This is a genomic window from Bradyrhizobium sp. USDA 336 (genome assembly GCF_044908355.1).
Classification (GTDB): Bacteria; Pseudomonadota; Alphaproteobacteria; order Rhizobiales; family Xanthobacteraceae; genus Bradyrhizobium; species Bradyrhizobium yuanmingense.
The window spans coordinates 4,848,460-5,072,905 of the sequence record NZ_JBIYDC010000002.1 but is presented as its reverse complement, the minus strand read 5'-3'; the positions used below and the strand labels follow the sequence as shown (position 1 = coordinate 5,072,905).

211 protein-coding genes, 3 tRNA genes, 1 other RNA gene and 3 pseudogenes (1 of these 218 cut by a window edge) are annotated in these 224,446 nt (G+C 64.6%); 119 read left to right on the top strand and 99 right to left on the bottom strand.

Going from position 1 to position 224,446, the window contains the following annotated elements:
* Together map and ABIA45_RS24790 are read right to left on the bottom strand one after the other, a co-directional pair.
* A protein-coding gene (map, locus tag ABIA45_RS24795; protein ID WP_036014218.1) for a type I methionyl aminopeptidase crosses the window boundary here: on the bottom strand, positions 1-675 show its 5' portion. It extends 144 nt beyond the left edge of the window; the window shows 675 of its 819 coding nt (coding positions 1-675); its start codon is at positions 673-675; the stop codon falls past the left edge of the window.
* A gap of 121 nt (positions 676-796) precedes the next feature.
* Positions 797-2,113: a mechanosensitive ion channel family protein gene (locus tag ABIA45_RS24790; protein ID WP_271539582.1), complete on the bottom strand. Its 1,317-nt coding sequence runs from the start codon at positions 2,111-2,113 to the stop codon at positions 797-799.
* Positions 2,114-2,321: 208 nt separating this feature from the next.
* Between ABIA45_RS24790 and ABIA45_RS24785 the strand changes: the two genes are divergently transcribed.
* Positions 2,322-4,115: a potassium/proton antiporter gene (locus ABIA45_RS24785; protein ID WP_404654051.1), complete on the top strand. Its 1,794-nt coding sequence runs from the start codon at positions 2,322-2,324 to the stop codon at positions 4,113-4,115.
* Positions 4,116-4,463: 348 nt separating this feature from the next.
* On the opposite strand, the gene modC is transcribed toward ABIA45_RS24785, so the two are convergent.
* The 4 genes from modC to mepA all read right to left on the bottom strand — a co-directional run bounded on the left by modC (position 4,464) and on the right by mepA (position 7,942).
* Positions 4,464-5,126 (bottom strand): molybdenum ABC transporter ATP-binding protein, encoded by a 663-nt coding sequence (gene modC, locus ABIA45_RS24780; protein ID WP_404654049.1) that lies wholly within the window; start codon positions 5,124-5,126, stop codon positions 4,464-4,466.
* Positions 5,127-5,128: 2 nt separating this feature from the next.
* Positions 5,129-5,824 carry a molybdate ABC transporter permease subunit gene (gene modB, locus ABIA45_RS24775; protein WP_404654047.1) on the bottom strand — a complete coding sequence of 232 codons (696 nt, stop codon included), beginning with the start codon at positions 5,822-5,824 and terminating at the stop codon, positions 5,129-5,131.
* 69 nt (positions 5,825-5,893) lie between these two features.
* On the bottom strand, positions 5,894-6,670 hold the full coding sequence (gene modA, locus ABIA45_RS24770) for a molybdate ABC transporter substrate-binding protein (protein WP_404654045.1): 777 nt from the start codon (positions 6,668-6,670) through the stop codon (positions 5,894-5,896).
* Positions 6,671-6,997: 327 nt separating this feature from the next.
* Positions 6,998-7,942 carry a penicillin-insensitive murein endopeptidase gene (gene mepA / locus ABIA45_RS24765; RefSeq protein ID WP_404654044.1) on the bottom strand — a complete coding sequence of 315 codons (945 nt, stop codon included), beginning with the start codon at positions 7,940-7,942 and terminating at the stop codon, positions 6,998-7,000.
* 444 nt (positions 7,943-8,386) lie between these two features.
* On the opposite strand from mepA, the gene ABIA45_RS24760 reads away from it, so the two are divergent.
* Together ABIA45_RS24760 and ABIA45_RS24755 are read left to right on the top strand one after the other, a co-directional pair.
* Complete coding sequence (locus tag ABIA45_RS24760) at positions 8,387-10,552, top strand: EAL domain-containing protein (protein ID WP_404654042.1); 2,166 nt, start codon at positions 8,387-8,389, stop codon at positions 10,550-10,552.
* A gap of 225 nt (positions 10,553-10,777) precedes the next feature.
* Positions 10,778-10,942, top strand: a complete 165-nt coding sequence (locus tag ABIA45_RS24755) for a helix-turn-helix domain-containing protein (protein WP_162130849.1) — start codon at positions 10,778-10,780, stop codon at positions 10,940-10,942.
* 351 nt (positions 10,943-11,293) lie between these two features.
* Here ABIA45_RS24755 and ABIA45_RS24750 read toward each other — a convergent pair whose 3' ends face one another.
* From ABIA45_RS24750 to ABIA45_RS24735, 4 genes are all read right to left on the bottom strand, one after another.
* A complete protein-coding gene (locus ABIA45_RS24750; protein ID WP_082641383.1) occupies positions 11,294-11,509 on the bottom strand; it encodes a hypothetical protein in 216 nt (71 codons plus the stop codon).
* Between the two features lie 580 nt (positions 11,510-12,089).
* Positions 12,090-13,070: an ABC transporter substrate-binding protein gene (locus ABIA45_RS24745; RefSeq protein ID WP_404544398.1), complete on the bottom strand. Its 981-nt coding sequence runs from the start codon at positions 13,068-13,070 to the stop codon at positions 12,090-12,092.
* Between the two features lie 155 nt (positions 13,071-13,225).
* Positions 13,226-14,446 carry an MFS transporter gene (locus ABIA45_RS24740; protein WP_271539563.1) on the bottom strand — a complete coding sequence of 407 codons (1,221 nt, stop codon included), beginning with the start codon at positions 14,444-14,446 and terminating at the stop codon, positions 13,226-13,228.
* A 173-nt stretch (positions 14,447-14,619) separates the two neighbouring features.
* The gene (locus ABIA45_RS24735) at positions 14,620-15,519 is read right to left on the bottom strand and encodes a LysR family transcriptional regulator (protein WP_271539561.1); all 900 of its coding nucleotides are present in this window, start codon (positions 15,517-15,519) and stop codon (positions 14,620-14,622) included.
* Positions 15,520-15,741: 222 nt separating this feature from the next.
* Between ABIA45_RS24735 and ABIA45_RS24730 the strand changes: the two genes are divergently transcribed.
* The 7 genes from ABIA45_RS24730 to ABIA45_RS24700 all read left to right on the top strand — a co-directional run bounded on the left by ABIA45_RS24730 (position 15,742) and on the right by ABIA45_RS24700 (position 21,228).
* On the top strand, positions 15,742-16,524 hold the full coding sequence (locus ABIA45_RS24730; RefSeq protein ID WP_271539559.1) for a carboxymuconolactone decarboxylase family protein: 783 nt from the start codon (positions 15,742-15,744) through the stop codon (positions 16,522-16,524).
* A 141-nt stretch (positions 16,525-16,665) separates the two neighbouring features.
* Entirely contained in the window at positions 16,666-17,067 is a 402-nt protein-coding gene (locus tag ABIA45_RS24725; protein ID WP_404544393.1) for a cupin domain-containing protein, read from the top strand.
* A 55-nt stretch (positions 17,068-17,122) separates the two neighbouring features.
* A complete protein-coding gene (locus ABIA45_RS24720) occupies positions 17,123-17,515 on the top strand; it encodes a putative quinol monooxygenase (protein WP_271539557.1) in 393 nt (130 codons plus the stop codon).
* A gap of 52 nt (positions 17,516-17,567) precedes the next feature.
* The gene (locus ABIA45_RS24715) at positions 17,568-17,864 is read left to right on the top strand and encodes a hypothetical protein (protein WP_271539555.1); all 297 of its coding nucleotides are present in this window, start codon (positions 17,568-17,570) and stop codon (positions 17,862-17,864) included.
* A 117-nt stretch (positions 17,865-17,981) separates the two neighbouring features.
* Positions 17,982-19,283: a serine hydrolase domain-containing protein gene (locus ABIA45_RS24710; protein WP_404654038.1), complete on the top strand. Its 1,302-nt coding sequence runs from the start codon at positions 17,982-17,984 to the stop codon at positions 19,281-19,283.
* Positions 19,284-19,426: 143 nt separating this feature from the next.
* Positions 19,427-20,389 carry a tetratricopeptide repeat protein gene (locus tag ABIA45_RS24705; RefSeq protein ID WP_404544390.1) on the top strand — a complete coding sequence of 321 codons (963 nt, stop codon included), beginning with the start codon at positions 19,427-19,429 and terminating at the stop codon, positions 20,387-20,389.
* 425 nt (positions 20,390-20,814) lie between these two features.
* Positions 20,815-21,228 carry an SRPBCC family protein gene (locus tag ABIA45_RS24700; RefSeq protein ID WP_404544387.1) on the top strand — a complete coding sequence of 138 codons (414 nt, stop codon included), beginning with the start codon at positions 20,815-20,817 and terminating at the stop codon, positions 21,226-21,228.
* Between the two features lie 211 nt (positions 21,229-21,439).
* Here the strand turns inward: ABIA45_RS24700 and ABIA45_RS24695 are convergent, their stop codons facing one another.
* From ABIA45_RS24695 to lepA, 3 genes are all read right to left on the bottom strand, one after another.
* The gene (locus ABIA45_RS24695; RefSeq protein WP_404654036.1) at positions 21,440-22,405 is read right to left on the bottom strand and encodes an ABC transporter substrate-binding protein; all 966 of its coding nucleotides are present in this window, start codon (positions 22,403-22,405) and stop codon (positions 21,440-21,442) included.
* A 369-nt stretch (positions 22,406-22,774) separates the two neighbouring features.
* Entirely contained in the window at positions 22,775-23,764 is a 990-nt protein-coding gene (locus ABIA45_RS24690) for an ABC transporter substrate-binding protein (protein WP_271539547.1), read from the bottom strand.
* A gap of 527 nt (positions 23,765-24,291) precedes the next feature.
* Positions 24,292-26,103 (bottom strand): translation elongation factor 4, encoded by a 1,812-nt coding sequence (lepA, locus tag ABIA45_RS24685; RefSeq protein WP_036014191.1) that lies wholly within the window; start codon positions 26,101-26,103, stop codon positions 24,292-24,294.
* 114 nt (positions 26,104-26,217) lie between these two features.
* Between lepA and ABIA45_RS24680 the strand changes: the two genes are divergently transcribed.
* Positions 26,218-27,843, top strand: a complete 1,626-nt coding sequence (locus ABIA45_RS24680; protein ID WP_404654033.1) for a glycosyltransferase family 39 protein — start codon at positions 26,218-26,220, stop codon at positions 27,841-27,843.
* Positions 27,844-27,966: 123 nt separating this feature from the next.
* Here the strand turns inward: ABIA45_RS24680 and ABIA45_RS24675 are convergent, their stop codons facing one another.
* The 5 genes from ABIA45_RS24675 to ABIA45_RS24655 all read right to left on the bottom strand — a co-directional run bounded on the left by ABIA45_RS24675 (position 27,967) and on the right by ABIA45_RS24655 (position 31,945).
* Positions 27,967-28,284 (bottom strand): HPr family phosphocarrier protein, encoded by a 318-nt coding sequence (locus ABIA45_RS24675; RefSeq protein WP_036014186.1) that lies wholly within the window; start codon positions 28,282-28,284, stop codon positions 27,967-27,969.
* On the bottom strand, positions 28,281-28,682 hold the full coding sequence (locus tag ABIA45_RS24670; RefSeq protein ID WP_007597752.1) for a PTS sugar transporter subunit IIA: 402 nt from the start codon (positions 28,680-28,682) through the stop codon (positions 28,281-28,283). The genes ABIA45_RS24675 and ABIA45_RS24670 overlap by 4 nt, the downstream gene beginning before the upstream one ends.
* 133 nt (positions 28,683-28,815) lie before the next feature.
* Complete coding sequence (locus ABIA45_RS24665; protein WP_128265020.1) at positions 28,816-29,340, bottom strand: HPr kinase/phosphorylase; 525 nt, start codon at positions 29,338-29,340, stop codon at positions 28,816-28,818.
* Positions 29,337-31,130 carry a stimulus-sensing domain-containing protein gene (locus ABIA45_RS24660; RefSeq protein ID WP_404654031.1) on the bottom strand — a complete coding sequence of 598 codons (1,794 nt, stop codon included), beginning with the start codon at positions 31,128-31,130 and terminating at the stop codon, positions 29,337-29,339. Before ABIA45_RS24660 ends, ABIA45_RS24665 begins: the two co-directional genes overlap by 4 nt.
* A gap of 113 nt (positions 31,131-31,243) precedes the next feature.
* On the bottom strand, positions 31,244-31,945 hold the full coding sequence (locus ABIA45_RS24655) for a response regulator transcription factor (protein ID WP_008542552.1): 702 nt from the start codon (positions 31,943-31,945) through the stop codon (positions 31,244-31,246).
* A gap of 241 nt (positions 31,946-32,186) precedes the next feature.
* Between ABIA45_RS24655 and ABIA45_RS24650 the strand changes: the two genes are divergently transcribed.
* From ABIA45_RS24650 to ABIA45_RS24640, 3 genes are all read left to right on the top strand, one after another.
* Positions 32,187-32,936, top strand: coding sequence for a HugZ family protein (locus tag ABIA45_RS24650; protein ID WP_404654029.1), 750 nt, complete (start codon positions 32,187-32,189; stop codon positions 32,934-32,936).
* A 64-nt stretch (positions 32,937-33,000) separates the two neighbouring features.
* Positions 33,001-35,589, top strand: a complete 2,589-nt coding sequence (locus ABIA45_RS24645) for a tetratricopeptide repeat protein (RefSeq protein ID WP_404654027.1) — start codon at positions 33,001-33,003, stop codon at positions 35,587-35,589.
* Positions 35,590-35,875: 286 nt separating this feature from the next.
* On the top strand, positions 35,876-37,492 hold the full coding sequence (locus ABIA45_RS24640; RefSeq protein ID WP_275507835.1) for a phosphoenolpyruvate carboxykinase: 1,617 nt from the start codon (positions 35,876-35,878) through the stop codon (positions 37,490-37,492).
* Between the two features lie 229 nt (positions 37,493-37,721).
* On the opposite strand, the gene ABIA45_RS24635 is transcribed toward ABIA45_RS24640, so the two are convergent.
* On the bottom strand, positions 37,722-38,537 hold the full coding sequence (locus ABIA45_RS24635; RefSeq protein WP_157283396.1) for an acyl-CoA thioesterase II: 816 nt from the start codon (positions 38,535-38,537) through the stop codon (positions 37,722-37,724).
* Between the two features lie 226 nt (positions 38,538-38,763).
* The gene (locus ABIA45_RS24630; RefSeq protein WP_404654025.1) at positions 38,764-41,280 is read right to left on the bottom strand and encodes a glycogen/starch/alpha-glucan phosphorylase; all 2,517 of its coding nucleotides are present in this window, start codon (positions 41,278-41,280) and stop codon (positions 38,764-38,766) included.
* 203 nt (positions 41,281-41,483) lie between these two features.
* On the opposite strand from ABIA45_RS24630, the gene ABIA45_RS24625 reads away from it, so the two are divergent.
* A complete protein-coding gene (locus tag ABIA45_RS24625; protein ID WP_036014169.1) occupies positions 41,484-41,717 on the top strand; it encodes a hypothetical protein in 234 nt (77 codons plus the stop codon).
* Positions 41,718-41,740: 23 nt separating this feature from the next.
* Here the strand turns inward: ABIA45_RS24625 and ABIA45_RS24620 are convergent, their stop codons facing one another.
* The gene (locus tag ABIA45_RS24620; RefSeq protein WP_036041864.1) at positions 41,741-42,604 is read right to left on the bottom strand and encodes a LysR family transcriptional regulator; all 864 of its coding nucleotides are present in this window, start codon (positions 42,602-42,604) and stop codon (positions 41,741-41,743) included.
* Between the two features lie 108 nt (positions 42,605-42,712).
* Between ABIA45_RS24620 and ABIA45_RS24615 the strand changes: the two genes are divergently transcribed.
* Positions 42,713-43,624 carry a DMT family transporter gene (locus ABIA45_RS24615; RefSeq protein ID WP_404544372.1) on the top strand — a complete coding sequence of 304 codons (912 nt, stop codon included), beginning with the start codon at positions 42,713-42,715 and terminating at the stop codon, positions 43,622-43,624.
* A 113-nt stretch (positions 43,625-43,737) separates the two neighbouring features.
* Here ABIA45_RS24615 and ABIA45_RS24610 read toward each other — a convergent pair whose 3' ends face one another.
* The 6 genes from ABIA45_RS24610 to ABIA45_RS24585 all read right to left on the bottom strand — a co-directional run bounded on the left by ABIA45_RS24610 (position 43,738) and on the right by ABIA45_RS24585 (position 48,103).
* On the bottom strand, positions 43,738-44,508 hold the full coding sequence (locus tag ABIA45_RS24610) for a TIGR02186 family protein (protein ID WP_036014162.1): 771 nt from the start codon (positions 44,506-44,508) through the stop codon (positions 43,738-43,740).
* On the bottom strand, positions 44,505-45,422 hold the full coding sequence (locus ABIA45_RS24605) for a sulfite exporter TauE/SafE family protein (protein WP_057027507.1): 918 nt from the start codon (positions 45,420-45,422) through the stop codon (positions 44,505-44,507). Before ABIA45_RS24605 ends, ABIA45_RS24610 begins: the two co-directional genes overlap by 4 nt.
* A gap of 197 nt (positions 45,423-45,619) precedes the next feature.
* Positions 45,620-46,555, bottom strand: coding sequence for a transporter substrate-binding domain-containing protein (locus tag ABIA45_RS24600; RefSeq protein WP_157283391.1), 936 nt, complete (start codon positions 46,553-46,555; stop codon positions 45,620-45,622).
* An 89-nt stretch (positions 46,556-46,644) separates the two neighbouring features.
* The gene (locus ABIA45_RS24595) at positions 46,645-47,235 is read right to left on the bottom strand and encodes an SCO family protein (RefSeq protein WP_225145570.1); all 591 of its coding nucleotides are present in this window, start codon (positions 47,233-47,235) and stop codon (positions 46,645-46,647) included.
* Positions 47,236-47,259: 24 nt separating this feature from the next.
* A complete protein-coding gene (locus ABIA45_RS24590; RefSeq protein ID WP_036014155.1) occupies positions 47,260-47,454 on the bottom strand; it encodes a hypothetical protein in 195 nt (64 codons plus the stop codon).
* Positions 47,455-47,581: 127 nt separating this feature from the next.
* Positions 47,582-48,103, bottom strand: coding sequence for a hypothetical protein (locus tag ABIA45_RS24585; RefSeq protein ID WP_198399710.1), 522 nt, complete (start codon positions 48,101-48,103; stop codon positions 47,582-47,584).
* Positions 48,104-48,385: 282 nt separating this feature from the next.
* Between ABIA45_RS24585 and ABIA45_RS24580 the strand changes: the two genes are divergently transcribed.
* Positions 48,386-50,044: an FAD-binding dehydrogenase gene (locus tag ABIA45_RS24580; protein WP_404544364.1), complete on the top strand. Its 1,659-nt coding sequence runs from the start codon at positions 48,386-48,388 to the stop codon at positions 50,042-50,044.
* Positions 50,045-50,080: 36 nt separating this feature from the next.
* Here the strand turns inward: ABIA45_RS24580 and ABIA45_RS24575 are convergent, their stop codons facing one another.
* The 3 genes from ABIA45_RS24575 to ABIA45_RS24565 all read right to left on the bottom strand — a co-directional run bounded on the left by ABIA45_RS24575 (position 50,081) and on the right by ABIA45_RS24565 (position 54,029).
* Positions 50,081-50,386, bottom strand: coding sequence for a hypothetical protein (locus ABIA45_RS24575; RefSeq protein WP_271539523.1), 306 nt, complete (start codon positions 50,384-50,386; stop codon positions 50,081-50,083).
* 41 nt (positions 50,387-50,427) lie between these two features.
* On the bottom strand, positions 50,428-52,533 hold the full coding sequence (locus ABIA45_RS24570; RefSeq protein ID WP_271539521.1) for a methyl-accepting chemotaxis protein: 2,106 nt from the start codon (positions 52,531-52,533) through the stop codon (positions 50,428-50,430).
* 488 nt (positions 52,534-53,021) lie between these two features.
* Entirely contained in the window at positions 53,022-54,029 is a 1,008-nt protein-coding gene (locus ABIA45_RS24565; protein ID WP_404654019.1) for a PAS domain-containing protein, read from the bottom strand.
* Positions 54,030-54,210: 181 nt separating this feature from the next.
* Between ABIA45_RS24565 and ABIA45_RS24560 the strand changes: the two genes are divergently transcribed.
* The 6 genes from ABIA45_RS24560 (at position 54,211) to ABIA45_RS24535 (ending at position 60,354) form a co-directional block, all read left to right on the top strand.
* Positions 54,211-55,143, top strand: a complete 933-nt coding sequence (locus ABIA45_RS24560) for an alpha/beta hydrolase family esterase (RefSeq protein WP_404654018.1) — start codon at positions 54,211-54,213, stop codon at positions 55,141-55,143.
* A gap of 130 nt (positions 55,144-55,273) precedes the next feature.
* Complete coding sequence (locus ABIA45_RS24555; protein ID WP_404654016.1) at positions 55,274-55,624, top strand: RidA family protein; 351 nt, start codon at positions 55,274-55,276, stop codon at positions 55,622-55,624.
* Positions 55,625-55,737: 113 nt separating this feature from the next.
* Positions 55,738-56,103, top strand: a complete 366-nt coding sequence (locus tag ABIA45_RS24550; protein WP_404654014.1) for a nuclear transport factor 2 family protein — start codon at positions 55,738-55,740, stop codon at positions 56,101-56,103.
* A 249-nt stretch (positions 56,104-56,352) separates the two neighbouring features.
* Positions 56,353-58,938 carry a ligase-associated DNA damage response DEXH box helicase gene (locus ABIA45_RS24545; RefSeq protein WP_404654012.1) on the top strand — a complete coding sequence of 862 codons (2,586 nt, stop codon included), beginning with the start codon at positions 56,353-56,355 and terminating at the stop codon, positions 58,936-58,938.
* A 42-nt stretch (positions 58,939-58,980) separates the two neighbouring features.
* The gene (gene pdeM / locus ABIA45_RS24540; protein WP_275498313.1) at positions 58,981-59,652 is read left to right on the top strand and encodes a ligase-associated DNA damage response endonuclease PdeM; all 672 of its coding nucleotides are present in this window, start codon (positions 58,981-58,983) and stop codon (positions 59,650-59,652) included.
* 270 nt (positions 59,653-59,922) lie between these two features.
* A complete protein-coding gene (locus ABIA45_RS24535) occupies positions 59,923-60,354 on the top strand; it encodes a hypothetical protein (RefSeq protein ID WP_036041807.1) in 432 nt (143 codons plus the stop codon).
* Positions 60,355-60,488: 134 nt separating this feature from the next.
* Here ABIA45_RS24535 and ABIA45_RS24530 read toward each other — a convergent pair whose 3' ends face one another.
* Together ABIA45_RS24530 and pyrE are read right to left on the bottom strand one after the other, a co-directional pair.
* Entirely contained in the window at positions 60,489-61,265 is a 777-nt protein-coding gene (locus ABIA45_RS24530; RefSeq protein WP_404655738.1) for a DUF2865 domain-containing protein, read from the bottom strand.
* Between the two features lie 248 nt (positions 61,266-61,513).
* The gene (gene pyrE, locus ABIA45_RS24525) at positions 61,514-62,077 is read right to left on the bottom strand and encodes an orotate phosphoribosyltransferase (protein ID WP_036014130.1); all 564 of its coding nucleotides are present in this window, start codon (positions 62,075-62,077) and stop codon (positions 61,514-61,516) included.
* Between the two features lie 184 nt (positions 62,078-62,261).
* Between pyrE and ABIA45_RS24520 the strand changes: the two genes are divergently transcribed.
* Positions 62,262-62,888, top strand: coding sequence for a glutathione S-transferase family protein (locus ABIA45_RS24520; protein WP_404654008.1), 627 nt, complete (start codon positions 62,262-62,264; stop codon positions 62,886-62,888).
* A 159-nt stretch (positions 62,889-63,047) separates the two neighbouring features.
* Here ABIA45_RS24520 and ABIA45_RS24515 read toward each other — a convergent pair whose 3' ends face one another.
* The 3 genes from ABIA45_RS24515 to ABIA45_RS24505 form a co-directional block, all read right to left on the bottom strand.
* Complete coding sequence (locus tag ABIA45_RS24515; protein WP_404654006.1) at positions 63,048-63,683, bottom strand: LysE family translocator; 636 nt, start codon at positions 63,681-63,683, stop codon at positions 63,048-63,050.
* 282 nt (positions 63,684-63,965) lie between these two features.
* On the bottom strand, positions 63,966-67,058 hold the full coding sequence (polA, locus tag ABIA45_RS24510) for a DNA polymerase I (protein WP_404654005.1): 3,093 nt from the start codon (positions 67,056-67,058) through the stop codon (positions 63,966-63,968).
* Positions 67,059-67,240: 182 nt separating this feature from the next.
* Positions 67,241-68,308: an acyltransferase family protein gene (locus tag ABIA45_RS24505; RefSeq protein WP_404654003.1), complete on the bottom strand. Its 1,068-nt coding sequence runs from the start codon at positions 68,306-68,308 to the stop codon at positions 67,241-67,243.
* 202 nt (positions 68,309-68,510) lie between these two features.
* On the opposite strand from ABIA45_RS24505, the gene ABIA45_RS24500 reads away from it, so the two are divergent.
* From ABIA45_RS24500 to ABIA45_RS24485, 4 genes are all read left to right on the top strand, one after another.
* Positions 68,511-69,827 carry a UDP-glucose dehydrogenase family protein gene (locus ABIA45_RS24500; protein ID WP_404654001.1) on the top strand — a complete coding sequence of 439 codons (1,317 nt, stop codon included), beginning with the start codon at positions 68,511-68,513 and terminating at the stop codon, positions 69,825-69,827.
* Between the two features lie 128 nt (positions 69,828-69,955).
* Positions 69,956-72,430: an ATP-dependent helicase HrpB gene (gene hrpB, locus ABIA45_RS24495; protein ID WP_404653999.1), complete on the top strand. Its 2,475-nt coding sequence runs from the start codon at positions 69,956-69,958 to the stop codon at positions 72,428-72,430.
* Between the two features lie 250 nt (positions 72,431-72,680).
* The gene (locus ABIA45_RS24490; protein WP_404653997.1) at positions 72,681-73,193 is read left to right on the top strand and encodes a TIGR02281 family clan AA aspartic protease; all 513 of its coding nucleotides are present in this window, start codon (positions 72,681-72,683) and stop codon (positions 73,191-73,193) included.
* 194 nt (positions 73,194-73,387) lie between these two features.
* On the top strand, positions 73,388-74,887 hold the full coding sequence (locus ABIA45_RS24485) for a phosphomannomutase/phosphoglucomutase (RefSeq protein WP_225172594.1): 1,500 nt from the start codon (positions 73,388-73,390) through the stop codon (positions 74,885-74,887).
* 167 nt (positions 74,888-75,054) lie between these two features.
* Here the strand turns inward: ABIA45_RS24485 and ABIA45_RS24480 are convergent, their stop codons facing one another.
* From ABIA45_RS24480 to ABIA45_RS24465, 4 genes are all read right to left on the bottom strand, one after another.
* A complete protein-coding gene (locus tag ABIA45_RS24480) occupies positions 75,055-75,564 on the bottom strand; it encodes an Lrp/AsnC family transcriptional regulator (protein ID WP_025032510.1) in 510 nt (169 codons plus the stop codon).
* A 97-nt stretch (positions 75,565-75,661) separates the two neighbouring features.
* Positions 75,662-76,579, bottom strand: coding sequence for a sugar kinase (locus tag ABIA45_RS24475; protein WP_404653994.1), 918 nt, complete (start codon positions 76,577-76,579; stop codon positions 75,662-75,664).
* An 11-nt stretch (positions 76,580-76,590) separates the two neighbouring features.
* Positions 76,591-77,532, bottom strand: coding sequence for an NAD(+) diphosphatase (nudC, locus tag ABIA45_RS24470; RefSeq protein ID WP_404653992.1), 942 nt, complete (start codon positions 77,530-77,532; stop codon positions 76,591-76,593).
* Between the two features lie 10 nt (positions 77,533-77,542).
* Complete coding sequence (locus tag ABIA45_RS24465) at positions 77,543-77,962, bottom strand: HIT domain-containing protein (RefSeq protein ID WP_036041788.1); 420 nt, start codon at positions 77,960-77,962, stop codon at positions 77,543-77,545.
* Between the two features lie 199 nt (positions 77,963-78,161).
* On the opposite strand from ABIA45_RS24465, the gene ffs reads away from it, so the two are divergent.
* From ffs to ABIA45_RS24440, 5 genes are all read left to right on the top strand, one after another.
* An RNA gene (gene ffs, locus ABIA45_RS24460) (signal recognition particle sRNA small type) lies at positions 78,162-78,258 on the top strand.
* Between the two features lie 94 nt (positions 78,259-78,352).
* Positions 78,353-80,188, top strand: coding sequence for a DNA polymerase III subunit gamma/tau (locus ABIA45_RS24455; protein ID WP_271539487.1), 1,836 nt, complete (start codon positions 78,353-78,355; stop codon positions 80,186-80,188).
* Between the two features lie 26 nt (positions 80,189-80,214).
* Positions 80,215-80,535: a YbaB/EbfC family nucleoid-associated protein gene (locus ABIA45_RS24450; protein ID WP_271539485.1), complete on the top strand. Its 321-nt coding sequence runs from the start codon at positions 80,215-80,217 to the stop codon at positions 80,533-80,535.
* Between the two features lies 1 nt (position 80,536).
* Positions 80,537-81,139, top strand: a complete 603-nt coding sequence (gene recR, locus ABIA45_RS24445; RefSeq protein WP_036026497.1) for a recombination mediator RecR — start codon at positions 80,537-80,539, stop codon at positions 81,137-81,139.
* 27 nt (positions 81,140-81,166) lie between these two features.
* The gene (locus ABIA45_RS24440) at positions 81,167-81,601 is read left to right on the top strand and encodes a hypothetical protein (protein WP_157283373.1); all 435 of its coding nucleotides are present in this window, start codon (positions 81,167-81,169) and stop codon (positions 81,599-81,601) included.
* A 123-nt stretch (positions 81,602-81,724) separates the two neighbouring features.
* Here the strand turns inward: ABIA45_RS24440 and ABIA45_RS24435 are convergent, their stop codons facing one another.
* The 3 genes and pseudogenes from ABIA45_RS24435 to ABIA45_RS24425 form a co-directional block, all read right to left on the bottom strand.
* Positions 81,725-83,086, bottom strand: coding sequence for an AmpG family muropeptide MFS transporter (locus ABIA45_RS24435; protein ID WP_275498334.1), 1,362 nt, complete (start codon positions 83,084-83,086; stop codon positions 81,725-81,727).
* Positions 83,087-83,268: 182 nt separating this feature from the next.
* Entirely contained in the window at positions 83,269-83,571 is a 303-nt protein-coding gene (locus tag ABIA45_RS24430) for a GIY-YIG nuclease family protein (protein ID WP_404653988.1), read from the bottom strand.
* 145 nt (positions 83,572-83,716) lie between these two features.
* Positions 83,717-84,917 (bottom strand): annotated as a pseudogene (locus ABIA45_RS24425) (DNA recombination protein RmuC).
* Positions 84,918-85,086: 169 nt separating this feature from the next.
* Between ABIA45_RS24425 and def the strand changes: the two are divergent.
* The 3 genes from def (at position 85,087) to truA (ending at position 87,532) form a co-directional block, all read left to right on the top strand.
* Positions 85,087-85,614, top strand: coding sequence for a peptide deformylase (gene def / locus ABIA45_RS24420; RefSeq protein ID WP_157283369.1), 528 nt, complete (start codon positions 85,087-85,089; stop codon positions 85,612-85,614).
* 137 nt (positions 85,615-85,751) lie between these two features.
* Positions 85,752-86,675 (top strand): methionyl-tRNA formyltransferase, encoded by a 924-nt coding sequence (gene fmt / locus ABIA45_RS24415; protein ID WP_404653985.1) that lies wholly within the window; start codon positions 85,752-85,754, stop codon positions 86,673-86,675.
* 119 nt (positions 86,676-86,794) lie between these two features.
* A complete protein-coding gene (gene truA, locus ABIA45_RS24410) occupies positions 86,795-87,532 on the top strand; it encodes a tRNA pseudouridine(38-40) synthase TruA (RefSeq protein WP_198399719.1) in 738 nt (245 codons plus the stop codon).
* A 173-nt stretch (positions 87,533-87,705) separates the two neighbouring features.
* On the opposite strand, the gene dapE is transcribed toward truA, so the two are convergent.
* From dapE to rpmH, 11 genes are all read right to left on the bottom strand, one after another.
* A complete protein-coding gene (dapE, locus tag ABIA45_RS24405; protein ID WP_404653983.1) occupies positions 87,706-88,872 on the bottom strand; it encodes a succinyl-diaminopimelate desuccinylase in 1,167 nt (388 codons plus the stop codon).
* Positions 88,869-89,474 carry a DUF805 domain-containing protein gene (locus tag ABIA45_RS24400; RefSeq protein WP_404544319.1) on the bottom strand — a complete coding sequence of 202 codons (606 nt, stop codon included), beginning with the start codon at positions 89,472-89,474 and terminating at the stop codon, positions 88,869-88,871. The genes dapE and ABIA45_RS24400 overlap by 4 nt, the downstream gene beginning before the upstream one ends.
* Before the next feature lie 148 nt (positions 89,475-89,622).
* On the bottom strand, positions 89,623-90,468 hold the full coding sequence (gene dapD / locus ABIA45_RS24395; protein WP_157283364.1) for a 2,3,4,5-tetrahydropyridine-2,6-dicarboxylate N-succinyltransferase: 846 nt from the start codon (positions 90,466-90,468) through the stop codon (positions 89,623-89,625).
* 235 nt (positions 90,469-90,703) lie between these two features.
* Positions 90,704-91,396: a pyrimidine 5'-nucleotidase gene (locus ABIA45_RS24390; protein ID WP_404544316.1), complete on the bottom strand. Its 693-nt coding sequence runs from the start codon at positions 91,394-91,396 to the stop codon at positions 90,704-90,706.
* Between the two features lie 14 nt (positions 91,397-91,410).
* A complete protein-coding gene (locus ABIA45_RS24385; protein WP_404546371.1) occupies positions 91,411-92,397 on the bottom strand; it encodes a DUF1036 domain-containing protein in 987 nt (328 codons plus the stop codon).
* A gap of 158 nt (positions 92,398-92,555) precedes the next feature.
* A complete protein-coding gene (gene argB, locus ABIA45_RS24380; RefSeq protein WP_275498339.1) occupies positions 92,556-93,443 on the bottom strand; it encodes an acetylglutamate kinase in 888 nt (295 codons plus the stop codon).
* A gap of 196 nt (positions 93,444-93,639) precedes the next feature.
* Positions 93,640-94,005 (bottom strand): DUF423 domain-containing protein, encoded by a 366-nt coding sequence (locus ABIA45_RS24375; protein WP_404655736.1) that lies wholly within the window; start codon positions 94,003-94,005, stop codon positions 93,640-93,642.
* Complete coding sequence (gene yihA / locus ABIA45_RS24370; protein WP_404653980.1) at positions 94,005-94,658, bottom strand: ribosome biogenesis GTP-binding protein YihA/YsxC; 654 nt, start codon at positions 94,656-94,658, stop codon at positions 94,005-94,007. Before yihA ends, ABIA45_RS24375 begins: the two co-directional genes overlap by 1 nt.
* Before the next feature lie 140 nt (positions 94,659-94,798).
* The gene (gene yidC, locus ABIA45_RS24365) at positions 94,799-96,649 is read right to left on the bottom strand and encodes a membrane protein insertase YidC (RefSeq protein WP_404653978.1); all 1,851 of its coding nucleotides are present in this window, start codon (positions 96,647-96,649) and stop codon (positions 94,799-94,801) included.
* A 16-nt stretch (positions 96,650-96,665) separates the two neighbouring features.
* Entirely contained in the window at positions 96,666-97,052 is a 387-nt protein-coding gene (gene rnpA / locus ABIA45_RS24360) for a ribonuclease P protein component (RefSeq protein ID WP_404653976.1), read from the bottom strand.
* Between the two features lie 27 nt (positions 97,053-97,079).
* Complete coding sequence (gene rpmH / locus ABIA45_RS24355) at positions 97,080-97,214, bottom strand: 50S ribosomal protein L34 (protein WP_008542748.1); 135 nt, start codon at positions 97,212-97,214, stop codon at positions 97,080-97,082.
* A 350-nt stretch (positions 97,215-97,564) separates the two neighbouring features.
* On the opposite strand from rpmH, the gene ABIA45_RS24350 reads away from it, so the two are divergent.
* The 5 genes from ABIA45_RS24350 (at position 97,565) to ABIA45_RS24330 (ending at position 102,969) form a co-directional block, all read left to right on the top strand.
* Positions 97,565-99,064: a HAMP domain-containing sensor histidine kinase gene (locus ABIA45_RS24350; RefSeq protein ID WP_275498345.1), complete on the top strand. Its 1,500-nt coding sequence runs from the start codon at positions 97,565-97,567 to the stop codon at positions 99,062-99,064.
* Positions 99,065-99,365: 301 nt separating this feature from the next.
* Positions 99,366-99,442 (top strand) — tRNA-Arg (locus tag ABIA45_RS24345).
* Between the two features lie 84 nt (positions 99,443-99,526).
* On the top strand, positions 99,527-99,883 hold the full coding sequence (gene queD, locus ABIA45_RS24340; protein ID WP_404544310.1) for a 6-carboxytetrahydropterin synthase QueD: 357 nt from the start codon (positions 99,527-99,529) through the stop codon (positions 99,881-99,883).
* Between the two features lie 238 nt (positions 99,884-100,121).
* A complete protein-coding gene (locus ABIA45_RS24335) occupies positions 100,122-101,987 on the top strand; it encodes a tetratricopeptide repeat protein (RefSeq protein ID WP_271539455.1) in 1,866 nt (621 codons plus the stop codon).
* Between the two features lie 79 nt (positions 101,988-102,066).
* On the top strand, positions 102,067-102,969 hold the full coding sequence (locus tag ABIA45_RS24330) for a hypothetical protein (RefSeq protein WP_271539453.1): 903 nt from the start codon (positions 102,067-102,069) through the stop codon (positions 102,967-102,969).
* A 58-nt stretch (positions 102,970-103,027) separates the two neighbouring features.
* Here ABIA45_RS24330 and ABIA45_RS24325 read toward each other — a convergent pair whose 3' ends face one another.
* Positions 103,028-103,804, bottom strand: coding sequence for an IclR family transcriptional regulator (locus ABIA45_RS24325; protein WP_404653973.1), 777 nt, complete (start codon positions 103,802-103,804; stop codon positions 103,028-103,030).
* A gap of 180 nt (positions 103,805-103,984) precedes the next feature.
* Here ABIA45_RS24325 and ABIA45_RS24320 point away from each other — a divergent pair, with 180 nt between their 5' ends.
* From ABIA45_RS24320 to ABIA45_RS24310, 3 genes are all read left to right on the top strand, one after another.
* The gene (locus ABIA45_RS24320; protein ID WP_404653971.1) at positions 103,985-104,776 is read left to right on the top strand and encodes an enoyl-CoA hydratase/isomerase family protein; all 792 of its coding nucleotides are present in this window, start codon (positions 103,985-103,987) and stop codon (positions 104,774-104,776) included.
* Between the two features lie 3 nt (positions 104,777-104,779).
* Entirely contained in the window at positions 104,780-106,873 is a 2,094-nt protein-coding gene (locus ABIA45_RS24315; protein WP_404653969.1) for an acetate--CoA ligase family protein, read from the top strand.
* A 102-nt stretch (positions 106,874-106,975) separates the two neighbouring features.
* Entirely contained in the window at positions 106,976-107,995 is a 1,020-nt protein-coding gene (locus tag ABIA45_RS24310; RefSeq protein WP_404653967.1) for a tripartite tricarboxylate transporter substrate binding protein, read from the top strand.
* Positions 107,996-108,047: 52 nt separating this feature from the next.
* Here ABIA45_RS24310 and ABIA45_RS24305 read toward each other — a convergent pair whose 3' ends face one another.
* The 7 genes from ABIA45_RS24305 to ABIA45_RS24275 all read right to left on the bottom strand — a co-directional run bounded on the left by ABIA45_RS24305 (position 108,048) and on the right by ABIA45_RS24275 (position 112,562).
* Positions 108,048-108,839: a phytanoyl-CoA dioxygenase family protein gene (locus tag ABIA45_RS24305; protein ID WP_404653965.1), complete on the bottom strand. Its 792-nt coding sequence runs from the start codon at positions 108,837-108,839 to the stop codon at positions 108,048-108,050.
* A 229-nt stretch (positions 108,840-109,068) separates the two neighbouring features.
* Complete coding sequence (locus tag ABIA45_RS24300; protein ID WP_404653963.1) at positions 109,069-109,446, bottom strand: BA14K family protein; 378 nt, start codon at positions 109,444-109,446, stop codon at positions 109,069-109,071.
* A 164-nt stretch (positions 109,447-109,610) separates the two neighbouring features.
* The gene (locus ABIA45_RS24295; RefSeq protein ID WP_128264973.1) at positions 109,611-109,874 is read right to left on the bottom strand and encodes a hypothetical protein; all 264 of its coding nucleotides are present in this window, start codon (positions 109,872-109,874) and stop codon (positions 109,611-109,613) included.
* Between the two features lie 167 nt (positions 109,875-110,041).
* Positions 110,042-110,452: a nucleoside diphosphate kinase regulator gene (rnk, locus tag ABIA45_RS24290; RefSeq protein ID WP_404653961.1), complete on the bottom strand. Its 411-nt coding sequence runs from the start codon at positions 110,450-110,452 to the stop codon at positions 110,042-110,044.
* Positions 110,453-110,461: 9 nt separating this feature from the next.
* A complete protein-coding gene (locus tag ABIA45_RS24285) occupies positions 110,462-110,947 on the bottom strand; it encodes a GreA/GreB family elongation factor (RefSeq protein ID WP_271539437.1) in 486 nt (161 codons plus the stop codon).
* Positions 110,948-111,207: 260 nt separating this feature from the next.
* The gene (locus ABIA45_RS24280; protein ID WP_404653959.1) at positions 111,208-111,534 is read right to left on the bottom strand and encodes a hypothetical protein; all 327 of its coding nucleotides are present in this window, start codon (positions 111,532-111,534) and stop codon (positions 111,208-111,210) included.
* Between the two features lie 164 nt (positions 111,535-111,698).
* Entirely contained in the window at positions 111,699-112,562 is an 864-nt protein-coding gene (locus ABIA45_RS24275) for a LysR family transcriptional regulator (protein WP_404653957.1), read from the bottom strand.
* A gap of 99 nt (positions 112,563-112,661) precedes the next feature.
* On the opposite strand from ABIA45_RS24275, the gene ABIA45_RS24270 reads away from it, so the two are divergent.
* On the top strand, positions 112,662-113,969 hold the full coding sequence (locus ABIA45_RS24270) for an aspartate aminotransferase family protein (RefSeq protein ID WP_404544291.1): 1,308 nt from the start codon (positions 112,662-112,664) through the stop codon (positions 113,967-113,969).
* Between the two features lie 21 nt (positions 113,970-113,990).
* Entirely contained in the window at positions 113,991-115,601 is a 1,611-nt protein-coding gene (locus ABIA45_RS24265; protein WP_271539431.1) for a gamma-glutamyltransferase family protein, read from the top strand.
* A 62-nt stretch (positions 115,602-115,663) separates the two neighbouring features.
* Here ABIA45_RS24265 and ABIA45_RS24260 read toward each other — a convergent pair whose 3' ends face one another.
* The gene (locus ABIA45_RS24260; RefSeq protein ID WP_404653954.1) at positions 115,664-116,602 is read right to left on the bottom strand and encodes a cobalamin biosynthesis protein CobT; all 939 of its coding nucleotides are present in this window, start codon (positions 116,600-116,602) and stop codon (positions 115,664-115,666) included.
* Between the two features lie 182 nt (positions 116,603-116,784).
* Here ABIA45_RS24260 and ABIA45_RS24255 point away from each other — a divergent pair, with 182 nt between their 5' ends.
* The 5 genes from ABIA45_RS24255 (at position 116,785) to ABIA45_RS24235 (ending at position 122,496) form a co-directional block, all read left to right on the top strand.
* The gene (locus tag ABIA45_RS24255; RefSeq protein WP_404653952.1) at positions 116,785-118,929 is read left to right on the top strand and encodes a GumC family protein; all 2,145 of its coding nucleotides are present in this window, start codon (positions 116,785-116,787) and stop codon (positions 118,927-118,929) included.
* A 2-nt stretch (positions 118,930-118,931) separates the two neighbouring features.
* On the top strand, positions 118,932-120,095 hold the full coding sequence (locus ABIA45_RS24250; protein ID WP_404653950.1) for a glycoside hydrolase family 5 protein: 1,164 nt from the start codon (positions 118,932-118,934) through the stop codon (positions 120,093-120,095).
* 56 nt (positions 120,096-120,151) lie between these two features.
* Positions 120,152-121,711 (top strand): hypothetical protein, encoded by a 1,560-nt coding sequence (locus ABIA45_RS24245; RefSeq protein ID WP_404653949.1) that lies wholly within the window; start codon positions 120,152-120,154, stop codon positions 121,709-121,711.
* A 97-nt stretch (positions 121,712-121,808) separates the two neighbouring features.
* Complete coding sequence (locus tag ABIA45_RS24240) at positions 121,809-122,027, top strand: hypothetical protein (RefSeq protein ID WP_271539421.1); 219 nt, start codon at positions 121,809-121,811, stop codon at positions 122,025-122,027.
* A gap of 10 nt (positions 122,028-122,037) precedes the next feature.
* Positions 122,038-122,496, top strand: coding sequence for a hypothetical protein (locus ABIA45_RS24235; RefSeq protein WP_271539419.1), 459 nt, complete (start codon positions 122,038-122,040; stop codon positions 122,494-122,496).
* Positions 122,497-122,576: 80 nt separating this feature from the next.
* Here ABIA45_RS24235 and ABIA45_RS24230 read toward each other — a convergent pair whose 3' ends face one another.
* The 5 genes from ABIA45_RS24230 to ABIA45_RS24210 all read right to left on the bottom strand — a co-directional run bounded on the left by ABIA45_RS24230 (position 122,577) and on the right by ABIA45_RS24210 (position 124,954).
* Positions 122,577-123,005 carry a hypothetical protein gene (locus ABIA45_RS24230; protein WP_271539417.1) on the bottom strand — a complete coding sequence of 143 codons (429 nt, stop codon included), beginning with the start codon at positions 123,003-123,005 and terminating at the stop codon, positions 122,577-122,579.
* A gap of 20 nt (positions 123,006-123,025) precedes the next feature.
* On the bottom strand, positions 123,026-123,379 hold the full coding sequence (locus ABIA45_RS24225) for a hypothetical protein (RefSeq protein ID WP_271539415.1): 354 nt from the start codon (positions 123,377-123,379) through the stop codon (positions 123,026-123,028).
* 58 nt (positions 123,380-123,437) lie between these two features.
* Positions 123,438-123,938, bottom strand: a complete 501-nt coding sequence (locus ABIA45_RS24220; protein ID WP_057027814.1) for a hypothetical protein — start codon at positions 123,936-123,938, stop codon at positions 123,438-123,440.
* A gap of 206 nt (positions 123,939-124,144) precedes the next feature.
* Positions 124,145-124,537 (bottom strand): hypothetical protein, encoded by a 393-nt coding sequence (locus ABIA45_RS24215; protein ID WP_271539412.1) that lies wholly within the window; start codon positions 124,535-124,537, stop codon positions 124,145-124,147.
* A 72-nt stretch (positions 124,538-124,609) separates the two neighbouring features.
* Positions 124,610-124,954: a DUF1236 domain-containing protein gene (locus ABIA45_RS24210; protein WP_036026829.1), complete on the bottom strand. Its 345-nt coding sequence runs from the start codon at positions 124,952-124,954 to the stop codon at positions 124,610-124,612.
* A gap of 491 nt (positions 124,955-125,445) precedes the next feature.
* On the opposite strand from ABIA45_RS24210, the gene ABIA45_RS24205 reads away from it, so the two are divergent.
* Positions 125,446-126,765: an aminotransferase class V-fold PLP-dependent enzyme gene (locus tag ABIA45_RS24205; protein ID WP_404653946.1), complete on the top strand. Its 1,320-nt coding sequence runs from the start codon at positions 125,446-125,448 to the stop codon at positions 126,763-126,765.
* Positions 126,766-126,964: 199 nt separating this feature from the next.
* Here the strand turns inward: ABIA45_RS24205 and ABIA45_RS24200 are convergent, their stop codons facing one another.
* From ABIA45_RS24200 to ABIA45_RS24185, 4 genes are all read right to left on the bottom strand, one after another.
* Positions 126,965-127,987, bottom strand: coding sequence for an LLM class flavin-dependent oxidoreductase (locus ABIA45_RS24200; RefSeq protein ID WP_271539408.1), 1,023 nt, complete (start codon positions 127,985-127,987; stop codon positions 126,965-126,967).
* Between the two features lie 54 nt (positions 127,988-128,041).
* Positions 128,042-128,506 (bottom strand): hypothetical protein, encoded by a 465-nt coding sequence (locus ABIA45_RS24195; RefSeq protein WP_271539406.1) that lies wholly within the window; start codon positions 128,504-128,506, stop codon positions 128,042-128,044.
* 239 nt (positions 128,507-128,745) lie between these two features.
* A complete protein-coding gene (locus ABIA45_RS24190; RefSeq protein ID WP_404653944.1) occupies positions 128,746-129,609 on the bottom strand; it encodes a L,D-transpeptidase in 864 nt (287 codons plus the stop codon).
* A gap of 119 nt (positions 129,610-129,728) precedes the next feature.
* Positions 129,729-131,837, bottom strand: a complete 2,109-nt coding sequence (locus tag ABIA45_RS24185; protein WP_404653942.1) for a LuxR C-terminal-related transcriptional regulator — start codon at positions 131,835-131,837, stop codon at positions 129,729-129,731.
* A 454-nt stretch (positions 131,838-132,291) separates the two neighbouring features.
* Between ABIA45_RS24185 and ABIA45_RS24180 the strand changes: the two genes are divergently transcribed.
* Positions 132,292-132,585: an antibiotic biosynthesis monooxygenase gene (locus ABIA45_RS24180; RefSeq protein WP_225150875.1), complete on the top strand. Its 294-nt coding sequence runs from the start codon at positions 132,292-132,294 to the stop codon at positions 132,583-132,585.
* 171 nt (positions 132,586-132,756) lie between these two features.
* Here ABIA45_RS24180 and ABIA45_RS24175 read toward each other — a convergent pair whose 3' ends face one another.
* Complete coding sequence (locus ABIA45_RS24175) at positions 132,757-133,632, bottom strand: AraC family transcriptional regulator (RefSeq protein WP_157283330.1); 876 nt, start codon at positions 133,630-133,632, stop codon at positions 132,757-132,759.
* 263 nt (positions 133,633-133,895) lie between these two features.
* On the opposite strand from ABIA45_RS24175, the gene ABIA45_RS24170 reads away from it, so the two are divergent.
* Both ABIA45_RS24170 and ABIA45_RS24165 read left to right on the top strand, forming a co-directional pair.
* Positions 133,896-134,945 (top strand): aldo/keto reductase, encoded by a 1,050-nt coding sequence (locus ABIA45_RS24170; RefSeq protein WP_404653939.1) that lies wholly within the window; start codon positions 133,896-133,898, stop codon positions 134,943-134,945.
* Positions 134,946-135,018: 73 nt separating this feature from the next.
* The gene (locus ABIA45_RS24165; RefSeq protein ID WP_404653938.1) at positions 135,019-135,720 is read left to right on the top strand and encodes a formylglycine-generating enzyme family protein; all 702 of its coding nucleotides are present in this window, start codon (positions 135,019-135,021) and stop codon (positions 135,718-135,720) included.
* A 99-nt stretch (positions 135,721-135,819) separates the two neighbouring features.
* Here ABIA45_RS24165 and ABIA45_RS24160 read toward each other — a convergent pair whose 3' ends face one another.
* The 3 genes from ABIA45_RS24160 to ABIA45_RS24150 all read right to left on the bottom strand — a co-directional run bounded on the left by ABIA45_RS24160 (position 135,820) and on the right by ABIA45_RS24150 (position 139,399).
* On the bottom strand, positions 135,820-136,935 hold the full coding sequence (locus ABIA45_RS24160) for a transglycosylase (RefSeq protein WP_404653936.1): 1,116 nt from the start codon (positions 136,933-136,935) through the stop codon (positions 135,820-135,822).
* 284 nt (positions 136,936-137,219) lie between these two features.
* Positions 137,220-138,218, bottom strand: a complete 999-nt coding sequence (locus ABIA45_RS24155; protein WP_404544251.1) for a glycosyltransferase — start codon at positions 138,216-138,218, stop codon at positions 137,220-137,222.
* Positions 138,219-138,403: 185 nt separating this feature from the next.
* The gene (locus ABIA45_RS24150) at positions 138,404-139,399 is read right to left on the bottom strand and encodes a methyltransferase (RefSeq protein WP_271539388.1); all 996 of its coding nucleotides are present in this window, start codon (positions 139,397-139,399) and stop codon (positions 138,404-138,406) included.
* A 1,071-nt stretch (positions 139,400-140,470) separates the two neighbouring features.
* Here ABIA45_RS24150 and ABIA45_RS24145 point away from each other — a divergent pair.
* A complete protein-coding gene (locus tag ABIA45_RS24145) occupies positions 140,471-140,761 on the top strand; it encodes a hypothetical protein (RefSeq protein ID WP_404653934.1) in 291 nt (96 codons plus the stop codon).
* A 395-nt stretch (positions 140,762-141,156) separates the two neighbouring features.
* Here the strand turns inward: ABIA45_RS24145 and ABIA45_RS24140 are convergent.
* Both ABIA45_RS24140 and ABIA45_RS24135 read right to left on the bottom strand, forming a co-directional pair.
* Positions 141,157-142,343, bottom strand: a protein-coding gene (locus tag ABIA45_RS24140) for an IS3 family transposase (RefSeq protein WP_404651318.1) whose coding sequence is annotated in 2 segments (ribosomal slippage) — positions 141,157-142,091 and positions 142,091-142,343 — 1,188 coding nt in all. Because the reading frame shifts where the segments join, the coding sequence is not laid out codon by codon here.
* A gap of 485 nt (positions 142,344-142,828) precedes the next feature.
* Entirely contained in the window at positions 142,829-143,293 is a 465-nt protein-coding gene (locus ABIA45_RS24135; RefSeq protein ID WP_404653933.1) for a GNAT family N-acetyltransferase, read from the bottom strand.
* Between the two features lie 268 nt (positions 143,294-143,561).
* Here ABIA45_RS24135 and ABIA45_RS24130 point away from each other — a divergent pair, with 268 nt between their 5' ends.
* The 3 genes from ABIA45_RS24130 to ABIA45_RS24120 all read left to right on the top strand — a co-directional run bounded on the left by ABIA45_RS24130 (position 143,562) and on the right by ABIA45_RS24120 (position 146,103).
* The gene (locus ABIA45_RS24130) at positions 143,562-143,981 is read left to right on the top strand and encodes a hypothetical protein (protein WP_404653932.1); all 420 of its coding nucleotides are present in this window, start codon (positions 143,562-143,564) and stop codon (positions 143,979-143,981) included.
* Positions 143,982-144,238: 257 nt separating this feature from the next.
* On the top strand, positions 144,239-145,501 hold the full coding sequence (locus tag ABIA45_RS24125; protein WP_404653931.1) for a hypothetical protein: 1,263 nt from the start codon (positions 144,239-144,241) through the stop codon (positions 145,499-145,501).
* 320 nt (positions 145,502-145,821) lie between these two features.
* Positions 145,822-146,103: a hypothetical protein gene (locus ABIA45_RS24120; RefSeq protein WP_404653929.1), complete on the top strand. Its 282-nt coding sequence runs from the start codon at positions 145,822-145,824 to the stop codon at positions 146,101-146,103.
* 101 nt (positions 146,104-146,204) lie between these two features.
* Here the strand turns inward: ABIA45_RS24120 and ABIA45_RS24115 are convergent, their stop codons facing one another.
* The 3 genes from ABIA45_RS24115 to ABIA45_RS24105 form a co-directional block, all read right to left on the bottom strand.
* Positions 146,205-148,226 carry a YgiQ family radical SAM protein gene (locus tag ABIA45_RS24115; protein WP_404653928.1) on the bottom strand — a complete coding sequence of 674 codons (2,022 nt, stop codon included), beginning with the start codon at positions 148,224-148,226 and terminating at the stop codon, positions 146,205-146,207.
* An 84-nt stretch (positions 148,227-148,310) separates the two neighbouring features.
* On the bottom strand, positions 148,311-149,723 hold the full coding sequence (locus ABIA45_RS24110) for an amidase (RefSeq protein ID WP_404653927.1): 1,413 nt from the start codon (positions 149,721-149,723) through the stop codon (positions 148,311-148,313).
* A 2-nt stretch (positions 149,724-149,725) separates the two neighbouring features.
* Positions 149,726-150,760, bottom strand: a complete 1,035-nt coding sequence (locus ABIA45_RS24105; protein ID WP_271539371.1) for a LacI family DNA-binding transcriptional regulator — start codon at positions 150,758-150,760, stop codon at positions 149,726-149,728.
* 202 nt (positions 150,761-150,962) lie between these two features.
* Between ABIA45_RS24105 and ABIA45_RS24100 the strand changes: the two genes are divergently transcribed.
* The 6 genes from ABIA45_RS24100 (at position 150,963) to ABIA45_RS24075 (ending at position 156,712) form a co-directional block, all read left to right on the top strand.
* Complete coding sequence (locus tag ABIA45_RS24100) at positions 150,963-151,904, top strand: ABC transporter permease (RefSeq protein ID WP_404544231.1); 942 nt, start codon at positions 150,963-150,965, stop codon at positions 151,902-151,904.
* The gene (locus tag ABIA45_RS24095; RefSeq protein WP_246732211.1) at positions 151,904-152,812 is read left to right on the top strand and encodes an ABC transporter permease; all 909 of its coding nucleotides are present in this window, start codon (positions 151,904-151,906) and stop codon (positions 152,810-152,812) included. The genes ABIA45_RS24100 and ABIA45_RS24095 overlap by 1 nt, the downstream gene beginning before the upstream one ends.
* Positions 152,809-153,798: an ABC transporter ATP-binding protein gene (locus tag ABIA45_RS24090; RefSeq protein ID WP_404653925.1), complete on the top strand. Its 990-nt coding sequence runs from the start codon at positions 152,809-152,811 to the stop codon at positions 153,796-153,798. The genes ABIA45_RS24095 and ABIA45_RS24090 overlap by 4 nt, the downstream gene beginning before the upstream one ends.
* Positions 153,795-154,823: an ABC transporter ATP-binding protein gene (locus ABIA45_RS24085; protein WP_157283317.1), complete on the top strand. Its 1,029-nt coding sequence runs from the start codon at positions 153,795-153,797 to the stop codon at positions 154,821-154,823. The genes ABIA45_RS24090 and ABIA45_RS24085 overlap by 4 nt, the downstream gene beginning before the upstream one ends.
* A 25-nt stretch (positions 154,824-154,848) precedes the next feature.
* A complete protein-coding gene (locus ABIA45_RS24080; protein WP_271539361.1) occupies positions 154,849-156,414 on the top strand; it encodes an ABC transporter substrate-binding protein in 1,566 nt (521 codons plus the stop codon).
* 160 nt (positions 156,415-156,574) lie between these two features.
* Entirely contained in the window at positions 156,575-156,712 is a 138-nt protein-coding gene (locus ABIA45_RS24075) for a hypothetical protein (RefSeq protein WP_162130853.1), read from the top strand.
* Positions 156,713-156,775: 63 nt separating this feature from the next.
* On the opposite strand, the gene ABIA45_RS24070 is transcribed toward ABIA45_RS24075, so the two are convergent.
* A complete protein-coding gene (locus ABIA45_RS24070; RefSeq protein WP_271539358.1) occupies positions 156,776-157,441 on the bottom strand; it encodes a GntR family transcriptional regulator in 666 nt (221 codons plus the stop codon).
* 7 nt (positions 157,442-157,448) lie between these two features.
* Complete coding sequence (locus ABIA45_RS24065) at positions 157,449-158,861, bottom strand: FAD-binding oxidoreductase (protein ID WP_404653924.1); 1,413 nt, start codon at positions 158,859-158,861, stop codon at positions 157,449-157,451.
* Positions 158,862-159,025: 164 nt separating this feature from the next.
* Here ABIA45_RS24065 and ABIA45_RS24060 point away from each other — a divergent pair, with 164 nt between their 5' ends.
* From ABIA45_RS24060 to ABIA45_RS24025, 8 genes are all read left to right on the top strand, one after another.
* Positions 159,026-159,910, top strand: a complete 885-nt coding sequence (locus ABIA45_RS24060; protein WP_404544221.1) for a dihydrodipicolinate synthase family protein — start codon at positions 159,026-159,028, stop codon at positions 159,908-159,910.
* A gap of 192 nt (positions 159,911-160,102) precedes the next feature.
* On the top strand, positions 160,103-162,436 hold the full coding sequence (locus ABIA45_RS24055; RefSeq protein WP_404544219.1) for a TonB-dependent siderophore receptor: 2,334 nt from the start codon (positions 160,103-160,105) through the stop codon (positions 162,434-162,436).
* Between the two features lie 2 nt (positions 162,437-162,438).
* A complete protein-coding gene (locus ABIA45_RS24050) occupies positions 162,439-163,635 on the top strand; it encodes a PepSY domain-containing protein (RefSeq protein ID WP_271539350.1) in 1,197 nt (398 codons plus the stop codon).
* A gap of 75 nt (positions 163,636-163,710) precedes the next feature.
* A complete protein-coding gene (locus ABIA45_RS24045; RefSeq protein WP_271539348.1) occupies positions 163,711-164,943 on the top strand; it encodes a rhodanese-like domain-containing protein in 1,233 nt (410 codons plus the stop codon).
* Between the two features lie 125 nt (positions 164,944-165,068).
* Positions 165,069-166,313 carry a phosphoglycerate dehydrogenase gene (gene serA / locus ABIA45_RS24040; protein WP_404544215.1) on the top strand — a complete coding sequence of 415 codons (1,245 nt, stop codon included), beginning with the start codon at positions 165,069-165,071 and terminating at the stop codon, positions 166,311-166,313.
* A gap of 204 nt (positions 166,314-166,517) precedes the next feature.
* Positions 166,518-167,537, top strand: a complete 1,020-nt coding sequence (locus ABIA45_RS24035) for a patatin-like phospholipase family protein (RefSeq protein WP_157283309.1) — start codon at positions 166,518-166,520, stop codon at positions 167,535-167,537.
* 3 nt (positions 167,538-167,540) lie between these two features.
* Complete coding sequence (locus ABIA45_RS24030) at positions 167,541-168,995, top strand: GntP family permease (protein ID WP_404653923.1); 1,455 nt, start codon at positions 167,541-167,543, stop codon at positions 168,993-168,995.
* A gap of 92 nt (positions 168,996-169,087) precedes the next feature.
* The gene (locus ABIA45_RS24025) at positions 169,088-170,749 is read left to right on the top strand and encodes a tannase/feruloyl esterase family alpha/beta hydrolase (RefSeq protein WP_404653921.1); all 1,662 of its coding nucleotides are present in this window, start codon (positions 169,088-169,090) and stop codon (positions 170,747-170,749) included.
* 30 nt (positions 170,750-170,779) lie between these two features.
* Here the strand turns inward: ABIA45_RS24025 and ABIA45_RS24020 are convergent, their stop codons facing one another.
* Positions 170,780-171,274, bottom strand: coding sequence for an AAA family ATPase (locus ABIA45_RS24020; protein WP_404653920.1), 495 nt, complete (start codon positions 171,272-171,274; stop codon positions 170,780-170,782).
* Positions 171,261-172,025, bottom strand: a complete 765-nt coding sequence (locus ABIA45_RS24015; RefSeq protein WP_404653918.1) for a hypothetical protein — start codon at positions 172,023-172,025, stop codon at positions 171,261-171,263. Before ABIA45_RS24015 ends, ABIA45_RS24020 begins: the two co-directional genes overlap by 14 nt.
* A gap of 111 nt (positions 172,026-172,136) precedes the next feature.
* On the opposite strand from ABIA45_RS24015, the gene ABIA45_RS24010 reads away from it, so the two are divergent.
* The 6 genes and pseudogenes from ABIA45_RS24010 to ABIA45_RS23985 all read left to right on the top strand — a co-directional run bounded on the left by ABIA45_RS24010 (position 172,137) and on the right by ABIA45_RS23985 (position 179,016).
* Positions 172,137-172,586, top strand: a complete 450-nt coding sequence (locus ABIA45_RS24010) for a MarR family winged helix-turn-helix transcriptional regulator (protein ID WP_057027572.1) — start codon at positions 172,137-172,139, stop codon at positions 172,584-172,586.
* 14 nt (positions 172,587-172,600) lie between these two features.
* Positions 172,601-173,371 carry an enoyl-CoA hydratase gene (locus tag ABIA45_RS24005; protein WP_271539335.1) on the top strand — a complete coding sequence of 257 codons (771 nt, stop codon included), beginning with the start codon at positions 172,601-172,603 and terminating at the stop codon, positions 173,369-173,371.
* 111 nt (positions 173,372-173,482) lie between these two features.
* Positions 173,483-175,517: pseudogene (locus ABIA45_RS24000) on the top strand (methyl-accepting chemotaxis protein).
* A gap of 127 nt (positions 175,518-175,644) precedes the next feature.
* A complete protein-coding gene (locus tag ABIA45_RS23995) occupies positions 175,645-176,583 on the top strand; it encodes a dihydrodipicolinate synthase family protein (protein WP_404653916.1) in 939 nt (312 codons plus the stop codon).
* Positions 176,584-176,938: 355 nt separating this feature from the next.
* Positions 176,939-178,339 (top strand): selenium-binding protein SBP56-related protein, encoded by a 1,401-nt coding sequence (locus ABIA45_RS23990; protein WP_404653915.1) that lies wholly within the window; start codon positions 176,939-176,941, stop codon positions 178,337-178,339.
* 83 nt (positions 178,340-178,422) lie between these two features.
* Positions 178,423-179,016, top strand: coding sequence for a hypothetical protein (locus ABIA45_RS23985; protein WP_404653914.1), 594 nt, complete (start codon positions 178,423-178,425; stop codon positions 179,014-179,016).
* Positions 179,017-179,019: 3 nt separating this feature from the next.
* On the opposite strand, the gene ABIA45_RS23980 is transcribed toward ABIA45_RS23985, so the two are convergent.
* The 3 genes from ABIA45_RS23980 to ABIA45_RS23970 are packed head-to-tail and all read right to left on the bottom strand — an operon-like array spanning position 179,020 to position 181,598.
* On the bottom strand, positions 179,020-179,718 hold the full coding sequence (locus ABIA45_RS23980; protein WP_404653912.1) for a DUF1045 domain-containing protein: 699 nt from the start codon (positions 179,716-179,718) through the stop codon (positions 179,020-179,022).
* Between the two features lie 18 nt (positions 179,719-179,736).
* The gene (locus ABIA45_RS23975; protein WP_404653911.1) at positions 179,737-180,930 is read right to left on the bottom strand and encodes an alpha-D-ribose 1-methylphosphonate 5-triphosphate diphosphatase; all 1,194 of its coding nucleotides are present in this window, start codon (positions 180,928-180,930) and stop codon (positions 179,737-179,739) included.
* Entirely contained in the window at positions 180,927-181,598 is a 672-nt protein-coding gene (locus ABIA45_RS23970) for a chloramphenicol acetyltransferase (protein ID WP_157283300.1), read from the bottom strand. Before ABIA45_RS23970 ends, ABIA45_RS23975 begins: the two co-directional genes overlap by 4 nt.
* Before the next feature lie 174 nt (positions 181,599-181,772).
* Here ABIA45_RS23970 and phnC point away from each other — a divergent pair, with 174 nt between their 5' ends.
* The 4 genes from phnC to phnE (ABIA45_RS23950) all read left to right on the top strand — a co-directional run bounded on the left by phnC (position 181,773) and on the right by phnE (ABIA45_RS23950) (position 185,374).
* Entirely contained in the window at positions 181,773-182,588 is an 816-nt protein-coding gene (gene phnC / locus ABIA45_RS23965) for a phosphonate ABC transporter ATP-binding protein (RefSeq protein WP_275498417.1), read from the top strand.
* Between the two features lie 71 nt (positions 182,589-182,659).
* Entirely contained in the window at positions 182,660-183,568 is a 909-nt protein-coding gene (gene phnD, locus ABIA45_RS23960) for a phosphonate ABC transporter substrate-binding protein (RefSeq protein WP_404653909.1), read from the top strand.
* A gap of 67 nt (positions 183,569-183,635) precedes the next feature.
* Complete coding sequence (gene phnE, locus ABIA45_RS23955; protein WP_271539820.1) at positions 183,636-184,523, top strand: phosphonate ABC transporter, permease protein PhnE; 888 nt, start codon at positions 183,636-183,638, stop codon at positions 184,521-184,523.
* A complete protein-coding gene (phnE, locus tag ABIA45_RS23950; RefSeq protein ID WP_271539318.1) occupies positions 184,520-185,374 on the top strand; it encodes a phosphonate ABC transporter, permease protein PhnE in 855 nt (284 codons plus the stop codon). The genes phnE (ABIA45_RS23955) and phnE (ABIA45_RS23950) overlap by 4 nt, the downstream gene beginning before the upstream one ends.
* 137 nt (positions 185,375-185,511) lie before the next feature.
* Here the strand turns inward: phnE (ABIA45_RS23950) and phnF are convergent, their stop codons facing one another.
* The gene (gene phnF / locus ABIA45_RS23945) at positions 185,512-186,243 is read right to left on the bottom strand and encodes a phosphonate metabolism transcriptional regulator PhnF (RefSeq protein ID WP_157283296.1); all 732 of its coding nucleotides are present in this window, start codon (positions 186,241-186,243) and stop codon (positions 185,512-185,514) included.
* 118 nt (positions 186,244-186,361) lie between these two features.
* On the opposite strand from phnF, the gene phnG reads away from it, so the two are divergent.
* From phnG to ABIA45_RS23900, 9 genes and pseudogenes are all read left to right on the top strand, one after another.
* Entirely contained in the window at positions 186,362-186,826 is a 465-nt protein-coding gene (phnG, locus tag ABIA45_RS23940; protein ID WP_404544194.1) for a phosphonate C-P lyase system protein PhnG, read from the top strand.
* Positions 186,827-186,830: 4 nt separating this feature from the next.
* Positions 186,831-187,439 (top strand): phosphonate C-P lyase system protein PhnH, encoded by a 609-nt coding sequence (gene phnH, locus ABIA45_RS23935; protein ID WP_275498421.1) that lies wholly within the window; start codon positions 186,831-186,833, stop codon positions 187,437-187,439.
* A gap of 4 nt (positions 187,440-187,443) precedes the next feature.
* Positions 187,444-188,547 carry a carbon-phosphorus lyase complex subunit PhnI gene (locus ABIA45_RS23930; RefSeq protein ID WP_271539311.1) on the top strand — a complete coding sequence of 368 codons (1,104 nt, stop codon included), beginning with the start codon at positions 187,444-187,446 and terminating at the stop codon, positions 188,545-188,547.
* Positions 188,544-189,440, top strand: a complete 897-nt coding sequence (locus ABIA45_RS23925) for an alpha-D-ribose 1-methylphosphonate 5-phosphate C-P-lyase PhnJ (protein ID WP_404653908.1) — start codon at positions 188,544-188,546, stop codon at positions 189,438-189,440. Before ABIA45_RS23930 ends, ABIA45_RS23925 begins: the two co-directional genes overlap by 4 nt.
* Positions 189,433-190,230, top strand: coding sequence for a phosphonate C-P lyase system protein PhnK (phnK, locus tag ABIA45_RS23920; protein WP_157283291.1), 798 nt, complete (start codon positions 189,433-189,435; stop codon positions 190,228-190,230). The genes ABIA45_RS23925 and phnK overlap by 8 nt, the downstream gene beginning before the upstream one ends.
* A gap of 22 nt (positions 190,231-190,252) precedes the next feature.
* A pseudogene (gene phnL, locus ABIA45_RS23915) lies at positions 190,253-190,952 on the top strand (phosphonate C-P lyase system protein PhnL).
* Positions 190,953-190,964: 12 nt separating this feature from the next.
* Positions 190,965-192,113 (top strand): alpha-D-ribose 1-methylphosphonate 5-triphosphate diphosphatase, encoded by a 1,149-nt coding sequence (locus ABIA45_RS23910; protein WP_128264913.1) that lies wholly within the window; start codon positions 190,965-190,967, stop codon positions 192,111-192,113.
* Positions 192,110-192,706 (top strand): phosphonate metabolism protein/1,5-bisphosphokinase (PRPP-forming) PhnN, encoded by a 597-nt coding sequence (phnN, locus tag ABIA45_RS23905; RefSeq protein ID WP_404653907.1) that lies wholly within the window; start codon positions 192,110-192,112, stop codon positions 192,704-192,706. The genes ABIA45_RS23910 and phnN overlap by 4 nt, the downstream gene beginning before the upstream one ends.
* A gap of 28 nt (positions 192,707-192,734) precedes the next feature.
* Positions 192,735-193,346, top strand: coding sequence for a pyridoxamine 5'-phosphate oxidase family protein (locus ABIA45_RS23900; RefSeq protein ID WP_275507935.1), 612 nt, complete (start codon positions 192,735-192,737; stop codon positions 193,344-193,346).
* A gap of 58 nt (positions 193,347-193,404) precedes the next feature.
* Here ABIA45_RS23900 and ABIA45_RS23895 read toward each other — a convergent pair whose 3' ends face one another.
* Positions 193,405-194,136 carry an SDR family NAD(P)-dependent oxidoreductase gene (locus tag ABIA45_RS23895; RefSeq protein WP_271539296.1) on the bottom strand — a complete coding sequence of 244 codons (732 nt, stop codon included), beginning with the start codon at positions 194,134-194,136 and terminating at the stop codon, positions 193,405-193,407.
* A gap of 65 nt (positions 194,137-194,201) precedes the next feature.
* Complete coding sequence (locus tag ABIA45_RS23890; protein ID WP_271539294.1) at positions 194,202-194,393, bottom strand: hypothetical protein; 192 nt, start codon at positions 194,391-194,393, stop codon at positions 194,202-194,204.
* A 128-nt stretch (positions 194,394-194,521) separates the two neighbouring features.
* Here ABIA45_RS23890 and ABIA45_RS23885 point away from each other — a divergent pair, with 128 nt between their 5' ends.
* Both ABIA45_RS23885 and ABIA45_RS23880 read left to right on the top strand, forming a co-directional pair.
* Positions 194,522-194,743, top strand: a complete 222-nt coding sequence (locus ABIA45_RS23885) for a hypothetical protein (RefSeq protein WP_271539292.1) — start codon at positions 194,522-194,524, stop codon at positions 194,741-194,743.
* A gap of 22 nt (positions 194,744-194,765) precedes the next feature.
* Positions 194,766-195,719 carry an aliphatic sulfonate ABC transporter substrate-binding protein gene (locus ABIA45_RS23880; RefSeq protein ID WP_271539290.1) on the top strand — a complete coding sequence of 318 codons (954 nt, stop codon included), beginning with the start codon at positions 194,766-194,768 and terminating at the stop codon, positions 195,717-195,719.
* A gap of 14 nt (positions 195,720-195,733) precedes the next feature.
* Here the strand turns inward: ABIA45_RS23880 and ABIA45_RS23875 are convergent, their stop codons facing one another.
* From ABIA45_RS23875 to ABIA45_RS23860, 4 genes are all read right to left on the bottom strand, one after another.
* Positions 195,734-196,237, bottom strand: a complete 504-nt coding sequence (locus ABIA45_RS23875) for a DUF6496 domain-containing protein (protein WP_404653904.1) — start codon at positions 196,235-196,237, stop codon at positions 195,734-195,736.
* A gap of 69 nt (positions 196,238-196,306) precedes the next feature.
* The gene (locus ABIA45_RS23870; protein WP_271539286.1) at positions 196,307-197,089 is read right to left on the bottom strand and encodes an alpha/beta fold hydrolase; all 783 of its coding nucleotides are present in this window, start codon (positions 197,087-197,089) and stop codon (positions 196,307-196,309) included.
* Positions 197,090-197,093: 4 nt separating this feature from the next.
* Entirely contained in the window at positions 197,094-198,389 is a 1,296-nt protein-coding gene (locus ABIA45_RS23865; RefSeq protein WP_275498436.1) for an O-acetylhomoserine aminocarboxypropyltransferase, read from the bottom strand.
* Between the two features lie 191 nt (positions 198,390-198,580).
* Positions 198,581-199,390, bottom strand: coding sequence for an IclR family transcriptional regulator (locus ABIA45_RS23860; protein ID WP_404653902.1), 810 nt, complete (start codon positions 199,388-199,390; stop codon positions 198,581-198,583).
* A gap of 131 nt (positions 199,391-199,521) precedes the next feature.
* On the opposite strand from ABIA45_RS23860, the gene ABIA45_RS23855 reads away from it, so the two are divergent.
* The 6 genes from ABIA45_RS23855 to ABIA45_RS23830 are packed head-to-tail and all read left to right on the top strand — an operon-like array spanning position 199,522 to position 204,137.
* The gene (locus ABIA45_RS23855) at positions 199,522-200,487 is read left to right on the top strand and encodes a tripartite tricarboxylate transporter substrate binding protein (RefSeq protein ID WP_225189545.1); all 966 of its coding nucleotides are present in this window, start codon (positions 199,522-199,524) and stop codon (positions 200,485-200,487) included.
* 3 nt (positions 200,488-200,490) lie between these two features.
* Positions 200,491-201,108 (top strand): flavin reductase family protein, encoded by a 618-nt coding sequence (locus ABIA45_RS23850; RefSeq protein WP_404544167.1) that lies wholly within the window; start codon positions 200,491-200,493, stop codon positions 201,106-201,108.
* A gap of 52 nt (positions 201,109-201,160) precedes the next feature.
* The gene (locus ABIA45_RS23845; RefSeq protein ID WP_404653900.1) at positions 201,161-202,021 is read left to right on the top strand and encodes a fumarylacetoacetate hydrolase family protein; all 861 of its coding nucleotides are present in this window, start codon (positions 201,161-201,163) and stop codon (positions 202,019-202,021) included.
* 3 nt (positions 202,022-202,024) lie between these two features.
* A complete protein-coding gene (gene hpaH, locus ABIA45_RS23840; RefSeq protein ID WP_404653899.1) occupies positions 202,025-202,828 on the top strand; it encodes a 2-oxo-hept-4-ene-1,7-dioate hydratase in 804 nt (267 codons plus the stop codon).
* A 25-nt stretch (positions 202,829-202,853) separates the two neighbouring features.
* Positions 202,854-203,249, top strand: coding sequence for a RidA family protein (locus ABIA45_RS23835; RefSeq protein WP_404653897.1), 396 nt, complete (start codon positions 202,854-202,856; stop codon positions 203,247-203,249).
* A 12-nt stretch (positions 203,250-203,261) separates the two neighbouring features.
* Complete coding sequence (locus ABIA45_RS23830; RefSeq protein ID WP_404653895.1) at positions 203,262-204,137, top strand: amidohydrolase family protein; 876 nt, start codon at positions 203,262-203,264, stop codon at positions 204,135-204,137.
* A 73-nt stretch (positions 204,138-204,210) separates the two neighbouring features.
* On the opposite strand, the gene ABIA45_RS23825 is transcribed toward ABIA45_RS23830, so the two are convergent.
* Entirely contained in the window at positions 204,211-204,939 is a 729-nt protein-coding gene (locus tag ABIA45_RS23825) for an autoinducer binding domain-containing protein (protein WP_404653893.1), read from the bottom strand.
* A 113-nt stretch (positions 204,940-205,052) separates the two neighbouring features.
* The gene (locus ABIA45_RS23820; RefSeq protein WP_404653891.1) at positions 205,053-206,060 is read right to left on the bottom strand and encodes an LLM class flavin-dependent oxidoreductase; all 1,008 of its coding nucleotides are present in this window, start codon (positions 206,058-206,060) and stop codon (positions 205,053-205,055) included.
* Positions 206,061-206,309: 249 nt separating this feature from the next.
* On the opposite strand from ABIA45_RS23820, the gene ABIA45_RS23815 reads away from it, so the two are divergent.
* The 4 genes from ABIA45_RS23815 to ABIA45_RS23800 all read left to right on the top strand — a co-directional run bounded on the left by ABIA45_RS23815 (position 206,310) and on the right by ABIA45_RS23800 (position 209,103).
* On the top strand, positions 206,310-206,813 hold the full coding sequence (locus ABIA45_RS23815; RefSeq protein ID WP_271539266.1) for a Twin-arginine translocation pathway signal: 504 nt from the start codon (positions 206,310-206,312) through the stop codon (positions 206,811-206,813).
* Positions 206,814-206,826: 13 nt separating this feature from the next.
* Positions 206,827-207,465: a ferric reductase-like transmembrane domain-containing protein gene (locus ABIA45_RS23810; protein ID WP_404653890.1), complete on the top strand. Its 639-nt coding sequence runs from the start codon at positions 206,827-206,829 to the stop codon at positions 207,463-207,465.
* A gap of 99 nt (positions 207,466-207,564) precedes the next feature.
* Entirely contained in the window at positions 207,565-208,353 is a 789-nt protein-coding gene (locus ABIA45_RS23805) for a class I SAM-dependent methyltransferase (protein WP_404544147.1), read from the top strand.
* Between the two features lie 273 nt (positions 208,354-208,626).
* Entirely contained in the window at positions 208,627-209,103 is a 477-nt protein-coding gene (locus ABIA45_RS23800) for a Crp/Fnr family transcriptional regulator (protein ID WP_157283270.1), read from the top strand.
* 126 nt (positions 209,104-209,229) lie between these two features.
* Here the strand turns inward: ABIA45_RS23800 and ABIA45_RS23795 are convergent, their stop codons facing one another.
* The 3 genes from ABIA45_RS23795 to ABIA45_RS23785 form a co-directional block, all read right to left on the bottom strand.
* The gene (locus ABIA45_RS23795) at positions 209,230-209,433 is read right to left on the bottom strand and encodes a hypothetical protein (protein WP_036026980.1); all 204 of its coding nucleotides are present in this window, start codon (positions 209,431-209,433) and stop codon (positions 209,230-209,232) included.
* Between the two features lie 797 nt (positions 209,434-210,230).
* Positions 210,231-210,581, bottom strand: a complete 351-nt coding sequence (locus ABIA45_RS23790; RefSeq protein ID WP_404653888.1) for a RidA family protein — start codon at positions 210,579-210,581, stop codon at positions 210,231-210,233.
* 79 nt (positions 210,582-210,660) lie between these two features.
* A tRNA-Thr gene (locus ABIA45_RS23785) sits at positions 210,661-210,735 on the bottom strand.
* Between the two features lie 314 nt (positions 210,736-211,049).
* Here ABIA45_RS23785 and ABIA45_RS23780 point away from each other — a divergent pair.
* From ABIA45_RS23780 to ABIA45_RS23710, 15 genes are all read left to right on the top strand, one after another.
* Positions 211,050-211,238 (top strand): hypothetical protein, encoded by a 189-nt coding sequence (locus tag ABIA45_RS23780; protein ID WP_404653886.1) that lies wholly within the window; start codon positions 211,050-211,052, stop codon positions 211,236-211,238.
* A gap of 39 nt (positions 211,239-211,277) precedes the next feature.
* Positions 211,278-212,984, top strand: coding sequence for an FAD-dependent oxidoreductase (locus ABIA45_RS23775; RefSeq protein WP_404655733.1), 1,707 nt, complete (start codon positions 211,278-211,280; stop codon positions 212,982-212,984).
* 123 nt (positions 212,985-213,107) lie between these two features.
* Positions 213,108-213,416, top strand: coding sequence for an EthD family reductase (locus ABIA45_RS23770; protein ID WP_157283268.1), 309 nt, complete (start codon positions 213,108-213,110; stop codon positions 213,414-213,416).
* Positions 213,417-213,622: 206 nt separating this feature from the next.
* Positions 213,623-214,132 (top strand): hypothetical protein, encoded by a 510-nt coding sequence (locus ABIA45_RS23765; RefSeq protein ID WP_404653885.1) that lies wholly within the window; start codon positions 213,623-213,625, stop codon positions 214,130-214,132.
* Between the two features lie 152 nt (positions 214,133-214,284).
* A complete protein-coding gene (locus ABIA45_RS23760; protein WP_404653884.1) occupies positions 214,285-215,109 on the top strand; it encodes an alpha/beta fold hydrolase in 825 nt (274 codons plus the stop codon).
* Positions 215,110-215,249: 140 nt separating this feature from the next.
* A complete protein-coding gene (locus tag ABIA45_RS23755) occupies positions 215,250-215,693 on the top strand; it encodes a DUF2948 family protein (protein WP_404653882.1) in 444 nt (147 codons plus the stop codon).
* A 146-nt stretch (positions 215,694-215,839) separates the two neighbouring features.
* Complete coding sequence (gene hisD / locus ABIA45_RS23750) at positions 215,840-217,135, top strand: histidinol dehydrogenase (RefSeq protein WP_404653880.1); 1,296 nt, start codon at positions 215,840-215,842, stop codon at positions 217,133-217,135.
* Positions 217,132-217,629: a UPF0262 family protein gene (locus ABIA45_RS23745; protein ID WP_157283264.1), complete on the top strand. Its 498-nt coding sequence runs from the start codon at positions 217,132-217,134 to the stop codon at positions 217,627-217,629. Before hisD ends, ABIA45_RS23745 begins: the two co-directional genes overlap by 4 nt.
* A 71-nt stretch (positions 217,630-217,700) precedes the next feature.
* A complete protein-coding gene (locus ABIA45_RS23740) occupies positions 217,701-218,168 on the top strand; it encodes a low molecular weight phosphatase family protein (RefSeq protein WP_404653878.1) in 468 nt (155 codons plus the stop codon).
* A 279-nt stretch (positions 218,169-218,447) separates the two neighbouring features.
* Positions 218,448-219,077, top strand: coding sequence for a Maf-like protein (locus ABIA45_RS23735; protein ID WP_157283263.1), 630 nt, complete (start codon positions 218,448-218,450; stop codon positions 219,075-219,077).
* A gap of 166 nt (positions 219,078-219,243) precedes the next feature.
* The gene (yacG, locus tag ABIA45_RS23730) at positions 219,244-219,426 is read left to right on the top strand and encodes a DNA gyrase inhibitor YacG (RefSeq protein WP_157283262.1); all 183 of its coding nucleotides are present in this window, start codon (positions 219,244-219,246) and stop codon (positions 219,424-219,426) included.
* 186 nt (positions 219,427-219,612) lie between these two features.
* Positions 219,613-219,688 (top strand) — tRNA-Phe (locus tag ABIA45_RS23725).
* A gap of 254 nt (positions 219,689-219,942) precedes the next feature.
* Complete coding sequence (locus ABIA45_RS23720; RefSeq protein ID WP_157283261.1) at positions 219,943-220,575, top strand: DUF1326 domain-containing protein; 633 nt, start codon at positions 219,943-219,945, stop codon at positions 220,573-220,575.
* A gap of 132 nt (positions 220,576-220,707) precedes the next feature.
* Positions 220,708-221,415, top strand: a complete 708-nt coding sequence (locus tag ABIA45_RS23715) for a DUF2182 domain-containing protein (RefSeq protein WP_404653875.1) — start codon at positions 220,708-220,710, stop codon at positions 221,413-221,415.
* 209 nt (positions 221,416-221,624) lie between these two features.
* The gene (locus ABIA45_RS23710) at positions 221,625-224,321 is read left to right on the top strand and encodes an EAL domain-containing protein (RefSeq protein WP_404653873.1); all 2,697 of its coding nucleotides are present in this window, start codon (positions 221,625-221,627) and stop codon (positions 224,319-224,321) included.
* Positions 224,322-224,446 lie beyond the last annotated feature (125 nt).

Here is a 224,446-nt window from a genome sequence, read left to right as displayed (position 1 = left end):
ATGCGGCTTGCCGAGATTGATCATCGGCTCGATGGTGAAGAACATGCCGGGCTTGAGCTGCACGCCCTCGCCGGGCCGGCCGATATGGATGATGTTCGGCTCGTCGTGGAACATGCGGCCCAGACCATGGCCGCAGAAATCGCGCACCACGCTCATGCCCTGCGGCTCGACGAAGCTCTGAATGGCATGGCCGATGTCGCCGGTGGTGGCGCCCGGCTTCACCGCGGCGATGCCGCGCATCATGGCTTCATAGGTCACCTCGATCAGCCGCTCGGCCTTGCGGGCGATCGGGCCGATCGCATACATCCGGCTGGAATCGCCATACCAGCCGTCGACGATGAAGGTGACGTCGATGTTGACGATGTCACCCTCCTTCAGCGGACGGTCGCCTGGCATGCCGTGGCAGACCACGTGGTTGAGCGAGGTGCAGGTCGAGTAGCGGTAGCCGCGATACATCAGCGTCGCCGGGTAGGCGCCATGGCTGAAGGCGAAGTCGCGGACGAACTCGTCGATTCTGGAGGTCGGCACGCCGGGCCCGACGATGTCGGTGAGCTCGTCGAGGCACCTGGCCACCAGCGCGCCCGCCTTGCGCATGCCGGCAAAGGCGGCAGGCCCGTGCAACTTGATCTGTCCGGTCTTGCGCAGGGAGGTCTCGGTGGCGTCGACGTAGCTCATGCGTGTCAGGTCTTCTCGGGCTGATCTCGATATCGGTGGAAAGGCTTGATTTCAGGCCCCAATTTAATGATTGGCAGCCTTCATGCAAGCCGAGGGGCCTGCTTGGGGGGGTGAAAGTGACCTAATTCGGGACTTCCACGGCGGTTTCCACCGGCAGGGCGCCGCCGCGGATGCGGATTTCGCGGACGGGATAGGGAACCCGGATACCCTCGCGCTTGAAGGCGTCCCACAGCTCCAGCATCACGTCGCTCTTGACCTTGTCCATGCCGTCGGGGTCGGCGATCCAGAAGGTCAGCGAGAACTTCATCCCGGCTTCCGCGAACTCGGTCAGGAGACAGGTCGGCGGCTTGCCCTTCTGCGCGCGCGGATGAGCGGCGGCGGTCTCGGCGGCGAGCGTACAAACCAGCTTCGGGTCGGCGTCGTAATTGGTACCGAAGGCGATCTTCACCAGCGTGTTCTTGTCGGTATAGGTCCAGTTGACGACCTTCTGCGTCACCAGATCCTCGTTCGGGACCAGGAATTCGCGCCCGTCTCCGGCAGCGACGGAAATATAGCGCGTCTTCATCGCACTGATGCGGCCGGTATTGTCGCCGATGGTGACGAGGTCGCCGGGCTTCACCGATTTGTCGGCGAGCAGGATGATGCCCGAGATGAAATTGGCGACGATCTTCTGCAGGCCGATACCGATGCCGACGCCGACCGCGCCGGAGAACACCGCGAGCGCCGACAGGTCGATTCCGACCGCGCCGAGCGCGATCACGATGGCGACCGTGAGCAGCCCGATGCGGATGATCTTGACCAGCAGCACCTGCACCGACGGCGTCAGGTCGGTGGTCGAATTGATCCGGCTCTCGGCGAAATTGCTGGCGATGTTGGTGAGCCAGAGTGCGATCAGCAGCAGCGCGCCGGCCTTGAGCGCCAGGAGCGGGGTCAGCCTGAGGCCACCGAGCACGATCGCGAAGGAATCCAACAGGTCGACCGTCGCATCGAGCTGGCCGACGATGGAGAGCGCGGCGACGAACCAGGCCGTGATCGACACCAGCTTGACGATGAAGGCGTTGCGCAGCACCGAGGTCACGAGCCGGATCACCAGCCATGCGAAACCAAGTTTGGCTGCGACCATCAGGAGATAGGAGCGGCTCGGCCAGGTCGCGTGATACATCACCACGCGCGAGACGATCACGAGCAGCGTGAACACCGCCGTCGAGGCGCTGGCGACCATGACCCGGACGAAATGCCGGAGCGGCAGCGGCCAGCGCATCGCCAGCGAGGTCAGGTCGACACGGCTGCGAATGGCGGCCTCCGCGGCATAGGCGATGCCGGCGGCGGCCAGGATGAGGCCGAATTGCAGGTAGAACCAGGGTGAGGAGATTTCCGCCCCGACGCTGCGTGCGGTGGTCTGCACGAACTCCATGAAGTCTTTGAGGTCCATGTCCATCGGGTCTCGTCGGCAAGCGGGGAGGAATTGATTCGAGGGCGCCGGACAATCCCACAAAGGGCGCGGCCGGGCCATCGATACACCGTGAAGTGAAGCGCGTTAAGGCCGTAAAATGCGGGCAGATTGCCGCGAAGCGCGAAAATGGGTTGGCGCGCGAGTCCACCGACGATAAGGATGAAATTCCAGCGATTTCTTACCCGGAAGGTGGATGGCTTCTCTCGACTCCGTCAGTCTCGCCATATTGCTCGGCGCCGTCCTCGTCATGGCCGGCATCCTCTCCAGCCTGCTTGCGCTGCGCTTCGGCGCGCCCTTGCTGCTCGTCTTCCTCATCATCGGCATGCTCGCCGGCGATTCCGGCCCAGGTCAGCTCCAGTTCGACGACGTCCGCACCACCTATCTGGTCGGCTCCGTCGCGCTCGCCCTGATCCTGTTCGACGGCGGCCTGCGCACGCGCTTTGCCAGCATCCGCACCGTGCTTGCGCCGTCCGTGGTGCTCGCGACCGTCGGCGTGCTGCTGACCGCGCTGGTCACGGCGCCGTTCGCCAAATATGCGCTCGACCTCAACTGGTCGGAGGCGCTGCTGGTCGGTGCGGTGGTAGCCTCGACCGACGCGGCCGCGGTGTTCCTGCTGGTGCACACCCAGGGCCTGCGTCTGCGCCCGCGCGTCGGCGCGACGCTGGAGGCCGAATCCGGCACCAACGATCCCTTCGCGATCTTCCTCACTTTGATGCTGGTCGAATACATCTCGGTCGGTACCAGCTCGCCCGGCCATGTGCTGATGGAGTTCATCCAGGAGGCGGTGCTGGGCGCCGTCGTCGGCGTCATCGGCGGCCGCCTCGTCGTCATCGCGCTCAACAAGGTCGCTCTACCGCAGGGCCTGCATGCGCCCTTCGTGACCACGGCCGCGCTCGTCATCTTCGGCGGCTCGCAGATCATGCACGCCTCCGGCTTCCTCGCCGTCTATCTCGCCGGCATCATCATCGGCAACCGGCCGACCCGCGCGCACAATTCGGTGGTGACGTTCCTCGACGCCGCGACCTGGCTGGCGCAGATCGTGATGTTCGTGCTGCTCGGCCTTCTGGTCTCGCCGAGCCGGTTGGGTTCCAGTGTGCTGCCGGCGGTCGCCGTCGCGCTGGTCTTGATGCTGGTGGCGCGCCCGCTCGCGGTGTTCGTGTGCCTGTCGCCGTTCCGCTTCAACTGGCGTGAGAAGATCTTCATCGCCTGGACCGGCCTGCGCGGTGCGGTCGCGATCTTCCTGGCCTCGATCCCGATGCTGGTCGGGCTGCCCAAGGCCTATCTCTATTTCGACGTGGCCTTTGTCGTCGTCATCATCTCGCTTCTGCTGCAAGGCTGGACCCTGGCGCCGGCCGCGCGCAAGCTGCACGTGGCGCTGCCTCGCGCCGACCGCGGCCCCCGCCGCGTCGAGCTCGATCTGCCCGGCCAGCTCGAGCAGCAGCTGGTCGGCTATCCGGTGCGGCCCAAGAGCCTGTATTTCCGTCGTGGCCTGATCCCGTCCTGGTCCAAGCCGACACTGGTGATCCGCAACGAGCACATCCTGACGCCGACGGAGGCCGATCCGATCGCACCGGGCGACTACATCTATCTGCTGGCGCCGCCGGAAAAGGCCGAAGCGCTCGACCGTTTCTTCGTCGACATGCAGCCGAGCACCGCGCCCGATCCGCATCTGCTCGGCGACTTCATGGTCTCCGGCGAGCACACGCTCGCCGAGCTCACCGAGATCTACGGCGTCAAGGTGAGCGAGGACGACGGCAAGCTCACGCTCGCCGATTATTTCGACGTCCATCTCGACCACGCTCCAAAGGAGGGCGCCGAGCTCGCCCTGGGCGAGATCGTGCTGGTCGCCCGCAGCATCTCCGGTGGCCGCGTCAACCTCGTCGGCCTGCGCCTGCCCGAAGATGATGAGACACCGCTGCCGCTGACAGGCGCTCGGGCGCTGCGGAAGAAGCTCGCGGAGCTGTGGTCCTCGGTCGCGGGGGTCTGACGCTGCCGTAGGGTGGGCAAAGGCGCCCTTGCGCCGTGCCCACCAGCAGGCAAGACGGTGGGCACGGCGCGCGAAGAGCGCGCCTTTGCCCACCCTACGAAGTCTGGTGGTTCGGCAGGACAAAGCCAGTCAAGGACCCGTCATTGCGAGGAGCCCTTGCGACGAAGCAATCCAGACTGTCTCTATGGAAAGACTCTGGATTGCTTCGCTCCGCTCGCAATGACGATGGGGCGCGATCGTCACTCTTCAAACGGCAGTCCGTAGCCCGGATGGAGCGCAGCGCAATCCGGGTTCTCACCTCACGGACAGACCTTCCCGGATTGCGCTTCGCTCCATCCGGGCTACGGACTACGTCAGCACCTTCACCCCGCCGAACGACGTCACCCGTCCCTGCTTGAGCATCACGATCTGCGTCGCGAGCTGGCGCAGCTCGGCGACGTCGTGGCTGACATAGACCATCGGCACATTGGCCTCGTCGCGCAGCCGCACCAAGTAGGGCAGGATCTCGAGCTTGCGGCCCTCATCGAGCGCGCCGAGCGGCTCGTCGAGCAGCAGGAGACGCGGCTTCGACAGCAGCGCGCGGCCGAGCGCGACGCGCTGGCGCTCGCCGCCGGACAGCTTCCCGGGACGGCGATCCCTGAGCGCGCCGATGTCGAGCAGGTCGATGATGCGCCTCTGCTGCGCCGGATCGGGCGCAAGCCCGTTCATCCGCCGTCCGTAATCGAGGTTCTGCGCCACACTCAGATGCGGAAACAGCCGCGCATCCTGGAACACGTAGCCGATGCGGCGGCGGTAAGTGGGCACGTGAATGCCGGCCGCGGTGTCGTCTACGGTCTCGCCATCGATCACGATGGTGCCGCGATCGGGCCGCAGCAGGCCGGCGATCATGTTGACCAGCGAGCTCTTGCCGGCGCCCGAGGCGCCGAACAGGCCGATGACGCGGCCCTCGCTGCTGAAGGAAGCGGACAGCGAGAATTCGCCGAGCTGTTTTTCGACGTCGACGCGCAGCATGGTCAATTCCCGTGCAGGCGCTGCGTGGCGCGGCGGGCGAACCATTCGGCCGCGATCAGCGCGCCGATCGCGAGCACGATCGAGACGATCACGAGCCGGCCTGCCGCGGCATCGCCGTCGGGCGTCTGGATCAGCGAATAGATCGCCGACGAAATCGTCTGGGTCTCGCCTGGAATGTTGGAGACGAAGGTGATGGTGGCGCCGAACTCGCCGATCGCCTTGGCAAAGCCCAGCACCATGCCGGCGAGCACGCCCGGCAGCGCCAGCGGCAGCGTCACCGTGAAGAACACTTTCCACGGCGCTGCGCCGAGCGTCTCCGCAGCCTGCTCGAGCCGGCGGTCGATCGCCTCGATCGACAGCCGCATCGGCCGCACCAGCAGCGGAAACGCCATCACGCCGCAGGCGAGCGCAGCACCGGTCCAGCGGAACGCGAAGACGATGCCGAGATGGTCGGCGAGAAAGCTACCGACGAGGCCGCGGCGGCCGAAGCTGAGCAGCAGCAGATAGCCGGTGACGACAGGCGGTAGCACCAGGGGCAGGTGCACGAGTGCGTCGAGCACCGACTTGCCCCAGAAGTCACGCCGCGCGAGCAGCCACGCCAGCGCAATGCCGAACGGCGTTGCGACCAGCGTGGCGATGACGGCGACCCTGAGCGAAAGCAGGATCGCCGTCCATTCGGCGGGAGAGATCTCGAACATCAAGTCGTCATATCAGGTCGCAGAAAACAGGTTGCAAAATCAGGCTTGCAAGAATCAGGTTCGCAACAATCAGGTTGTGGGGCTGATCAGGAACTTGAAGCCGTATTTTTCCAAGATGGCCTTGGCCGCCGCCGAGCGCAGGAAGGCGAGATAGCCGTTCGCCTCCGGCTTGGCGGTGCTGGTCGCCGCGACCGGATAGATGATCGCAGGATGCGAATCCGGCGGGAAGGCGCCGACGATCTTCACGCCCGGCTCGACCTTGGCATCAGTGGAATAGACGATGCCGAGCACAGCCTCGCCGCGGGCGACCAGCGTCAGCGCCGCGCGCACGCTCTCGGCCATGGCGAATTTCGGCTCTGCGGCCTGCCAGGCCCCGAGCTTTTCCAGCGCCGCCTTGGCATATTTGCCTGCAGGGACCGACTTGACGTCACCGGTCGCGATCCTGCCGTCGCCGGCGAGCTTGGCGAGATCGAAACCTGGCGCGATCGTCACGCTGTCGATCTTGGAATCCTTCGGCGCGATCAGCACGATGCTGTTGCCGAGCAGATTCACTCTGGAAGGCTCGTTGATGGTCTTCTTGGCGATCGCGTAGTCCATCCAGTCGGTGTCGGCCGAGACGAACACGTCAGCCGGCGCACCCTGCTCGATCTGCTTGGCCAGCACCGAGCTAGCGGCGTAGCTGACGCTGAACTTGACCCCGGTCCTGGCGGTGTAGGCGGCGTCGATCTCGTCCAGCGCGTTCTTCATCGAGGCGGCGGCGAACACGGTGATGGTTTTGTCCTCGGCCGCGGCGGGCGCGACGGCGAGGATGACGAAGGCGGTGAATAGTCCAGCAATACGAATCATGAACAGCGCTCTGTGCGAGCTTGCGCGGACGATGCGCGCGCAAATCTGGCGTTGGTGGTCTGATGCGACGGGCGGACGCGCTGTTCCACGGCGCCACGGTGGCTTACGGCCAGCGTGGGATATCGCAGCTGCGAAGATAGCAGGCCCGTTCGGAAGGTCAAACCTGATGCGACATCCCGGGGCGCGCGCAGCGCGAGCACGGGATCCATAGCCACAGGATTGTGTTGGGTGAAGACTCGGAGTGGGCACCTCGCGCCATAACCACGTCTTGTGGTTATGGGTCTCGGGCTCGCTTCGCGCCCCGGGACGACGTCCGTGGGCGAGCCCTTACGGCTTCACATCCCCTGCATGCAGCACCGCCTTGCAGGCTGCCGGCATCTGCGCAAGCGTCATCGGCGGTTTCGGCTTGGGCGGCTCGGGCGGCGGCTTGGGGTGCAGCACCGCGTCGGAGAACCAGTAGGCGAGATCGGCGGGCTTGCAGCCCTCGTCCTCGGCCTGTGACGGCTGGCCCTCGCATTCGCCGGCCCCGGCCGGGCAGTGCATGCGGATGTGGAAGTGGTAATCGTGGCCCCACCAGGGGCGGATCTTCGACAGCCAGGCGCGGTCGCCCTTGGCCTCGCGGCACAGCGCCTTCTTGATCGCGGCATTGACGAAGATGCGCTGCACGGCGGGCTCTCGCGCCGCAGCGCGCAGCACCAGCACGTGGCTTGGTGTGAACACCTTGGGGTCGATGTCGAGCCGGTCCTGGCGCACCATCATCACCGCAGACATTTCCTCGCGCTCCTCGCGCGAGAGCCGGCGGTCCGGCATCGGCGTCAGCCAGATGTCGGCGTCGAGACCGATCTGGTGGCTGGCATGGCCTGACAGCGCCGGCCCGCCGCGCGGCTGGGCGATGTCGCCGACAAGGATGCCGGGCCAGCCGGCGTCCTTGTGCGCCTTGGCTGCAAGCCGCTTGATCAGCGCGATCATGTCGGGATGACCGTAGCTGCGATTGCGCGACAGCCGCATCACCTGCCAATTGTCGCCGTTGACCGGCATCTGCGCGGCGCCGCCGATGCAGCCCCTGGTGTAGGAGCCGATCACATGGGCCGGCCCCTTCGACGGCAGCAGCTTTCGCGCGAACAACTCCTTCGCGGCGAGATCGGGGTCGTTGGGATTGGCGAGCGGCGGCAGCGGCTTCGGGTTGATGCTGCCACGGTCCTGGGCCAGCGCGCCACCGGCGCCCAGGCAGACGAACGAGAGCAGGAGGAGGGTGATGCCGCGGCGACTCATGCTGACGTTCTTATAACCCAATGCTGCACCAGGGTTAAGAACGAGCCCGCCGCCAACTCACCGCAGCGCGCCCGAATCGCGTCTCGACCCGCCGTTTCTTAAGGGTGTAATAACCGTATCCTGCATTGACCAAAATTCGTGCGCGGCGCGCAAAAAATTCTGCGGTTCGCATGCGATCGCGCGAGATTTCGGAACCGATTCAGGCGCGCGCGCAATTTTGCGCCAGATCGCTCACTGATTGAGGGCGCCGCACTCAGTCTGATGGCGCCTGCCGCCGCCCGCCACGCCGCGCAAACAGGCAATATGCGCCCCGCGCGCGGACCGCGGCTGGCTAGGATTACTTTTTTTTCAGACACTTGCCTCAAATCTTGCGGCCGCTGGACGCGACTGGGACGAGTGAAGTTGGGTTTGGGGTCTCGAAAAACAAGAAAGCGAAAGCAAAGCATGCTTGCCCGCGCCGGCCAAAAGGCGCGCAAGCCGCGCTTCGCGCACGCGCACCGTGCCCTTTCCGAACACGACGAAATCCTGCGCAGCCGTGCCGAGGCGGAAGCCGCGATCGCGGAGGCGCGCAAGTCGCATGAGCGCCTGCGCCAGGCCATCGACATCCTGCCGCAGGGCATCGTGTTTCTCGACGCCGAAGGCCGCTACGTCCTCTGGAACAAGAAATACGCCGAGATCTACAGCAAGACCGCCGATCTGTTCGAGGAAGGCGCGCGGCTCGAGGACACGCTGCGCATCGGCGTCGCCCGCGGCGACTATCCCGAGGCCATCGGCAATGAAGAAGCCTGGATCGCCGAGCGCCTGCAAAAGCTCTACAAGCCCGGCGCGCGCCACGAGCAGAAGCTGTCGGACGGCCGCGTCATCCTGATCGACGAGCGCTTGACCGATGACGGCGGCGTCGTCGGCCTGCGCGTCGACATCACTGAGCTCAAGCAGCGCGAGGCCTCGTTCCGCCTGCTGTTCGACGGCAATCCCGTGCCCATGATCGTCTGCGCGCTGGACGACGAGCGCATCCTCGGCGTCAACGATGCCGCGGTCGCGCATTATGGCTACAGCCGGGCCGAGTTCGAGCGATTGAAGATCCGGTCCTTGCAGGCGTTCGAAAGCGAGCCGCCCTGGACCGTCGATGGGACCGGCGAGGATCAGGCCGGCCGCACCTGGAAGCACGTCAAGGCCGACGGCGCGCTGATCGACCTTGCGATCTATTCCCGCGAATTGACTTATGCTGATCGGCCCGCGGTGCTGCTCGCGCTGATGGACATCACCGAGCGCAAGCGCGCGGAGGCGCGGCTCGCCTTCATGGCCCAGCACGACGGGCTGACCGGCCTGCCCAATCGCAGCCTGCTGCGGCAGCAGATGGACGAGATGCTGCTGCACACGCGCCGCGGCTCGGAGAAGGTCGCGCTCCTGATGCTGGGGCTGGATAATTTCAAGGCGGTCAACGACACGCTGGGGCATGCGGTCGGCGACAAGCTCCTGCGCGGCGTCGCCAAGCGGCTGCGCTCCACCTTGCGGGACGAGGACGCGCTGGCGCGGCTCAATTCCGACGAGTTCGCGGTTCTACAGAGCGGGCTGGCGCGTCCCGAGGACGCGGTGATGCTGGCCAAGCGGCTCCTGGCGGCCATTGCCGATCCCTATCTGCTCGACGGTCATTCCGTGGTGATCGGCGCCTCGATCGGCATTGCGATGGCGCCCGGCGACGGCGAGGATTCCGAAAAGCTGCTCAAGAGCGCCGACATGGCGCTGTCGCGCGCCAAGCTGGATGCGCGTGGCAGCTTCGCCTTCTTCGAGGCCGCGCTCGATGCGAAGGCGCAGAGCCGCCGCAAGATCGAGGTCGAGCTGCGCGACGCGATCCAGAACGACGTGCTGCGGCCGTACTACCAGCCGCTGATCGACCTCTCGAGCGGCCGCATCACCGGCTTCGAGGCGCTGGTGCGCTGGCCGCATGCCGAGCGCGGCATGGTATCGCCGGCCGAGTTCATTCCGGTCGCCGAGGACACCGGCCTGATCAATCCGCTCGGCGGGCTGATGCTGCGCCGGGCCTGCCTCGACGCCGCGGCCTGGCCGGACGACGTCCGCGTCGCGGTCAACCTGTCGCCGCTCCAGTTCCGCAGCGGCAATCTGCTCTCGATGGTCACTGACGCGCTGAAACATTCCGGCCTGGCGCCGCGCCGGCTCGAGCTCGAGATCACCGAGACGCTGCTCCTGGAGAAGAGCGCGCAGGTGCTGGCGACGCTGCATGCGCTGCGCGCGCTCGGCGTGCGCATCTCCATGGACGATTTCGGCACCGGCTATTCCAGCCTCAGCTATTTGCGCAGCTTCCCGTTCGACAAGATCAAGATCGACCAGTCCTTCGTGCGTGATCTCGCGGCCAACCGCGAGGCCCAGGCGATCATCCGCTCCATCGTCAGCCTCGGCAAGGGCCTCGGCGTCACCATCACCGCCGAAGGCGTCGAGACCGAAGCGGAGCTCAGCTGCCTCCGCGCCGAAGGCTGCCATGAGGGCCAGGGCTTCCTGTTCAGCAAGGCCCGGCCGAATGCGGAGATCGTCAGCCTGTTGGCCGCACAGCGCGGCATCGACCGCAACGAGGACGCCGCGCTGGTGGCGTGACCGCTCGCCTCCGCTTCGCCATCGGCCTCTCCCGCCTTGCCCGGCGCCAGCAGCCTTGATCTGCCTCAACAACGAGGCCAAAGGCTGGGGCACATGACAGCGCGGCCTCGGTCAATTTCCGTTTGGAGGTTCGGACGGATAACGGCCCGGGCGCGCCACCCGTAAATTTCCCAAGTGCGGACCGTCAGCTGCCGTCGTTAAGTCGTGCGGTCGTGGGGTCGCACCATGAAGACACCGAAGCCGAAGCAATGGGCCGAGCAGGAGGTTCGACGGCTGGTCACGCTGGCCCGGCAGGGCATTGGGGTATCGAAGATTGCCGCCGAACTGGGCCGCCACGCCGGATCAGTCAGGCGCATGGCGCGAGCGAAAGGAATATTATTGAAGAAATAGTCGCCGGTAGGGCAGGCGCTGCCTGATCGACGAGGCGCGTGGACGGCGCCCTACAGCCCGAAGCCTCGGCCGATGTCCCGCACAAGGCTGGGCGCAGCCTCAGTATTGCGACCATGGGAGAGCGCTCGATCGAGCCGAGACAAGATGCCTTTTCCGAAGAGCGCTATAGCGATGCCTCTGAGCATGGTTGTGGATCGGGTTTGAACGATGCTGCGAAAGTTCAAAACGGCCCCAGCCGCAGGATGGGGTAACAGCCGGGGCCGGCATTCCCATTCCAATGTGCCGCATCGGCGGTGGGCGGCACTCTTCAAGTTACGCACACGGAAGCTAACAAACTATTTTGCTTCGCACTCACCCCACAGGGGCCGCGGTTGGTTTGGTGATACCAGGCTCGGGATCGGGCGGCGAGCCAACCGAGCAACGTTCGAAATGATCGAGCGGCGCATCATTGGCCAAATGCTCCCAATATTCAGCTTCCGCGAGCAGTTTCCAGCCTCGATCAGGATGACGCGCGGCTGTCTGACGGCATAAAAATGCCATCGCGCGCAGGCGACCCGCAGTGTCCATCTCACTCCTCCCATTATTCTTGTTGATTTCACCCTATTTTCTTTTTTTGCGTCGGAGTCATTACGATTATGTCGCAAAACTAATTTCCATCTTCGAAGCGCGGCTCGACTTTCGTTGCCGCTTCAAATCGCGCGTCGAACACAAGCTGGTGCAATCCAGCTCGTAGGGCAGGGCGAAGTACAACCCGTCAAGCTTCATGCTTACAAATCAGAACTGGCAAGAACGACGAGATACCCGCGCCCCTGCGTTTGGGGCAATAGGTTCCGCAGGAGCTCGACCCGCCCTGCGAAACTGCGTCGGAGTGATCGGTGGGGTCAGGATCGCGCAGCGAGGCGTGGAATAGACCCAAGGCGGAGAGTGAGACGAGCGGAATCCTGCGCAGCCATTGCCAGTGCGTCCACCAGTCCTAGGACCGGTCTGCCAGCACTCGCTCCATGATGATCGTGCGTTCGTCGCCATAATAGCTGTCGCGCACGTGGGCCGGATGCTGCATTCCATGAATTGCTCCGCCGAAGCTTCGCGAATGACTGGATGTTGACCCGCCTCACGGCGCGGCAATCGGCGGATTTTCAACGACCCGTCACTCGATCACGTCGTCCGTCAGCACGAGGATGGTGGGCGGGATCGTCACGCCAAGCGCACGCGCGGTCTTGAGATTGACGGCCAGCTCGAATTTGGTTGGCAGCTGGATCGGCATGTTTGCCGGCTTTTGTCCCTTCAGGATCAGATCGACATAGCCCGCGGCGCGACGAAACAGGTCGCCGATGTCGGCACCATAGCTGATCAGAGCGCCGGCATGGGCGAACTCCTTCTGCTGGCCGATGACGGCGATCTTCATGTCGATGCCGATACGGCAAATTGCGTCCTGCATCGCGGCGGTCATGTAGTCGCGAATGACGATCACGGCGTTGCCGCCGGCGCCCGCGAGCACGTTGAATTGCTCGGCAACCGCCGCCGGCGATGCGCTCGTCAGTCCGAGGCGCACCGGCTCCAGCCCGGCACGTCGTGCTTCCTCGATGGTTTGCGCGCCCCAGGCGCTGAAGGTCGGGTCCGTCGCATTGTTCAAGACGCCGATCCGCTTCAGCGAGGGCAGGATCTCCCGGATCATCTCGATGCGCTTGGCCGACATCTCCTCGCCGAACGCGGCGAAGCCGGTGAGGCTGCCGCCCGGCCGCGCGAGGCTCTGAAACAATTCAGGGTCGCTTTGCACCGCAGGCAGCGCCACGGCGACGACGGGAATATTGGTTTTCCTGACCATCGCGCGTGCTGCGGCCGGGCCGGGCGAAAGCAGGACGTCCACCTGTCTGGCCACGAGGTCGTCGATCAATGCAAGGCCCCGCGACACGTCGCCGGCCGTCGAGTGGGCCTCGATGACGATGGTGCGGCCCTCCACGTAACCCAGCTCGGCCAGCGCCTTCCGGAACGGAACGAGCACCGCATTGTCGATTTCCGGCGTGGCAAATCCGACGAATCCCACGACCGGAACGCGCTTTTGGGCCAAGGCTGCGCGCGCCGAGATCGCCGTCATTCCCAAGAAGCTCAGAAACGTCCGCCGCCTCATTTAGCCTCTCGCGATGCCAGAACGATCTGATCACAAGGGAATGCTACACCAAGATAATCGGTGCCAGAAGGCAGGAAGTAGGATGACAGAGGGAGGCGAAATCCATCAAACTTACATTATGCAAAGTCAGATCCAGTAATCGCCACTATCCAGTGTCACGCCGTCGCGCGGCTAAGATCGAGCGATGGCCTGCGCCGCGTCGGAAAACTCAGCGCCACCGCGACCGCTGCAAGCCCGATCGCGAAGGAGCCCACATGCAGCCAGGTGTATTGCTGGAACGTGTCGAACACGATCCCGCCGGCCCAGGGCCCGAGCGCCATGCCGAGGCTGGCGAAGGCCGACACGGCGCCGAACACCGTGCCCATGATGCGCGCGCCGAAGAACTCGCGGACCAGCACCGCATAGAGCGGCATCACCCCGCCATAGGCGAGTCCGAACACGACCGAGAGCGCGTAGAACTCGCCGAGCTGCGCCACCGCCAGATAGGTCGCGATGCACATCGCCTGCACGAACAGCCCGCCGACAAGGACCGGTTTCGCGCCGATGCGATCGGCCAGCACGCCCAGCAGCAGGCGTCCGCCGAGGCCTGAGACGCCGGCGACGCTATAGACCGTCACTGCCGTGAGCGGAGCGATGCCGCAGACCATCGCATAGGACACCATGTGGAAGATCGGACCGGAATGCGCCGCGCAGCAGGCGAAATGCGCCGCTGCGAGCGCGATGAATTGCGGCGTGCGCAGCGCCTGCGCCGCGCCCATCTCGACCTCCGGCACAGCGTCCGTCGTTGCGGAGCCCGCGGCTGGTGGCGCCGGACGCACCAGGAAGCAGGCGGGGATCAACAGCGCCCACGAAGCGATGCCGATCGCCAGCATCGCGGTGCGCCAATCATAGGCCGTGATCAGCCAGCTCGCGGCCGGCGCGACCGTCACCGGCGACACGCCCATGCCGGCCGAGACCAGCGCCACGGCGAGGCTGCGGTTCTTCTCGATCCAGGCGCTCGCGAGCGCCATCATCGGTGCGTAGAAGCTGCCCACGGCGATCCCGATCAGCACGCCGAAGCAAAGCTGGAATTGCCACAGGCTTGCGGCCTGGCTCGCTGTGACGAGACCTAGTCCCAGCAGAACGCTTCCCGAGAGCACCACGATGCGGGTGCCGAACCGGTCCGACAGCGTGCCCCATAGGAATGCGGCGAATCCCATAAAGAGGAAATCCAGCGTCGCGGCAGCCGACACCCCGGCGCGCGACCAGCCCATCGCCTCCGAGATCGGCTGCAGGAACACCGCCAGCGACAGCATCGTGCCGAACCCGATGCAGGTCATCAGCGCGCCCGCGGCGACAACGACCCAGCCATAGTCGAAGCGTGACGGCTTGCTCATGCGTTTCCTCAGCGCTGTTGGTTTGTTGATGGCGCGGAGAGGATGGTGGCTTATCTGCAGGGCGAGAGCAAGGCTGGGTGTTGCACGCCATTGCCGACCGATCGGGAGCGCAGTTCATGACGGTCTGTTTTGCGGGTGGCCATCAAGAGATAAGTGATCTCGCGTTGGCAGGTCTACCGTCCGCGATATCGGAGCGCCTCGACCAGCACCGAAAAGGCGGAGGAAGGCTGCCGCCGGCTCGGATAGTAGAGGTGGTAGCCCGAGAATGGCGGACACCAATCGGAAAGCACCCGGACCAGTCGGCCCTCGGAAACATGTTGCTGCACGTGGCCCTCCGTAAGATAGGCGAGGCCCAGGCCCTTGAGTGCTCCGTCCAGGAGAAGGCCCGCACTGTTGACCACCAGCCGTCCCTCCACACGCACCTTGAGTTCGCGCCCGTTCTTCTCGAACTCCCAGGCGTACAGGCTGCCACCATGGGTCGGCAGGCGAAGGTTGAGGCAGTTGTGATGCGTCAGATCCCGAGGCGACTTCGGCCGTTTGCGCTCGGCGAAGTAGGAGGGGGAACCGACGACGGCCATCCGCAGGTCGGGACTGACGCGCACGGCGATCATGTCCTTGGCGACCAGTTCACCCGGCCGGATGCCGGCATCGACCTGCTGCGCCACGATGTCGGTGAGCCCGTAATCGATGACGATTTCGACGTGGATGTCGGGGTACTTTGGCAGGATCTTCCCGAGGGCAGGCAATAGGATCGCGACGGCTGCGTTCTCCGTCGCCGTCAAACGAACCGTTCCCGCCGGCTTTTCGCGGAGTTCGCTGAGCTCAGCGAGATCTGCATCCATGGCGTTGAATTTCGGCCCAATGCTGAGGAAGAGCCGTTCTCCAGCCTGAGTCGGGGTGACGCTGCGCGTCGTCCTGTTCAAAAGCCTGATGCCGATCCGCTCCTCCAGATTTCGAATGATCTGGCTGAGGGCAGACTGCGTCATGCCGAGTTTCGCCGCGGCTCGGGTGAAATTGCGCTCCCGCGCCACCGCGAGGAAGGCCAGCAGGTCGCTCGCGTCCTCTCGCTGCATTGATAAGCTATCCTAATGACTGCATATCAAATCTATCACCTAATCGCGGACGAACCAAAGTCTTAGGTTCGGACCAGCCGTGGAGGAGCCCGCGGTCGTCCGGTGGGAAGATCATGGGGTGACTTGGTCGCCTGTGTTTCGCGTCAGCGGCGCGACCTTGTACGCTGTGCTCTCGGCTGCGTGACTGATGACCGACCCGACAACCATTGATGGATGCCCGCAATGAGACGGCTTGCCGCGACCCTGTTTTTGTTCTGCCTGATTGTCGGCGCGGCCGCCGACGATCGGTCATCGAGCGAAGGAGCACATCGCATGTCGAAACCGGAGGACATCCGCGCCGTCGCGCCCGTGCTCCAGAATTATGCACAGGAGGTCGTCCTGGGCGATCTCTGGAAGCGCCCCGGGCTTTCGCCGCGGGACCGCAGCATCGTCACGCTCGCTGCTCTCATCGCCCGCAATCAGAAGATCGAGCTGCCATTCTATCTCGGTCTCGCGCTCGACAACGGCGTGAAGCCGGCAGAGGTCTCCGAGATCATCACGCACCTGGCCTTCTACACCGGGTGGGCGAACGCGATCGACGCGGTTCCGGCGGCAAAGGCGGTCTTCGACAGCCGCAACATCGGAGCCAATCAGCTGCCGCAGGCGTCGGGACCGCAGCTTCCGCTCGACGAGGCGGCGGAAAAGCAGCGAGCCACACGCGTCGGCGAGCAGTTCGGCCAGATCACGCCAAGCCTGGTTCAGTACACCACCGACGTGCTGTTCCGGGATCTCTGGCTCAGACCGGGTCTGGCTCCGCGGGATCGCAGCCTCGTTACCGTGAGCGCGCTCATCGCAACAGGACAGGTCGCCCAGATCACGTATCATCTAAACCGGGCGATGGATCACGGACTGACGCGGGAGGAAGTCGGCGAGATGCTCGGCCATCTCGCCTTCTATGCCGGCTGGCCCAACGCCTTCTCTGCGGCGCCGGTCGTCAAGGACGTCATCGAGAAGCGCCCGCGCTGACGTAGTCCGGATGTCGCCCGCTGTGAGCCGGGGAACACAATGATCACGCGCAGAGACGCCCTCATCTGCGGTGGCATCGCCGCCACCGTCTCACTTCGGCGCGCGCAAGCACTCACGTCCGAACCGCCAAAGGAACTAGCCATGGACATCGGCATCACGAAAAACGGGTCTCGTCCCTCCCAGAAGGGTTCGCAAGACTGGTTCACCGGAACGGTGCGGGTCGATCCGCTGTTTCAGGCGCCGGATCCCGCCCGTGTCGGCGGCGGCCAAGTCACCTTCGAGCCCGGTGCTCGGACCGCGTGGCACACGCATCCGCTTGGGCAGACGCTGATCGTCACTGCGGGGCTCGGCTGGGTGCAGCGAGACGGCGGTCCAGTCGAGGAGATCCGGCCCGGCGACGTCGTCTGGGTTCCGCCGGGGCTCAAGCATTGGCACGGTGCATCGCCGACGACCGCGATGACGCACATCGCAATTCAGGAATCGGTGAACGGCAGGAACGTCGAGTGGCTCGAGAAGGTCAGCGACGCGCAATACCAAAGGTGAGTTGTTGCCGAGACGTGATGCCGCCGCCGTTGTTGGCGCTGCGCAGGAGGTAATCGTGAACACGAAGCAGCTTCTGATTGTCGGTGCATCCATGCTGGCTTCAACTCTGGGAGGACCTGCCATTGCCCAGGAAGCACAGGGCCGCTACATCCAGCTCGCCGAAATCGAGATCGATCCGGCTCAGCTTGAAGCCTACAAGACGGCGGTCAGGGAACACATCGAGACCGCGGTCCGCGTCGAACCGGGCGTCCTGGTGCTGTATGCCGTGTCGGATCAGGACAACCCGACCATGGTGAGAGTTTTCGAGGTCTATCGCGACGTCGAGGCGTACAGGTCGCACCTCGAATCTCCCCACTTCAAGACATACAAGGCTACGACGGAGAAGATGGTCAAGTCGCTGAAGCTGGTCCGGACGGATGCCATCGCGCTCGGAGCAAGGAGGAGTTGAACGACCATTCGGAAGGGTCGTGTCTCTGAGAGGTTTTGTTGTGGCCTGCGCTTTGGCCGCAGGCATCGCCATTGGTGCGCTGGAGAGTCACGGAATTTACGCGCAGACTAGTCGTCCGGTCTTCATGATCGAAGACAACACGGTGACAAATCCGGACGGATTCGCAAAAGAGTTCGCTCCGCTCGCCCGGGACAGCGTCAAGACTTACGGCGGGCGCCATTTGGCGGGCGCATGCGCGGCAATGATGCCGGTCAAATCCCTCATTTTGGCTTGCTCAAGGGTTTCCTCGTGCTTTGATTTTACTGATGCTGCGCAGCAAAGATGCTGGCCTATCCATGGGAGAGAGTGAAGCAGACTGTCACCCGCTGACACCATTTGCCCATGATGATAGTATGCCTCTGTTTACCGGCTAGCGATGTTGTTCTCGTGAAGCGCACACCCACCAACGTGCGGGGAGGCAAGTGCAATGAACTGGGGAGCGTCGTTTAGGCCGCGCGGGTGCCGCCGGCTTTTCCTGCCCGTCATTTTTGCCTCCGCGATCTGGTCGCCCCTGGCGTGCGCGCAGGACGTTCGAAGCGCGCCCGCCGCGCCGGGGCCGGTCTTTTCGGAGAGCGGTCCCGATGCCGGGCTCTACGGTGCGGCTGAGGGCTATCCGGTCGGCACGCGGGGAGCCGCTCCCCCGCTCGACAAGCTCGTCGGCAGCTACAGCCATTTCGGCGAGATCTATCCCTCGCGCCGGGTCGCTCGCGCGACGGCGCCCTGGCAATTCAAGCGCGCGCCGGAGCCACAGGTCACCTACAGTTTTGGCACCGAAAAGTTCGGCATCGCGGACTACCTCAAGCGCAACCCGGTGACGGGCCTCCTGATCGCCAGGGACGACACCATCCTCTACGAGCACTATCAATATGCGCGGACCGACCATCACCGCTTTGTCTCGATGTCCATGGCCAAGACGGTGGTGGCCATGCTGGTCGGGATCGCGGTCTCGGAGGGACGGATCAAGTCGATCGACGACCTCGTCTCGACCTATGTCGGCGGCCTTGCAGGCACGGAATATGGCAACACGTCCATCCGCGCCTTGTTGAACATGTCGTCAGGCGTCGAATTCTCGGAAGTCTATGACGGGAACGACGACATCGCCCGGCTTGGGCGGGCCTTGTTCGCCGGCCCGCCGAAAGATCCCGCCGCCATCGTCGCGCAGTTCAACACGCGGACCGCGCCGCCAGGCACCAAATTCCACTATGCCAGCGTTGAAACGGAGATACTCGGCTTGGTCCTGCGCGCCGCCACGGACACGCCGGTCGCCGATTATCTCCGCGACCGGATCTGGGACCCCATCGGCACCGAGGCTGATGCCTCATGGGTGATCGACGGCAGCGGGCAGGAGATCGCCTATTGCTGCTTCAACGCAACCTTGCGCGATTATGCGCGCCTGGCCCGGTTGCTCGCCCATGACGGCGCCTGGGAGGGGCGGCAGCTGATCCCCCGGCAGTGGCTGCTGGATGCCACGACCGTCAGGCCAGAGGACGGTCATCTCGCCCCGCACGTGGCGACGCGCTATTTCGGCTACGGCTATCAGGTGTGGCTCCTTCCGGGCGAGCAGCGCCGATTTGCCCTGCTTGGCATCCGCGGTCAGGTCATCCTGGTCGATCCCGCCTCCAAGCTCGTCATGGTGCACACGGCCGTTCGCCAGAAGCCGTCCGAGCCGGGCGCGCTCCGGGAGCCGCTGGCGTTGTGGTCTGCTGTGCTTCAACAGCTCGGGCAATGATGAATTACTCACGCCTGCCAATGGCATACGGCCGCGCTGGCGCGGTCGGTCGGGTCGGAAAGCCGCGGCTGCATTGAACCTGTCCGGCTTCCGGGCGCACCAACGGCGCGTAAGTCCCAATAGCCGCGACGAGGGAAGGCGCGATGAGGACCCTGAGAAAATCGATCTGCGTTGCAGTTGCTGCGCTTGCCTTGAGCCTGTCGTTCGGCGTGCCGTCCGATGCCGACGAGGACGAGGCGGGCACGCTCGCGCGGCAGATGAAGGTGCTTTATCAGGCCGGGAAGTACATGGAAGCGCTGCCTCTGGCCCAGAAGTCGCTGGCCCTTCGCGAGAAGGAGTTCGGCCCTGATGATGCCCACGTCGCGATGCCGCTGAACGACCTTGGCACGATCCATTACAATCTCGGCCAATACGCCGTCGCCGAACCGCTGTACAAGCGCGCGCTGGCGATTCGGGAGAGGACACTCGGTCCGAATCATGCCGAAGTCGCCATGGTGCTGAACAATCTGGGCGATCTCTATCGCGCGGAAGAGCGTTACGCAGAAGCGGAGCCGCTCCTCAAGCGATCGATCGCCATCAGCGAGAAGACGGTCGGCCCCAATGATGCGTCGATCGTGATGGCGTTGAGCAACCTCGGCGCGGTCTACAGCCATCAGGGCCGGTACGATCAGGCCATACCGCTATTCGAGCGAGGCCTCGCCGTGCTGCAGAAGGAGCTCGGTCCCGACGATCCCGAAGCCACGGTGCTGATGAACAATTTGGCCGACGCCTATACCAATCGGCATCGCTATGCCGATGCCGAGCGCCTGCTGAAGCGGTCGATGGCGGTCACCGAGAAGGCGTTCGGCCCGGATCATCCCGACATCGCGCAGGCACAGAACAATCTGGCTGCGCTCTATGGGCGTCAGGGCCGTAACGCGGAGGCCGAGCGGCTGTTCAAGCGGTCGGCGGCCACTTTCGAGAAAACCCTCGGCCCCAACCATCCGGATCTCGCCGGCGTTCTGGAAAACCTCGCCGGTCTCTACAAGTATCTAGGCCGCTATGCCGATGCCGAGCAGGTCCTGAAACGGTCGACGGCCATCCGAGGGAAGACGAGGCCGATCTGAAGAGCGGCGCAGGATGGTAGTGCGACTTGTCCGCCGCAGCCCGAAGAGCGACGCTGGCGGGCAGGGCTATCGCATTAGAGAGTTTTTCCCTGCGGCCATCCTTCGAGACGCCCGCTTGAGCGGCTCCTCAGGATGAGGGCGGAGTCCGCGGCAGCAGTTTCAACAGGCACCGCCGCCAATGAGCCTCATCCTGAGGAGACGCGTCAGCGTCGTCTCGAAGGACGAGGCGTGCGCGCAGGCACACTTCGCTTTGCCCACACCACAACTTTTCCAACTTTTTTGCACATTGACGCCGGACCATGTCGGCATGGGCCGGTCTCGATCGTCCTTGGGTCGACACGTCCCGGACGTGCTGGAAATGGACCCGGCACACGTGGCGAGATTCCGTCAATTCGAGCGTCAAAGTCGCAACTGGAGCAATGCCCATGAGGATCACCGTCGAAACCAGCGTAGCCACCCCGATCGATCAGGTCTGGCGTGCCTATACGACGCCAGCCGACATCGTGAAGTGGAATGCCGCATCCGACGACTGGCATACGACCAGGGCGACGGTCGACCTGCGGGACGGCGGCGCCTTCTCATCGCGGATGGAGGCCAAGGACGGCAGCATGGGCTTCGACTTCGCCGGCACCTACACCAAGATTGTCGAGCACAAGCGGATCGAATATTCGTTCGGCGATCGGAAGGCCGAGGTCGAGTTCGTGCCGGGCCTGAAGGGCGTTGTCGTCCGTGTCGTCTTCGACGCCGAAACCACGCACTCTGTCGAGCAGCAGCAGGGCGGCTGGCAGGCGATCCTCGACAATTTTGCGCGATACGTCGAGGCGAAGAAGATGTCGTGAGGATTTGCCGCGAGGAGCGAAGGCGAGCACAGCTTTCGTAGGGTGGGCAAAGGCGCGCTGAGCGCCGTGCCCACTACTCTTCCCGACGGCACACAAGCGGTGGGCACGCTTCGCCTTGCCCACCCTACAAACTTCTTGTTGATGCTGCGCAGTAGGGATGGTGGCTACCGGGCGAGGGCAAGGCGGTTGAGTACGGGTGAAATCCTGGGGGCTATTCGATCACTTCATCGGCGCGGGCGACGACGGTTGCAGGCAAGTCGAGACCAAGGGCCTTGGCGATGCGGAGATTGATCCTGAGGTCGAACTTGGTGGGTCGTTCGAAGGGCAGATCGCCCGGTTTTGCGCCCCGTAGAATGCGATCAACCTGCGCAATCAAGCGGCGCCCAGCGTCTGCAAAGTCGGGGCCGAACGACATGAAAGCGCCGTTCGCAACCCAGTCTGGTGAAGCAAAGATCGCAGGCCTCATGCTCAGATTCACCAGCTTGACGACTTCGGCCAGGTGGGCGCTGAGCACGACGTCCGGAACGAAAACAAGACCGTCGAATCGGGCGAGGTTGTCCGGGCTCAGGATTGTCCCGATGCTGGCGGGATCATCGATGTTGATTGCTTCAACCTCAAAGCCGAGCTTGCGGCCGGCCTCCAGAACAGGCGTGAGACTCTGTGCGCCGCGCGACACCTTTGTCGTGACAGTTCCGAGGCGGACGGCCTGTGGCAGGATCTCTCGCAGGAGCTCGACCCGCTTTACAGTGGTTTCCTCCGAGAAAATTGCGATGCCCGTCACGTTGCCACCGGGACGGGCGAGGCTGTCGGCCAATCCGGACGCGACTGGATCAACCGCGGCAAGGGTCACGATCGGAATGGTTCGGGTTGCCTTGTAAGCGGCGAGAGCGGCAGGTGTGCTGATGGCGATGATCACGTCCACCCGGTCATCCCGCACGATCTCCTGCGCGAGTGCCGGCAGCGCGTCGGGATCTCCGGCCGCATCACGAAATTCGAGTCGAATTCGTCCCTCGACGTAACCAAGCTCAGCAAGCAGCCTTTTGGTTGCCGCCATCTGCGCGGGGATTTTGACCGGTCCCAAGTGGACGATGCGCGGTGTGGAAGACTGCTGGGCGCGTGCGATGAGCGATCCGCCGATTGCTCCCGTCATCAGCCCGATGAATGCGCGCCGTCTCATCTGACCTCGCTCGAAGCTGCCGTGCGATAGTCGACTATAGCACGCTTCAAGGCTCGTAAGCCAAAACAGTCCCGCCGATCCCACGGCTATCGCATTTGAGAGTTTTCCGTGCGGCCATCCTTCGAGACGCCCGCCTTAGGCGGGCTCCTCAGGATGAGGACGAAGCGCGCGGATGCAGTTTCAAAGGGCACAAGCGCTGACTAGCCTCATCCTGAGGAGGCGCGTAAGCGCCGTCTCGAAGGACGAGGCGTGCGCATCGGCCGCGCTACAAGTCATATGCGATAGCCCTGCCTCTGTCGGGAACGGGACGAGGTCTCGAAAAGACTGGCCGTCCGCGGGCTTGAATGCATCGACTTGAATATCAGTCGATCATTCTATCACCCCGTCCGCGTGGGCCAGCAATGCAGCTGGAACTTCGATCCCGAGTGTCTTTGCAGTCTTGAGGTTGACGAATAGTTCATACTTGGTCGGTTGCTCGACCGGCAGATCCCCGGGCTTGGCGCCCTTGAGGATTTTATCGACGTAATCAGTGGCTAGCCGGTTCAAGTCGATGATGTCCGCTCCGTAGGACAGCAGCGCACCGAGTTGAACGAATTCCTTGCCGATGGCAAACAGCGGCAGCCGATGCTCTGCGGCGAGGTCGGCGATGCGCTTGCGTGCAATGAAGAACATCGGGCTGGGAAACAGGAAGACTGCATCGGCACGCGCGCCCGCAAGCGCCGAAAACGCCTCGCCCAGCCCGTCAGGATCCTGGACGGCAATGAGTTGCAAATGAACGCCCACGGTTTTTGATGCGGACTCCGCACCGCTGATCATGCCTTGAGTTGTAGTCTTGCCGTATGCAGCCGGATGCCAGATCGCTGCTATCCGAGACGCCTTGGGCAATGCTTCCTTCAATTGCGCGAGCCGCTTGGGAACAAGCTGCGGGCCGATGAAGGTTAGTCCCGTGATGTTACCTCCTGGTCGGGCGATGCTGGCAACGAGTCCGTCTTCGACCGGGTCGCCCATAACTGGCACAACAACAGGAATTGTTTTGGTAGCTTGCTGCACTGCCCGCGCAGCAAGCGAATTCTGTGCAACGATAAGAGCAGGATTGAGACGGACGAGGTCACTCGCCAAGGCCGGGAGTTGTTCGGCCTTTGAATCGGCTGCTCGAAGCTCGACGATGATATTCTCTCCGTCGATATAACCGCGTTCGCGTAGTCCTTGATGAAAGGCAGCCATCGAAGTGCGGGTTTGCTCGATCGAGCCGGTGGTCAAAAAGCCAATATGGGGGACTTTCTTCGGCTGTTGCGCGCGAGCAAGGGGTGACCAGGCCGCCGCGGCGCCGATCAGTGCGAGAAATTCTCGTCGCTGCATGACACCTCCTCTGATTGAGGCTCAACCACAATAACGCGAGCGCCGACCCGAGCCAACAACCACTTGCCCAGCGCCCACGCAATCGTTCCGTGACGCGATGGCGCGATCAGGGTCCGTAATACGCGCGGGAACGAGACGCATCTTTCCGAGCCGATTGCGTGTGGGCCGAAGCAATGAACGTCCCTGACGCCATTGCAGAAGCCTGGCATGCTGCAGCGCCTAGGCTGCCAAGTGTCTTTGCGACGCATGATTTTTGCACGGACCATGAAATTGCTCCGTGCATGAATGATCGAGACTCGAAAAAATCAGATGGACTATCGTGCCGGCTCATCCGGCCCTCTCCGATAATGCCACTATACCCCTGTTTTGCCCGACGGGTCAAACCTGATTCGCAAAAATCGAAAAATCGCAATGCCGCCAAGGCGGCGGCTACTGTGCATGGGGTTGTTTTCGCACTTTTGTTTTGCCGCCCGGAGGCCGCCTGTTTCCCGGCCCCGAAGACCGGACCGGCCCTCCCAAGTCCCGCCTCAGCTATCCACCTTCAGTGCGGCAATGAAAGCTTCCTGCGGAATGTCGACCTTGCCGAACTGCCGCATCTTCTTCTTGCCTTCCTTCTGCTTCTCCAGAAGCTTGCGCTTGCGCGTGATGTCGCCGCCGTAGCATTTCGCGGTGACGTCCTTGCGCAGCGCGCGCACCGTCTCGCGGGCGATCACCTTGCCGCCGATCGCCGCCTGGATCGGGATCTGGAACATGTGTGGCGGGATCAGCTCCTTCATCTTCTCGACCATGGCGCGGCCGCGGCCTTCCGCGCGGGTGCGGTGGACCAGCATCGAGAGCGCATCGACCGGCTCGGCATTGACCAGGATCTGCATCTTGACGAGATCGGCCGGCTTGTAGTCGGTGAGGTGATAGTCGAACGAGGCGTAGCCCTTGGAGACCGATTTGAGGCGGTCATAGAAGTCGAACACCACCTCGTTGAGCGGCAGGTCGTATTTCACCATGGCGCGGGAGCCGACGTAAGTGAGCTCCTTCTGCGCGCCGCGGCGGTCCTGGCACAGCTTCAGGACGCTGCCGAGATATTCGTCGGGCGTGAGGATCGTCGCCTCGATCCAGGGCTCGTCGATCTCGGCGATCTTGACGACGTCAGGCATGTCGACGGGATTGTGGATCTCGATCTCCTGGCCGTCGGTGAGCTTCATCTTGTAGATCACGCTCGGCGCGGTCGCGATCAAATTGAGGTCGAATTCGCGGGACAGGCGCTCCTGGATGATCTCGAGGTGGAGAAGCCCGAGGAAGCCGCAGCGGAAGCCGAAGCCGAGCGCAGCCGACGTCTCCATCTCGAAGGAGAAGCTGGCGTCGTTGAGGCGCAGCTTGCCCATCGCGGCGCGCAGCGTCTCGAAGTCGTCGGCGTCGACCGGGAATAGGCCGCAGAACACCACCGGGATCGCCGGCTTGAAGCCCGGCAGCATCTCGGCGACCGGCTTCCTGTCGTCGGTGATGGTGTCGCCGACGCGGGTGTCGGCGACTTCCTTGATCGCGGCGGTGATGAAGCCGATCTCGCCGGGGCCGAGCTCTTCGACCTGCTGCATCTTCGGCGTGAAGAAGCCGACGCGCTCGACGTCATAGGCCGCGCCCGTGCCCATCATGCGCACGCGCTGGCCCTTCTTCATCGTGCCGTCGACGATGCGCACCAAGACGACGACGCCGAGATAGACGTCGTACCAGCTGTCGACCAAGAGCGCCTTCAAGGTCGCGTCGCGGTCGCCCTTCGGCGGCGGCAGGCGGGTGACGATGGCTTCCAGCACGTCCGGCACGCCGAGGCCGGTCTTGGCCGAGATCATCACCGCGTCGGAGGCGTCGATGCCGATGACATCCTCGATCTGCTGCTTGACCTTCTCGGGCTCGGCCGCGGGCAGGTCGACCTTGTTCAGGACCGGGACGATCTCGTGATTGTTGTCGAGCGCCTGGTAGACGTTGGCGAGCGTCTGCGCCTCGACGCCCTGGCTGGCGTCGACCACGAGCAGGGAACCTTCGCACGCCGCCAGCGACCGCGACACCTCATAGGCGAAGTCGACGTGGCCGGGCGTGTCCATCAGGTTGAAGATGTAGTCCTTGCCGTCCTTGGCGCGGTAGGCGAGGCGCACCGTCTGCGCCTTGATCGTGATGCCGCGCTCGCGCTCGATGTCCATGGAATCGAGCACCTGCTCCTTGCCCGCCATCTCGCGGTCGGAGAGGCCGCCGGTCATCTGGATCAAGCGGTCGGCCAGCGTCGATTTGCCATGGTCGATATGGGCGACGATGGAGAAATTGCGGATGTTGGAAATGGGGACGGTCGTCATGGGCGCGGGATACCACTCACATCCCCGTGCGGCAACCATATTGCTGTATTTTCAGGGTCTTTGTTCACGCCAAGCTGATTCCATGACGGGCCAAAACGCGCTACGCAACGGCCCATGTCCACGACCTCTCTTCCCACTGCCGGAGCGCGGGCAAAGACCCGCTTGAGTTACAACCGCTTCCGGGCCTTCCTGGTTGCCTGCGCGGTGCGCCCCGAGGCGCGCCTGTGGCTGGTGATCCAATTTGCCATCCTGCATGCGGTGCTCTGGACCTTCATCCTGATCAATCTGAAGGCGGCGCAGGACGTTCACATGGACGTCGCAGAAGCCTGGGGCTGGGGACAGAAATTCCTCTGGGGCTATGGCAAGCACCCACCGCTGTCGGGCTGGGTGGCCGGCCTCTGGTTCAAGGCGCTCCCGGCGGCGGACTGGGCGACCTATGCGCTGGCGATGACGACGGTGAGCGTCGGCATGGTGCTCTGCTGGCTGATCGCCTTGCGCGTGGTGGATGCGCGCCGCGCGTTCCTGGTCGTGGTGATGATCGCGCTGTACCCGATCTTCAATTTCAAGGGCTTCAAGTACAACCCGGACCTGCTGCAGCTCGTCACGCTGCCGCTCCTGGTGCTCGCTTATCTCAACGCCTTCGAGAAGCGGAGCTGGCAATCCGGAATCCTGCTCGGGCTTGCCGGCGCGCTGGCGCTGATGACCAAATATTGGGTGCTGACCATGATCGGCGCGATCGGCCTCGCCGCGCTGATCCATCCCGACCGGTTGCGCTTCCTGTCGTCGCCCGCGCCGTGGGTCGCGATTGCCACCTTGGTCGCGGCGATGATCCCGCACCTCGTCTGGCTGGCGGATGCGCATTTCGTGCCGCTGACCTATGCCGGCGACACCTACAGCCTTCAGGACAAGGCCCAGCTGCATCAGCTGGTCGTGGGCTATGTGCTGCACAACTTCGCGCTGCTGGCCTTACCGGTGGCGCTCGCGGCGCTGGCCATGGCGCTGGTGCCGCCATGGGTCAAATTGCTGCTGCGTGCGCCGTTGCGCATCGTCACGCGCGCCTGGGCGCGTGGAGCCAATGCAGGGGTCAATGTCTCGCAGGCGCTGAATGTCTGGATCGTCCAGGTCATCGTCGCAGTCGGCCCGCCGCTCGGCGCGCTCGCCTTCAGCATCTACATGAAGACGGATTGGGGCATCTCGCTGTTCTTCCTGGTGCCGCTCGCACTGGTCGCGATTCCGAGGCTGCGCGTGCAGAGCGCCGCGCTGTTCAACATCGCCGCGATCTGGCTCGTGCTCAGCGCCGCGACGCTCGCCGCTTCGCCCTGGATCGCCGCGCGCGAGATGGCGGCCAATGCCGGCAACGCACAGATCTATGGCGCGCGCTCGGAGCTCGCGCGCGAATTGACCCAGGCCTGGCACAGCCGCTTCGGCTCGCGCTGGGCCGTCGTTGCCGGCACGATGGAGCAGATCCAGCCGCTGGTGTTCTACAGCCCGGATCATCCGTCCGCGCTGCTGCCGTTGGAGGCTTGGGATTCCGGACTGACCTCGCGCGACGACGCCAGGAAGTACGGCTTCATCGGCGTGTTCGATCCGACCGACGGGCGCCTGCCCGCGTTCGAGAAATGGGTGTCGGAGGTTGCGCCCAACGCCGAGCGCATCGTGATGACAACGCGCCGCTTCACCAACGGCAAAGCCGGCCCGTCGATGAGCTGGAACATCTATTTCGCGCCGCCGGGGAAGTAGCCGAGCTGCCGTAGGGTGGGCAAAGGCGCGAAGCGCCGTGCCCACCATCTCTCGGCAAGCGCGACAGACTTGGTGGGCACGCTTCGCTTTGCCCACCCTACGGCAGCTTCATTGACGAAGCCCCTAAACCCCTTCCTCGTTGAACTTGCTCTCAACGAGCTCCGTGATCGCCGCGAGCGCGGCTTCGGCGTCGGTTCCTGCCGCCGCCACCGTGATCGTCGTGCCGGGACCCGCGGCGAGCATCATCAAGCCCATGATCGAGGTGCCGCCGACGGTCTCGCCGCCGCGCGTCACCCACACCTGCGCATCGAAGCGCTCGACGGCCTGGACGAATTTCGCCGAGGCGCGCGCATGCAGGCCGCGCTTGTTGATGATCAGGAGATCCTTGGAGATCGCGCCCGCGGGCACGCCGGTCGCGGCTTGTGGCGCCTCCTCGCTCATTTGCCGGCGAGCACCCGGCTGGCGATGGTGACGTATTTGCGGCCAGCTTCCTGCGCCATCGCGATCGCGTCGGGCAGCGGTCGCTCCTCGCGCACCTTGGCAAGCTTCACCAGCATGGGCAGGTTGATGCCCGCGAGCACCTCGACCTTGGGCCGGCTCATGCAGGATATTGCCAGGTTCGACGGCGTGCCGCCGAACATGTCGGTGAGGATCGCAACGCCGTCGCCGGAATCGACGCGGTTGACCGCCTCGATGATGTCGCTTCGGCAGAGATCGGAATCATCTTCGGCGCCGATCGTGATCGCTTCGATTTGCTTTTGTGGGCCCATGACATGCTCAAGCGCTGCCTTGAATTCGTCGGCAAGGCGCCCGTGGGTCACAAGTACTAGACCAATCATCGGAAAACTCCTCGCGGGCGCTTTTGGTGCACCGCACGAACGCGCCACTTTGACCATCCAGAGCCCCCGCGCAAGAGGGGATGTTGCGTATCTCCCTGAATCTAGACGGATGGATGAGGGGAGCTGCGCCGGTCTATTCGGTCGCGATAGTGGGGTTCATATGGTTACCATTTCCCTTCAAACAATCGCCTGAAGGGTTAACCGAAGATGAACTCTTGGTAGTGGTCAAGGCCGCAACAACCAGGGGAAGGGGCGAATAGTCGCGGGCAACAGGGATTCGCGGTATTTCGACACCAAAAATGCTGGTTTTCAGGGCTTCGGCCGGCGGCAGGCGCTCCGCGTCGGCTGCGGCCAGATCGACCACGAGACCGACGGTCGCATGCTCCACGAAGTCGCAGCGGCGGATTCCGAGGCCCCGGATCTCGATCAGGCCCGCCAGGCGAGGCGCGGGGCGGACCTCAATTTCGTGGCCGAGTGTCGCCAGATGGACACGGTCGTCACCGACCAGAACGGCCCTTTCCACGATGCCCGAGCGCCCCGCCATGATCAGATCGAAGGCAAGCCGCGACTTGCCGGACCCCGAGGGCCCGCGGATCAGCACGGCGTAAGGCCCGACCTTGACGGCAGAGGCGTGAACGCTGGGCCCGCCTTCGTTCATAGCGCCGGCAGCCTGACCACGAAGCGCGCACCGGCAATTGTCGGAGTGCCGTCGGCGTCCGGCGGGCCAGGGCGGTTCTCCGCCCAGATGCGTCCGCCATGGGCGTCGACGATCTGCTTGGAGATCGAAAGGCCGAGGCCGGAGTTCTGGCCAAAGCCCTGATGCGGGCGGTCGGTGTAGAAGCGCTCGAAGATGCGCTCCAGCGCGTCCTCGCGAATGCCGGGCCCGTCGTCGTCGACCACGATCTCGATCTCGGAGCGGACGCGGCGGCAGGTGAGGCGCACCTTGCTGCCGCGTTCGGAGAAGGATTGCGCGTTGGAGAGCAGGTTGGAGACGACCTGTCCGAGCCGCGAATCGTGGCCGCTCACGGCGAATGTGTCGGTCGGGCCGCGGCCCTCGAAGCGCGTTTCGACCGCGACGTCGTGGCCGAGCTTGGTTTCGTTGGCGACGGAGGTCAGCGTCGTCAGCAGCCGGCGCAAATCGACCGGGATCGCATCCTGGCGCTGCAGCTCGGCATCGAGGCGGCTGGCGTCGGAGATGTCGGAGATCAGCCGGTCGAGCCGCTTGACGTCGTGCTCGATCACCTCGAGCAGGCGGGCGCGGCTGTTCTCGTTGCGCGCCAGCGGCAGCGTCTCGACCGCCGAGCGCAGCGAGGTCAGCGGGTTCTTCAATTCATGGGCAACGTCGGCAGCGAACATCTCGATCGCCTCGATGCGGCTGTAGAGCGCGCTGGTCATGTCGCGCAGCGCGCCGGAGAGGTGGCCGATCTCGTCGCGGCGGCGGGTGAAATCGGGAATCTCGATGCGGGCCTTGATGCGGCGGCGGACCCGTTCGGCGCTGTCGGCGAGCCGGCGCACTGGACCTGCGATCGTGCTCGCCAGCAGCAGTGACAGCATGATCATGACGGCGGCGGCGACGCCGCCGACCTTCAGGATGGCGAGGCGCTCGGCGGTGACCATCTGGTCGATGTCGTCGCCTTGCGTCGACAGCATCAAGGCGCCGTGGATGGCGCGCGAGCGCAGCACGGGGACCGCGACCGAGACGATCACCTCGCCGCGTGCGTTGACACGCACCATCGAGCGTTTCTGGCCCTGGAGGGCGTCGCCCACTTCGGCATAGCCATTGCCGTTCTCGGGCCCGAGCTCGCGATAGAGCGGCAGGTCGCCGCGGTTCAGCCAGGTCCGCACCGCGACCTTGCCGCGCTCGATGATGCCGGGTTGCTCGGCCGGCGGCGGCAGAGGAAAGCGCAGCACGTTTTCCAGGTTGCGGCTGTCGAGCAGCAGGCTGCCGTTCGGATCGTAGATGCGGGCGCGCGTCTTGGTTGGCGAGATCAAGGTGCGCAGCACCGGCGCGACGCGCTCCGGATTGATCGGGAAGTCCAGCGGCGAATACTCGTCCGAGCCGCCATAGGTCTCGCCCGGCTTCAGGTCGAGCAGCCGGTCGGGATCGATGGTGATGGCGTTGGTCTGCACCGTGGCAGAGGCCGCGATCGCGCCGGCGATGATCTCGGCCTGGACCAGGAGGCTCTGGGCGCGGGCATCGATCAGGCCGGCACGGAATTGCGACAGGTACAGGATGCTCGCCACCAGCGCGACGAGGCCGGCGAGGTTGAGCGAGACGATGCGGCGGGTCAGGCTCGAGAAGGACAGCGCGAAGAAGAACTGCCCGGCGCGTTTCAGCCAGTTCAGCGGCCGGAAGCCCTGCGGCTTGTCGTCGGCAACGTGCTCCTGAACGCCGTCGGATGCGATCCCGGCGCTCTGGTTAGGGTCAGGCTGCGTTCGGTCAAGCAATGCTTACGCCCGCGTTAGGACGGCCCGTGCGAAGGTCCCCGCATCCTAGAGCGATCCTCGTCCCGATGGAACGAGAACCGGAGATGCTCTCGATCGCCGTGGAGGGGGCGCCCTCAGGCTTCCTTGAAACGGTAGCCGACGCCGTAGAGCGTCTCGATCATCTCGAACTCGTTGTCGACCACCTTGAACTTCTTGCGCAGCCGCTTGATGTGGCTGTCGATGGTACGGTCGTCGACATAGACCTGGTCGTCATAGGCGGCGTCCATCAGCGCGTTGCGGCTCTTCACCACGCCGGGCCGGGTCGCGAGCGCCTGCAGGATGAGGAATTCGGTCACGGTGAGTGTCACCGGCTCGTTCTTCCAGGTGCAGGTATGGCGCTCGGGGTCCATGCGCAGCAGACCGCGGTCGAGCGCCTTGGCGTCGTTCTCCTTCGGCGCGACGGTCGGATCCTTCGGCGCCGAGCGCCGCAGCACCGCCTTGACGCGTTCGACCAGCAGACGCTGCGAGAACGGTTTGCGGATGAAGTCGTCGGCGCCCATCTTGAGGCCGAACAGCTCGTCGATCTCCTCGTCCTTGGAGGTGAGGAAAATCACCGGCAGGTCGGACTTTTGCCTGAGACGACGCAGCGTCTCCATGCCGTCCATGCGCGGCATCTTGATGTCGAGGATAGCGAGATCGGGCTGGGTGGTGCGGAAACCGTCGAGCGCGGAGGCGCCGTCGGTGTAGGTCATGATACGGTAGCCTTCGGCTTCCAGCGCGATCGAGACGGATGTGAGAATGTTGCGGTCGTCGTCGACCAAAGCGATTGTGGGCATGAGCCTCTCTGCTTTCTGCTTTCCGTTTGGGTCGTGGCTTGAAACGGCGAGCAATCAGTGATGCGCCGCATACATGGGTGCCGAAGTGGCGTTCGAACCGTGTCACCGAGCAATGCAAGCTGGGCTGAAGTGTGACCAAGTTCCACGAAACACGGCGGATTCGCCGCATCTCGACCCATAACCGGGCCCCCGTTTACCTGAAAAAAGGCCCTCCTTGCAACCACCTGAGCCGAGAAAGCCGATGCAACCGACCCCCGATTTCGACCCCGCAAAGCTCGCCAAATCGCTGCTGAGGCGGTCCCGGCAGGGGGCTCTGGCGACGCTGATGGCCGGCAGCGGCGATCCCTATTGTTCCCTGGTCAATCTCGTCAGCCATCCCGACGGCTCCCCGATCCTGTTGATCTCGCGCCTTGCCGTGCACACCAAGAACGTCCTCGCGGACTCCAGGGTCTCGCTGATGCTGGACGAGCGCGTGGCCGGCGATCCCCTGGAAGGCGCCCGGATCATGCTGTCCGGCCGGGCGGCGGAGGCCGATTCCGACAAGGATCTGCTCCAGCGACGGTATCTGAGTGCCCATCCTTCGGCAGAAGGCTTTGTTTCCTTTAAGGATTTCTCCTTCTTCCGGATCCGGGCCACGGGAACCCATCTGGTCGCCGGGTTCGGCCGGATCGTCGACCTCAAGCCGGAGCAATTCCTGACGGACCTCACCGGCGCCGAGGACCTGCTGGCGGCGGAGGCAAGCGCCGTCGAGCACATGAACGCCGACCATCGCGACGCCCTCAATCTTTATGCCACGAAGCTGCTCGGCGCCGCCGAGGGCGACTGGCGCTGTACCGGCTGTGATCCTGAAGGCCTCGACATGCAGGTCGGCCAGGCCACGCTGCGACTGGACTTCCCGGAGCGGGTGACGGATGGCACGGCGCTTCGCAAGATGCTGGTCCGTCTCGCTGGCGAAGCGCGCACGAAGGTGGACCAGGGCGCAACCGCTTGAACTCGGCTACCGATCGCCGCGACCCATGACCGTGATGGTTTTCGGGCTCGCAGCGAGAGGGGTCATGACGCGTCAACGTTTGGCATGGACGGCGGCTCTCGCGATCGCCATCACCACCTTGCTCGCCACGCCAGCCCTTGCGCAGAAAGGTCTCGCCGCGGAGAGCGCGCGGCTCAACGCGCTCATCGGTGCCGGAAAATATTCGGAAGCGCTGCCGTTGGCGCAGGCGATGGTCGCCAGCCTGGAGAAGGACAACGGCCGCGATCTCTCGGGCGCGTTGAACAATCTCGGCCAGGTCCATGCCGGTCAGGGACGGGACGATCTGGCTGAGCCGCTCTACAAGCGTGCGATCGCACTCATGGAAAAATCGCTCGGCTCCGACAACGCCCTGGTTGCGGCCGAGTTGACCAACCTTGCCGCGCTCTATCAGCGGCAGGGTCGCTTCGCAGAGGCCGAGCCGCTGTTCAAGCGTGCACTTGCCGTGCGCGAGAAGGCGCTGCCGCGCGAGCATCCCGACGTCGGTCAATCCCTCAACAATATCGCCACGCTCTACGCCAAGCAGCAGCGTCCGGCCGATGCCGAGCCACTGTTCCGCCGTGCGCTCGCGATCTATCAGAAGGCTGCCGGTCCCGAGCATCCCGCGGTCGCCACGGTCCTGAACAACATCGGACAGGTCGAGCGCGACCTTAATCGCGACGCCGATGCCGAAGCGCCGATCAAGCGCTCGCTCGCGATCCGCGAAAAGGTGCTGGGGCCTGAACACCCCGACGTCGCGCGCTCGCTCAACAATCTCGCCGGGCTTTATCAGCACCAGCAGCGTCATGCCGATGCCGAGCCGCTGTATCGCCGCGCGCTGGCGATCCGCGAGCGTGCGCTCGGGCCTGATCACCCTGATGTCGCGACCTCGACGAGCAATCTCGCCGATTTTCTGCAGGCGACGGGACAGACGGCGGACGCCTTGCCGTTGGCGCAGAAGACGCTCGCGGCCAATCGTGCGCAGCTGCGCGTCGTGCTGCCGATCCTGTTCGCGGCACGGCAGCAATCGCTGCTTTCGAGCGAAAAGGCGCTCGACGATGCGCTCGCTGCGATCCAGCGCGGCACGCAATCCTCTGCCGCTTCTGCCGTGAACAAGCTCGCGGTGCGGCTCGCCGCCGGCAGCGACCGGCTCGCCGAGCTCGTGCGCAAGGATCAGGATCTCGCGGCCGAGTCCGAAGCGCTCGACAAGGCGATCATCGCTGCAGTGTCGAAGCCATCGGCGCAGCGCGACGTCGCGGCCGAGCAGCGCAGCCGCGTGCGGATCGCGGCGATCGCGGGCGAGCGCAACGGATTGCAGAAGACGCTCGCCGTCGAGTTTCCCGACTATTCCTCGCTGTCCAACCCGCTGCCGCTGACCATCAAGGACATCCAGCCGCTGCTGGCGTCCGACGAGGCGATGGTGGTCTATTCCGTCGTCGACAGGCGGAGCTATGTCGTCGCGATCACGCGCGAGAGCGTCGACTGGAAGGAGATTCCGCTCGGAGCGGACGCGGTCGCACAGAAGGTCACGGCTTTCCGCAGGGGGCTCGATGTTGGCAAGGCGCGCGATGCATCCGGCAAATCGGGATTGTTCGACCTCGGTCTTGCCAACGAGCTCTATGTCGCACTGCTCGGCCCGGTTGAGGCGCTGACCAGGGACAAGCGCAACCTGCTGGTCGTGCCGTCGGCGGCATTGACCGCATTGCCGTTTCATCTGCTGGTCACGGAGAGGCCGCAGGCTGCAATCCCGGACCGGCTCGAGGGCTATCGCAGCGCTGCCTGGCTGCTGCGGCGACAGGCCGTCTCGGTGCTGCCGTCGGTGATCAGCCTGAAATCGCTGCGCGCTTTCGCCCGCAGGGATCAAAGCGTCAAGCCGATGACCGGTTTCGGCGATCCCGTGTTCAACCCTGCAGCCGAAGGGCCCGCCGACCGGCGCGCCGCGAACGGCAAGGTCGCGGCACGCAGCATCGCGACGATGGCCTATGCCGACTTCTGGCGCGGCGCGGGCGTGGATCGTGCGCGGCTGGCCCAGGCGCTGCCGCAGCTGCCCGATACCGCCGACGAATTGAACGCGGTGGCGAGGGACGTCGGCGCTGCCGAGGCTGACATCCATCTCGGCCGCGACGCCAGCGAAACGACGCTCAAGCGTGCAGCGCTTGCCCAATACGGCATCATCTACTTTGCCACCCACGGCCTTGTCGCCGGCGACGTCAAGGGATTGGGGGAGCCCTCGCTGGCGCTCTCCATCCCCGACCAGCCGACGGAGCTCGACGATGGACTTCTCACCGCGAGCGAAGTGGCCCAGCTCAAGCTCAATGCCGATTGGGTTGTGCTGTCCGCCTGCAACACCATCGCGGGCGACAAGCCCGGTGCGGAGGCGTTGTCGGGATTGGCGCGCTCGTTCTTCTACGCAGGTGCTCGCGCGCTCCTGGTGTCCCATTGGGCCGTGGATTCGGAGGCTGCGACCCGCTTGACCACGTCGACGTTCGAGCTGCTGAAGAACGAGCCAAAGCTCGGCCGCGCCGAAGCCTTGCGCCGCGCGATGTTAGCCTATCTCGACGACGCCTCGTCGCCGCGCAACGCTTATCCCGCGATGTGGGGACCGTTCGCGTTGATCGGCGAGGGCGAGGTAAGATAGGGGTGTTGACGCAGTGATTGTGCGTCGCAATAACCGGACATAACGCGCAGATGTGCATTTGGTTGCGCGATCATCCGCACTTTCTCGCTGCGGCCTTTCAGAGCTGACATGCGCGACGTTTGGCGCGGTCCTTGAATAAACCAAATCCTGCGGGATCAGCTTGGCAACGCCAGCGTTCATCAGTATTAGGTCGTTCAGCCGAGGCCGAACGGCCCATATTCACGGTGATCGCGACGGCGCCAAACTTGGCCGCGCTTGATGTCGCGGGTTCTAGGAGGATTTCTTCGTGCAAGAGACGGGCGTGCGCAACGGTGCCTTCGGCGCCGACAAATTCGGCTTAAAGAATCTCAAGCAGGTTCACTGGAACCTGGGTGCGCCGCAACTCTATCAATACTCGCTCGCAGCGGGTGAGGCAGTGCTCTCCGCCGATGGCGCACTCTGCGCCGACACCGGCGAGTTCACCGGGCGCAGCCCGAAGGACAAGTTCACGGTGCGCGACGCCACCACCGAGAAGAAGATGTGGTGGGCCGGCAACCAGTCGATCACCGCCGAGCAATTCGAGACGCTCTACCAGGATTTCCTCAAGCACGCCGAAGGCAAGCGCCTGTTCGCGCAGGACCTCTATGGCGGCGCCGACCCGGCCTACCGGATCAAGACGCGCGTCTTCACCGAGCTTGCCTGGCACTCGCTGTTCATCCGCACGCTGCTGATCCGCCCCGAGGCGATCGAGCTGCCGACCTTCGTGCCGGAGCTCACCATCATCGACATGCCGAGCTTCCGCGCCGATCCTAAACGCCATGGCTGCCGCTCGGAGAACGTGGTCGCGATCGATTTCGCCCGCAAGATCGTCCTGATCGGCGGGTCTTATTATGCCGGCGAGATGAAGAAGTCGGTCTTCACGACCCTGAATTATTATCTGCCCGAGCGCGGCGTGATGCCGATGCACTGCTCGGCGAATGTCGGCGCCAAGGGCGACACCGCGATCTTCTTCGGCCTGTCGGGCACCGGCAAGACGACGCTATCGGCCGATCCCAACCGCACCCTGATCGGCGACGACGAGCACGGCTGGGGCCCGAACGGCGTCTTCAATTTCGAAGGCGGCTGCTACGCCAAGTGCATCAAGCTGTCGAAGGAAGCCGAACCTGAGATCTATGCCGCCTCGACCCGCTTCGGCGCGGTGCTCGAGAACTGCGTGCTCGATGAGGACACCCGCGTCGTCGATTTCGACGACGGCTCCAAGACCGAGAACACGCGTTCGGCCTATCCGCTCGACTTCATCCCGAACGCTTCGCGCACCGGCCGCGCGCCGCAGCCGAAGAACGTGGTGATGCTGGCTGCCGACGCCTTCGGCGTGCTGCCGCCGATCGCCAAGCTCTCGCCGGCGCAGGCGATGTATCACTTCCTGTCCGGCTACACCGCCAAGGTCGCCGGCACCGAGCGCGGCCTCGGCAACGAGCCGCAGCCGGAATTCTCGACCTGCTTCGGCTCGCCCTTCCTACCGCTCGATCCATCCGTCTACGGCAACATGCTGCGCGACCTCATCGCCCAGCACAATGTCGATTGCTGGCTGGTCAACACGGGCTGGACCGGCGGTAAGTATGGCGTCGGCAGCCGCATGCCGATCAAGGTGACGCGCGCGCTGCTCACCGCGGCGCTCGACGGCTCGCTGCGCAACGTCGAATTCCGCACCGACAAATATTTCGGCTTCGCGGTCCCGACCGCGCTGCCGGGCGTGCCGGCCGAGATCCTCAACCCGGTCAACACCTGGAAGGACAAGGACGAGTTCGACAAGACCGCCCGCGCGCTGGTCGGCATGTTCCAGAAGAATTTTGCCAAGTTCGAAGCCCAGGTGGATGCAGAAGTGCGCGCAGCAGCTCCGGACGTGAAGCTCGCGGCGGAGTAAAGCTCCATCGCTTGAAATGCAAAAGGGCGGCCGCGGGGCCGCCCTTTTTGTTTGCGCGCGGGGACGGGCTCTGCGCCTCTCCCCGCGTGCGGGGAGAGGCCGGATTGCATCGGAGATGCAATCCGGGTGAGGGGGACTCTCCGCGAGTCTGTCTGTCAACGAGTTTGCGGATGCAGCCCCTCACCCCAACCCTCTCCCCGTAAGAACGGGGAGAGGGGGAGGAGAAAGCTCACGCCTTGAAATACGCGATCTGCGTCGTGGTCGCGAGCAGCCGGCCGTTCGGCGACCACAGCTCGGCGTTCTGGTCGGCGTAGCTCTTGTGCATGATCTTCGAATCCGCCGTCGTCAGCACGCGCGTGATGTCTTCAGCCGCGAGCTCCTCGGCGTCGGTGTGGAAATAGGTCGTCAGCGACACCGTGCCGAACGGCACCAGCTCGCGCCTTGCGTGGAAGATGCGGCCGAAGAAGGCGTCCGACATCGACATCAGCGACAGCATGTCGAGCTTGCGCGGCGTGCGGTCGCTGATCCAGATCTTCGAGTAGGTGCTGGCGGGCTCGGCCTGCGGCGGGCCGATCCGCATCTCGCCCTCGACGAAGCGGAATTCGTACTGGTTGGCCCAGGATGCCGAGATTTTTGGGAACGGCAGCGTCTCCTCGAACGGCTTGGCGTCCGGATATTGCGCCACCCTGTGCTCCCAGGACGGACGGCGTTCGGCGAACACGGCGGTGGCGAGCGTTGCGACCTCGCCGCCGCCCTGGCTGAGCTCGACGCTCCAGTGCTGGCTGGAGCGGTTGGCCTTGACGAGGCGCACGTCGAGATCGAACGGACCCTTGGCGATCGGCGCACAATAATTGACGGTGAGCGCGAGCGGATCGCCGGCGGCTTGCGGATGCTCGATCAGCGCCCGCAAAATGGTCGCGGCGGTGGCGCCGCCGAACGGGCCGACAAAGGCCCAGTAATCGTCGCTGGTGTGCCCCTGCCAGCTAGAGTCACCGGCGGTGACGCGCGTGGCCTCGTCGAAGGGGTGCGGGAGCTTGGCGTGCATTGTTGGTCCTCGATGCCTCCACAGCCGTCATTGCGAGCGCAGCGAAGCAATCCGGACTGTCTCCGCGGAAAGATTCTGGATTGCTTCGCTGCGCTCGCAATGACGGCGGTTGAGGTTGCGGCGTCGTGTCACAACGCCGCTTAGGGGATGATGACGATCATATCATCATCCCTCGCGAAGGATGCAATAACCTCGCAGGTAAGGCCGCTTCCATGCCGCGGAAAAATCAGCCTGCGGCGTCGCGCAGGTTCGGCAGCAGCGGCGTGGTCGGATTGACCGGCACGTTCCAGATCTCCTCGGCATATTCGCGGATGGTGCGGTCCGAGGAGAACCAGGCCATGCGCGCGACATTGAGGATCGAGGCGCGGGTCCAGGCCGGCGCCACCTGCCAGCGCGCATCGACCGCGCGCTGCGCCTCGTAGTAGGAATCGAAATCGGCGCTGACCATGTAATGGTCGAGATAACGCAGCGCGTGCGCGATGGATTCGAAACGGCCGGGGTCGCCGGGCGAGAACTCGCCGGCGCCGATCGCGTTGATGGCACGCTGCAGCTTCGGCGACCGGCGGATCACGTCGGAAGCATCCAGCCCCTGCTTGCGGCGGATCATCACGTCGCCGGCTTCCATGCCGAAGATCGCGATGTTCTCGGTGCCGACATGGTCGCGGATCTCGATATTGGCGCCGTCGAGCGTGCCGATGGTGATGGCCCCGTTCAGCGCCAGCTTCATGTTGCCGGTACCGGAGGCTTCCATGCCCGCGGTCGAGATCTGCTCGGACAGATCGGCCGCGGGAATGATCACCTCGGCGAGGCTGACATTGTAGTCGGGCAGGAACACGACCTTGAGCTTGCCGCCGATCGCGGGATCGTTGTTGACGATCTCGGCGACGTCGTTGATCAGCTTGATGATCAGCTTGGCGTAGCGATAGCTCGCCGCCGCCTTGCCGGCGAAGATCTTCACCCGCGGCACCCAATTGCCGTTGGGCTCGTCCTTGATCGCCTGGTACAGCGCGACCGTCTCGATGACGTTGAGCAACTGGCGCTTGTACTCGTGGATGCGCTTGATCTGCACGTCGAACAATGCGCCCGGGTCGACCCTGATGCCGAGCCGTTCGCCGATCAGGCGGGCGAGCTGGGCCTTGTTGTGGTGCTTGACGCTGCGGAACTTCTTCTGAAACTCGACGTCGCTGGCGCGCGCCTCGATCAGCGAGAGCTGGGTCGGATCGTCGAGCACGGCATCGCCGCAGCTCTCGCGCAACAAATCGGTCAGCTTCGGATTCGCCAGCATCAGCCAGCGCCGGAAGGTGATGCCGTTGGTCTTGTTGGTGATCCGTCCGGGATAGAGATGATTGAGATCGTGGAACACGGTCTCGCGCATCAGGTCCGAATGCATCGCCGAGACGCCGTTGATGCGGTGCGAGCCGACGAAGGCGAGTTGGCCCATGCGCACGCGGCGGCCGCTCTTCTCGTCGATCAGCGAGACCGAGGCGCGGAAGTCGATGTCGCCGGGGCAGCGCGCTTCGGCGAGCGCCAGATGCTGCACGTTGATGCGGTAGATGATCTCCAGATGCCGCGGCAGCAGCCGCTCGAACAGCTCGACCGGCCAGGTCTCCAGCGCCTCCGGCAGCAGCGTGTGGTTGGTGTAGGAGAGGGTGGCGACCGTGATCTTCCAGGCCTCGTCCCAGCGGAAATTGTGGAGGTCGACGAGGATGCGCATCAGCTCGGTGACGGCAAGGCTCGGATGGGTGTCGTTGAGCTGCACCGCGACCTTGCCGGCGAGGTTGCGCAGCTGGCCGTCGGAGGAAAGATGCCGCTTCACCAGGTCCTGGAGCGAGGCGGAGACGAAGAAATATTCCTGGCGCAGCCGCAGCTCGCGGCCCGCCGGGCTCTCGTCGTTCGGATAGAGGAACTTGCAGATCGCCTCCGCGCGCGCCTGCTCGGCGCTGGCGCTGACGTAATCGCCTTTGTTGAAGGCATCTAACTTGAGCGGATCGGGCGAGCGCGCCGACCACAGCCGCAGCGCGTTGACGTGCTGGCCGCGCCAGCCGACGATCGGCGTGTCATAGGCGATCGCCTGCACGGTCTCAGCAGGATGCCAGATCGAGCGGTCGCGGCCCTTGTCGTCGACATGCTCGACGCCGCCGCCGAAATTGACGTCGTAGATCACCTCGGGCCGCTGCAATTCCCAGGGATTGCCGAAGCTCAGCCATTCGTCGGGATATTCCTGCTGCCAGCCCTGATTGATGATCTGACGGAACAGGCCGTAATCGTAGCGGATGCCGTAGCCAATCGCGGGGATCGACAGCGTCGCCATGCTCTCCATGAAGCAGGCGGCGAGCCGGCCGAGACCGCCATTGCCGAGCGCCGCATCCGGCTCGCATTTGCGCAGCTCCGGCAGCGAGACGCCGAGATCGCCGAGCGCGACCTCGAAGATCTTGAGCAGGCCCATGTTGTTGAGCGCGTCGGTGAAGAGCCGGCCGATCAGGAATTCGAGCGAGAGATAGTAAACCCGCTTGCGGCCCGCGTCGTAGCTGTGCTTCTCGGCCGTGAGCCAGCGATGGACGATGCGGTCGCGCAGAGCGAGCGCCGCGGCCTGGTACCAATCGTGCCTGGTCGCCATGCCAGCGTCCTTGCCGATGGCAAGGCGCAGCTTTGCCAGGATTGCGCCCTTGATCTCGGCCAGCGCGAGTTCGTCGATGGGCTGCCCGGGGGCCGGAAAACTGGGCTGGAACGATGAATCCTGCAAAGCCGTTACTTCCTAGGTCGAAACAACTCTTAACTGTACGCGTCCTGCCCTTGCACCGGAACTGTCGCCCGCGTGGCCGTGCACTGCGCTGGCGCAAATTTATGCAAGGAATGGGCCGAATTGGGAACCCGGAGGAGCACGGAGAAACCCAGATTCGGTGCTAGATTACGAAAGATTCAGCCATCAGTGTGGAGAAGCGGACCGTGAGACTGCTGATCGAGATCGCCACTGCGGCCCTGCTCGTCGTCTGCATCAGCGCCACCAGTGCGGCGTTTGCCGCCGGCACGACCGGTCGCAGCGCCGATGGCCTCAGCTGCGGCTTCACAGTGCCGCAGAAGGCGTCGCCCGCAGCCCGCTGCGCTGCGATCAAGCGCCAATGCGGCGGCAAGTTCTACGCAAGCGCGTGCGGCGACAAGCTGATATCCGCAGCGAATTGAGAGCCGTAGGAGCTTTGGCGAGCTCAAGCCGCCTTGCTCTGCACCGCATCGCAAAACTCCGCGAGACGGTCCGCAAGCCGCAGCGTCGCCGGGCTCGCATCCGGTGAAGCCATCAGTGCAACCTCGGTCTTGTTGATCGGCGCAAAGCCGTCCTTCGCCGTCAGCACGCGGTGGTCGGTCTGGATCGCCATCTCCGACAGGATGCTGAGGCCCATGCCGGCGGCGACCGCGGCCTGAATGCCGGCGAGGCTCGATGAGGTGTAGGCGGTGTGCCAAGCGCGGCCGGCCGTTTCCAGCGCGTGGATGGCGCCGGCGCGGTAGATGCAGCCGAGCGGAAAGCCGATCAGCGGCACTGACGGCACGTTGACGTCGACCGGATGGCTCTTGCTGGTGACCCAGTGCACCCGCTCCGGCCACACCGCGATCGCGTCCTTCGCGCCAGCCTCGCGCTTGTAGAGCGCAAGGTCGAGCTCGCCGCGTTGGAGATCGCGGGCGAGATGCTTGCTCTGGTCGGCGCGCACGTCCAGCCGCAATCCCGGATGCGAGCGCGAGAACGCTCCCAGCAGTTTTGCCAGCCGGTACGCGGCAAAGTCCTCGGGGATGCCGAGCCGGATCGCGCCTTCGCTATCGGGCTGGCGCAGCACGTCACGCGCCTCCTCGGCCAGCGAGAGCAATCGCCGCGCATAGGACAGCAGCCGCTCGCCGGCCTCGGTCGGGCGCACGTCCTTGCCGTCGCGGTGCAGCAGCACCTGACCGACATCCTCCTCCAGCCGCTTGATCTGCTGGCTCACGGTCGATTGCGTGCGGTGGACGCGCTCGCCGGCGCGGGTGAAGCCGCCGGCCTCGACCACCGAGACGAAGCTGCGCAGCAGCTCGAGATCGAGCATGGCCGCCTCCATTAAGAAATCCACTTGGTATGAGTTAATCATTTAATTTCCAAATGACAAGCAGCCTCCCTAGATCGAGGGCAGAAGAAAACATCCGAGAATGCCCTCATGTCGCTCGCGACCTCGCTTCCCGCCCCCCGCAGCCGGTTCAACACATTGCCGCTCGCGATCGGCCTGTTCTGCCTGCTCTGGAGCTACGCCTTCATCGCTGGCAAGATCGGCGTCACCCATTGCCCGCCGCTGATCCTGCTCGCCGCGCGCTTCTCGCTCGCGGGTATCTTGATCCTGGGCGCCACGTTGATCCGCGGCGAAGCCTGGTCGTTGTCGTGGCGCGATGCCGCGATCTTCGCGGTGCTCGGCATCGCCAACAACGCGCTCTATCTCGGCCTCGGCTACACCGGCCTGCAATCGGTCTCCGCCGGCCTCGGCGGCCTGATCGTGTCAGCCAATCCGGTGTTCACCGCGGGCCTTGCCGCGCTGCTGCTCGGCGAAGGCATGACCTGGCGCAAGGCGAGCGGCCTCTTGCTCGGCATCATCGGCGTGACCGCAATCGTCTGGCACCGCCTGTCGGTCGGCACCGATTCGCTGCACGGCGTCGTCTTCACGCTGGCCTCGCTCGCTTCGATCGTGGCCGGCACCATCCTGTTCAAGCTGCTGGCGCCGAAGGGATCCCTGTGGATCGGCAATGGCGTGCAGAACCTCGCGGCCGGCATCGTGCTGACACCGGTCGCGCTCACCTTCGCCGATGTCGACGCGATCGACTATACGCCGAGCCTGATCGGCGCCTTCGCCTTTCTCGTGCTCGGCGGCTCGATCATCGCTTCTTGGCTCTGGTTTCGTCTCTTGAAGACGTGTGGCGCCACCGCCGCCAGCGCCTATCATTTCCTGATGCCGCCGCTCGGCATGCTGTTCGCATTCCTCGTCCTCGGCGAGCACATCGAGGCGCGCGACCTGCTCGGCATCATTCCGGTCGCGCTCGGCATCTATCTGGTGACGCGGCCGGCGAAGGCGGTGGTGTAGGTGGAGGCCCCGCTGTTCACTACCGTCATTGCGAGGAGCTCTTGCGACGAAGCAATCCAGACTGCCGCAGCGGAGGCAGTCTGGATTGCTTCGCTGCGCTCGCAATGACGGGGCTAGTCCTTCCTGAACACGATCGAGGCCATCCACCCCGTCATCAGCGCCATCGCCACGGTGGCGAGGCCGTAAATCAGGCCGTTCTGGCGGGCGGTGGTGGCGACGAACTGCTCGAAGCCGACCTTGACGATCTCGAAGGCGGTCTCGGTCTTGCCGATGAACGCGCCGTTGGCAAACAGCTTGATCTCGATCTCATAGGTGCCGATCGGCACCTCCGCGGGCAGCGGAATGCCGGTGCGGAACAGCGTCGGCGTCAAGAACGTGACCGCGCTTCCGTCTTCGCGATAGAGCCCGCGCTGGGTGCGCAGGCGAATGAAGGCCGAGCGGAACGCATCGTTCGGCACCACGTCGGCAAAGTCGCCGCTGACCCGCTGCGTCAGCAGCACGTTGTTGAGCCCGATCTGCTGTCGCCGCGCGATCTCGGGCGAGGTGATGGCGTCGAGCGGGCGGTTGGCGAACAGCGCGAGATAGCTCGGCACCTGCAGGAACTGGCGGTAGTCGGTGTTGATCCAGATGCCGAAGGTGCGCTCCTTCCGCCGCGTCACCATGTCGGCGCGCGGGCCCATCACGGTGACGACGAGATCGTAGGCCGTGCGGTCCGCGGGCGTCGTCGTATCCTTCTCGACCGAGCCGAACAGCACCAGCTCCTCGCCGGAATAGTTCGGCGTCACCGTGACGCGGTGATTCGAGACCGACACGATCAGCCGCTCGGCCCGCGCAGCGCCGCCGAGCAGCAGGACGAGGACGATGGCGAGAAGCATGCGCCTCATCGGCTCGCTCCGAGCTCGCGGATGGTGAAGAGATCGGAGGGCTGGATCACCAGCTCTATCGCGAAGCGGATTCCGACCGAGAGGATGAGCAAGCCCAGCAGCAGCCGCAGCTGCTCGCCGCGGATCTTCTGGCCGGCACGGGCGCCGAACTGCGCGCCGGTGACGCCGCCGACCATCAGGATCAGCGCCAGCACGGCATCGACCAGGTGATTGGTCGCCGCGTGCAGCATGGTCGCGAACAGCATGGTGACGACGGTGAGAACCATCGAGGTCCCGATCACCGTCGAGGTCGGCACCCTCAAGAGATAGATCATGATCGGCACCAGGATGAAGCCGCCGCCTATACCCATGATGGCGCCGATGAAACCGATCACTATGCCGACGATCACCACGGGGATGACCGAGAGATAGATCTTCGAGCGCTTGAACCGCATCTTCAGCGGCAGGCCGTGGATCCAGTTGTGGGTGCGGCGCGGCGGCAGCGCCCCGCGCCGGGTCCGCATCAAGGCGCGCAATCCTTCCGAGAACATCAGGCTGCCGACCGTGGTGAGCAGCACGACGTAGGAGAGCGCGATCATCAGGTCGAGCTGGCCGAGCGCGCGCAGCTGGGTGAAGGTCCAGACGCCGAGCGTCGTGCCGGTCACGCCGCCGCATAACAACACACTCGCCAGCGCCGGATCGATCGCGCGCCGCCGCCAATAGGAGAGGGCGCCGGAAAAGGAGGAGGCCGCGATGTGGCTCGCCACCGAGGCCACCGCGACCGCCGGCGTGATGCCGATGAAGATCAAAAGCGGCGTCATCAGGAAGCCGCCGCCGATTCCGAACATGCCGGAGACGAAGCCGACCGCAGCGCCCATGGCGAGCACCAGGAAGACGTTGACCGGAAGATCGGCGATCGGGAGGTAAAGCTGCATTGAACCTGCGCACCGGCGAGACGGATCGACGAACGCGGAATGCTCGCGGAGAGGACGGAACGATTACCGCGTCCTTCAATAGCGGAATTCGCCGGCGGGCGGGACCGGGAAATTTCAGGCGTGGTGAATGGGTATGACGCGCGCGTGATGATCTCTGCGATCGTCCGCACTCCCGCTGCAGGCGGAGAGGCGAAAGGTCAGAACGGACTGACCGAGAAATACCGTAGCCAGAGATCGGTGTAGCGGCCTTTTTCCCAGATCCGGAACATCGCCCAGTTCAGGGCCTGGCGCAGCACGTCGTTGCCCTTGCGCACGGCGATGCCGATGCCCTCGCCGAAGAAGCGGCTCTCGACGAACGGACCGCCGGAGAAGGCGCAGCAATCGGCCGAATCCGTGCCGTTGATCCAGAACGCCAGCGAGATGGCGTCGCCGAAGATGAAGTCGACCTCGCCCCTGCGCAGAGCTGCGCGCATCGCATCGTCATTGGGGTAGGCGTGCAGCTCGGCGTCGGTGAACATCGCCTTGAGATACGCCTCGTGCGCCGAGCCCGCGATGGCGCCGACCTTCTTGCCCTCGAGATATTCGGGGCGGATCTCCGGCATCACCGCATCCTTGCGCGAGACGAAGCGCGCCGGCACGCGATAATAGGGATCGGTGAAGTCGACGCGGGCGCGCAGCTGTGGGCTCACCGCCATGGAGGCGATGATGGCATCGCCCCGGTTGGAGGTGAGCGCATCGACCAGCGTCTCGAAACGCCGCATCTGCACCGTGCACGTGACCTTGATCTCCTCGCACAGGGCGCGGGCGAAATCGACGTTGAAGCCGGCCGGGTTGCCGTCCGCACCGGTGTAGTTGAACGGCGGATAATCGGTCTCGGTCAGGAAGCGGATCACGGTGAGGCGCGACAGGTCAGGCCGTTCGGGGCGCCGGCGCGGGTCCCAAAACCCGGGCACCGCCTGCGGGGCGGCCTGGGGCGCCGCCTGAGGGGTGGTCTGAGGTGCCGTCGGCGGCCGCTTGGCGGGGGCTTGCGCGTTCGCCTCGGTGAGGCCGCCGAGCAGGCAAAGGCCGGCAACCAGCCCTGCCAGCAAGCCACGGACAGATTTGAGCGATTTCGCCTGTTGCGATGGAGCCATCGGCCGAAGGAATGAATTTCGTCGGGATCGGAGGGCCTTATAGACCATCCCGCCGGGAACGCGAGCGCCGATTGTAGCCAGCGTGAAGCTCAGAGATAGCGCTTCAAATCAACCGCTGCCTCTTCCGGCGTCCGCTTCAAATTGAACGGCGAGACGAACCTGCCCTCGCGGTCCATCAGGTAGATCAGCGCGGTGTGGTCCATCGTGTAGTCGCCGTCCTTGGTCGGGACCTTCTTGGCATAGACCCGGTAGGAGGAGATCACCTTGGCGGTCTCGGCGGGGTCGCCGGACAGGCCCTGGAGGTGCGGATCGAAGCTCGACAGGTAATCCTTCATCGTCGCCGGCGTGTCGCGCTCGGGATCGACCGAGATGAAGATGGCATTGACCTTGTCGGCGTCCTTGCCCAGCGCGCGCAGCACTTCCGAGATCTCGAACAGCGAGGTCGGGCAGACGTCGGGGCAATGGGTGTAGCCGAAGAAGATCAGGGTCGGCTTGCCCTTCAGGCTCTTGTCGGTGACGGCCTTGCCGTTCTGGTCGGTCAGCTGGAACGGGCCGCCGATCGCGGCCGGCTGTGCCACCTTGCCGACCCCGCCCATGGCCCAGAACATGATCAGGAGCCCGACGACGAGGCTTGCGGCGAAGGCGGTCGCGATCACCAGCGGACGGGTGGCGGAGCTCATGGGCGGAAAACTTCCTGTCGCAGGTCAGAAGCAGGCGGCAAAGCCGGTCCTGATCATTTCGAAGAACACCTGGCTGCCATAGTGGAACCAGAGCGCCAGCGCGCCGATCACGGCGAGTCCGCCGATTGCAGCGCCCGCCCACAGCAGCACGGATGGCATCCGCCCGGCAGTGGGCGAATTGTCCGATAGCCGATGTGCCGGGTGCAGCGGTTGAGCCATGACAACGATCGGGACGAAGGCCCCGGTTCCCTGGCTTTCAGATAGGCTTTGCGCCGGCTGCGGGCAAGGCGCCGCCAGCAGGCAAGACGCCGCGGCGGCGCCAAAGGACGCCGCCAGCCTGTGGATGTCAGTGGAGGAGCTGGCCCCGGGCGGATTCGAGCGGGTCCGCTTGCGGGAGCGACCGGCGCGACGGCCTGGTCGTCGAGGCCTGCGCGTCAAGGTAGCACGGCTTGTACATGGCCTGGAGCTGCTTGCCCCTCAGGAAGAGCATCCGCGGGGTGAGGCCGCCCCGCTGGCCGATCCAGCGCCTGATCTGCGAGGGATACATCGCGTACAGCATCTGGGTCGCTTCGGGATTGGTGATGGCGCGGCCGTTGGCGCCGAAATCCCAGGCGGCGTGGAAGCCCAGCGTCGCATGCGAGGTCACGCAAATCCGGTCGTGCGGGATAGCACCGAGGACGATGGTGCAGGCCGAGGCACAGAGGCCATCGATGATGACCGTCTCGCCCGATTGCCTGAGGTCCTGGTACTTGTCGACGTAGGTTCCGATCCGGCCGCCGCGGTCGTCCGCGATCCGAACCACCGCGTGAGAAGCCCCCATGCCTGCGATCAAGAGAACCGCCGCAAGCAACCCCGTCAGAAACTTCATTTTCCCCCGCCCCAGTCGAATTCGAATCTGTGTGTCAGGTGGTGATGCACGGCTAGCGTCGGTCGTAACCGAGGTTTTGTCTAGGCAGGCCTGCTGGCTCAAAACAAATTCAAATCCAGTGTTGCGTCCGCGCTGCACCCGGCCGGTCTCCATCCCAAAGTGGAACAAGTTAACGAGGTCTTGCGCGCCATACCCTTGATCTCAGTTGCCACCGCTGGCTTCAATCCGGGCAACTACAGGGGGGAACCCTTGGGGAGGAGAAGAACTTGGAGGGGGAAACGCATGGTTGAAGAAACGGATGTCATCGTCGTCGGCGCGGGACTATCGGGCCTCGTCGCCGCCACCGAGATCGCTGATGCGGGCAAGCGCGTGATAGTTGTCGACCAGGAAGGCGAGCAGTCGCTCGGTGGCCAGGCGTTCTGGTCGTTCGGCGGATTGTTCCTGGTCGATTCGCCCGAGCAGCGCCGGCTCGGCATCAAGGACTCCTACGAGCTTGCCATGCAGGACTGGCTCGGCACCGCCGGCTTCGACCGCGACGATGATTTCTGGCCGCGCCAATGGGCCGAAGCCTATGTGGCCTTCGCGGCCGGCGAGAAGCGCGGCTGGCTGCGCGCGATGGGCCATCGCTTCTTTCCCGTGGTCGGCTGGGCCGAGCGCGGCGGCTATGACGCGATGGGCCACGGCAATTCGGTGCCGCGCTTCCACGTCACCTGGGGCACCGGCCCGGGCATCGTCGAGCCGTTCGAGCGCCGCGCGCGCGAGGCGATGAAGACCGGCCGATTGATCTTCCGATTCCGTCATCGCGTCGATGCGCTCTCTATCAGCAATGGCACCGTGGATGGCGTCAGCGGCGTCGTTCTTGCGCCCGATGATGCAGAGCGCGGCAAGAGCTCCTCGCGCAACGTGGTCGGCGACTTCGCGTTGAAGGCGCAGGCCGTGATTGTCGCCTCCGGCGGCATCGGCGGCAACCACGAACTGGTGCGGCAGAACTGGCCGAAGCGGCTCGGTGAGCCCCCGAAGTTCATGATCTCCGGCGTGCCCGAGCATGTCGATGGGCGCATGATCGGCATCACGGAAAAGACCGGCGCGCGGCTGATCAACCGCGACCGCATGTGGCACTACGTCGAGGGCATCCAGAACTGGAACCCGATCTGGCCGCGCCACGGCATCCGCATCCTGCCGGGTCCTTCCTCGATGTGGTTCGACGCCACAGGCACGCGGCTGCCGGCGCCGCTATTCCCGGGCTCCGACACGCTCGGCCAGCTCAAATACATCATGTCGACCGGCTACGATTATTCCTGGTTCATCCTGACCCAGAGCATCATCAAGAAAGAGTTTGCGCTGTCGGGCTCGGAGCAGAACCCGGACCTGACTGGCAAGAGCTGGCGCATGACGCTTCGCCGCGCCACCAACAAGGGCGCGCCGGCGCCGGTGGAGGCGTTCAAGAGCCATGGTGTCGACTTCATTGTCCGCGACAAGCTCGATGAGCTCGTTGCGGCCATGAACAAGCTCGCCGGCAGCGATCTCCTCAAGCTCGAGCACATCAGGATGCAGATCGAGGCGCGCGACCGCGAGATCGCCAATCCCTACGTCAAGGATGCGCAGGTCATGAACATCCACAATGCGCGCCGCTATATCGGCGACAAGTTGATCCGCACCGCTTCCCCGCACCGCATCCTCGATCCCGCGCATGGACCGCTGATCGCGGTGAAGCTCAACATCCTCACCCGCAAGACGCTGGGCGGGTTCGAGACCGATCTCGACTCCCGCGTGTTCGGGGAGGAGGGCCGCGTCATTCCCGGCCTTTACGCCGTCGGCGAGGCCGCCGGCTTCGGTGGCGGCGGCGTGCATGGCTATCGCTCGCTGGAGGGGACTTTCCTGGGCGGCTGCCTGTTCTCGGGCCGCAATGCGGGCCGGGCCGCCGCCAAGACGGTGGGGTGACCGACGAGGTTGGCCGTGCACGGCCTCGCACCGGCCTCAACGGCGGCGAAGCATCTCCTGCAACAGGCGTTCAGTCAGTGAGAGCTGATCGAGCCGCAAATACAACAGCTCGTTCAGCTCAGCCATGTGGGCTCGAAGTCGCTCGGCCTCCTCCGGTCTGTCATCGAGATTTCGGACAAGGTCGCGGAGCGCCCTGAGACATTGCTGCATCGCCACGATGCCTTGCCGCAGCAAGTTGCAGTCTCTCATGGTGCTGGCGACCAGGCTGGTTTGGCGAAGCGGCAACGGGATGACGTTGTCGCGCGCGCCCGCTAGCGACTCTTGCGTGTTTCGATCGGTCATCGCGTTCGCTCATGTGGTCACGGCGGAGACCTGTCCCAGGGTCAGGCCGCGCGCACGGTGGTCAGGAACTGCTCGACCTCGGAGTGCAACCGCGCGCTGTCCTTCGACAGCATTTGCGCCGAGGCAAGCACCTGATTGGAAGCCGAGCCGGTTTCCGTCGCGCCGTGCTTCACCTCGGTAATGTTGGCGGCCACCTGGTCGGTGCCTTGGGCTGCCTGCTGGATGTTCCGGGCTATCTCCTGCGTGGCCGCTCCCTGCTCTTCCACCGCGGAGGCGATCGCAGACGATATCTCGGAGATTCGAGCGATTGTGCCGCTGATCTCCTTGATGGCGATCACCGAGTCCTGGGTGGCCGCCTGGATGTCTGAGATCTGATGGCCAATCTCTCCGGTTGCCTTTGCGGTCTGTTCGGCCAGTGCCTTGACCTCGGAGGCGACCACGGCAAAGCCGCGCCCCGCTTCGCCGGCGCGCGCCGCCTCGATCGTCGCGTTCAGGGCCAACAGGTTGGTCTGTCCCGCGATCGTGTTGATGAGCTCGACCACGTCGCCGATACGGGATGCGGCCTGCGACAGCTTGTTGACCTGGTCATTGGTCCGGTGCGCTTGTTCAACGGCTGCGCTGGCGATCCTGGCGGCATCCTGGACCTGGCGACTGATTTCACTGACCGACGAGCTCATCTCCTCGGTGGCGGAGGCAACAGACTGAACGTTGGTCGAGGCCTCCTCGGACGCGGCGGAGACCATGCCGGACAGCTCCTGCGTCGTCTCGGCCGTTTTGGTCAGGGTCCTGGCGGCGGCTTCAAGCTCCGTCGAGGACGACGAGAGCGTCTTGACGATGTCTCCGACCGTCTCCTCGAACTGACCGGCAAACTTGTTCATTTCCGCCTTGCGCTGAGCGGCGGCACGGGCTTCGGCCTGCGCCTGCTCGGCGCGCAGACGCTCGGTTTCGATCATGCTCTCCTTGAACACCTGGACCGCATCGGCCATCTCGCCGATCTCGTCGGCGCGACCCACGCCGGGGACTGACGTGGACATGTCGCCGGCAGCGAGCTTGCCCATGGCGGAGGTCATTCCTTGAATTGGGATTGCGATCGAACGCGAGGTGAGCAGCGCGATGATTGCGCCAAGCGCGAGTCCGAGCACAAGCAAGACCCACAAGACCAGCTTCAACAGCGAAATGCCCGACGCAACGTCGATGGCTTCCTGGATCAGCATCTTCTTCTGGTTGGACTTGATTCCACCCGAGCGCGTACCATCGCCACCTCTTGCGCCGTCAAGCAGGTCGAGAAGCTTGGCCGCACGAGGCGCTGCCTCGGTCACCAACAGGTAGACCGGCGCATTCCAGGCGGGAGACTCCCGAAGAGCGAAGATCTTCTCAAACAGCGGCGCGAACTCGGTCTTGGCCTTGGCGATCTTGTCGAAGGCGGCATGCTGTCCGGTCGTAAGCAGGTCCTTTCGCGAATGGACTCCGCCATAACCCTTCTCGAAAGCCTCCCAGGGCTTGAAAAATCTCTCCTTATCGGCCTGATCGCCCGTGAGCAGATACGTGCGGAGCTGGGCCGTTGCGGCAGCAAAATTGCCGCGCGTATCGGCCATCGCCTTGAGCAGCTTCTTTCGTTCCGCGGTGGCCTCCAGACCTTCCTCCTCATTGATCATCTTGGTGATCTCGGAAAAGATCGTTTCAGCACGCGGGGCCGCTTCGGTCGTCAAGAGCTTGGTCGCCGGATACGCGTCGGAGGTGAAGGCGATCGCTTCGGCCTTGTCCTGTGCGGCGCGAAACTCCCCGAGCAGCGTTCTGGCCTCCTGCCATTTCTGCTTGTTCTCTGGATTGGTGAACTGACCGGCCTTCTCGTCGAAAGCAGCAACCGTCGCATCCATCTCCTTCCACATCGCGGCGCGGTCGAGCTTGCCTTGCGGATTTCCGGTGAGCAGATAGCCTCGCAGGGTCGCCAGCGTGGAATAGAGATTGCCGACGAGTTCGGTGCTCGCGAGCGCGACCGGCACGCGCAGGTTCGCCATCCGATCGACGGTCATGGCAACTCCCCCCACCGCAAATACTGTATAGCCGACCGAAGCCGCAATGATCACGCATACCGCCGCAAAACCAGCGATCAATCTGCCGCGAATACGAAATTGAAAGAAGGACATAGGCAATACTCCTCAATATCCGAGTATCTCTTTGACACGCGTCGAAAGGCCACACGTGCCGATCGGGCAGCAGGCGATGATCCCTTCCACCGTCCACAGGGAATGAGGCAGATCAGCGTGACAGCGCTTGCCACAGCAATGAATGGAGCCGCTCCTTCGAGGCTGATCCATCCCGTTCTGCCGCTGCAAATTTGCCGATGCCACCGCCGGTCTAATAACAGCCCCGACCCCGATCATTACGTGTATCGGGAGGGTGGAAGAAGGTGCTTATCGCGACATTAAGAAAGATTTGCCGGCGACATTCGACGGACACGCAAAATTTGCGCTTACGGCCGCAAGCGCCTCAGTGCGGCGGCAGGGGAGCGCAATTTCGGCTCGGTTCGCCAGATCGTGGCGCACCACCATTCAAGAATTGCGGGTAAGACGAACTTAGTTTCATCTTCAAGGCGCAGGAAGTACGCAGGCCATCTTCGAATTTTTTTCTCCGATCATCGTGGCCTCACGCCCGGCTTGCCCACCGCGGGAAAAATGAACTCGACGCCCGCGGCCGAAAGTGTATCGCGAAGCTGGTTGATCGTCCCCTCGGGCATTCGCAGCATGCCATTCTGCTCCTCCAGCCGCCTGACCACCGCGGCGGAGAGTCCCGTTCGCGAAGCCAGTTGCTTGACCGACCAGTTCAGCATGCCGCGGGCTGCCCGCAGTTGCGCACCCGTAAGTTTCGCAGCTCCCGCAGGCTGAAGCGATAGTTTTTCCTGGTGCACATCCATGGAAATGCCGAGCCACTCCCGAATGACGCCGTCCGCCTCCGGGACCGGTACGGCCTTACAGCGGTACCAGCGGTAGGAGCCGTCGGGCTGGCGCAGCCGGTGCTCGACATCGTAGGGCCGCCCCGTTTCAGCCGCCACCAGCCAGTTGCGCAACGCCGTCTCGCGCTCCTCTTCGGGCAGGAGATCGATCCAACCGTTGCCGAACAATCGCTGCGCTTCCGCATTGTTGTCGGCCTTCAGAAGAGCCGTAATCCGACCGTCCTGGGTGCCAATCCACAGCACTCCACCCGTGATATCAATCAGCGCAGCGTAGCGGTCGGAGTCCATCTTGAGCGGCTGCAGCAATCTTCGTTGCTCGGTGATGTCGATAGCAAGGCCAAGCACGGATTCTTTCGCGCTGGCAGGATCCAGCAACACCTCCGACTGAATACGAATCCAGCGCAGCGCACCATTCGGCCGCACGATCCTAATCTCACCATTGAGCAAGGACCGGTCGAACATGAACTCGCGTGGATCGCGCTTCGGCCGGCGATCCTCCGGATGAATCCTTTTCTCGATCTCCGCGTAGGAGGGCGCAATCGTGAACGGATCGAGCCCAAGCAGGCGGTAGAAGCCGCGAGACCACTGCATCCGGCCCTCGGCGTCGTAGCGCCACAGACCAGCTCCGACCTTGTCTTCAAAAAAGCGAAGTATATCCCAGGGATCGAGATGATCTTGAAACTGGAGCAAGTCAGTGCCCCCAAACTAACAATGACCTATTTCAACCCTTAGTTGGGACAAACTCAATCCCCGATATACACGGAGCTTAAGATTTGAGCGGAAAACCTGCGACCGCCATGCAAGTCCGTGATGGCATTATTGAAACTCCAAACCAGGACGCGCCGCATTGAGCCTCGACCGGGTGCCAACCATGGCCTTTTCACGCCCCAGCTGGCTGTCTCCGCTTCTTTGCCTGACGATAATAATCTGCTGCGGTTTTCGCGCGTCCGCCGATACGGTCGACGTCAACGGGGTGAAGCGCTCCTACACCGCGCAGCTGCCGGCCAAGCGGCCCGCACCGCTCGTAATCGTGCTGCATGGCAAGACCCAGCGCGGCGCCGACATGGTTACACGGACGGCCTGGCCGCAGGTTGCCAAGCGCGAGGGCCTCGCCGTGGTGTTTCCGGACGGGCTCAACAACGCATGGGCGGACGCGCGCACCAAGGCGGGGCCGGCCCTGCGCGGACCACCGGCGGGCACCGATGACGTCGCCTTCATCGCAAGGCTGGTCGAGAAGCTGGTGGCCGACGGCACGGCCGATGCGAAGCGCGTCTACGTCGCCGGCGTCTCCAATGGCGGTGCCATGGCGATGACCTTGGCCTGCGCGCGCGCCGATCTGTTTGCGGCGGTTGCGAGTGTCATCATGAATCTCAACGATGAAGCCGCCGTCACCTGTCATCCGTCGCGGCCGCTGCCGATGCTGCTCATGAACGGGACCGCCGATCCGCTGGTCCCTTATGAGGGCGGGCGCGGATCGAGCTATTTTGCCGCAGAGGGATTCTGGTCGACGGACGAGACGCTGGCGTTCTGGCGCAGGCTCAATGGCTGCGAGACCGACGACGCCGGGATCACCGACATGCCCGATGCGGCGCCGGCGGACCAGTCCACGGTGACGCGGATCAGCTCGCGCTGCCCGGCTGGGCACGACGTCGTGCTCTATCGCATCAATCATGGTGGCCACCGCATGCCAGGCTTCGCTCCGGATGCCCGCTTCCCGAAGGTCGCCAGGAACCTGCTCGGATCGCAAAACGGCGACATCGACGGCGCAGAAACGATCTGGACGTTCTTCAGTCGGTTTCCGTGAGCGGCGCAATGTTGGCCAACGCATGCGTGCAGGGCTGCGCATGCGTGCCGGGCAACGCATGCGTGCTAGGGCTGGCACAGTGCAAATCGCTGGGCTAGACAGGGCCGCCATTCCAGTCAGGAGATCCCAGATGAGCATTCAGCGTTTTGAAACCGGCCCGCGCATGAGCCAGGTCGTCGTGCACGGCAACATCGTCTATCTCGCCGGTGTCGTCGCCAACAAGGCGGCCGGCGAAAGCGTGACGAAGCAGACCCAGGACATCCTGGCGACCATCGACGGCCACCTCGCCAAGGCCGGCACCGACAAGTCGAAGCTGCTCTCGGCCACGATCTACATCACCGACATGAAGACCTTCGGCGAGATGAACGCTGTGTGGGACGCCTGGGTCTCGCCCGGCAATACGCCTGCGCGCGCCACCGTCGAAGCCAAGCTGGCGGCCCCGCAATACACCGTCGAGATCATGGTGACGGCGGCGAAGTAATTTTTGCGAACACCTCACGCGCGTTGATGACCTCCGAGGTAATCGATCAACGCGCGTGAACCTTCGATAGTGACGGTCAGCCGGACAGCACGGCGCCATCGAAGGAGAGAACCATGACCGACCCCGTCACTATCACCCGTCGCTACATCGAGCTCTGGAACGAGCGCAGCGCCGGCCGCCGCCGCGAGCTGCTGAGCGAAGGCTGGACGACGGATGCGAGCTACGTCGACCCCCTGATGAAGGGCGACGGCCAGGACGGCATCGAGGCGCTGATCGCAGGTGTGCAGCAGCGCTTTCCCGATTTCACATTCAAGCTGATCGGCGAGCCCAACGGCTACGGCGATCACATCCGCTTCTCGTGGGGACTTGGCCCTGACGGCGCCGACAGCCCGATCAAAGGCACCGATTTCGCCGTGCTGAAGGACGGCCGGATCAGAAGCGTGACCGGATTTCTCGATCAGGTCCCGGCCGGGGCGTGAGAGCGCTGGCCCTCGTCGCGCAGGCGAGGAGAGGACCGAAATTTGCACCTCACAAGCGGTCGTCATGCCCGGGCTTGTCCCGGGCATCCACGTTCTTCGTGCCGCGGGTAAGACGTGGATGGCCGGGACAAGCCCGGCCATGACGATGTCGAGTCTATCGTGCCTCAAATGGACAGCGCGTGTGCGATCGCCCTGTCGCAGGCCATAGCCCCCTCGACGAAGCCATCCCTACGGCTTACCTGTCATGCCGTGCCGCTTCGTATCCTCCAGACATCGACCGAGCCGGCCGCCCTGCTGCCGGATCGCTTTCAGGCCTGGTTCGCAGCCCGCGGCTGGTCGCCGCGCGCGCATCAATTGGCGCTGCTGGAAAAGGCGCGCGAGGACCGGTCGGCGCTCTTGATAGCGCCGACCGGCGCCGGCAAGACGCTGGCGGGATTTCTGCCGACGCTGGTCGAGATGTCGGCGCAGCCGCTGACACGCGAGGCGGGTGCGAAGAAGAACCTCGTCTCCACCGGCCGCAGCGTGCAGCGCAGCGGCGGCCTGCACACCCTCTACATCTCGCCGCTCAAGGCGCTCGCCGTCGACATCGCGCGCAACCTCGAGCGTCCGATCGCCGAGATGGGCTTGCCCATCAAGGTCGAGACCCGCACCGGCGATACGCCGGTCTCGCGCCGTCAGCGGCAGCGGCGCTATCCGCCGGACGTGTTGCTGACGACGCCCGAGCAGCTCGCGCTGCTGCTCTCCTCGGACGACGCACCGTTCCTGTTCTCCTCGCTGAAGCGCATCGTGCTCGACGAGTTGCACGCGCTGGTCACGTCCAAGCGCGGCGATCTGCTCTCCCTCGGGCTGGCGCGATTGTGGCGCCTCGCGCCACAGATGCGCGCGATCGGCTTGTCTGCGACCGTAGCCGAGCCGGAGCAGCTCGCGCGCTTCCTGGTGCCACAGCCCGACGGCACGGAGCAGGCAGCCGACATCGTCCTCGCCGGCGGTGCCGCGCCGCCCGTGGTCGAGATGCTCGACACGCGCGAGCGGCTGCCCTGGGCCGGCCACAGCGCGCGTCATGCGCTCCCTGAAATCTACGAGCTGATCAAGGCCAACAAGACCACGCTGGTGTTCGTCAACACCCGCAGCCAGGCCGAGATGTTGTTCCAGAATCTCTGGAGCATGAACGACGATGGCCTTGCCATCGCGCTGCATCACGGCTCGCTCGACGTCGCCCAGCGCCGGAAGGTCGAGGACGCCATGTCGGCAGGCCGGCTGCGCGGCGTGGTCTGCACCTCCTCGCTCGACCTCGGCGTCGACTGGGGCGACGTCGATCTCGTCGTCAATATCGGCGCGCCCAAGGGCTCCTCGCGCCTGATGCAGCGCATCGGCCGCGCCAATCACCGCCTCGACGAAGCCTCGCGCGCGGTGCTGGTGCCCGCCAACCGTTTCGAAGTCCTGGAGTGCCGTGTCGCCATCGACGCCATCGCCGAGAATGCGCAGGACACGCCGCCCTTGCGCACGGGCGCCCTCGACGTGCTGGCGCAGCATGTGCTGGGCTGCGCCTGCGGCGAGCCGTTCTTGAGCGACGAGCTCTACGGCGAGGTCCGTACAGCCGCGCCTTACGCAAGCCTGTCGCGGCAGGATTTCGACGACGTCGTCGATTTCGTCGCCTCCGGCGGTTATGCGCTGAAGACCTATGAGCGCTTCGCCCGCATCAAGCAGGACAAGGAGGGACGCTGGCGCGTCGCCAATCCAAAGGTGCGGCAGAGCTACCGCATGAATGTCGGCACCATCGTCGAGGACGACATGCTGAAGGTGCGGCTGGTGCGCTCGCGCGGCAGCGGTGCAGGATCCACGGGCGTGATCGCGCGCGGCGGCCGGCTGCTCGGCGAGATCGAGGAAGCCTTCATCGAGGGCTTGAGTCCCGGGGATACCTTCGTGTTCTCAGGCGAGGTGGTGCGCTACGAGACCCTGGTCGAGGACCAGGTCTATGTTTCGCGCGCACATGACAAGGACCCCAAGGTGCCGTCCTACATGGGCGGAAAGTTTCCGCTCTCGACCTATCTCGCCGAGCGCGTGCGCCGCCTGCTCGATGATGGCCGCGCCTGGGGCGGCTTGCCAGAGCAGGTGCGCGACTGGCTGTCGCTGCAGAAGGATGTCAGCAGAGTGCCGGCGGTCCGCGAGCTCCTGGTGGAAAGCTTTCCACGCGCCAACAAGCATTATCTGGTCTGTTACCCCTTCGAGGGACGTCTCGCGCATCAGACCCTCGGCATGTTGCTGACGCGGCGGCTGGAGCGCGCCCGCGCGCGGCCGCTCGGTTTTGTCGCCAATGAATATGCCGTGGCAATCTGGGGCCTTGGTGATCTCTCCTTCATGATCCGCGACGGGCGGATCGACCTCGACGCGCTGTTCGATCCTGACATGCTTGGCGATGATCTCGAAGCCTGGCTCGCCGAATCCGCGCTGATGAAGCGCACCTTCCGCAACTGCGCGATCATCTCCGGCCTGATCGCCCGCCGCCACACCGGCGAAGAGAAGAGCCGCCGCCAGGTGCTGTTCTCGACCGATCTCGTCTACGACGTGTTGCGCAAGCACCAGGCCGATCACGTCCTGCTCCGCGCTGCGCGCGCCGATGCCGCGACCGGCCTGCTCGATTTGCGCCGCCTCAGCGACATGCTGATGCGCATCCACGGCCGCATCACGCACCGGGAACTCGACCACGTCTCTCCGCTCGCCGTACCCGTGATGCTGGAAATCGGCCGCGAGTCAGTTTATGGCGAAGCTGCAGACGAGCTCTTGGCCGAAGCCGCCGACGAACTCGTCAAAGAGGCGATGGATAGAAGCGGGTAAGACGTGACGGCAGGCGCGCTGATTTCGGGAGATGTCGAGGACATGCGCGTTTCCAGAGTCACGATCAGCGATGTGACCTTCGCGGCCGATCTCTCCGGCGCTCTGTTCTGGGACGAGCAGCGCCTGCTCGTGGTCTCCGACCTGCATCTGGAGAAAGGGTCGAGCTTCGCCACGCGCGGCGTGCTGCTGCCGCCTTACGATACCATTGCGACGCTCGGCCGGCTCGCTGCTGTCATCTCCCGCCATGATCCTCGAATCGTCATCGCGCTCGGCGACAGTTTTCACGACCGCAGCGCGCATGAGCGGCTGTCCGCCGAGGACCGCGACGCGGTGGCCGCACTCCAGAGCGGCCGCGACTGGATCTGGATCTCGGGCAATCATGATCCCATGCTGCCGCGCGATCTCGGCGGCACCATCGCGGTCGAAGTCGCGATCGGCCCGATCACCTTCCGCCACGAGCCCACCGGCGCCCACGGCGAGATCGCCGGCCATCTGCATCCGAAGGCGCGTGTCTCGGCACGTGGCCGCTCGATGGAGCGCCGCTGCTTCGCGAGCGACGGGATGCGGGCGGTGATGCCGGCATTCGGTGCTTACGCGGGGGGCCTTAGTATCCGCGACGCCGCCTTCGCCAAAATCTTTCCGGAGAACGGCTTTGTCGCCCATCTCCTCGGCGACCGCCGCGTCCACGCCATTGCGGCCTCGCGCTGCTATTAAGGTGCCGGCCGAATTAGGACAGCACCACGATCGGTATTTTTCCGGAATCGCGCAAAGCCCGTTGTCGGTATTAAGGTCCGCCCTCGCCGGGGCTGGAATTTCATCCCGAACAAGATTGCAACCGGCAAGGGGTCGCCTCGGGCGGCCCCTTTCGATTCCACGCACGCTTAGAACAAATTAAGAACACTTTAGCAAGTCTTTGATATATCATTGTGATTCGGCGCCTTGCCGATACAACATCTAGCGTCTGTCCGACTTTGCGAGGACTACATGTCCACGATTGCCTTCGACCAGTTTGCCCTCACCCGGATCGCCGATTTCGCGCGCTCGCTGTCACGGCTGCATCAGGCCGCGCGGCGCCAGAGGGTCGATGACGACCAGTTCGACCGCGAGTTCAACGCGGTGTGCCAGTCGATCTGGGGCTACACCATCGACGACGTCAGCGACGATCTGTTCTCGCCCGAGGACCATCTGTTTTTGGACACGCTGGACGAAGCGCATGCGCGCATCTTCGCGGCCGAGCAGGGCTATGACCTCGTCGGCGATCAAGGCATGCTGACCGATTGGTGGGGCTTCTGCTGGATGATCCTGGCCGAGAAGCGCGGCCTCCTGACGCCGGAGAACCGCGCCGCCGCGCGCGCCGCGATCGAGGAGAAATATCTGGCCGCGCCGAATGTGATCGGGGTGATCATCGGGAGGTGAGCTCTCGTGCCCCGGACGCAGCGCAGCGCTTCTTCAGCGGTGCGCTGCAGAGCCGGGGCCCATCTCGCAGCATGCTGGGTCCCGGCTCGGCGTCGCGTTACTGCGTGCCGCGCCGCGTCCGGGACACGAAACTGCTACTCCAACCACGCCCGCTTCGCCGGCTTCGCGGCGGTCTTCGGCACTGTCACGTCCGGCAGCGGTTCACGCACGATCTCGTTTGACGCCGGCGCATCTGCCGACACCGTCTCGGCCCGCACCGGCGCCACCTTCATCTCGCCAAGCCGGGCGCGAACCTGCGCGGTGAGACCGGGATAGGAGGCAACCGGGGTGAAATCCGCAGCCTGGTCGTTGCCGACGCGGACGCCGGTATAGGCAACGAGGCCGTCGCTGGTGGCGATCACGTCGCCGGCCTTCAGCGAGGAATCCAGCGCAAGGTCGACCGGGGCCAGGCCGACCGGTTCACGGCCGTTGCAGGTGCAATCGGCGCGCAGCGCCTTGCGGTAGGCGAACGCGTTCTCGCTGTCGGCGTAGCGCTCGCCGGTCTGGGAATAGGCACCGTCGATCGACGAGCCGAAATAGACCTTGGTCGCGCTGGCAGGGCAGAATGCCTGACACATCTGCGCGGGCGAGACGAGGCCGCGCATCAGCGGAAAGTATTTCCCGTCGCAACTGCGTACGCAGAAGGCCGGGCCCGAGCCGCCGGCCGCGGCCGAGCGAGTCGGCGGCACATATTGCGGCGTGGCGCCATTCTGCTGGCTGCTGAAGGGATCGACATAGGAGTTCGCCGGCGGCACCTCGCGCTGCGGCCGCTGCTGCTGCATTCCGCCGAAGAGGAAATCTAACAGACCTTCTGCCGAGACCGGGGCAGGAGCTGCGAGCAGCGGCGCCGCCAGCATGGCGGCCACAAGCATCGCGCGACGGCGCCGGCGCGCATGGGACATGACTGTACGCAATGCTTACTCCACCCGACGCTACTGAACCGGCTGGGACCGAGAGGTCTCAGCACGCGATTCACCATAAAGCGGGATGGTAAATGAGCAGTTGAGCAGAGGCGGTTTCAAGACGAGGCGGTGGCCTCTTTAAGGCCGGGGCGCAGCTTTGGACCGATGGTTGCTACCGGGACACATTGAGGCATGACGGCGGAGAAATTTCCGCCACTTCACCCCTTCAAGAATTCCGACGCCTTGTACAGCGAACGGAACGGCAGGCCGGCCGCACCGAACGTGTCGGTGGCGCCTTCCTCGCGATCGACCATGGTCAGCACCAGCACGACATTGGCCCCGGCCTCGCGCACCGATTCCACCGCCTTCATCGCCGAGCCGCCCGTGGTGGTGACGTCCTCGACGATGACGACGCGCTTGCCCGCCAGCGTCTCGCCCTTGGGCAGGCCCTCGATCGCGAGCTTGGCGCCGTGCTCCTTCGGCTTCTTGCGCACGAAGAAGGCCGCGATCGGATGACCCTTGATCCAGGAGATCTGCGCCAGCGCGCCGGCGAGCGGCACCGCGCCCATCTCGAGCCCGCCGATGAAATCGAGCTGGTCGTCCTTCAGCGCCTCGTAGGTCAGCTCGGCGAGCAGCGTTGCGCCCTCGGGGTCGAGCATGGTCGGCTTGAGGTTGAAGTAGAAATCGCTCTTGCGGCCCGACGCGAGCGTCACCTCGCCGCGGCCGAATGAGCGCCGGCGGATGATCTCGAACAGGCGGGCGCGGGAGGCGGATTTCGACACGGCGGTCCCTCGAACAGCGTTTTTGGTGGGGGCGGAATTTATCCGCGACCGACGCGACATTCCAGAGGGGGCGTCTCCCGTCAACAGGGATCGGCCATCCCGGTCCGCCGGTTGTGAGGGCGCAACCTTCTGGAGTAGGTGAGGGGGCAAGCCTTCGGGCAAGCCTCTTGGGGAAGGACACGGAATGACCATCGAGCTCTATACCTGGAACACGCCGAACGGCCGCAAGATCTCGGTCGCATTGGAGGAGATGGGGCTGCCCTACAAGGTGATCCCGGTGAACATCACCAAGGGCGCGCAGATGGCGCCCGAGTTCCTCAAGCTCTCGCCCAACAACAAGATCCCCGCGATCGTCGACCCCGAGGGGCCCGACGGCAAGCCCGTCAGCATCTTCGAATCCGGCGCGATCCTGCTCTATCTCGGCGAAAAGACCGGCAAATTCCTGCCGAAATCGCTTATCCAGCGCATCCCGGTCTACGAATGGCTGATGTGGCAGATGGGCGGCTTCGGCCCGATGCCCGGCCAGGTGCACCATTTCATCGCACTCGAAAACGAGCAGGACCGGGCCTATGGCCTGAAGCGCTTCATGGCCGAGACGCGCCGGCTCTACGGCGTGCTCGACCGCCGCCTCGAGGGGCGCGACTTCGTCGCCGGCGAGCTCTCGATTGCGGATTTTGCCATCCTGGGCTGGGCTTGGCGCCATCCTCGCCACAAGGTTGATCTGGCCGACTTCCCCAACGTCAAGCGCTGGTACGACGCCCTGATGGCACGCCCGGCCGTGAAGCGGGGGATGGAGGCGAAGCTGGATTGATCTCTCTTCTCCCTCTCCCCGTTCTTACGGGGAGAGGGTTGGGGTGAGGGGCCTCTCTCCCCATGCGAGATGGTCGAGAGACCTGTACCCCCTCACCCGAATTCGATCTGCGATCGAATTCGACCTCTCCCCGCAGGCGGGGAGAGGTGAAAACCATCCTCACACCCTCTTCGCTTCCACCGCCATCCGCACCGCGAGCCCGGCCAGCACGGTGCCCATCAGCCAGCGCTGCACCAGCATCCAGCTCGGCCGGTTCGCCAGGAACAGGGCGATCGATCCGGCCGCGAGTGCGATCATCGCGTTGACGCTGACGCTGATCGCGATCTGGATCGCGCCCAGCACCAGCGACTGCATCAGCACGCTGCCGGCCGCGGGATCGATGAACTGCGGCAGCAGCGCCAGATACAGCATCGCGATCTTCGGGTTGAGCAGGTTGGTGACGAAGCCCATCGCGAACAATTTGCGCGGGCTGTCGATGGCGAGCTTCCTCACCTGGAACGGCGAACGCCCACCCGGCTTCACCGCCTGCCAGGCAAGCCACAGCAAATAGCCGGCGCCGGCAAAGCGCAGCGCGTCATAGGCGAAAGGAATGGCGAGCAACAGCGCCGTGATGCCGAACGCCGCGCACAGCATGTAGAACACGAAGCCAAGCGCCACGCCGCCGAGCGAGACGATGCCGGCCGCGCCGCCTTGCGTGATCGAGCGCGAAATCAGATAGATCATGTTCGGTCCCGGCGTGAGCACGAGGCCGAGGCTGACGAGGGCAAAGCCGAGCAAGGCGGAGGTGTGGGGCATGGTTGAACCGGTGCGGGAGACGGCACGGTTCTAATATGCGCGGGATCGTGGGGCCATCGTGCAATTGCTCGGAGGGCAATTGAGCGCTTGCGCCGCGAATTCAGTGCGCTCCCTCGCCCCGTTCTTACGGGGCCGGGACGAGCTTCGCTCGCCCTGAGAGGGCTGGGGTGAGGGGCTTTCTCCACACGGGCGGTCGTCGATAGACCTGTACCCCCTCACCCGGATCGCAAGAGCGATCCGACCTCTCCCCGCAAGCGGGGAGAGGTGAAGGGAGAGAGAGCGCTAATGCGCCTCGTCCCAATTGTTCGCGGCGCGGGCGTCGACATGCAGCGGCACCGAGAGCAGCACGGCCGGGAACGGCGCGTCCTGCATCACCTTCTGCACGACGGGGAGCGTTGCCTCGACCTCGTCGTCCGGCACCTCGAAGATCAACTCGTCATGCACCTGGAGCAGCATTTGCGCCGAGAGCTTCTTCTCGGTGAGCGCATCCTCCACCCGCGTCATGGCGCGGCGGATGATGTCGGCGGCGGTGCCCTGAAGCCGCGCGTTGATCGCGGCGCGCTCGTTGAAGGCGCGCACCGAGGCATTCGAGGCCTTGATGTCGGGGTAGTGGCATTTGCGGCCGAACAGCGTGGTGACGTAGCCGTGGTTGCGGCAGAAGTCGCGCGTCTCGTCCATATAGGCGCGGATGCCCGGGAAGCGCTCGAAATACTTCTTGATGTAGGCGGAGGCTTCCTCGCGCGCGATGCCGAGCTGGTTGGCGAGGCCGAAGGCGGAGATGCCGTAGATGATGCCGAAATTGATCGCTTTCGCGCGGCGGCGGATCTCGCTCGGCATGCCCTTGATCGGCACACCGAACATTTCCGACGCGGTCATGGCGTGAATGTCGAGCCCGTCGCGGAACGCCTGCTTCAGCACGGGAATGTCAGCGATCTCGGCCAGCAGCCGCAGCTCGATCTGCGAATAGTCGGCAGAGACCAGCTTGTGTCCGGGCGTGGCGATGAAGGCGCGGCGGATCTTGCGGCCGTCCTCGGTGCGCACCGGAATGTTCTGCAGGTTCGGCTCGTTCGACGACAAGCGTCCCGTCGTGGTCGCAGCCAGCGCGTAGGTGGTGTGCACGCGGTGGGTCTGCGGATTGACGTAGGTCGGCAGCGCGTCGGTGTAGGTCGATTTCAGCTTGGAGACCTGGCGCCACTCCAGAATCTTCTTCGGGAAGTCGTGGCCCTGCTCGGCGAGCTCGTCGAGCACCTGTGCGGTGGTCGACCACGCGCCGGTCTTGGTCTTGGTGCCGCCAGGCAATCCCATCTTGCCGAACAGGATGTCGCCGATCTGCTTGGGGCTGCCGACATTGACCGGCTCGCCCGCGATCTCCTGGATCTCGGCTTCGACGCGCGCCGCGGTTTGGGCGAAGTCGCCGGACAAACGCGACAGCACCTGGCGGTCGATCGAGATGCCGCGCCGCTCCATGCGAGCGAGCACCGACACCAGCGGCCGCTCCAGCGTCTCGTAGACCGCACTCATGTGCTCGGAAACGAGGCGCGGCTTCAGCACGCGCCAGACCCGCAACGCAATGTCGACGCCTTCGGCTGACAGCGGTGCGGCCTTGTCGATCGGCACCTGGTCGAAGGTGATCTTGCCCTTGCCGCTGCCGAGCAGCTCGCTTTCCTTCAGCATGGCATGGCCGAACCAGCGCTCCGACAACGATTCCAGCGCATGCGAGCCGCGGCCGGCATCAAGCACGTAGGAGATCAGCAGCGCATCGTCGATGTTGCGCAGGGTGATGCCGTGCTGCGCCAGCATCACGGAAGTGAACTTGACGTCGAAGCCGATCTTGAGGATGCCTGCCGATTCCAGCACCGGGCGTAGCGCTTGCAGCGCGTCGTCATGCTTGACCTGGTCCGGCGCGAGGCCGGCATCGAACAGGCCGGCGCCGCCGCCGGATTGCTTGTGCGCCAGCGGCACGTAACAGGCCTCGTTCGGCGCCAGCGCCAGCGCGATGCCGCACAGATCGGCCTGCATCGGATCGATCGAGTTCGCTCTGGTCTCGATCGCGACATGACCGGTATCATGGATGCGCGCGATGAAGGCGTCGAGCTCCTTCAGCGTCTTGATGGTCTGGTATTTGCCGCGATCGACCGGAAGCTTGCGCAGCGCCTCTTCGCGCGCGGCGGCGAGGGAGATCGGTGCCCCCTTCGGGCTCGCAGCCTTGTCGTCCTTGCCCGCCGATCTGTTGGGCTGGTTCGGCCGGGCTGGCGCCGGGGTTCCCGTGCCTGGTGCCGGCACGACGTCCGAGGGCGGCAGCGTCGTGAACACGCTGGCGCCGCTGGCATAGCCGGGATCGGCATCGACATTGGCGGGATCGATCTGCGCATATTCGGCGACGCGCCGCGTCAGCGTCGTGAACTCCATCGCCTTGAGGAAGGCGATCAGCTTGCGCGCGTCGGGCTCGTGGACGGCGAGGTCGTCCAGCGGCACCTCCAGCTCGACCTTGTCGTCGAGCAGCACGAGCTGCCGCGAGATGCGCGCCTTCTCCGCGTTCTCGAGCAGCGCCTCGCGCCGCTTGGGCTGCTTGATCTCGCCGGCGCGGAACAGCAATTGGTCGAGATCGCCATATTCGGTGATCAGCTGCGCCGCGGTCTTGATGCCGATCCCGGGTACGCCCGGCACGTTGTCGGTGGAATCGCCCGCGAGCGCCTGCACCTCGACCACCTTGTTCGGCGGCACGCCGAACTTCTCGATCACCTCTGATATGCCGATGCGGCGGTCCTTCATGGTGTCGTACATGGTGACGCAATCGGTGACGAGCTGCATCAGGTCCTTATCGGACGACACGATGGTGGCGCTGGCGCCGCGCTCGCAGGCTTGGCGCACATAGGTCGCGATGAGATCGTCGGCCTCGAAGCCGATCTGTTCCAGGCAGGGCAGGTCGAAGGCGCGCACGGCTTCGCGGATCAGCGCGAATTGCGGAATGAGATCGTCGGGGGCGGGCGGCCGGTGCGCCTTGTAGTCCGGATAGATCTTGTTGCGGAAGGTGATCTCCGACTTGTCGAAGATGATGGCCAGATGCGTCGGCCGGTTGTCCTCGGGCATCTCGCGCAACAGCTTCCACAGCATGTTGCAGAAGCCGAGCACGGCGTTGACCTGGAGTCCGTCGGATTTGCGGTTCAGCGGCGGCAGCGCGTGATAGGCGCGGAAGATATAGGAGGAACCGTCGACCAGGAAGACGTGGTCGCCCTTGCCGGCCGCCTTCGCCGCGACCGGTTTGGCAGCAGCTGTCGCGGGTGCCGCCTTGGCAGCAGGCTTATCGGCGGCCGCCTTCGGCTCGGCAATCTTGGTCTCAGCCTTGGCGGTGGTCTTCTGCGATGTCTTGGGCATGGCCGCAATGTATGAATTTTTGCGGGCTTTGACAGCCTTCGGAGGCGGATTTTTGGCGTGGTGACGCCGCTATCCCCACTGTCATTCCCCGCGAAAGCGGGGAATCCAGTACGCTGCGCCCCATCGATCGACAACGACTGTGTCTGGAATACTGGATGCCCCGCCTTCGCGGGGCATGACGGTCACTCCGCCGCCTGCAACACTGCTCCCGTCTTCTTCGGCGCGATCCAGAATGCCTCCGGCCGCTCGAACAGGAAGCGCGCATTGAGCCGCAGCGCGGCCTGCCAGATCACAAGCGATCCGAGCACGCCGGCGATGGTGACGAGCAGCGACACCGTGCCGATATCGGCAATGACCCCCGTGCGCAGCAGCAGCGTCCGCGTCGCCGCCATCGGCAGGAAGAAGGCGAGATAGATCACGATCGAACGCTCGCCGCAGAAGCGGAGGAAGTTGAGCCAGTGTGCTCGCGCGAGCAGCGTGCCCGCCGCGATGATGGCGCAGGCGCCGGCGAAGCCGAGCGCGAGCGAGACGATCGCCCATTCGCTGGCGCCCGCTGCGACGAGGCCGGCATTGATCAGCGCCCAGGCAGCGAGCGCTGCAAGCGCCAGCGCCGGATGCTGCCGCGCCCGATCCGACAGGGCGAACACGTAGGGCGCGAACAAATAGCCCGAATAGAAATAGACGAAGCGTGCGCAGGCCTCGTCGATGGCGGTCCAGCCGGTCGTGATGTGCGCGGTCTCTAGCGCGGCGGCGATCAGCCAGACCGCGAGCGATGGGACCTTGCGTGTCAGTTTCGTGACAACGAAGAAGACCGGCAATAGATAGATGAACCACAGCGTGCCGAACGGCTCGATGAAGGATTCGAGATACAGCAGGCCAACATGCTGCCAGCTGGTCTCGGCCGCGAAGGCCGGGGCCTTGAAGCCGAATTGGATTGTCACCCAGACGACATAAAAATAGGCGAAATGAACCACCTTGCGGTCGAGATAGGTTCGCCAGTCTCGATCGATCACCAGAGACAGGAACAAGCCCGAAATCAGAAAGAAATCCGGCATCCGGAACGGCTTTGCGAAGGCTACGAGCACGTGCATGAACCCGGTCTGCCCGGCGGCAAGCTCCACCCCCAGCACCGAATGCATCATCACCACCATCACGATGCAGATGCCCTTGGCGTAGTCGACCCAGTCGATACGCGCGCCCGAAGCGGCCGTGGAGGGGCTGGCCGCCGCGATTGTGCCTGATCGTGCCATGGTGTCCCTTTCCGAGGCGCGTTCCGCCGTGCCTGTGCGGTCCTGGGGCAGTTTGGAGCCCAGTGGTTTCCGACTTCTTTACTGGTTCAAATCGCGGGCCGGTTTTTGCATGCGGACTGTTCCATGACCTCGGGAAAATGCTAAACCGCCCCGGATTGGGCTGAGTTGGACGTCCGTTAACCAAGCTGGAACAGGATTTTTCATGCGAATTGCGATGATCGGCACGGGCTATGTGGGATTGGTGTCCGGCGCCTGCTTTGCGGATTTCGGCCACGACGTCACCTGCGTCGACAAGGACGAGAGGAAGATCGCGGCACTCCATCGCGGCGAGATCCCGATCTACGAGCCTGGCCTCGACGAGCTGGTCGCGAACAACGTGAAAGCCAAGCGGCTCGACTTCACCACCGACCTCAAGCAGCCGGTCGCCGATGCCGATGCCGTGTTCATCGCGGTCGGCACGCCCTCGCGCCGCGGCGACGGACACGCCGACCTGTCTTACGTCTATGCCGCCGCGAAAGAGATCGCGCAGTCGCTGCAGGGCTTCACCGTGGTGGTGACGAAATCGACCGTGCCGGTCGGCACCGGAGATGAGGTCGAGCGCATCATCCGCGAAGCCAATCCGTCGGCCGATGTGGTAGTCGCCTCGAACCCCGAGTTCCTGCGCGAGGGCGCGGCGATCCGCGATTTCAAATTCCCGGACCGCATCGTGGTCGGCACCTCCGACGAGCGCGGCCGCAAGGTGATGGGCGACATCTACCGCCCGCTGTCGCTGAACCAGGCGCCGCTGATGTTCACCGCGCGCCGCACCGCCGAGATGATCAAATACGCCGCCAACGCGTTCCTGGCGACCAAGATCACCTTCATCAACGAGATCGCCGATCTGTCCGAGAAGGCCGGCGCCAACGTTCAGGAGGTCGCGCGCGGCATCGGCCTCGACAACCGCATCGGCACGAAATTTCTGCATGCCGGTCCCGGCTTCGGCGGCTCGTGCTTCCCGAAGGACACCAAGGCCCTGATCAAGATCGCGCAGGACTACGACGTCTCCTTGCGCATCGTCGAATCGGTGCTGGCGGTCAACGAGAACCGCAAGCGCGCGATGGCGCGCAAGGTAGCCCAAGCGCTCGGCGGCAATCTGCGCGGCAAGACCGTCGCGGTGCTCGGCCTCACCTTCAAGCCCGACACCGACGACATGCGCGATGCGCCGTCGATCCCGCTGGTAACAGGCCTGATCGACATGGGCGCGAAGGTGAAGGCGTTTGATCCGGTCGGCATGGAGCAGGCCAAGGGCGAATTGCCCGATATTACCTATTGCGAGGACGCCTATGCCTGCGCGCAAGGCGCCGACGCGCTCGTCATCGTCACCGAATGGGTCCAGTTCCGCGCGCTCGATCTCGACCGGTTGAAGGCGACCATGGCGCAGCCGGTCGTCGTCGACCTCCGCAACATCTACCGCCCCGAAGACATGGAAGCCGCCGGCTTTGTGTACGAGAGCGTCGGGCGGCCGGCGGTGCAGGGCTGATTGCTGCATATTCTCATTGAACGAAGCCGTCATGGCCGGGCTTGTCCCGGCTATCCACGTCTTGTTCACTGCCAGACGAAAGAACGTGAATGCCCGGCACGGGGCCGGGCATGACGAACGGATAGATCTTGCCCCGCAGCTTCGACACGCCCCTCCCGATCGATGCCGTGCTCGACGATTTGTCGCGTACGCTGGAGGCCAGCAACGCCGCAGTGCTGGTGGCCCCTCCCGGCGCCGGCAAGACCACGCGCGTGCCGCTGGCCTTGCTCGATGCGCCCTGGGCCAAGGACAAGAAGATCATCGTGCTGGAGCCGCGCCGCATCGCCGCGCGCGCCAGTGCCGACCGCATGGCCAAATCGCTCGGCGAGCGCGCTGGCGAAACTGTCGGCTATCGTGTCCGCTTCGGCTCGAAGATCTCGCGCGCGACGCGCATCGAGGTGGTGACCGAGGGCATCTTCACCCGCCAGATCCTCGACGATCCCGAACTCTCCGGCGTTGCCGCGATCCTGTTCGACGAATTCCATGAACGCTCGCTCGACGCCGACATGGGCCTTGCGCTGGCGCGTGATGCGCAAACCGGCTTGCGCGAGGATTTGCGCATCCTGGTGATGTCGGCGACGCTCGACGGTGCGCGGGTGGCAAGGCTGCTCGGCGATGCCCCCGTCGTCGAAAGCGAGGGCCGTGCGTTTCCGGTCGAGACACGCTATCTCGGCCGCAAGGCGGATGCACCGATCGAGCGGCAGATGGCGGATGCGATCGCATCTGCGCTGCGCGCCGATAGCGGCTCGGTGCTGGCCTTCCTGCCAGGCGCCGCCGAGATCCGCCGCACGCAGAATTTCCTCTCCGAGCGCGTGCAGGACGCCTCCGTCGAGATCGTGCCGCTGTTCGGCGCGCTCGATGCCGCCGTGCAGGACCGTGCCATCGCGCCGCCGCCCAAGGGCACGCGTAAGGTGGTGCTGGCAACCTCGATCGCGGAGACCTCGCTCACCATCGAGGGCGTGCGTATCGTCGTCGATAGCGGTCTTGCCCGCGTGCCGCGCTATGAGCCCGATATCGGCCTGACCCGGCTCGAGACCGTGCGCGCCTCGCGCGCGGCGGTGGACCAGCGCCGTGGCCGTGCCGGCCGCACCGAGCCCGGCGTCTGCTACCGGCTCTGGGACGAGCCGCAGACCGCCTCGCTCGCGCCGTACACCCAGCCGGAAATCCTCAGCGCCGACCTGTCCTCGCTGGTGCTCGATCTGGCGCAATGGGGCGTCAGCGATCCCGCGGCTCTATCGCTCCTCGATCCGCCGCCGCAGCCGGCCTGGAAGGAAGCCAAGAGCCTGCTGAGCGAGCTCAACGCGCTCGACGGCGACGGCCGCATCACCGCCGAGGGAAAAAGCCTGCGTGCGCTGGCGCTGCCGCCGCGGCTTGCACGCATGATCGTGGATTCGCATCGCGCCGGCGAGGGCCAGGCCGCCGCCGAGATCGCGGCCATCATCACCGAGCGCGGCCTGGGCGGCGACAGCGTCGATCTCGAGCACCGCCGCGACCAGTTCCGCCGCGACCGCTCGCCGCGCGCGGCAAGCGCGCGCGATCTCGCGCGCCGCTGGGCCTCGCAGGTCGCGGCTTCGGAGAAGGTGGCGCTGCAGGAGGATCTCTCGACCGGCCTGATGCTCGCCTACGCGTTTCCGGACCGCGTCGCGCGCAATCGCGGCAATGGCGGATTCGTGCTGGCCAACGGGCGCGGCGCCTCTGTCGAGCAGACCTCCTCGCTCGCCCGTGCGCCCTACATCGCGATCGGCGAGATGACGGGGACGGCGGCGAACGGACGCATCCTGCTCGCCGCGCAAATCACCGAGAACGAGATCGAGCGGCATTTCGCCGAGCATATCGAGACCGCCGACGAGATCTCGTTCGATCGCGGCGCGATGGCGCTGCGGGCGCGGCGCAAGCGCGTGCTGCACGCAATCACCCTGTCCGAGGCGACGCTATCAGTGTCGCCCTCGGAGGACACCGCGCGCATCTTTGCCGAAGGACTGATTGCGGCCGGCCTCGACCGGCTGCCCTGGTCGAAGGCCGCCAAGCAATGGCGTGATCGCGTGATGTTCCTGCGCAAGGCCGAGGGCGACAGCTGGCCGGATCTGTCCGACGGCGGCCTGATCGCGCGGCGCGAGGATTGGCTGGTGCCGGCGCTCTACGACAAGATCGCGCTCAAGGACATCTCCGCGGGCGATCTCTCCGATGCCCTGATGGCGCTGTTACCGTGGGAGATGCGCGCGCGGCTCGACCGCGAGGCGCCGACCCATTTTGAGGCGCCGACTGGAACCATGCTCGCGATTGACTACGAGGCCGAGCAGGGACCGACAATCGCGGTCCGGCTACAGGAATTGTTCGGCCTCAACACCCATCCCTCGATCGCCGCCGGCAAGGTGCCGCTGGTGCTGGAATTGCTGTCGCCGGCTCAGCGTCCGGTGCAGGTGACGCGCGATCTGCCCGGCTTCTGGCGCGGCAGCTACGCCGCCGTCCGCTCCGACCTGCGCGGCCGCTATCCGCGTCACCCCTGGCCCGACGATCCCGCGAGCGCACTGCCGACAAGGCGGGCGAAGCCGCGCGGGACGTGAGGTGGTAGACCCTCATGGTGAGGAGCGCGGAACGCGCGTCTCGAACCATGCAGGCCCCGCTCTCGCGTGCGGCCATCCTTCGAGACGCCGCTTCGCGGCTCCTCAGGATGAGGGCCTGGAGTAGCTGCAACGGCGCCCATTAACCCTCCGCTCATCCTTTTCGTCAAAATGACAGGAGCCCCGGCGTGCCCGCGCTCGCCGCCGGCCTCGTCGCGTGATGAAATCGAGCTTTCGGCTCGGAAGTGGTGTGATGCGTAACATTATGATCATCGCGGCCGTCATGATCGGCCTCGGCACCTTCATGGCGCAGATGGCGGACAAGATGAGCTCGGCTTCCGCCACGTCAGTACCGCGCACGACGGTCGCGGTCGCAGCCACAGCGCCGGCCGGCAGCCGCAGCCTGGCCATTGGCCGTGACGGCCGCGGTCATTTCCAGACCGAGGGCCGGATCGACGGCCAGCGCATCGGCTTCATGATCGATACCGGTGCCTCCGTGGTTGCGCTGAACGAGACCTCGGCCGCCCGGTTTGGTCTCCGTCCCTCGCGCGGCGACTACAACGCCACCGTCTCCACCGCCAACGGCACCATCAAGGCCGCGCGCACCCGCATCGCCATGCTCGACGTCGGCGGTCTCATCGTGCGCGACGTCGATGCCATGGTGCTGCCGGACGAGGCGCTGTCGGAAAACCTGCTCGGCCTCTCCTTCCTGTCCCGCCTGAAGCGTTTTGAGTACGCCAACGGGCAGATGGTGCTGGAGCAGTAGAGGCGCTGCCCGCGACCGCGCAGTCGCCAATTTCAAGTAGATGATATCCTTGCTCCGGCCGCCCTCCCGGTAACGTTTCTTCGTTACCAAACTGCCGCAATTATCGGCCATAAGCCTTCATTCCCGCCTTTCGCTGCGGTTTGGCATTCGCTAAGCCTGCAGCAACTCCCGCCCCCTTTCACGAGACAGACTCAATGTTCCCGAAGCCGAAATCCGTATTGTTGCCCAACACCTACGCCTTCGAATCCGAGCCGATGGTGAAGCCGACCGGCTTTCGCGAATACGACGCGCGCTGGTTGTTCCAGAAGGAAATCAACCTGATGGGTGTGCAGGCGCTCGGCATGGGGCTCGGCGCGCTGATCGCCGAGCTCGGCGTCCGCCAGGAGATCGTCACCGGCCACGATTTCCGCGGCTACTCGGCCTCGATCAAATACGCGCTGATCTCCGGCCTGATGGCGGCGGGCTGCAAGGTGCACGACATCGGCCTTGCGGTGACGCCGATGGCCTATTTCGCGCAGTTCGATCTCGACGTGCCCGCCGTTGCGATGGTCACGGCCTCACACAACGACAATGGCTGGACCGGCGTGAAGATGGGCGCCAACCGCCCGCTGACCTTCGGCCCCGACGAGATGACGCGTCTGAAGGAGATCGTTCTGAACGCGGAATTCAAGAACAAGGCGGGCGGCTCCTACCAGTTCCACGAGAATTATCCGGCGCGCTACATCGCCGACCTCACTTCTCGTCCGAAGCTTAAGCGCAAGCTCAAGGTGGTCGCGGCCTGCGGCAACGGTACTGCCGGCGCGTTCGCGCCGCAGGTGCTGGAAGCGATCGGCTGCGAGGTGATCCCGCTCGACACCGAGCTCGACCACACCTTCCCGAAATACAATCCGAACCCGGAAGACATGGAGATGCTGCACGCGATCCGCGACGCGGTGTTGCAGCACAAGGCCGATGTCGGCCTTGGTTTCGACGGTGACGGCGATCGCTGCGGCGTGGTCGACAACACCGGCGAGGAGATCTTTGCCGACAAGGTCGGCGTGATGCTGGCGCGCGACATGTCGGCGATCCACAAGGACGCGCAGTTCATTGTCGACGTGAAATCGACCGGCCTGTTCATCACCGATCCCGTGCTGCAGAAGCAGGGCGCGAAGACTGCCTATTGGAAGACCGGTCATTCTTACATGAAGCGCCGCACCAACGAGACCGGCGCGCTCGCGGGCTTCGAAAAGTCCGGCCACTTCTTCTTCAACAAGCCCTATGGCCGCGGCTATGACGACGGCCTGGTCTCGGCGCTCGCGATCTGCGACATGCTCGACCGCGCGCCCGGCAAGTCGATGGCCGATTTGAAGAACGCGCTGCCGAAGACCTGGTCGTCGCCGACCATGTCGCCGCATTGCGCCGACGAGACCAAATACGGCGTCATCGACAAGGTGGTGAAGCACTTCGAAGGCCTGCAGGCCAAGGGCGCGAAGATCGGCGGCCAGGCGATCCGCGACCTCGTCACTGTCAACGGCGTCCGCGTCACGGTCGAGGACGGCAGCTGGGGCCTGGTGCGCGCCTCCTCCAACAAGCCCGAGCTCGTCGTCGTGGTCGAGAGCCCGGTCTCGGAGCAGCGCATGCACGACATGTTCGAGATGGTGAACAGCGTGCTGCGCACGCATCCCGAAGTCGGCGAGTACAATCAGAAGATCTGATTGGTGACTGCCGCTGCGATGGCGGTGCGCTCCCTCGCCCCGTTCTTGCGGGGAGAGGGTTGGGGTGAGGGGCTTCTCTCCGCGGATTCGAATGTCGCGAGACCTGTACCCCCTCACCCGGATTGCTTCGCAATCCGACCTCTCCCCGCAAACGGGGAGAGGTGAACCTACGCCGCCACCACCGCCGGGATCGGCAGCGCCGTCACCGACTTGATCTTCTCCATCGCGAAGCGCGAGGTGACGTTCTTCAGCGGGACGGCGCTGATCAGCTTCTTGTAGAACACGTCATAGGCCTGCATGTCCGCGACCACGACGCGCAGCATGTAGTCGACGTCGCCGGCCATGCGATAGAACTCCATCACCTCGGGCATGGCACTGACGGCCTCCGCGAATCGCTTCAGCCAGGCATCCGAATGGTCGGAGCTCTCGACCGACACGAACACGGAGATGCCGAGCCCGATTTTGTTCTGGTCGACGAGGGCGACGCGCTTGATGATCACGCCGTCGGCCTCCAGGCGCTGGATGCGCTTCCAGCAGGGGGTCGAGGACAGGCCAACCCGGTCGCCGATCTCGGCGACGGAAAGGGAGGCGTCTTCCTGGAGGACCATCAGGATCTTGCGGTCGATGGCGTCGAGGCGGCGGCTGGTCTCGGGAATTTGGACGGCGACATCAGTCATTTGAAGAACTTTGTTTCATTTCAGGGGCAGATTTCCCAGATATAGAGAAAATCTTTCCACAGCAAGCCCATAATCTCGGCGCTTCCATGGAATCGCTCTACGGACGATCGCGCAAAAACCTTTCAACTTCAACGCGTTGCGGGGCGGCCAAGCCGCCGCCATGGCGGGTGCATTTCAGCGCTGCGGCGGCCGTGGCGAATCGCATCGCTTCCCGCAACCCCTTGCCCTCGGCGAGGCCGAGCGCGAACGCGCCATGGAAGACGTCGCCGGCGCCGAGCGTATCGACCGCTTCGACCGGAAAGGCAGGTGTTTCCTCCAGCGCGCCCGCCTGGTTCAGCCAAATCGCGCCGTGCGGGCCCCTTGTGGCCGCGAGGAGGGCGGGCGTCAGCTCCGCCAGGCGCTTCAAGGCCGCGCTGTCGTCAGCGATGCCGGCCGTCTCCTGCAGCTGGGCGCTGGCGAACAGCAGATGCGAGGCGGCCGTGAGCAGGCCGTCCTGCAGCGCCATCGCGCGGTCGACGCCGACGATAACGGGAATGCCGCGCCGGCGTGCCTCGGCGCAAAGCGAGGTCGCGAACGCCGCGCAGCGGCTTTCGACGAGCACCGCCTGACAATCGGTCAGCAAGGCGTCGGCCTCGGGTAGCCTCACGGTCCACAGCGCGGGATCGCGATAGATGGTGAGCGTCCGCTCGCCGGAGGGCTCGATCATGATCGCCGAGACCGGCGTGCTCAGGCCCGGCATGCGCACGATGTGCGTGCTATCGACGCCCTCCTGCGCCATCTGCGCGAGGATGAAAGCGCTCGACGTCTCCCGCGCATCACCCATCGGCCCCGCGAACGCGACGCGGCCGCCGAGCCGCGCCATCGCGATGGCAGCGTTGAGCGCGTTGCCCCCGCACACTTCGGCGAGATGGCTGGCGTTCGCCTTGCTGCCGCGTTCGGGCAAGGTCTCGACGCGCAGGATGAGGTCGCGCACCGGCATGCCGATGCAGAGGATGCGCGGCGCGGCGCCGGTCATCGTCGTTCGACTCAGCTGCTCTTGTCGTGCACCCAGCGGCCGAGCAGATGATGGGCGATGGCGAAGGGATGCGGGCCGGCGAGCCCGTCCGGATGCGTCCGCGTCAGCATCTTGGCGGCCTCGTCGCGCGTGAACCAGCGCGCGTCTTCCAGCTCCATCCGATCGACGACGATGTCCTCGTTCAGCGCCTGCGCGCTGCAGCCGATCATCAGCGACGACGGATAGGGCCAGGGCTGGGTCATGTAATATTGCACGTCGGTGCAGCGGATCCCGGACTCTTCAAAGATTTCTCGGCGCACCGCGTCCTCGATGGTCTCGGCCGCCTCGACGAAGCCGGCGAGGCAGGAATACATCCCTGCCGGAAACTGCTTCTGGCGTCCGAGCAGGCACTTGTCGCCGGACGCCACCAGCATGATCACGACCGGATCGGTGCGCGGAAAATGCTCGGCCTTGCAACTCGGGCAGTCGCGCTTCCAGCCGCCTTCCTTCATGCTGGTGCGTACGCCGCAATTGGCGCAATAGCCGTGGCGCTGATGCCAGCCCACCATCGACTTTGCCATGGCGACGGCCGAGAGCTCCTCGGGCGGGATCGCGCCCTGCATCGCCATGCCGCGCAGCTCGGTCACGGTATAATCCTCGCGGCCGACCAGCTTCTCGGCGGCGGCCTGCGACAGGCCCATGCCGAACACGGCCGCACCGTCGCGAAGCCCGAGGAACACCGTGCCGGGATTGGCACCGCATTTCAGCGCCTCGTCGATTCCGAGCAGCGCCCGCACCTTGTCGCCCTCGCGCTTCACCAGCAGCGAGTCGCGATAGACCACATAGGCGCGCGAGGACGGCTTCTGCTCCAGCGCGAACAGCTTTTCGTCGTCGCGGCGCAGATGCGCGGCGCGGTCGAGGACGTTGGTGACGAAGGCCGGCTGCCCCAGCGGAAACGCGTTGAATGCTGACATTATTGTTCTTTCAACCCAACCAGATCTTGCGGCGAAGCGCGCTGATGAAATTCTGAACCTCCGCGGCGTCATGCGCCAGCGGCGGCATCACGCCCCACACCGGCCGCGGCCAGGCCGCGTCACTGGTGCGGCGCGCGATGATGTGGACGTGCAGCTGCGGCACGAGGTTGCCGAGCGCGGCGATGTTGAGCTTGTCGCATTTGGTGATCTCCTTCAGCGCGCGCGAGACGCGGGAGATCTCCGTCATCAGCTGCGCCTGCTGCACCTCGTCGAGATCGATGATCTCGACCGTATCGGCGCGTCGCGGCACCAGCAGCAGCCAGGGATAATGCGCGTCCTTGATGACCAGCACCTTCGACAGCGGCAGGTCGCCGATATCGATAGTGTCCTCTTTCAGGCGGGAGTGCAGCGACCAGGCGGGTTCGGGCATGAAGGCTTCTCTGGATTGATTCTTACCGTCGCAGAGACCACGCCCCCAGACAACATCCGTATGCGCCATGGTCCTTATGCGCCGGACCCGGTGGGGCACGCCGAATGAGGGCGAATTCGGCGCTGGAAGTCCCAAGCGCCGTCGGAACAGCCCCAGACCCCGCTTGCTTTCCGCTCCCTTTGGCCCCAAATAGGGACCGGGAGATTGGCGGTGGACGAGCCACTCGCCAACCGGGTCAGGTCCGGAAGGAAGCAGCCCTAACGAGGTCCGGATCGGGTCGCTCGTCAGTCTCCTACCTGTTTTCGAGCGAACCAGCGCCGGCGGCACCAGCCGCCAGCGCGCTCCTTTCCGCAAAAGCCGGCCAAGAGACATTTCATTGCGGATCGACCGATGACCGACGCTGGCGCCCCTCCCGATCCCGATAGCGCCGGCCAGGCCGGCAATGCGCCCTACCGGGTGCTGGCGCGCAAATACCGCCCATCTTCGTTCGATGATCTGATCGGCCAGGAGGCCGTGGTCCGCACCGTCTCCAATGCGTTCGAGACCGGCCGCATTCCGCAGGCCTGGATTCTCACCGGCGTCCGCGGTGTCGGCAAGACCACCACCGCGCGCATTCTCGCCCGCGCACTCAACTACGAGATGCCGGATGGATCGGTGAAAGGGCCGACCATCCACATGCCGACCCTGGGCGTGCATTGCCAGGCGATCATGGAAAGCCGGCACATGGACGTGCTGGAGATGGACGCGGCCTCGCATACCGGCGTCGACGACGTCCGCCAGATCAATGACAGCGTGCGCTATGCCCCGGCCAGCGCCCGCTACAAGGTCTACATCATCGACGAAGTCCACATGCTCTCGACGGCGGCGTTCAACGCCTTCCTGAAGACGCTGGAGGAGCCGCCGGAGCACGCCAAGTTCGTGTTCGCGACGACCGAGATCCGCAAGGTTCCGGTCACCGTGCTGTCGCGCTGCCAGCGCTTCGACCTGCGCCGCGTCGAGGCCGACGTGCTGATGAAGCACCTCGCCAGCATCGCGGCCAAGGAAAACGTCGAGATCGAGCCGGAGGCGCTCGGCATCATTGCGCGCGCCGCGGAGGGCTCGGTACGCGATTCGCTGTCGCTGCTCGATCAGGCCATTGCGCATGCGGCGGGGCAGGTGAAGGCCGATGCCGTCAGGCAGATGCTGGGCCTTGCCGACCGCACCCGCGTCATCGACCTGTTCGAGTCGCTGGCGCGCGGCGACATCGCGTCCGCCTTCAAGGAGTTCCGCGACCAATACGATGTCGGCGCCGATCCCATCGTCGTGCTCTCGGACCTCGCCGAGTTCGTCAATTTCGTCACCCGTGTGAAGGTTATCCCGGCGACCGCCGACAACGTCGCCTATGGCGAGACCGAGCGCGTGCGTGCCAAGGAGTTCGCCTCCAAGATCTCGATGCGCGTGCTGTCGCGGATGTGGCAGATGCTGCTTAAGGGCATCGCCGAGGTGCAGGCCGCAACGCGTCCCGCAGCCGCGGCCGAAATGGTTCTGGTGCGCATCGCCTATGTCGCCGACCTGCCGACGCCCGACGAAGCGATCAGGATGCTGGAGCAGAACGGCGGCGGCTCGCCGGTCGTGAACGGCGGAAGTAGCGCGCGCAGCGGCGCGCCCGCCGCGCCGGTTGCCTCCGCAGCGCCGATGTCGGCTGCGCCCGTGCGGATGCCGACAGCCTCGGCTCCAGCGTTTGGCGGTGGCGCCCGGCCGCAGATGGCGGCGCCCGCGCCGGATACGCAAGGGGCGGCGCCCCAGCTGCGCATCGCGAGCTTCACCCAGCTGGTTGCGCTCGCAGGGCAGAAGCGCGACATCATGACAAAGAGCGCGCTCGAAGGCGACATGCGCCTCGTCCGTTTCGAGGAGGGGCGGCTGGAAGTCGCGCTCGAGCCCAACGCTTCCAAGACCATGATCTCGGAACTTGCGAAGAAGTTCGAGCTGTGGACCGGCCGCCGCTGGACCGTGATCGTCTCCAACGAGCAGGGCCAGCCGACTTTGCGTTCGGTGAACCAGGCGGCCAAGCAGGAGCATGCCCGTACCGCGGAAGCCGATCCGCGCGTGCAGGAGGTGCTGTCGCGTTTCCCCGGCGCCAAGGTCGTCGAGGTCCGCAGGCTTGCTCCCGAGACCCCGGAAACCGATATTAACGCCGACTATGGCAGCGACGATCCGCCCGACGGTTCCGACGGCGACGATCTCTGAACCATTCTTTCCAAGGACACGCACCCATGGCTGATTTTCTCGGCATGATGAAACAGGCGGCGCAGCTGCAATCCAAGATGCAGGAGATGCAGGACCAGCTCGCCAACGTCGAGGTCGAAGGCATTTCCGGCGGCGGTCTCGTCGCCGTGCGCATGACCGCGAAGATGGACGTCAAGGGCATCAAGATCGATCCTTCGCTGATGAAGGCCGAAGAGCGCGAGGTGCTGGAAGACCTGCTCGTCACCGCCTTCGCTGATGCGCGCCGCAAGGCCGAGACCGCCATGCAGGAGAAGATGCAGGCCCTCACCGGCGGGCTCGGCCTGCCGCCGGGGCTGTTCGGCCAATAAAATGGGCGCTGTTGCAGGTCCCGAGATCGAGCGGCTGGTCCAGCTGCTCGCGCGGCTGCCGGGCCTCGGTCCGCGCTCGGCGCGGCGCGCGGCGCTGCATCTGATCAAGAAGCGTGAAGCACTGATGATGCCGTTGTCGAGCGCCTTGCAGGTGGCGCTGGACAAGGTCCAGGTCTGCAAGACCTGCGGCAACATCGACACGCAAAATCCTTGCACCGTCTGCACCGATCCGAAGCGCGATCCGGCGATTATCGTCGTCGTCGCCGACGTCGCCGACCTCTGGGCGCTGGAGCGGGCCAATGCGACCCAGGGGCGCTATCATGTGCTCGGCGCGACATTGTCGCCGCTCGACGGCGTCGGCCCGCAGGATCTGACCATCGACGCGCTGGTGGCGCGCGCGCATGATTCGCAAGTGCACGAGATCATCCTGGCGCTGAATGCGACGGTGGACGGCCAGACCACGGCGCATTACATCACCGACCTGCTTCAGGACGCCAATGTGAAGGTGACGCGGCTCGCCCACGGGGTTCCCGTCGGCGGCGAGCTTGATTATCTCGATGAAGGTACGCTATCGGCTGCGATGCGGCAGCGCACCCTGTTCTAGCCATCCAGACTTCACGGAACGGACGACATGACGAAACTTTTCGCCACACGCTTCGCTTTGGTCGCGACGATGCTGATGCTGGTGACCCCGGCCATCTCCGCGCAGCAGCGTGACGAGGCGCCGCCGCCGTCCAAGCCCGGCAAGCCGATCAACACTGGCGACGTGCTCTCCGGCGAGCTGAACGCGATGAAGGTGCGCGACGCCAAGAACGGCAAGCGCGTCGCGACCTACCAGATCACGTCGGAACCGCGCCGCCTGCCGCCGCCGAACGGGCTGTGCAATCTCGAAACCGGCCCCGAGACGTTCCAGCTCGTCACCTCCAGCGAGGCGCAGGCCGCGCAGCTGAAATCCTTCGTCGGCAAGGAGATCTCCGTGAAGGTGGACGAGGTCGCCTGCGCCAGCGATCCCGGCCAGATGAGCGAGGCCGTGATCACGAAGTGGAGCCTGATCAAGAAGCAGTAGGGAGCTCCACTCCCTCGGTCGTCATTGCGAGGAGCCCTTGCGACGAAGCAATCCAGACTGCCTCAGCGGTGACAGTCTGGATTGCTTCGCTTCGCTCGCAATGACGAAAGAGAGAGGTGAGTCCTACACCCGCACCGGCCCCAGCGCCTCGAAATGCCCGCGCCTCTGCAAATACGCCAGCAGCATCAGGCTCGGGATGGCGACGAGGACGGAGATCGCGAAGAACATCGGCCAGCCCGTCGCTTTCGCCAGATAGCCTGCGCCCGACGACAAATAGGTCCGTCCTACTGCGGCGAGCGCCGTCAGCAGTGCATATTGGGTCGCCGTGTGCAGCGGGTTCTGGCACAGCGCCGAGAGATAGGCGACGAAGATCACGGTGCCGATGGCGTTGCAGAAATTGTCGGAGGTGATCGCGAGGGTCAGCGCCCATTCGTTGACGCCGACCAGCGCCAGCCACGAGAACGACAAATTGGACATCGCCTGCACGATGCCGCCGATCCACAGGCTGGTCGCGAGCGAATAGCGCCGGGCCACAAAGCCGCCGGCAAAGCCGCCGGCGAGGGTCGCGACGATGCCGACGCCCTTGACGATCACGGCATAGTCGTTCCGCGTGAAGCCGATATCGATGACGAACGGCACGGTCATGTTGCCGGAGAACGCGTCGGTGAACTTGAACAGCACGACAAAGGCGAGCACGACCCATGCTTCCTTGCGTCGCAGGAATTCCGAGAACGCGCCCAGCGCCGCATGGAACACCCGCGTGAGCGCGCCCTCGTCCTGCGTGGCGGCCTCTGCGCGCGCGGATTGTGCGGGCTCGGTGGCGGCGAGCGCAGTCACCGTGCCGATCAGCACCAGAGCCGCCATCACTACATAGCCCCACATCCAGGCGGCGCCACGAGGAACGATCGCCTCGAAGCCGGTGACGATGAACAGGGCGCCTGCGGTCGATACCAACATGCCGATGCGATACGCGGCGACATAGGCGGCCATGCCGGCGGCCTGCTCGCTTTCGGGCAGGCTCTCGACGCGGAAAGCATCGACCACAATGTCCTGCGTCGAGGACATCGTCGCGACCAGCAGCGCACCGAGCGCGACCAGTAGCGGCGAACGTGCCGGATCGGTCAGCGCCAACAGCAAAATCGCGCCGATCAGCAACAGCTGCGAAAACACCAGCCACCCGCGGCGACGTCCGAAGGACTGCGTGAACAACGGCACATGCAGCGCATCCACCAGCGGCGCCCACAGGAATTTGAGCGTGTATGGTGTTCCAACCAGTGCAAACAGCCCGATCGTTCCAAGATCGACCCCGGCTTCGGCCATCCACACCAGCAGCGTCGATCCCGACAGCGCCAGCGGCAGCCCCGAGGAGAAGCCGAGAAACAGCACGATCAGCACCCGCGGCTGCAGGTAAACGGCAAGGCTGTCGCGCCAGGAGGGCGAGGCGGCGGAAGTCGCGGCGGGGGAGGTCGCGTCGGGTGCGGTCATGGAGGGGGTGTTAGCAGATTCTGGGGGAAATGACTCTTGCGAGCTCAGTGGGGCGGATGCTCTCTCCACCCTCTCGGTGTCATCGTCCGCGAAGGCGGACGATCCAGTATTCCGCGGCGTCTCGGTTCAATCACAACTGCTGCGGCGTACTAGATACCCCGCCTTCGCGGGGTATGACCGCCTTACGGTGGTCCGGCTATGCCAGGATAGAGATCATCCCAGTTTGGGTTATGCTGCTCGATCAAGCGGACCTTCCAGGCCCTGTTCCACTTCTTCAGCCGCTTCTCCCGCCTGATCGCGTTCTCGGGATCATCGAACTGCTCGAAGTAGACCAGCCGAACGACATCATACTTTTCGGTGAAGCTTTCGATGACCTTCAACTTGTGCTGCGCCACTCGGCGGACGAGATCGTTCGTCACGCCGATATAGAGCGTGCAGCCAATTCGGCTGGCGAGAATGTAGACGTAGTAAAGGCGTGCACCCATGTGACCATCTCACCGCCCTTATCGTCCGCGCGCAATTGCGCAGGGGGGCGGACGATCCAGTAACCACCAGCGTCTCGGTTCGATCACAACCGCCGCGGCGTACGGGATGCCCCGCCTTCGCGGGGCATGACAGTGTGCCCCAATCTCACTCCCCCGCCTGGAGCTTGCGCGGAAACAGCTCTGCCGCTCCCGTCGCCACCAGGCGCGGTGCCTCCGGCGCATCGCTCTTGCTGAAATCGAGCTCCTCGATTCGCCCTGCGCGCTTCTCGATCTTGTCGGCGGAGATCAGCACCTGGCGGACGTCCTCGTTCACGTCGGCAAAATGCTTTTGCAGCTTGAGCACGCGGTCGCGCAGGCGTCCCAAATCGTCGCCGAGCTTGATCACCTCGGTGCGGATCTGATCGGCGGCATCGCGCATGCGCGCGTCCTTCATGATCTGCTGCATCACCTGGATCGCGAGCATCAACAGCGACGGCGATACCAGCACGACGCGGGCGCGATAGGCCTTCTGGATCACGTCGTCGAAGCCGTCGTGGATCTCGGCGTAGACCGATTCCGACGGCACGAACATCAGCGCCATCTCCTGGGTCTCGCCGGCGACGAGATATTTTTCGGCGATGTCGCTGACATGCTTCATCACGTCGCTGCGCAGCCGCTGCGTGGCGACGCGTCGCTCCTCGTCGGTGCGGGCATCGTGCAGCGCCGTCATCGCCTCCAGCGGAAACTTCGCGTCGATGCAGAGCGGGCGTTGGTCCGGCAGGAACACGACGCAGTCCGGCCGTTTTCCGGTCGAGAGCGTGAACTGGAAACTCGTAGGAGCCCTTGGGCAGACCGTCCTGGACGATCGCCTCCATCCGCGCCTGGCCGAAGGCGCCGCGCGACTGCTTGTTGGCGAGCACGTCGCGCAGAGTGGTCACCTGCGTGGTGAGGTCGGTGAGGTTCTTGTGCGCGTTGTCGATGATGCCGAGCCGTTCATGCAGCGCGCGCAGGCTCTCCATGGTGTTGCGGGTCGAATGTTCCATGGACTGGCCGACCCGATGCGTCACCGAATCAAGCCGCTCGTTGACCGCCCGCGCCATCTCGGCCTGGCGTCCCGCGAGCGCCTGGGTCATGGCGTCAACCCGCCCCGAGGCCTCGCTCTGGGCGCGCAGCACCTGGGCGAGGCGCTCCTCGAGCTCGTCGGCCCGGATCGCGTTCGCCATGGCGAGTTCCGCGCCACGCCGCCCCGAGCGCGCGATCACGACCGCAATCACAACCAGCAGGATGAGGACGAGCGCACCGAAGCCGATCAGCGCATCGACGATGCGCACCGGCCAGTCGCCCAGCATGACAATGATCTCGTTCATGCCGCCTTGTAGCCGATTCGCTGCACTCTCGCGAACGAAGAGGGAACATTCTGGGTTAACCGGCCCTTAATTTTCATGGTTAATGAAAGGTGAAGTTTTATGGTTAGCGAGGGGTTAACGGGTTCCGGGCCGCATTGACCGCATCCGGCGCGCGGCTTAAATCGCGGCCATGGCCCTCAGAGAAATCATCATCCTGCCCGACAAGCAGCTGCGCCTGGTCTCCAAGCCGATCGAGAAGGTCACGGCGGAGATCCGCAAGCTTGCCGACGACATGTTCGAGACCATGTACGACGCGCCCGGCATTGGGCTCGCGGCGATCCAGGTCGCGCAGCCGCTGCGCCTGATCACCATGGACCTCGCCAAGCGCGACGAGAACGGCGAGACCAAGCACGCGCCGCGCGTCTTCATCAATCCTGAGATTATCGCCTCGTCCGAGGAACTCTCGGTCTACGAGGAAGGCTGCCTCTCGATCCCGGAATATTACGAGGAGGTCGAGCGGCCCGCGAAGGTGCGCGTGCGCTTCACCGATCTCGACGGCAAGGTGCATGAGGAAGATGCCGAAGGCCTCTACGCCACCTGCATCCAGCACGAGATCGACCATCTCAACGGCGTGCTGTTCGTCGACTATCTGTCCAAGCTCAAGCGCGACCGCGTCATGAAGAAGTTCGAGAAAGCCGCCAAGCGCGCGGCGGAGTAGGCCTCGGCTCTCTCAGGTCGTCATGGCCGGGCTTGACCCGGCCATCCACGCCTTGCTTGCTTTGTCGCCAAGACCGTGGATGCCCGGGACACGCCCGGGCATGACGGAGAACCAGAACTCTCACCGAACGCAGCTACATGCCCCTCCGCCTCATCTTCATGGGCACGCCCGATTTCTCCGTGCCGACGCTGCTCGAGCTGGTCGCTCATGGCCACGAGATCGCGGCGGTCTACACCCGCGCGCCGAAGCCGGGCGGGCGGCGCGGCCTGCAATTGCAGCCGACGCCGGTCGAGGAAGCCGCGCGAAAGCTGGGTATCCCCGTGCTGACGCCGAAGACGCTGAAGACCGAGCAGGCGCTGGCGGAGTTCCGCGCCTTTGAGGCTGATGCGGCCGTCGTCGTCGCCTACGGCATGATCCTGCCGCAGGCGATCCTCGATGCGCCAAAACTCGGCTGCTACAATCTGCACGCCTCGCTGTTGCCGCGCTGGCGCGGCGCCGCGCCGATCAACCGCGCAATCATGGCTGATGATGCCGAGAGCGGCGTGATGGTGATGAAGATGGATGTCGGCTTAGATACCGGCGACGTCGCCATGGCCGAGCGCATCGCGATCACCGACAACATGACCGCGCTCGACCTGCACGATCGCCTGTCCCCGTTGGGGGCCGACCTGATGGTGCGCGCGATGGCCGCGCTCGAACGCGGCGGGCTCCAGCTCAAGGCGCAGAGCGAGGACGGGGTCACCTATGCCGCCAAGATCGAGAAGGCCGAGGCGCGGATCGACTGGACCAAGCCGGCGCGCGCGGTGCTGCGCCACGTCCATGGCCTCTCGCCCTTCCCCGGCGCCTGGAGCGAGCTTGACGATGCCCGCGTCAAAATCCTGCGTTGCGAGTTGGCGCAAGGCTCCGGCGCGCCTGGCGACGTGCTCGACGATCAGCTTACCGTCGCCTGCGGCGACGGCGCCATCCGCATCATCGAGCTGCAGCGCGAGGGCAAGGCCCGCATGCAGGCCGCGGACTTCCTGCGCGGCGTGCCGTTAAAGGCGGGATCCAAATTCACCTGACACTGTCATACCCCGCGAAGGCGGGGTATCCAGTACGCCGAGGCTTCTCGGTCAATCGGATAAGCTGCGGAGTGCAGGATTGCCCGCCTTCGCGGGCAATGACGACGAAACTGGACACGATGCCCCGCTACAAGCTCACCATCGAATATGACGGCGCGCCGTTCTTCGGCTGGCAGGTGCAGGACACGCTGCCGTCGGTGCAGGGCGCGCTCGAGGCGGCCGTGAAGGCGATGACCGGGGCGGATCTGCGCGTGCACGGTGCCGGCCGCACCGATGCCGGCGTGCATGCACGCGGCCAGGTCGCGCATGTCGACGTCGACAAGCAGTTTCCGCCGGGCCGTTTTCGCGACGGGCTCAACGCGCATCTGCGCCCGCATCCGATCGCGGTGCTCGAGGCCGAGATCGTGCCCGACGATTTCGAGGCGCGCTTCTCGGCGGTCAAGCGCCACTACCGCTATCGCATCGTCAACACCCGCGCCAATCTCGCGCTCGATGTCGGCCACGCCTGGCGCGTGCCGCGCAAGCTCGACACTGAGGCGATGCATGCGGCGGCGCAGCGCCTGCTCGGCAAGCACGATTTCACCACGTTCCGCGACACCGAGTGCCAGGCCAAGTCGCCGGAGAAGACGCTCGACCAGCTCGACGTGATCCGCGATGGTCGCGAGATCAACGTCATCACCTCGGCACGCTCGTTCCTGCACAGCCAGGTGCGCTCGATGGTGGGATCCCTGGTCTGGGTCGGCGAGGGCCGCTGGACCGCCGACGATCTCTCCGCCGCGCTCAAAGCCCGCAACCGCGCCGCCTGCGGCATCGTCGCCCCGCCCGAGGGCCTGTATTTGATGAAGGTGGATTATTAGGCGAGCGGCGCAGAGAGCGGGCATGCTCTCGCCAAACCTCGGTGTCATGCCCCGGCTTGACCGGGGCATCCAGTACGCCGCGGCCTCTCGGCTCAATCACTGCCGTCTCTGGAATACTGGATCGCCCGGTCAAGCCGGGCGATGACGGTCGTGTTTGTGGAGGCAACAGTGCCTCAAGCAAAATACCGCGCCAAGATCCCGCGATACACCTTCGTCAACCTCTCCAGATCCACCACCGGCACGCGCTCGTCCACCTGATGCATGGTCTGCCCGACCAGACCGAACTCGATCACGGGGCAATAGAAGGAGATGAATCGCGCATCCGACGTGCCGCCTGAGGTCGACAGCTCGGGCTTGCGCCCCGTCACCTCCTCGATCGCGGAGACCGCGAGATCGGTGAACGGCCCCGGCTTGGTCACGAACACGTTCGAGTTGGAGGGCTCCCACACGATGCGGGCCTTGATGCGGTTGCCGCAGGCTTTGGCGAGACGCGTCTCGACCAATTCACGCAAGCTCGCCTGGGTGTGGTTGTCGTTGTAGCGGATGTTGAATCTTGCGCGGGCCTCGCCGGGGATGACGTTGAAGGCCTTGTTGCCGACGTCGACCGAGACGAATTCGAGATTGGACGCCTGGAATTGCGCGCTGCCATGGTCGAGCGGCTCGTCGGAGATCGCGACGATCAGCCGCGAGATGTCCGGCACCGGATTGGAGGCGCGGTGCGGATAGGCGACGTGGCCCTGCACGCCGTCGACGACGAGCGTGCCGGATTGCGAGCCGCGCCGGCCGATCTTGATGGTGTCGCCGAGCGTCTCGACGTTGGAAGGCTCGCCGAGCACGCAGTGGTCGAATTTCTCGCCGCGCTCGGCGGCCCATTTGAGCAATTTGATGGTGCCGTTGATCGAGACGTCTTCCTCGTCGCCGGTGATCAGGAACGAGATCGAGCCCTTACCGTCGCTGCGCGGCTTGCCGCCGTTGGCGGCGAGATGCTCCAGCACCGCCGCGACCGAGCAGGCGATGCCGCCCTTCATATCGACCGCGCCGCGGCCATGCAGCACGCCCTCTTTCACCTCTCCGGAGAACGCCCCGACGCTCCAGGCGCTCTCGTCGCCGGGCGGCACCACATCGGTGTGGCCGGCAAAGGTGATGTGCGGACTTTCCGTGCCGATCCGCGCATAGAGATTGTCGACGTCGGCGGTGCCTTCCTCGCTGAAGGTCACGCGGTGACAGGTGAAACCGGCAGCGCCCAGGATTTTTTCGAGCACCCCGAGCGCGCCGGCATCGGCCGGAGTGACTGAAGGGCAACGGATCAGGTCGCGGGCAATGGAGAGAGCATCGGTCATGCGCCCCGCTTAACATGCATGCCGCCGGGTGGGCTAGCATGGAGCGGGACAATTTCGATCTCGCGGCCCTGGTCCCAGCGTCTCGCAGGCGGGGTCAGCGAGGAGTCGTTCTGGGCCAACGGATCCGGACCGAACCGATTGGGCCCCCGGGTGCCGCGCAGGAAGCCGGTCTCGACGAAGCCGGCTAGGGGTAGGACGAAACAGGCCAGCGCGATGGGCGCTATCCAGTAACTGTCTGGAAGTCGCTCTTCGAACTGCTTGAACAGACCAGGCATCACGAAGTAGGCGAGCAGCCACCAGGCGGACTTGTCGCGGTCGTGGAGACGCTTGACGAAGGTCGCGGCGAACACCCACGTGAACAGTGGCGTGCCGATCAGCTTGGTCAGGACCAGCGGGAGATCGGCGCGCGACAGCGCGCGATAAGTGTCTGGGTCGAGCACCTTGAAGATGTCGCTGATTGAAATGGCGAACGAGCCGGCGCCGAACGCGACCGCGATTGCCGCCATGAAGATCATCCAGCAGAGGATGATCAGCCCGGCCAGCCAGAATTTGGCGCGGCCAATGCGCCCGTCGAAGCGGAAAAGGTACCAAGTCCAATCCATGCGAGTGGCTCCGGGCGGAACGGAGCCGCCCGGACATTGGTCGCCATGGAGAGTGGGTGGGTTCGATCCTAGCAGCGAATGGTGAATGGCGAATGGGGAAGAGGGTCCGCGCCCTATTCGCCACTGGCTACTCGCTACTCGCCTGGCATCAATCCCGCAGCAGCTCGTTGATGCTGGTCTTGGAGCGCGTGCGCTCGTCGACGCGCTTGACGATGACGGCGCAGGCGGTGCTCGGGCCGATCTGGCCGTTCTTCATCGGCTTGCCGGGCAGAGCGCCGGGCACCACCACCGAATATTCCGGCACTTCGCCCATGAAGACCTCGCCGGTCTCGCGGTCGACGATCTTGGTCGAGGCTCCCAGGAACACGCCCATCGCCAGCACCGCGCCCTTGCGCACGATCACGCCTTCGGCGACTTCCGAGCGCGCGCCGATGAAGCAATCGTCCTCGATGATGACAGGCTCGGCCTGCAGCGGCTCGAGCACGCCGCCGATGCCGGCGCCGCCGGAAATGTGCACGCGCTTGCCGATCTGCGCACAGGAGCCGACGGTGGCCCAGGTGTCGACCATCGTGCTCTCATCGACATAGGCGCCGAGATTGACGAAGGACGGCATCAAGACGACGTTCTTGGCAATGAAGGCCGAGCGGCGCACCACCGCGCCCGGCACCGCGCGAAAACCGGCATCGCGAAAGCGGTTCGGGCCCCAGCCTTCGAACTTCGAGGGCACCTTGTCCCACCAGCTCGCCTTGCCGGGGCCGCCGCCAATGACGTCCATGTCGTTGAGGCGGAACGACAGCAGCACGGCCTTCTTCAGCCATTGATTGACCTTCCACTTGCCGTCGCTGCCGCGCTCGGCAACGCGGGCCTCGCCCTTGTCCAGGGTCTCCAGCGCCTGGTCCACGGCCTCGCGCACCTCGCCCTTGGTCGAGGTCGAGATGCCGTCCCGCGCGTCGAAGGCGCTGTTGATGGTGGATTCGAGGGCTGCAAGAGACATCGGGATTTCCTCTGGGAAGCGCGTGGTTTCGCGAGAATTGGAGCGCTTTTTCGAGATTTGCAGGGGTGGAGTCAAGGCAAACTCCACTATCGTCCCGGGGCGCGCGAAGCGCGAGCCCGGGACCCATAACCACAGGCGGTCATTTGGCGAGGACTCGGAGTTATCGATCTCGCGCCACAACCACTCCCTGTGGTTATGGATCCCGGGCTCGCTTCGCGCCCCGGGATGACTTCGGTCATTGGGGCGACAGCCCCGCCAAAAACCCCGCCAGATCATCCGTGACGTGGTCGACATGGGCGGCGTCGCGGCCTTCCAGCTCCCAGTCCTCGCGCACCACCTCCTTGGTGCCGTCAGGCACCACCAGCACGGTGGTCATGCCGAGCTGGTGCGGGACAGTGAGGTTGCGGGCGAGGTCCTCGAACATGGCGGCGCGGGTCGGATCGACCGCATGCTGGCCGAGGAACTTGCGGTAGGTCTGCTCCGCCGGTTTCGGTTCGAACTCGGCGGCGATGATGTCGAACACGCCGTCGAAATGGCCGGCGAAGCCGAGCCGCGCCAGCACGGCATCGACATGGTCGACCGAGCCGTTGGTGAGGATCAGCTTGCGGCCCGGCAGCTTTGCGATGGCCGCACCGAGCGCCGGATTCGGCTCCAGCGGCGAGTGGTCGATCTTGTGGACATAGGCGAGGTAGTCGTCGGCGGAGACGCCGTGCAGGGTCATCATGCCGCGCATCGTGGTGCCGAAGCGGTGATAATAATCTTTCTGGATCGCCCGCGCTTCCTCCGGGCCGACATTCAGCCAGTTGCAGACGAACTCCCCGATCCGCGCATCGACCTGCTGCCACAGATTGACGTGATGCGGATAGAGCGTGTTGTCGAGGTCGAACACCCAGGTGTCGACATGGCTGAAGCTGCGGGGTGGGCTCATCACAAGTCTCTCGCTCACGGTACGGCAAAGCGCAGCGTCTTGCCGCCGGTCGACATGTCTACCGCGCTGAAGCCCGTTGCCGCAAAGCCGCGCGCGCCGCAATCGGTCTGCTCGCTGGTCTCGAACTTGGTCTCGCGTGTGCAGAGCTGCCTGTCGCCGCCCCAATTCAGCGGCTTGTCCTTCAGCTTGACGATTCGGTTGTCGGCGTCGACCGCTTCCGCGAAGCTGAAGATCTGCTTCGGCTGGCCGGTCACATCGGGGTGCAGGCAGGTCTTGGGATCGATGCGATACCAGCCGCGGCTGGTCACGGCCTTGCCGTCGTCGGTCGCGATCGCCGCCATCACCTTGTGCGGCGTGTCGTTGCACCAGGTGAGGCCAGTCGCGGACGGCGTCTGCACCGCATCTACCATGGTCTTGAAGAAGTTCTGCGAGCCTACGATGTCGGACGACAAGCCCCGGCTCTTCAGGAATGCGGCCAGCGCGCTCTGCGTCTTCGGCCCATCGACGCCGTCGATCGGCGCGGCGTCGTAGCCTGCGATCACCAGGAGCCGCTGGATGCCGGCGAGGCGCGCCTGCTCGTCGTCATATTCGGAATCCTCGGCGAGATAAGCGACGAGGTTGCCGTCCGGGCTTTGCGTCGGCGTCACCTGCGTGAAGGGAACCTGCGTCTGGCCGCTGCGGCACTGCCGCGCCGCCGCGATGACGAAATTGTCCTGCGCGACGCACAGCATGTCGTTGCCGCTTTGCGGGATCGGGGACGCGCCGTAGACGCCGAGCGCGCGCGCGTTGAGCAGGATGCGGTCCGCGGTCAGCGTGCCCTGCACCACCACGCGGCAGGCCGCGGGATCGATCCTGAACCAGCCGCGCGTCGCGGTGGCCGCCTTGTCGTCGATGCCGATCGCGGCCTCGACCACATAGGACATGCGGTTGCAGATCTTGAGGTCGGCGATCGCTGGCGCGGAGGAGAAGAAGAAGGAGACAGCGGCCGCCGGCAGCGACATCAGGAAGCGGGTGAGGCGGGAGCGGCGGTGTTTCGACTTTCTCCGGTCGTCATGGCCGGGCTTGTCCCGGCCATCCACGTCTCGCTTCGGCAAAGAAAGAACGTGGATGCCCGGGACAAGCCCGGGCATGACGCCCTCTCTTCTTCGCTGCTCGTCTCTCACTTGTGGATCAGCGTGCCCGTGCCCTGGTTGGTGAAGAGCTCGAGCAGCACCGCGTGCTGCATCTTGCCGTCGATGATGACGACGCCCTCCACGCCCTGCTCCAGCGCGTAGATGCAGGTCTCGACCTTCGGGATCATGCCGCCGGAGATGGTGCCGTCGGCGATCAGCTTTCGCGCGTCTTTCACCGACAATTGCGGGATCAGCTTCTTCGACTTGTCGAGCACGCCGGGCACGTCGGTGAGCAGCAGCAGGCGCTTGGCTTTCAGTGCGCCGGCGACGGCCCCTGCAAAGGTGTCGGCGTTGATGTTCAGCGTCTGGCCTTCCTTGGAGGTCGCGAGCGGCGCCAGCACCGGAATCAGCTCGTAGCCGATCAGCTGGTTCAGCAAAGTGAGGTCGACCTTCTCGGGGTCGCCGACGAAGCCGAGATCGATGGCCTTCTCGATGTTCGAATCGGGATCGACGATGGTGCGCGTCGTCTTCGACGCCTTCACCATGTTGCCGTCCTTGCCGGACAGGCCCACCGCCTTTCCGCCGGCCTCGTTGATGTAGCCGACGATCTGCTTGTTGACCGAGCCGGCGAGCACCATCTCGACGATCTCGATGGTCGCGGCATCGGTGATGCGCAGGCCCGCGGCGAATTCCGAGACGATCCCAAGACGCTTGAGCATGGTCGCGATCTGCGGCCCGCCGCCATGCACCACCACCGGATTGATCGCGGTCTGCTCCAAGAGCACGATGTCGCGGGCAAAGTTCTTCGCGGTCTCCTCGTCGCCCATGGCATGGCCGCCGTATTTGATGACGATGGTTTCCTCGTCATATTGCTGCATGTGCGGCAGCGCTTCGGACAGGATGCGGGCCTGGTCGAGCGGAGAGATGTCGGTCATGTCGCGGTCTCGCTGGCGGATCGAATGGTGCGCGTTCTATCCGATTGGCGGGGACAGCGCAAAGCAGTCTTGGTGCCCCGGACGCAGCGCAACGCTCCTTAAGCGGTGCGCTGCAGAGCCGGGGCCCATGTCGCTTCTGGGTCCCGGCTCTGCGGAGCGTCACTGCGTGCCGCACCGCGTCCGGGACACGAGAGCATCACCTTTTCGCCGCCACCGCCGCCACGCTTACCGCCAGCCAGCTCGCAATCATCACCATCCCGCCCGTCGGCGCCGCCATCGGAAACAGCGCGTGCCCGGCATACTGCCGCAAGGTGAGGTCGCCTGCGAACAGCGCGGCACCGATCGCGAAGCCGAACGTCGCCACGAGTCCAATTCCGCCGTGCAGAAGGCCGCGCGTGAGCAAGGCGATGGTCGCAAGTATGGCACTTGCATGAAACAGCAGCATGGCGCTGGCGGAGGCAAGACGGCTCGCGTCCGCACCATGGGCGGAGGCGGCGGCCAGCGCGACGCCGGCCGCGCCCATCAAGCCGGCAAGCCCGATCAGCAGGCGGTGCGCTGGCATCACGAGGCCCGCTCTTCCAGGAGCTTCGCCATCGCGGCGCGCAGGCCCTCCATGCCGGTCGCGCTGCGCGACGAGGTCGCGAGCACGTTCGGGAACGCCGCCGGATGCTTGGCGAGCGCGGCCTCAGTCTCGGCGATGCGCGCTTGCAGCTCGGCGGCCTTCACCTGGTCGGCCTTGGTCAGCACGATCTGATAGCTGACGGCGGAGCGGTCGAGCGTCTTTAGCACCTCGAGGTCGACATCCTTGATCCCGTGCCGCGCATCGATCAGCACGTAGACGCGCGCGAGACTGGCGCGTCCCAGCAGGAATCTGTGGATTAGCTCGGTCCAGGACGCGACCTGGCTCTTCGGCGCCTTGGCATAGCCGTAGCCGGGCATGTCGACGAGGCGCAGGTCGTTCTTGCCGGGGACCTCGAAGAAGATCAGCTCCTGGGTGCGGCCCGGCGTATGCGAGGTGCGCGCCAGCGCGTTGCGTCCCGTGAGCGCGTTGATCAGGCTCGACTTGCCGACATTGGAGCGCCCGGCGAAGGCGATCTCCAGCCCCGCCATCGGCGGCAGCGTTTCGATCGAAGGCGAGGCCCAGATGAACTGCCAGTCGCGGGCGAACAGTTTTCGCCCGGCCTCGATCAGTCGCTCGTCGGTCTTCTCGTTCATGCGAGCGGTCTATCCTCTCGTCATGGCCGGGCTTGTCCCGGCCATCCACGTCTGTCTGTCGAGCATCCTCCCAAACGTGGATGCCCGGGACGAGCCCGGGCATGACAACGTGGAGGCACTTGCGCGCGCAATGACGACGCTTACGTCGCCTTCCTCGCGAACGTCGCCTTGAGATTGTCGAGTAACTCCACCTTCACGCCGTTGCGACGCATGATGTAGCTCTGCTGGAGCACCGAGAGCAGGTTGTTCCAGGCCCAGTAGATCACGAGACCTGCCGGGAAGCCCGCCAGCATGAAGGTGAAGATCAGCGGCATCCAGTTGAAGATGATCTGCTGCGTCGGATCCGGCGGCGTCGGGTTCAGCTTCATCTGGAACCACATCGTGATGCCCATGATGATCGGCCAGACGCCGAGCGCGAGGTAATAGCCGAACACCGGAATCGTGGTCGGATCGAACGGGATCAGCCCGAACAGGTTGAACAGATTGGTCGGATCCGGCGCCGAGAGGTCCCTGATCCAGCCGAAGAACGGCGCGTGCCGCATCTCGATGGTGACGAACAGCACCTTGTAGAGCGCGAAGAATACCGGGATCTGGATCAGCACGGGAAGACAGCCGGCGACCGGATTGATCTTCTCCTTGCGGTAGATCTCCATCATCTCCTGCTGCTGCTTCACCTTGTCGTCGGGATAGCGTTCCTTCAGCGCCAAAAGCTGCGGCTGGATCGACTTCATCTTCGCCATCGAGGCGTAGGACTTGTTCGCCAGCGGGAAGAACAACAGCTTCACGATCACCGTCACCAGCAGGATCGAGACGCCGAAATTGCCGAAGAAGCGGAAGAAGAAGTCGAGGCCGAGGAACATCGGCTTGGTGAGGAAGTAGAACCAGCCCCAGTCGATCAGCAGGTCGAACTGGTTGAGGCCGAGCGCCTTGTTGTAGCCGCCGAGGCCTGCGAGCGGGAAGTTGATGCCGACCACGCCGGCTTCCTTGGCGCCTGCGAACAGCCGCGCGTTGGCCGTCGCGGTGCCGCCGATCGCGACGGTGACGGGGTCGAGCAGATAGTCGGTCTGGTAGGTATGGACCTTGCCGACCGGGTTCGACGAGAAACGTGCCTGGAGCTGGGCGTTGGTATCCGGCAGCAGCGCGGAGGCCCAGTATTTGTCGGTGATGCCGAGCCAGCCATTGGTGGCCTTGAAGTTCACCTGCTTGGCTTCGTCGATCTTGCTGTAGGCATATTCCTGCAGCCTGTGTTCGCCGAGATAGCCGATCAGGCCCTCATGCAGGATATAGTAGCCGGAGACATGCGGCGCGCCGTGGCGCGAGATCAGCGCGAACGGATAGAGCGTGACGGGCGCGTTGCCGACATTGCTCACCTCGTCCTTGATGGTGAAGAGATAATGATCGTCGACCGCGATGGTGCGGCGGAAGGTCAGGCCGTCGCCATTGTCCCATTTCAGCACCACGGGCGTCGACGGCGTCAGGCTGCCGCTGCCCTCCTGCTGCCAGACGGTCTGGGCATCCGGCATCTTTGCCGTCACGCCCGTCGCTGCAACCCAGCCGAACTCGGCGTAATAGGGCTCCGCCGTGCCCGACGGCGAATAGAGGACGATCGGGGGCGATTTCGGATCGACCGTCTCGCGATATTGCACCAGCGCGATGTCGTCGATGCGGCCGCCCTTCAGCGAGATGCTGCCGGCGATCCGCGGCGTCTCGATCTTGACGCGCGGGCTCGCTGCAATGGCAGTCTCGCGCGAAACGACCGCTTGGGGCGGGCTCGCGGCCGGCGTCGACGGCTGGGCCGCGCCGGGCTGCGGTGCGCTGCCCGGCGTCGGGGACGCGCCCGGCTGCGGCGTGCTGCCCTTCTGGAGCTCGGACTGCGCCTGCTGCTGGGCGCGCTGCTTCTCCATCTGCGGCACATTGTAGAAATACTGCCAGGCGATCAGCACCAGGCCGGACAGAATGACGGCGAGGATGGTATTACGATTGTCGGTCATCTCGATTGTCTCGTCATCAATCCGGTTTGCGGCTGGTCGCTGCGGCGTGACCCGGCCTGTGGCCGCGCGCTTTGGCCGTATGCCGCGCGGGCTTCGTGAACGCTATGCGCAGATCGTCGAGCATGGTGGCGAAGTCGCGCGAGAGCGCGTCCTTTCGTCCAACCAGGACATAATCATGGTGGGGCTGCATCGATATCGGATCGAGCCGCTTCACCAGTTCGCGCAACCGGCGCCGGATGCGATTGCGCTCGGGGGCGTTGCCGTTCTTCTTGGTGACGGTGAAGCCGATCCTGACAGGGCCGGAATCATCGCGGCGGCGGCTTTGTAGGACGAACGCGGGACTATTCACCCGCGTGCCATTGGCAACGGCGAGGAAATCCGCCCGCTGCCTCAGCCGATCCATGATGAAATCCCAAAAAGGGGGTCCGGCTCAGGCGCTCAGACGCTTGCGGCCGCGGGCGCGGCGGGCGGCGAGAACCTTGCGGCCGCCGGCAGTGGCGAGACGGGCGCGGAAGCCGTGACGGCGCTTGCGCACCAGTTTGCTGGGTTGATAAGTCCGCTTCACGGGTTTTTCTCCGCTGACCGGGCAATTTGCCTGTAGAATTGATGGTAAAGTCCGGAAGATGCGGCCCAAAACGGGCCCTTTTTCGGCCCCAAGAGAGCCGCTCCCGGTGTCGCACCGGGTCATCGCGGACAATTCGCGCGGCTTATAAGGGAGCGCCTTGTCTTCGTCAACGCCGCACAAGCGCGCGATTGTGGTGAATATCGCTGTTTGCGCGGCGTTTTTAACCCTTGAGGTGGCGACTCGCGCTATCAGCGCTTACATCACACCTCGGCAGATTAGCGATCCGTAATTTGACCGGACATCGGTCGGGTCGCATCCTCCATCAGCCAAGGCCAACAGGGGCGAGTTTCGTGCCAGCCACAGATCGCCAGCCGATCCAGGATCTGGATCAGCCAGACCAGCCGGCGACGCGGCCCCGCGGCTCGCGCGGGCTCGGGTTGTCCGGCAAGCTGCTGCTGCTCACCATTCCCTTGGTGATGATCGCCGCGGTGCTGCTCTACGTGCCCGCCATCGCGAATTTCTGGGTCAATCGGCTGAACGACCGCGTCGCGGCGGCCAACACCGCGGCGCTGGTGCTGGATGCGGCGCCGCTCGGCATGGTCCCCGATTCGCTGTCGCGGCAGATCCTGAAGAGCATCAATGCCCGTGCCGTCGCCATCAAGATGGGCCAGCAGCGCCGGCTGCTCGCCAGCGACAACATTCCCGCCGCCATCGAGCACGACATCGACCTGCGCGACATGACGGCCTGGGAGGCGATCACCGGCTCGTTCCGGATGATGCTGGAGACCGGCAACCAGGCGATCCGCATCGTCGGCCCCGGGGTCGGCAATGCACAGTTCATCGAGATCGTCACCGATGAGCTGCCGCTGCGGAAGCAGATGTACCGCTTCTCCCGCAACCTCGTCGTGGTCGCGCTGATCATCGCGGTGCTGACCGCGGGCCTCGTCTATCTCGCGCTCCATTATCTCTTCGTACGGCCGATGCGGCGGCTGACCGCGAGCCTGGTCGGCTTCCACGAGAATCCCGAGAGCTCGGCCGGCATCATCGTGCCGAGCCAGCGCAGCGACGAGATCGGGGTCGCCGAGCGCGAATTGTCCGACATGCAGCGCGACCTGATGTCGATGCTGAATCAGAAGAGCCGGCTTGCCGCCCTCGGTCTTGCCGTCTCCAAGATCAACCACGATCTGCGCAATCTGCTCGCCTCGGCCCAGCTGCTGTCGGATCAGCTCGCCAGCGTGCCGGATCCGCGCGTGCAGCGCTTTGCGCCCAAGCTCGTCCGCTCGCTCGAGCGCGCCATCGCCTTCTGCCAGTCGACATTGTCCTACGGCCGCGCCCAGGAGGCCGCGCCCGACCGCCGCATGATCCTGATCGAGCCTGTGGTGATGGAGGTGCGGGAGACCGCGGGACTCGCCAACGAGGCCTCGATCGCCTGGGTCGCTGCGATCGAGCGCGGGCTCACGGTCGATGCCGACCCTGACCAGCTGTTCCGGGTCTTGCTCAACCTCGTCCGCAACGCCGCCCAGGCGCTCGAAAGCCATGCGGCGGGTGAGGGGCGCGTGCAGCAGATCCGGATCACCGGGAAGCGCGAAGGCGCCGTCGCCATTCTCGAGGTCTCCGACACCGGCCCCGGCGTCCCCCCGAAGACCCGGGAGCGCCTGTTCGAGGCCTTCCAGACCTCGGGCCGCCCCGGCGGCAGCGGCCTTGGCCTCGCCATCGCCGCCGAGCTGGTCCGCGCTCATGGCGGCGAGATCCACCTGGTCGAAGGCACCATCGGCGCCACTTTCCGCATAGTCATCCCCGACCGTCCCGTGGAACTGCTCTCCATCCGCAACGAGCGCCAGAGAGCGTAAGTCGGCCAGCGGCCGAGCGTGCGGTATTTGTTTCCGAGGACCTCGCCTACCCACCTCTCGTCATTCCGGGGCGCGTGTAGCGCGAGCCCGGAATCCATAACCACCAGTCGGGGTTATGGATTCCGGGCCTGCCCCTTCGGGCATCCCGGAATGACACCGAAACCGTCATCTACCTGCAAAAACTCCCCCTCCCGGACCTTGCCAATCGGGACAAGAGCGGCTAGTCAGAGCGCTCTTTCGCACCCCCTCCGGCTCCGCCGGGGGCTGCCTGCGGGCCCTGCCCGCGCTGTTTGCGAAACACGCGCCCGTAGCTCAGCTGGATAGAGCATCAGACTACGAATCTGAGGGTCGGACGTTCGAATCGTTCCGGGCGCGCCATTCTTTGCCGAAAGGTCAGGACAGGACAGCATCTGGTCGCCAGACCGGCCCGAGACCGGATGGCCATGCCGTGTGGGGAGCTGGATGAGGATATCGCAGGCGTTCAAGTTCGAGGCGGCGCATCGGCTGCCAAACGTGCCCGAGACTCACCGGTGCAGCCGGCTGCACGGTCATTCCTATCGGGTCGAGGTCCAGCTGGATGGGCAGGTCGACCCGCACACCGGCTTCGTCGCTGATTTCTTCGATATCGAAGCAAGCTTCGCCGGCATCATGGCGGCGCTGGACCACCAGTGCCTGAACGAGGTCGACGGCCTCGCGAATCCGACCGCCGAGAACATCGCGGTCTGGATCTGGGACCGCTTGAAGCCCAGCCTGCCACTGCTGTGGGCGGTCCGCGTCTATGAAACGACGGATTGCTGGGCCGAATATCAGGGGCGGTGACGACGGCCCGCTGACCCCAGCGCCGGCCTCACCGTCGCCATATGGGAACCCGCAGGGCAACTCAGGATCAGCCATATGAGCAGAGTGGTGCTGCTTGCGCGCCGCCGGACGGATCTCATTACTCACGAATATATGAGCTGTGTTGATAACCGCATGCGGGTTGGAAGGTTTAATTTCAAGCTGGCGTAGAATGTCCGCAATGCCAGTTGTGCCTGGCCCCTGTACAGGGAAACTGTTGATGGAACGCAAGCTCGCCGCGATCATGGCCGCCGACATCGTCAGCTACAGCCTGATGATGGCCGAAAACGAGGCCTCCACCTATAAAGAGCTGCGCACGGTCTTCGACAATCTGATCGAGCCCACAGTCGCGCAGCATGGTGGACGCATCTTCAAGAAGACCGGGGACGGGTTTCTGGCGATGTTTCCCAGCGTCAACGAAGCCGTTGATGCGGGCACTGCCATCCAGCAAGGGTTCGACAACGCCCCGTTTGAGCTGCGCATAGGCATCAACCTCGGTGATGTCATCGAGGACAATGGCGACATGTACGGCGACGGCGTTAATGTCGCCACACGGCTTGAGACGATGGCCGATCCCGGTAGCATCTTTGTTAGCGGCGCTGTCGTCATGGCCGCAGACCGCAATCGCGGCGACGTGTTCGCGCGTGTGGGCCGCAGGCGTGCCAAAAACATTCCCGAGCGTCTTAATGTCTACCGGGTCCGGCGCGCGCAATCATCATGGTATCGCTGGCGAAAGGTCCCGCGCGTTCTACGCGGTACCGCTGCGCGCTGGTCATATGGCGTCGCCGCCGTAGCCCTTGTCCTCATCGGCACCCAAATCCAACCACTTTCCCTGGCGGCGATGGTCAGCCGGCTCCCGGCCGCGCTATCTTTCGACCAGACCCGCGCCGACCCGCGCCCGTCAGTTGCGGTCATGCCCTTTGCGACCATGGGCGGGGACCAATCGTACTTTGCAGACGGGCTGACCGAGGATGTGACCACCGCGCTTGCAAGGAATTCCGAGCTTCAGATCATCGCGCGCGACTCCACCTATGCTGTGCGCGGGCAAGACAGCGATATGCGCAAGCTCGGGGCAAAGCTGGGCGTTTCCTACGTGGTGGAAGGCAGCGCGCGCCGCGAGGGCGACCGGCTGCGCGTCTCGGCGCAGCTGATCGACGTGAAATCGGGCGCGCACCTTTGGTCGCGCAGCTTCGACAGGCAGGTTGCCGACGTCTTCACCGTACAAAGCGAGCTGACCACGGAAATCGTCGCCCAGCTCGCGCCGTATATCGGCCGAAATGAAGCCATCGCTGCCGCGCAACGTCCGACCGACAACCTTCAGGCTTACGATCTTCTCCTGCGGGCCCGTCATCGATACCGGCATGGCGTCCAGGATGCGGAAGCACTTATGGAGGCACGCGGCCTATATCAGCGCGCGCTGGAAATGGACCCGGCCTATGCCACCGCCCGTGCGGGCTTGGCCCTCACTTACATCGCGGATGTGGCCAAGAGGTCGAGTGGTCGGGCGACAGCGCATGAGCTGGAACTAGGTCTTAGCGAAGCGCGCCAGGCTGTGCGCCTCGATCCCAATCTCTCGCTCGGCTATCAGGTGATCAGCTTCGGGCTGGCGGTGCAGGGCGATTATGCGGGCGGCTTGCAGGCCGCCAAGCGCGCCGTCGAACTGAATCCCAATGACCCGGACAGCATGATGGCATTGGCAAAAGCACAAGTCCGTTTCGGGGACTACGCGGACGCCGTTGCCAATGCCGAGCGGGCGCGTCGCCTTCATCCCATGGCGCCGGAATATTACGCCTATGTGCATGGCCAGGCTCTTTACGCCGCTGATCGTCGCGATGAGGCGGCTACCGTGATCTCCGAATGCCTTGTAAGGGCGCCGCGCGATGCCAACTGCCTGCTCATCCAGGCTGCGCTGCAAGGGCGGCGCGGTGATATAGAAGCGGCGCAGCTGACGATGGCAAGCTTGGTAGGGGCCCAACCGACATTTTCGTTGGAGGCAGAGCGCTCTTATCGCCGGTTTGGCAACAAGCCGCTCATGGAGCAGTTCCTGAAGGACCTGACGGTGGCGAAGGCACCGGGGGCTGCGTAATAGGATTTCCTGTAGCTAAAATTCAATGAGATAGCAGTTCTCAGTTTCATCTCGTCGGGCGCGCCGCTAAGTTTGCCCGATGCGCACGATCGATCATCTATTCTCCCGGCTCGTTTTATTCCTTGCCATCGCATCCGCCCCGGTGCTTCCCGCGCGCGCGGCCGAAACCTGCCCGTTCATCAGCGCCCAGGAGCTCGCCCGGGCGATGCCGGCGCTGAAATGGTCGCTGATTTCGAACCAGGACGGCCGCGGCTGCATCTACCAGGCCGGGCGCGGCGACACGATGATGCTCTCGGTGTTCCGCAATCCCGACAAGGACCGCGCCAGGGAATTGTACGCGACCTTCGTCAAGACGCTTGGCGAACGCATGCCGCTGAGCGCAGTGTCCGGAGCCGGCGACGAGGGCCAGGGTGGAACGAGCGCGGCGGGCGCGGAGCGCCAGGAGGCCTCGGTCGTCGCCCTGTCCGGCGATTACATCCTGCAGATCAGCGTCTATCCGATCGGCCGGCGTGCCGATGATGCGCTGCTCGCGCCGATCGCCGAAGCCGCGCGCGTTGCCGTCGGCAATGTGAGCAGGAGCAGCGAGCGGTTCGGCAATTGCGAGTGGCTCACGGCCGCCGATGCCGACGGCTTTCTCGACAACAGCACGCTGACGGTGCAGCGGACCGGAGCAGGCAGCTGCATGATGTTCGATCGTGAGGCCAACACCATGACCGTCGCGGTGATCACGACCTCGCGCGATACCGCCCTCGGCATGATGAAGCGCGCAGGCCCCTGCACGCACGTGGCGATCCCCGAGCTCGGCCGCGAAGCCTTCGGCGAGCATTCCTGTACCAAGGGCAACGGCAACGCCGTCAACATCCACGTCTGGAAGAACGGCCGGCAGGCCTCGATCCTGTTCGCCCCGGTCAAGCCGCATCCGGAGTCCGCCTCGGTCGAGCGCCTGAAGGCGGTGGCCGCGCGGGTGTATGGGAAACTGTAAGGGGACGTGACCTCTTCCTCCAGCTGACGGGCAAGCGGCTGCGCCTCGCCGCTCGGCTTCACCGCCCCGCCAGCACCTCCTTGCACTTGGCCGCGAACGCATTGAGATATCCGCCGAGCTCGGTCGTCAGCGCGTCGGAGCGCTCGACATTCTGCAGGCTCATGTTGAGCGCGTAGACCGGAAGGCCCTCCAGCACGATGGGCGTTGCGACGGCGAGAACGGCGGGCTGCCACGACACCGCGCAATAGCCGTCGTGCTCGACCGAGCTGATCGATTGCCTGACCTCCGCCAGCAGCGCCCTGGTTGCAGCCGCGCTGCGCCGCTTGAACTGCTTCAGCAATCGTTCGCGCTCGGTCTCTGTAGTGCCGGCGAGATAGGCGCGACCCAGCGACGTCAGCTCCATCGGCACCTGCTGGCCGGCGACCACGTTGCGCAGCGCCGCGCGAGGGCTGTAGCGGATCGATTCCAGATAAACCATCATGGTCCTATCGGCAGTCGCGAGCCCGACATTTAGCCGCCGCCTAGCCGATTCCGCGCGCATCATCGGACCGATCGCGTTGAGCACGGGCGATCCCGTCCGCATGGCGTGACCGATGCTGATGACCGATGCGGCAAGGCGGTAGGCCCGCTCGCTGCGGACTTCGTCGAGCATCCCGGAATTGACCAGCGTCCGGGTCAGCCGGCTGACCGTCGATCGCGGCAAGCCTGTTCGCTCTGCGATCTCGCCGTTGCCGAGCGTATCGACGCCGGGGCGGAATGCCCGGAGGATCTCGATGCCCCGCTCGAGCGAGCGGTTGCCATCGATCCCGCCCGCATATCTGCGCGCCCGTGCCATCTTTGATCTCCCCGCCGTTTCCACTCAGTGGAATTAAGGGGATGTCCGGCCGGCTGCAAGCCGCTATAGGCAGCGGCAAGAACAACGCCGGCTGCGCACGGCGCGATGAGGAAACGCAGTCGCGGAGCTCGCGCCGATCATTCATCGCACGCCGATGGATCCGACTTCAGGGAGGTTGCCATGTCCGATCAGCTCATCGAATTTTCCGTCGAGGCCGGAATTGCGACGATCGCATTCAACCGGCCGGACCGGCGCAATGCCATGAGCGACGAGATGCGCGGCGAGTTCTCAGGCGCGCTCGAAACCGTGTCCCGCGACAAGGCAATCAAGGCGCTGGTGCTGACCGGGCGCGGCAACGCGTTCTGCGCCGGCGGCGACATCAGCGGCATGAAGCGCCGGCTCGAGGCGCCGCAGGGCGAAGTCGCATTCAACGGATGGAGCCGCCAGCAGGGCGTGCATCACGTGCAATCGCTGCTGCTGGGCCTGCCGAAGCCGACGATCGCCGCCGTCAACGGCGCCGCGGCGGGCCTCGGTGCCGACATCGCGCTCGCCTGCGACTTCGTCATGGGCACGGAACGATCGAAATTCACCTGGTCCTACATCAAGCGCGGCTTGATTCCCGACGGTGGCGGCCTGTATTTCCTGCCGCGTAGGGTCGGGCTTGCCAGGGCCAAAGAGCTGATCTTCACCGGCCGCGTCGTCGAGGCCGACGAAGCGCTCGCGCTCGGCATCGTCGATCGCAAGGTGACTGCGACCGAGCTGCTGTCGGCCGCACAGGCCTGGGCGGCGGAACTGGCTCACGGGTCCGCCACGGCGCTCGCGCTCGGCAAGAAGATCCTGAACGAGACGTTCGAGCATTCCGCGCACGACATCTTCAATCTCGGCAGCCAGGCGCAGGCCATCTGCTACACCAGCGCGGAGCATCGCGAGGCCGTGGCGGCGTTCCTCGCGCAATCCTCGGCGAAGGGTTGAGCGATGAACGCGATCGAACGCCTGATCCGGCCGCGCAGCATCGCCGTGATCGGTGCATCGGCGGACCCGAGCAAGACCTCGGGGCGACCGGTCTCCTATCTTCGGAAACACGGCTTCGCGGGTGCGATCTATCCCGTCAATCCCAAGGTCAAGGAAATCGGCGGTCTCGCCTGCTACCCCGACATCGCCTCGCTACCTGATGTGCCCGACGTCGGCCTTGTCCTGCTCGGCGCCGAATGGGCCCACGTCGCGGTGCGCGAATTGTCCGCGCGCGGTGTTGCCGCGGCCATCGTTCTCGCCAGCGGCTTCACCGAAATCGGCGCCGAAGGCGCCGCGCGCCAGCAGCAGCTGATGCAAGCCGCCGGATCCATGCGCCTGCTCGGGCCGAACACGATCGGCCTCGTCAATCTCACCGACAACATCGTGCTGTCCGCCTCCGGCGCGCTGGCCATGGACCATTTCCCGGCAGGTCCGGTCGGACTGGTCTCGCAGAGCGGAGGTATTCTCGGCGCCATCTTGTCGCGCGCCGCGGCGCGCGGGGTCGGGCTGTCGAAGCTGGTGTCGACCAGCAACGAAGCCGATCTCGATCTCGCCGATTTCATCGACTTTCTCGCCGACGACAATGCGACCAAAGTCATCGCGCTCTATATCGAGGCGATCCGCAACCCGGCCCGCTTCCGCGAAGCGGTGCTCAAGGCGCGAGATGCCGGCAAGCCAATCGTCGCCTTCAAGATCGGGCGATCGGAAGCGGGCGCAAAGGCGGCAATCTCGCACACGGGCGCGCTCGCAGGCTCCGACCGCATGTACGACGCCTTGTTCAGGCAGCTCGGCGTGATCCGCGCGAAAACCTTCGAAGACCTGCTCGACATTCCGGCAGCGCTTGCCGCAGGACGGAAGCTCTCCGGCCGGCGCGTGGCGATCCTCACCTCGACCGGCGGCGCCGGCACTATCGTGTCCGACAGTCTGGGCGTCGCAAGCTTCGCAACGCCCGCTCCCGGCCCGGATACTGCCGCGCAACTCCGAGCTCTGCAGTCGGGATCGCACGCCATGCTCGATCGCAACCCGATCGACGTAACGCTGGCCGGCCTGCAGCCGGATCTGCTGCGCGCCGCAATCCGCATCCTGCTCGCAAGCCCGTCCTATGATGCGCTGGTCGTCATCGCTGGCTCGTCAGCCGTGGGATCGCCGGCGCTGATGGCCGACGCCATCCACGATTGCCTGCCGCTCAGCGACAAGCCCGTCATTGCCTATGTGAGCCCTCACGCGCCCGACGCGGTCTCCGTCCTCACGCAGCGAGGCGTTCCCGCCTACACCTCTGCCGAAAGCTGCGCCGCTGCGCTCGACGGCTTGTTGCAGGCCGGAATGCCGGAGCAGGTCCAGACGTCCGGCTCGGCTGCGACGGTTGTCGAAATCGCCGATCTCCCGGCCGGATCGCTGGACGAAGCACAGGCCAAAACCTTGTTCGCCCGCTTTGGTATTCCGATCGTGGCAGAGCAAGTGGTCGCAACGGCTGGAGAGGCGGAACGGGCTGCGCGAGACTTCGGCGGCAGAGTCGTGCTCAAGATTCTCTCACGCGAGATCGCACACAAGAGCGACGTCGGCGGCGTCGCGGTCAACCTGACAGCCGAGAGCATTGGCGGCCGGCTCACGGCGATGGCCGACGAAGTCGAGGCAGGGACCGGGAAGCGACCCGAGCAATTCCTGGTTCAGGAGATGATTTCAAGCGGCGTCGAAATCATTCTCGGGATGTACCGTGATCCCTTGGGCGTCGCCATCCTTCTCGGCATGGGCGGCGTCGCCGCCGAGCTGTTCAAGGACACGACGATGCGCCTGCTGCCGCCGAACGGCGGTCTCGGCCTCGCCGAGGCGCGCGCGATGGCGCGCGATCTCGTCACATGGCCGTTGCTGGACGGTTTTCGGGGCCGACCGAAATGCGATGTCGAAGCGCTCGCAGCAGCGATCGTCGCTTTCTCGCAGATGGTCGCGCAGCTCGGAGACCGGCTCGTCGAGGCCGAGATCAACCCGGTCTTCGTGCTGCCGGCCGGCCAGGGCGTGAAGGCGGCCGACGGGCTGGCTGTTCTCAACGCAAGCAAGTGAAGCCGCCGCACCGCCAAGAACCTGCAGAAAGGCGCGTAGCTGCGTTCGTCGAACACGACAAACCTCGTTGAATAACTCGACAAAACCGGATGGGAGGTCCGCATGGCAATCGGCAAGATCATCAGTCGCGACCGCGCTGCAGGAAGTAGCTGGCTGCGCTCCGCCATTCTCGTCTCGTCGGCGCTGCTGGTGCTGGCGGAATCGAGCGTTGCGCCGGCCCGGGCTGAGTATCCCGAGAAGATCATCAAGATCGTGGTGCCTTTCGCCGCCGGCGGCGGGACCGACATCGTTGCGCGGACGACCGCCCAGGAGATCCAGACGGACCTCGGCAAGCCCGTCATCATCGAGAACAAGCCGGGCGCCGGAACCATCGTCGGCACCCAGACGGTGGCGACGAGCGAGCCTGACGGCTATTCGCTGCTGCTGGCGACCTTCGCGCACGCGGTCAACCCGAGCCTCTACAACAAGCTGCCGTTCGATCCGCACAAGGATTTCGCGGCGGTCTCGCTGATCGCGCGGTCCTTCAATGTCGTCGTGGTCAACCCCGCATCCAAGATCAACTCGATCTCCGATCTGATCGCCGAAGCCAAGGCCAAGCCGGGCAAGCTCAATTTCGGCACGTTCGGCATCGGCACCTCGGCCCATCTCGCCGGCGAGCTGTTCAATGCCATGGCGAACGTCAAGATGACGGCGGTCCCCTACAAGGGGGCGGCGCCTGCGATCAGCGATCTCCTAGGGGGACAGATCGACGTGATGTTCACCACCGTGGCGAGTGCAGCATCGCTGGTGGCGGCGGGTCAGCTCAGGGCCTTGGCCGTCACCTCGGCCGAGCGTTCGGCCGCGTTCCCGCAACTGCCAACCGTTTCCGAGGCCGGATTGCCCGGCTACGCCGCCGAGTCCTGGTACGGATTGTACGCGCCGGCCAAGACGCCCGCTCCGGTGATTGCGCGCCTTACCCGGGCGATCGCGAAGGCCGTTCAGTCCGGTGCCTTCAAGCAGCTGTCGACCAACGAGGGCCTGATCATGGTCGGCAGCGCGCCCGAAGAGCTCGACCGCTACGTTCGGCAGGAGGAAGAACGCTGGCGCAAGCTGGTCAAGGAGGCGAATATCGAGGTGCAATAGCCTCGAATCCAGCAACATCCGGGACCGCCCAGCGGCCCCGGATGCCATCCCCCTACACCGTCAGCCCGCAAGCCCGCCGGATCGCGATCTGAACCGGCGAAGGTGGCAGCGCCGGATCGAACTCGCGCTTCGGCAGCAGCGGAGGCTGTGCCATGAAGCGCGGCTGTTTCCCGCGGTGGGGTTGCGCGGCATGAACCAGGAACGGGTGGCACAGATAGACGGTGCCTGGCTTGCCGGTCGCAAGTTCAACCTCGCAGTCCCTGGTCGACGCCCAGTCGCCGGCAGCAAGTTGCCGGAGCGTTGCGCCCGCCTCGCCATGGGGCAGTAGCTCCCGCGCGATGGCCGCATGCGAGCCTTTCCGGATTCGCGTGGGCGCATCGTCGTTTCCGACGTCCGAGAACAGGAAGAGCATCAGCAGCGCCCGGCCGCTGCTCTTCACATTGGCACGCCATTCCATGAAGTCGGCATGAGCGGTGCCAAAGCTCATGTCCACATGCCAGCCATCGTCGCCTGGCGATTGCGATGACGGGAAGCGGATCGCAAAGGTTCCGAGGCCCCTGGGCGCAAGCCAACGCCCTTCGCCGGCGAGCTGATCATAGGCCTTGTGCAGACGCGGCGTGTTCGCGGCTTCAATGAAGGGGGGCGTCGCTTTGGCGCCGACGCGGACAACGGGCAGGGTCCAATGTTCGGGCTCCCCCCGCGACAGGCCGATATCCGCCCACAGCTCGTCCCTGCATTGCTTGGCAAGGTCGGCGCTGAAGGCATTCTCGAGTTTGACGAAACCATCGTCGATGAAGGTCTGGACCTGACTTGGCGTCAGGTCAACCTGTTCGGTCTTGGGCATTGCACATCTCTCCGTTCGGCTGCCGCAGCGCGCGAAGCCGTTTGATCTGAGTGGCGCAGGAGCGCCGGAACGACGTTCTGCCGTTCAGATCAGCGGGAAGAATGTGGAGATGAACATCATGGCGGGAACGTATAACGCGGTGGAGCGCCGAATCAAGGCACACGCGCGGCTTGCGGAGCGCATGTCGAGCGTCGGCAGCCTCGCACCGAACGCGGAGGCTGCCGCAGGCTTATGCATGGGTCATGGGCAGGAGTGGGCGCAGACCATCGCGGCCCAGATAGGTCCCAGAGGCGGGATCGTAGGAGCGATAGCGCTGCGCACAATAGGAGGCGGCATTGGATTGAGCCTGGCTGTTGGCGATGGCGCCGCCGATGATCGCGCCCGCTGCGAGGCCGCCGAGGACGGCTGCGCCCGTGCCGTAATGGCGGTGATGGTGCCTGTGGCCATACCGATGACCATGTCCATGCCAGTGCCGGTACTGCACCTGTTCCACGCCGGAATCGGGGGCGGGATTTGCGATCGGCAGAGGTGCCGCGAGCACGGGTGAAGCCATCGAGAGCATCGCTCCAGCGGCCGCGAGGGCAACGAAAGTTCGACGCATCGTCATGTCGGGCTCCCTGTTGGTGAGGATGCGAGAGCAACGGCCGGTTGCGCGCTCCGTTCCTCCAGCGGGTGGCGAGCGTCAGAGGGTCGCAGAAAATGAAATGTTCGTAACGGTGCGTGCGGAGCGTCGCTACTGCCGTGCCCGTCGCTCGCGCAGGCGCTTCGTTACTATCTGTCCTCGCTATCCCGCCGGCGGAAGGGATCGGCGACATCGTCGTGACCGCTGCGGCTGCTGAAGAACATTAGCGCCATCAGCCCGCAGCCGACGAGCAGGGAAAAGAAGGCGCCAAGGCCAAGCGCGATCCAGCCATGCTTGTCCATCTCGACCCCGGCGCTGGCTCCCCAGACCGAGAATCCCCAAATGCCCGTGAGGATCAACATGGCTCCGAGAGCGACCAACAGCGCGACCTGGCCGGCACTCATGTTCTTCATGGCTGTTCCCATTGTCGTGCCCGACGAGGGGGCAATTGCGAAAAGCGCGCAGGCGTTTCTGTCACCACACTGACCTTTGCGTGGCCGCTGAGCGCGCACGGAACGCGCCCGCGGGCGCGTTCCTGCAAGGAGCAGGCCTATGCTCGGTCGGATTGCCGTTTCCTTTGTCAGGAGACGGCGAGAACGGTGAGCCCTCTCGTCCGCTTGTCGGGCGTCTCGAACTCGATCCGCTGTCCCACCGAGAGACCGATCAGGGCGGCTCCAACGGGCGTCAGGATCGAAATCTGGTTGAGCTCGATGTTCGCCTCGTGCGGATAAACCAGCACGATCTCCCGACTGGAGCCCGTCCCGTCATCGCGATAGATCACTCTGGAGCCCATCCGAACCACGCCGCTCAAATCGCTCTCTTGCGCGATCGTTGCGCGTTCCAGCTCCCGGGCCAGAAACTGGGCGACGCGGGGAAACAGGTCCATAGTCGAATTCGCAAGCGAGTTAAGACGCCGCGATTCCTCGTCTGCGATCTTGATCGGCGGCAGCGCTGACTGTTCTCTTCGGATCTCGGCTTCGAATTTCTGCATTTTATCCTCCTAGGCTGCGCTTGGTCCCGGGTCGTCATCGCACGGCCCTTTGCGCCGACTTGATCGGACGAGAGGGACGACGTTCGGGCTCGATTGGCTGACGCTCTGAACCCTGACGACGTTCAGACAGCCCGCGACCACGTACGGCATCTGATCGCCGACCTGCAGGCCGATCAAAGCGGCTCCCAAAGGTGTCAGCACCGAAATGCGAGCGGGATCCGACCAACACTCCTCGGGCCACACGAGGTGCACAGTGCGGCGCGGAACGCCCCAATTCGTGCAGAATGTGACCCATGATCCCACGGTCACCCGCGAATTGAGATCGTCCCATGTGTCCGGCACGATCTCGGCGCGGTTGATCTCACTGAGCAGGAAGATCCCGTCGAGATCGCCCCTTTGGGAGGCGCGGCAGGCAAGCTGTTCAAGCCGTGGATAGTCCGATGCGATGAGCTTGATTCTTGGAAGAGGCAGCACGGCACACTCCTTCTGCTTCAATACGACCTCTCAGACGGAGGTCACGAAAGCTGGAAAAGAGCCCGGACGGCGCACAGCGCCGTCCGGCTAACCGCCTGCTTGGAGGCGGCCGGCGTGAAGACTGAAACGCGCGGTGCGCGCGTCTATGTCGACGACATATGCCATGACATTCCGACTATAGTGATTCATTCCTGCGGTACCATTGCGGCGAAACCGCACAGCCGCGAGCAGTTGATTCTCCGCGGGCGATACGGCTCCAGCTGCTACGGCTACGAGGCTTTTCACCGCCGGCCCTGCTCGTCGATCAGGATGCGGTGGATCTCGATGCGCTCCGGCAGCTCGATCAGGAACTCCGCGTCGCGCGCGAGATGATGGACCTTGGTCGGCTCGCCCTTGGTGAAAGCGGTCATGGCCGCGATGTCGGCCCAGTAGGAGATGGTGGTGAACCACGTCTCCTTGTCGCGGTCCTCGCGCAATTGCTGCACACCGAGCGCGGTCTTTCGCAGCGGCGGGATGCCCTCGGCTTGCAGATAGGCCTGGTAGGCGTCGGCGAGGTCGCGGCGGGTACGGCCGCGCCAGATGCGGGCGATGGTCGGCTTGGTCGGCATGGCAGGATTCTCCTCGCTGCCGAACGCAATGCGGCGCTTCCCGTTCCAGCGTCCTCATGTCACGGCCACGACGCGGCGCCGGAACAGCTCGATCGCTATGTTGGGCAGGAGGGATCGCTGGCGCAAGCCGGTCAAGGACGCGCACATCGAGGTGCGACAGTTCACTAATCGATCTCCGCCTTGGTCTTCAGTCCGGGCAACACGGTGCGGACGTGCTCGGCCAGCGTCGTCGCCAGCAGCGAGGGCCTCGCCTCCGAGAATTCGAGCGCGATGCCGATGGTCGGAAGCAGGGGCAGTCCGGCCGACACGACGTGAAGATCGAACGGGACGGCGGTTCGCGTCAGGACGCTGATCGCATGACCGGACCGCGCGATCGCGATCAGGCCGGCGAGACTGTTGCTCGCGTAAGCGACCCTGTAGCGCCGATTGACCGCGTCCATCGCGGCGCAGGCGGCGCGGTAGTCCAGGCTCATCGGCGCCGCCAGCGCCAGCGGCAGCACATCCTGCGTCAGTATTTTCGGTTCGGCCTCGTTCGCGACCCAGACGAAGCGCTCCTCGCGGATCACCTCGCGCGCTCCGGCATCGGACAGCGAGACCAGCGCCATGTCGATCTGGCGCCGCGCCAGCATTGGGCGCAGCTCGGAGGTCGGTGCGCAGACCATGCGCAGCTCGACATTGGGATGCAGCGCGCAGAACCCCTTCAGCAGCGCCGGCAGGAAAGCGATCGAATAGTCCTCCGGGCAGCCGAGGCTCAGCGTCCCCTTGAGGCCCCCACCGCTCATGTCGGCCAGAATCTCGTCGTGCTGCGCCAGCAGCGTCTCGGCGTGGACGAGCAGTTTCTCGCCGGCCGTGGTCAGCCTCATGCCGGATCCGCTGCGGTGAAACAGCGACTGCGTGATCGTCTCTTCCAGCCGTTGCATCTGCATGCTGAGCGCGGACTGTGTCCGGCCAATCTGCAAGGCCGCCAGGCTGATCGAGCCCGTGCGGGCCACGACGACGAAATTCTTCAGAAGGGTGAGATCCAGCATCGACATCAAGAAGATTGATATCTAGATTGAATTATATCAATTAGCTTGAAGTCAAATTTTTGACTAGAGGTCAGAAGTCCCAAGCGCAGGTGGCTTGTCATGACCTTGAACGCCGATACCGATTTCTGGGCGTCCGCCAACACGCATCTGACCCGCTACGGCCCGAGTTTCGAACCCGTCATTATCGAGCGGGCGGCCGGCAGCTTCGTGTACGACGCCGATGGACGCGCCATCCTCGATTTCACCTCGGGTCAGATGAGTGCCGTGCTGGGGCACACGCACCCCGACATCGTCGCCACGGTTGCACGGCAAATGGGTGCGGTCGCTCATCTCTTCAGCGGCATGCTCTCGCGTCCGGTGGTGACGCTGGCCGAGCGGCTCGCTGCGCTTGCGCCCGGTCTCGACCGCGTGCAGCTGCTGACGACAGGCGCGGAAGCCAATGAAGCGGCGATCCGGATGGCCAAGCTCGTCACCGGCAGGCACGAAATCGTCGCCTTCGCGCAAAGCTGGCACGGCATGACCGGCGCGGCGGCGTCGGCGACCTACAGCGCGGGCCGGCGCGGTTATGGGCCGGCCGCGGTCGGATCGTTCGTCATTCCTGCGCCGAACGCCTATCGGCCGCGCTTCAGGAACGTCGACGGCAGCAACGACTGGCAGACCGAGCTCGACGATGCGTTCGCACTGATCGACAGCCAGTCCACCGGTAGTCTGGCGGCCTTCATCGCCGAGCCGATCCTCTCCAGCGGCGGCATTCTGGAACTGCCGCTCGGCTATCTCGCGGCCTTGAAGCAAAAATGCGAGCAGCGCGGCATGCTGCTGATCCTCGACGAAGCTCAGACCGGAATCGGCCGCACCGGGCACATGTTCGCCTTTGAGCGTGACGGCGTGGTGCCTGATATTCTCACGCTGTCGAAGACGCTCGGTGCCGGCCTGCCGCTCGCCGCGGTCATGACGACAAAGGCCATCGAGCAGGCCGCGTTCGAGCGCGGCTTCCTGTTCTACACCACCCATGTCTCCGATCCCTTGCCCGCCGCGGTCGGCGTCACGGTGCTCGACGTTGTCGCGCGCGACGGGTTGGTGGCGCAGGCAACCGCCAGGGGCAACAGGCTCCGGGATGGATTGCTGTCGCTGCAGCAAAAGTTCGAATGCGTCGGTGACGTCAGGGGCCGCGGGCTTCTGCTCGGTCTCGAAATCGTCGTCGACCGGCAGTCCAAGACGCCGGGGTTTGAACTCGGCGCGCGGATCATGGAGGAGACCATGCGTCGCGGTCTCAGCATGAACATCGTCAAGTTGCCCAGCATGGGCGGCGTATTCCGCATCGCGCCGCCGCTCACAGTGTCCGAGGCCGAAATCGATCGCGGTCTCGAGATCATGTCGGAGGCGATCCAGGCTGCGACGATGCACTGATCGGCGGAAGGCCTTTTCCGGATGCAACTCGCCAGGACATATGGGCGTCCGACGCTGTTCTCGCGGCACGGCATGGTCGCCGCCGCGCATCCGCTCGCGGCACAGGCCGGTGCACGAATCCTGATGCAGGGCGGCAATGCGTTCGATGCGGCCGTTGCCACCGCGGCCGCCCTCAATGTGGTCGAACCGTTCATGTCGGGGCTTGCCGGGTTCGGACTGGCCACGGTCTGGGTCGCAAGCGAGCAGCGCATTCGCGTGCTCGACTTCGCTCCGCCGATGCCCACAAGCTTCCCGGTCGGCAGATACACCAGCAGATTCGAGCTCGAGCGCGGTCCGCAGGCGGCCTCGACGCCCGGCAATCTCGCGGGCTGGTGCGAGCTGCTCTCGCGCTATGGACGCAAATCGCTTCCAGATGTCTTTGCGCCGGCGATCACGCTGGCGCGCGACGGCTTTGCGCTCTCGGACTTCGGTGTTGATGAGATCAACGAGCAGGTGCCGCTGCTCGAACCCTGGCCGCAGCTGCACGCCGCCCTGGTCAGGAACTATCTCCCGGATGGAATGCCGGTGAAGCTCGGCAGCATCGTCGCGCAGCCCGATCTCGCGCAGACTCTTGCCGAGATTTCCGAATCGGGGCCCGAGTATCTGTATGGCGGCAAGCTCGGCCGGCGGATCGTGGACTATCTCGCCACGCTCGGCGGCAGCCTGACGCTGGACGATGTCATCGCCGTCAAGCCGCATTGGTTCGATCCCCTGACCGTGTCCTATCGGGGGCTCGAGCTTCACGTCCCGGCGCAGCAATGCGGCGGCTTCCAGTTCGCCCTCACCCTCAAGATCCTTGAAGGCTTTGACCTCGGGCGTCTGCAGAAGGACGGCGCCGATCATCTCGATACGGTCTATCGCGCGATCCGTCTCGCCGCCGGCGAGCGCATCGCCCATGGCAATCTGGGACCGGATCAAGCCGCTGGAGCAATGTCCGACGCGACAATCGCGCGGCTTCGCCAGCGTGTGAGCGACGGCCGGCCGATCACGGGCCCGACAGAGCAATGGACGCCGCAGGATCGTGCCGATCCCGGCCACACCACCTCATTCTCGATCGCCGACGCCGAAGGCAATCTGGTCTGCATGACGCAAAGTCTCGGCAGCCCGTTCGGCAGCGGCGTCGTGGTGCCGGGGACCGGCGTTTGCCTCAACAATCATCTGCATTGGGCCGACGTGCAGCCGGGAAGCCCGAACCTCGCCAAGCCGGGCGACGCGTTGCCGGTGACGATGGCGCCGTCGATTGCGACGCGCGGCAGCCGTCCGGTGCTCGCGCTGGGGACGCCCGGCAGCTACGGCATCCCGCAAACCCAGGCCCAGGCTTATGTGCAGCACATCGAGTTCGGCCTTCCGCTGCAGCAGGCGATCGAGGCGCCGCGTTCACGGCTGTGGGACGGCCGCTTCATTCAGGCAGAGAACCGCATCGCGCCGGAGACCATCGCCGAACTGAAACGCCGCGGCCACGAGATCGAGATCTTGGACACCGGCTGGACCATGCTCTGCGGAGGCATGCAGGCCGTCGCGCTCGATCCGGTAACCGGCGTGATGACGGGTGCCGCCGATCCGAGGCGGGACGGGTATGTCATCGGCTTGTGAGCGGTAGCACATCGAGGCGAGCGCAGGCAGGCGCCGCTAATGCGCGCCGCGCCTGAATGCAACTAAGCGGACGGATGCAAGAGCCGGTTGATGAGCTGAACCAGGGTGCTTTCCAGCTCTTCAGGAGAGCTGATCGTGAGGCCCTCCTTGTAGTACTGCTCGACCGGATGGCCGATACCTATTGCGGCGAGCCTGATATCGCCGGCCTGCTCGATCTCGCCGATGACACGGCGCAAATGGCGATCCAGATACAGGTCGTCATTCTCGTGCAACGTGGAATCGTCGACCGGCGCGCCGTCGGACAGGACGATAAGGCATTTCTGTCTTTCGTCGCGCTGGCGCAAGCGCGACGCAGCCCATTCGATGGCCTCGCCATCAATGTTCTCCTTGAGGAGATCCCGCCGCAGCATCTCGGCACAATGTCGTGCGCTCAGCTTCTCTGCGGGGCTGCAATAGACGACATGCAGCAGATCGTTCAAGCGGCCGGGATAAGAGGGCTTGCGGTCGTTCAGCCATTTCTCCCGGCTCTGTCCGCCCTTCCAGCGTGCCGTCGTGAAGCCAAGCACTTCGTGGGTGACGCCGAGGCCGTCGAGCAAATCCGAGGCGACCAGTGCAGCCCTTGCTGCGAACAGGATCGGCTGTCCGCGCATGGATCCGGAATGGTCGATGAGCAGTGTCACGATCGTATCCGAAGGGGACCTGTCCCGCTGCTGGGTGGCGGCAAGGTCCGCGCGTCGTCCCGCAAGCTCCGCTTCGAGGTCGTACAGCGGTCCGGGGTCGACTTGCGGAAATCGCTCCGCTGAGCGGCGATCGGGCGACGCGGCCAGGACCGCATCCAGATCGCCGGCCTTGATCTCGAGGTCAAAGTCCTTTGTATAGGCCCGATAGGGCCGGCCGGGATCGAATGGGACCGGCGTCTGCCGGGACTTCCGCAGCGATGGCAGAAAGCTCAACGCCATCAGTACAACGAGCGCCGTCAGGAAAGCGTCACGCCAAAGCAAGCCGGCCTCCAGTGATCTCGATCGTCAAATACAGCAGCGTGGCTGGCTGCGTCTCGTTAACGAATCGTTCACCGCCCAAGACCATCCCAGCCCAGTCCAGCCGTAACCGCCGGTTAACCATGGATATTTACGGTGTAGCAAGCCCCTGAGCTATGACTGTCAGTTGATTTCGAGTCCAACCCATGGCGTTCGGTAGCCGCGCATCTCCGCGAAGCATCGCCCCGACGGAGCAAGCGGCTTCGTGGGAAGCGCCGCGCGCTGCGAAGGCGAAGCCTGACGCCGCCGCGCCGGGACTGACCAAGGGATCGCTGACCGTCTCCGGTACGCTGTCCTTTCTGCGCGAGAACGGCCGGCGCATCCTGACGCTGGCGCTGGCGCTGTTCGCCCTCGGCGTCGTCGCCCTGATGGTGCTTCCGGTCCGCTATGCCGCGACGGCCCTGGTCGTGCTCGATCCGCGCGAGCTGCGCGTGACCTCGGAGCAGGACGTGCTGCCCGGCATCGGCCAGGATGCCGCGGCGCTGCAGAGCCAGATCGAGATCGCCAAATCCGACGGCTTCCTCCGCCCCCTGATCGAGCAGCTCAAGATCGCGGACGACGAGGACATCGCGGGCGGTTATACCGACATGACGCGCCTGCTCGAACGATTCCGCAACCGCCTCGAGATCACCCGGCGCGGGCTGACCTACGTCATCGCGATTTCCTTCACCTCCAACCGGCCGGATCGCGCCGCCTACTACGCCAATGCCATCGCCGAGGCCTTCGTTGTCAGCCAGGGCCGCGTCCGCACCGAGGCGACGGACGAGGCGGCCGGCTGGCTCCAGGACCGGCTGAAGACGCTGAGCGAGCGCCTGCGCGCGTCGGAAGACGCCGTCGCCGCCTTCCGGCTCGAGCACAACATCGTCAATGCCGGCAAGGAATCCACCACGCAGCAATTGCGGGTGACCGACCTGACCCAGCAGGTCTCCGCCGCCCGCGCCCGCACCGAGGAGGCCAAGGCGCGCTACGAGCAGGTGCAGCGCGACGTCAAGGCCAATGTCGAAGGGCCGGTGAAGCAGGATCTCCTCAGCATGCTGCGCGCACAGCGCTCGGCGCTGAACGACCAGATCGCGCAGAAGAAGGCGGTCTATGGCGACCGCCATCCCGACCTTGCGATCTCCTACAGCCAGCTGGCCGACATCAACCGGCAGATCGAGATCGAGCGGAAGAAGAACATCGACACCGCCAAGTCCGAATACGAGGCCCAGCTCGAGCAGCAGAACGCGCTGGAAAAGCAGCTCAAGGCGGTCGAGACCAAGATGCTGCGCGACGGCCAGGCGCTGGTGAAGCTGCAGGAGCTGCAGCGCGACGCCGATGCCAACCGCAACATCTACGAGCAGTTCCTGTCGCGGTTCAAGACCACCAACGAGCAGCGTCAGCTGCAGGCCTCCCAGACCAAGATCGCCTCAATTGCCATTCCGCCGTTGCGCTCGACGCGCCCGCCGCTCGCCTTGCTGCTCGCGGCGCTGGCGATCGGCTCGCTGCTGACGTCAACCGCCGCCGTTGCGGTGACGACCAGCCTGTCCGCCGACAAACCCGAATCCGTTGAGGCGCCTGTCTCACGCGAAGCGGAGGAGACGCCCAACCGGCAAGTTTCCCCTCCTGCCGCCGCCGCGCGCCCAGCCGAGGCTATGCCCCGCCTTCCTGTCTGGGCCCGCATCCCCGAGCTGGCGCCAGGAGGCGGGTTCAACACGGTCTGGCAAAGACCGGTCAGCGCGTCGGCCGAGCTCGATCTCGGCCCCCACTTACGGCCGCTGCTCGAACGCATCGACCGCGTGCCGGTGCGCGGCTGCAAGGTCGCGCTAGTCTTGTCGGTCGGCAAGAGCGCCGGCGGCAACACGGTAGCGCGCTCCCTCAATCGTGCCGCCGTCAACCGCGGCATGATGAGCGTGCTGATCCGGCTCCAGCCGGAATTTGCAGGCACTCAGCCGCCGGTGACCGAATGGCAGGACGGCTCGACCACGGCGGGACTTCAGTCGATCGACGAGCTGCTCAGTGCCGGCCGGAAGCCCGATGCGCGGCCCGAGGACGATATCCGCTCGGAGTTCGACCTGATCGTCGTCCACGCCGGCAATCTCGCCTTGCAGCCCGACGCCATTGCGCTGGCTGCCCACGCGGACCTGATCGTCCTGGTGACGCGCGCCGGCGAGCTTGGTTCGTCGGCGATGCGCAGAGTGACCGCGGCGCTGGCGAGATACGCGGCGGTGCCGACCGGCCTCGTCGTCAATCACGTGCCCGCCGGTTCAATGGCGTCTCAGCCCGACGGTGGCGCTTTGGGCCTTGCGGTGTGACGATGACAGCGTTGCGCTGCCGTCTGCTGGCTGCGGCGATGCTGTTGTCGATCACGGTCGGTCGTCCGGTATTCGCCGAGGATTGCGTGCCACTGCCGTCGACGGTTTCGCCCGGGCGGCTTGCCGCGCTCTCGCGCGGCTTCAACGCCGACGGCTGGATCAACGGTGCGCCGCCGAGCCGCGCGCTGCTGCAGCAGCTGCGCAAGGCGGGCATGAGCCATGTCCGCCTGCCGGTGCCGGCGGAGCGCGTGATGCCGCGCTTTGCCGCAAAGGACGAGCGCGAGGCGACGCTGCGGATGCTTGACGGCGCATTGAAGCAGCTGACCTCGCTCGGCTATTCCAGCTCCGTCGACCTTCATCCGGGCGAGCGCTTCAATCGCCTGCACAAGGATGATCCGGATGCGGCGATGGGCGAGATGCAGGAGGCCTGGCGCGCGCTTGCAGGGGTCATTCGATCCTATCCTGCCGATCTAGTCTTCGCCGAGCTGCTCAACGAACCCGATACCGAAGCGGACAGATGGCAAAAGGAGGTCGAGGCGCTCGCCGCCTTCGTTCGCCGGTTGCTGCCCGCCACCACGCTCATCGTCGGCCCGGTCAACTGGCAGCGCGCGGACTCGCTGCCGCGGTTTCGTCCGCTGGCGGACCCTGACGTCGTCTACGCCATCCATTTCTACGATCCGATGGTGTTCACCCATCAGGGCCATTGGGACGCGCGCGATCCGCTGCACGACATCATGGATCTGCCTTATCCGATCGATGCCGGCGATCCCAAAGTTCAGGCGCTTCGGCAGGATTTGCAGGACAGGGCCGCGGTCAAGGCGCTCGCCATGCTCGATACCGCGATTGCCGCGGCCAGGGACAAGCCCGGAGCCGATCGCTGGCTCGCGCCCGCGCTTCAATGGCAGCGGCAATTTTCGCGGCCGATCGTCGTCAATGAGTTCGGCGTGTTGAAAGCCGGCGCCCCCCGGCAGAGCCGGTTGCGCTGGCTGGCGGAGGTCACTGACTATGCCCGCGCGCATTGCTGGGGCTGGGCCCATTGGGAACTGGCGCAAGGCTTTGGCCTCGTCGACACCGCAACCGGCAGGCCCGATCCCGACGTGATGCGGGCGCTGCTCGGCGCGCCCGGCCGGCCTGAACGGGCTCCCGCCGCGCGCCGCGATCGTTAACGGATCCTTACACCTCGCGCGGCTATCGTGTCCGGCGCGATGGCAAAGGACGATTGATGAGCGCCGGGTACTCACCGCAAGGCCAGAGCGTGCAGGCCGCGTCGTCGCCTCCGGCCTGGCGCGAGCTGGCCGCGACCTTCTGCATCGCCATCGCGACGATCAGCTCTGCGCCGGTTCTGCACCTCGCCAATCCCGCGCTGGCCATCACCATCGAGGTCCTGATCGGTATCGCCATCGTCGTTGCGGTCCCGACCTGGGCCCCGGCGGTCGCGATCTTCGTCCTGTTCTTCCAGAACCTGTTCGTCTCCATCCTGTCGCCGCTGGTCCCGCTCCCTTCCGATCTCGACTTCATCAAGGGCTACAATTTCCTGGTCTGCTCCGTGATGTGGCTGGCGACGTTTGCGCTCTACGTGCTGGGCCAGAGGAATCAGTCGAGGGAAATCAATCAGATCATGCGCTGGGGCGTCGTCACCCTAGCCGTGGTCTCGCTCTATTTCGCCATCGGCTTCGTCCAGGACGGGCAGCCGGCGGCGGTCTATTTGCGCAACATCGTTCTGCCGCTGTTTCTGTTTCAGCTGTCGTTCCTGACCGCGGCAACCTTTGAGGTGCGCATCACGCCGTTCCTGGTTGCGCTAGCGGTCATCCTCATGCTGTGCGGCTATGTCGAGCTCGTCTTGCGCGATGTCTGGCTGGCCGTCACCAACGGCCATACGTTCTGGGGCTTCGACGAGCTCAAGGCGACCCATTCCGGCGTCTGGGAAACCCAGATGCGGCAGACCGGCAACGTGCCCGTCACACTCAAGGATCGTTTCAGCTTCGACTTCCTGAACACGCCCTTGCTTGAAGGCTTCGGCCTGTCGAAGATGCTGCGCATTCACGGCCCGAACATGCACCCGATCAGCTTCGCCTACGGGATCGGCTTTCTCGCCCTGTTCCTGTTCTCGGTCGGACGCCCGCTGCTCGCCCTGGCAGCCCTGCCGCTGCTGGTCTTCTGCAGCGTGAAGGGGGCGCTCATCACCGTCATCTTCGTGGCTGCGGGCTGGATCGGGACTCGCCTCATCGGCGCCGTCGCGACATTGCTGCTGGGGTTCGCCGGGATGATCGCCTTTGCGATCCTGGCGATCCGCATCGGCCTGCAGATCGGCGACTATCACGTCATCGGCCTGATGGGAGGCCTCGACGGGTTCGTGCAGAGACCTTACGGCCGGGGCCTCGGCATCGGCGGCAATTTGTCGGACAGCTATTTTTCGATCGATTGGAGCGCTGCGCAGGCGGCCGGCACGATCGACGGCGCGGTCGAAAGCGCGATCGGCGTCCTCTTGTACCAGATGGGCATCGCGGCCTTCGTGCCGCTGGCCTTCTATTTCGCGATGGCGCTCAAGGCCTGGCGCCTGTACGCGTCGTCGGGATATCTGACGCAGGGCCTCGCCGGCTTCGGAATCCTGGTCGTTCTGCTCAACGGATTATTTCAGGAAGAGGCTCTGTTCGCGCCGCTCGCGCTGGGCCTGATGCTCTCGCTCGCCGGTCTCGTCATCGGCAGCCACGCGAGGGTGCAGAGCGTTGCCAACGAGGATGCCGAGCCCGCTGGGCTCACCCGCTACCAGCCGGCTGCGTGAGCTGCCGGCCTGCCGACGGTCCCAGTACGTGTCCATCCAGGAACTTCCGTTTTTTCCCGGCGTTGAACACGATCCGCACAAGCGGCCGACGGATGCGATGAAGAATTTTTCCAACGCCGAATTTTCTCCCGAGGTGATCGAGATCATGACGACCGCGCTGGAAGCTGCCGTTGCGACCCTGCCGGATCCCGTGCATTCCTCGCACGTCAACGCGCTCGCCGAATCCATCCTGCGCACCGCCGGCGCCGGCGAGCGGAACGTCTCCAACCTGCAAAGAATCGCCCTGATGGAGCTGCAACTGGCGCCGCGCAAATGACGAGGCGGACATGAAGGCACTGCTTGCCGCAATCATGGCGCTCTGTGCGACATGCTCGGTTGCCTCGGCAAACGGCTGGAGGATCTACCGCATCCCGGAATCCGGAACGTCGGTCGACATTCCCGCCTCGATTTTCACCGAGCCGGCCGGCAAGCCCGACGGATATGGGCAGCGGTTTCGCAGCTCCGACGGCAGTGCGGATCTCACCGTTCAGGCCGCCGAGAACCGGCAGGGCCTGTCGCCGGCCGAATTCCTTGCCAGCAAGAATCCGCCGACGGGGATCATCTACAGGCGGATCACCTCGAGCTTCTTCGTGGTCTCGAGCATCAAGCGCGACAAGATCTGGTACAACAGGTGTAATTTCGCGCGGGGCTATGTGCACTGCGTGTTGATCAACTATCCCGCCGCCCAGAAGCGGCGATGGGACGCCGTCGTGACCCGGATCAGCCGCAGCCTGCATGGTGGCTGAGCCAGCTCCCAAGACGGAAAAGCCGCAAACGAAAGCTGCCCGAGCAAGCCGGGCAGCAGGTGGTTGAGAGCCGCGCGATTCTAGCGCGCCGTCGTCGTCGTCCTCGACATGGTCGGCTTCGAGCCCGGCACATGCGACATCGTCTTGGTGGTCGAGCCGACTTGCTCGCCGGCCTTGACCTTGGTGCGGGTGTGCGAGCGGCTGAACGTGCCGCCATCATGGGCTTGCGCGCGAGCGTTGGAGTTCATCACCGGACCGTTGCCCTTGTTCATGCTGACGCCGGTCTTGGTCTTGCCGTCGACGGCAGCCGCGCTTCCGCCGGCCGCGATCGAGGAGCCGGTGCGGCCCGTCGCCGAGGTGGACGTGCCGCCGGTGCCGACGGTGGAGGCGGAGGTGCCGCCTGCTGCGGCCGAGCCGCCGCTGCCGCCGGTGATGCTGGTCTGCGCCAACACGGGTGAAGCGGCGGCAAGCAGAAGCGCGACCGCCGAGGTCGTAACGAGCGTTCTCATGGTTCAATCCTTTCTATGCATCAAGGCGACGAGGTCGAGATCGTGCAGCCGTTGACGGTGATGGTGCTGGCGCTGGTGGAGCCGGGCCCGCCCGCCGTCGACGAGGAGCTCGAGACGTGGCCGCCGCCCGCTTGCACATTGACCGACGATCCGCCCGCCGAGCTCGAGCTCGACAGCGAGCCGCTCGATGCGGTCGAGCCCGTCGTGCCCGAACCCGATGCGCCCGCGGCCGTGATGCTGCCGTCCGCATGCTTCACCACCGTCACCTTGCACGTCTCGCCCGACGCCGTCTTACCGGTCTTTTCGATGGTTTCTGCCGATGCGGCGCTGCCCATCAAGGCCAGCACCGTGATCGCAACGATTGACTTGTTCATTGCGTCTCCTCCTCAACATGGACAAGGGGAGCGGCACCGTGCCGCTCCCCGGATTGGACTAGTTCTTGTCCTTCTTCCACTCGTCCTTGTTGTGGCCCTTGCCCTTTTCGAGGCCCATGTCGCTGGCGTGGCTACCGGACTTGCCGTCGCCCATGCCGGGCGATTTCGACGAACCGGACTGGCCAACGGTCGAGCCGCCCGCAGCCGAGCCGCCGGTGCCGACGCTGGACGAGCTCTTGCCATCGCCCGCCGATGAACCACCGGTGCCGAGCGTCGAGGCCGAGCCGCTGCCCGAGCCACTGCCCGCCGCCGATCCGCCGGTGCCGACGGTCGAAGAGCTGGTGCCGCCGCCCGCCGACGAGCCGCCGGTGCCGAGCGTCGAAGCAGAGCCTGACCCGCTGCCGCCAGCCGAAGAGCCACCGGTGCCCACCGTCGAAGAGCTGGTGCCGCCGCCGGCCGATGAACCGCCGGTGCCGACCGTCGAGCTCGATTGCGCAACGGCGAGCGCCGTGCCGGCCAGCAGCGCGGCCGCAGCCGCAGAGAGCTTCAGGATCCTCATGTGCATTTCCTCCAGGTTTCCAAAAATCAAATCGCCAATCAGGCACGGGATAAACTGGCAATCGCGCAAACGTTCCTTCGTGTCGGACGCGTTGATGTGTTGATGCGGTCGGAACCAGTCCGCGATGCGAAAGCGCGTCGCCGTTCATTCATTCGGCGTTCATCTGTGCTTCGGCCATGGAGTCGCGTTCGCTACGTTGCCGACTCTCAGAAGGCTCCGGCCGTCACCTGACGTGTGGAGAGGCGAGAGGAGGCCGCGCGGCCATTCCGATTCGAATGCAGGCCGGCTGCGCGCGCCGTGTCGCGCCGAGATGCCGCGACGTCCGGCTTTCGCGTTTCAAGCATCGTCAATGCGCCGCTCGTACCGCGATCAGGCGCGTCGGCGGCGAGCAGGGGCGTGGAGACGGTGGCGGCGATCCGAGTGGATGTGTCGAAGATGATTTTTTCAGGCAGCGCCCGTGCGGAGTGGATGCGAATGGTGGCCCGAGCGGCCTCCGGGCCGGCAGCACGCTCCGCGGGCTGCGGCAGAGAGTGATCCAGCAACAAGAGCAGCGCCTCCGCGAAAATGCTTGCAAATGCGAGGTATCGAACGATCGGCATCAGGCGCTACCGCAAACGAGCTGTCGAAAGAATGCACGGGCGGGTCGCCGCGACGACCCGCCGTGCGGCGGTTTAGTCGATCTCCTGGACGACCATGCGGCTGCCGGGATCGACCAACATCACGCGGTTGCCGGAATAGACGTAGCGGTACTTGGTGAGCGAGGGACCCCAGTCACTCGGGACGGCCGCGAGCTCGACGTCGCTCGGCACGGGCGAACCGACGACGATCTTTTCGCGCGTTTCGACCGGGCGGATCTTGCGCTCGGTGACGTAGGACCGGATCTTGGTGCGGTATTCCGGTTCGATCTGCACGGCGGCGCCGTGCCCGGCCCCGGTCGTCGTGGTGACGGTGGTTTGTGCCATCGCGCCCGTCGACACGAGCAGAGCGGCGGCCGAAATCAACATGAGCTTCTTCATTGCGTTCTCCCTCGCCGCTGCATGCGGCGCTGCAATGAACTCGCCATCAGCTGCGCCGTTCCGGAGAAACCCGGAACGTTTGCCGTTTTTTCCCGTTCTCTCCCCGGGAGGACTCAACTGGAGGAGAGGAAAATGCCTGTGTTGATTCTTTGGGCGGTGCCCGCGCTCATCGTCCTGGGCGGCGGCATCTATCTCATCGGCTACCTGCACTGAATGTGAAGGTTCCGGTTTCCGGACGAAGCAAGAAACCGGACCCCACATCCGCTCGCGCGCGTCGAGGCCGCTGCTCCGGCCGCGCCGTCGCCGTCGGCTTCCGATCATCGCATTGTCACGCTCCGGTCATCTCCGCTGCATCGTCCGTTGCTCTTGTCCCGCGCGCCAGAGCCTGCTTTGTCCGGTGACGTCGGAACGGAGCTCTGGATCGTCGTTTGGCACTTTCGCGATGCGATTCCGACGCCGCTTCGCTCGAAAACGCTCTGGGGAGAGCTGACATGCAACGGATCAGGACGATTTCAGCGGACCGCCGCGCGATGCTTAAGGGCCTCGCGATAGCGGCCGTGGCGCCGCTTGCGGGGCCGGCCTTTGCCGCCGAGGGACTTCCGCCGCAGCCGACCGGCTCAGTGGCCGCCATCGCCACGGACAAGTCCTATTGGGCGGCCGTGAAGGGGCTCTATGCCGTGACGCCCGACATCGTCAATTTCGAGAACGGCTATTGGGGCATCATGGCCGAGCCCGTGCGGCGCGAGTTCATCCGCCAGTCCGACATGGTCAATTATCAGAACACCTATTACGCGCGGCTGCGTGCGGGTGCGGATTTCGAGGCGGTGCGCACCAAGGTGGCGGAGGCGGTCGGCGCGCTTCCTGCTGAGATCGCGCTCACCCGCGGCGCCACCGAAGCGCTCCAGCTCCTCATCAGCGGCTACAACAGGCTGAAGCCGGGCGACAGCGTGCTCTATGCCGATCTCGACTATGATTCGATGCAATATGCGATGAACGCGCTGAAGGCGCGCCGCGGCGTCGACGTGGTCAAGTTCGACGTGCCAGAGCCCGCCACCCGTCAGGCTGTGCTCGACGCCTATGCCCGCGCCATCGAGGCGAACCCGAAGACGAGGCTTCTGCTCCTGACCCATGTGAGCCACCGCACCGGCTTCGTCATGCCGGTCGCCGAGATCGCCCGCATGGCCAAGGCCAAGGGCATCGACACCATCGTCGATGCCGCCCATTCCTGGGGGCAGCTCGACTTCCGGGTGAGCGAGCTCGAGGCTGATTTCGTCGGCTTCAATCTGCACAAATGGATCGGCGCGCCGCTCGGCGTCGGCTTCCTCTACATCAGGAAGGATCGCCTTTCGGCCATCGACCGCAACATGTGCGACGAAGATTTTCCGGAAAGCGACATCCGCTCGCGGGTGCATACCGGCACGGTCAATTTCGCCACGATGCTGACGGTGCCGACGGCGCTGGCGCTGCATCAGCAGATCGGCGGCGCGGCCAAGCAAGCGCGTCTGCGCCATCTGCGCGACTATTGGGTGAGCCGCGTCCGCGGCTTCAAGGACATCGAGATCCTGACGCCGGATGAAGCCGGCTCATATGGCGCGATCACGTCCTTCCGCCTTGCCGGCAAGACCGGCAAGGCCGACAACGAGGCCATCGTTGCGAAGCTTCGGGACAGCTACCGGATCATGACGGTGCGCCGCGCCGGCGTCGCCAAAGGCCAGTGCATCCGTGTGACGCCGGCGCTCTTCACCGACGAGGCCGATCTCGACCGCCTCGTCGAGGCGCTGGCCGTCATCACGGGGACGAAGACGGGGTGAGGCTGGGTAGGGTCCGGGCTATCGCATGTGAGGTTGCTTGAGGCACGATAGTCCCCACATCGTCATGGCCGGGCTTGTCCCGGCCATCCACGCCTCGCCGCGCGGCACCGAGAAACGTGGATGCCCGGGACAAGCCCGGGCATGACGACCGTTTGGGAGGGTCCAAATGTGATTCCTCTGGGACATATTGCCGTTCGTGTCACCGCCACCCCAGTGCCGGCGCGACATGCATCAGGATCGCTTCGATGGCATGCGCGCAATAGTCCACCCCGAGCTGGTTCGGGATCGTCAGCAGCAGCGTATCGGCTTCGGTGATCGCCTCGTCCTGGCGCAGCTGCTCGATCAGCACGTCGGGCTCGGCCGCATAACTCCGGCCGAAGATCGCGCGGGTGCGCGGGTCGATGAAGCCGATCTGGTCTTCGCTGCCGCGCTCGCCGCCGAAATAGGCGCGGTCGCGCTCGTCCATCAGCGCGAAGATGCTGCGGCTGACGGAGACGCGGGGCTCGCGGCTGTGGCCGGCTTCCTTCCACGCCGTGCGATAGGCGCGGATCTGCGCCGCCTGCTGCAGGTGAAAGGCCTCGCCGGTCTCGTCGTTCTTCAGCGTCGAGCTCTGCAGGTTCATGCCGAGCTTCGCCGCCCACACCGCGGTGGCGTTCGAGCCGGCGCCCCACCAGATCCGCTCGCGCAGGCCCGGCGCATGCGGCTCCAGGCGTAAGAGCCCCGGCGGGTTGGGAAACATCGGCTGCGGATTGGGCTCGGCGAATCCTTCGCCGCGCAGCAGGTCGAGGAAGACCTCCGCATGGCGCCGCCCCATGTCGGCATCGCTCTGGCCCTCGGCCGGCCGATAGCCGAAATAGCGCCAACCGTCGATCACCTGCTCAGGCGAGCCGCGGCTGATGCCGAGCTGCAGCCGTCCGCCGGCGATGAGATCGGCGCTGCCGGCGTCCTCCACCATGTAGAGCGGGTTCTCGTAGCGCATGTCGATCACGGCCGTGCCGATCTCGATTCGGCTGGTCCTGGCGCCGACGGCCGCGAGCAGCGGAAACGGCGAGGCCAGCTGTCGCGCGAAGTGGTGGACGCGGAAATAGGCGCCGTCGGCCCCTAACTGTTCGGCCGCGACCGCCAGCTCGATCGATTGCAGCAGCGTATCCGCCGCCGAGCGCGTCCGCGATTGCGGCGAGGGCGTCCAGTGCCCGAAGGAGAGGAATCCGATCTTTTTCATGCGGGCAACATATGGCCGATCGGAAGAGTTTGCGAGACGTTCCTGGAGGCGACCTCAGATTTCGCAGCCGGTCAGGTTCAAGGCCTTGAGCAGCCCGCCGAACGCCTTGAGCCGACAGTGCTCGGTCTTGCTGGCGGTCTTTGTGCGCTGAACAGTGGCGGCTCGTTTGACGCCAAATGCCTTTGGCTTCGGCTTGGGAGGTTCAGCGGTCGCGATCCGTTTCGGTTTGCTTCGCGGACGGACGACCGGCGCCGGCGCGAATGAACGGACATGCACGTCCTGCGGAGCAACCGGGTTATCCACCGAAGCGGTCTGTGTCGGCATCGCGCGGCTCTCAGCGGCAACCTCGAGGCGATCGGCCTTCGCCAGCGCATCGTGCGAAGCGGGGATGCTTGCGTTCTGCTCGGCAGGCGGCTGGACCGTGGCGGCGATGCGACGCGGTGGAGAGCTAAGCTCCATGGCCGATAGCATTCCCACACTCAACAGGATGAGGAGGCCCAACAACGCCATTCTCAGCATAACGCGCCTCTGACCCAGGTTAGCGCCGCTAAAAATTCTGCGCGTCAATGAGGCAACTTTGCCGGCGGCCACCGCCCAACGGCAATCATTTGTCGACAGGGTTAATTCGATGCCGCATTTTGCCAACGCAGACCGGCTTTGGTCGCGCAAGATGGTCTGTTCGGCCGTGGCTACCGACGTGTAGTGACGACTTGAATTGCCTCTTTGTCCTCGGGGCAGAGCCAGGAGGAAGGACCGAACTACTGCACCTCGGCGATCTTCGGTCCGGCTGACGGCAGCTGTGCGCTGGTCGCCGACGGCCGGCTCGACGGCGAGGCCGGGTCCGGCGATCGGGATGCGGCGTCGGGCGGCGCACCCTGAGACGGTCGACGGGCCGCATTTGTCGGAAGCACGATCACCTTCGCGCCGACCTTCACCCGCTCGTAGAGATCGACGACGTCCTCATTGGTCAGGCGGATACAGCCCGACGACACCCGCTTGCCGATCGTCTCGGGCTTGTTGGTGCCGTGAATACGATATTCGGTCTCGCCGAGATACATTGCGCGGGCGCCGAGCGGATTGCCGGGGCCGCCTGCCATGAACCGCGGCAGATAGGGCTGACGCGAGACCATCTCCGCAGGCGGGCGCCAGTCTGGCCATTCTGCCTTGCGCGCCACGGTCTGCTCGCCGGACCACGCAAAACCTTCGCGGCCCACGCCGATGCCGTAGCGCATCGCCTGCGTGTCGTTCAGGACGAGATAAAGGAACGTGTTGTTGGTATCGATGATCACGGTGCCCGGCGTCTGGCGGCTGGCATAGTCGACCACCTGCCTTACCAAGGCTCCGGGAGCATCAGTGTCGGCCTTGGGCGGCTCGATCAGCGGCGCCGGAGCCGGGATCGCGGCCGGCGCGGGCGCTGCTGCATGAATCGGCGGCGCCACGTAGACCGGACTTGACGATGCCTTGACCTGGGGCGCGGACGGCTTCCGCGCCGGCTGCACGTTTCCCGCGGGGGCCAGCAGGCCGTACCCCAATGCTGCCACGGCCACGGCGCCGATTCCAACTCTTGCGGCCATCGGCAATGCGATCGCCTCGACCTTCCGGCGTTTGGCCCGCTTGCTCATGTCTTCTCCCAGGTCGCCACGCCTAGGAGAGGTACCCCGCAAGATTTAAGAAAGCTCGAAGCGATTGCGCTGGGACTGGAACCGCTAGCGATGGTTAACGCCGTACGGAGACGCGTGCGCTACACGAAAAGATCCTGCGTCGGATGGTGGTCAACGCCTCTTGCGTGGTCCACTGCGCTTTGCTCCGCGTGCGAATGGCTAATTGGGTCCGAAGTTAGGATCGACGCCAGTTCAGCATGTCCGGCGTGGTGAAGACCACGTCCAGCCGTATCGGCGCCGGAGCCAAGTTCGAGATGATCTGAATGTCTTGGCGCTGGCAGGTCATTCTTGAAGTGAAAAGCATCTTCGGCCTTGGGCGCGGCAGCCGCTTTTTCCGGACCTGCATCATGCTGAGCCTGATCGTTGCCGCCGGCCTTCCGGGGCGCCTCGGCAGGCGAATTCTTGGAGTCACCTGGATGTGCCTGATGCAGGTCACGCTGCGCCTGGCCGGAACTGGCATGGCTTGCCGGGCCATCATTATCGGCGTGGTGCTTGGCAGCTGCGGAACCGTCCTCCGAAGTGCGATGCAATTGTCCTGAATTGGTGTCCTGTCCAGTCGAATCCAGCTTGGCCTGATGCTTGCCGGCCGCTGCGCCCTTCTCTGAAGCGTGCAGGTCGCCCTGCGATTGCTCATGACTTGGATCGTGGCCGGGTGGGTCGTGCTCGGCGTGCTTGTTGCCGGCTGCCGCACCCTTCTCCGAAGCGTGCGATTTCTCTTGGTTCGATGCGTGGTCCGGCGGCCCGTGCGCGGCATTCGGCTTGCCGGCTGCTGCGCCGTCTTCCGAAGCGTGCAAATCGCGCTGCGCTTGTCCATGATCGCGTGCGTCGATCGCCGCTGCCTGTGTCGTGCCGCGTTCGGCATTCCTCGCGCCCGTTGCGGCCGCCTGTTCCAAGCCGCCATGATCGCTCAGAGCGTCGATGGCGCCGGATCCGATATGAGGGTTGCCGTTGTCGCCGAAGCCGTCCTCGCCCGCGGCCGCGTCGATGATCTGAGGTTCGTCGCCTCTGGCGAAGGCTTCGGCCCGGGCAGCGGCGAAGGCGAATGAATCATGGTGTAGTTCGGGATCGGGCCAGGGCAGCTTGTCGAAGCCGTCGAGGTTCGCATCCGGCCTTGCGGGGTTGAGGGCGGCGAACGCGCTGGTGTCTGCGGCAGCCGACGCAAAGACATCGCTCAGGCCGTCGGAAACCGTGAACGCCTGCGCGTGATTGCTGAAAAGTTCGTAAAGCGAGACTCCGACTGCCGTCATCATGAACGTGCCGGCGCTGCTCAAGCCCGCTCTTGAAGGGGTGAGGGGCGGCGCCGTGATCGTGCTGCCAGCAATATCGGCTCGGGATTCGATGAGCTTGGCGGCCCGCGTCGGCATGTCTGCCGGGGAGTTCTCGATACGGAAGGCTTTGGCCGTTTTGGCCGGAAGGGTCGTTTTTGCGGAGGTGATCTTGATGCTCACGATCGCGCCGGCGCCGTCTGCGGTCATGACCGTGAAATTGTCGGCATCCGCATGATCGAAGGCCGCCGCGTTCGCGGATTGAACGTCATCCAGCGCCGCCCAAATCAGAGCTGCAAGCGCGCCGACGCCGCCGTAGAGGCGGGACAGGGCGAAGCTTGCGAGCTCCGTCCGGCCCTTGATGTCGAGCCGCGCGGACATGCGATCGATCCGCGCCTGAATGGCGCCTGGGGCGACCTTGAGCTCGCGCGCAATCTCCTTGTTCGACATGCCGCTGGCGACCAGACGCATGATCCTGCGCTCCTGGTCCGTCAGCGCTGCCAGGCCATTTTCGCCAGACGCGCCATTGCCTGCCTTGCCGGCCGCCGGATGCGCGTTCGGCGCCACCAGCCTCAGGGACTGCAGCAGGTTTTCAGGCTCCTCGCGCATCGGTATAGCCGTGCAGGCACCCGCTGCGACGGCCGCAGCGAGATCGCCGCGTGCGATCGATGCGGTGTAGAAGACCAGCCGTGTGCGAAGGCTTTCGGCGTTGACGGCGGCCAGCATGGCTGAGGCCGTCAGATCGGGAAATCCATCCTCGACAAGCGCGACGTCCGGCACCAACGTCCGGACGGCTTCGAGGCAATCGGCTCCATTGATGCAGGACGCAACGATCTCGAAGTCACGTTCGGTCGCAAATAGCGTCTCAAAACCCTGCAAGACGATCGGACGGCGATCTGCGATCACGAGTCGGATACGACGCATCTGGTTTGGCTCGCCCGGCGTTCCCGTCTTGATTGGCCCAGCAAGGCGACCCGGCTTCAGCTGCGTCACCTTCTAGAGCAGCGCGGCAACGCGCGACACCCTCGTTGGTTCCACGAGGTGTGAAGCCCAGGGATGTCAGTACGGAGCAGCGGATGGGTTCGGCCCATCTTGATTCTTCCGATGCGCCCTGCTCCTGTTTTTCCCGACGGTGCAACGCTTTCGTAAGATGAGCAGAGTGCGCTGCGGTCATTCGAAAGATCGTGCTTGCTGGAGCAGCCAGCCCGCCGCGGAGATCTATTCCGTCTCGCCGCGCTCTAAGTCGCTGATTCTGTTGCCCCGCCTACCGTGCGTGGGTTGTTTTCGACTTTTTGTTGCGGGGGTGCAAAGATATCGGTCCGAACCCGATCTGGTACGGCGCTCGCATTTTCATCCAATCATGTTCCGGAGGCGCGTCATGCAGGTTTACAACGTCGTCAAGTTCAAGGTGAAGCCGGGCCAGGAGGGCGCCTTCCTCGATGCGCACCGAGACGGCAAGGCCAAATGGCCGGGGCTGGAGCACGGCGTCATCATCAGGACCGGCGATCAGACCTTCTGCCTCATCGGCACGTGGTCCAGCCAGGATGCGCTGGTCGCGGCCCGCTCGGCGATGATCAAGACCCTCGACAGTTTCAGGTCCGTGCTCGAGGACCAGGGCAACGGACGCGGCGTGACGGACGCGGTGTCGGGCGAGGTCGTGCTCGCGCTGTAGCGCGGGCCGCGCCGCCACTTCATCACCCGCAGGGGCCCCTCGTCGTGAACCGCTGCGTCTTGACGCCGGGGCCACGGGCTCGTCGGAAAATGAAGCAGGGTTGGGGCGTGTCGTCGGCTATTTGCCGACTGCCGTTGTACGCCATTGGCCGTCAGGCGTTACTTTCCGCCGTCAAAGATGGAATGAGCGTCGATATTGGGATGGACTCTGGCCGGTCATTGACCGGAAGACGCGGGCAAAATGCGCGGGACTGAGAAAACCGACGCGTAGCGCCATCTGCGCGACCGAAAGCTTGCTGCTCGCCAGCAGTTGTTTTGCCATCGCGACTCGCCTCGCATGGACGAATGCCAGCGGCGTCTGCCCGGTCGCTGCCCTGAATGCGCGATGGAAATGGCCTTCCGAGAGCTGCGCAAGATCAGCGAGATCGGCAATCCGAATTGTCGCGCTTAGATGCGCGTCGATGAATTCGGTGACACGCCGTAACCGCCACGCCGGCAGCTTAATCGATGTATCCTTCACTCTTGCACCACCGTATCGGCGTGCAAGGTATACAACGAGAGCAAGGCTCATCGTGTCGCAATAGATCGCGTCGAGACCTCCCTCCAGCGCGTCAACTCGTTCGAACTCCGCGAGCATGTTCCAGACGAAGCTGTCTTCCGCGCCCGACAGGGGGCCCAGTCCTTCGATCGATGCGCCGGCGATTGCTGAAATCCTGGCGGGGTCGAGGGCGATCGCTGCCCATCGCCAACCCACATTGTGAAGCCGAAGCCGTCGTTCGCAGCCAGCCGGAAGAAATGAAACGGTCGACGGCAGATCGGGCCCGTCATAGCGATGCCCGCCATCGGCCGAAATTACATGTCGCTCGGCGCCGCCGGACAGGGTCGCCATGATGAGGTGATTTGGCGACAGGATGCGTCCTTCGACGATGGAGGTCATCGGCCGGTACGCCGTTTCGAATGCACCGTTCGCCCATTGGGTGCGCCGCCAGCCATCCGGCCGGGAGCTCAACCGATCGATTGTCGACGCATTCTCAATGACACGGTGCATCGCGACTTCCTGCGCAGCGACGTCGCCTGAATACACATTCAAGCTTGGAACCGCAATTCCTTGCAGACCGGAAAGGGAGCATCGTCGCGTCAGGATCCGAGTGATTTGGTCAGAATCCCGCGCGACAAAGCGAGCGGTCGATCCTTTCTATTGGCAGGCGACAAGTGCCGCAGGCGAAATCACGGAGATTTGCAATGGATAAGACACCACAGGATAGGCCGACGGCGACCGATCGCCGCCAGTTTCTCGGCGCCGCCACCGCGATGGGCGCCATCGCGGCGACAGCTGTTCACGCAACTGCAGTCGGCGTTTCGAGCGCCAGTGCGCAAGCGCCAGCCGGCACTGCATCGCGTGCGGCTGCGGCGGGGCCGGTACTCACCCGAACGATCGGCCGCACCAACGAAAGTCTGCCCGCGCTCGGACTGGGAACGTTTCTGACTTTTGACCTGCTGCCGGGCAGCAATCGCGACGCGCTGCGAGAGGTCACCAGGAAATATATAGATGCCGGCGTCCGGGTGATCGATACATCGCCGCTCTACGGTACCGGCGAGGTCAGCGTCGGTGGCTTTCTCAGCGCCATGGGCGTGACGGACCAGATGTTCATCAGCAACAAGATCTGGTCGACCGGCGACTACCTGGCCGACGAAAGCCACGCCTTGGCCAGCATGGAGCAATCGAGGCTTCGGCTGTGGCGCGACAAGATCGACGTGCTCCACTGCCACAGCCTGGTCAATGTCGACGCGATCGTGCCACTGCTGCGCGTATGGAAGAGAGAGGGCAGGATTCGTTATGTCGGCGCCTCGGTCCACGAGAATGACTATCACAACATTCTCGCAGGATTGATCGACAAGGATCTGGTGGACATCATCCAGGTCAACTATTCGATCTTCAATCGTCACGCCGAGGAGCGCGTCCTTCGCGCGGCGAGCGACAAGGGCGTCGGCGTGCTCACAAACATGCCGCTGGAAAAAGGCCGCTTGCACAAGATCGTCGAGGGCCGGCCGCTGCCCGATTTTGCCCGCGATATCGGTGCGGAGAACTGGTCGCAGTTCTTCATCAAATGGGCCATGGGCCATCCGGCGGTGACGACCGTTCTTGCCGCGACGTCGAACCCGGATCACGCGGCCGAGAACGTCGGCGCACTGCGCGGTCCTCAGCCGGATCAATCCATGCGGCAGCGGATGGCACGGCATATGGAAAGCATTCCCGGCTTCGCCAATCTCGCGTCGATGCAATGGTATCCTGACAAGCAGAGCATGTACCAGGGCGTCATTCGCCGTTCGCAGGCGGCATTGCGTCAGCGCATGAGTTGATCGGTGAATGGCAGGCGCGCTGGGTCGGCGCCTGCCACGTCTCACCTCGAGGCAATACAGGAGAAGTTCTTACATGAAATGGCGCTCGATTGCTTTGCGATGTGGCTTGATGGCCGTTACCGGCGTTGCATTCGCCGAGCCTGCCCAACGCGAGAATCTGGGCAAGTTTGCCATCGACCGGACCGAGGTCACGATCGGCCAGTTTCGCAATTTCGCTGCTGACAAAGCTCTGAAGACCGCGGCCGAACAGGAAGGAGGCGGACACGAATTCGCGGGCAGCTGGGTCCGTCGCCGCGGCTGGACATGGGCGACGCCGTTCGGAGAACCGGGCCGCGACGATGAGCCGGCGGTGCATGTGTCGTGGAACGAAGCTCGTGACTACTGCTTAGCCGCGGGCGGACGCTTGCCGACCCTGGAAGAATGGGAAAGAGCCGCGTATACCGAAACGCGTGCGAATCCTACCGACGATTTCGTAAGTGGACGCACCTATCCTTATCCTGTCGGCGATAGACCTGACGGCATGAACACATCCGATAGAGATCGCTGGCCGCGGCATGCAGCCGTTGGTACCACCAAGCGGGGTGTCAACGGTCTGTACGACATGGGTGGCAATGTCTGGGAATGGCTCGCGGATCGGCGGGGCGATGAGGCACTGACGGCCGGCGGGTCGTGGTGGTACGGTGCGGACAAGACAAAAGCGTCAGCCGTACAGTGGAAATCGGCCGACTTTCACGCGGTCTATATCGGGTTTCGTTGCGTTTACACGGCTCAATAACCCGTTCAGGTGAGGCCCAACACATCCTGGGTAAAGGCCGACGGCCGGCGAGTTGCGCTAAAGACAAAGCAAGCGTGTGCGGCGCCGCCGACGATGGAATTATTGGTTTGCCGCCGCCGCAGCAGTCGCCACATACTTCGTGTAGAATTCGGCGACCCGGCCGCGCCACATGCCGACGAACGCTTCTGACGTCACGTTGTCGACCGATTTCCAGGTGCGCTTGAAGGCCGGAAGTGCATTGCCCCAAATCGCGCGTTTGCACCACCTCTCGCCCTTCTCCTTGCCTTCGCTGGTGGCGCACATTGATTTCCACGCAAGGCGAGCGGGCCGGCTGATGTGCTCGGCGGCGCCTTCCCAGCCCTGCTGATGGATCAGGTAGAGATCGCTCATGTCCGGCTTGCGGTGGGTGATCCACTCGAACAGGACGCCTTCGGTAATGATCTTGTAGGCGGCCGCGACGGCGTTATCCCGCGGACTGCGAATCTGCCCGAAGCCGAACTTTCCGAACTCATAATAGCTCAGCTGAAACAGCCCGATATAGGACCCGGTGCGTTGATTGGGGTTGAAGCCGGATTCGATCTTGGCAACCGCCATCATGAAATTGAAATCGAGACCAAACGCGTCGGCAGCGCGCTTGATCTCTTCGGTCGGCGTTCCCAGCGGAATATCCCTAAACGCACGCAAGACGATCTCCGCCGGTTTCTCGGCGGGCGGCAGTTCGGACCAGACGTAGTAGGCCAGATGACGGAAATCCTGCGTCGACGCCGCTTTCGGAGCTCCGTTGGACGCATCGCGTTCCGGCGGCAGCGATTGGACGACATCCTGTCCCAACGACGCCAATTTCGGCGCGACGGGTTCATCGACGATCTCGGCTTCCGTGCGCCGCGGCGCCGAACCTGCCGACGTCACCGAGCCCGGCTCCGCTCTTTCTGCCCGAAGCGCCGCCGCGAGTTTGGCGGATGCCTCTGCGTAGGTGGCAGGCGTCACCACGTTCGCAGGAGCCGCTGTGCTCGCTGCAGCCGGTATGCTCGCAGCCGCTTCCGACAGGACGTCCGGCAACGTCGCGGCCGGTCTGTTCCCGGCGGCCAGAAAGAGTCCCGCGGATGCGAGAACAGCCACGATGCAGCTGGTCTGCCAGGCCTTCATTGGCCGAAGTCCAATGACGGCTTCTGTAGGAAGGCTGTTCGCATGTTCCTGCGACCTGTGGGTGAGCACTCTTCGTACAATCTTAAGGTTTAAATGTGGTGAACGAGAGCAGGCATTCTGCTTCGCAACCCGATATGTCCCTCTTGGGCCACAAGCGGCTCCTGGCGGAGGACGCTCGTGGGTCGGCCATGGGCGCATATGCTGCCAATGGGATCCGATCTCAGCGGCATCCGCTCTACACCCCGCAACCGACGCGCCGACAGCCACCGGAACCTTCGGCTACGGGCCAGAAGCGAAAATGATACGCCAGTGGTTTTAGCGGGCAGCCTATGCGTCGCGGCGAGTTCGGCTACTCAGCGCCGCTCGTTCCGGAAGATGGATCTGAACAACTCAACTGAAGGCCGCACCAGCTGCCATCCTCGCAATCCAAGAATCTTCTTGCAGGCAAGAAACCACCAACGACGTGAATGTTGAACGCTTGGGTCAATACTCAACGCAAGTTCGGCAAGGCGTGCTGAGGTGTCTATCGCTCCTTCGTTGAAGGCAATGCTTGCGCGGACGATCGCGTCAAGTGCCAATTGGCGGGTCAACCAGTTCCTGAGATCGTTTGTCAGCATCGCGGCGCCGCCATTCAGGAAATGTTCGATAGCCGCCTTGCGTTGGAGCAGGTTTAGCTCCGGTGAAGGTTCACTCGACATGTTGACTGAGTGGTATCGATACACGGCCTGGTCCGCACCAATGAATCCGACGTCGCCATGTGCGGCGAGCCGCATCCACATTTCCATGTCGGAGGCGTAGGGCAAGTCTGCTAGATACCCGCCCAGTTTTTTCTGCAGGCTCGTGCGAACCACGACGGTCGGTGACACCACAATACATTGTGCACGACTAAGAGTGATGAACTCGAGTCCGGACAAGATGCGCGTTCGGAGATCCACTTCCGTTCCATAATAGCTTCTGTAGAATGGATGATCCCCGCGCTGGTCTAGAACAACCGCGCCTCCGAAGGTGAAAGCGACAGAAGGGTGATTGTCCATCAGATCGACCGATCTCGACAGGGCACCGGGCAGCAGGTAGTCGTCCGCAGACAGCAGAAGCATATAGTCGGCGCTCGCCCAGGCAATGCCTTCGTTGGCGGTCGCGATGAGACCTTGATTCGAGATGTGCCTGCGGTAATCGACGCGGGGATCGGAGCACCGTAACTCTTGCGCAACTTCCGCGGTATTGTCAGGTGACGCATCATCGATGATGAGCACGCGCAATTCGGGACCGGATTGCGTCAAAACGCTCTCGACGCACTCTCGCAGGAAGTGCCCATACCTGAAGCAGGGAACAACGACGTCTACGGAGCTCATTTTTTGTCGGATACCACCGACGATCGAGCCTCGATCCATCTGTTCAAGAAAATACTATTGAAAGGGTTCCGGTCCGGCTGGCACCGGCCAGCTCATCCGCTCCAACGCCGCCGATGGCAAATCCCCTCCTTTCGACGATCTAAAGGTTCGTTGCGCATGTATGACCCGATGCTTTCTCGAAGACTTCAGGCTCGGCTTGCCTCAAGAACTGAGATCGCCCGGGCGGTCGAAATGACCCGCTCAAGCCGCAGACCTGCGGCGGCAAGCAAAGCGGCAAATTCGCTCTCGGTTCGCTCGACGCCCCCCGTAACGACAAGCATGTTCGCATCGATTAGCTTGATCGTATTTCGTTCGTTTCCTGGGGGAATAATAGTCTCCGCAATTAAAACTCGTCCGTGGGGTTTCATTACCTCTCGGCAATTGCGCAGGATGCGTACCGCTTGCTCGTCATTCCAATCGTGAATGACCTTTTTCATGATATAGACGTCCGCACCGGCTGGAACGGCGTTGAAGAAATTGCCGGCCACGAACGAGGTCTGTGGCGGGAAACTTGCCGCATTAGCCCGCGCTGCCTCAACCCCGGCCGGTAGGTCAAACAATATGCCGGAAAGGTGAGGGTGTCTCTTTAGGATCTCCGAAAGCAGCTGTCCATGGCCGCCGCCGACATCGACAATCTGAGAAAACGCACCAAAATCACACGCCTCTGCTACAGCTTCATTGGCGCCTTGGCTAAGCGCGATCATCGCCTGCTGGAATAGCGAGGCCGCGTCCGGATGGTCCGCCAGCCAATCGAACCTGGGCTTCCCAAATACGGTTTCGAACGTCGGCAAACCCGTTTGCACTGAATGAGTGAGCTGGGCGAAGGCGAGATACGGCTCCCTGTTCATCATTCGGATCAGGTCGCGGGGACTTGAGGGTGCGTCGGAAAGCAAGGCTGCGCCCAATTCGGTGAGTTGGAAACGGCGGGCCGAGGTTTCGCTAAAGACCCCCTCGGCGGCGAGAAGCCGCATAATCCTATAGAGCGCATCGCAGTGACAATGCGTTTCCTCCGCCAGATCGTCGACGCTCCGCTCTCCGGCGACCAAGCGATCCGCAACGTTGAGATCTGTCGCAACGCGCAAGGCTTGGGAGACCATGAAGCCAAGGCCCAGGTGAATGAGTTGTTGAGAAGGACTATACATAACTTTCCTTTCAAACAGTCGCCGCCTCACGGCGCCCGTGGTCTCAATATCACGACCTCAAGTGCCGGTAAGGGATGATAATTTAGCCGAGGGTGCAGTGTTTGTCGTTCGATGTAGACATCCCGCTCAGGTCGATGTCCGGTTCGGGTCAAAATCGGCCCTGCTTCGCTCGAATTGAACGCAAGTACGTCTTCAATCGGTCAGAAGCGGAAATCGCACCTCAATAGTATCTGCAAGCGAGATCATAGCGCCGGACGGTGGGTGTTGGGTTCATCACAGCAACCCGAGTAAGATCACCGACCTTTCCCACGAAGTGCCCGCAGGGCCGAACGATGATCTCGACCACTGGCGGCACCCTGTTCGTCTCCCCATCCTCAATTTGCACCTGGACAACATCATTCGAGCATTCCCTCGACACGCTGGCGACGCGCCCCGAAAAGATCGTGGCCCCCGACCTTGGCTTATCGCATGTTGTAAGTCGGTATACTGCGCGGCAAGAAATTGGAACGCATTCCTTATCTTGGGCAAAAGCAGCGGTCGGTTGAAAAACAGCGATCAGAGCAAGGAAGTGTGTGAACGACACAAGTCTAGGCATTCCGGCTCTCGGCTGGTTTGCGGGATGGTGCTGTGCTCCGAACGTAAGCCGTGGAGGTCCAAAAGGGCAATCGACCGCTAAGGGCCATAAGGCGAAGTAGATCGGCTGCGTCATCCCTCCAATTTGAGCATTCTCAATAAGGACAACTACAAAATTGCATGAGAAAGCTCGGCAATGTCCTGGATCATTGCCATTGCCTCTTTCGGCTTTTACTGGTGGCTCACTAGGCGGGCGACTGAAAGTCGCTACAGAACTTGCGTCGACCGGGCTCTTGCGCTCGCCCCTTTATTGGTTTGTCGAACGCGCTGGTGCTCGTTCTGTTGGCACTTGTGATGTACATAGCTCACATCCACCATCAATCACCGGTGCCGCTCTTCGTGTGGTTCACTGTCGTTGTAGTCATCGTGGCCTTGCTTGTCCTGCGGCGCGCTCTGAAGTGGCGTTATCCTATCTAAATTGCGCGCGGAGACTCTCTCATGGGCACGTTCTTTACCGACGAGCAGATGCAGGAAGCGATTGTGGCATTGGAGGACCACACTGCCGGTATCTGGGAGAGAATGAAGAAGATGGCCCTCACCCCGGACCATCCTAACGATGAGGGACAAGCATTGGAGCAGGGCGCTATTGTGCGCGTGCTTACCATCGTTCTGCCGAAGGTGCCGTTCGTCGCGCAGGCTCAATATCCATCGGAGGCAAGGGCACGCTTGAGTATAGATTTGGGGAACTCTGTGCGCAGTGAAATTGCATCGATGAAGGACGGCTCCTAGATCAAGTACGACGTCCGCCGAACCTAGGCGACGTTATGTTACCATGGTGAGCATGTTTCGCATCAAAATTCCACCCACCGTTCTGCTCTTCCTTATCGTCGGGGGCGCGTCCTGCATTTTCGTGTTTTACGGCCTCTATCTACTGATCGCGCTGATTGCTTTGAACCTGGTCTGCCTCCTGTTGGCCCCGATCGCGAGGCGGCGCGGATGGGGCGCTGAAGGGCGGCTCACGAGACATCTCAGTCGTCCCCGGATAGAAGACGAAAGCCGCAGAGTCATTAGGCGCGAGAGCGTACGTGCCCTGAAGGAAGAGGGATGACTGTTTCAGAGAAAGTCCGAGTTTGGCGGCTTCGAGTGCGCGGCTTTACGGTTGCTTTTGACCTGCCACTGAATTTTCATCCAGCGGGAGTTAGAGTCTCGGGGTTTTGTACGCCAAACGGCGCGGGTGGAGCAACGGACGATCGGCGGAGCTGGTCGGGGTTGCGCGGCCGATCGTCCGTTGCGGTGAGGTGGGCGGCATAGGCCGCGGGGGTCAGGTATTTCAGCGACGAGTGGGGACGCTGGAGATTGTAGTCAGCGATCCAGGCAACGATCTTGGCGCGGGCGTCGTCGAGATGGAAGAATAGGGTCTCATTGAGCAGCTCATCGCGCATCCGGCCGTTGAAACTCTCGACGAAGCCATTCTGCATCGGCTTTCCCGGTGCGATGAAGTGCCAATCGATGGCTGCGTCCTTGCACCAGGCGAGCATGGCGTTGCAGGTGAACTCGGTGCCATGGTCGGACACGATCATTCCTGGCTTGCCGCGTCGCTCGACGATTGTCGTCAGTTCGCGGGCTACGCGCCGCCCCGAGATCGACGTCTCCGGAATGGCGCCCAGGCATTCCCTGGTGACGTCGTCGACGATGTTGAGGATGCGGAAGCGTCGACCATTGGCGAACTGGTCGTGAACAAAGTCCAGCGACCAGCGTGCGTTGGGCCTCGCCTCCACCAGGATCGGAGCTCGGGTCCCCACGGCCTTGCGGCGAGCGCGCCGCTTGCGGACGGTGAGCCCTTCCTCGCGATAAAGCCGGTAGATCCGATTGATCCCCGACGGCTCGCCCTCCCGCCGCAGCAGGACGAACAGCCGGCGGTAGCCAAAACGTCGCCGCTGGTTGGCGAGGTCGCGCAGCCTGCCACGGAGAGCCGCTTCCGGAGGACGGCTGGAGCGATAGCGGATCATCTTCCGATCCGCGCCCACGATCGAACAGGCCCGCCGTTCCGACAGGCTCATGACGGCCTGCAGATGCGCGACCGCAGCGCGCTTGGCGGCGGGCCCTACCATTTTTTTGAAAGGAGCTCGCGAAGGGCGGCCGTATCAAGCATCTGCTCGGCCAGAAGCTTCTTCAGCTTCGCGTTCTCCTCCTCCAGGGCCCTCAGCCGCTTCGCCTCGGAAACGTCCATGCCGCCGAATTTGGCCTTCCAATTGTAGATCGTCGCTTCGGATATCCCATGCTTGCGAGCCAAATCGGCCGTCTTCGCCCCGGCCTCATGCTCCTTCAGCACCGCGATAATCTGCTCTTCCGTAAACCTTGCTCGCTTCATTTGTCCGTCCTTCGTCAGGTCGGACTCTAACTCCTTCTGGAGGAATTACTCAGTGGCAGGTCACTGGAGCTGTATGTCTCGCCTTGATTTTCTTGCTGAAGATTCTCGATCCAATCGAGTTCTTGAAAAGCTTCATTAGTGCCCTTGTTCTGCTTTTCGCGTTCCTTTGGCTGTGCGGGCTATATTGCACCTACCGGTATTGGAGAGATTTTAGAGAAGATGAAATGCGGCGCGGCAGATCAGCGGAAACTGCTCGCGCAAAGTGGCATGAACTGCACCCGCCCCCCGAGTAGATGTTGATGGGCCGCTTTGGGTCATGAGCGTCGTTCGGAAGGGCGCCCGGTGGTTTCAGGTCTACCTCCCTAAACCGACAACGCGTGACGGCGCCCGGACTTCGCATTTGGGCACAAATGCCGTAATGCGCGCGAGTAGTTGAAGAAGGCCGGAAAATAACAAGTTCAGGCCAGCGGCTGATCATACAGATTCTACAAGCTCCGCGTCAAAACCCGTTCTCCGTTTGCTAGCGTCGCATCAGTCTCCACGAATCCGATTGAACGATAGAAATCTAGCGGACCGCCATCGCCGAGTACGACGCTCGTCTGGATTCGTCGGTAGCCAGCATCGCGGAGAAGATTGATCAGCTGAGTAATGGCTTGTTTTGCGTGTCCCATCTTTTGGTGGTTACGGTCGATCATGAACCGCCAAAGATAGGCAACTTCCGCCTCATCGGTCGGCTTCCACATCACAAAGCCAACCGGCACCTCGTCTGCGTATACTGCCCTGAAGGTGGCTCCCCGCTCAAAATACGCCTGCGCTATTGAGAGGGCATTGGGGGCGACAAAGCGCTTCTGGTCCTCTTTTATATCCAAAGCGCAAATCACCCGCACGGTTGCAGCGGTGATCTCGCGGAGGGTTATGACGGACATCCCTTGATTAAACCAGTTCGCCAACCAGCCTGAAAGAGAAAACCGCTGTTCTGAATTGCTTGCTCTGAGAGTTCCCTACTTGCGGTAATTGCCCTTGTGAATGACGATCGGCAAGCAAGCATTTCCAAGCGCGCCATTGGGCTACGTCACGTTTAGGGTCAAAGCAGCGGTTCAGGCAAACAGAAGCTGACCTAAGCCAATGTTAACTAACGCGAAACTAACAGAAACAGGAATCATCCGGAAACCTAGTCAGTGCGTGCTACTTGCGTTCGGTCTCAAGAAGCGCGGTAGCTTGAACTCAATGAACGAGCATTCGCTAGCGACATTCTTCAAGGGCTTCTTTGCGGCCTCTCTTGCCGCAACCGCCACGCTTTTTGCAGTCGATTTCGTCAGGCAGGCGGTTCACTCTGAAGGAATTACGCCCGCGAGCTTGGCCACAGGAGTCCTCGTTGCATTCGTTCATTTGGTCTTCATTCTGGGGTTTTCAGTGCTTCCTGCGGCCCTTGTAGTTTATACAACCACGATCTTGCAGGTCCGATTTGCCGGTGTGTTCGTGCTCTGCGGGGCAGGCATCAGTTGGTTGGTTTTGCGGGTCATTCCACCATGGCCTGACACGGCATCATGGCCATTCGTCGTCGCCGGTCTGGCTGCGGGTGGCACCTATTGGTTTGTTTCTGTGCGACAGCGCCAAGGTGAGCAAAGCACCGTCTGAAAATCCGGCTCAGGTCCGTTTCAGGTCAATCGCGCTCGTCTACACCTGATCAGGCGACTTCCGGTCCACCCCCCAATACGGACACGTCGCAGACGGCGCCAACTGACGCGAAGGGCCAGATCCAAACATTGGATTCTAGCCCTCTATCTCAAGATTTCGGCCGACTGTTCTCGTTCTGTAAAGATTGTCGTTAACGGCGACTCTCAGCATGATACAACTTAACAGTGTATTCACCGATCAGTCCCAAAAGTCGGCCAATGATCCGCATCGGTCAGCACGAATACGTCATCCCGCCATGGCTCGGAACCGTGGTCCCGTTGGCATTCGGACTGTATGCTACGCTGCAACTGATATCATCTCACTATGGGAGCAGCTCCTTTCCCAGCGCGTCCGACTATTTCTTCTACGTAAAGCAGATTTCGACCGCGACGATTGCCGGATTTCTCCTGATCGATCTGGCGCGCCGCTCAATCATCACCTGGTATGCGCCGCTCTTACTCTTTCTTTTGACCCTCGGCGTCGCTGCCGTCGCGATCAATTGGTTTCAAGTTTGGGCGAATAAGACAACAATGCTGGACTTGGGTCTGCTCTTCGCTCTGGCGGCATCTAGGCCGGGTTCAAGCACGTCCGGAGCCTTTGCCTTGCTGGCCGGGATAAATGCAATTCCGTTCGTGGTGGGGGCGGTGATTGCCCTCATTCTTGCATTGGGCTGCCGAATACTCGCCGGCCTGCCTTTGCTGAGCCGTGATACGCTGCGGGACTTCTGGGCAAACCTCGCTGCAGCAACCATCTGGATCGCACTTGTGTTCGCAGGCGCGTTCGCTATCTCCCACTGGCCTGCAGGGTACTCGCTCAGGCTGCCGGGTTGGGTGCCGCTTGCCGGCGCCGTCACTGTGGTTCTTGCGGCAACGCTCGTGCATCTTGCCCTCGTCGGCCGCATTCGCAGGCGGGCCGACACGGAGCTCAATTCCCTGCGGTCGTGGCTTGCTGCGCTCGTCTGCATTGCCATACTATTCTATAGCCCTTTCTCTTTCGGAAGTTTCGGTGTGCGCACGCTGTACGACTACGTTCGTCCAACGTTAAGGGCCGTGCATGTGCTGCCGACGCCGCCGCTTCGCATCGCGGGCTATATCGTCGACGTTCCGTTCCACGATCTGAAGACTAATGTGATCCGGGAAATGCCAGACGGCTCGACATCCCAGGTAAGCGTACCATTTCCACTCGAGTATTGGCTAGGCGGGAGAGTCCAGATTCGCCGACGTGATGCGCCGCCGGATCGGCTCGCAACACTTTATGGCAGGATCGACGAGAGCAAGGAGCTAAAAGCTACGCAGGACAAGGCGCCGGATCGCGATGCCGTATTGCTCATGTCGACAACGAACTATACCAAGCTCGCCATGCGCTTGATCGACTATCCCGATGTCGACATCATGTTCACCCATTTCGACCGCTCAACTTCTCCGGAGGAAGCCGAGCAGGCACTGCGACGTTTCCTGCGCGAGCGCGTACGCCGGAGTTGACCCGGTCACCCGCTCTTGGACGACTTCGGGCTGGAGGTCCGCATTGGGTCAGAAGCAGACAAAGTCACGACCATCTATTTGCCGCATCCGCGACCGATTCTGGCCAGCTGGATCACGAAACGAATACCTTCAATGTCGAGTGACGGAGCGGACGCATGCATCATTCTGTCCACGTCACCGCGTGCGGGGAGCAACCGCGCATCGGCTTCTTTGGTGCGTTCGATTCTTGCAGCGGTGATTCGATCGCGCCTTGGATCAGTTGTTAGAGCGCTTCTAATTAATGGCTTTGTTACGCGGAGCTTGCTTCGGCGATGAAACGCATGAAGAAGATCAAGACCGAGCGCGGAGTTTCGGCGCTCGTCGCGAACCTGCAAGCCAAGCCGGTGAAATTCGGGCGCGGCGCGGTGAGCTCAAGCTATCGATACGGAGCAGCAGGACGGGTTCGTCTCATCCACGTTCCGCGATGGTGGCATCATACGCCTGTTTTGCCCGACGATCAAGCGAATTTCGCAAAAACGGAAATTGACCGTTTCCCCGGGCCGATCATGCCTCGATTTGCGGTCGATGTTCGCGCCGATCTCATCGCGCTCGTAAGCCGTTGATCTTGCTACCCCCGGCTACTGTGCATGGGGTTGTTTTCGAGCTTTCGTTTTGCCGACGCGAAGACGCCAGACCAAACCGTGCCAGATCCGGCTCACGCCCGCTACTTCATCACCCGCAGGCCCTTGGTCGTGAACCGCTGCGTCTTGCCGCCGGGCCGCAATGGGCGCCTGGTGCCCGCGGCCTTGCCGGTGCCGGGCGGCTGATGTGCTGGGACGAGCTGGTGCGGCTGCGAGCCGATCAGGTCGCGGCGGCCCATCTCGATCAAGGCCTCGCGCAGCAGCGGCCAATTGTCGGGGTCGTGGTAGCGCAGGAACGCCTTGTGCAGGCGGCGCTGGCGCAGGCCCTTGATCGCCTCGACCTTGTCGCTGCCGCCGTGGCGCACGCCGCGCAAGGGGTTGACGCCGGTGTGGTACATCGCGGTCGCGGTCGCCATCGGCGAGGGCAGGAAGGTCTGCACCTGGTCGGCACGGTAGCGGTTCTTCTTCAGCCACAGCGCGAGGTTCATCATGTCCTCGTCGGTCGTGCCCGGATGCGCCGCGATGAAGTAGGGGATCAGGTAATATTTCTTGCCGGCGCGTTCGGCCGCCTCGTCGAACATGCGCTTGAACTTGTTGTAGGCGCCGATGCCCGGCTTCATCATCTTGTCGAGCGGGCCGCGCTCGGTATGTTCGGGGGCGATCTTCAGGTAACCGCCGACGTGATGGGTGACGAGCTCCTTGATGTATTCGGGACTCTCCACCGCGAGGTCGTAGCGCACGCCGGAGGCGACCATCACCTTCTTGATACCCTTGGTCTCGCGCACCTTGCGATAGAGCCGGATCAGGTCGTCATGCGAGGTGTTGAGGTTCGGGCAGATCTCGGGGAAGACGCAGGAGGGACGGCGGCATGCCGCCTCGACCTTCGGGTCCTTGCACGCCATCCGGTACATGTTGGCGGTGGGGCCGCCGATGTCGGAGATGACGCCGGTGAAGCCCGGCGTCTTGTCGCGGATGCGTTCGATCTCGCGCAGGATCGAGCCCTCGGAGCGGTTCTGGATGATGCGGCCCTCGTGCTCGGTGATCGAGCAGAAGGTGCAGCCGCCGAAGCAGCCGCGCATGATCGTCACCGAGAATTTTATCATTTCCCAGGCGGGGATCCTGGCGTCGCCATAGGAGGGATGCGGCGCACGCGCATATGGCAGGTCGTAGACCGCGTCCATCTCTTCCGTGGTGAGCGGGATCGGCGGCGGGTTGAGCCAGAGATCGCGGTCGCCATGACGCTGCACCAGCGGCCTTGCATTTCCGGGATTGCTCTCCCGGTGCAGCACGCGCGAGGCGCGCGCATAGGCTTCCTTGTCCTGCTCGACCTGTTCCAGCGCCGGCAGGCGGATCACGATCGCGCCTTTCTGGCGCGATGCGCCCTCGTCGGCGGACTCGAGATCGTCGGCGTGCAGCTCGGTGTAATCGTCGGGGACCTTGCGGAACAGCGCCACGCCCCTGATGTCGTCGAGCTCGCGCGGCACTTCGCCAGCGGCGAGCCGGTGCGCCACTTCGACCACGGCACGCTCGGCGTTGCCGTAGAGCAGCAGGTCCGCCTTGGCATCGGCCAGTACGGAGCGGCGCACCTTGTCGGACCAGTAATCGTAATGTGCGATCCGGCGCAGCGAGGCCTCGATGCCGCCGAGCACGATCGGGGTGTCCTTGAACGCCTCGCGGCAGCGCTGGGCGTAGACGATGGTGCAGCGGTCCGGCCGCTTGCCGCCTTCGCCGCCCGCCGTATAGGCGTCGTCGCTGCGGATGCGCCGATCCGCGGTGTAGCGGTTCACCATGGAATCCATGTTGCCGCCGGTGACGCCGAAGAACACTCGTGGCTTGCCGAGCGCCCTGAACGGCTCCGCCGAATGCCAGTCCGGCTGCGCGATGATGCCGACCCGAAACCCTTGCGCCTCCAGCAGCCGGCCGATGATGGCCATGCCGAAGCTCGGATGGTCGACATAGGCATCCCCGGTCACCAGCACGATGTCGCAGGCGTCCCAGCCGAGCGCGTTCATTTCGGCGCGGCTCATGGGGAGGAACGGCGCCGGCTTGCGCGGGCGCGCCTGGGCCATCAGCGGCTTTTCGGCGGTGATCATCTGGGTGTCCATGGCGCTTACGCATAGGGCTCCGAGGCCATGAATTCAACCGACGGGCGCGTGAAAGATCAGGTTCCGCGGGACATCGCCGTTCCCTCAGGATGGCGAGGAAAACGCCTGCTCGATCCGCGCCGCGAAGGAGATCAGGCGCTCCTCGCTGTGCGGTGGGCCGACGACCTGCAAGGAGACCGGCATGCCGGCTCCATCGCGGCCGGCGGGCACCGCCAGCGCAGGGCAGCCGAGGATCGACCAGACATAGGTGATCATGATCCAGTCGATGTAGATCTTCGATGCGGTCCCCTCGATCTCGGCCGGCCACATGATCTCGACCGGAAAGGGCGCGACCTGCGCGGTCGGGCAGATCAGGATGTCGATGTCGGTGAAGAAGTCCTGCATGCGCCGGTAGATGGCCGCGCGCTGCTCTATCGCGGCCGCGATGTCTGTTGCGGAGAGGCTTTCACCATAGGCGATGTCGCCCGCCACCTCGGACGTGAAGGCCGCGCGCGATTGCGGCCAAAGTCTGCCCCAGGTGGCAAGATAGGCGAGACCACGAAGCGCGCGGATCACGCGCGGCAGCCCGGCGAGATCAGGGGCGGTCTCGCTCATCCTGCAGCCGGCGGGTTGGAGCTGGTCGATCGCGCCGCGGAAGGCGGAACGAATGTCGTGATCGACCGGCAGCAGGCCGAGATCCTCAGACACCGCTATTCGCCCCGCCCATCCGGGTCGTGCGGCGGCGTTGCGGAACGATGCGGGATGCTCGCGCGACAACAGATCGGGCGGATGGAAGCCGGCCATCGCATCCAGCATCAAGGCAAGATCGGGAATCGTCCGCGCCATCGGTCCCTCGACGAAAACGGTGTCGAACGGATCGGAGAGCGGCTTTCTCGGCACGAGGCCCGGTGTGGGCCTCAGCCCCGCAACACCGCAAAATGCGGCCGGCGTGCGCAGGCTGCCGCCGACATCGTTGCCATGGGCGAGATAGACCTGATGCGCGGCCAGCGCCGCTGCCGATCCGCCGGAGGAGCCGCCCGCGGTCAGCGCAGGAAAGAACGGATTGCGCGTCGCGCCGAACAGCGCGTTGGTGGTGTTGGCGCCGCCGAGCTCCGACAGATTGCTCTTGCCCACGACGATGGCGCCATTGCGCTGGAGACGATCGATCGCGGGATTCGATATCTCGGGGGCGCCGCGGGCCGTCAGCGCGCTGCCGCCGCTGGTCGGCACGCCTGCGACATCGGTGTTGTCCTTGACCGCGAGCGGAAGCCCGCAGAGCAGGGGCCAGTCCTCGCCGGCCGCCTTTTTCTCCATAAGCCGCCGTGCTTCACCCCGTGCGGCCTCGAAGCAGCGAACCGGAATCGCGTTGATTCCCGCATCCGTCGCTTCGATCCTGTCGATCGCGGCATCGACCACGTCGAGCGGCGACAGATGGCCTTTGCGAATCTCGGCAATGGCATCGACGGCGGACAGCGCAAGAATGCCGGTGGAAGGCGCAAGGCCGGGCGCATCACTCATCTCTAATTCCGGATCGCGGCGGTGGACCCGCGCACCACCAGCGCCGGCTGAAGCTGGATCGATCTCGCCTCTCCCTCGACGCCGGAACGTCCCTCCGAAACTCGCGACAGCAGGGTCGAGACCGTGGTTTGGGCAATCGCCTCGGATGGCTGCGTCACGATGGTCATGCCCGGCCGCACCAAACCGGCCCACGGAGGCTCGTCGACCGCGATGACGGAGAGGTCGTCGGGAATGGTGAGCCCGCTCTCGGCAATGGCACGAAGCAGTCCGAGCGAAAGATGATTGTTGGTGGCGAAGATCGCGGTCGGTCGCTGCGCATGCCGCAGAAGCCGCATTGCGGCGGCATGGCCGGCGGCCTCGGAGAAATTGTCCTTCTCGATCAGCCGTTCGTCGAGGGTGGTGCCGCGCGAGGCCAGGCCGCTTCTGAGGCCATCGAGGCGGTGGCGCGCGATCTGATGCTCGGGCGATCCCATGATCACGGCGATGCGGCGATGGCCGAGATCGTCGAGATGTTCGGCCGCGAGCCGTCCCAGCGCGACATTGTCGGTCGTGACCGAATCGAGGTCGAGCCCCTCGATGCGTCGGTCCACCAGAATGCCCGGCATCGGCAAGTCCGCCAGCGCGGCCTGGCGTCCGCTCCAGCCGCGCCGGGTCGGGATGACGATGACGCCGTCGGCGCGCTGCGACAGCAGCATGGCAAGATGCCGCTCCTCGCGCTCGGGGTCTTCGGCACTGTTGCAGAGAATGACCGAATAGCCTGCCGCGCTCGACAGCCACTCGATGCTTTCGACGAGCTTCAGGAAGTAGGGATTGGCGAGGTCTGCCACGAGCAGCCCCAGGATGCGCGTGGCGCCGCTGCGCAGGCTGCGGGCGCTGGCATGCGGTGCATAGCCGAGCTTGCGTGCTGCCGCATTGACGCGCGCCTGGAGGAGCTCGCTGACCTTGCCCGACCGGTTGAGCGTCTTCGACACGGTGGCCACGGAGACACCGGCGAGCCGGGCGACCTCGTGGATAGTGGGCAACGGCCCTGCCGACATCAACTATTCTCCTGTTAAACGTTTTTGTATTGTTTGGACTGACTGGAGGCAAGCCAAAATCGCACGAAAAACGTATAATACCGTTGCGACAGACCAGCTTCCGTGCTTCATTAGAAAAACGTTTAACTAAGACTAGGGAGGCAATGGTGCGTGGGCTGGATGGCGTCCGGCGATCGCCGGTCAGCATTTGCAGGCGCTCGGCATGACCGGCTACGTGCTCGGTCGGCTGTTCGCGGCCATCCCCGTGCTGCTCGCCGTCGCGGTATTCGTCTTTCTGCTGCTCAGCCTCGTGCCGGGTGATCCCGCCGTGCTGATCGCCGGTGACTTCGCCTCGCCGCCACAGGTGGAGGCGGTGCGCCAGGCGCTCGGACTCAATCTGCCGCTGCTGCCGCGTTTCCTCGCATGGGCCGGCCGCATCCTGAGCGGCGATTTCGGCCTGTCGCTGTTCAGCCGCATCCCGGTCTCGCAGCTTGTCGCGCAGCGGATCGAGCCGACGCTGCTTCTTTCTCTCATGACGATCACGATCGCGGTCGTCGTCGCCGTGCCGCTCGGCCTCGTCGCCGCCTATCGTCCGAGGGGGCTCGTCGCGCGCCTGACCATGGCGGGGGCGGTGCTCGGCTTCTCATTGCCGGTTTTCGTCGTCGCTTTCGCGCTTGTCTATACGCTCGCACTCGGCCTGCACTGGTTTCCGGTGCAGGGCTATAAGCCGCTGTCGCAGGGCGTGCTGGCCTGCCTGCATTCGCTCGTGCTGCCCGCGATCTCGCTGAGCTTCCTCTATATCGCCTTGATCGCGAGGGTGACGCGCGCTGCGGTGCTAGAGGTGCTACGCGAAGATTATGTCCGCACCGCCCATGCCAAGGGGCTCGCGGCCCGCAAAATCATCGTACGGCACGTGCTCAGCAATGCCGCAGTCCCGATCATCACGGTCGTCGGCATCGGATTTGCCGCGCTGCTTGGCGGCGTCGTCGTTACCGAGACCGTGTTTTCCATTCCCGGCCTCGGCCGGCTGACCGCAGACTCCATTCTCCGGCGCGACTATCCGGTGGTGCAAGCCCTGATCCTGCTGTTCGCCTTCGTCTATGTCGTCGTCAATCTCGTGGTCGACATTCTCTACGCTGTCGTCGATCCGCGGATCCGGTACTGATGCAGGACGAGCCGATGGCGATGACCCACGCAGCAGAAGGGCTCGATGCGCCGGACATCGGTGTCAACCGGTTTTCGCAGATCGCGAGCCTGCCGGTTCGCCAGCCCATACTGGCTCTGAGTTGCGCTCTGCTGCTCGCCTTTGGCGTGACGGCCGTCGTGAGCCCGTGGATCACCGTGGATCCCGCCGCGCTGGACCCGCTGAACCGGCTTCAACCGCCGTCGCTGGCGGAGCCCTTCGGCACCGATCAAGTCGGACGTTCCGTGTTTGCCCGCGCGCTGGTGGGAACGCGGGTTTCGCTGTCGGTCGGCATTGCCGTTGCTGTTCTCACCACGCTGATCGGCGTGTGCATCGGTGTCATCGCCGGTTATTTCCGCAGCGTCGACAAGATTGTGATGCGCGCGATGGATGCGGTGATGGCGATCCCCGCGATCCTGCTCGCGATCGCACTCGTGGCGCTGATTGGCGCTTCGCCCATCGTGATCGTCACGGCGATCAGCCTCCCGGAAATTCCCCGCATGGCGCGCGTGGTGCGCGCCAGCGTTCTCAGTTTGCGCGAACGCGTCTATGTCGAGGCCGCCATCACTTGCGGCGGGCGTACCGTGACCATCCTGCATCGTCACATCCTGCCCGGCGCTGCCGGGCCGATCATGGTGCAGTCGACCTACGTCTTTGCCTCCGCGATGATCCTGGAATCGATCCTGTCGTTTCTCGGTGCGGGCACGCCGCCCGACGTGCCGAGCTGGGGCAACATGATGTCGGAGGGACGGCAGTTCCTGCAGATCGCGCCGTGGATTCTCGGCTTCCCAGCCTTGATGCTGGCGATGACGGTGCTCGCCGCCAACCTGCTCGGCGATGCGCTTCGCGACCTGCTCGATCCGAGCTTTGCGGGAGGCGAGATGCGATGAGTACGCCGCTGATCTCCGTCGAGAACCTCTCCATTACACTCAATACGCGAGGCACCCCGGTGCCGCTCGTCCGCAACGTCTCGTTTGCGATCGATCCGGGTGAAACGCTGTGCCTCGTCGGCGAGAGCGGCTGCGGCAAGAGCCTGACCGCGCTCTCCATCATCGGTCTGCTCAACCGAAGCGTCATGCAGGTCGCTTCCGGCCGCATCCTCTTCGAGGGGCGCGATCTCGTCACGCTCGGGGCCGAGGAACTGCGCAAGCTCCGGGGCGACCGTCTCGCCATGGTGTTTCAGGAGCCGATGACGTCGCTCAATCCGCTGCTGCGGGTCGGCGAGCAGATCGCGGAGGTCATCGTCGAGCATCGTGGCGTGTCCGAGGCGGACGCGCGGCGGCAGGCGGTCGGATTGCTCGATCTCGTCCGCATTCCGGATGCGCGGCGGCGGGCCTCCGAATTTCCGCACCAGCTTTCCGGTGGCATGCGGCAGCGCGTGATGATCGCGATGGCGCTCGCCCTGCGCCCTGCATTGCTGATCGCCGACGAGCCGACCACCGCGCTCGACGTCACCATCCAGGCCCAGGTCTTGACCCTGATCGACGATCTGCGTCGCGAGTTCGGCACGTCCGTGCTCCTGATCACGCACGATCTCGGGGTCGTCGCGGAAATGGCCGACCGGGTCGTCGTGCTCTACGCCGGCAGCATCGTCGAGCAGGCCGGCGTCAACGGCATCTTCGATGCCGCGGCCCATCCCTATACGCGCGGCCTGCTTGGGGCGATCGGCCAGCTCAACAGCGGCACCCGCGATCGTCTCGCCGAGATTCCCGGCAGCGTGCCGAGCCCGGTCTCGCTCGGCACGGGCTGCGCCTTTCGCCAGCGCTGCGGCGCGGCGATGCCGGTGTGTCACTCGGAGTCGCCGTTGTTGTCGGGCGCTGACGAGCACCTGACGGCATGCTGGCTGGGCAAGGCCGGCGCGATGGTGCCGGCATGAGCGCCGTCCTCGAAGTCTCAGGTCTGACCCAGATCTTCACCTCACGGCAGGGGCCGTTCGGATTGTTCGGCCGGCGCGATCTTCGCGCCGTCGACGACGTCAGCTTCGTCGTCGCGCGCGGACGTACCTTCTGCCTCGTTGGTGAAAGCGGCTGCGGCAAGACCACGATCGGCCGCATGGTCGTGCGCCTGTTGCGGCCGACGGCCGGCTCCGTCCACATCAATGGCGAGGACTTCGGCAATCTCTCCGGCGAGACGCTGCGCAGGAAGCGCCAACAGGTGCAGATGGTGTTCCAGGATCCCTTCGCCTGCCTCAACTCGCGCATGACCGCGGCGGAGATCGTCGAAGAGCCCCTGCAGAATTTCGGCATCGGCGACGCGGTGTCGCGACGGCGGAAGGTCGCGCGTCTGTTCGACCAGGTCGGCCTGCCCCAACATTTTCGCGCACGTCTGCCGCATCATCTATCGGGCGGACAGCGGCAGCGCCTCGGCATCGCGCGGGCGCTCGCCGCGGATCCCGCGCTGATCGTCGCGGACGAGGCGGTCGCGGCCCTGGACGTGTCGATCCGCTCCCAGATCCTGAATCTCCTGAAGGATGTGCAGCGCGAGATCGGGATCTCCTATCTGTTCATCTCGCATGATCTCGCCGTGGTGCGCTATCTCGCGGACGACGTCGCGGTGATGTATCTCGGCGCCATCGTCGAGCAGGGGCCGGCGAAAGCCGTGTTCGCTGCACCGGTGCATCCGTATACGCGGGCGTTGATCGATTCCGTGCCTGCGGTCCACCCGCGCAACCGGCGCCGCCGCGCGGCTCTCGAAGGCGAGGTGCCGAGCGCCGCCGCGCTGCCGTCCGGATGCCGCTTTCGCACGCGCTGTCCGTTCGCGACGGACATTTGCGCGCAAGCGGCGCCGGCGATGACTGAAATCACGCCCGGCCATGCCGTCGCCTGTCATCACGCAGGATCGCTGCCACGCTTCGACGCGCCGGGTCCGGGCCGGGCAGTAGCCCCCGACGCAGTTGCCTAGAAACAGAAAACGGGAGGATTACCAAATGAGATCGCCGAACGGAATATTTGCGGTCATGATGGCGGCAGGTTGGCTGGGTGCAATATCGCCTGCCGTTGCGGAGACGGTGCTCAAGATCCGCCCCTTCGGCGATCTCAAGCAGATCGATCCCGTGATCACGTCCGACTATATGGTTCGTAACCACGGCTATATGGTGTACGACACGCTGTTCTCGCTGGACGAGAAGCTCGTCGCGCAACCGCAAATGCTGGAGTCCTTCGCGGTCAGCGGCGATCAACTCACCTATTCCTTCACGCTGCGCGGCGGCCTGACTTTCAGCAACGCTCAGCCGGTCACCGCGGAAGACGCGGTCGTTTCGCTGAAGCGCTGGTGGCAGCGTGACGGCCTTGGGCAACAGCTTGCCTCCGTCAGCGACAGCCTGACCGTTAAGGACGAAAAAACCTTCGAGCTGAAGCTCAAACGTCCTTGGGGGCTGGTGATCGAGGCGCTCTCCAAGCCGAGCTCCAACGTGCCCTTCATCATGCCGAAGGGGATCGCTGCGACGCCGGCGGACACCGCCATCACGGATGCGACCGGCTCGGGTCCTTTCATCATGAAGAAGGACGAGTGGGTTCCGGGCTCCAAGGTCGTTTACGTCAAGAGCCCGTCCTACAAGTCGCGCGCGGAGCCGGCGAGCGGCCTTGCCGGCGGTAAGCTCGCCAAGGTCGACCGGGTCGAATGGCATTACATCCCGGATGCGCAGACCGCGCTCAATGCACTCCAGGCCGGCGAGATCGACATTTTCGAGGAGGTGCCGCCGGACTTCCTGCCGACGCTTGCCGGCAATCCCGACATCAAGACGATGCCGCAGGACACGCTCGGCATGCAGATGGTGTTCCGCATGAACATTTCGGCCCCGCCGTTCAACAATCAAAAGGTCCGGCAGGCGATCAGCTACATGATCGACCAGGACAAGTTCGCGCGAGCCTATGTCAGCGACCCCAAGCTCTACAAGAGCTGCCCGAGCTTCTACATGTGCTCGTCGCCCTATTTCACGGCTGCCGGCTGGACCAAGCCCGATATCGAAAAGGCCAAGAAGCTGATCGCCGACAGCGGTTATGACGGTACGCCGGTCGTGGTGCTGCACGCGACCGAGAGCGGACCGACGAATACGTTTAGCCTCGTCGCCGAGCAGATGATGCGCCAGATCGGCCTCAAGGTCGAGCCGCAGGCGATGGACTGGGGCACGCTGGTTGGACGCCGCGCGTCCAAGGAAACCGTCGACAAGGGCGGCTGGTCGCTGTTCATGTCGGGACCGACGGGCGCCGACATGTTCGAGCCGGTCGGCCACCTTGGGCTGCGCGCAAACTGCGACAAGGCCTGGTTCGGCTGGCCTTGCGACGAGCAGATCGAAAAGCTGCGCAACGAATTCGCGTTGGCGACAGATCCCGAGCAGAAAAAGAAGATCGCAGCCGACCTCCAGCTCCGCGCCGTCGACTATGTGCCGTATTGGCCTGCTGCACAGCTCTATCTGGTGCGGGCGGTACGCAGCAACGTTGACGGCCTCGTAAAGGGGGCGGTCCCGGTCTACTGGAATATCACCAAGAAGTAGTGCGATCCGGCACGGCGCCGGAGGAACCAATCGCTCCCAGCAACATTCAGATGGAGGGTTCGACGCGGGCCCGGGTTGCGCGCGCCTCCATCGATTCGGCGCTCGTGACGTCGCCTCTGGCGATGGGGGAATCGTGGGTACGGTCATAGAGAACTTGCTGATGCGGAAGCAGAAGCTGGTGGAACAGCTCGAACAGGCGCCATCGGTGGAGGATCGCGACCGAATCGAGCACCAGCTCGAGCAGATCAACACCGCGCTGGATTTTCTGGACAGGCCGGGATCGAAGGAGGAGCGGTAGAGCATGATCCGGAAAAGTGCGTAGCGGCTTTCCGAAAAGATCATGCTCAAAACAATAACGCGCTCAATCCACCTTCAGCGCCGTGGCATAGACCATTCCCGAATTCGTGATGTGCGTCGTCATCAGGCCTTCGAAGGCGGCGAACTCGCCGCGCGCGAACAGATCGAGCAGCTTGCGGTGCTCGTCGAAGGACGTGCGGGTGCGCACGTCGATCGGCGAGGTCAGATTGGTGCGGAGCGCGGCGACGCGGCCGGAGACGAGCTGATAGGATTCGGCGAGATAGCGGTTGCCGCAATGGGCGAACAGCGCCTCGTGAAAAGCGGTGTCGGCGCGGCCATAGGCGATGTTGTCCTTTGCCGCGACGGCTGGCTCCATCGCCGCGATCGCCGCGCCCATGGACGCGATCGCGCCGTCGCGGTCATTGCCGAAGGCGAGCTCGGCGGCCTTGGGCTCGAGCGCAATGCGGAAGGTGCAGAGCGCATGGATGTCGTCCGCACTCGGCGTGAAGACGAAGCTGCCGACCTGGGGTCGGATCACCACGAGTCCCTGCGCCTGCAGCTGGCCCATCGCTTCGCGCACCGGCGTGCGGCTGACGCCGAAGGAATTGGCCACCATCTCCTCGGAGATGGCAGCGCCTAATGCGAACTCGCCGTCGATGATGGCTTGGCGCAGCCGCAGCATCACCCGCTGCGACAGCGATTTCGGCGTATCGAGCTTGAGCGATCGCATGGTGCGTTCAGATCACCTTCCCGGGATTGAGCAGGTGATCGGGGTCGAGCGCCGCCTTGAGCGTGCGCATCAGCGCGATCTCGGCCTCGCCCCTCGCATGGCCCAGCCATTGCTTCTTCAAGGTGCCGATCCCGTGCTCGGCGGAGACGCTGCCGCCGAGCTCGCGGACCAGACCGTAGATGATCGCGTCCATCTCCTCCTTCGGCTGCTGCGCGACGGAAAGGCCGGTGACCCAGGAGACGAGATGCAGATTGCCGTCGCCGATATGGCCGTAATAGACGCTCTCGCAACCCTCGATGCCCGCAGCGAGCGCCGCCTTGCAGCGTGTGACGAACTCGTCCATCCGTGCCACCGCAAGGCCGATGTCGTAGGAGATGTGCGGCCCCAGCACCTGGCCGAACTCGGCGCAGATGTCGCGCACGCGCCAGAAGCTCAGCGTCTGCGCCAGCGATTGCGCCACCGCGGCATCCGCCAGCAGCCCGCGCTCCATCAGCTCCTCGAGCCAGCTCTGGAAGCGCGGCGCATCGACGCTCTCGTCGGTGCCCTGCGCTTCCACCAGCACGTAGAGACCGTGGCTTGGGGCGACCGGCGGCTTCACGCCGGCGCGATTCGTGATCACGTCCCAATAATCCGGCCACATCACCTCGAAGGCGGACAGCAGCGGGCCGAGCCCTGAGCGCGCCGCGTCGAGCAGCGCGATCACCGCGGCATAATCCTTCAACGCGCACAGCGCGGCCATGGTCGAGCGCGGCTTCGGGAACAGTTTTAGCACCACGCGGGTGATGATGCCGAGGGTGCCTTCCGAGCCGATGAACAGATGCTTCAGATCATAGCCTGCATTGTTCTTCATCAGCTTGTTGAGGCTGGTGATGATCGTGCCGTCCGGCAGCACCACTTCGAGACCAAGCACCAGCTCGCGCGTCATGCCGTAACGGATCACGCGGTTGCCGCCGGCGTTGGTCGAGAGATTGCCGCCGATCGCGCAGGAGCCGCGCGAGCCGAGATCGAGCGGAAAGAAGAAGCCGGCTTCGTCCGCCGCCTTCTGAATCGTCTCCAGCGGCGTGCCGGCCTTCACCGTCATCGTCATCGAGGCGCGATCGATCTCCTCGATGCCCGTCATGCGCTCCAGCGAGATCGCGACCCAGCCAGCTTCAGGCGAAGCGCCGCGGCACAGGCCGGTCAGGCCGCCCTGCGGCACGAACGGCAGATGCGCCTGCCGGCAGGTCGCAATCGCATCGGCGACGCCCTGCGCATCGACGGGGCGGATCACCGCGCGCGGCGTCTGCGGCAGGCTCGCGCTCCAGTCGTTGCAATTGCGCGCCGGCACATCGGTGCCAACAAGCACCGCCGCCGTGCCGAGCCTGTCGCGCAACACGCCGAGCAATTGGTCGGGGTGTCCGGTGGGGGTCACCATGTCCATGCGAGACCTCCTCAAGATCTGCCGCGCACATGGCGCGGAGGATTTGCATCAATGTTGTATGTAAGATACAAGAGCAACATTAAAGTGAAAACAAGGCCGCGGCAAGCGCGAAAGATCGTTGAAGATCAGCGGCTTGGCCGGGCGCCGCAGCAAAGGGTGGTGTGATGACCGAGGCGATTCGCGGGTTCTGGGTGGCGTCGGCGACACCGCTGGCGACGGACGGCAGTGTGGACGCCCCCAAGCTCGCCTCTCACGCCAAGCAGCTGTTCAGCAAGGGCGTCGACGGCGTCGTGCTGTTCGGCACCACCGGCGAGGGGACCTCATTCAATGCCGCCGAACGCATTGCAACGATCGAAGCGATGCTCAAGGCCGGGGTCGCGGCGGAGCGCATCGGAATCGGCGGCGGCTTTCCTGCCATCACGGACAGTATCGCGCTGACGCGCGCCGTGCTCGGCCTCGGCCTGCGCCACGTGTTGCTGCTGCCGCCCTATTTCGATCGGAGTGTCACGCCTGAGGGCATCGAGGATGCCTTTGCCGCCATCATCGACGGTGTTGCCGACGATCGTCTGCGCGCCTCGCTCTACCACATTCCGCAAGTCTCGGGCGTTGCGATCCCGACGACAGTCGCCGCAAGCCTGCGCAAGCGCTACGGCCAAGTGGTTGCGGGTCTGAAGGACTCCAGCGGCGACTTCAAGCAGTTCCAGGCATTCCGTGCCGCCGCGCCCGAGCTCGCTATCACCGTCGGCAACGAAGCCGATATCACTCGCGCGATCGCCGCCGGCGGCGCCGGCACCATCTGCGGCATGGCCAACATTGCGCCGGAGCTGGTCAAGGCTATGGTTGACGGCAAGAACGTCGAGGCGCGCATGCAGGCGGCGATCGACGTCGTGCTGAAGACGCCCTCCCTGGTCGCAACGCTGAAGGCGATCCTCGCGATGCAGACCGGCGATGCAGGTTGGCTGCGCGTCCGTCCGCCGCTCCGCGCTTTGTCGGACGGCAGTGCGTTCAAGCGGAAGCTCGACGAGTTGATCGCTCCCGCCATCGCGTGATCGTGAAATATCGGGCCACGATTTCGCGTGCAGCGTGTCATGCGCGGTGCGCCGGCAATTCATGATTGCTGTTCAGCATCCGTCTCCTCTTAGAACAATTCAACACTAGAGCGATTCAAGCCCGGCTACGGTTCTCCTCGATCGCGGCGGCTGTTACAGGCGCACACTTCAATGCTCCTGACTTGAAGTGGAATGAAAGTGCGTGCCTTCGTGGATGGCCAACGTGACAACGGCCATCGAATTCGTGCCGGCAAGAGCCGTGCAGGTCTTCTCATGGGAGCAGCGGTGCTGCTCATCGAATATCCCTCCATCACGACGAGCGCACAGGCGCAATCGGCTCTGCCGCCGGTGACGGTGGAGGCGCCGGCGCCACGACCGAAGCCGGCGCGTGCATCGGAGCAGTCGCCACGCCGCGCCCAAACGGCGGCGCGCCGCCAGTCCAGTCGCAATTCCGCACCCGCGGCGCCGACGCTGTCGGAGCGCGCCGCCGCCGAAGCCGCCGCACAGCAAGCCGCCAAGCTCGGCTACCGCGCGATGCCGAGTGCGACCACGCTGCGCAGCGGCGCCTCGCCGCTCGACACCTCGCAGGCCGTCAACGTCGTGCCCGCGCAGGTGCTGAAGGACCAGCTCCCGCGCAACATCGACGACGCGCTGAGCAACGTCTCCGGCGTCACCCAGACCAACACGCTCGCCGGCAGCCAGGACGCGGTGATCCGCCGTGGCTTCGGCGACAACCGCGACGGCTCGATCATGCGCAACGGCATGCCGCTGGTGCAGGGCCGCAGTCTCAATCCTGCGGTCGAAAGCGTCGAGGTGCTGAAGGGCCCGGCCTCGCTGCTCTACGGCATCATGGATCCCGGCGGCATCGTCAACACCATCAGCAAGCGGCCCGAGCTCTATCAGCACGGCTCGGTCACGCTACTCGGCTCGGCCTTCAGTGCCTCCAAGACCGGCGCCGACGGCCTGCTCGACGTCACCGGCCCGATCGGCGACCAGGGGCTGGCCTATCGTTTCATCGGCTACGGCGTCAGCGAGGATTATTGGCGGAATTTCGGCCGTCACCGCGAGATGCTGGTTGCCCCCTCGCTCGCGTGGTACGGCCAGGACACCACGGTGCAGCTGAACTACGAGCACCGCGAGTTCATCTATCCGTTCGACCGCGGCACCGCGTTCAATCCGGTGACGAAGGCGCCGCTGGCCGTGCCCGCTACGCGCCGGCTGGATGAGCCTTTCAACAACACCTGGGGCACGTCCGATCTGATCCAGGCTTCGGTCGAGCACCGCTTCAACCAGGATTGGAAGCTCTACGCAGGCTACAGCTACAACACCGAAACCTTCAGCGCCAACCAGCTCCGCATCACCGGCATCAATTTCACGACCGGCGTCGAGACGCGCAGCAACGACGGCACGGGAAGCTCGCTGAGCAATGTCAGCTATGGGACATCCTATGTCTCGGGCGGCTTCTGGCTCGGCGACATGCGCAACGAGGTGCTATTTGGCGGCGACGGTCAGTATCGCACGATCTACCGCGATGTTTTGATCCGGCAGACAACTCCCGCCTTCAACGTCTACGATCCTGTCTATGGGCTGATCGGGCCGGGAACCAGGGTGTCGAATCCCGACAGCGCCCAGACCGACAAGCTTGGCCAGTGGTCGCTGTTCTTCCAGGACACGCTGCATCTGACCGAGCGGTTCGCACTGGTCGGTGGTGTGCGCTATATGGACTACGATCAGATCGCCGGACGCGGAAAGCCGTTCAACACCAACACAAACGTGTCGCAAGACAAGGTGCTCCCGCTTGGCGGCGCGATCTTCAAGCTGACCGATCAGATCTCGCTTTATGCAAGCTACACCGAATCGCTGAAGCCGAATTCGACGATTGCGCCGATCGGCGTGGTGATCGACTCCAGGGTCGCGCCCGAGGAGGGTGTGTCGTACGAGACCGGCGTGAAGTTCGACATCAACCAGCGCATCTCCGGGACCGTCGCATTCTACGACCTCGACAAGAAGAATGTGCAAACGACGAAGACGAACAGCGCGGGCGTGGTGGAGCTTCACACCGTCGGCCGCGCTCATTCGCGCGGCCTCGAAATCGACGTCACCGGCAGGCTCACCGACAGTTGGGCGTTGATTGGGAGCTATGGCTATACGGACGCCCGCGTGACGGCCTCCGATGATCTGACGTTGCTCGGCAAGAAGCTGCAAAACGTCGCCTTGAACACCGCTTCGCTCTATCTGGTCTACGACTTCGGCACCGCCTTGCCCGGCCAGCTCCGTCTCGGCGGCGGCGCGCGCTATGTCGGCGACCGTCCCGGCGATTCGATCAACAGCTTCTTCCTGCCGTCCTATGTCGTCGCAGACCTCTTTGCGACTTACGAGACGAAACACGAGCAGTTTCCGGTGGTGTACCAGGTGAACGTCAAGAACCTGTTCGACACGGTCTACTATCCCTCAGCCGTGAATAATCTAAACGTCGCTATCGGCGACGCGCGCCGGGTGTCTCTCTCGGCGACGGTGAAGTTCTAGCCATGGCCGCGCGGCCGGGGCACATGATCAAAACTGTCCTGCTCCAGGTCCATTCCATCGCGGGCCTGGTGCTCGCGGTGCTGCTCGCTTTGATCGCGCTGACCGGCGCGATCATGAGTTTCGAGGACGAGATCGTCGATCATCTCAACGCCGGCATCATGCATGTAGCACCGCGCGAGATGCCGGCGCTGATGCCGGACGAGCTGGTCGCGCGGCTGGGGGCGGGGCAGGATCTGGGCAAGGTCTCGGCCGTCATGTTGTCGAGCGATCCGACTGCGGCCGTGCGGGTCCGCTTCGCGCGCGACGCGCAGGGCGAGCGGCCGAATTCGCTCTATGTCGATCCCTATGATGCGCGCGTGCTGGGTGCGCCGCGCGGCGAGGCGTTCTTCGCGACGGTTCGGAAGCTGCATCGCTGGCTGCTGATCCCTGGCGATGCCAAGGGCTGGGGCCGCCAGATCACCGGTGTGGCCGCTCTCGGTCTGATCGTCATGCTGGTCTCGGGTCTCGTGCTGCGCTGGCCCCGCCGCGCGCGCAGCTTGAAGATGTGGCTCAATCCCAATCTCGGTCTCAGCGGACGCGGGCTGCATCGTTCGCTGCATGCGGTGATCGGCACCTGGGTTCTTCCGGTCTATCTGGTGATGACGCTCACCGGCCTGTGGTACTCGTTCGATTGGTACAAGGACGGCGTCGTCTGGCTGCTGGCACGTCCCGAGGTCAGTGCCGCGAAGATGCAGCCAAAAATGTCCGCGAAGGCACCGCGTGCGGCGGCCCGTTCCGAGCCGGCCCAGCCGATCGGGTTCGACCTGGCATGGACGACGTTCCGGCGTGAGGAGGGCGACCGCTTCGCCAGGGCTCTGCTGACGCTGCCCCCCAGCCCCGGCACGGCGATACGGATCCGGTCGTGGGGCAAGGATTCGACGCTCGACACCACGCGCGATGAATTCCGCATCGATGCCGTCACCGGTCAGCTCGCCTCCGCGGAACGTTACGCCGACAAGACGTTGGGCGAGAAGATCATCGCCAACGTGCTCGATATCCATCGCGGCGCGATCCTGGGCTGGCCCGGCAAGCTCGCCTTCATGATTGCCGCGGCCCTGATGCCGCTGTTCTCGGTCACCGGAATCCTGCTCTATCTGTCGCGCCGCAGGTTGCGGCGCCCGGCGCAGGCGCCGCTCGGGCGGCTCGTTCCGGGCGAGTGAGTTGCTGCCGAAGAGGCTAGCCAACACCTCGACAATCGTTCAAAAGCCCGTGGCACGTCCTTGTCAGGTTTCGCCATGAAGCTTCCGACCGTCACCCCCGCCGATATCCGCCGCGCGCTGCTCCTGCGCGAAGAAATTGCCCTGCTCGATCTCAGATACGAGGCAGCCTTCGCCACCGGTCATCCGCTGTTCGCGGCCAACTTGGCCGCGGACCGGATTGTAGTGGAGGCCGAGGTGCGGCTGCCGCGCAAGGACGTGGCGATCGTGCTCTATGATGACGGCGAGGGGCTGGTCGCGACCGGCGCCGAACGCCTTGCCGCGCTCGGCTTCACCAATGTCAGCGCACTCGAGGGCGGGCTGAAGGCGTGGCGCGATGCGGGCTTCGAGGTTTTCGAGGACGTCAATTCCTATTCCAAGGCTTTCGGCGAGCTGGTCGAGTCCCGTCGCCACACGCCCTCGCTGAGTGCCGATGAGGTGGCAAAGCTGATCGCCGACAAAGCCAACATCGCCATCCTCGACGTCCGCCGCTTCGACGAATATGCGACCATGAACATCCCGGGCTCGGTCAGCGTGCCCGGCGCGGAGCTGGTGCTCCGGGCAGGCCAGGCCGCGCCCGATCCCGACACCACCATCATCGTCAATTGCGCCGGCCGCACCCGCTCCATCATCGGCACCCAGTCGCTGATCAATGCCGGCGTGCCCAACAAGGTGCGGGCGCTGCGCAACGGCACCATCGGCTGGGTCCTAGCGCGGCACGCGCTCAATCACGGCGCCGGCAGGCGCGGTGCGATCGGCTCGTTCGAGGGCGGTCCGGCCAATGCTCGCGATGTCGCCTATCGCGCCGGTGTTCGCCATATCGGAGCGAACGAGCTGGCGGCGCTGGTCGCAGAGACCCATCGCACGCTGTATCGCTTCGACGTGCGCGATGCAGAGGACTATACAGCCGGCCATCTCCCCGGCTTCCGCCACTATCCCGGCGGCCAGCTCGTGCAGGAAACCGACATGGCCGCTCCCGTGCGCGGCGCGCGCATCGTCCTGACCGACGACAAAAGCGTGCGCGCCGACATGACGGCGTCCTGGCTGGCGCAGATGGGGTGGGAAGTCTATGTGCTCGAGGGCGGCTATGATTGCGCACTGGAAATCGGTCCACCGCAGGTCTTGCCGAAGCCCGATCCGGCCCACCGCTACCGCCGGCCCTATGAAGGCACCGACGTGGCCGAAGCCGCGATGCAGGCCTATCTCGATTGGGAATACGGCCTCGTCGAACAGCTCCGCCGCGACGGTACGCACGGGTTCTATGTGATTTGAGCGAGCTCTGGGATGCCAAGCGCATCCTCGGCTCCGGCCGTCCTCTTCTCGTATCCGCTCCCTATTGTGCTGCGTATCGCCCGCGGTCTATGTGCTCAGGCAAAGCGGCTACTTACGGAGATGCCATGTCCGCCCCAGGCCAAAGCCCTGAGCGAAGCGCCAAGGCGCTGCTGCTCGAAGGCGTCAATGATAGCGCTGTCGACCTGTTCACGAGCGCTGGCTTCACCAATGTCGAACGGCTGACCAAGGCTCTGGACGGCGCAGATCTGCGGCGCGCGCTCGAGGGCGTGTCTCTGCTCGGCATCCGTTCGCGCACGCAGATCACGGATGAGGTTCTGGCGGCGGCCGGCCAGCTTCTCGCGGTCGGCTGCTTCAGCGTCGGCACCAACCAGGTCGATCTTTCGGCAGCGCGCAAGCGCGGTATTCCCGTCTTCAACGCCCCATTCTCCAACACGCGCAGCGTCGCCGAGCTCGTCATCGGCGAGATCGTGATGCTGCTGCGGCGGATCTTTCCGCGTTCGGTGTCGGCCCATGCCGGGGGCTGGGACAAGTCGGCGGCGGGCAGCCGCGAGGTGCGCGGCCGCACGCTCGGCATCGTCGGCTACGGCAATATCGGCTCGCAGCTTTCGACCTTGGCCGAAGCCATGGGCATGCGCGTGATCTATTTCGACCGCACCGACAAGCTTCGCCACGGCAACACCGAGCCGGTCGAGAAGCTCGAAGAGCTGCTGGCGCAGAGCGATGTCGTCAGCCTGCACGTGCCGGAGACGCCGGAGACTGCTGGCATGATCGGCGAGAGGGAGCTGCGGGCGATGAAATCAGGCTCGTTCCTGATCAACAACAGCCGCGGGACCGTGGTCGATCTCGATGCGCTGGCGCGTGCCTTGCGCGATGGCCATCTCGCCGGCGCGGCCGTCGACGTCTTTCCCGTCGAGCCTTCATCGAATGCCGATCGTTTCAACAGTCCCATTCAGGGCATTGAGAACGTCATCCTCACCCCCCATATCGGCGGCTCGACCGAGGAGGCGCAGGAGCGGATCGGCGGCGAGGTCGCGCGCAAGCTGGTCGACTATTTCATCACCGGCTCGACCATGGGCGCGGTGAATTTTCCGGAGGTGCAGCTGCATCTTCGTCCCTCCGGCGCACGCTTCAGCCATGTCCATCGCAACGTGCCGGGCATGTTGCGGCGGCTGAACGAGGTCTTCCTCCAGCGCGACATCAACATCGCCGCCCAATATCTGGAGACCGCCGGCGACCTCGGCTACGTCGTGCTCGACGCCGATCTCGGTGATCACGATTCCGGCGAGCTGCTGCAGCAGATCCGCGGCCTCGAGGGAACGGTCGGAGCGCGGCTGGTGTTCGAGCATTAGAGCGTTTTCGAGCGAAGCGGATATAAAAAAATAGCGTCAATCAGAATTCAGAGCCGTTTCGTTCCGATCGCATCAGAACGGAAATAGCTTTAGATCACCCCACGTTCCGGTTGCAACTTGTAGCAACTGCTCCCACACTGCCGTCGATTTCGGCCCGATCAAAAATCATGTCGAATTTGAGCTTCAGTTGCGTGAGTGTCCGCCATGGAACGGGACGCCGTACTGATTGATCTCGCGCTGCAGGGCGGCGGTTCGCACGGCGCCTTCTCCTGGGGTGTGCTCGACCGTCTTCTGGAAGAGAAATGGCTGGAGATCGCCGCAATCTCCGGAACCTCCGCAGGCGCGATGAATGCGGCGGTTCTGGCGGACGGCTGGACCGGCGGCGGCGCCGAGGGCGCGCGAGAGGCGCTCGACCGGTACTGGCGCCGTGTTTCGAAGGCCGCGGCCTTCAGCCCGCTACAACGTTCTCCGCTCGACCGCTTGATGGGGCGCTGGACCCTCGATACGTCGCCCTTCTATATCCTCACCGATTTGATGTCGCGTGTGCTCTCGCCCTACGACCTCAATCCGACCGGTTACAATCCGCTGCGCGCGGTGCTGGCCGAGAGTATCGATTTCGAACGCCTCGTGCGCTCGCCGATCCAGCTGTTCATCACCGCGACGCGGGTACGCACCGGGCGCGGACGTATCTTCCGCAACGCGGAGATCACGGCCGACGTGCTGCTGGCATCGGCCTGTCTTCCCACCATGTTCCGCGCGATCGAGATCGACGGCGAGCCCTATTGGGACGGCGGCTATGCCGGCAACCCGACCATCACGCCGCTGGTCCGCGAAAGCGACGCGCATGACACCATTCTCGTCCAGATCAATCCGACCGAGCGGCCGGAGCAACCGCGGACGGCTGCGGAGATCCTCAACCGTCTCAACGAAATCTCCTTCAACTCGCCGCTGATGAAGGAGCTGCGCATGATCGCGCTGCTGCGTCAGGCGGCCGATCCGGGCAGCGGCGAGGGCGCGCGATGGGCGAAGATGCGCACACACCGGATCAAGAGCGACATGCTGGCGAAGTTCGGGGCCTCCTCGAAGCTCAACGCGGAGTGGGAGTTCGTCTCGATGCTGCGCGCCGAGGGACGCATGGCCGCGGACGACTTCCTCGCCGAGCACGGCGCGGAGATCGGCCGCCGCTCGACCGCCGATCTCGATGTCCTGCTGTCGGAGTGCTGAGGCATGGGTCTCCTCGGTCTCCTCGTCGGGCTCGGTCTGCTCGTCCTATTCGCCTTCCGCGGCTGGAGCGTCCTGCTGCTCGCGCCGTTCGCCGCACTCATTGCCGCGTTGTTCGGCGGTGAGCCGCTGCTCGCGAACCTGACCCAGGTGTTCATGGTGAACGCGGCGGGATTTCTGGCGCAGTTCTTTCCGATCTTTCTGCTTGGCGCCGTCTTCGGCAAGTTGATGGACGACTGTGGCGCGGTGACGTCGGTCGCCGGCTTCATGGCGGAGCGCCTCGGCGAACGGCGCGTGATCCTGGCGGTCGTGCTCGCCGGCGCGCTGGTGACCTATGGTGGTGTCAGCCTGTTCGTTGCGTTCTTCGTCATCGTTCCCATGGCCCGGTCGCTGTTTCGTGCCGCTTCGATTCCGCGTCGTCTGATCCCGGCCGCGATCGTGCTGGGAACGTCGACCTTCACCATGTCGGCCCTTCCTGGCACGCCGTCGATCCAGAATGCGATTCCGATGCCGTTCTTCGGCACGACGCCGTTTGCCGCGCCGGGCCTCGGCGTCGTCGGCTCGCTCATCATTCTCGGCGCCGGATTGTGGTGGCTGCATCGCGCCGAAGCTGCGGCGCGCCGCGCCGGGGAAGGTTATGGCGACGACGCCGAGGGCGCGATCGAGCAGACCGCTGCCGACGAGCTCGTGCGCGAGCGCGCGACGACTGCCCGCGAGTTCGATCCGGGAGAGCTACAGCACGGTCATCGCAGCGAGCGGGCATCGCCCGTGCTGAACGCCATGGCGCCGCTCGTCGTCGTCGTGACCGTCAACCTGGTGATGTCGCTGGTGGTGCTGCCGCGGCTCGATGTCAGTTATCTCGCCGAGCCGCGCTTTGGTGACACGACGCTTGCGGCGGTCGCAGGCGTGTGGTCGGTCGCGGTGGCGCTGGCTGCCGCCATCGTGACGGCCATCGCGCTGAACTGGGCGCGCCTGCCGGTGCTGCGCCGGACCATGGACGCCGGGGCCAATGCGTCGGTCCTGCCTGCGTTCAGCGTCGCTAGCCTCGTCGGCTTCGGCGCCGTCGTGGCCTCGCTGCCGGCGTTCACGATCGTGCGCGACTGGGTGCTGGCGATCGAAGGGGGACCGCTGGTCTCGCTCGCCGTCGCGACCAACATCCTGGCCGCGCTGACCGGGTCGGCGTCGGGCGGCCTGACCATCGCCCTCGATGCTCTCGGCCCGACCTATGTCGAAGTTGCCGCGCGCCACGGCATCGACCTTGCGCTGATGCATCGCGTGGCGGTGATCGGCGCGGGAACGTTGGACATCCTGCCGCATAACGGTGCGGTGGTCAGCCTGCTCGCGATCTGCGGCCTGACCCATCGCGACAGCTATTTCGATATCGTCATGGTCGGTATCGTGACCTCGCTCCTGGCGCTGCTGGCGGTGATCGTCCTGGGCACTAGGCTGGGCTCGTTCTGACGGAAAGCCGGCGTCAGCGATTGACGGACGGGCGAAGGTTGCATTGAATGCGGCCAAGTACCGAACGCAACAGAACAAGCCGGGTGGAAACGATGAAGCGCAACAGAGCGAAGCTGTGTGCATGGCTGGTGGGTACTGCGGCCGTAATGAGCGCGAGTGGTGCGTTGGCGGCAACGCTGCCGGAAGACGCCGAGACTGTCTGCAAGGGGCTCGTCGGCGGCGCTGACGCCGTGAAGATCGATTCCGCGATCCTGCAGGCGCCGTCGCAAATGGCCGTCGCCGAGCGCGGGCCGACGCCGTCAGCACGCATCACGCCGGCCAATCCGGGCTTCTGCAAGGTGCTCGGCCATATCGATCCCACCGATCCCAAGGCGCCCCCGATCAAATTCCAGGTCAACCTTCCCGTCGAATGGAATGGTCGCTCGTTGCAATATGGCGGCGGCGGCTTCAACGGCGTGCTGATCACCGGCCTTACGCTGCCGCCGGCCTACCCCTTCGACAAGCCCTCGCCGCTGGCGCGCGGCTTCGTCACCTACGGCACCGACTCCGGCCACGAGACCAAGCAGGGCGAGCCGCCGCAGGTGTTTGCGCTGAATGACGAGGCGTTCGAGAATTTCGCCCATCGCGCCTACAAGAAGGTGCGCGACGCCGCGGTCGGGCTGATGCAGCGCGCCTACGGCAGGAAGCCGGAGAAGCTGTACTTCATGGGCTCGTCAGAGGGCGGCCGCGAAGGCCTCACCATGGCGCAGCGCTATCCTGATGATTTCGACGGAATCTTCGCCCGCGTGCCCGTGATCAACTGGGTCGGACTGCAGCATGCCGGCACGCGCTCGGGTCTCGTCACCATGGGCGAGGGCTGGATCAACCCGGCACAGGTCAAGCTCGTGGGCGAGGCCGTGCGCGCGGCTTGCGACAAGGCCGACGGCTCCGACGATGCGCTGGTGCAGGATCCCGTCGGCTGCAAGGCGGCCTTCAAGATCGCGACGCTGCGCTGCGCGGCCGGGCAAAGCGGCGACCAATGCCTGACCGACGCGCAGATCAAGGCCGTGAACACGCTGCATGCGACCTACAAATTCCCCTTCGCGCTCGCCAATGGTCTCGACGATTATCCGGGCTGGGGCGTCTCCGGCGAGGACATCCCCGCGGTCGGGCCGACCGGCGGCTGGGTCTCCTGGTGGCTCGGCACCGCGCCGCCGGCACAGCCGCCCGCGCCGAACAACGGCATCGCCTGGATCTACGGCGCCGGCGGCATCCAATATGTCTTCGCGCGTGATCCGAAGCTCGACGTCACCACCTACAAGGTGGAAGAGCACAAGGCGAGGCTGCTCGAGGTGTCCAGCCTGATGGATTCCACCGACCCCGATCTCAGCCGCTTCCGGGCGCGGGGCGGCCGGCTGATCGTGCTCGAGCACATGGCCGACTACGCCCAGAGCCCCTATGCCGGCATTCGCTATTTCGAGAGTGTCGAGCGCAAGATGGGCAAGGCCGAGACCGCGGAGTTCGCGCGCCTCTACACTGCGCCTGGTGTCGACCATGTCGGCTCTGGCGCGCCCGCCAATGTCGATATGCTGAGCGTTCTGGTCGACTGGGTCGAGAACGGCAAAGCGCCCGGCGACTTAGAGGTCAGGGAGCAGAAAGTCGAGGCGCCGTCGTTTGCCGCGACGCGCTCGCTGCCGTTGTGCCGCTGGCCGGCCTGGCCGCACTACAAGAGCGGCCCGGTGACGGAAGCGGCGAGCTTCACCTGCGCGCCGTGAGGCGCAATGGGCCGGATGAATGAGCGAACGTCACTCCGCTGCCATCGCCTGTGCCGCGCCGAGCAACCGCGCATTGAGCCGGCCGCCGGAGAACAGCATGTCGTCGAGGGCTTCGTCGATGTCGGCCGAGACGATCGACTTACCGCCGTCGCGCGCCAGGCTGGCTTGCGCCAGCCGGCGCATCAGCTCCTTGATGAAGGCGCAACTCGTGCCCTCGCTGCGGCGGGCAGCCTCGATGATGATCGCGTCGTCGAGCGGCAATGCCTTGCCGTAGAGGCGCACCAGCTTGCTGCGGCCATGTTCGTCCGGTAGCGGGACTTCGATGGCCTGGTCGATGCGGCCGGGGCGACCGGCAAGGGCGGCTTCAAGGTCCTGCGGCCGGTTGGAGGTGAGAACGAACAGGATGTCGGCATCCTGCTTCAGCCCGTCCATCTCATTGAGCAGCCTGTTGAGCATGGATTCTTCGCACGGCCCCATGTTGCGACGGTCGCGCGCGATCAGGTCGACGTCCTCAATCACCACCATGGAGGGCTGCAGCAGCCGTGCCCTTGCGCGTCGATTGTCCGAGCCGCCGCAGCTGCTCGCGGGTGCCGACGAAATTCAGCACGTTGCGATCGAGCAGCCGCAGAGTCCGCTCCGGCAGGATCACCTCGTCGCGTTCGACGGCGGGCAACCGGTGCACATTGATGCCGCGGGCTAGGCCGCGATAGTCGGAAGACTCCTCAAGCGACAGGATCTTGCCGCGATAGGTGCGCGCGGCCTGCACGGCTTCTTCGAGCGCGCCGAAGCAACGCTGCACCACAGCCGCCCCAGCGCTTCCCGCAGACACCACGATTTCGATACGGATGCCGGGCTCGCGACGGGAGTCGCGGTTGGCGCAGAGCAGGACGGCATAGCGCAAACCGTCGTGCTCGCAGAGCCACAAACCGTTGTCGAGGCAGCGCGATGGACTGCTGTCGCCGACATCGACGTCGGAATATTGCAGCGGGGCGATCGCCACGGCGATCCGATCGTCGCGGAGCAGGCGCGCAAACGACAGCGTTTCGTAGTGTTCCTCGGCAAGTCCGAACAAGTCGACGTGTGCTGCCAGCTGCTTGTCGAGCGCGGCTTGGACGTCCACTCGCATGTGGCCGGGAAACTGCCGGGTGGTCGTCACGAGCTTGCTCAGCGGAATGTCTTCGAAATACGCGTCCAGAACTCCGAACGCATAGGTGAACTGACCTTCCGTTTCGTTCTCTTGGTCTTGCTCTTCCGCTTGCTCCAACCTCTGCGCCACGGCTAGCCTCCCTGTCTGCAACTAGAACGGGTTTAGAACAAATAAGGAACATGAACGCGCGAGAACGTCAAGCGCTTTGACAACGAGATCGGTAGACGCTATTTGCTTCGCATGCGAAATAACAGCGCCGACGCGCGGCACCCTCGGTTAATCTACCTGCTGAGTGTCGCCCAGCGCCGGCTGCAGCGCTGGATGGCGGCGCGGCCCGAGAGCGAGGTGACGCCGGCGCAGGCGGGGCTGCTGTTCATCCTCGGCAAGCAGGATGGCGTCCTGATGGGCGAGGCTGGGGCGGCGCTCGACATGGGACCGGCCGGCATTTCGGGTCTCGTCGACCGGACGGTGGCTGCGAAGCTGGTCGAGCGGCGGGCCGACCGCGAGGACGGCCGCGCCTTTCGCATCTGGCTGACGCCGAAGGGGCGCACCGCGCTGGCGCAGGCCAAGACCAGCGCGGCGGAGGTCAATGCGGCGCTGACGGAAGGATTCACGGCCGCCGAGATCGACATCGTCGCACGCTGGCTGACGAGCATTCAGGACAAGTTTCCAAGACGTTCAGACGAATAAAACGGAGCAGACCAATGACCGAGCACGTCCGGATCGAGAACAGCGGCGGAATTCTCACCCTCACGTTGGCACGTCCCGACAAGAAGAACGCGCTGACGGATGCGATGTACGGAAAGCTCGCCGATGCGATCGAATCCGCCGAGTTCGACCCATCCGCCCGCGTGATCCTGATCCGCGGCGAGGGCGACATGTTCACCGCCGGCAACGACGTCGGCGAGTTCGCGGCCGTCGCGGCCGGCAAGTCCGAAGGCAGCCGCAACGTGGTGCGCTTCATCCAGTCGCTGGCGCGCTGCACCCGGCCGCTAGTCGCGGCCGTGCAGGGCCGTGCCGTCGGCGTCGGCACCACGATGCTGCTGCATTGCGACCTCGTCGTGCTCGCCGACAACGCGCAATTGTCGACGCCGTTCGTCAGCCTCGCGCTGGTGCCTGAAGCCGCCTCCAGCCTGTTGATGCCGGCGCGCATCGGCTACGCCCGCGCCTACGAGATGTTCGCGCTTGGCGAAACCGTGCCGGCCAGGTCCGCGCTGGAATGGGGCCTCGCCAACCGTGTGGTGCCGCTCGACAAGCTGGATGCCGAAGCGCTTGCGCTGGCGCAGCGTCTCGCCCGCCAACCGGCCGGGGCCCTCATCGCGACCAAGCGGCTGATGCGCAACGGCGAGGCGCTGGTCGCGCAGATGCAGGCCGAAGGCGAGCAGTTCGCGCAGCGCCTGCGCACCGCCGAAGCGCGCGAGGCGTTTACGGCGTTTGCGGAGCGCCGCCCGCCGGATTTCACCAGAATAGGATAGTATTCCGAATGCGTGCAGGTTGGATCGTTTCGATTCAACTCAAACCTTAACGAAACATTGGCACGTGGCGGTGCAAGGTGGCCTCTCCGGAGAGTTAGGCCCCCTCGACCCATGTCCATTGTTAAGAAATCGGTAAGCACGCTCCTCCTGGTCCCGATGACGCTGCTGGCGGCCGGCGCGCTGACCAGCACGGCCGTCCAGATGGTCGGGGCCTTCGGCCGCTATAGCGACAGTCTGGAGACCGAGCGGCTCGCGAATGCCGACAAGTCGATCTTCCATGGCGTGGTTGCCCTGCGCAGCAATCGTGGCGATGCCCAGAGCGCCCTGCTCGGCGAGGACGATCCGCGCGCCAAGCTCGGCGTTGCCGAGAAGGCGGAACAGGCCGGCTTCGACGCCATCAGTGCTGCGCTCTCCACCGTCGAATTCGCCCGCCGCGACGAGCTCGCCAGCACGCTGAAGCAGCGCTGGAGCGAGGCCGCGCCAAAATTCCAGTTGTTCTACGACGAGGCCAAGCTGCCGCGCGCCGAGCGCAAGCTGGAGCGGACCGCGCCCTGGTACGATGCGGTCACCAAGGTGATCGAGACCGCCAATCTCGCATCCACCGCGGTGTCGAACCGCGCTTGGATGAACGATCCTTACATCGCCCGCATGATCCAGGCCCGCCGCCTCGCCTGGCAGGTGCGCGACCGCTACGGCATCCAGTGCTCGACCCTGCGGCCGAACGTCAACGCCAGCAAGCCGCTCGACGACACCCAGAAGCAGACCGTGGCCGGATGGAACGGCGTCGTCACCGCCGGCTGGACCGGCATGGAGGAGCTGCTGGCTGCGCCTGACGTGCCGGCCGACCTCGTCAACGCGGCTAAGGAGGCGAGGGCCAAGACCGACGGCGCTCTCAAGCAGATCGGCGAGCTCACCAAGGGCTTGGATGGCAGCGGCCGTCCCGCGATGCCCGCCTCGGAATGGAACGCGTTGTGCCAGGCTCCGTTCGCGTCCATCGTCGCGGTCGCGAGCAAGGCGCTCGACCTGTCGATCGCGCACGCGGAGGCGGTTCAGGCCAAGGCCCTCACCAATCTCATCGTGCAATCCTTCGACTTCCTGCTTGCACTGGCCGTGACTGTCGCGGGCGTGTTTGTGGTGCGCAACCGGCTGATGCGCCCGGTGCGCGCGATCCTCGATGCCATCGCCCGCATCAGCGCGCGCGATTATGCGACGCCGGTGCCGCAATCGCGGCATCCCGACGAGTTCGGCACCATGGCGGCTGCGCTCGAAAGCCTGCGCGAGAGCGCGGCGACTGCGGAGCGCCTGGGTAAGGAACGCGAGTCGCAGCAGGCGCTTCAGCACGGTGCAGGCGGTCATTCAGAGCGTTGCGGCCTCGACGCGGGAGCTCGACGCCACCGCGAGCGGCGTGCGCTCGCTGGTCTCGGAATTGAGCAGCCAGACCGCGGCGGTCTCCTCGGCCGCCGAGCAGGCCACCAATAATCTCGAGACCATCGCCGCTGCGACCGAGGAGCTCTCCGCATCCGTGGGCGAGATCTCCGCGCAGGTGCAGTCGAGCGCGCGCGAGGCCCGCGAGGCCGTGGCCCAGGCCGAGCAGACCACTGCGACCGTCGAGATCCTCGATCAGACGGCAAACCGCATCGGCGAGGTCGTGAAGATGATCAACGCGATCGCGGCCCAGACCAATCTGCTGGCATTGAACGCCACTATCGAAGCCGCGCGCGCCGGCGAGGCCGGCCGCGGCTTCGCGGTGGTCGCGGGCGAGGTCAAGAGCCTTGCGGCGCAGACCGCGACGGCGACGGAGGAGATCTCGCGCCAGGTGGAGGAGATCCAGGGCGCCACCGGCCAGGCGGTCGCCGCGATCCGCTCGATCGGCGGGGCCATCAGCGGTATCGACGAGAAGATGACAGCGATTGCCGCCGCGGTCGAACAGCAGCGTGCGGCCACGACGGAGATCTCGCGCAACTTCCAGCAGGCGGCCCAGGGCACCCGCGAGGTCACCGATACCATCGGCAGCGTCGCAAGGCTCAACCAGGAGACCGGCAATGCCGGCACGGTGCTGTCGGAGTCCGTCAAGAAGATGTCGGCGGATGCCGATCGTCTTCGCGTCGCGGTCGAGGGTTTCCTGGGCGCCGTGAAGAGCGCCTGATTTTCGTACTCTTTCCATCGGACGTCGCGCGGGCATTGCCGCAGCTCGGCACTGCGGGTACATCTGTGCCGCCTCGCTCCCGCGGGCGCGGCGACAGACCCAAGACACATCAGGGATGGAGAGTTCGATGCCGGTCACCCCACACAAGGCCCAACGCCCCTATCGCGGCGTGTTCCCGGTCGCGCCCACCATCTTCGACGAGCGCGGCGAGCTCGACCTCGAGGGCCAGCGCCGCTGCATCGATTTCATGATCGACGCCGGCTCGCACGGCATTTGCATCCTCGCCAATTTCTCCGAGCAGTTCGTGCTCACCGATGCCGAGCGCGAGGCGGTGATGCATGCGGTGCTGGACCATGTGGCCGGCCGGGTTCCCGTGATCGTCACCACCACGCATTTCAGCTCGGCCGTGTGCGCGGCGCGCAGCAAGCAGGCCGAGGCGGCCGGCGCCGCCATGGTGATGGTGATGCCGCCCTATCACGGCGCGACCTTCCGCGTCCCCGAGAAAGGCATCGTCGAGTTCTTCGAGGTGCTGTCCGGCGCCATCAACATCCCGATCATGATCCAGGACGCGCCGGTTGCCGGCACGCCGTTGTCGGTCGAATTGCTGGCGCGGCTGTCGCGCGAGTTTTCCAACATCCGCTATTTCAAGATCGAGGTACCGGGCGCAGCCTCAAAACTCCGCAGCCTGATCGAGGCGGGCGGCAAGGACATCGAGGGTCCCTGGGACGGCGAGGAGGCGATCACGCTGCTCGCCGATCTCGATGCCGGCGCGACCGGCGCCATGACCGGCGGCGGCTATCCCGACGGCATCCGCCAGATCATCGATCCCTATTTCGCGGGCGATCGCGAGAAAGCGAAGGCCGCCTATGAGCGCTGGCTGCCGCTGATCAATTACGAGAACCGGCAATGCGGCCTGATCGCCTGCAAGGTGATGATGCAGGCCGGCGGCGTGATCAAGTCGGAGGCGGTGCGGCATCCGCTGCAGCCGCTGCATCCGGCGACGCGCGCGGGGCTATTGGAGCTCGCCAAGGAGCGCGACGCACTGGCGCTCAGGTGGGGGAAGTAATTCTCTCCCCGTCAGTGCGTGAAGCTGTCGTAGGGTGGGCAAAGCGAAGCGTGCCCACCAACTTGCGCGCCCTCGGGAAGAGCGGTGGGAACGGCGCTTTGCGCCTTTGCCCACCCTACGAAGGCTGCGAGGAGCGACTTGTGCGCCCTCGCTCGCAATGAACGAGGGATGCCCATTTCGCCTGAAGGCGTCGAATTAGCGCGTGCCGGGCCGTTCCCCACAGCCCGGCGATGGCATATTGTACGCGCGCCAACCGGCGCCTTGCGGAGATTCCCAGGACATCTCGCAACAGCTCTTCTTTTGCCACTATCCCGAGCCAGGTTGGTGCAAACCGACAGAACAGGGAGGCAGTGCCATGACGATGAGGCCGGATCCCACCTTTCACGCATCGCCCAAGCTTGCGATGGAAGCGCCTGCGGAGAATTTTGCTTACACCTTGCTGCTCAGTCCGGATTTCTCAAAGCCGGACGCTCTTGCGGTCATCGACGTCAAGCCGGGATCGCCGACCTATAGCCAGATCGTCCATACCGTAACGATGCCCAATAAGGGTGATGAGTTTCATCATTTCGGCTGGAATGCTTGCTCCTCCGCCCTGTCGCCGCTCGCCGGACACGCCTTCATCGAGCGGCGCTATCTCATCATCCCGGGGCTGCGCTCGTCGCGGATCTACGTGATCGATACCAAGCCCGATCCGACGAAGGCCAAGATCCACAAGATCATCGAGCCAGAGGAGGTCTTCAAGAAGACCGGCTACTCGCGGCCGCACACGATCCATTGCGGGCCGGACGGCATTTACGTGAGCACGCTGGGCGGCGGCGGCAAGGACGGCACCAATGGACCTCCGGGCGTCTTCATCATGGATTGCGAGACGTTCGAAGTTCTTGGACGATGGGAGATCGACCGCGGCCCGCAGACGCTGCACTATGATTTCTGGTGGAATCTGCCGCGCGATTACATGGTGACGAGCGAATGGGCATTACCGCCGCAGTTCGAGAACGGGATCGTCCCGGAAGATCTGCTTGCGAATAAATATGGCCATCGTCTCCACTTCTGGGACCTTCGCGCGCGTCGCAACGTCCAGACCATCGACCTCGGCGCCAATCATCAGATGGCGCTGGAGGTGCGCCCCGCGCACGATCCGGTTCGCGAGTATGGTTTCGTCGGTGTCGTGGTCGACACCACCAACCTCGAAGCGTCGATCTGGACCTGGTGGCGCGAGGGCGGAAAATTCCATGCCGAGAAGACGGCGACGATTCCTCCCGAAGCCGCGCCCAAGGAGAAGCTGCCGCCGCTGCTGCAGGGATTTGACGCCGTGCCGCCGCTGGTGACGGACATCGACCTGTCGATGGACGACCGGTTTCTCTATGTCTCGTGCTGGGGGACGGGTGAGATGCGCCAGTACGACGTCAGCGATCCCAGAAAGCCGAAGCTTGCGGGCTCGGTCCACATCGGCGGCATCGCGCGGCGCACGCCCCATCCGAACGGAAAGGCCTTTGCGGCGGGCCCGCAGATGGTCGAGATCAGCCGCGACGGCCGGCGCGTGTACTGGACCAATTCGCTCTATTCCACCTGGGACGACCAGTTCTATCCCGACGGGGTTCCGGGCGTGGAAGTCATGGCCAATGTCGGTCGTGACGGCGGCCTCGAGCTCGACAAGGACTATTTCGTGAGTTTCCCCGACGGATATCGTGCGCACCAGATCAGACTCGAGGGCGGCGATTGTTCGACGGACTCATTTTGCTACCCGTCGGTCTAGATGGGACGCAGGCGAGCCCGGCCCTTGGCTGGCTGTGGCTCGCGCTTGTTGCGAGCGGTCTCTACCACGGGATCAATCCGGGAATGGGATGGCCGCTCGCCGTTTCGGCCGGGCTCATGGACAAGAGCCCCCTCGCGCTCTTCCGCGCATTGTGGGCTCTGGCGGCCGGGCACCTCCTGGCAACACTTCTCGTGCTGCTGCCGTTCGCCTTCCTGCTCGTACTGGCCGAATGGCAGCGTCCAATCCAGATCGGTGCGAGTCTTCTCGTCATCGGCTTTGGCGTCTACCGGCTGATCGACCGGCGTCATCCGCGCGCGCTGGCACGAATTCCGCCGACGCAATTGGTGCTCTGGTCATTTGCCGTCGCCATCGCTCACGGCGCTGCCCTGATGCTCGTGCCGATCTATCTCGGGCTCTGCCAGGCCTTCGAGCTCGATGCCGGCCATCAGGCGGCGGGCGCGCTGATTGCGGCAAGTCTCGGGATGGCGGTGCTGGTGTCCCTGGTGCACGTTGCCGCCATGGTCGGTGCCGGCGGATGTCTGGCGTGGCTGGTCTACCGCCATCTGGGATTGAAGTTCGTCTCGCGAAGCTGGTTCAATCTGGATGCAGTCTGGGCGATCAGCCTCGTTCTGGTTGGCGCGGTGGCGCTCGCTTTCAATCTTGCGGCCTCGCGCTGAGGTCTACCGCACCAAAGCCCACTCGCCGATGATGCGAAACCGCGCCTTGGCATCATCCTGCCTGAACAACGCAATGCGATCGATCGCGAACATCTCGATCCCCAGCGCCACAAACCTTGTCCGCAGCATCTGAAGGATCGGCCCGCGCCGTTCCGCATCCAGCCGACCCGTCAAGGTCATGTGGAAACGGAATTCTTCCATCACGTAAGGATAGCCCCAGCGGTCGAGATAATCCCGCTGCCGCTCGCTGAGCCTCTCCGGCTTGCGACGGGCGCGATCTTCCGTCGTCAGCGGGGCGCGAAACAGGTCGAGCTCGCGAACGCAATCAGCGGCAAGCTGTTGGAGAGCCTCGACCGGCTCGGCCGGAATGACGGCAATGAAGCCGCTGATGGCATCGACCACCGGTCGGATCGCCGGGATCGGACGTGTCCTGCCCGCGAAGGCCGAGCAGGCGGCCAGCAGCTCGGCTTCGGTCTTGCCAGGCGCCAGCGCCATCGGCGCCTTCAGCGTGGCGTGAAAGCCGTATTTGCGGGGATCGGCGCTGACCTCGCGCCAGTCCGGCGCGGCCTGCAGCGCTTGTTGCGGAAACGGCAGCTCGTCTCCGGTATAGGCGTCATAGCCGAGCAGCTCGGCGCCGAAGCGGGAGAGGGCGCTGTCGCGGCCTGCGGCATAGTAGATCGCGTAGCGGGGGAAACCTGTCATTGCCTCAGCATAACCAATTTACGCCGCGACGACAGCCTCGCGCGTCGCCGCCATTGCGGTGAGCAGCCGCGTCGCGTCGGTGAGATGCACGAGCCTGCCGCCTGAGATCACCGCGATCAGTCGCGGCCGCAGCTCGACGCTGTCATCGACGAGGAGAATGTCGGCGCGGCGTCCCTCCGCGAGCAGGCCGCGATCGGTGAGGCCGGTTGCCCGCGCCGGGCCGGCGGAGATTAGATCCCAGGCCTGAGCCAGCGGCACCACGCCATCGGCGGCCAGGCGGAACGCGGCGATCAGCTGCGCGGGATAGTAATAGTCCGACGCCAGCACCGAGCAGAGCCCCTTTGCGATCATGTCGGAGGCCCTGGTCCAGCCGGTGTGGCTGCCGCCGCGCACGACGTTCGGCGCGCCGTAGACGATGGCATCGCCGTGGCTGGCCGCAGCCTGCGCCGTCTCCTCGTTGATCGGAAATTCCGCGATCAAGGCGCCGAGCTCGCGAAAGTCCCGGCGCATCGCCGGGCTCGAATCGTCGTGCGAGAGCATCCTCACCTTGGCGGTGCGGGCCGCGGCGGCCAGGCGTGACACCGAGGCGGGCACCTCGTCGGCGCGCGAGACCACGCGCTTGACCAGCCGGTCGAATTCTTCACTCGACAGCCCGGTGCGCTCCACCATGCGGTTGCGTTTGCGCGGCTTGGCCATGTCGGCGACGGTGCCGTCCATGTGGTCGTTGAATGCGAGCAGGTCGACGCGGCCCTCGGCCAGCCACCGTGCGATCTCGGCTTCGGCATCGAGATTGTAGGTCTCGTGCCGCAGGTGGAAGCGGGTGTCAGCGGCGAATTGCGGACGCTGCCGCTCGATCGCCTCCATCAGGCCGCGTGCATTGTCGGCGCTGCGCAGGCCCGGCTCCCACGAGCAGGTCGTGGCGTGAAACACGGTGGTGATGCCGTTGCTGATCGCCTGGCGGTCGCTGTCGGCGAGCGCAACGTCGATCGGAAAGTCGACGCCGGCGCGCGGCATCATCTGGCGCTCGAAGGCATCGCCATGCAGATCGACGATGCCGGGCAGCACCAGCAGGTCACGGGCATCCAGCGCCAGCCGCGCCCGGCCGCGAGAGGCGTCGACCTTTGCAATGTCTGTTCCGGAGACGAGAAGAGATGTTTCGGCGAGCTCGGCGCCGATCAGGGCCCGGCCGCCTTCGATGAATATGTCTGTCACGCGACCGCGCTTCGTTTGCTGGCAGGAGAATTGGCGAGTGAGCTCGCTTTTGCTTCGTATGCCGAGAGGAAATCTTCAATCCCGAGCTTGCGGAAATTGGGCAGCGCCTCGCGCAACTTGTCGTGATCCCAGTCCCACCAGGCAAGCCTTGCGAGCCGTCCGGCGATCTCCTCCGAGAACCGCCGCCGCACGATGCGGGCCGGATTGCCGGCGACGATGCTGTAGGCCGGCACGTCCTTGGTGACGATCGCGCCGGCGGCGATCACCGCGCCGGTGCCGATGTTGCGGCCCGGCAGCACGATCGCGCCATGGCCGATCCAGACGTCATGACCAATATGAACGTGATGCTGCCGGCGCCACTCGAAGAACTCGAGATCGTCGCTCTCACCCTCGAAATAGGCGCTGGATCGGTAAGTGAAATGCGCCTGAGTGGCGCGATGCATCGGATGGTTGCCGGGATTGATGCGGGTCATCGCCGCGATCGAGCAGAATTTGCCGATGGTGGTGTAGGTGATCTGCGCATCGTTCACGACATAGGAATAATCGCCCATCGCCACTTCATGCAGGATCGTGCGCGCGCCGACTTCGGTGTAGGCGCCGAGCCTGGTCTCATGCAGCTTGGCCGAGGGATCGACGGTCGGCTGAACCGAAAGAGCTTTGGCGGCCATGTTGCATCCGAAGTGCGAGGGCGGGCGTCTCTCTTCGAGCGGCCGGATGACGATGTCATGACAAACAGATGACAGGGGATGATGTGCGTAGGATGGCCGCACTGCAGCAGCGCTGTCACACAAGTGTTAAGCGCCGGCGTTAGCGGTTGGCTCCAGCTACTCTGGAGCTCCTGTATGCTGGTGGTTGAAGGCCTGACGTGTCGCTTCGGCGCGAAAGCCGCGGTGGACGATGCTTCGTTTCAAGTTTCCCCGGGCGGCTTCGTCGGGGTGATCGGGCGATCCGGCGCCGGCAAGTCGACATTGCTGCGGTCCATCAACCGGCTGGTGACGCCGAGCGGAGGACGCATCCTGTTCGACGGCGTCGACGTCACCTCGCTGCGCGGCAGGGAGTTGCGGCAGTGGCGCGCCCGCTCGGCGATGATCTTCCAGCAGTTCAACCTCGTCGGCCGGCTCGACGTCCTCACCAATGTGCTGATGGGGCGGCTGTCGACGGTGCCGACATGGCGGTCGCTGCTGCAGCTTTGGCCCGAAGAAGACAAGGCCGTCGCGATGTCGGCGCTTGAGCAGTTCGACATGGCTGCCATCGCGGCCCAGCGCGCCGACCACCTCTCAGGCGGTCAGCAGCAACGCGTGGCGATCGCGCGGGCGCTGGTTCAGCAGCCCGACATCATCCTTGCCGACGAGCCGATCGCCTCGCTCGATCCCCGCAACACCAAGATCGTGATGGATGCGCTTCTGCGCATCAACAAGCATTTCGGTATCACGGTGCTCTGCAACCTGCATTCGCTCGATCTCGCCCGCAGCTATTGCGACCGCCTGATCGGGATGGCCGCGGGGCGGGTCGTGTTCGACGGCGCGCCGGCGGCCTTGACCGACCATATCGCGCGCGAGCTGTACGATCTCGAGGCGAATGAAGTCATGGATGTTGCGCCCCGGGATGCATCGGTCGGCACGGCAGTTCCTGCCTTCGGCACGGTTGCCGCGGCCTGATCGCCGCTTCAAATCGAGCCCAGCGTAGAGCCGGAGCTCGACAGTTGCATAACCTTGAAATGGGAGACGTCATGATAGACCGTCGTACGATCGTTGCCGCTGCGGCGGCCCTGGCATTTTCAGTTTCGGCCGCTGCGGCGCAGGACTGGAAGGCAAAATATCCTGAGCTGATCTTCGCAAAAGTTCCCGACGAGAATGCCTCCGGCACCACTAACCGCTGGACGCCTCTGACGGAGTACCTGTCCCGCGAGCTTGGAACCAGGGTCACGCTGCGGATTGCCAACGACTACGCCGCAGTGATCGAAGGTCAGCGTGCAGGAAACATTCACATCGCGATGTACGGCCCGGCGTCCTACGCGCGTGCCTACATCGTTGGCGCGAAGGTCGAACCGTTCGCTATCGAGGTGAACGGCGACGGCACCAAGGGCTATTACTCGGTTCTCTATGTCAAGAGCGATTCGAGCTACAAGGACATCAAGGACCTGCAAGGCAAGAACCTCTGCCTCGTTGATCCCAATTCGACTTCCGGCAACAACGTGCCGCGTTTCGCGATGAACAAGATGGGCATCGACCCGGAAAAGTTCTTCGCCAAGGTGGTCTACTCGGGGAGCCACGAAAACGCAGTGATCGGGCTTTCGCAGGGCACCTGCGACGCGGCGTTCAACTGGTGGAACGATGAGAAGGAATCGAACCTGCTCCGGATGGAACGGAAGGGCATGGCGAAGGCCGCGGATTTCAAGATCATCATGAAGTCCGAGCAGATTGTGAACTCGCCGATGGCCTATCTCGGCAGCCTGCCTGACGACCTCAAGGCGGCGATCAAGAAAGCCGTGCTGGAAATTGCGGTGAAGGACAAGGCCGCTTTCGACAAGATCTACGAGGGGAAGCAATTGCCCTACGTCGAGGTCGACCACAAGGCGTATGAGGCCGTGATCGAACTGACCAAGTTTGTCGACAGCATTCGCAAGCAGAAATCCTGAGGGAAACGAAGGGTTGGACAAGACGGGCAGATCGCACGATCTGGCCGTCGGCTCTTCCGAACATCCCATGCGAACAGCAGTTCCCGAATTCCCGGAAGCCAGGCTGCGTGAGCTTGCCGATCGCTATGCGGCTGCAATTGCCGCCAAGCGCCGGCGCGTATGGCTCGGTGCCGCCGTCCTGATCGCCGTTGCTATTGCCGCGGGCTGGATGGGCGAGGTCAGTCTTGGAAATTTTGTCGAGAACTTCTGGCGCTTCCCGGCCTATTTCGTCAGCATCGCACCCAAATTTTCGTTCGCGACCGCATGGAGCGATTTGGCGGACTGGCTGTGGGGGTTGCCGCGCTGGACACGGCTTCTCGGGGATACGTTGCTGATCGCATATATGGGCACCCTCTCGGGTGCGCTGTGCGGTTTCGCACTTTGCTTCCTCGCCTCGGCCAATCTCGTGAAATCAGGAACGACTGTTTTCGTCACCCGGCGCGTCCTGGAATTTTTCAGGACCGTGCCGGAGATCGTGTTTGCCCTGATCTTCGTGCTGGCCTTTGGTCTCGGGCCGCTGCCGGGCGTTCTGGCCATTGCAATCCATACCGCCGGAGCGTTGGGCAAGCAGTTCGCCGAGGTTGTCGAGAACATCGACAGCAAGCCGGTCGAAGGGGTGGCGGCAAGCGGGGGCAGCTGGGTTCAGGTTGTTCGGTTCGGCGCGTTGCCTCAAGTCCTTTCGAACTTCGTGAGCTATGCCTTGCTCAGGTTCGAGATCAACGTGCGTGGCGCTGCCGTGATGGGCTTCGTCGGCGCCGGCGGGATCGGCCAGGATCTGATCGAGGCGGTTCGCAAGTTCTACTTCACCGACGTCAGCGCCATCCTGTTGCTCATCGTCCTTACCGTCATGTTGATCGACTTCCTGACGGAACGGTTGCGACACCGCCTGCTCGGGCTGGAGGGAAGCACCCGATGAGCTCCTTCAGTTTTGAAAACCGGGCCGGCATTGCCGAACGGTATCCCGACGTCTTCCGGACCGATTGGTGGCAGCGGGGAAGGATCGCAATACTCGTCGGCGGGGCGGTCGGGCTGTTCCTGTTCGGGATCGTCCAGCTCGATATTCCCTTTAACCGGCTCTCCCAAGGCATGGTCAGGCTGGGCGAATTCGTCCAGCTCATGTTGCCGCCCAATCCGGGTTCTTGGGCGGAGGTTCTGAAATATCTGCATGCGCTCGGAGAGACGGTGTCGATCGCGTTTCTCGGCACGCTGGGCGGCGCGCTGCTCGCGCTGCCGGTATCCCTGCTGGCGGCGCGCAACGTGGTTGCAAGCCGGATCATCCGCGTATTGACGCGTCGTGGCCTCGATACCATCCGTGGAGTCGATACCTTGATCTGGGCACTGATCTGGGTCGGCGTCGTGGGGCTGGGGCCGTTTGCCGGCATCCTGGCCGTGATCTGCAGCGATTTCGGAACGTTCGGCAAGCTGTTCTCGGAAGCGATCGAGGTCGCCGACAAGAACCCCGCGGAAGGCGTTCGGTCATCGGGCGGCAACCATTTCCACAGCGTCCGGTTCGGATTGCTGCCGCAGGTATTCCCGGTCTTGCTGAGCCAGGTGCTCTACTATTTCGAGTCGAACACGCGATCGGCGACGATCATCGGAATCGTTGGCGCTGGCGGCATTGGCCTTCAGCTTGCCGAACAGATCCGGGTGCTGGAATGGCAGAAGGTATCGTTTCTGATCCTGCTGATCCTGATAACGGTATCGTCGATCGACTGGATTTCCGGCAAGCTGCGCTTCGCGATTATCGGCAAGCGGATGGTCGCCTAACGTCGTGCTGAAGCCTTATCCATTCCGATTGAATCGGAACGGAACTCTGGCTTCTTGTTTTGACGCGTTTTCTCGACGCACACCGTTTCCACTTCGGATCAAGTCCGAGGGCATGCTTCGCTGGAAAACGCTCTGATCTAACCGTTCTCCACCAAGAACTCCACACGTTCTGCCGCAAAGCGCGAGTGCTTCGTCACCAGCGGCTTGCCCGTGAGATCATGGTCGGTGGCGTCGACCACCAGGATCGGCCGCCCCAGCGCCAGATCGAGCCGTGCGGCGTCGCTCGCATCGACAATCCCTGCGGTGATCCTCGTTGCGCCCCGGCGATAGTCGCGGACGCCGAAATGCTCCAGCAGCTTCGTCATCGAGCGCGTTGCCGCGAACACGGCGCCTGCATCCGGGAACAGGTCAGCCGAGAGCCAGGTGGTGGAAACACAGATTGGCGTGCGGTCGGCGAGGCGAATCGCCTCGATCCGCACCAGGGGTGCGCCGGTCTTTAGTCCCAGCTCCCGCGCGAGCTCGCGCGTCGCGACGTCATCGGTCGCCTCGATCAGCCGGCCGTGCGGCTCGCGGCCATCAGCGCCGACGATCTCGGAGAAGCGCGTGCGCGAGCGCAGGGGATAAGCGAGCTTCTGGGCCTCGACATAGGTTCCGCTGCCGCGCTCGGCGCGCACCAGGCCGCGCTCGGCAAGCGCTGCCAGCGCGCGCCGCACGGTGTGGCGGTTGACGCGATAGGTCTCGGCGATCTCCATCTCGCCCGGCAATTTGTCGCCGGCCGCAAAGCGGCCGTCGGCGATGCCGCGCTCGATGCCATCGGCCACGAGGCGCCATAGCGCGACGCCCGACGAGGCTGTGTCCTGCATGCTCATGTCGCGGGAAACCTACTCCAGAAATCACAGCATTGTCACGAAACAGTCATGGCGCGTCCTTATGAAGTTGTCTATTATCATAGACAACTTCGGTGCGGCAAGTTCTGTAGAAGGTTCGATGGACCAGGTGACCCAGCACAACGACCAGCAAGCCCAGCGCAAGGCCGCAATGGCGGTGCTGGCGCACGCGGAGGCGGGCGAGATCGCCGCTCGCCTCCGCAACTTGGCCCTCCCGGACCATCAGGATCTGCGCACGCCCGAGAACGGCCTCGTCATGCTGCGCGGCCGGGTCGGCGGCGATGGTGCGCCGTTCAATCTCGGCGAAGCGACGGTGTCGCGCGCCGCGGTGCGGCTTGCGAGCGGCGAGGTCGGGTTCGGCTACACGCTCGGCCGCGACGGTGAGAAGGCGCGTCTGATCGCGCTGTGCGATGCGCTGGTGCAGTCCCGCGATTTCGGCGGAGCGGTGGAGCGCGAAATTATCGCGCCGTTGCGCGAGCAGCTCATGGTCAGTCGCAAGCAGGCGGCGGCAGCGGCCGCCGCGACGAAGGTTGATTTCTACACCATGGTGCGCGGTGAGGGGTGAGATCATGACCACGATTGCGGAGCTGCCGCCGGGTTTCGCCGACAAGGTGCTGTCGGCGCAATCGACCTTTCGCTCGGTCATGGACGCCATGGCGCGGCCGGGCTCGGTCCAGCGCATCGTGCCGATGGCGGGCGCGCCTGATACGATGATGCGCGGCACCGCCGCGATCGCGCTGACGCTGTTCGACCACGACACGCCGCTCTGGCTCGACGCACGGATGGCGGAAAGCGCGGACGTGACGAAGTGGCTCAAGTTCCACACTGGCGCGCCGGTTGTGCAGGATTCGTCGGTCGCTTCGTTCGCGCTCATCAGTGACGGCGGCGCCTTGCCCTCGTTCGAATCCTTCGCGCTCGGCACCAGCGAGTATCCGGACCGCTCGACCACGGTGATCATCCAGGTCGACAGCCTCGCCGCCGGGCGCAGCTTCGAGCTGCGCGGCCCCGGCATCGACGGAGTCGCCACGCTGCAGGCGTCGATCAAGCCTTTCGACCTGTTCGAGCGCCTGCAGATGAACGAAGCGCTGTTTCCGCGCGGCATCGATGTGGTGCTGGTCGCCGATGACGCCGTGGTCGCGATCCCCCGCACCACGCGCGTCGTGAGCAAGGGAAGCTAGAAGCATGTATGTCGCAGTCAAAGGCGGCGAACGCGCCATCGAGAACGCCCATCGCCTGCTCGCGCATAGGCGGCGCGGCGACCAGAGCGTTGCGGAAATCTCGCTCGATCAGATCTCGGAGCAGCTCGGCCTTGCCGTCGATCGCGTCATGAGCGAAGGCTCGCTCTATGACCGCGAGCTCGCGTCGCTTGCGATCAAGCAGGCGCGCGGCGATTTGATCGAGGCGATCTTCCTGGTCCGCGCCTTCCGCGCCACGCTGCCGCGTTTCGGCGCCAGCGAGCCGGTCGACACCGGCACCATGCGGGTGCAGCGGCGGGTGTCGGCGACCTTCAAGGACATTCCCGGCGGCCAGATCCTGGGGCCGACCTTCGACTACACGCACCGCCTGCTCGATCCATCGCTCGCCCAAGGTTTTGTGCCGGAGAGGCCGGCTGCGGCCGAAGCCTCCACCGCGCCGACGCCGCGCGTGACAGACATTCTCGGGCGCGACGGGCTGATCGAATCATCGCCGGAAGCCGAGGACGGCGCCAGCGTCGGCGATCTCACCCGCGAGCCGCTGAATTTCCCCGCGGACCGTGATTTGCGCCTGCAGAACCTTGCGCGCGGTGACGAAGGCTTTCTGCTCGCGATGGGCTATTCCACCCAGCGCGGCTACGGCCGCAACCATCCCTTCGTCGGCGAGATCCGCTTCGGCGAGGTCGAGGTCGAATTCGTCGCGGAAGACGTCGGCTTTGCCGTGCCGCTCGGCGCGATCGAGCTCACGGAGTGCCAGATGGTCAACCAGTTCAAGGGCTCGGCGACGGAAGCGCCGTGCTTCACCCGCGGCTATGGCCTCGCCTTCGGCCAGAGCGAGCGCAAGACCATGTCGATGGCGCTGGTCGATCGCGCATTGCGCGCCCGTGAGCTCGGCGAGGAGGCGCTGGCCCCGGCGCAGGACGAGGAATTCGTGATGTCGCATTCGGACAATGTCCAGGCGACCGGCTTCGTCGAGCACCTGAAGCTGCCGCATTACGTCGATTTCCAGTCCGAGCTCGGCCTCCTGCGCAAGCTGCGTCAGGAGTTTGCCGATGCCGACACGCCCGATGCCATGAAGGAGGCCGCGGAATGAACGCGCCCGCCTACAATTTCGCCTATCTCGACGAGCAGACCAAGCGCATGATCCGCCGCGCGATCCTCAAGGCGATCGCCATCCCCGGCTATCAGGTGCCGTTCGCCAGCCGCGAGATGCCGATGCCCTATGGCTGGGGCACCGGCGGCGTGCAGGTCACCGCCGCGATCCTGGGGCCGCAGGACGTGCTGAAGGTGATCGACCAGGGCTCCGACGACACCACCAACGCGATCTCGATCCGAAAATTCTTCGCCAAAACCGCCGGCGTTGCGACGACGACGGCGACGGACGAGGCTACCGTGATCCAGACCCGTCACCGCATCCCCGAGACGGCGCTGAACGAGAACCAAGTGCTGGTCTATCAGGTGCCGATCCCCGAGCCCCTGCGCTTCCTCGAGCCGCGCGAGACCGAGACGCGGCGCATGCACGCGCTGGCCGAATACGGCCTGATGCATGTGAAGCTCTACGAAGACATCGCCCGCTTCGGCCATATCGCCACCGCCTACGCCTATCCGGTGAAGGTCAACGCGCGCTATGTGATGGATCCGTCGCCGACGCCGAAATTCGACAATCCCAAGATGGACAATTGCCCGGCGCTGCAATTGTTCGGCGCCGGCCGCGAGAAGCGCATCTACGCGATCCCGCCCTATACGCAGGTGGTGTCGCTCGATTTCGAGGACCACCCGTTCGAGCCCTACCGCTTCAACGCCCCTTGCGCGCTCTGTGGCGCGGAGAATTCCTATCTCGACGAGATCGTCACCGACGACAAGGGCGGGCGCATGTTCGTCTGCTCGGACACCGATTATTGCGAGGGCCGCCAGGCCGCCGGCCATCACGGCAGTCTCAGTGCCGCGCCGTACAAGGAGAAGGCGCAGGAGGCCTCGAATGGCTGATCAGAATCTGGTCGAGAACGACGAGCCGCTGCTGGTCGCAAAATCCCTCAGCAAGTCGTTCGGCCGCATCAATGCCTGCCGCGACGTGTCGTTCTCGCTCTATCCCGGCGAGGTGCTGGCGATCGTCGGCGAATCCGGCTCGGGCAAGTCGACGCTGCTGCAAATGCTGTCAGGCCAGCTCGCGCCGAGTGCGGGCCATGTGTCCTATCGGATGCGTGATGGCGTCACCCGAGATCTCGCCACGCTGGGAGAAGCCGAACGGCGCTTCCTGTTCCGCACCGATTGGGGCTTTGTGCATCAGGATCCCGCACAGGGCCTGCGGATGGCGGTCTCGGCCGGCGCCAATGTCGGCGAGCGGCTGATGGCGGTGGGCTGGAATCATTACGGCCGCATTCGCGACACCGCGTCCGACTGGCTCACCCGGGTCGAGATCGACACAGCCCGCATCGACGATGCGCCGCGCACCTATTCCGGCGGCATGCGCCAGCGCCTTCAGATCGCCCGCAACCTCGTCACCGAGCCGCGGCTCGTGTTCATGGACGAGCCGACCGGCGGACTTGACGTGTCGGTCCAGGCCCGCCTGCTCGATCTCTTGCGTAGCCTCGTCGCCGAGCTGAACCTCGCCGTCGTCATCGTCACCCACGATCTCGCGGTGGCGCGCCTCTTGTCGCACCGCGTGATGGTGATGAAAGGCGGCCGCGTCATCGAGACCGGTCTCACCGATCAGGTTCTCGACGATCCGCGCGAGCCCTATACCCAGCTGCTGGTCTCCTCGATCCTGCCGCCATGATCTTTACAACATGAGCCCTCCGATGCCCGCCATGATCGACATTGCCGATGCGCAAAAGACCTTCACGATGCACCTGCAGGGCGGCATCGAGCTGCCGGTGGTGCGCGGCGTGACCTTCCACGTCAATCCCGGCGAGTGCGTGGTGCTGTCGGGGTCCGTCGGGCGCCGGCAAATCGTCGATCCTGAAGATGATCTTCGGCAATTACCGCTGCGACAGCGGCCGCATCGGCATCCGCCATCGCGGCGCCGTGGTCGATCTTGCCACCGCCGAGCCGCGGCAGGTGCTCAACATCCGCCGCTCCACCATCGGCTATGTCAGCCAGTTCTTGCGGGCCGTGCCGCGGGTTGCGACCATCGACGTCGTGGCGGAGCCGTTGATCGTGAACGGGATGAGCCGGACTGAGGCACAGGCGCGCGCCGGCGAGCTGCTGCGCCGCCTCAACATTCCCGAGCGGCTCTGGCAGCTGCCGCCCGCGACCTTCTCCGGCGGCGAGCAGCAACGCGTGAACATCGCCCGCGGCTTCATCTCGGATCTGCCGATCCTGCTGCTGGACGAACCGACCGCCTCGCTCGATGCAGCCAATCGCGCCGTGGTGGTGGAGCTGGTCGCTGAAAAGAAACGTCAGGGCGTTGCCATGGTCGCCATTGTCCATGACGACGAAATCCGTCATTTGATTGCCGACCGCATCGTCGACGTCACCGGCTTTGCCGCCGCGGCCTGAAGGAATGGGGAAATGAAGAAGGAATCCGTGATCGCCAACGCCAGGATCGTGCTGGCTGACCGGGTGATCGAGCAGGGCTGGCTCGCGCTTGCCGACGGCCGCATTGCGGAGATCGGCGAGGGGACTGCGCCCGCGGGTGCCGAGGATGCCGGCGGCGATCTGATCATGCCCGGCCTGATCGAGCTCCACACCGACCATCTCGAGGCGCATTACGTGCCGCGGCCAAAAGTGTTCTGGAATCCGGTCGCCGCCGTCATCTCCTATGACGGCCAGCTTGCGACCTCGGGCATCACCACCGTGTTCGATTCGCTCCGGGTCTGGCGCGAGGACGGCGCCGAGGAGGTCGATGGCCGCGCCGGCGTGCTCGCCGCCGCGATCACCACCGCGCGCGAGGCCAACCTGCTGCGCGCCGATCACTTCCTGCATCTGCGCTGCGAGATCCCGATGCCGAGCGTGGTCGAGGAGGCCAAGGAGCTGATCGACCGTCCCGACGTCAAGCTGATGTCGCTGATGGACCACACGCCGGGCCAGCGCCAGTTCCGCGACGAGGTCAAGCTGCGCGACTATTACCGCGGCAAGGGCGGCGGCAAGACCGATGCCGAGCTCGACGAGCTGTTCGCAAAGCGCTTCGAGTATCAGAGGCTCTATGCCGCGGCCAACATGCGCGAGATCGTGGCGCTGGCGCATGAGTACAACATTCCGCTGGCGAGCCACGACGACACCACCGAGGAGAACGTCGCGGACGCCGTGCGTGACCGCGTCTCGGTCGCGGAATTCCCGACCACGCTGGAGGCCGCGCGCGGCCTGCACCAGGCCGGCATCGACATCCTGATGGGCGCGCCGAACGTAGTGCGCGGCGGCTCGCACTCCGGCAACATCGCGGCGGTCGATCTCGCCCGCGAAGGCCTGCTCGACATCCTGTCGTCGGATTACATTCCGTCGAGCCTTTTGATGGCCGCGTTGCAATTGCCCGAGCATGTGCCCGCGATCAGCCTTCCTGCCGCGGTCCGCACCGTGACGAAAGCGCCCGCCGAAGCGGTCGGCCTCACCGACCGCGGCGAGGTCGCGACCGGCAAGCGCGCCGATCTGATCCGCGTCCATGTCGCAGGCCACGTTCCCGTGGTCCGCAGCGTCTGGCGCGAAGGACACCGCGTCGCATGAGCGAGATGGCGACCACGGGCGAAGGCGAGAGGGGTGCGATCGGCTCCGGCCGGCTCGTGCTCGTGGTCGGCCCCAGCGGCGCCGGCAAGGACACGCTGTTGCGGCTGGCGCAGGCCGCCTGCAGCGAGGACCCCGACATCGTCTTCCCACGCCGCATCGTGACGCGGGCGTCCTCGGCCGATGAAGACAATATCGCGGTCAGCCCCGACGAATTCCGCCGTGCGTGCGAGCACGGCGACTTTGCCGTGCACTGGGAGGCGCATGGGCATTCCTATGCGCTGCCGCTCGAGATCAACGACGACATCCGCGCCGGCCGCACCATCGTCGTCAACGTCTCACGCACCGTGATCGCCGCCTTGCGCCAGGCCTATGCCAACGTCGTCGTGGTCGCGATCACGGCGCCGCCGGAGGTATTGGCGCAGCGGCTTGCCGCGCGCGCCCGGACAAGCGATGGCGACATCGCCGAGCGGCTATCGCGCAGCATCGATGATGCGGCGGCACAGGCGGATGTCACGATCGTCAATGCCGGCAGCGCGGACTATCACGGCCGTCAGCTCGTGCGCGTGATCAGGAATCAAGGCTGGCAAGATTAGTTGCTGGCAATAACACGGAGAGAGTGGAATGACGGTGATTGAAACGGTCGAGCAGCTAGAGGCCATCTACGGCGTCACGAACGATGCCTCGACCGTCAAAGTTGCCGACCACGTCACCCCGCTCTACAGCATCTTCATCGAGAAGGCGCCGTTCGCCGCGCTCGCCACCATCGGACCCGAGGGCATCGACTGCTCGCCGCGCGGCGATCTGCCCGGCTTCGTCCGTATCCACGATTCCAAGACGCTGATGTTGCCGGACCGCCGCGGCAACAACCGGGTTGATTCCTTGCGGAACATCGTGCGCGACCCCAGGGTGTCGCTGATGTTCCTGATCCCAGGCTCGGGCAATGCGGTGCGGGCGAACGGCCGCGCGCATCTCTCCATCGATCCGGAGCTGCTCGCCTCGTTCAAGGTCGAAGGCAAGGCGCCGCGCAGCGTCATGGTGATGAACGTGGACGAGATCTACTTCCAATGCGCCCGCGCCATCGTCCGCTCCGACCTCTGGAATCCCGACAAGCGCGTCGATCCGAAAACGCTGCCGACTCCGGGACAGATCCTTGCGGAGATGAGTGACAACAAGGTCGGTGGCGCGGAGTACGATCGCGCTTGGCCCGAACGGGCGGCGGCGACGATGTGGTGAGCAGGTGCGCTCTCTCGTCTCCCTCTCCCCGCAAGCGGGGAGAGGTAAGAGCCATCACTCAATTAAACGCCATCCCGCCGCTCAGCGCGATGGTCTGTCCGGTCATGTAGGCGTTGTCGACCAGCAGCATCACGGCCTTCGCCACCTCGTCCGCCGTGCCGAAGCGGCCGAGCGGGATGCGGGTGACGAGCTGGGGCTGGCTGCTCATCATGTCGGTCTCGATCAGCGAGGGCGCCACCGCGTTGACGGTGATGCCGTCCTTCACCAGCCGCGCCGCATAGCCTCGCGTCAGGCCTTCCAGGCCGGCCTTCGATGCATTGTAGTGCGGGCCGATCGAGCCGGCACCGCGCGCGGCGCCTGAGGAGATGCTGACGATGCGGCCCCATGTCCGCGCGCGCATCGACGGCAGCACCGCCTGCGTGCACAGGAAAGCGGATTTCAGGTTGACCAGGATGGTCCGGTCGAAATCGTCCTCGGTGAGATCGTCGACGCCGCGCGTGATGGCGATACCGGCATTGTTGACGAGGATGTCGATCGGCCCGAGCCCGGCCGTGACGCGCTCGACCATTCCGGCCACGGCCTCGGCTTGCGAGACGTCGGCGGCAACGACGATGGCGCGGCCGCCCTGTTTGCCGATCTCGCCCGCCAGCTGCTCGGCCTGGCCGATTCTCTCGCGGCAGTTGATCGCCACCGACGCGCCTGCTTCGGCCAACGCACGACAGACAGCGGCGCCGATTCCGCGCGAGCCGCCGGTGACGAGCGCCGTGCGCCCCTTCAGAGTATCCGCCATGCCTGGAACCTCCCATATCATTGGCCTTGGGAGCGTATCACGCCCGCTGCTTGCGCGCGTTGAACTCATCGCGAGACGAATCCGTCTATCAGTGCTTGCGGCGGGAGAAGCGCCCGAACGCGCGCGCCGTAAATTTGGATAGCCATTTCATTGACCAATCGTGCCGATCGCTCGATATTCGAGGCATCGAAACTGCTCATCAAGCCTGAAGCCGCACTATGAAAACCGATCACCAGCGCAATCAGAACGACATGCATGCGTGCATGACGCGGCGCTGTTTCTCGGCGGCAACGGGCGCCTGTTGTTGTTGCTGACCGTCTCCTAGCAGCACCTCACATCGACAATCCCAAGACAGGAACGCCGAATTTCCGGCGAACGAGCAGTCATGTCCCAGACCCAGTCGAACGCCTACATCATCGAGATCCAGGACCGCGCCGCCGGCATCGTCACGCGCGATGAGCGCGGCTTCCGCTTCTTCTCCTCCGAGCGCCTGTTCGACAGCCTCGAAGGCTGCCAGTTCCGTTCGGCCCGCGAGGCCGAGCGCGCCGCCCGTGCCGTCTTCTCCGAGCGGAGCGGCCGCGCGAGCTCGCAACTCTTTCCCAACTGATCCAATCGAAGGGACCCGCCTCATGATCACCCGACGACACATTCTGGCAACGACGCTGTTGCTTGCGACGGCCCTAGCTGCACCCGTCCACGCCGAGGACAAGCCGGCCGAGATCCGCATCGGCACGCAGAAGGGCGGCTTCTTCCCGGCGGTGCGCCAGCGCCAGACGCTGGAGAACGCCTTCAAGCCGCTCGGCATCGAGATCAAGTGGGTCGACTTCCAGTTCGGTCCGCCGCTGCTGGAGGCCATCAATGTCGGCAGCGTCGATTTCGGCTATGTCGGCGACTCCCCGCCGATCTTCGCGCAGGCCGGCGGCGCCAAGATCCGCTACGTCGCTGCGGTGAAATCGGAAGGCAACACCCAGGCGATCATCGTGCCGAAGGATTCGGCCATCAAGACGCTCGCTGATCTCAAGGGCAAACGCGTCGCCTTCGGCAAGGGATCCAGCGCGCATAATCTATTGGTCGCCGCGCTCGAGAAGGCCGGCCTATCCTGGTCCGACATCACGCCGGCGCCGCTCGCACCTGCCGATGCGACCGCCGCCTTCATCAAGGGTTCGGTCGATGCCTGGTCGATCTGGGATCCCTATCTCGCGCTCGCCGAGCTGAAGCAAAAGGCGCGGGTCATCGCTTTCGACAAGGACGTGCACAAGCCGAATGCGTTCTACATCGCCAACACGGATTTCGTTGATAAATATCCTTCGCTGGTCGCGAAGCTCAACACGACCTTTGCCTCCGAGGGCGTCTGGGCCAACGAACACCACGAGGACGTCGCCAAAGCCCAGGCAGACGCGACCGGCGTCGACATCGAGGCCGTCCGGCGCTTCGTGGGTCGATCAAACTTCCGCGTGGTGCCGCTGGATGCCGAGATCATTGCAAGCCAGCAGGCGGTCGCCGACCGTTTCGCAAAGCTCGGCCTGATCCCGAAGCCCGTCAACGTCTCCGGCATCGTCTGGAAATGGAATCCAGGCTCCTGAACCGGCGTAATTGATCAGCTCCGGCGGCGGGCGCGGGTGCGCGCCGCCTTCTTGGCGGCGGCGGAGCGGACCTTGGCGCCCTTGGTGTGGCTTGCCTTGCGCGCGGCGGCTGAACGGGACGCTGCGGGTCGGCGGCTTGCGGCTTGCTTGGCCTGTTTCGATAGCGCACTGTGCGATGCGGTCGATCGCGGTTCCTTCTTCAGAGCGTTCGTGGCGGCGCGCGATACTTTCGGCCTCCGCTTCGGCGTGCGTTTGCCCTGGCCGACCTCGTAAGCGTACTTGGCACTGCGCCGCGTCGCCTTCGTGGTGCGCCCTTTGCGCGGTGGCGGCAGATCGACACCGGCGCGACGCGCTTCGGAGAGGCCGATCGCGATGGCCTGCTTGGTCGAGCGCGCGCCGTGCTTGCCCTTTCGGATCTTGTCGATCTGGTCCTTGACGAATTCGCCGGCCTGCGTGCTGGCGGACTTGCCGGCGCGCTTGTCTTGCCTGGCTTTGCGAATGACTTCCTGTCTCGGCATGGTCGGGTTCCCCTTTCTTGAGTGAGAGGGATGCTTGACCGCAACGCGCAAGACATAAGATTGATCCGCTTAGTTCCTCAGCGCCGCCAGCAACTCGTCCGGCCGCTCGGCCATGATCATGTGGCCGGCACCGGGCACCACGACGGTCCTTGCATGCGGGATCGCGGCGGCGAGCGCCTTGCCGGCCTTCGCCGGCGTCATCATGTCCCGCTCGCCGAGGACCAGCGTCGTCGGCACCTTCACGGTCGCCGCAGCGGCAAGCGCATTCGTATAGGCGTTGCAGGCCGACAGATCCCTGAACAGCACGCCTGGCTCGCATGCCCTGAGCACCGCCTGCGCGCCGCCATGCATCCACAGGCCCGGCGCCAGGCTGCCGCCGAGCTCCGCGTTGAACCCGAGGCCCCAGATCGAGACCATGTCGTTGGCATCCTGCGAGTTGGCTTCGGCGGCTTTCAACAGATCCGGCCCCACCGTCATGGTCGCGGCGGTGCCGATCAGGCTCAGCGCTGACACCTTGTCGGGATGTCGCGCGGCGGTCTCCAGCGAGATCAGCGAGCCCATGGAGTGACCGATCAGATGCGCCTTTGCGGCGCCCGCCGCATCGAGCAGCGCCGCGGTCCAGTCGGCCATCTCGGCGATGCTGCCGAGCGAGGGCCCAGTAGAGCGGCCGTGGCCGGGCAGGTCGGGCGCCAGCACGGCAAAGCCATGATGGGCGAACCAGCGCGTGTGCAGCGCCCAGGTCGAATGGTCGAAGCCGGCGCCGTGGATGAAGACCACCGCGGGCAGGGATTTGTCGAAGTCGCGGCCGCCGGTTGCGACAAACACATCGGCGCCGTTGACGGAAAGCTTCATGGTGTCAGGCCTTTTGCGAGATGCGCAGCGCTTGGTTGAGGTCGTCGATGATGTCGCTTGCGGTCTCGATGCCGACCGAGAGCCGCACCAGCTCCTCGCCGATGCCGGCCGCTTTGAGTTGCTCGGCGTCCATCTGCTGATGCGTGGTCGAGGCCGGATGGATCACCAGCGTCTTGGCGTCGCCGACATTGGCGAGATGGCTGATCATGCGCAAGCTCTCGATGAACTTGCGTCCCGCGGGCCGGCCGCCCTTGATGCCGAAGGAGACGATCGAGCCGGCACCGCGCGGCAGCAGCGTCTTTGCGAGCTGGTAGTCCGTATGGTCCTCGAGCGACGGGTGCAGCACCCAGTCCACGGCCTTGTTGGACTTCAGCGCCTCCAGCACCAGATGCGTGTTCTGCATATGGCGGTCCATGCGCACGCCGAGCGTCTCGACGCCCTGGAGCAGCTGGAACGCGTTGGTCGGCGACAGGCAGGCGCCGAAATCGCGCAGGCCTTCCGTGCGCGCGCGCATGATGAAGGCGGCGGTGCCGAACTGCTCGTCGAAGACGATGCCGTGATAGCCGCCATAGGGCTCGGTCAACACGCCGAACTTGCCGGAGGAGCGCCAGTCGAAGCGGCCGCCGTCGACGATGGCGCCGCCGATCGCGATGCCGTGGCCGCCGATCCATTTGGTCGCCGAATGCATCACGATGTCGGCACCGAGCTCGATCGGGCGGCTGAGATAGGGCGTGGCGAAGGTGTTGTCGATCAGAAGCGGAATCTTGGCCTCATGCGCGATCGCCGCAACCTTCGGGATGTCGAGCACCTCGAGCCCGGGGTTGCCGATGGTCTCGCCGATCACGAGCTTCGTGTTCGGTTTGATCGCCGCGCGGAATGCGTCGTGATCGCGTGGTTTCACGAACGTCGTGGTGATGCCGAAGCGGGGCAGCGTGTGCGCCAGCAAATTGATGGTGCCGCCGTAGAGCGAGCTCGATGCCACGATGTGGTCGCCGGCATTGAGCAGCGTGGCGATGGCCAGGTGCAGCGCCGCCTGGCCGCTCGCCGTGCAGATCGCGCCGACGCCGCCTTCCAGCGCCGCAAGCCGCTCCTCCAGCACGCCGGTGGTCGGATTGGAGATGCGCGTATAGATGTGGCCGGCGCGCTCCAGGTTGAACAGCGCGGCGGCGTGATCGGAATCCTGGAACACGTAGGACGTGGTCTGGTAGATCGGCACCGCCCGGGCGCCGGTCGTGGGATCCGGATGCTGGCCCGCATGCAGGCTCAGGGTCTCGAAGGCAGGCGGTTTCGGCGCGGGCATGCGTGGCCTCGTTGGTCGGTCGGCGATGGCGCGTTGTGCCATAAAACGGAGCGGTACGTCAGCCCATTGACAGCCCACACAAGAGGTCGTCATGCCCGGGCTTGTCCCGGGCATCCACGTCTTTCGTGCCGCTGGAAGGCGTGGATGGCCGGGACAAGCCCGGCCATGACGCCGTCGCAGGCTATCGTGCACTAGCCAAGATTGCCGCGAATAGCCTGCTCGATCATCCGCGCCTCGCGCAGCAGGATCTCCGCGACCTCCTGCTCGCGCCTTGGCCCGAGCCGCGTGCGAACGGCGGAGACGGTCATCGCTGCAGCCGGTTGCCCGTCCGGCGTCTTGATCCAGGTCGAGATCGATTTCGTCCCCTGCACCAGTCCGATCTCTCTCATGCCGTATCCGAGCCGCCTGGCGGCGGTGACCTGGCCGAGCACGGTCGCGACGTCGGTCCGGTAGGCCTCGAACCGCTTCTCGTTCGCCGCGACGATCTTGCGCGCCTCCTGCGCCGGCATCGCGGCGAGGATGGCAACGCCGGCGCTGGAGACGCCGAGCGGCCGCCGCGCGCCGACCTCGATCGACAGCACCTGGATCGGATAGACCCCGATCCGGCGATCGACGCACAGCGTGTCGTTGCCGGTGCGCACCGTCAGGAACAGCGTGTCGCCGATCGCGGCTGACGCGCGCTGCAGCGACGGATTTGCGGCGACCAGGAGCCGCGATGGCCGCGGACGCGCCAGCGCCAGCTCCGGCACCTGGTTGCCGATCGCGTAGCGGCCGCTCCTGCCGTGCCGCTCGACGATGCCTTCCTCGATCAGCACGTGGACGATGCGATGCACGGTGGGGCGGGTGAGGCCCGTGGTGCGGACCACCTCGGCCAATGGCACACCGTCCTCGCGTCCTGCGGCCAGGATGCGCAGCACCGCGAGTGCGCGCCGGATCGCCTGCGCGCCCTCTCGCGGTTCCACGGCGCTGCGAGCCGATTTCGTTACGCGCCTCTTGTCCATAATATGGACAAGAACGCCACAATTCCCTCGACAGGGCAAGCACGCATCTGGAGATTGCGCTCCGATCGGGATGCCATGCACGACGTCATCTGCACCCGATATGGAATTTGAAGCGCCGCCGGGAGGTTAACATGAGATTAATCTGGATTGCCATCGCTGCAGCAGCCGCAATGTTGGCGGGACCCGCCTCCGGCCAGCAATGGCCGGCGCGCAACGTCAAGCTGATCGTGCCCTATCCCGCCGGCGGCAATGTCGACAGCGCCGCGCGCATCGTCGCCGACAAGCTCCAGGAAAAGCTCGGCCAACCCTTCGTCATCGAGAACAAGGCAGGTGCCGGCGGCATGATCGCGGGCGAAGCCTTCGCGAAGTCGGCGCCCGACGGCTACACCCTGTTCGTCGGCGCCAACGGCCCGGTGCTGTTCGCGACCGAGATCAACAAGCGCGACGCCTATAATTGGAAGAAAGACTTCCTCCCGATCTCGACGATTTCGATGACGCCGCTGGTGCTCGAGGTTCATCCCTCGGTGCAGGCGACCACGCTCAAGGAGTTTCTCGACCTCGCCAAGCGCGAGCCCGGCAAGCTGACCATGGCCTCGCCCGGCCCCGGTACCACGAACCACCTGCTCAGCGAGCTGATGCAGTCCAGCCTCGAGCTGCAATGGGTCACGGCGCATTATCGCGGCAATGCGCCGGCCATCAACGATCTCCTGGGCGGTCAGGTGCAGTTCGCCTTCGACCAGCTCACGGTCAGCCTCCAGCACATCAAGGCCGGCCTGTTCCGCGCGCTCGCCGTCACCTCACCGCATCGATTGAAGTCGCTGCCCGACGTGCCGACCTTCGCCGAGCTCGGCTACAAGGATTTCGACGGCCAGACCTTCACCGGCCTGTTCGCGCCCGCTGGCACGCCTGCGCCCATCGTCGAGAAGCTGCACGAGACGCTGGTCGCGATTCTCAAGGACCCCGCCGTGGTCGACAAGTTCGAAAAGCTCGGCGGCGAAGCCACGCCGATGACGCCGGCCGAATTCAGGGCCTATCTCGAGCGCGAGGACGCCAAGTGGATTCCGGTGGTGCGCAAGGCCAATATCAGGGCGGATTGATCGATGCGGATCGATCCGACCGAGCTCGGCGCCGAGCGCATCTACCGCCTGATGACCGGCATCGTGGTGCCGCGCCCGATCGCCTGGGTGACGAGCCTGTCAGCTACGGGCGTGCTCAATCTCGCTCCGTTCAGCGCCTTCACCTTCGTCTCGCAGAAGCCGCCGATGCTCGCCATCAGCGTCGGCCGCAAGGGCGACGACTACAAGGACACCGCGCACAACATCCTCGACACCGGGGAATATGTGATCCACATCGCGGATACGCCGCTGATGAATGCCGTGCACGACAGCTCGGTCGAGCATCCGCCTGAAATCAGCGAGGTGGAGCATCTCGGCCTGGAGACGCTCGCGAGCGAGCGCATCAAGGTGCCGCGGCTTGCCGCCGCGCCGGTCGCGATGGAGTGCCGTTTCCGGCAGTGCCTCGAATTCGGTGACGCCAAGAGCCGGCTCATCGTCGGCGAGGTCGTGCTGTTCCATTTGCGCGACGGTCTCGTCAACGACGGCAAGGTCGAGACCAGGGCGCTCGACCCGATCGCGCGCATCGGTGGCCCGCGCTACGCCCGCCTCGGCGAGATCGTGACGCTGGGCAGCGTGTTCCAGACTCCCAAGTCGAAAGACTGAGCGTGCGGGCCTCATCGCCGGCCGCCGCCCCAAGATCATCGGAGGACATACAATGCGACTGCTGAGCTATCTGCTGGACGGCGAGACGCGCTATGGCGCGGCCGTGGACGGCGGCGTGGTCGATCTGACCAGGCGCATCGGCCGCGACTATTCGGATGTGAAGGCGCTGATCGCGGCCAATGCACTCGCCGAAGCGCAGGAGGCCATCGCGGGCCAGAAGCCCGATTACACGCTGGACAAGCTCGTCCTGTTGCCGCCGGTGCTGGCGCCGGAGAAGCTCTGGTGCATCGGCGTCAACTACGCCGAGCGCAATGCGGAGTATAAAGACAATTCCGACCTGCCCAAATACCCCAGCCTGTTCGTGCGCAGCATGTCCTCGATGACGGGCTCCGGTCAGCCGATCGAGAAGCCCAAGGTGTCCGATCAGCTCGACTATGAAGGCGAGCTCGTCATCGTGATCGGGCAGGGCGGCCGCCACATTCCGCGCGACAAGGCTTGGTCGCACATCTTCGGCATGACCTTGTGCAACGAGGGCACGATCCGCGACTGGCTGCGCCACGGCAAGTTCAACGTCACGCAGGGCAAGAACTTCGATCGGTCCGGCAGCATCGGCCCGTGGATCGTCACCGCCGACGAGCTCGACCCGCGCGGGCCGCACGACATCATGACGCGCGTCAACGGCGAGCTGCGCCAGCAGGACACCACCGAGCGGCTGATGTTCCCGTTCGACTTCCTGATCTCTTATCTCTCGACCTTCGCGACCCTCAAGCCCGGCGACATGATCGTGACAGGCACGCCGACCGGCGCGGGCGCGCGGTTCGATCCGCCACGCTGGCTGAGGGACGGCGACGTCGTCGAGGTCGAGTCCAGTCGCATCGGCGTGCTGCGCAACACCGTGGCGGCGGAGCAGTAAACGATGCTGGATTCCGCCACGATCGAACGCCTCGCCGCGCGCCTCGACGAAGCCGAGCGCACCAAGACGCTGATCCCGATGTTCACCAAGGACTATCCGGAGTTCAGCATCGAGGATGCCTACGCGGTCCAGCGCGCCTGGACGAAACTCCAGCTCGGCCGCGGCCGAATCATCAAGGGCCACAAGATCGGCCTGACCTCGAAGGCGATGCAGAACGCGGTCGGCATCAACGAGCCCGATTACGGCGTACTGTTCGCCGACATGTTCTATGCCGATGCCACGCCTGTTCCGTTCGACCGCTTCCACGCGCCGCGCATCGAGGTCGAGCTCGCCTTCGTGCTGAAGGCGCCGCTGCGCGGGCCCGACTGCACCATTTTCGACGTGCTCAACGCCACCGACTACGTCACGCCTGCGCTGGAGATCCTGGAGACGCGCATGCACCGCGTCGACCCCGAAACGGGCAAGACGCGCAAGGTCATGGACACGATCTCGGATAACGCGGCAAATGCCGCGCTGGTGCTCGGCGGCCGGCCGATCCGCCCGATGGATGCGGACCTGCGCTGGATCGGCGCATTGCTGTTCCGCAACGGCGAGGTCGAGGAGACTGGGCTTGCCGCCGGCGTGCTCAATCACCCCGCCAACGGCATCGCCTGGCTCGCCAACCGCCTCGCGCCGCATGACGAGCATCTCAAAGCCGGCGAGGTCGTGCTGGCGGGATCGTTCACGCGGCCCGTCGACATCCGCCGCGGCGACACTTTCCATGCCGATTACGGTGCCTTCGGCTCGGTGTCGTGCCAGTTCGTCTGAAGCAACAACACAAAGGGAGCGCACCATGAGTGGTCAAACGCGGCGCAGGAGCGTCCACATCGGCGGCTTCAAGCACGTCAACCCGATTCCGAACGCCTGCCGCATCGGCAATCTCGTGATGTCCGGTGTCATCCTCGGTCGCGACCCCGGGACCAATGCGATGCCCGAAAGTCTGGACGCCCAATGCGCCAACATGTTCGCGCATATGAAGGCGACGGTGGAGGCCGCCGGCGGCTCGACCTCCGACATCATCAAGATGACGGTGTGGCTGAAGGATCGCGGCAATCGCGGCCCGGTCAATGTCGAATGGCTGAAGATGTTTCCGGACGAGCATTCGCGCCCCGCACGCCACGCGCTGCCGATGGACAACATGGATGGCGGCGCGCTGGTGCAATGCGACTTCACCGCCGTGATCGACTGAGGGAGCGCTTCCATGCCGACCTATCTGCCGTTCGACCCCAACCCGCGCCGCCCGATCAAGGCGCCGCCGCCGAAGTCCATCGACAGCCAGTTCCACGTGCTGGGGCCGATCGAGAAATATCCTGAGCGTCCCGGCGCCGCCTATCGGATGCCGACGGCGACCTGGGACGCGGCGCTGCGCATGCACAAGACGCTCGGCATCGAGCGCGGCATCATCGTGCAGACCACGACCTACGGCGCGGACCATGCCGTCGTGCTCGACGGCCTTGCCGCGATGGGCCCGAACTATCGCGGCTGCGCCAATGCGCTGGTGTTCGCGGAAGCCAGCGACGCCTATCTCGCAAAACTGCATGACGCCGGGGTGCGCGGCGCGCGCTTCAGCTTCCGCCAGGAGCTCGGCGCCGTACTGTCGGACGCCGATTTCGCCCGCGCCATCGCCCGCATCCGCGAGCTCGGCTGGTACGTCAAGATCCAGCCTGAGAAGGACGGCATCGTCTCGAGCGTCGCCAAATACGAAGATCTCGACGTGCCCGTGCTGATCGACCACATGGCGCGGCCCGACCCCGAGGCCGGCAGGAACGATCCGAACCTTCGCAAGATGCTGGAGCTGCTCGCCAAGGGCAATTTCTGGGTCATGCTCTCGCTCGGCGAGAAGACCTCGAAGGCCGGTCCTCCTTACGACGACGTGATCCCGATCGCGCGCGCGTATATCGAGGCCGCCCCCGACCGCTGCGTCTGGGCCAGCGACTGGCCGCATCCGGTCTCGGTGAAGCAGCCGCCGAACGATGCCGATCTGCTCGAGCTGATGTACCGCTACGCGCCCGACCAGGCGGAGCTGGAGAAGATCCTGGTGCACAATCCGGCCAAGCTGTTCGGCTTTCCGGACTAAAGCATGCTCCGGACAAGGGCGGTGCGGTTTTCCGAAAAGTTCATGCGCAAACGACGACCCGCAGCACTACGGCTCAGGGCGAGATCATCCGGTCGCGCATGGCGATCATCACGGCCTGCGTGCGGGTGGTCGCGCCGAGCTTCTTGCAGCAGCTCTTGACGTGCGCCTTCACGGTGCGCGGCGTGATCGCCAGGGCGTCGGCGATGTCTTCGGTGGATCGTCCGATTGCGGCCAGAGTCAGCACCTCGCACTCTCGCAGAGACAGCGCGAGTGTCCGCGCCTCGGGCTGGCCGCGCAGCGTCAGCGCCCGGTCGAAGGCATAAAGCGCCATGAGATGGAGAGCCGCCAGATCACGCTCCGGCAGGTCGATCGCGCGGCCGCCGAAGAATATATGACCGATGCGGTTGGCGGGTGAAGCGATCGGGACCATCACGCCGTCGTTCAGCCCGAAGTCGCGGGCGCGGCGAACCAGTTCGACCGCGCGCGGCTCCCGGATCGGATCGAACGGCGCTTCCCTGAGCCATCGGAACGGGCGCAGTGTCGTCTTGCAATGGCGCAGCGCCGGATCGTCCCAGACGTACTGCTCGGTGGAGTACATATCCAGAAAGCCGCGCGGCAGCTGATGGGCGAGAACGGCCTCGCGCGGGGTTTCGGTCGAGAGCGGGGCGACATAGGCGCAACAGAACTGGTCGGCGCCGTACTGGCCGAGCATGCGTCCCATGGCGTCCAGGACACTCGCGGCGTCGGAAAGCACTTGCACCGTCTCGATGAACTCGAAGGCGCGGCTTCGGATCATATCCATCGTTGATCCTCCGATCAGGCCTTGAGGGATCGGCGCTGCGCTACCCTTCCATATCCCGAGTTTAGGACGCCATTGCGGAGCCTGCAATCTCACGCTGTTCAGCCGGGGCCGGTTCAGCGATTAGGCGACGCCGCCAGCCGGTCCCGCACCTCCGCGGCGATCTCGAACGAGCGCAGCCGCGCCGTATGGTCGTAGATCTGCCCCGTCGTCATCAATTCGTCCGCGCCGGCTTCAGTGATCAGCGCCTTCAGCTTCGCTTCGACCACATCGGGCGACCCGACCGCCGAGCATGACAGCGCGTGCGCAACGCCGGCCTTCTCGGCCGGCGACCACAACGCGTCCATGTCCTCCACCGGCGGCGGCAACGGCCCCGGCGTGCCGCGGCGCAGGTTGATGAATTGCTGCTGCAGCGAGGAGAACATCCGCTGTGCCTCTTCATCGCTGTCGGCCGCGAACACGTTGACGCCGATCATCGCATAGGGCTTGTCGAGCTGCGCCGAGGGCTCGAAGCGCGCACGATATTCGCGCAGCGCCGGCATCATCATCTGCGGCGCGAAATGCGAAGCGAACGCGAACGGCAGCCCCAGCATCGCGGCAAGCTGCGCGCCAAAGGTGCTCGAGCCCAAGATCCACAGCGGCACCTTGGTCCCCATGCCGGGCACGGCGCGGATCGCCTGGTTCGGCTGCACGTCGCCGAGCAGCGCCTGCAGCTCCAGCACGTCATGCGGAAAGTTCTCGGACGTGGTGGCGAGGTCGCGACGCAGCGCCCGCGCGGTGAACTGGTCGGTGCCCGGCGCCCGCCCGAGCCCGAGATCGATCCGTCCGGGATAGAGCGATTCCAGCGTGCCGAACTGCTCGGCGATGACCAGCGGCGAATGGTTCGGCAGCATGATCCCGCCGGAGCCGACGCGGATCGTTTTCGTTCCGCCCGCGATGTGGCCGATCACCACCGACGTCGCCGCGCTCGCGATGCCCGTCATGTTGTGATGCTCGGCCAGCCAGAACCGCTTGAAGCCCCACGTCTCGGCATGCCGGGCCAGATCGAGCGAATTACGGAACGCCTGCGCCGCGTCGCCGCCCTGGCGAATGGGTGCGAGGTCGAGCACGGAGAAGGGGATCATGGAGGGCTGCCGGTGTGGAGGGGCCGCGTGACGGTGCGCGCTTGCAGGACACATGTAGTGGCAGCGCGCAGAATAGGTAGAGCACTTGCGGGCCCCTCTTGTCAGCTCATCTGAGAGATGCACGCCGCGAAGACGGCCGTTCACAACACTGTTATTGCAGGCCCTGGCGCCCCTCGCGCCAACTGGGCGTTTTACATCTGGTAATGTAGCTTGCGGGAGGCAGCTGCGCTGCTGCCAGGAGGAACTGACATGACCACGGTCGTATTCACCCGTCGCAACCTCCTCGCTGCCGGCGGCTCCGTCCTCGCAACGGGCCTTCTGGCAACCGGCGCTCCCGGCCTTCTGCTGCCCGCCCGTGCGAGCGGCCTCGCACCGACCGAGTCGATGTCGGGCGGCGCGAACAATTACCGCAAGGGCGCGGCGATCGTGGAGCGGATCGGCAAGGGCGGTTTCTGGATGAGCGGCACCGTGCGCCGCGCCGGCGACGGGGCTCCGCTGGCCGGACAGCGCATCCAGATCTGGGCGCACACCGTCGAAGGGCGGGAGCACGAGCCGCAGAGCCACGGCGCAACGCTCACCGACAAGGACGGCAGGTTCCGGCTGGAGATGCCGCAGATCATTCCGATCTTCGGCCAGCCGCACGGCCACCTCGCCTATGACAGCGGCGAGTTCAAGACCGTCTTCCTGCGGCCGGTGATGCGGAGCGCCAAGGAGACCAGCCTCGAGGCGCACTTCGTGCTGCAGCCGGCTTGAACCCGACTTGCAGATGACGCGATGGAGATCGGCCCGGGCGCCCCTGATCTGGGGCGCCCTTGGCTTGGCGATCGGCGTGCCGGTTGCGCTTGCTGCAGCCAGCGAGCAGCTGGCATGGCGCGATCCTGTCTACATTATCGCCGGCTTCGCCGGGATCATCGCCCTCGGTCTCGTGCTCGTGCAGCCCTTGCTGATCGGCGGCTACCTGCCGCGATTGTCGGCCTATCGCGGCAGGCGCGCCCATCACTGGATCGGCGGCGCGCTTGTTCTGGCCATTCTGATCCATGTCGCCGGCCTCTGGATCACCAGCCCGCCCGACATGGTCGACGCACTGACCTTCTCATCGCCGACGCCGTTCTCTCCCTTCGGCGTGACCGCGATGTGGGCCATCTTCGCGGTTGCATTCCTGGCTCTGCTGCGAAGGCGGTTGGGATTGCGGCCGCGAACCTGGCGCATCATCCATATTCCCCTCGCCATCGTCATCGTCGCAGGCAGCGTGGTCCATTGCCTGCTGATAGAGGGGACGATGGAGACAATCTCGAAGGCGGCGCTCTGTGCGCTCGTCCTCGCGGCGACGGTGAAAGTCATGATTGACCTGCAGGTGTGGCGGAAGCGAAAGACGCCGCGCGGGGAGAATGTCGCGCGGCAATAATCCGGCGGATCAGGTCAGTTCCAGGACTTCCCCAGTCCCATCTCTTGTGCGCAGAATGGCGCGCGCCAAGCATCGTCATCGGGCCGGGAGGATCTCGACATGGCAGAGCAGACCATTCGCTTCGACGATGGTGCCGCCTACGAGCAGATGATGGGAATCTGGAGCCGGTTCGCCGGCGAGATATTCCTTGATTGGCTGGCGCCTCCTGCAGGCTTGCGTTGGATCGACATCGGCTGCGGCAACGGCGCCTTCACTGAACTCCTGGTCGAGCGCTGCAGCCCCGCCGAGGTCCAGGGCATTGACCCCTCGGCCGAGCAGCTTGCTTTTGCGCGCACGCGACCTGCGGCGCGCGTGGCAAAGTTTCACCAGGGCGATGCGATGGCACTTGCTTTCGCCGACGCCAGCTTCGATGCGGCTGTGATGGCGTTGGTTCTGGTGTTCGTTCCGGATCCCGCCAGGGGCGTCAGCGAAATGGTGCGGGTCGTTGTCCCCGGCGGTGCGGTCATGACGTATATGTGGGACATGTTGGGTGGCGGCTTTCCGCTCGACCCGATCTATGACGAGATGAAGGCAATGGGCATTCCGGCAACGCGCCCGCCACGGATGGACGCCTCTCGCATGGAAGCGTTGCGGGACCTGTGGCGAGGAGCAGGTCTCGAGGACGTGCAAACGCGAGAGATTACGGTGCAACGAACGTTTTCAGATTTCGATGACTTCTGGGCAATCAGTCTGAAGTCCCCCGCGCTCCGGCCTTCCGTTGCCGCCATGAGGCCCGCAGACGTCGAGACCCTCATCGCGCGGGTGCGTGCAAGCCTGCCGGCGCATGCGGACGGTCGCATCACCTGCGCTGCGCGCGCGCACGCGATCAGGGGCCACCGGCCCCAATAGCTCGCACTGTGCGGCCCGTAGGATGGATAGAGCACTTGCGAAACCCATCATCTTCGCCACCGCACGAGTCTGATGGGTTTCGCTGCGCGCGGCAGTGGTCCAGAGTCGAGAGGTGAAATTTCTCGCCGCGTCATTGCGAGGAGCCCTTGCGACGAAGCAATCCAGACTGTTTCCGCGGACACATTCGTGGATTGCTTCGCTACGCTCGCAATGACGGAACCTGGCTGCACCGCTTAGCTTGCCGCAGCCTTCGACCGGGCGTAACCTCGCGCGATGACCGTCACGGCCCCCGATCTGAAAGCGTTCCTGCTGGCGACGCCGTTCTTCGGCGGGCTTTCGGAGGCAGGCCTCGACCTCTTGATCTCGATGCTGGTCGAGCGCCGCTTCGAAGCCGACGCGACCGTTGTGGCCGAGGGTGAGCCGGGACGTTCGATGTTCATCGTCAAGTCCGGCCGGCTGGCGGTGAGCAAACGCACGCATGCGGGCAGGGTCATCCCGATATCGCGTTTGGAGCCTGGCGATTTCTTCGGCGAGATGACGCTGATCGAAATGCAGAACCGTTCCGCCACTGTTATCGCGGAGGCGCCGACCGTGCTGTACGAGCTGACGGCCCAAAAGCTCTATGCCTGCTACAAGGCTGACATCCACGCCTACGTGATCGTCCTGCAGAACATCAATCGCGAGCTATGCCGGCGGTTGCGCCGTTCGGACGACCGCTTCGCAGCACTGCAAATGAAGGGCGACCATTGATGGTGCGCAGTGCGTAGGATGGGTAGAGCCCTTGCGAAACCCATCATGTTTCGTGGCTCGACAAGGAGCAGATGGGTTTCGCTTCGCTCAGCCCATCCTACGGGCTACTGAGATCCTCGACGCGCATCACGACTTGTCGTGCGCGTACTTCTCCAGGACCAGCCGATTATACTCGTCCCTGACGGCTCTGCGGGAAACATGCCCCTTCCGGTCCTTGGCGATTTTCAGAAGATCAGGATCGGTCGGCGCTTTTGACTTCCGCCGAAATCTCGCAAGGAGAGGAATCGTCGGCTCCGACATCCTTCCAAACAGGCGGTCGAACCATCCCATTGTGTCCTCCCGGACAGGTCGCGAGCGGAAAGACTATCACCATGAAATGAGGGGTCAACGTGCCGTGTGACCGCATCTTTTGAAGAGCCGCAACCGGAAGGATCGCAACGCTTCTGTCCCGTCGGGCAAAACAACGCCCCTCCGCGCAGCCCCGTCAACCCCTCCCGCGAAAATATTCCACTTTACCGAAATTCGGAATTGCGGTATCCATCGCGCATCCCGGCCCAGGGCGAGGGGCGATCGTACGTCGTCACGAACGAGGGCCAGGGTGCGGTGGACGCGGCTGCGTCGGGCACGCGGGGCGGGACCAGGGCGAGATGAACCTCGTGAGGTCTCACAGCGTGCGGAACGGACGGCGCCAACATCCGGCGAAGCCTCTTGGCGGAGCCGGAAGCTGCGTACGGCAAAACCGTGTGGTCCTGACCGTCGTTGCTACGGTCAAGCCTTGCGGAGATGCATCTCGGCTCAACCGGGCCTTGAGGCATCGTCAATTCGCGAGGTGACGGAGGCCAGAAGGAACTCGGCTCCGGGGAGAGCAGGCATAAGCCGTCAAACCACTGCGCAGGGAAGGCCGTGTGTTGGGCTTCACCTGTATGCCGCTGTGCAGTTTTCTGCGTGTGCTGTCGCACAGCGGACCGTGGGTGCCAGCCGGCACCCGGCCTTCCCTGCGCCCTCTTCATAGAAGGGGGACAAGGAAACGAGCAAAACTCGGGCGTTTCGGGCCGCGAGAATGCCGAGCCATGTATGGAAAACTGGCGAAATGACGGAACTTGCTCTTCTCGCCCGTCGCTCGAGGATCACCGGCGCGCGGCGATCGCCGTCAGCTCCAGCTTGACGCCCGGGCCGAGATCCGCAACGCCGATCGCGGCACGCGCCGGCAGATGCTCCGCGGTGAAATAGCGCTTCCACACCTGGTTGAACGCGGCCTTCTCAGTGAGGTCGGCCATGAAGATCGTCACCTGGAGAACGCAGGACAGATCGGAGCCGGCTCCCTCGAGCAGGATCTTCAACTGGCGCAGCACATCCTCGGCCTGGCCCGCCATGTCGAGCCCGGCATCTTCAGGGACGATGCCGCCGAGATAGAGCACGCCATTATGCTCGACGATTTCGTGGAGCAGTCCTTCATAGGGCAGGGAACGTGTGATCACGATCGCATCCGTGGGTGCCTGCGGTCTCGCTGACAGGCGCAAGGCCAGGTTCAACAAGGCTCGCGTCGATGGAGAGAGCTGGTGCTGCCAGACAGGATTGAACTGTCGACCTCTCCATTACCAATGGAGTGCTCTACCACTGAGCTACGGCAGCATGTGCTGGGACAAGAATCGGCCGCCCGAGGGGCCTACCAAGCGGGCCGATATCTGCCACAAGCCCCCCTCCTGTGCAAGCTTGCTAGCCCGACCAAAACGAGAAAATCGGGCCGATATCGGCGCCAAAATGCCCGTTTTCGCCCAAACCGGCCGAGTTCGCGCCGATCGGGGTCTGATATCCCTGCCCAACTGGTCAGTTGGCCTGGAGTTCGGATTCGATCCATCTCGCGTTTCACATGGGCGTATCGCGTTGCCTCTTGAGCTGCCACACTTCGATGGCATCCTGCTGCCGGTTGCTGGGACGGAGCCGCGATGGCTGACGAGACTGACAAGAGCGCGAGGCAGGCGAAGGCGTCCCGGGACGACCGGCTGAAATCGGCGCTGCGCGAAAACCTGAAGCGGCGGAAACTTCAGGCGCGCGAACGCGCCACAATCACCGACCCCTCGCAGAACGACGATGGTTCCCTAAATGAGGGGGCCGCCGGCAAGACCTCTCGTTGAACGCCGGCGGCTGGAAATTTTGGAGTGCAGGCAGTGGCCATGGGGCAGGACGACACACAACGAACCGATCGTGATGCGCAGCTGATGCGGTTCACCCGCCCCGAGCAGACCTTTCCGGCGCTGACCCCCGCCGAGATCGAACGGATCAGGCACTTCGGCGAAATCCGCACCTATGCCGACGGCGAGTTGCTGTTCGAGACCGGCAAGCCCGGGCCCGGCATGTTCGTGGTGCTGGCGGGCCACGTCGCCATCACCCAGCGCGACGGTCTCGGTCACGTCACGCCGGTGATCGATCAGGGGCCGGGGCAATTTCTGGCCGAGCTCGGCCAGCTCTCGGGCAGGCCGGCCCTGGTCGACGGCCGCGCCGAAGGCGATGTCGAGGTGCTGCTCGTCCCGCCGGACCGGCTGCGCGCGCTGCTGGTGGCCGAAGCCGAGCTTGGCGAGCGCATCATGCGCGCGCTGATCCTGCGTCGGGTCAATCTGATCCAGGACGGCATCGGCGGCCCCGTGCTGATCGGGCCCTCGAACTCCGCCGGCGTGGTGCGCCTGCAGGGCTTTCTCACCCGCAATGGCCAGCCGCATCATCTGCTCGATCCCGAGAGCGAGCATGACGCCGCCGAACTGATCGCGCGCTATTCGCCGAAGCCGGAGGATTGGCCGCTCGTCGTCACGGCCGGCGGCACGGTGCTGCGCAATCCCAGCGAGACCGAGCTCGGCCGCGCCATCGGCATGATCGGCGGGGCCAAGGACAACCGCATCTACGATGTCGCCATCGTCGGCTGCGGACCGGCGGGGCTCGCCACCGCGGTCTATGCGGCGTCCGAAGGTCTCTCGGTCGCGGTCGTCGACACCCGCGCCTTCGGCGGCCAGGCCGGCGCCAGCGCGCGCATCGAAAACTATCTGGGCTTCCCGACCGGCATCTCCGGCCAGGCGCTGGCTGGGCGCGCCTTCACCCAGGCGCAGAAGTTCGGCGCCGACATCATGATTCCGATGTCGGTGAGCTCGCTGGATTGCTCGCGCGTCAACGGCACCTTCGCGCTGGCGCTGGATTGCGGCGAGACATTGCGCTCCCGTTCGGTGGTGGTCGCCAGCGGCGCGCGCTATCGCCGTCCCGACATCGCCAACCTCGACAAGTTCGAGGGCCGCGGCGTCTGGTACTGGGCATCGCCCGTGGAGGCACGGCTCTGCGCCGGCGAGGAGGTGGCGCTGGTCGGCGCCGGCAATTCGGCCGGTCAGGCCGCGGTGTTCCTGTCGGGCCACGCCAAACGCGTGCTGATGATCATCCGCGGCGGCGGCTTGGGCGCCAGCATGTCGCGCTATCTCATCGAGCGCATCGAAGCGACCCCGAACATCGAATTGATGTTCAACACCGAGATCACCGCGCTCGAGGGCGACGAGGCCTCGCTACTGCGGCGCATCCGCTGGAAGAGCCGGCTGTCGGATGACGAGGATTCGGCCGACATTCGCAATCTCTTCCTGTTCGTCGGCGCCGATCCCGCCACGTCCTGGCTCGACGGCTGCGGCGTGACGCTCGATCGCGGCGGCTTCGTCGTCACGGGCGCGCAATCCGAGCAGAACCAGGGCAAGCTGGTCGCGCCGCTCGAGACCTCCGTGCCCGGCGTCTACGCCGTCGGCGACGTTCGCTCCGGCTCGGTCAAGCGCGTCGGCGGCGCCATCGGCGAGGGCGCGCAGGTCGTGGCCTCCCTGCACGGCTATCTCGGCGACGCCGCAAAACCGGCGCTTTAGGCAAGGACAAGACAGGCAATGGCAAGCCGAATCCGGCTTGCCATCTTGCCGACAACTACAGACTATCCCCTCGTCGCGAGGCCAATCGCGCGCGAAAAAACAAGGATTCAACGGGAGGACCAAATGGCTGAAATCGTCGTGCTGTACAAGACACCCAAGGATGCCGCCGCGTTCGACAAGTACTATGCCGAGACGCACATCCCGCTCGCCAAGAAGCTTCCCGGCCTGAAGAACTACGCCGTCAGCAAGGGGCCGGTCGCATCTCCCGCAGGTCCTTCCGGAATCCACCTCGTCGCCATTCTCACCTTCGACAGCGTCGCCGACATCCAGGCCGCCTTTGCCAGCGAGGAAGGCAAGGCGACCGGTGCCGACGTGCCGAAATTCGCCAGCGGCGGCGCCGACATCCTGATCTTCGACACCAAGAACGTGTGAAGGATCGATTCAACTTTCGTTGAATCCCGCAGATCACAAACTGCCGTCGTTTGTGACAGCGCTGCAAAAAGATCAGTCATGCGCTTGTCGATTTCGCACGACGACGCATGGCTGCGCTCATGCATGTGACGACAAGGCAGGTGGTAATCCGATGAGGACCGTAATACTATTCTCGTCACCTCAACGCGGAGTGTAGGAGAGATGTCATGATGCTTGGCTTGAGTTTGCCCGCCCTCACGCTAATCCATGTCATCATCAGCCTGATTGCCATCGTCGCCGGGCTCGTCGTGATGTTCGGCCTGCTCGGCTCGAAGTCGATGCCGGGCCTGACTGCGATCTTCCTGCTGTTCACCATTCTCACCAGCGCCACCGGCTTCCTGTTTCCATTCAAGGAGCTGCTGCCCTCGCACATCATCGGCATCATCTCACTGGTGCTGCTCGCGATCGCCTGTTTCGCGCTGTACGGCATGAAGCTCGCCGGCGTCTGGCGTCCGGTCTACATCGTGACCGCGATGATCTCGCTCTATTTCAATGTCTTCGTGCTGGTGATCCAGTCGTTCCTGAAGGTGCCCGCGCTTGCCGCGCTCGCGCCCGCCGTGCCGCCGGCGCCGCCATCGGGGCCGGTGTTCGCCGTGGTGCAGGGCATCGTGCTGGTGTTTTTCGTCGTGCTGACCATCGGCGCCTGGCGCCGCTACAAGCCCCTTGCGTTTGCCTGATCGGCACCCCCTCGTCATTCCAGGGGATCGCGCAGCGATGAGCTCAGGTGCGCAATCGCGCACCTGAGAATCTCGATTTAACAATCTTCAGATTCCGGGTCCGCGCTGACGTGCGTCCCGGATGACGTCTCTCATTGAAAGGAGCCCCCACCATGCCCACCATCACCACCAAAGACGGCGTCGAGATCTTCTACAAGGACTGGGGCTCGGGCCAGCCGATCGTGTTCAGCCATGGCTGGCCGCTGTCCTCGGACGATTGGGACGCGCAGATGATGTACTTCGTCACGCGCGGCTATCGCGTCATCGCCCATGACCGCCGCGGCCACGGCCGCTCGGCGCAGGTCGCCGACGGCCACGACATGGATCATTATGCCGACGATCTCGCCGCGCTCACCGCGCATCTCGACCTCAAGAACGCCTTCCATGTCGGCCATTCCACCGGCGGCGGCGAGGTCGTGCACTACATCGCCCGTCACGGTGAGAGTCGCGTCGCGAAGGCCGCGATCCTCTCGGCGGTGCCGCCGCTGATGGTGCAGACCGCGGCCAATCCCGGCGGCCTGCCGAAGAACGTGTTCGACGATTTCCAGACCCAGCTCGCCGCCGGCCGCTCGGCCTTCTACCGCGACATCGCCGCCGGCCCGTTCTACGGCTACAACCGCCCCGGCGCCAAACCAGTGGAAGCCGTGATCGAGAACTGGTGGCGCCAGGGCATGATGGGCGGTGCGAAAGCGCATTACGACGGCATCGTCGCGTTCTCGCAAACCGATTTCACTGAGGATCTGAAGAAGATCAACGTGCCGGTTCTGGTGATGCATGGCGACGACGACCAGATCGTGCCATACGCGGACTCGGCGCCGCTCTCGGCCAAGCTGCTCAAGAAAGGCATTCTGAAGACCTACAAGGGATTCCCCCACGGCATGCCGACCACGCATGCCGAGACGATCAACGCGGATCTCCTGGCGTTTTTCCGGGAGTGAGGTTTCACGACTCTAACCCTCCCTTGTTGTGGGAAAGGGTGGCTCGCCGCGTAGCGGCGAGCCGGGCCAGGGCTTAACTTGTGCGGAAATTTCGGGGCTCGTGCGCGTTGAGCCCCGTCCACTCAAGGAGAGGCGCGGCGATGTCGCCCCAGCTCAAACTGATCGCGCTCGACGCCGACGACCTCGCCGTGATCTCGACCCATGTCCAGGACGCCCGCGTCCAGGCTTCCGATATCATCTGGCGGCAGGGCGAGAAACGGCTTGTGGTCGGAATGAGCCGGCTGGACTGGGAGCAGACCTTGGAGGGCCAGACCGAGCCGCGCCGGCTGGTCGCAGCGCTCCGTTTCGACCGTGTGCTCGCCTGCAAGTCGCGCAACATTGACCTCGCCGCACCGGACAAGATCCTGGATCTCGTCGGCATTGAATTTCACCCCCAGGACGGCCGCGCCGAGGAGCCCGGCGGCAGCGCCCTGCTTTTGTTCGCCCAGGGCGGCGCCATCCGCCTGGACCTCGAGTGCCTGGAATGCGAGCTGACCGACCTCGGGGCCGACACGCTGGGCACGGGAATCGAGTGGGAGGGGTGAAGCGGCCGTATACCAGCCGGAACGGGCTCAGGCCCTGGCCGGAACGGCATCTGCCGAGGGTTGACGCAGCTTCCCCGCCGCGCCATTGAGCAGGGGACCTGGTGCGACGCCCCGCCCCTCAAGACCAGCCAGAAGCCAAGCGAAACATGCCCGTTCGCCTCGACCGCAGCAGCGCCGATTTCGACCAGCGATTCGCCGCCTTCCTTGCCGCCAAGCGCGAGGCTTCGGCCGATGTCGAAGCCGCTGCGCGCGCGATCGTCGACGACGTGGCCAAGCGCGGCGATGCCGCCCTGCTCGAGGCGACGGCCAAGTTCGACCGCTTGAGGCTGGACGCATCCTCCTTGCGCGTCTCCGCCGCCGAGATCGAGGCCGCCGTGAAGGCCTGCGAGCCTGCGACGCTGGATGCGCTCAAGCTCGCGCGCGACCGCATCGAGACCTATCACCGCCGCCAGCTGCCGAAAGACGAGCGCTTCACCGATCCGCTCGGCGTCGAACTCGGCTGGCGCTATACCGCCATCGAATCCGCCGGCCTCTACGTCCCCGGCGGCACGGCGGCCTATCCGTCATCGGTGCTGATGAACGCAGTGCCGGCGAAAGTCGCCGGCGTCTCGCGCCTCGTCATGGTGGTGCCCTCGCCGGACGGCAAGCTCAATCCGCTGGTCCTGGCGGCCGCCCATCTCGGCGGCGTCACCGAGATCTATCGTGTCGGGGGTGCGCAGGCCGTCGCCGCGCTGGCGCACGGCACCGCGACCATCGCGCCCGTCGCCAAGATCGTCGGCCCGGGCAATGCCTATGTCGCCGCCGCCAAGCGGCTGGTGTTCGGTAAGGTCGGCATCGACATGATCGCCGGCCCCTCGGAGGTGCTCGTCATTGCCGATGACAGCGGCAATGCCGACTGGATCGCCGCTGACCTCTTGGCGCAGGCCGAGCACGATTCCAGCGCGCAGTCGATCCTGATCACGGAGTCCGCGCGCCTCGCCGCCGACGTCGAAAAGGCGGTCGAGGCGCAGCTGAAGACGCTGCCGCGCGCCGCGATCGCCAGCGCGTCCTGGGCCGATTTCGGCGCCGTCATCATGGTGAAGAACCTGGGCGAGGCCATCCCGCTCGCGGACGCCATCGCGGCCGAGCATCTCGAGATCATGACCGTCGATCCCGACGCGCTCGCTGCGAAGATCCGCAATGCCGGCGCGGTGTTCCTCGGACCGCACACGCCCGAAGCGATCGGCGATTATGTCGGCGGCTCCAATCACGTGCTGCCGACGGCGCGCTCGGCGCGGTTTTCCTCAGGCCTGTCGGTGCACGACTTCATGAAGCGCACCTCGATCCTGAAATGCGGGCCCGACCAATTGCGTGCGCTGGGACCTGCCGCGATGACGCTCGGCAAGGCGGAGGGGCTGGACGCCCATTCGCGCTCGATTGGATTGCGCCTCAATCTGTCATGACAAAGCCGCCCGCACAGGACGACTCGACCAATCGCATCGTCGGCGTCACACTCGACGAGGAATCGATCGGCCGTTCCGGGCCCGACATCGAGCACGAGAGGGCGATCGCGATCTACGATCTGATCGAGCAGAACCTGTTTGCGCCCGAGGGTGCGGAGGGGAAAGGTCCGTTCACGCTGCATATCGGCATCACCGGCAACCGGCTGATGTTCGACATCCGCCGCGAGGACGGCACGCCTGTCGTCGCGCATCTGCTCTCGCTGACGCCGTTCCGGCGGATCGTGAAGGACTATTTCATGATCTGCGACAGCTATTACCAGGCGATCCGCACCGCGACCCCTGACAAGATCGAGGCCATCGACATGGGCCGCCGCGGCATCCATGACGAGGGATCGCGCACGCTTCAGGAGCGGCTGAAAGGCAAGGTGCGGGTCGACTTCGAGACCTCGCGCCGGCTGTTCACGCTCATTACAGTCCTGCACTGGAAGGGTTAGGGCATGGCCCGGAAAAGTGTGCAGCGGTTTTCCGACAAGGCCATGCCCTCTATCAAAAGAGGCTGAGCGCGATGGCGGATCCGCCACGCGCACGCGATCCTCAGTCGGTGCTGTTCGCCTGTGCGATGAACAGCGTGCGCTCGCCGATGGCCGAGAGCCTGTTGCAGCACATGTTTCCGCAAGGTCTCTACGTGAAGTCGGCCGGCACCAGGAAGGGCGAGATCGATCCCTTCGCCGTCGCCGTAATGGGCGAGCTCGGCCAGGACATCTCCGGCCACAAGCCGCAGACCTTCGAGGAGCTGGAGGATTGGGAGGGACTGAATTTCGACCTCATCATCACGCTCTCGCCCGAGGCGCATCACAAGGCGCTGGAGCTGACGCGAACGCTCGCGGCCGAGGTCGAATACTGGCCGACGCAGGATCCCACCACCATCGAAGGCAGCCGCGACCAGAAGCTCGCTGCCTATCGCGAGGTCTGCGATCAGCTCCTGATGCGCATCCGGCGGCGCTTCGCCAAGGTCGGCGCGGCGAGCGGGTGATCTCGTGCCCCGGACGCAGTGCAGCGCGTCTTCGCGATGCGCTGCAGAGCCGGGGCCCATCTCATCGCACGGGCGTGGGTCCCGGCTCAGCGTCGCAGCATTTCATGCCGCGCCGCGTCCGGGACACGAGACCCTCCGTAACACCCGCGTCACAGAGAGCAGGCACAGCCGTGGCGGATACCTCGAATCACCAAACTCCGGTTCCCGGGTTGTGAAATCAGCCCCCTTCCGATAGGTTCCGCGCGCAATTCACCCCTGCCTCATCCCTCAAATCACCTGATGCTCGGCCGCCCAAAATTCGTACTTGCCTCCGGTTCGCCGCGTCGGCTGTCGCTGCTCAACCAGGCCGGCATCGAGCCGGATGCGCTCCGGCCGGCCGACGTCGATGAGACGCCGAAGCGGGGCGAGCTGCCGCGCGCCTGCGCCAACCGGCTGGCCAGGGCCAAGGCCGACGCTGCGCTGAAGTCGGTGCAGCTCGACGACGAGCTGCGCGGCGCCTTCGTCCTCGCCGCGGACACGGTGGTGGCGGTCGGCCGCCGCATCCTGCCGAAGGCGAACCTCGTGGACGAAGCCGCGCAGTGCCTGCGGCTGCTGTCAGGCCGCAACCACCGCGTCTACACCGCGATCTGCTTGGTCACGCCGCGCGAGGCCTTCCGCCAGCGCCTGGTCGAGACGCGCGTGCGCTTCAAGCGCCTCTCCGAGGACGACATCCAGGCCTATATCGGCTCCGGCGAATGGCGCGGCAAAGCCGGCGGCTACGCCGTGCAGGGCATCGCCGGATCCTTCGTGGTCAAGATGGTGGGGTCCTACACCAACGTCGTCGGCCTGCCGCTCTACGAGACCACGACGCTGCTCGGCGGCGAGGGTTTTCCGATCCGCTTCGGCTGGCTCAATACCACCGCCGTGTGAGCCCCAAGTGAGCCCAACGGCCGCGCCGACAAAACCTCGAAAACAACCCCATGCACAGTAGAATGGCCCGGCCGGGTCCGCGCCCCGGCGCATGTGCGGCTGCACCAGGAACTCGCTTCCTGGCAGGCACTTGAACCCCGTCACCCCGTGTAAGCTGCCGACATCCATGGACGACCAGGTCACCAAGCCCACCGGCCCGCTCAAAACCTGCCCGATCTGCGGCAAGCCGCAGTCGCAGGCCACCCGTCCGTTCTGCTCCTCGCGCTGTCGCGACGTCGATCTGAACCGCTGGCTGAAGGGCTCCTACGTTATCCCCGGCCGCGACGACGAAACCGACGACGTCGAATAATCAAGCTGTATCAAAGCGTTAATCGCCTCGCTGAGGCGCCCCTCACCAGCCGCAGCAACCCCGCCCGATCTTGTGCACAGACGGGCCGCGCCCGGCGCAGCCACTTGGCGAAGCCGGGTGGACAGGCCGCTCCGAGCCCACTATAAACCGCCCGCTCGATGGGCTTTGGCCCCTCTCTTGGAGCACGCCCAGGTAGCTCAGTTGGTAGAGCATGCGACTGAAAATCGCAGTGTCGGTGGTTCGATTCCGCCCCTGGGCACCATTTTCCTGACATCGGACATCCCCGAGCTGTGGCTGCTGCCCCCCCGAGCCACGACCCGCGTTCGCTATACCTGGCCGGCGGCCGCTGATATGATCCTCGGACGGTAAACGGCAGCTCGCCACCAAACTTTTTCTGCGATGCCGGCCTTCTGATCGAACTCGATCCCGCTCGCGCCTTTTCGCATTGCTTCGACAAGAACGCTGAACAAATTCGTCAACGGCTGCCGCGTCCCCGCTCATATCAGGAGATGTGCCATGGCTGCATCGGACTGGCGTCTCGAAGGCGAATGGATGAAGAATTGCACCTGTGCGTTTGGCTGCCCCTGCGATTTCAACGCACGACCGACCCAAGGCTATTGCAAGGGATTGGTCGCCATGCGGATTGCCAAGGGACATTTCGAAGGGACCAGGCTCGATGGTCTCTGCTTTGCGATCACGGTCGATTTCCCCGGGCCGCTGCATGAGGGCAACGGGACAATCCAGCCCATCATCGACGAACGCGCCACGGCGGAGCAGCGACAGGCGTTGTTCGATATCTTCTCCGGCAAGCATTCGGCCGAAGGCACGCTGTTCCAGATCGTCAGCATGATCGTCACCAAGATCCATGATCCCGTGTTTGTGCCGTTCGAGTTCTCCTTCGACAAGGACGGACGCGTCGCACGACTCGTCGCCAAAGGCGTGCTCGAGACCGATGTCGAGCCGATCAAGAATCCGGTGACCGGTGATCCGCACCGCATCCAGGTGGTGATGCCCGAAGGGTTCGAACATCGGGCGGCCGAGGTCGCATCCGCCGACATCCGCTCGACCGGCGCGATCCGGTTCGAGACCCGCGGTACGCATAGCTCGCTCGCCAATGTCGTGCAGACGCCCAAGGGCGTTGCGGCATGATGCGGCGCTGACACCGGCAAAAGATCTCGGTGTCAGCTCCTCGTCGCCATGGACAAGTCGATGCAGGAGCGCTCGATACTCGAACACTTGCTCCACCGCGACCGGCTGATCGTCGCGATCGGGACCGCCGCAGTGGTCGCGCTCGCCTGGGCCTATCTCGCTGCGGGCGCCGGCATGGACACCGAGATGATGGCCGACATGCCGGACATGGCGCCGATGCCGTGGACGCCATTCTATGGCGCGCTGCTGTTCGTGATGTGGTGGGTGATGATGGTCGCCATGATGGCGCCGAGCGCGGTGCCCACCGTTCTCCTGTATGCGACGGTCAAGCGCAGGCAGGAGGCTGCCTCCCGCGCCGCAATCGATAGCTGGATCTTTCTCGCCGGTTATCTCGTGACATGGGCCGGGTTCAGTCTCGCTGCGGTCCTGGTGCAGACAGCGTTCGAACGCTTCGGGTTGCTGTCGATGGCGATGGCAAGCACCAGCGCGATTCTGGGCGGCGGCGTTCTGGTTGCAGCAGGGCTCTATCAGTTCACGCCGCTCAAACAGGCCTGCCTGCGCTATTGCGAAAGCCCGCTGTTGTTTCTCAGCCGACATTGGCGGCCCGGCACGCGCGGCGCATTCCGGATGGGACTTCGCCACGGCAGCTACTGCGTCGGCTGCTGCTGGTTTCTCATGGTATTGCTGTTCGTCGGCGGCGTGATGAACCTGGCCTGGATCATCGGCATTGCGCTCTATGTCGCCGCCGAGAAACTGCTGCCCTTCGGTCAACGACTGAGTTATGCGGCAGGCGCGCTCCTCATCCTGTCCGGCACGATCGTTGTTGCGCGCGCGATGTGAAAAGCGGTCCAAAGATGGTTAACATGCGCCGCTTTCGACATGCCGGTGTGCCTGATTGCCCAAAACCGGCCGACCTCCGTGATGATACGGATGCTTTGAGCTAAGAATTGAGCTTCCTCCAAACAGAAACTTAAGGCTGTTCCAGCTACCTTCGCGCTGTGAACGGCACCCGCGCGGGTGTCCCTGTGCAGTCGAGGCGGAGACAAGCGATGCCAATACTGCAGGCGAGCGCAGTTCTGCTCTGCCGGCCGAAGCGGGGGGTGCGCGTCGTGATTCCGGCAGGGGCATTTCGCAAAGCCGGAAGAACGATCCTGCGGAATGGTCCGCTGCAGATCGCATTGTTCTTTCTGCCCCTGGTCTGGATCGGCTATTTCGCAATCACCGCGTCGGAGCGGATGGATGCGATCCAGCAAGCGCGGTCGCACGGCAACAGCGTCGCCGAATTGTTCGAGGAGAACACCGAGCGCATCTTCGAGCGCGTGGATCAGTCGCTGCTGGTGGTACGGGCCCTTTACGCCCGGGATCCGCAGGCCTTCAGCCTGAAGTTCTGGTCCGACAAGGCCCGCATCGCCACCGGCGACGTGGTCCAGCTCGCTCTTATCGGATCGGACGGATACATGATCGAGACGACGGCGGGCTATTCCGGTCCGCCGCTCTATCTCGGTGATCGCGAGCACTTCATTCATACCATGTCGCAGGCCGCCGATCGCCTTTACGTGGCGAAGCCGGTGCTGGGCCGCGCGTCCAAGAAGTGGACGATACAGCTCGCGAGAAAGCTGTTCGACCTCGCGGGGAATCCGGTCGGCGTGGTCGTCGGCTCGATCAGCGTCGACGTCGTCGGCAGGTTCTACGACACCGCAAAGCTCGGCGTCGGAGGAACGCTGATGCTCAGGAACGCGAGCCACGTCGTGCTCGCCTCCCGAGGCGTGGATCAGGGCTCCGTGCTGGGACAAAGCGCGCCGAGCCGCGTCGAGGGCGAACTGGGCGACGGCTTCTATGCGCAATATTGGAACGAAAACCGACCGAACCGCAGCGACCGGCTGATCACGGCGCGCAGGTCGCGCGCGTTTCCGCTCATCTTCACCGTCGGCATTTCGGAGCAGGAGATCTATTCCCGCTCCGCCTTCAGGCAGAAGGTCTATCTCGGCGGCGCGCTGCTGCTTACGTTCATCATCCTCGCCGCGACGACATTCCATTGGCGACGGCAGCAGGCGCTGGATCGCGCCCACCGCGATCGGCGCGATTTCGCCAGCAAGTTCGAGGATGCGCTCAGGAATCTTCCCCAGGGCTTGAGCATGTTCGACGGCCGTGACCGCCTGATCGCGTTCAACGGGCAATGGCTCGAACTCTATGGCCTCGTACCGGAAGACATTCGGATCGGTATGGATTTCCGGGAGGTGTTCGCGAAGCAGACCGCCGTGCTCGATGTCGAGACGTACCTCGTCGATTTGAAGAACCGGCTCGCTCAGTCGGAGCAGATCTCGAACACCGTGCAGTTTCCGGACGGCCGGGTCGTCTACATCTCCTACGGCCGGCGCGAGGACGGCGGCTGGGTTGCCACGCATGAGGACATCACCGAGCGCAAGGCGTCGGCGGACCGCATCGAGCGGCTCGCGCATTACGACAGCCTCACCGGCCTTGCCAATCGCAACCTGTTCAAGGAGCGCATCGACGAGGCGCTGGCCCGCCCGCGCCGGCCGGAGCCCGCGTGCGCCGTACTCCTGCTCGATCTCGACAAGTTCAAGTCGGTCAATGATGCGCTCGGCCATCAATGCGGCGACGCGTTGCTGAAGCAGGTTGCCGACCGGATCAAGGCGCAGATCCGTGATGCCGATACGGCGGCGCGAATCGGCGGCGACGAATTTGCCGTCATCGTGGCACCCGGCGGGGCCGGGATGCGCGAGGGCGCTGAAAGCCTGGCCGCGCGGCTGGTCCAGGCCATTGCCGAACCCTTTCACATCGATGGCCACCCCGTCGTGAGCGGCTGTAGCATTGGCCTTGCGCTCGTGCCCGAGCACGGCACGCGGGTCGACGAGATCCTTCGCAACGCCGATCTTGCGCTCTACAGGTCGAAGAATGCCGGCAGAAACTGCTTCCACGTCTATTCAGCGGAGCTCAAGGCGGAAGCGGATCAGCGCAACGTGCTCGAGATCGAGCTGCGTGAAGCGATCTGGCGCGAGGAGATAGAGCTGTTTTATCAGCCTGTGATCGAGCTCGGCACCGGTCGGGTAAAATCGGTCGAGGCCCTGGCGCGCTGGCATCACGGCACCAGGGGCTACGTCCCTCCGGCGGAATTCATTGCTGTTGCCGAGGCGGGGGGACTGATCGTCGAGCTCGGCCACCAGGTGCTCGCCAGGGCCTGCCGCGATGCGATGAGCATGCCGGGCGACATCAAGGTCGCTGTCAATCTCTCCGCCCTGCAATTTGCCAGCGCCAATCTCGTCGACACCGTGACCTTTGCGTTGACGCAGAGCGGGCTTCCGCAGACCCGGCTCGAGCTCGAGATCACCGAGAGCGTATTTCTCGCCGACACCGAGGAGAACCTCAGGACGCTCCAACGCCTCAAGGCGCTTGGCGTCTCCATTGCCCTCGACGATTTCGGTGTCGGATACTCGTCGTTGTCCTATTTGACGGCCTTTCCTTTCGACAAGGTCAAGATTGACAAATCCTTCATCGACAGGATCGATCGCTGCGAGACCGTCGCCGTGCTGAAATCCATCGTGCAGCTGGCAAAGACGCTGAAGCTGTCGATCGTCGCCGAGGGGGTCGAGTCCTCCGAGCAGGTCAGACGGCTCCAATCACTCGGCATCCCGCTCGGCCAGGGATTTCACTTCAGCAAGCCCGTGCCCCTTGCAAACCTCTCCTGGCAAGCCCCCACGGCGCGCCGGAAACGGCGGGTGGCGTGAGCTGATTCCTCAGGCGGTTGTCATCATGACCCGCCACTATAGCCGCTTGGACCGAAGAGCGTTCTCAATTGCCGGTTCGGAAGCCTGCGCCCGCCCGTCCTGGCACTCCCCTTGCTCAGTCCTGA

Coding starts and splice junctions, on each gene's coding strand:
- ABIA45_RS24790 (WP_271539582.1), bottom strand. CDS start 2,113: ATGGACATGGACCTCAAAGACTTCATGGAGTTCGTGCAGACCACCGCA.
- ABIA45_RS24785 (WP_404654051.1), top strand. CDS start 2,322: ATGGCTTCTCTCGACTCCGTCAGTCTCGCCATATTGCTCGGCGCCGTC.
- modC (WP_404654049.1), bottom strand. CDS start 5,126: ATGCTGCGCGTCGACGTCGAAAAACAGCTCGGCGAATTCTCGCTGTCC.
- modB (WP_404654047.1), bottom strand. CDS start 5,824: ATGTTCGAGATCTCTCCCGCCGAATGGACGGCGATCCTGCTTTCGCTC.
- modA (WP_404654045.1), bottom strand. CDS start 6,670: ATGATTCGTATTGCTGGACTATTCACCGCCTTCGTCATCCTCGCCGTC.
- mepA (WP_404654044.1), bottom strand. CDS start 7,942: ATGAGTCGCCGCGGCATCACCCTCCTCCTGCTCTCGTTCGTCTGCCTG.
- ABIA45_RS24760 (WP_404654042.1), top strand. CDS start 8,387: ATGCTTGCCCGCGCCGGCCAAAAGGCGCGCAAGCCGCGCTTCGCGCAC.
- ABIA45_RS24755 (WP_162130849.1), top strand. CDS start 10,778: ATGAAGACACCGAAGCCGAAGCAATGGGCCGAGCAGGAGGTTCGACGG.
- ABIA45_RS24750 (WP_082641383.1), bottom strand. CDS start 11,509: ATGGACACTGCGGGTCGCCTGCGCGCGATGGCATTTTTATGCCGTCAG.
- ABIA45_RS24745 (WP_404544398.1), bottom strand. CDS start 13,070: ATGAGGCGGCGGACGTTTCTGAGCTTCTTGGGAATGACGGCGATCTCG.
- ABIA45_RS24740 (WP_271539563.1), bottom strand. CDS start 14,446: ATGAGCAAGCCGTCACGCTTCGACTATGGCTGGGTCGTTGTCGCCGCG.
- ABIA45_RS24735 (WP_271539561.1), bottom strand. CDS start 15,519: ATGCAGCGAGAGGACGCGAGCGACCTGCTGGCCTTCCTCGCGGTGGCG.
- ABIA45_RS24730 (WP_271539559.1), top strand. CDS start 15,742: ATGAGACGGCTTGCCGCGACCCTGTTTTTGTTCTGCCTGATTGTCGGC.
- ABIA45_RS24725 (WP_404544393.1), top strand. CDS start 16,666: ATGGACATCGGCATCACGAAAAACGGGTCTCGTCCCTCCCAGAAGGGT.
- ABIA45_RS24710 (WP_404654038.1), top strand. CDS start 17,982: ATGAACTGGGGAGCGTCGTTTAGGCCGCGCGGGTGCCGCCGGCTTTTC.
- ABIA45_RS24705 (WP_404544390.1), top strand. CDS start 19,427: ATGAGGACCCTGAGAAAATCGATCTGCGTTGCAGTTGCTGCGCTTGCC.
- ABIA45_RS24700 (WP_404544387.1), top strand. CDS start 20,815: ATGAGGATCACCGTCGAAACCAGCGTAGCCACCCCGATCGATCAGGTC.
- ABIA45_RS24695 (WP_404654036.1), bottom strand. CDS start 22,405: ATGAGACGGCGCGCATTCATCGGGCTGATGACGGGAGCAATCGGCGGA.
- ABIA45_RS24690 (WP_271539547.1), bottom strand. CDS start 23,764: ATGCAGCGACGAGAATTTCTCGCACTGATCGGCGCCGCGGCGGCCTGG.
- lepA (WP_036014191.1), bottom strand. CDS start 26,103: ATGACGACCGTCCCCATTTCCAACATCCGCAATTTCTCCATCGTCGCC.
- ABIA45_RS24680 (WP_404654033.1), top strand. CDS start 26,218: ATGTCCACGACCTCTCTTCCCACTGCCGGAGCGCGGGCAAAGACCCGC.
- ABIA45_RS24675 (WP_036014186.1), bottom strand. CDS start 28,284: ATGAGCGAGGAGGCGCCACAAGCCGCGACCGGCGTGCCCGCGGGCGCG.
- ABIA45_RS24670 (WP_007597752.1), bottom strand. CDS start 28,682: ATGATTGGTCTAGTACTTGTGACCCACGGGCGCCTTGCCGACGAATTC.
- ABIA45_RS24665 (WP_128265020.1), bottom strand. CDS start 29,340: ATGAACGAAGGCGGGCCCAGCGTTCACGCCTCTGCCGTCAAGGTCGGG.
- ABIA45_RS24655 (WP_008542552.1), bottom strand. CDS start 31,945: ATGCCCACAATCGCTTTGGTCGACGACGACCGCAACATTCTCACATCC.
- ABIA45_RS24650 (WP_404654029.1), top strand. CDS start 32,187: ATGCAACCGACCCCCGATTTCGACCCCGCAAAGCTCGCCAAATCGCTG.
- ABIA45_RS24645 (WP_404654027.1), top strand. CDS start 33,001: ATGACGCGTCAACGTTTGGCATGGACGGCGGCTCTCGCGATCGCCATC.
- ABIA45_RS24635 (WP_157283396.1), bottom strand. CDS start 38,537: ATGCACGCCAAGCTCCCGCACCCCTTCGACGAGGCCACGCGCGTCACC.
- ABIA45_RS24620 (WP_036041864.1), bottom strand. CDS start 42,604: ATGCTCGATCTCGAGCTGCTGCGCAGCTTCGTCTCGGTGGTCGAGGCC.
- ABIA45_RS24615 (WP_404544372.1), top strand. CDS start 42,713: ATGTCGCTCGCGACCTCGCTTCCCGCCCCCCGCAGCCGGTTCAACACA.
- ABIA45_RS24610 (WP_036014162.1), bottom strand. CDS start 44,508: ATGAGGCGCATGCTTCTCGCCATCGTCCTCGTCCTGCTGCTCGGCGGC.
- ABIA45_RS24605 (WP_057027507.1), bottom strand. CDS start 45,422: ATGCAGCTTTACCTCCCGATCGCCGATCTTCCGGTCAACGTCTTCCTG.
- ABIA45_RS24600 (WP_157283391.1), bottom strand. CDS start 46,555: ATGGCTCCATCGCAACAGGCGAAATCGCTCAAATCTGTCCGTGGCTTG.
- ABIA45_RS24595 (WP_225145570.1), bottom strand. CDS start 47,235: ATGAGCTCCGCCACCCGTCCGCTGGTGATCGCGACCGCCTTCGCCGCA.
- ABIA45_RS24590 (WP_036014155.1), bottom strand. CDS start 47,454: ATGGCTCAACCGCTGCACCCGGCACATCGGCTATCGGACAATTCGCCC.
- ABIA45_RS24585 (WP_198399710.1), bottom strand. CDS start 48,103: ATGAAGTTTCTGACGGGGTTGCTTGCGGCGGTTCTCTTGATCGCAGGC.
- ABIA45_RS24580 (WP_404544364.1), top strand. CDS start 48,386: ATGGTTGAAGAAACGGATGTCATCGTCGTCGGCGCGGGACTATCGGGC.
- ABIA45_RS24575 (WP_271539523.1), bottom strand. CDS start 50,386: ATGACCGATCGAAACACGCAAGAGTCGCTAGCGGGCGCGCGCGACAAC.
- ABIA45_RS24570 (WP_271539521.1), bottom strand. CDS start 52,533: ATGTCCTTCTTTCAATTTCGTATTCGCGGCAGATTGATCGCTGGTTTT.
- ABIA45_RS24560 (WP_404654018.1), top strand. CDS start 54,211: ATGGCCTTTTCACGCCCCAGCTGGCTGTCTCCGCTTCTTTGCCTGACG.
- ABIA45_RS24555 (WP_404654016.1), top strand. CDS start 55,274: ATGAGCATTCAGCGTTTTGAAACCGGCCCGCGCATGAGCCAGGTCGTC.
- ABIA45_RS24550 (WP_404654014.1), top strand. CDS start 55,738: ATGACCGACCCCGTCACTATCACCCGTCGCTACATCGAGCTCTGGAAC.
- pdeM (WP_275498313.1), top strand. CDS start 58,981: ATGCGCGTTTCCAGAGTCACGATCAGCGATGTGACCTTCGCGGCCGAT.
- ABIA45_RS24535 (WP_036041807.1), top strand. CDS start 59,923: ATGTCCACGATTGCCTTCGACCAGTTTGCCCTCACCCGGATCGCCGAT.
- ABIA45_RS24530 (WP_404655738.1), bottom strand. CDS start 61,265: ATGCTTGTGGCCGCCATGCTGGCGGCGCCGCTGCTCGCAGCTCCTGCC.
- ABIA45_RS24520 (WP_404654008.1), top strand. CDS start 62,262: ATGACCATCGAGCTCTATACCTGGAACACGCCGAACGGCCGCAAGATC.
- ABIA45_RS24515 (WP_404654006.1), bottom strand. CDS start 63,683: ATGCCCCACACCTCCGCCTTGCTCGGCTTTGCCCTCGTCAGCCTCGGC.
- polA (WP_404654005.1), bottom strand. CDS start 67,058: ATGCCCAAGACATCGCAGAAGACCACCGCCAAGGCTGAGACCAAGATT.
- ABIA45_RS24505 (WP_404654003.1), bottom strand. CDS start 68,308: ATGGCACGATCAGGCACAATCGCGGCGGCCAGCCCCTCCACGGCCGCT.
- ABIA45_RS24500 (WP_404654001.1), top strand. CDS start 68,511: ATGCGAATTGCGATGATCGGCACGGGCTATGTGGGATTGGTGTCCGGC.
- ABIA45_RS24490 (WP_404653997.1), top strand. CDS start 72,681: ATGCGTAACATTATGATCATCGCGGCCGTCATGATCGGCCTCGGCACC.
- ABIA45_RS24485 (WP_225172594.1), top strand. CDS start 73,388: ATGTTCCCGAAGCCGAAATCCGTATTGTTGCCCAACACCTACGCCTTC.
- ABIA45_RS24480 (WP_025032510.1), bottom strand. CDS start 75,564: ATGACTGATGTCGCCGTCCAAATTCCCGAGACCAGCCGCCGCCTCGAC.
- ABIA45_RS24475 (WP_404653994.1), bottom strand. CDS start 76,579: ATGACCGGCGCCGCGCCGCGCATCCTCTGCATCGGCATGCCGGTGCGC.
- nudC (WP_404653992.1), bottom strand. CDS start 77,532: ATGTCAGCATTCAACGCGTTTCCGCTGGGGCAGCCGGCCTTCGTCACC.
- ABIA45_RS24465 (WP_036041788.1), bottom strand. CDS start 77,962: ATGCCCGAACCCGCCTGGTCGCTGCACTCCCGCCTGAAAGAGGACACT.
- ABIA45_RS24455 (WP_271539487.1), top strand. CDS start 78,353: ATGACCGACGCTGGCGCCCCTCCCGATCCCGATAGCGCCGGCCAGGCC.
- ABIA45_RS24450 (WP_271539485.1), top strand. CDS start 80,215: ATGGCTGATTTTCTCGGCATGATGAAACAGGCGGCGCAGCTGCAATCC.
- recR (WP_036026497.1), top strand. CDS start 80,537: ATGGGCGCTGTTGCAGGTCCCGAGATCGAGCGGCTGGTCCAGCTGCTC.
- ABIA45_RS24440 (WP_157283373.1), top strand. CDS start 81,167: ATGACGAAACTTTTCGCCACACGCTTCGCTTTGGTCGCGACGATGCTG.
- ABIA45_RS24435 (WP_275498334.1), bottom strand. CDS start 83,086: ATGACCGCACCCGACGCGACCTCCCCCGCCGCGACTTCCGCCGCCTCG.
- ABIA45_RS24430 (WP_404653988.1), bottom strand. CDS start 83,571: ATGGGTGCACGCCTTTACTACGTCTACATTCTCGCCAGCCGAATTGGC.
- def (WP_157283369.1), top strand. CDS start 85,087: ATGGCCCTCAGAGAAATCATCATCCTGCCCGACAAGCAGCTGCGCCTG.
- fmt (WP_404653985.1), top strand. CDS start 85,752: ATGCCCCTCCGCCTCATCTTCATGGGCACGCCCGATTTCTCCGTGCCG.
- truA (WP_198399719.1), top strand. CDS start 86,795: ATGCCCCGCTACAAGCTCACCATCGAATATGACGGCGCGCCGTTCTTC.
- dapE (WP_404653983.1), bottom strand. CDS start 88,872: ATGACCGATGCTCTCTCCATTGCCCGCGACCTGATCCGTTGCCCTTCA.
- ABIA45_RS24400 (WP_404544319.1), bottom strand. CDS start 89,474: ATGGATTGGACTTGGTACCTTTTCCGCTTCGACGGGCGCATTGGCCGC.
- dapD (WP_157283364.1), bottom strand. CDS start 90,468: ATGTCTCTTGCAGCCCTCGAATCCACCATCAACAGCGCCTTCGACGCG.
- ABIA45_RS24390 (WP_404544316.1), bottom strand. CDS start 91,396: ATGAGCCCACCCCGCAGCTTCAGCCATGTCGACACCTGGGTGTTCGAC.
- ABIA45_RS24385 (WP_404546371.1), bottom strand. CDS start 92,397: ATGTCGCTGCCGGCGGCCGCTGTCTCCTTCTTCTTCTCCTCCGCGCCA.
- argB (WP_275498339.1), bottom strand. CDS start 93,443: ATGACCGACATCTCTCCGCTCGACCAGGCCCGCATCCTGTCCGAAGCG.
- ABIA45_RS24375 (WP_404655736.1), bottom strand. CDS start 94,005: ATGCCAGCGCACCGCCTGCTGATCGGGCTTGCCGGCTTGATGGGCGCG.
- yihA (WP_404653980.1), bottom strand. CDS start 94,658: ATGAACGAGAAGACCGACGAGCGACTGATCGAGGCCGGGCGAAAACTG.
- yidC (WP_404653978.1), bottom strand. CDS start 96,649: ATGACCGACAATCGTAATACCATCCTCGCCGTCATTCTGTCCGGCCTG.
- rnpA (WP_404653976.1), bottom strand. CDS start 97,052: ATGGATCGGCTGAGGCAGCGGGCGGATTTCCTCGCCGTTGCCAATGGC.
- queD (WP_404544310.1), top strand. CDS start 99,527: ATGAGGATATCGCAGGCGTTCAAGTTCGAGGCGGCGCATCGGCTGCCA.
- ABIA45_RS24335 (WP_271539455.1), top strand. CDS start 100,122: ATGGAACGCAAGCTCGCCGCGATCATGGCCGCCGACATCGTCAGCTAC.
- ABIA45_RS24330 (WP_271539453.1), top strand. CDS start 102,067: ATGCGCACGATCGATCATCTATTCTCCCGGCTCGTTTTATTCCTTGCC.
- ABIA45_RS24325 (WP_404653973.1), bottom strand. CDS start 103,804: ATGGCACGGGCGCGCAGATATGCGGGCGGGATCGATGGCAACCGCTCG.
- ABIA45_RS24320 (WP_404653971.1), top strand. CDS start 103,985: ATGTCCGATCAGCTCATCGAATTTTCCGTCGAGGCCGGAATTGCGACG.
- ABIA45_RS24315 (WP_404653969.1), top strand. CDS start 104,780: ATGAACGCGATCGAACGCCTGATCCGGCCGCGCAGCATCGCCGTGATC.
- ABIA45_RS24310 (WP_404653967.1), top strand. CDS start 106,976: ATGGCAATCGGCAAGATCATCAGTCGCGACCGCGCTGCAGGAAGTAGC.
- ABIA45_RS24305 (WP_404653965.1), bottom strand. CDS start 108,839: ATGCCCAAGACCGAACAGGTTGACCTGACGCCAAGTCAGGTCCAGACC.
- ABIA45_RS24300 (WP_404653963.1), bottom strand. CDS start 109,446: ATGACGATGCGTCGAACTTTCGTTGCCCTCGCGGCCGCTGGAGCGATG.
- ABIA45_RS24295 (WP_128264973.1), bottom strand. CDS start 109,874: ATGAAGAACATGAGTGCCGGCCAGGTCGCGCTGTTGGTCGCTCTCGGA.
- rnk (WP_404653961.1), bottom strand. CDS start 110,452: ATGCAGAAATTCGAAGCCGAGATCCGAAGAGAACAGTCAGCGCTGCCG.
- ABIA45_RS24280 (WP_404653959.1), bottom strand. CDS start 111,534: ATGCCGACCAAGCCGACCATCGCCCGCATCTGGCGCGGCCGTACCCGC.
- ABIA45_RS24275 (WP_404653957.1), bottom strand. CDS start 112,562: ATGCTGGATCTCACCCTTCTGAAGAATTTCGTCGTCGTGGCCCGCACG.
- ABIA45_RS24270 (WP_404544291.1), top strand. CDS start 112,662: ATGACCTTGAACGCCGATACCGATTTCTGGGCGTCCGCCAACACGCAT.
- ABIA45_RS24265 (WP_271539431.1), top strand. CDS start 113,991: ATGCAACTCGCCAGGACATATGGGCGTCCGACGCTGTTCTCGCGGCAC.
- ABIA45_RS24255 (WP_404653952.1), top strand. CDS start 116,785: ATGGCGTTCGGTAGCCGCGCATCTCCGCGAAGCATCGCCCCGACGGAG.
- ABIA45_RS24250 (WP_404653950.1), top strand. CDS start 118,932: ATGACAGCGTTGCGCTGCCGTCTGCTGGCTGCGGCGATGCTGTTGTCG.
- ABIA45_RS24245 (WP_404653949.1), top strand. CDS start 120,152: ATGAGCGCCGGGTACTCACCGCAAGGCCAGAGCGTGCAGGCCGCGTCG.
- ABIA45_RS24240 (WP_271539421.1), top strand. CDS start 121,809: ATGAAGAATTTTTCCAACGCCGAATTTTCTCCCGAGGTGATCGAGATC.
- ABIA45_RS24235 (WP_271539419.1), top strand. CDS start 122,038: ATGAAGGCACTGCTTGCCGCAATCATGGCGCTCTGTGCGACATGCTCG.
- ABIA45_RS24230 (WP_271539417.1), bottom strand. CDS start 123,005: ATGAGAACGCTCGTTACGACCTCGGCGGTCGCGCTTCTGCTTGCCGCC.
- ABIA45_RS24225 (WP_271539415.1), bottom strand. CDS start 123,379: ATGAACAAGTCAATCGTTGCGATCACGGTGCTGGCCTTGATGGGCAGC.
- ABIA45_RS24220 (WP_057027814.1), bottom strand. CDS start 123,938: ATGAGGATCCTGAAGCTCTCTGCGGCTGCGGCCGCGCTGCTGGCCGGC.
- ABIA45_RS24215 (WP_271539412.1), bottom strand. CDS start 124,537: ATGCCGATCGTTCGATACCTCGCATTTGCAAGCATTTTCGCGGAGGCG.
- ABIA45_RS24210 (WP_036026829.1), bottom strand. CDS start 124,954: ATGAAGAAGCTCATGTTGATTTCGGCCGCCGCTCTGCTCGTGTCGACG.
- ABIA45_RS24205 (WP_404653946.1), top strand. CDS start 125,446: ATGCAACGGATCAGGACGATTTCAGCGGACCGCCGCGCGATGCTTAAG.
- ABIA45_RS24200 (WP_271539408.1), bottom strand. CDS start 127,987: ATGAAAAAGATCGGATTCCTCTCCTTCGGGCACTGGACGCCCTCGCCG.
- ABIA45_RS24195 (WP_271539406.1), bottom strand. CDS start 128,506: ATGCTGAGAATGGCGTTGTTGGGCCTCCTCATCCTGTTGAGTGTGGGA.
- ABIA45_RS24190 (WP_404653944.1), bottom strand. CDS start 129,609: ATGAGCAAGCGGGCCAAACGCCGGAAGGTCGAGGCGATCGCATTGCCG.
- ABIA45_RS24185 (WP_404653942.1), bottom strand. CDS start 131,837: ATGCGTCGTATCCGACTCGTGATCGCAGATCGCCGTCCGATCGTCTTG.
- ABIA45_RS24180 (WP_225150875.1), top strand. CDS start 132,292: ATGCAGGTTTACAACGTCGTCAAGTTCAAGGTGAAGCCGGGCCAGGAG.
- ABIA45_RS24175 (WP_157283330.1), bottom strand. CDS start 133,632: ATGCACCGTGTCATTGAGAATGCGTCGACAATCGATCGGTTGAGCTCC.
- ABIA45_RS24170 (WP_404653939.1), top strand. CDS start 133,896: ATGGGCGCCATCGCGGCGACAGCTGTTCACGCAACTGCAGTCGGCGTT.
- ABIA45_RS24165 (WP_404653938.1), top strand. CDS start 135,019: ATGAAATGGCGCTCGATTGCTTTGCGATGTGGCTTGATGGCCGTTACC.
- ABIA45_RS24155 (WP_404544251.1), bottom strand. CDS start 138,218: ATGAGCTCCGTAGACGTCGTTGTTCCCTGCTTCAGGTATGGGCACTTC.
- ABIA45_RS24150 (WP_271539388.1), bottom strand. CDS start 139,399: ATGTATAGTCCTTCTCAACAACTCATTCACCTGGGCCTTGGCTTCATG.
- ABIA45_RS24145 (WP_404653934.1), top strand. CDS start 140,471: ATGGGCACGTTCTTTACCGACGAGCAGATGCAGGAAGCGATTGTGGCA.
- ABIA45_RS24125 (WP_404653931.1), top strand. CDS start 144,239: ATGATCCGCATCGGTCAGCACGAATACGTCATCCCGCCATGGCTCGGA.
- ABIA45_RS24120 (WP_404653929.1), top strand. CDS start 145,822: ATGAAGAAGATCAAGACCGAGCGCGGAGTTTCGGCGCTCGTCGCGAAC.
- ABIA45_RS24115 (WP_404653928.1), bottom strand. CDS start 148,226: ATGGACACCCAGATGATCACCGCCGAAAAGCCGCTGATGGCCCAGGCG.
- ABIA45_RS24110 (WP_404653927.1), bottom strand. CDS start 149,723: ATGAGTGATGCGCCCGGCCTTGCGCCTTCCACCGGCATTCTTGCGCTG.
- ABIA45_RS24105 (WP_271539371.1), bottom strand. CDS start 150,760: ATGTCGGCAGGGCCGTTGCCCACTATCCACGAGGTCGCCCGGCTCGCC.
- ABIA45_RS24100 (WP_404544231.1), top strand. CDS start 150,963: ATGACCGGCTACGTGCTCGGTCGGCTGTTCGCGGCCATCCCCGTGCTG.
- ABIA45_RS24095 (WP_246732211.1), top strand. CDS start 151,904: ATGCAGGACGAGCCGATGGCGATGACCCACGCAGCAGAAGGGCTCGAT.
- ABIA45_RS24090 (WP_404653925.1), top strand. CDS start 152,809: ATGAGTACGCCGCTGATCTCCGTCGAGAACCTCTCCATTACACTCAAT.
- ABIA45_RS24085 (WP_157283317.1), top strand. CDS start 153,795: ATGAGCGCCGTCCTCGAAGTCTCAGGTCTGACCCAGATCTTCACCTCA.
- ABIA45_RS24080 (WP_271539361.1), top strand. CDS start 154,849: ATGAGATCGCCGAACGGAATATTTGCGGTCATGATGGCGGCAGGTTGG.
- ABIA45_RS24075 (WP_162130853.1), top strand. CDS start 156,575: ATGCGGAAGCAGAAGCTGGTGGAACAGCTCGAACAGGCGCCATCGGTG.
- ABIA45_RS24070 (WP_271539358.1), bottom strand. CDS start 157,441: ATGCGATCGCTCAAGCTCGATACGCCGAAATCGCTGTCGCAGCGGGTG.
- ABIA45_RS24065 (WP_404653924.1), bottom strand. CDS start 158,861: ATGGACATGGTGACCCCCACCGGACACCCCGACCAATTGCTCGGCGTG.
- ABIA45_RS24060 (WP_404544221.1), top strand. CDS start 159,026: ATGACCGAGGCGATTCGCGGGTTCTGGGTGGCGTCGGCGACACCGCTG.
- ABIA45_RS24055 (WP_404544219.1), top strand. CDS start 160,103: ATGAAAGTGCGTGCCTTCGTGGATGGCCAACGTGACAACGGCCATCGA.
- ABIA45_RS24050 (WP_271539350.1), top strand. CDS start 162,439: ATGGCCGCGCGGCCGGGGCACATGATCAAAACTGTCCTGCTCCAGGTC.
- ABIA45_RS24045 (WP_271539348.1), top strand. CDS start 163,711: ATGAAGCTTCCGACCGTCACCCCCGCCGATATCCGCCGCGCGCTGCTC.
- serA (WP_404544215.1), top strand. CDS start 165,069: ATGTCCGCCCCAGGCCAAAGCCCTGAGCGAAGCGCCAAGGCGCTGCTG.
- ABIA45_RS24035 (WP_157283309.1), top strand. CDS start 166,518: ATGGAACGGGACGCCGTACTGATTGATCTCGCGCTGCAGGGCGGCGGT.
- ABIA45_RS24030 (WP_404653923.1), top strand. CDS start 167,541: ATGGGTCTCCTCGGTCTCCTCGTCGGGCTCGGTCTGCTCGTCCTATTC.
- ABIA45_RS24025 (WP_404653921.1), top strand. CDS start 169,088: ATGAAGCGCAACAGAGCGAAGCTGTGTGCATGGCTGGTGGGTACTGCG.
- ABIA45_RS24020 (WP_404653920.1), bottom strand. CDS start 171,274: ATGGTGGTGATTGAGGACGTCGACCTGATCGCGCGCGACCGTCGCAAC.
- ABIA45_RS24010 (WP_057027572.1), top strand. CDS start 172,137: ATGCGAAATAACAGCGCCGACGCGCGGCACCCTCGGTTAATCTACCTG.
- ABIA45_RS24005 (WP_271539335.1), top strand. CDS start 172,601: ATGACCGAGCACGTCCGGATCGAGAACAGCGGCGGAATTCTCACCCTC.
- ABIA45_RS23995 (WP_404653916.1), top strand. CDS start 175,645: ATGCCGGTCACCCCACACAAGGCCCAACGCCCCTATCGCGGCGTGTTC.
- ABIA45_RS23990 (WP_404653915.1), top strand. CDS start 176,939: ATGACGATGAGGCCGGATCCCACCTTTCACGCATCGCCCAAGCTTGCG.
- ABIA45_RS23985 (WP_404653914.1), top strand. CDS start 178,423: ATGGGATGGCCGCTCGCCGTTTCGGCCGGGCTCATGGACAAGAGCCCC.
- ABIA45_RS23980 (WP_404653912.1), bottom strand. CDS start 179,718: ATGACAGGTTTCCCCCGCTACGCGATCTACTATGCCGCAGGCCGCGAC.
- ABIA45_RS23970 (WP_157283300.1), bottom strand. CDS start 181,598: ATGGCCGCCAAAGCTCTTTCGGTTCAGCCGACCGTCGATCCCTCGGCC.
- phnC (WP_275498417.1), top strand. CDS start 181,773: ATGCTGGTGGTTGAAGGCCTGACGTGTCGCTTCGGCGCGAAAGCCGCG.
- phnD (WP_404653909.1), top strand. CDS start 182,660: ATGATAGACCGTCGTACGATCGTTGCCGCTGCGGCGGCCCTGGCATTT.
- phnE (WP_271539820.1), top strand. CDS start 183,636: ATGCGAACAGCAGTTCCCGAATTCCCGGAAGCCAGGCTGCGTGAGCTT.
- phnE (WP_271539318.1), top strand. CDS start 184,520: ATGAGCTCCTTCAGTTTTGAAAACCGGGCCGGCATTGCCGAACGGTAT.
- phnF (WP_157283296.1), bottom strand. CDS start 186,243: ATGAGCATGCAGGACACAGCCTCGTCGGGCGTCGCGCTATGGCGCCTC.
- phnG (WP_404544194.1), top strand. CDS start 186,362: ATGGACCAGGTGACCCAGCACAACGACCAGCAAGCCCAGCGCAAGGCC.
- phnH (WP_275498421.1), top strand. CDS start 186,831: ATGACCACGATTGCGGAGCTGCCGCCGGGTTTCGCCGACAAGGTGCTG.
- ABIA45_RS23930 (WP_271539311.1), top strand. CDS start 187,444: ATGTATGTCGCAGTCAAAGGCGGCGAACGCGCCATCGAGAACGCCCAT.
- ABIA45_RS23925 (WP_404653908.1), top strand. CDS start 188,544: ATGAACGCGCCCGCCTACAATTTCGCCTATCTCGACGAGCAGACCAAG.
- phnK (WP_157283291.1), top strand. CDS start 189,433: ATGGCTGATCAGAATCTGGTCGAGAACGACGAGCCGCTGCTGGTCGCA.
- ABIA45_RS23910 (WP_128264913.1), top strand. CDS start 190,965: ATGAAGAAGGAATCCGTGATCGCCAACGCCAGGATCGTGCTGGCTGAC.
- phnN (WP_404653907.1), top strand. CDS start 192,110: ATGAGCGAGATGGCGACCACGGGCGAAGGCGAGAGGGGTGCGATCGGC.
- ABIA45_RS23900 (WP_275507935.1), top strand. CDS start 192,735: ATGACGGTGATTGAAACGGTCGAGCAGCTAGAGGCCATCTACGGCGTC.
- ABIA45_RS23895 (WP_271539296.1), bottom strand. CDS start 194,136: ATGGCGGATACTCTGAAGGGGCGCACGGCGCTCGTCACCGGCGGCTCG.
- ABIA45_RS23890 (WP_271539294.1), bottom strand. CDS start 194,393: ATGCATGTCGTTCTGATTGCGCTGGTGATCGGTTTTCATAGTGCGGCT.
- ABIA45_RS23885 (WP_271539292.1), top strand. CDS start 194,522: ATGTCCCAGACCCAGTCGAACGCCTACATCATCGAGATCCAGGACCGC.
- ABIA45_RS23880 (WP_271539290.1), top strand. CDS start 194,766: ATGATCACCCGACGACACATTCTGGCAACGACGCTGTTGCTTGCGACG.
- ABIA45_RS23875 (WP_404653904.1), bottom strand. CDS start 196,237: ATGCCGAGACAGGAAGTCATTCGCAAAGCCAGGCAAGACAAGCGCGCC.
- ABIA45_RS23870 (WP_271539286.1), bottom strand. CDS start 197,089: ATGAAGCTTTCCGTCAACGGCGCCGATGTGTTTGTCGCAACCGGCGGC.
- ABIA45_RS23865 (WP_275498436.1), bottom strand. CDS start 198,389: ATGCCCGCGCCGAAACCGCCTGCCTTCGAGACCCTGAGCCTGCATGCG.
- ABIA45_RS23860 (WP_404653902.1), bottom strand. CDS start 199,390: ATGGACAAGAGGCGCGTAACGAAATCGGCTCGCAGCGCCGTGGAACCG.
- ABIA45_RS23855 (WP_225189545.1), top strand. CDS start 199,522: ATGAGATTAATCTGGATTGCCATCGCTGCAGCAGCCGCAATGTTGGCG.
- ABIA45_RS23850 (WP_404544167.1), top strand. CDS start 200,491: ATGCGGATCGATCCGACCGAGCTCGGCGCCGAGCGCATCTACCGCCTG.
- ABIA45_RS23845 (WP_404653900.1), top strand. CDS start 201,161: ATGCGACTGCTGAGCTATCTGCTGGACGGCGAGACGCGCTATGGCGCG.
- hpaH (WP_404653899.1), top strand. CDS start 202,025: ATGCTGGATTCCGCCACGATCGAACGCCTCGCCGCGCGCCTCGACGAA.
- ABIA45_RS23835 (WP_404653897.1), top strand. CDS start 202,854: ATGAGTGGTCAAACGCGGCGCAGGAGCGTCCACATCGGCGGCTTCAAG.
- ABIA45_RS23830 (WP_404653895.1), top strand. CDS start 203,262: ATGCCGACCTATCTGCCGTTCGACCCCAACCCGCGCCGCCCGATCAAG.
- ABIA45_RS23825 (WP_404653893.1), bottom strand. CDS start 204,939: ATGGATATGATCCGAAGCCGCGCCTTCGAGTTCATCGAGACGGTGCAA.
- ABIA45_RS23820 (WP_404653891.1), bottom strand. CDS start 206,060: ATGATCCCCTTCTCCGTGCTCGACCTCGCACCCATTCGCCAGGGCGGC.
- ABIA45_RS23815 (WP_271539266.1), top strand. CDS start 206,310: ATGACCACGGTCGTATTCACCCGTCGCAACCTCCTCGCTGCCGGCGGC.
- ABIA45_RS23810 (WP_404653890.1), top strand. CDS start 206,827: ATGACGCGATGGAGATCGGCCCGGGCGCCCCTGATCTGGGGCGCCCTT.
- ABIA45_RS23805 (WP_404544147.1), top strand. CDS start 207,565: ATGGCAGAGCAGACCATTCGCTTCGACGATGGTGCCGCCTACGAGCAG.
- ABIA45_RS23800 (WP_157283270.1), top strand. CDS start 208,627: ATGACCGTCACGGCCCCCGATCTGAAAGCGTTCCTGCTGGCGACGCCG.
- ABIA45_RS23795 (WP_036026980.1), bottom strand. CDS start 209,433: ATGGGATGGTTCGACCGCCTGTTTGGAAGGATGTCGGAGCCGACGATT.
- ABIA45_RS23780 (WP_404653886.1), top strand. CDS start 211,050: ATGGCTGACGAGACTGACAAGAGCGCGAGGCAGGCGAAGGCGTCCCGG.
- ABIA45_RS23775 (WP_404655733.1), top strand. CDS start 211,278: ATGGGGCAGGACGACACACAACGAACCGATCGTGATGCGCAGCTGATG.
- ABIA45_RS23770 (WP_157283268.1), top strand. CDS start 213,108: ATGGCTGAAATCGTCGTGCTGTACAAGACACCCAAGGATGCCGCCGCG.
- ABIA45_RS23765 (WP_404653885.1), top strand. CDS start 213,623: ATGATGCTTGGCTTGAGTTTGCCCGCCCTCACGCTAATCCATGTCATC.
- ABIA45_RS23760 (WP_404653884.1), top strand. CDS start 214,285: ATGCCCACCATCACCACCAAAGACGGCGTCGAGATCTTCTACAAGGAC.
- ABIA45_RS23755 (WP_404653882.1), top strand. CDS start 215,250: ATGTCGCCCCAGCTCAAACTGATCGCGCTCGACGCCGACGACCTCGCC.
- hisD (WP_404653880.1), top strand. CDS start 215,840: ATGCCCGTTCGCCTCGACCGCAGCAGCGCCGATTTCGACCAGCGATTC.
- ABIA45_RS23745 (WP_157283264.1), top strand. CDS start 217,132: ATGACAAAGCCGCCCGCACAGGACGACTCGACCAATCGCATCGTCGGC.
- ABIA45_RS23740 (WP_404653878.1), top strand. CDS start 217,701: ATGGCGGATCCGCCACGCGCACGCGATCCTCAGTCGGTGCTGTTCGCC.
- ABIA45_RS23735 (WP_157283263.1), top strand. CDS start 218,448: ATGCTCGGCCGCCCAAAATTCGTACTTGCCTCCGGTTCGCCGCGTCGG.
- yacG (WP_157283262.1), top strand. CDS start 219,244: ATGGACGACCAGGTCACCAAGCCCACCGGCCCGCTCAAAACCTGCCCG.
- ABIA45_RS23720 (WP_157283261.1), top strand. CDS start 219,943: ATGGCTGCATCGGACTGGCGTCTCGAAGGCGAATGGATGAAGAATTGC.
- ABIA45_RS23710 (WP_404653873.1), top strand. CDS start 221,625: ATGCCAATACTGCAGGCGAGCGCAGTTCTGCTCTGCCGGCCGAAGCGG.